The sequence below is a fragment of the Streptomyces sp. HNM0575 genome (genome assembly GCF_012726265.1).
Lineage (GTDB): Bacteria > Actinomycetota > Actinomycetes > Streptomycetales > Streptomycetaceae > Streptomyces.
The window spans coordinates 400693-582839 of the sequence record NZ_JAASAG010000004.1; the positions used below are offsets into that span (position 1 = coordinate 400693).

The 182147-nt window shown below is 72.1% G+C and carries 150 protein-coding genes and 1 pseudogene (1 of these 151 running past the window's edge); 47 read left to right on the top strand and 104 right to left on the bottom strand.

From position 1 onward, the window contains the following. Positions 1 to 116, top strand: partial view of an ATP-binding protein gene (locus HCC61_RS12985; protein ID WP_169135534.1) — the 3' portion only. 505 nt of this gene lie to the left of the window's left edge; 116 of the gene's 621 nt are visible here — the last part of the coding sequence; its start codon lies beyond the left edge, outside the window; its stop codon occupies positions 114 to 116. A gap of 124 nt (positions 117 to 240) precedes the next feature. On the opposite strand, the gene HCC61_RS12990 is transcribed toward HCC61_RS12985, so the two are convergent. The 6 genes from HCC61_RS12990 to HCC61_RS13015 all read right to left on the bottom strand — a co-directional run bounded on the left by HCC61_RS12990 (position 241) and on the right by HCC61_RS13015 (position 6663). After that, a complete protein-coding gene (locus HCC61_RS12990; RefSeq protein WP_169135535.1) occupies positions 241 to 2997 on the bottom strand; it encodes an FtsX family ABC transporter permease in 2757 nt (918 codons plus the stop codon). Then, positions 2994 to 3740, bottom strand: a complete 747-nt coding sequence (locus tag HCC61_RS12995; protein ID WP_346777164.1) for an ABC transporter ATP-binding protein — start codon at positions 3738 to 3740, stop codon at positions 2994 to 2996. The genes HCC61_RS12990 and HCC61_RS12995 overlap by 4 nt, the downstream gene beginning before the upstream one ends. Continuing rightward, the gene (locus HCC61_RS13000; RefSeq protein ID WP_169135536.1) at positions 3737 to 4072 is read right to left on the bottom strand and encodes an SHOCT domain-containing protein; all 336 of its coding nucleotides are present in this window, start codon (positions 4070 to 4072) and stop codon (positions 3737 to 3739) included. Before HCC61_RS13000 ends, HCC61_RS12995 begins: the two co-directional genes overlap by 4 nt. 218 nt (positions 4073 to 4290) lie before the next feature. Continuing rightward, positions 4291 to 4674 (bottom strand): PPOX class F420-dependent oxidoreductase, encoded by a 384-nt coding sequence (locus tag HCC61_RS13005; protein ID WP_169135537.1) that lies wholly within the window; start codon positions 4672 to 4674, stop codon positions 4291 to 4293. 136 nt (positions 4675 to 4810) lie between these two features. Then, positions 4811 to 5434 carry a GNAT family N-acetyltransferase gene (locus tag HCC61_RS13010; protein ID WP_169135538.1) on the bottom strand — a complete coding sequence of 208 codons (624 nt, stop codon included), beginning with the start codon at positions 5432 to 5434 and terminating at the stop codon, positions 4811 to 4813. After that, positions 5431 to 6663, bottom strand: a complete 1233-nt coding sequence (locus HCC61_RS13015) for an ROK family protein (RefSeq protein ID WP_346777165.1) — start codon at positions 6661 to 6663, stop codon at positions 5431 to 5433. Before HCC61_RS13015 ends, HCC61_RS13010 begins: the two co-directional genes overlap by 4 nt. A 17-nt stretch (positions 6664 to 6680) precedes the next feature. On the opposite strand from HCC61_RS13015, the gene HCC61_RS13020 reads away from it, so the two are divergent. Then, positions 6681 to 8036, top strand: a complete 1356-nt coding sequence (locus tag HCC61_RS13020) for an MFS transporter (RefSeq protein ID WP_169135540.1) — start codon at positions 6681 to 6683, stop codon at positions 8034 to 8036. A 142-nt stretch (positions 8037 to 8178) separates the two neighbouring features. Here HCC61_RS13020 and HCC61_RS13025 read toward each other — a convergent pair whose 3' ends face one another. Further along, the gene (locus HCC61_RS13025; RefSeq protein WP_169135708.1) at positions 8179 to 10302 is read right to left on the bottom strand and encodes a glycoside hydrolase family 3 N-terminal domain-containing protein; all 2124 of its coding nucleotides are present in this window, start codon (positions 10300 to 10302) and stop codon (positions 8179 to 8181) included. 563 nt (positions 10303 to 10865) lie between these two features. Here HCC61_RS13025 and HCC61_RS13030 point away from each other — a divergent pair. After that, the gene (locus HCC61_RS13030; protein ID WP_169135284.1) at positions 10866 to 11303 is read left to right on the top strand and encodes a DUF6332 family protein; all 438 of its coding nucleotides are present in this window, start codon (positions 10866 to 10868) and stop codon (positions 11301 to 11303) included. On the opposite strand, the gene HCC61_RS13035 is transcribed toward HCC61_RS13030, so the two are convergent. The 3 genes from HCC61_RS13035 to HCC61_RS13045 all read right to left on the bottom strand — a co-directional run bounded on the left by HCC61_RS13035 (position 11264) and on the right by HCC61_RS13045 (position 14620). Further along, positions 11264 to 11929 (bottom strand): response regulator transcription factor, encoded by a 666-nt coding sequence (locus HCC61_RS13035; RefSeq protein WP_169135541.1) that lies wholly within the window; start codon positions 11927 to 11929, stop codon positions 11264 to 11266. The genes HCC61_RS13030 and HCC61_RS13035 overlap by 40 nt on opposite strands. Beyond that, positions 11926 to 13293, bottom strand: a complete 1368-nt coding sequence (locus tag HCC61_RS13040) for a sensor histidine kinase (RefSeq protein WP_169135542.1) — start codon at positions 13291 to 13293, stop codon at positions 11926 to 11928. Before HCC61_RS13040 ends, HCC61_RS13035 begins: the two co-directional genes overlap by 4 nt. Positions 13294 to 13621: 328 nt before the next feature. After that, complete coding sequence (locus HCC61_RS13045; RefSeq protein WP_169135543.1) at positions 13622 to 14620, bottom strand: 4,5-dihydroxyphthalate decarboxylase; 999 nt, start codon at positions 14618 to 14620, stop codon at positions 13622 to 13624. 107 nt (positions 14621 to 14727) lie between these two features. On the opposite strand from HCC61_RS13045, the gene HCC61_RS13050 reads away from it, so the two are divergent. After that, on the top strand, positions 14728 to 15585 hold the full coding sequence (locus HCC61_RS13050; protein WP_169135544.1) for a LysR substrate-binding domain-containing protein: 858 nt from the start codon (positions 14728 to 14730) through the stop codon (positions 15583 to 15585). A gap of 101 nt (positions 15586 to 15686) precedes the next feature. Continuing rightward, positions 15687 to 16151 (top strand): nitroreductase family deazaflavin-dependent oxidoreductase, encoded by a 465-nt coding sequence (locus HCC61_RS13055; RefSeq protein ID WP_169135545.1) that lies wholly within the window; start codon positions 15687 to 15689, stop codon positions 16149 to 16151. A gap of 170 nt (positions 16152 to 16321) precedes the next feature. Here HCC61_RS13055 and HCC61_RS13060 read toward each other — a convergent pair whose 3' ends face one another. Further along, positions 16322 to 17500 (bottom strand): geranylgeranyl reductase family protein, encoded by a 1179-nt coding sequence (locus HCC61_RS13060; protein ID WP_169135709.1) that lies wholly within the window; start codon positions 17498 to 17500, stop codon positions 16322 to 16324. Between the two features lie 379 nt (positions 17501 to 17879). On the opposite strand from HCC61_RS13060, the gene HCC61_RS13065 reads away from it, so the two are divergent. Further along, the gene (locus tag HCC61_RS13065) at positions 17880 to 19322 is read left to right on the top strand and encodes a dipeptidase (protein ID WP_169135546.1); all 1443 of its coding nucleotides are present in this window, start codon (positions 17880 to 17882) and stop codon (positions 19320 to 19322) included. A gap of 136 nt (positions 19323 to 19458) precedes the next feature. Here the strand turns inward: HCC61_RS13065 and HCC61_RS13070 are convergent, their stop codons facing one another. After that, positions 19459 to 20502: an NUDIX hydrolase gene (locus HCC61_RS13070; RefSeq protein WP_169135547.1), complete on the bottom strand. Its 1044-nt coding sequence runs from the start codon at positions 20500 to 20502 to the stop codon at positions 19459 to 19461. Positions 20503 to 20822: 320 nt separating this feature from the next. Further along, positions 20823 to 21407, bottom strand: a complete 585-nt coding sequence (locus tag HCC61_RS13075; protein WP_169135548.1) for a TIGR03086 family metal-binding protein — start codon at positions 21405 to 21407, stop codon at positions 20823 to 20825. 77 nt (positions 21408 to 21484) lie between these two features. On the opposite strand from HCC61_RS13075, the gene HCC61_RS13080 reads away from it, so the two are divergent. Further along, entirely contained in the window at positions 21485 to 22492 is a 1008-nt protein-coding gene (locus HCC61_RS13080) for a helix-turn-helix domain-containing protein (RefSeq protein ID WP_169135549.1), read from the top strand. 128 nt (positions 22493 to 22620) lie between these two features. On the opposite strand, the gene HCC61_RS13085 is transcribed toward HCC61_RS13080, so the two are convergent. Beyond that, on the bottom strand, positions 22621 to 23697 hold the full coding sequence (locus HCC61_RS13085) for an ROK family protein (RefSeq protein WP_169135550.1): 1077 nt from the start codon (positions 23695 to 23697) through the stop codon (positions 22621 to 22623). A 223-nt stretch (positions 23698 to 23920) separates the two neighbouring features. Between HCC61_RS13085 and HCC61_RS13090 the strand changes: the two genes are divergently transcribed. Beyond that, the gene (locus HCC61_RS13090; RefSeq protein ID WP_169135710.1) at positions 23921 to 24904 is read left to right on the top strand and encodes a LacI family DNA-binding transcriptional regulator; all 984 of its coding nucleotides are present in this window, start codon (positions 23921 to 23923) and stop codon (positions 24902 to 24904) included. Positions 24905 to 25595: 691 nt separating this feature from the next. Here HCC61_RS13090 and HCC61_RS13095 read toward each other — a convergent pair. From HCC61_RS13095 to HCC61_RS31500, 6 genes are all read right to left on the bottom strand, one after another. Further along, positions 25596 to 26351, bottom strand: coding sequence for a nucleotidyltransferase domain-containing protein (locus tag HCC61_RS13095; RefSeq protein WP_169135551.1), 756 nt, complete (start codon positions 26349 to 26351; stop codon positions 25596 to 25598). Positions 26352 to 26459: 108 nt separating this feature from the next. Next, entirely contained in the window at positions 26460 to 28466 is a 2007-nt protein-coding gene (locus tag HCC61_RS13100; RefSeq protein ID WP_346777166.1) for a serine/threonine-protein kinase, read from the bottom strand. Positions 28467 to 28576: 110 nt separating this feature from the next. Further along, positions 28577 to 29881: an aldolase gene (locus HCC61_RS13105; protein WP_346777167.1), complete on the bottom strand. Its 1305-nt coding sequence runs from the start codon at positions 29879 to 29881 to the stop codon at positions 28577 to 28579. 292 nt (positions 29882 to 30173) lie between these two features. Further along, positions 30174 to 31136, bottom strand: a complete 963-nt coding sequence (locus HCC61_RS13110; protein ID WP_169135554.1) for an electron transfer flavoprotein subunit alpha/FixB family protein — start codon at positions 31134 to 31136, stop codon at positions 30174 to 30176. An 86-nt stretch (positions 31137 to 31222) separates the two neighbouring features. Beyond that, positions 31223 to 32008, bottom strand: a complete 786-nt coding sequence (locus tag HCC61_RS13115; protein ID WP_169135555.1) for an electron transfer flavoprotein subunit beta/FixA family protein — start codon at positions 32006 to 32008, stop codon at positions 31223 to 31225. Positions 32009 to 32270: 262 nt separating this feature from the next. Continuing rightward, a complete protein-coding gene (locus HCC61_RS31500; protein WP_346777168.1) occupies positions 32271 to 32720 on the bottom strand; it encodes a thioredoxin family protein in 450 nt (149 codons plus the stop codon). A 297-nt stretch (positions 32721 to 33017) separates the two neighbouring features. On the opposite strand from HCC61_RS31500, the gene HCC61_RS13125 reads away from it, so the two are divergent. Next, positions 33018 to 33737, top strand: coding sequence for a lysophospholipid acyltransferase family protein (locus tag HCC61_RS13125; RefSeq protein WP_169135556.1), 720 nt, complete (start codon positions 33018 to 33020; stop codon positions 33735 to 33737). A 104-nt stretch (positions 33738 to 33841) separates the two neighbouring features. Here HCC61_RS13125 and HCC61_RS13130 read toward each other — a convergent pair whose 3' ends face one another. The 4 genes from HCC61_RS13130 to HCC61_RS13145 form a co-directional block, all read right to left on the bottom strand. Next, positions 33842 to 34930 carry a low specificity L-threonine aldolase gene (locus HCC61_RS13130; RefSeq protein ID WP_346777169.1) on the bottom strand — a complete coding sequence of 363 codons (1089 nt, stop codon included), beginning with the start codon at positions 34928 to 34930 and terminating at the stop codon, positions 33842 to 33844. Beyond that, positions 34909 to 35688 (bottom strand): SDR family NAD(P)-dependent oxidoreductase, encoded by a 780-nt coding sequence (locus HCC61_RS13135; protein WP_169135557.1) that lies wholly within the window; start codon positions 35686 to 35688, stop codon positions 34909 to 34911. The genes HCC61_RS13130 and HCC61_RS13135 overlap by 22 nt, the downstream gene beginning before the upstream one ends. Before the next feature lie 71 nt (positions 35689 to 35759). Continuing rightward, positions 35760 to 37157 carry a DUF6421 family protein gene (locus HCC61_RS13140; protein ID WP_169135558.1) on the bottom strand — a complete coding sequence of 466 codons (1398 nt, stop codon included), beginning with the start codon at positions 37155 to 37157 and terminating at the stop codon, positions 35760 to 35762. An 81-nt stretch (positions 37158 to 37238) separates the two neighbouring features. Continuing rightward, positions 37239 to 38255 carry an alpha/beta hydrolase gene (locus HCC61_RS13145; protein WP_346777170.1) on the bottom strand — a complete coding sequence of 339 codons (1017 nt, stop codon included), beginning with the start codon at positions 38253 to 38255 and terminating at the stop codon, positions 37239 to 37241. Between the two features lie 432 nt (positions 38256 to 38687). On the opposite strand from HCC61_RS13145, the gene HCC61_RS13150 reads away from it, so the two are divergent. Further along, the gene (locus HCC61_RS13150) at positions 38688 to 39371 is read left to right on the top strand and encodes a glycerophosphodiester phosphodiesterase family protein (RefSeq protein WP_169135559.1); all 684 of its coding nucleotides are present in this window, start codon (positions 38688 to 38690) and stop codon (positions 39369 to 39371) included. Here the strand turns inward: HCC61_RS13150 and HCC61_RS13155 are convergent. Beyond that, positions 39343 to 39921 (bottom strand): GNAT family N-acetyltransferase, encoded by a 579-nt coding sequence (locus tag HCC61_RS13155; protein ID WP_169135560.1) that lies wholly within the window; start codon positions 39919 to 39921, stop codon positions 39343 to 39345. The two genes, HCC61_RS13150 and HCC61_RS13155, sit on opposite strands and share 29 nt — an antisense overlap. Before the next feature lie 46 nt (positions 39922 to 39967). On the opposite strand from HCC61_RS13155, the gene HCC61_RS13160 reads away from it, so the two are divergent. The 4 genes from HCC61_RS13160 to HCC61_RS13175 all read left to right on the top strand — a co-directional run bounded on the left by HCC61_RS13160 (position 39968) and on the right by HCC61_RS13175 (position 43166). Then, positions 39968 to 40360 carry a VOC family protein gene (locus HCC61_RS13160; RefSeq protein ID WP_169135561.1) on the top strand — a complete coding sequence of 131 codons (393 nt, stop codon included), beginning with the start codon at positions 39968 to 39970 and terminating at the stop codon, positions 40358 to 40360. Between the two features lie 215 nt (positions 40361 to 40575). Continuing rightward, a complete protein-coding gene (locus HCC61_RS13165; protein WP_169135562.1) occupies positions 40576 to 41337 on the top strand; it encodes a DUF5134 domain-containing protein in 762 nt (253 codons plus the stop codon). Between the two features lie 90 nt (positions 41338 to 41427). Beyond that, entirely contained in the window at positions 41428 to 42384 is a 957-nt protein-coding gene (locus HCC61_RS13170; protein WP_169135563.1) for a M56 family metallopeptidase, read from the top strand. Between the two features lie 32 nt (positions 42385 to 42416). Continuing rightward, complete coding sequence (locus HCC61_RS13175) at positions 42417 to 43166, top strand: phosphatase PAP2 family protein (protein ID WP_169135564.1); 750 nt, start codon at positions 42417 to 42419, stop codon at positions 43164 to 43166. A gap of 54 nt (positions 43167 to 43220) precedes the next feature. On the opposite strand, the gene HCC61_RS13180 is transcribed toward HCC61_RS13175, so the two are convergent. Then, positions 43221 to 43730 carry a hypothetical protein gene (locus tag HCC61_RS13180; RefSeq protein WP_169135565.1) on the bottom strand — a complete coding sequence of 170 codons (510 nt, stop codon included), beginning with the start codon at positions 43728 to 43730 and terminating at the stop codon, positions 43221 to 43223. 398 nt (positions 43731 to 44128) lie between these two features. On the opposite strand from HCC61_RS13180, the gene HCC61_RS13185 reads away from it, so the two are divergent. The 5 genes from HCC61_RS13185 to HCC61_RS13205 all read left to right on the top strand — a co-directional run bounded on the left by HCC61_RS13185 (position 44129) and on the right by HCC61_RS13205 (position 49311). After that, positions 44129 to 44974 carry a TetR/AcrR family transcriptional regulator gene (locus HCC61_RS13185; RefSeq protein WP_240968934.1) on the top strand — a complete coding sequence of 282 codons (846 nt, stop codon included), beginning with the start codon at positions 44129 to 44131 and terminating at the stop codon, positions 44972 to 44974. A 267-nt stretch (positions 44975 to 45241) separates the two neighbouring features. Next, the gene (locus HCC61_RS13190; RefSeq protein ID WP_169135566.1) at positions 45242 to 46351 is read left to right on the top strand and encodes an exo-alpha-sialidase; all 1110 of its coding nucleotides are present in this window, start codon (positions 45242 to 45244) and stop codon (positions 46349 to 46351) included. A gap of 115 nt (positions 46352 to 46466) precedes the next feature. Then, on the top strand, positions 46467 to 47144 hold the full coding sequence (locus HCC61_RS13195; protein ID WP_169135567.1) for a uracil-DNA glycosylase: 678 nt from the start codon (positions 46467 to 46469) through the stop codon (positions 47142 to 47144). Positions 47145 to 47200: 56 nt separating this feature from the next. Further along, positions 47201 to 48181, top strand: coding sequence for a BadF/BadG/BcrA/BcrD ATPase family protein (locus HCC61_RS13200; protein WP_346777179.1), 981 nt, complete (start codon positions 47201 to 47203; stop codon positions 48179 to 48181). Between the two features lie 119 nt (positions 48182 to 48300). Further along, positions 48301 to 49311 (top strand): hypothetical protein, encoded by a 1011-nt coding sequence (locus tag HCC61_RS13205; protein ID WP_206322406.1) that lies wholly within the window; start codon positions 48301 to 48303, stop codon positions 49309 to 49311. A 265-nt stretch (positions 49312 to 49576) separates the two neighbouring features. Here HCC61_RS13205 and HCC61_RS13210 read toward each other — a convergent pair whose 3' ends face one another. Then, positions 49577 to 50665, bottom strand: a complete 1089-nt coding sequence (locus HCC61_RS13210; protein ID WP_169135569.1) for a lactonase family protein — start codon at positions 50663 to 50665, stop codon at positions 49577 to 49579. 257 nt (positions 50666 to 50922) lie between these two features. Here HCC61_RS13210 and HCC61_RS13215 point away from each other — a divergent pair, with 257 nt between their 5' ends. Further along, entirely contained in the window at positions 50923 to 51612 is a 690-nt protein-coding gene (locus tag HCC61_RS13215; RefSeq protein ID WP_169135570.1) for an HAD family phosphatase, read from the top strand. A gap of 217 nt (positions 51613 to 51829) precedes the next feature. On the opposite strand, the gene HCC61_RS13220 is transcribed toward HCC61_RS13215, so the two are convergent. From HCC61_RS13220 to HCC61_RS13260, 9 genes are all read right to left on the bottom strand, one after another. After that, complete coding sequence (locus tag HCC61_RS13220; protein WP_169135571.1) at positions 51830 to 53086, bottom strand: MmgE/PrpD family protein; 1257 nt, start codon at positions 53084 to 53086, stop codon at positions 51830 to 51832. Beyond that, complete coding sequence (locus HCC61_RS13225) at positions 53083 to 54390, bottom strand: TRAP transporter large permease (protein WP_169135572.1); 1308 nt, start codon at positions 54388 to 54390, stop codon at positions 53083 to 53085. Before HCC61_RS13225 ends, HCC61_RS13220 begins: the two co-directional genes overlap by 4 nt. After that, entirely contained in the window at positions 54387 to 55133 is a 747-nt protein-coding gene (locus tag HCC61_RS13230; RefSeq protein ID WP_169135573.1) for a TRAP transporter small permease, read from the bottom strand. Before HCC61_RS13230 ends, HCC61_RS13225 begins: the two co-directional genes overlap by 4 nt. Positions 55134 to 55143: 10 nt before the next feature. Then, positions 55144 to 56178 (bottom strand): TRAP transporter substrate-binding protein, encoded by a 1035-nt coding sequence (locus tag HCC61_RS13235; RefSeq protein ID WP_169135574.1) that lies wholly within the window; start codon positions 56176 to 56178, stop codon positions 55144 to 55146. Next, entirely contained in the window at positions 56175 to 57200 is a 1026-nt protein-coding gene (locus HCC61_RS13240) for an LLM class flavin-dependent oxidoreductase (RefSeq protein WP_169135575.1), read from the bottom strand. Before HCC61_RS13240 ends, HCC61_RS13235 begins: the two co-directional genes overlap by 4 nt. A gap of 138 nt (positions 57201 to 57338) precedes the next feature. After that, entirely contained in the window at positions 57339 to 58502 is a 1164-nt protein-coding gene (locus tag HCC61_RS13245; RefSeq protein WP_169135576.1) for an acyl-CoA dehydrogenase family protein, read from the bottom strand. After that, the gene (locus tag HCC61_RS13250; RefSeq protein ID WP_169135577.1) at positions 58499 to 59008 is read right to left on the bottom strand and encodes a MaoC family dehydratase; all 510 of its coding nucleotides are present in this window, start codon (positions 59006 to 59008) and stop codon (positions 58499 to 58501) included. Before HCC61_RS13250 ends, HCC61_RS13245 begins: the two co-directional genes overlap by 4 nt. Then, complete coding sequence (locus tag HCC61_RS13255; protein ID WP_169135578.1) at positions 59005 to 60234, bottom strand: CaiB/BaiF CoA-transferase family protein; 1230 nt, start codon at positions 60232 to 60234, stop codon at positions 59005 to 59007. The genes HCC61_RS13250 and HCC61_RS13255 overlap by 4 nt, the downstream gene beginning before the upstream one ends. Continuing rightward, positions 60231 to 61286 (bottom strand): CoA ester lyase, encoded by a 1056-nt coding sequence (locus tag HCC61_RS13260; protein ID WP_169135579.1) that lies wholly within the window; start codon positions 61284 to 61286, stop codon positions 60231 to 60233. The genes HCC61_RS13255 and HCC61_RS13260 overlap by 4 nt, the downstream gene beginning before the upstream one ends. Before the next feature lie 141 nt (positions 61287 to 61427). Between HCC61_RS13260 and HCC61_RS13265 the strand changes: the two genes are divergently transcribed. Beyond that, entirely contained in the window at positions 61428 to 62222 is a 795-nt protein-coding gene (locus tag HCC61_RS13265; RefSeq protein WP_169135580.1) for an IclR family transcriptional regulator, read from the top strand. A gap of 248 nt (positions 62223 to 62470) precedes the next feature. After that, positions 62471 to 63487, top strand: coding sequence for a chitinase (locus HCC61_RS13270; protein ID WP_346777171.1), 1017 nt, complete (start codon positions 62471 to 62473; stop codon positions 63485 to 63487). A gap of 118 nt (positions 63488 to 63605) precedes the next feature. On the opposite strand, the gene HCC61_RS13275 is transcribed toward HCC61_RS13270, so the two are convergent. The 6 genes from HCC61_RS13275 to HCC61_RS13300 form a co-directional block, all read right to left on the bottom strand. After that, positions 63606 to 64028 (bottom strand): secondary thiamine-phosphate synthase enzyme YjbQ, encoded by a 423-nt coding sequence (locus tag HCC61_RS13275; protein ID WP_169135582.1) that lies wholly within the window; start codon positions 64026 to 64028, stop codon positions 63606 to 63608. A gap of 455 nt (positions 64029 to 64483) precedes the next feature. After that, positions 64484 to 65530, bottom strand: coding sequence for a LacI family DNA-binding transcriptional regulator (locus HCC61_RS13280; protein ID WP_169135714.1), 1047 nt, complete (start codon positions 65528 to 65530; stop codon positions 64484 to 64486). A gap of 150 nt (positions 65531 to 65680) precedes the next feature. Continuing rightward, the gene (rhaS, locus tag HCC61_RS13285; protein WP_169135583.1) at positions 65681 to 66811 is read right to left on the bottom strand and encodes a rhamnose ABC transporter substrate-binding protein; all 1131 of its coding nucleotides are present in this window, start codon (positions 66809 to 66811) and stop codon (positions 65681 to 65683) included. Between the two features lie 87 nt (positions 66812 to 66898). After that, positions 66899 to 67816 (bottom strand): ABC transporter permease, encoded by a 918-nt coding sequence (locus HCC61_RS13290; RefSeq protein WP_169135715.1) that lies wholly within the window; start codon positions 67814 to 67816, stop codon positions 66899 to 66901. A 215-nt stretch (positions 67817 to 68031) separates the two neighbouring features. Continuing rightward, the gene (locus HCC61_RS13295) at positions 68032 to 69006 is read right to left on the bottom strand and encodes an ABC transporter permease (protein WP_240968969.1); all 975 of its coding nucleotides are present in this window, start codon (positions 69004 to 69006) and stop codon (positions 68032 to 68034) included. Between the two features lie 86 nt (positions 69007 to 69092). Beyond that, positions 69093 to 70622 carry a sugar ABC transporter ATP-binding protein gene (locus HCC61_RS13300; protein ID WP_169135584.1) on the bottom strand — a complete coding sequence of 510 codons (1530 nt, stop codon included), beginning with the start codon at positions 70620 to 70622 and terminating at the stop codon, positions 69093 to 69095. A 351-nt stretch (positions 70623 to 70973) separates the two neighbouring features. On the opposite strand from HCC61_RS13300, the gene HCC61_RS13305 reads away from it, so the two are divergent. The 9 genes from HCC61_RS13305 (at position 70974) to HCC61_RS13345 (ending at position 84686) form a co-directional block, all read left to right on the top strand. Further along, positions 70974 to 74327, top strand: a complete 3354-nt coding sequence (locus HCC61_RS13305; RefSeq protein ID WP_169135585.1) for a family 78 glycoside hydrolase catalytic domain — start codon at positions 70974 to 70976, stop codon at positions 74325 to 74327. A gap of 261 nt (positions 74328 to 74588) precedes the next feature. After that, a complete protein-coding gene (rhaI, locus tag HCC61_RS13310) occupies positions 74589 to 75761 on the top strand; it encodes an L-rhamnose isomerase (protein ID WP_169135586.1) in 1173 nt (390 codons plus the stop codon). Between the two features lie 6 nt (positions 75762 to 75767). Next, positions 75768 to 77813 (top strand): bifunctional aldolase/short-chain dehydrogenase, encoded by a 2046-nt coding sequence (locus tag HCC61_RS13315; protein ID WP_169135587.1) that lies wholly within the window; start codon positions 75768 to 75770, stop codon positions 77811 to 77813. Positions 77814 to 78026: 213 nt separating this feature from the next. Next, positions 78027 to 79541, top strand: coding sequence for a rhamnulokinase family protein (locus HCC61_RS13320; protein ID WP_346777172.1), 1515 nt, complete (start codon positions 78027 to 78029; stop codon positions 79539 to 79541). Positions 79542 to 79584: 43 nt separating this feature from the next. Beyond that, complete coding sequence (locus HCC61_RS13325; protein WP_169135589.1) at positions 79585 to 80301, top strand: (Fe-S)-binding protein; 717 nt, start codon at positions 79585 to 79587, stop codon at positions 80299 to 80301. Further along, on the top strand, positions 80298 to 81797 hold the full coding sequence (locus HCC61_RS13330; RefSeq protein ID WP_169135590.1) for a LutB/LldF family L-lactate oxidation iron-sulfur protein: 1500 nt from the start codon (positions 80298 to 80300) through the stop codon (positions 81795 to 81797). The genes HCC61_RS13325 and HCC61_RS13330 overlap by 4 nt, the downstream gene beginning before the upstream one ends. Further along, the gene (locus HCC61_RS13335) at positions 81794 to 82450 is read left to right on the top strand and encodes a lactate utilization protein C (protein ID WP_169135591.1); all 657 of its coding nucleotides are present in this window, start codon (positions 81794 to 81796) and stop codon (positions 82448 to 82450) included. The genes HCC61_RS13330 and HCC61_RS13335 overlap by 4 nt, the downstream gene beginning before the upstream one ends. Positions 82451 to 82482: 32 nt before the next feature. Further along, positions 82483 to 83307: an ATP-binding cassette domain-containing protein gene (locus HCC61_RS13340; protein ID WP_169135592.1), complete on the top strand. Its 825-nt coding sequence runs from the start codon at positions 82483 to 82485 to the stop codon at positions 83305 to 83307. A 209-nt stretch (positions 83308 to 83516) separates the two neighbouring features. Beyond that, positions 83517 to 84686: a questin oxidase family protein gene (locus HCC61_RS13345; RefSeq protein WP_169135593.1), complete on the top strand. Its 1170-nt coding sequence runs from the start codon at positions 83517 to 83519 to the stop codon at positions 84684 to 84686. Positions 84687 to 84748: 62 nt separating this feature from the next. Here the strand turns inward: HCC61_RS13345 and HCC61_RS13350 are convergent, their stop codons facing one another. Continuing rightward, positions 84749 to 85279: an O-acetyl-ADP-ribose deacetylase gene (locus tag HCC61_RS13350; RefSeq protein ID WP_169135594.1), complete on the bottom strand. Its 531-nt coding sequence runs from the start codon at positions 85277 to 85279 to the stop codon at positions 84749 to 84751. Positions 85280 to 85423: 144 nt separating this feature from the next. Between HCC61_RS13350 and HCC61_RS13355 the strand changes: the two genes are divergently transcribed. Then, the gene (locus tag HCC61_RS13355) at positions 85424 to 86719 is read left to right on the top strand and encodes a DUF1343 domain-containing protein (protein WP_169135595.1); all 1296 of its coding nucleotides are present in this window, start codon (positions 85424 to 85426) and stop codon (positions 86717 to 86719) included. A gap of 112 nt (positions 86720 to 86831) precedes the next feature. On the opposite strand, the gene HCC61_RS13360 is transcribed toward HCC61_RS13355, so the two are convergent. After that, entirely contained in the window at positions 86832 to 88268 is a 1437-nt protein-coding gene (locus HCC61_RS13360) for a GuaB1 family IMP dehydrogenase-related protein (protein ID WP_169135596.1), read from the bottom strand. Between the two features lie 329 nt (positions 88269 to 88597). Here HCC61_RS13360 and HCC61_RS30685 point away from each other — a divergent pair, with 329 nt between their 5' ends. Then, complete coding sequence (locus HCC61_RS30685) at positions 88598 to 89281, top strand: GntR family transcriptional regulator (RefSeq protein ID WP_346777173.1); 684 nt, start codon at positions 88598 to 88600, stop codon at positions 89279 to 89281. Here the strand turns inward: HCC61_RS30685 and HCC61_RS13370 are convergent. From HCC61_RS13370 to HCC61_RS13400, 7 genes are all read right to left on the bottom strand, one after another. Further along, positions 89242 to 91023, bottom strand: a complete 1782-nt coding sequence (locus tag HCC61_RS13370) for an L-lactate permease (RefSeq protein ID WP_169135598.1) — start codon at positions 91021 to 91023, stop codon at positions 89242 to 89244. The genes HCC61_RS30685 and HCC61_RS13370 overlap by 40 nt on opposite strands. A 37-nt stretch (positions 91024 to 91060) precedes the next feature. Beyond that, complete coding sequence (locus HCC61_RS13375; RefSeq protein ID WP_169135599.1) at positions 91061 to 92527, bottom strand: heterodisulfide reductase-related iron-sulfur binding cluster; 1467 nt, start codon at positions 92525 to 92527, stop codon at positions 91061 to 91063. 91 nt (positions 92528 to 92618) lie between these two features. Further along, positions 92619 to 94052 (bottom strand): FAD-binding oxidoreductase, encoded by a 1434-nt coding sequence (locus tag HCC61_RS13380; protein ID WP_169135600.1) that lies wholly within the window; start codon positions 94050 to 94052, stop codon positions 92619 to 92621. A 17-nt stretch (positions 94053 to 94069) separates the two neighbouring features. Then, the gene (locus tag HCC61_RS13385) at positions 94070 to 95521 is read right to left on the bottom strand and encodes an FAD-linked oxidase C-terminal domain-containing protein (protein WP_169135601.1); all 1452 of its coding nucleotides are present in this window, start codon (positions 95519 to 95521) and stop codon (positions 94070 to 94072) included. 628 nt (positions 95522 to 96149) lie between these two features. Continuing rightward, the gene (locus tag HCC61_RS13390) at positions 96150 to 97052 is read right to left on the bottom strand and encodes an SCO0930 family lipoprotein (protein WP_169135602.1); all 903 of its coding nucleotides are present in this window, start codon (positions 97050 to 97052) and stop codon (positions 96150 to 96152) included. A 301-nt stretch (positions 97053 to 97353) separates the two neighbouring features. Beyond that, the gene (locus tag HCC61_RS13395; protein ID WP_169135603.1) at positions 97354 to 98925 is read right to left on the bottom strand and encodes an NADH-quinone oxidoreductase subunit NuoF family protein; all 1572 of its coding nucleotides are present in this window, start codon (positions 98923 to 98925) and stop codon (positions 97354 to 97356) included. Next, positions 98926 to 99534 carry a hypothetical protein gene (locus HCC61_RS13400; protein ID WP_169135604.1) on the bottom strand — a complete coding sequence of 203 codons (609 nt, stop codon included), beginning with the start codon at positions 99532 to 99534 and terminating at the stop codon, positions 98926 to 98928. Between the two features lie 938 nt (positions 99535 to 100472). Here HCC61_RS13400 and HCC61_RS13405 point away from each other — a divergent pair. After that, positions 100473 to 101213, top strand: a complete 741-nt coding sequence (locus HCC61_RS13405; RefSeq protein WP_240968935.1) for a PucR family transcriptional regulator — start codon at positions 100473 to 100475, stop codon at positions 101211 to 101213. Positions 101214 to 101413: 200 nt separating this feature from the next. Here HCC61_RS13405 and HCC61_RS30200 read toward each other — a convergent pair whose 3' ends face one another. The 8 genes from HCC61_RS30200 to HCC61_RS13445 form a co-directional block, all read right to left on the bottom strand. Then, positions 101414 to 103015: a DUF1996 domain-containing protein gene (locus tag HCC61_RS30200; protein WP_346777174.1), complete on the bottom strand. Its 1602-nt coding sequence runs from the start codon at positions 103013 to 103015 to the stop codon at positions 101414 to 101416. Between the two features lie 178 nt (positions 103016 to 103193). Beyond that, a complete protein-coding gene (locus HCC61_RS13415; RefSeq protein ID WP_169135606.1) occupies positions 103194 to 103832 on the bottom strand; it encodes a DUF4142 domain-containing protein in 639 nt (212 codons plus the stop codon). A gap of 164 nt (positions 103833 to 103996) precedes the next feature. Beyond that, positions 103997 to 105904: an AMP-dependent synthetase/ligase gene (locus tag HCC61_RS13420; RefSeq protein WP_169135607.1), complete on the bottom strand. Its 1908-nt coding sequence runs from the start codon at positions 105902 to 105904 to the stop codon at positions 103997 to 103999. 369 nt (positions 105905 to 106273) lie between these two features. Continuing rightward, positions 106274 to 106750, bottom strand: a complete 477-nt coding sequence (locus HCC61_RS13425; protein ID WP_169135608.1) for a cation:proton antiporter regulatory subunit — start codon at positions 106748 to 106750, stop codon at positions 106274 to 106276. Positions 106751 to 106865: 115 nt separating this feature from the next. Then, positions 106866 to 107855, bottom strand: coding sequence for a sugar-binding domain-containing protein (locus tag HCC61_RS13430; RefSeq protein ID WP_206322407.1), 990 nt, complete (start codon positions 107853 to 107855; stop codon positions 106866 to 106868). A 233-nt stretch (positions 107856 to 108088) separates the two neighbouring features. Then, positions 108089 to 108799 (bottom strand): ribulose-phosphate 3-epimerase, encoded by a 711-nt coding sequence (gene rpe / locus HCC61_RS13435; protein WP_169135610.1) that lies wholly within the window; start codon positions 108797 to 108799, stop codon positions 108089 to 108091. Positions 108800 to 109164: 365 nt separating this feature from the next. Then, positions 109165 to 110613: an SLC13 family permease gene (locus HCC61_RS13440; RefSeq protein ID WP_169135611.1), complete on the bottom strand. Its 1449-nt coding sequence runs from the start codon at positions 110611 to 110613 to the stop codon at positions 109165 to 109167. Positions 110614 to 110835: 222 nt separating this feature from the next. Further along, positions 110836 to 111600 carry an IclR family transcriptional regulator gene (locus tag HCC61_RS13445; RefSeq protein ID WP_169135612.1) on the bottom strand — a complete coding sequence of 255 codons (765 nt, stop codon included), beginning with the start codon at positions 111598 to 111600 and terminating at the stop codon, positions 110836 to 110838. A gap of 98 nt (positions 111601 to 111698) precedes the next feature. On the opposite strand from HCC61_RS13445, the gene HCC61_RS13450 reads away from it, so the two are divergent. From HCC61_RS13450 to HCC61_RS13465, 4 genes are all read left to right on the top strand, one after another. Beyond that, positions 111699 to 112871 carry an aminotransferase class V-fold PLP-dependent enzyme gene (locus HCC61_RS13450; protein ID WP_169135613.1) on the top strand — a complete coding sequence of 391 codons (1173 nt, stop codon included), beginning with the start codon at positions 111699 to 111701 and terminating at the stop codon, positions 112869 to 112871. A 268-nt stretch (positions 112872 to 113139) separates the two neighbouring features. Continuing rightward, positions 113140 to 116223, top strand: coding sequence for an FAD-binding and (Fe-S)-binding domain-containing protein (locus HCC61_RS13455; RefSeq protein ID WP_169135614.1), 3084 nt, complete (start codon positions 113140 to 113142; stop codon positions 116221 to 116223). After that, on the top strand, positions 116223 to 117386 hold the full coding sequence (locus HCC61_RS13460; RefSeq protein ID WP_169135615.1) for a CoA transferase: 1164 nt from the start codon (positions 116223 to 116225) through the stop codon (positions 117384 to 117386). The genes HCC61_RS13455 and HCC61_RS13460 overlap by 1 nt, the downstream gene beginning before the upstream one ends. Then, positions 117383 to 118327: an enoyl-CoA hydratase-related protein gene (locus HCC61_RS13465; protein WP_169135616.1), complete on the top strand. Its 945-nt coding sequence runs from the start codon at positions 117383 to 117385 to the stop codon at positions 118325 to 118327. The genes HCC61_RS13460 and HCC61_RS13465 overlap by 4 nt, the downstream gene beginning before the upstream one ends. An 8-nt stretch (positions 118328 to 118335) precedes the next feature. Here the strand turns inward: HCC61_RS13465 and HCC61_RS13470 are convergent, their stop codons facing one another. Both HCC61_RS13470 and fmt read right to left on the bottom strand, forming a co-directional pair. Beyond that, a complete protein-coding gene (locus HCC61_RS13470; protein ID WP_169135617.1) occupies positions 118336 to 119769 on the bottom strand; it encodes a transcription antitermination factor NusB in 1434 nt (477 codons plus the stop codon). Positions 119770 to 119928: 159 nt separating this feature from the next. Then, on the bottom strand, positions 119929 to 120876 hold the full coding sequence (gene fmt, locus HCC61_RS13475) for a methionyl-tRNA formyltransferase (protein ID WP_169135618.1): 948 nt from the start codon (positions 120874 to 120876) through the stop codon (positions 119929 to 119931). A 274-nt stretch (positions 120877 to 121150) separates the two neighbouring features. Between fmt and HCC61_RS13480 the strand changes: the two genes are divergently transcribed. After that, on the top strand, positions 121151 to 121777 hold the full coding sequence (locus HCC61_RS13480) for a hypothetical protein (protein WP_169135619.1): 627 nt from the start codon (positions 121151 to 121153) through the stop codon (positions 121775 to 121777). A 259-nt stretch (positions 121778 to 122036) separates the two neighbouring features. Here HCC61_RS13480 and HCC61_RS13485 read toward each other — a convergent pair whose 3' ends face one another. Then, positions 122037 to 124379, bottom strand: coding sequence for a primosomal protein N' (locus HCC61_RS13485; RefSeq protein ID WP_169135620.1), 2343 nt, complete (start codon positions 124377 to 124379; stop codon positions 122037 to 122039). Between the two features lie 212 nt (positions 124380 to 124591). Between HCC61_RS13485 and HCC61_RS13490 the strand changes: the two genes are divergently transcribed. Genes HCC61_RS13490 through HCC61_RS13505 form a run of 4 tightly spaced genes read left to right on the top strand, consistent with a single transcriptional unit; the run spans position 124592 to position 129880 of the window. Next, on the top strand, positions 124592 to 125905 hold the full coding sequence (locus HCC61_RS13490; protein ID WP_169135621.1) for a helix-turn-helix transcriptional regulator: 1314 nt from the start codon (positions 124592 to 124594) through the stop codon (positions 125903 to 125905). Between the two features lie 19 nt (positions 125906 to 125924). Then, the gene (locus HCC61_RS13495) at positions 125925 to 126689 is read left to right on the top strand and encodes a toll/interleukin-1 receptor domain-containing protein (RefSeq protein WP_169135622.1); all 765 of its coding nucleotides are present in this window, start codon (positions 125925 to 125927) and stop codon (positions 126687 to 126689) included. Then, on the top strand, positions 126686 to 128635 hold the full coding sequence (locus HCC61_RS13500; RefSeq protein ID WP_169135623.1) for a hypothetical protein: 1950 nt from the start codon (positions 126686 to 126688) through the stop codon (positions 128633 to 128635). Before HCC61_RS13495 ends, HCC61_RS13500 begins: the two co-directional genes overlap by 4 nt. Before the next feature lie 24 nt (positions 128636 to 128659). Beyond that, complete coding sequence (locus HCC61_RS13505; protein WP_169135624.1) at positions 128660 to 129880, top strand: hypothetical protein; 1221 nt, start codon at positions 128660 to 128662, stop codon at positions 129878 to 129880. A gap of 90 nt (positions 129881 to 129970) precedes the next feature. Here HCC61_RS13505 and metK read toward each other — a convergent pair whose 3' ends face one another. The 13 genes from metK to pyrR all read right to left on the bottom strand — a co-directional run bounded on the left by metK (position 129971) and on the right by pyrR (position 145176). Further along, entirely contained in the window at positions 129971 to 131182 is a 1212-nt protein-coding gene (gene metK / locus HCC61_RS13510; protein ID WP_169135625.1) for a methionine adenosyltransferase, read from the bottom strand. A 312-nt stretch (positions 131183 to 131494) separates the two neighbouring features. Beyond that, positions 131495 to 132718: a bifunctional phosphopantothenoylcysteine decarboxylase/phosphopantothenate--cysteine ligase CoaBC gene (gene coaBC, locus HCC61_RS13515; RefSeq protein WP_169135626.1), complete on the bottom strand. Its 1224-nt coding sequence runs from the start codon at positions 132716 to 132718 to the stop codon at positions 131495 to 131497. Positions 132719 to 132933: 215 nt separating this feature from the next. Beyond that, complete coding sequence (rpoZ, locus tag HCC61_RS13520) at positions 132934 to 133209, bottom strand: DNA-directed RNA polymerase subunit omega (RefSeq protein WP_028431631.1); 276 nt, start codon at positions 133207 to 133209, stop codon at positions 132934 to 132936. Between the two features lie 46 nt (positions 133210 to 133255). Then, a complete protein-coding gene (gene gmk, locus HCC61_RS13525; protein ID WP_169135627.1) occupies positions 133256 to 133852 on the bottom strand; it encodes a guanylate kinase in 597 nt (198 codons plus the stop codon). A gap of 81 nt (positions 133853 to 133933) precedes the next feature. After that, positions 133934 to 134257, bottom strand: coding sequence for an integration host factor, actinobacterial type (gene mihF / locus HCC61_RS13530; protein WP_028431629.1), 324 nt, complete (start codon positions 134255 to 134257; stop codon positions 133934 to 133936). A 459-nt stretch (positions 134258 to 134716) separates the two neighbouring features. Continuing rightward, positions 134717 to 135667, bottom strand: a complete 951-nt coding sequence (gene pyrF / locus HCC61_RS13535) for an orotidine-5'-phosphate decarboxylase (RefSeq protein WP_169135628.1) — start codon at positions 135665 to 135667, stop codon at positions 134717 to 134719. Beyond that, complete coding sequence (locus tag HCC61_RS13540; RefSeq protein WP_169135629.1) at positions 135664 to 136830, bottom strand: quinone-dependent dihydroorotate dehydrogenase; 1167 nt, start codon at positions 136828 to 136830, stop codon at positions 135664 to 135666. Before HCC61_RS13540 ends, pyrF begins: the two co-directional genes overlap by 4 nt. A 76-nt stretch (positions 136831 to 136906) precedes the next feature. Beyond that, positions 136907 to 140221 carry a carbamoyl-phosphate synthase large subunit gene (gene carB, locus HCC61_RS13545; RefSeq protein ID WP_169135630.1) on the bottom strand — a complete coding sequence of 1105 codons (3315 nt, stop codon included), beginning with the start codon at positions 140219 to 140221 and terminating at the stop codon, positions 136907 to 136909. After that, on the bottom strand, positions 140214 to 141398 hold the full coding sequence (gene carA / locus HCC61_RS13550; protein WP_169135631.1) for a glutamine-hydrolyzing carbamoyl-phosphate synthase small subunit: 1185 nt from the start codon (positions 141396 to 141398) through the stop codon (positions 140214 to 140216). Before carA ends, carB begins: the two co-directional genes overlap by 8 nt. Next, positions 141398 to 142018, bottom strand: coding sequence for a hypothetical protein (locus HCC61_RS13555; RefSeq protein WP_169135632.1), 621 nt, complete (start codon positions 142016 to 142018; stop codon positions 141398 to 141400). Before HCC61_RS13555 ends, carA begins: the two co-directional genes overlap by 1 nt. Continuing rightward, positions 142015 to 143322, bottom strand: a complete 1308-nt coding sequence (locus tag HCC61_RS13560) for a dihydroorotase (RefSeq protein WP_169135633.1) — start codon at positions 143320 to 143322, stop codon at positions 142015 to 142017. The genes HCC61_RS13555 and HCC61_RS13560 overlap by 4 nt, the downstream gene beginning before the upstream one ends. Before the next feature lie 2 nt (positions 143323 to 143324). Continuing rightward, complete coding sequence (locus HCC61_RS13565; protein WP_169135634.1) at positions 143325 to 144332, bottom strand: aspartate carbamoyltransferase catalytic subunit; 1008 nt, start codon at positions 144330 to 144332, stop codon at positions 143325 to 143327. Between the two features lie 211 nt (positions 144333 to 144543). After that, on the bottom strand, positions 144544 to 145176 hold the full coding sequence (pyrR, locus tag HCC61_RS13570; RefSeq protein ID WP_240968936.1) for a bifunctional pyr operon transcriptional regulator/uracil phosphoribosyltransferase PyrR: 633 nt from the start codon (positions 145174 to 145176) through the stop codon (positions 144544 to 144546). A 250-nt stretch (positions 145177 to 145426) separates the two neighbouring features. Here pyrR and bldD point away from each other — a divergent pair, with 250 nt between their 5' ends. Further along, positions 145427 to 145927 (top strand): transcriptional regulator BldD, encoded by a 501-nt coding sequence (bldD, locus tag HCC61_RS13575; protein WP_028431622.1) that lies wholly within the window; start codon positions 145427 to 145429, stop codon positions 145925 to 145927. 387 nt (positions 145928 to 146314) lie between these two features. Here bldD and nusB read toward each other — a convergent pair whose 3' ends face one another. From nusB to rpsD, 14 genes and pseudogenes are all read right to left on the bottom strand, one after another. Continuing rightward, entirely contained in the window at positions 146315 to 146740 is a 426-nt protein-coding gene (gene nusB, locus HCC61_RS13580; protein WP_169135635.1) for a transcription antitermination factor NusB, read from the bottom strand. Between the two features lie 2 nt (positions 146741 to 146742). Next, complete coding sequence (efp, locus tag HCC61_RS13585; RefSeq protein WP_169135636.1) at positions 146743 to 147309, bottom strand: elongation factor P; 567 nt, start codon at positions 147307 to 147309, stop codon at positions 146743 to 146745. A gap of 72 nt (positions 147310 to 147381) precedes the next feature. Further along, positions 147382 to 148512, bottom strand: a complete 1131-nt coding sequence (locus HCC61_RS13590) for an aminopeptidase P family protein (RefSeq protein ID WP_169135637.1) — start codon at positions 148510 to 148512, stop codon at positions 147382 to 147384. Between the two features lie 216 nt (positions 148513 to 148728). Beyond that, positions 148729 to 149520 (bottom strand): annotated as a pseudogene (locus tag HCC61_RS13595) (AAA family ATPase); the annotation flags it as partial. Between the two features lie 503 nt (positions 149521 to 150023). Further along, a complete protein-coding gene (gene aroB / locus HCC61_RS13600; protein WP_169135639.1) occupies positions 150024 to 151160 on the bottom strand; it encodes a 3-dehydroquinate synthase in 1137 nt (378 codons plus the stop codon). After that, complete coding sequence (locus HCC61_RS13605) at positions 151157 to 151672, bottom strand: shikimate kinase (protein ID WP_169135640.1); 516 nt, start codon at positions 151670 to 151672, stop codon at positions 151157 to 151159. The genes aroB and HCC61_RS13605 overlap by 4 nt, the downstream gene beginning before the upstream one ends. Further along, positions 151669 to 152853: a chorismate synthase gene (aroC, locus tag HCC61_RS13610; protein ID WP_169135641.1), complete on the bottom strand. Its 1185-nt coding sequence runs from the start codon at positions 152851 to 152853 to the stop codon at positions 151669 to 151671. The genes HCC61_RS13605 and aroC overlap by 4 nt, the downstream gene beginning before the upstream one ends. 464 nt (positions 152854 to 153317) lie before the next feature. Further along, complete coding sequence (locus HCC61_RS13615) at positions 153318 to 154187, bottom strand: shikimate dehydrogenase (protein WP_169135642.1); 870 nt, start codon at positions 154185 to 154187, stop codon at positions 153318 to 153320. Further along, on the bottom strand, positions 154187 to 155875 hold the full coding sequence (gene mltG, locus HCC61_RS13620) for an endolytic transglycosylase MltG (RefSeq protein WP_169135643.1): 1689 nt from the start codon (positions 155873 to 155875) through the stop codon (positions 154187 to 154189). The genes HCC61_RS13615 and mltG overlap by 1 nt, the downstream gene beginning before the upstream one ends. A 128-nt stretch (positions 155876 to 156003) precedes the next feature. Next, positions 156004 to 156468 carry a Holliday junction resolvase RuvX gene (ruvX, locus tag HCC61_RS13625; protein WP_169135644.1) on the bottom strand — a complete coding sequence of 155 codons (465 nt, stop codon included), beginning with the start codon at positions 156466 to 156468 and terminating at the stop codon, positions 156004 to 156006. Then, entirely contained in the window at positions 156468 to 159140 is a 2673-nt protein-coding gene (gene alaS / locus HCC61_RS13630) for an alanine--tRNA ligase (RefSeq protein ID WP_169135645.1), read from the bottom strand. Before alaS ends, ruvX begins: the two co-directional genes overlap by 1 nt. Further along, the gene (locus HCC61_RS13635) at positions 159140 to 159484 is read right to left on the bottom strand and encodes a DUF6167 family protein (RefSeq protein ID WP_169135646.1); all 345 of its coding nucleotides are present in this window, start codon (positions 159482 to 159484) and stop codon (positions 159140 to 159142) included. The genes alaS and HCC61_RS13635 overlap by 1 nt, the downstream gene beginning before the upstream one ends. A 7-nt stretch (positions 159485 to 159491) precedes the next feature. Then, positions 159492 to 159935: a DUF948 domain-containing protein gene (locus tag HCC61_RS13640; RefSeq protein WP_169135647.1), complete on the bottom strand. Its 444-nt coding sequence runs from the start codon at positions 159933 to 159935 to the stop codon at positions 159492 to 159494. 563 nt (positions 159936 to 160498) lie between these two features. Further along, positions 160499 to 161125: a 30S ribosomal protein S4 gene (gene rpsD, locus HCC61_RS13645; protein ID WP_169135648.1), complete on the bottom strand. Its 627-nt coding sequence runs from the start codon at positions 161123 to 161125 to the stop codon at positions 160499 to 160501. 38 nt (positions 161126 to 161163) lie between these two features. On the opposite strand from rpsD, the gene HCC61_RS13650 reads away from it, so the two are divergent. Beyond that, positions 161164 to 162015: a DUF2470 domain-containing protein gene (locus tag HCC61_RS13650; RefSeq protein WP_169135649.1), complete on the top strand. Its 852-nt coding sequence runs from the start codon at positions 161164 to 161166 to the stop codon at positions 162013 to 162015. Between the two features lie 194 nt (positions 162016 to 162209). Here HCC61_RS13650 and HCC61_RS13655 read toward each other — a convergent pair whose 3' ends face one another. The 4 genes from HCC61_RS13655 to HCC61_RS13670 all read right to left on the bottom strand — a co-directional run bounded on the left by HCC61_RS13655 (position 162210) and on the right by HCC61_RS13670 (position 166474). Then, the gene (locus HCC61_RS13655) at positions 162210 to 163688 is read right to left on the bottom strand and encodes a replication-associated recombination protein A (protein ID WP_169135650.1); all 1479 of its coding nucleotides are present in this window, start codon (positions 163686 to 163688) and stop codon (positions 162210 to 162212) included. A 90-nt stretch (positions 163689 to 163778) separates the two neighbouring features. Then, the gene (locus HCC61_RS13660; protein WP_169135651.1) at positions 163779 to 164414 is read right to left on the bottom strand and encodes a vitamin K epoxide reductase family protein; all 636 of its coding nucleotides are present in this window, start codon (positions 164412 to 164414) and stop codon (positions 163779 to 163781) included. Between the two features lie 69 nt (positions 164415 to 164483). Continuing rightward, positions 164484 to 165746 (bottom strand): histidine--tRNA ligase, encoded by a 1263-nt coding sequence (gene hisS, locus HCC61_RS13665; RefSeq protein ID WP_169135652.1) that lies wholly within the window; start codon positions 165744 to 165746, stop codon positions 164484 to 164486. 11 nt (positions 165747 to 165757) lie between these two features. Beyond that, positions 165758 to 166474: an MBL fold metallo-hydrolase gene (locus tag HCC61_RS13670; RefSeq protein WP_169135653.1), complete on the bottom strand. Its 717-nt coding sequence runs from the start codon at positions 166472 to 166474 to the stop codon at positions 165758 to 165760. A gap of 228 nt (positions 166475 to 166702) precedes the next feature. On the opposite strand from HCC61_RS13670, the gene HCC61_RS13675 reads away from it, so the two are divergent. Together HCC61_RS13675 and HCC61_RS13680 are read left to right on the top strand one after the other, a co-directional pair. Then, the gene (locus tag HCC61_RS13675; protein WP_169135654.1) at positions 166703 to 167551 is read left to right on the top strand and encodes a peptidylprolyl isomerase; all 849 of its coding nucleotides are present in this window, start codon (positions 166703 to 166705) and stop codon (positions 167549 to 167551) included. A gap of 159 nt (positions 167552 to 167710) precedes the next feature. Beyond that, positions 167711 to 168943 (top strand): DUF349 domain-containing protein, encoded by a 1233-nt coding sequence (locus HCC61_RS13680; RefSeq protein WP_169135655.1) that lies wholly within the window; start codon positions 167711 to 167713, stop codon positions 168941 to 168943. Between the two features lie 126 nt (positions 168944 to 169069). Here HCC61_RS13680 and HCC61_RS13685 read toward each other — a convergent pair whose 3' ends face one another. The 11 genes from HCC61_RS13685 to pdxS all read right to left on the bottom strand — a co-directional run bounded on the left by HCC61_RS13685 (position 169070) and on the right by pdxS (position 181826). Beyond that, positions 169070 to 171712, bottom strand: coding sequence for a bifunctional (p)ppGpp synthetase/guanosine-3',5'-bis(diphosphate) 3'-pyrophosphohydrolase (locus HCC61_RS13685; RefSeq protein ID WP_206322410.1), 2643 nt, complete (start codon positions 171710 to 171712; stop codon positions 169070 to 169072). A 157-nt stretch (positions 171713 to 171869) separates the two neighbouring features. Next, positions 171870 to 172445, bottom strand: coding sequence for an adenine phosphoribosyltransferase (locus tag HCC61_RS13690; RefSeq protein WP_169135656.1), 576 nt, complete (start codon positions 172443 to 172445; stop codon positions 171870 to 171872). 4 nt (positions 172446 to 172449) lie between these two features. After that, positions 172450 to 173661, bottom strand: a complete 1212-nt coding sequence (gene secF / locus HCC61_RS13695) for a protein translocase subunit SecF (RefSeq protein WP_169135657.1) — start codon at positions 173659 to 173661, stop codon at positions 172450 to 172452. Between the two features lies 1 nt (position 173662). Beyond that, a complete protein-coding gene (gene secD / locus HCC61_RS13700; protein ID WP_169135658.1) occupies positions 173663 to 175474 on the bottom strand; it encodes a protein translocase subunit SecD in 1812 nt (603 codons plus the stop codon). Between the two features lie 129 nt (positions 175475 to 175603). Next, the gene (gene yajC, locus HCC61_RS13705) at positions 175604 to 176131 is read right to left on the bottom strand and encodes a preprotein translocase subunit YajC (RefSeq protein ID WP_169135659.1); all 528 of its coding nucleotides are present in this window, start codon (positions 176129 to 176131) and stop codon (positions 175604 to 175606) included. A gap of 162 nt (positions 176132 to 176293) precedes the next feature. Continuing rightward, positions 176294 to 177364: a Holliday junction branch migration DNA helicase RuvB gene (gene ruvB / locus HCC61_RS13710; protein WP_169135720.1), complete on the bottom strand. Its 1071-nt coding sequence runs from the start codon at positions 177362 to 177364 to the stop codon at positions 176294 to 176296. Positions 177365 to 177625: 261 nt separating this feature from the next. Then, entirely contained in the window at positions 177626 to 178261 is a 636-nt protein-coding gene (gene ruvA / locus HCC61_RS13715) for a Holliday junction branch migration protein RuvA (protein ID WP_169135660.1), read from the bottom strand. Then, positions 178258 to 178899, bottom strand: a complete 642-nt coding sequence (gene ruvC, locus HCC61_RS13720; protein WP_169135661.1) for a crossover junction endodeoxyribonuclease RuvC — start codon at positions 178897 to 178899, stop codon at positions 178258 to 178260. The genes ruvA and ruvC overlap by 4 nt, the downstream gene beginning before the upstream one ends. A gap of 260 nt (positions 178900 to 179159) precedes the next feature. Continuing rightward, positions 179160 to 179918, bottom strand: coding sequence for a YebC/PmpR family DNA-binding transcriptional regulator (locus tag HCC61_RS13725; RefSeq protein ID WP_169135662.1), 759 nt, complete (start codon positions 179916 to 179918; stop codon positions 179160 to 179162). Positions 179919 to 180095: 177 nt separating this feature from the next. Further along, positions 180096 to 180782: a pyridoxal 5'-phosphate synthase glutaminase subunit PdxT gene (gene pdxT, locus HCC61_RS13730; protein WP_169135663.1), complete on the bottom strand. Its 687-nt coding sequence runs from the start codon at positions 180780 to 180782 to the stop codon at positions 180096 to 180098. A 117-nt stretch (positions 180783 to 180899) separates the two neighbouring features. Then, a complete protein-coding gene (gene pdxS, locus HCC61_RS13735) occupies positions 180900 to 181826 on the bottom strand; it encodes a pyridoxal 5'-phosphate synthase lyase subunit PdxS (RefSeq protein WP_169135664.1) in 927 nt (308 codons plus the stop codon). Positions 181827 to 182147 lie beyond the last annotated feature (321 nt).

The window sequence follows — 182147 nt, forward strand, 5'->3', positions numbered from 1 at the left end:
GCGCGGGCGCCCGGCCCGGCGGCGCGGTGAATCCGGTCGCCGACGGGATGTCCGCTCCCGGAGCGCCGCCTACGGGTGGTGGGCCGGTGGGGCCGAGCACACCGGGCTATCCCTGACCTGGCCCGCCGCCCGTCGCGTACGCCGCGCCCGTCTGCGTCCGCCACGTCCCTCGCGTCCGTCACATCCGTCACGGGCGACCCACCGCCCTGGCGGCAGGCAACGGGCCGCCCGCCCGCGGTCTCACTCCGTGGCGACGGCCCGCAGCACGTTCAGCCGTGCCGCCCTGCGTGCGGGCCGCAGCCCCGCGACGAGTCCGGCCGCGAGCCCCACCAGCGCGACCACGGCCAGCCGCTCAGGCGGCAGGGCGAAGGCCGCGGTCCCCGCGCTGTCCGACGCCCGTACGAGGGCCCAGCCGAGGAATCCTCCCAGCAGCAGACCGCCCGCCGTTCCGAACGCCGCCGTCAGCAGCGACTCCCAGCGCACCATCGCCCGCAGCTGCGCCCGTGTCTGGCCGACGGCACGCAACAGGCCCAGTTCCCGGGTGCGTTCGTGCAGCGCCAGGGTGAGGGTGTTGGCGATGCCCAGCAGGGCGATGAGGACGGCCAGGGCGAGCAGGGCGTAGACGAGCGTGAGCATCATGTCGATGCCTGCCGCCGAGCTCTCCGCGTACTCCTCGCGCGTCTGCACGGACGGGCCGCCGTACGGGCGCACGGCCTCCGTGACCGCGGCCTTGCCGTCCTGCGGTGTGACGCCGCCGGCGAAGACGACCGCGAGCAGGGTGTCGGAGTCCTGCGTACGGTGCGGCTGCCAGGCCCGGCGGCTCATGACGTAGTCGCCCGCCAGCTCGTTCCGGTCGTAGACGGCCTCGACGCTGAACCGCTGCCGCTCGCCGTCGGTGAAGCTCACGGCGACGGTGGAACCGGGGCGCCAGCCGTGCCGGTCCGCCTCGTCGGCGGACACGGCCAGGCCTTCCGCGCCGAGCGAGGCGAAGGAGCCGCGCACGCCGGTCAGTTCGAGGACGTCTTCGAGCCGGGCCGGGTCGGTGACGGTCAACTGCTTGCCGTCGCCCTCCACGCGTGCGACGCCCTTGCCCAGCCCGAGGGCCGTGGACACCTCGGGCAGCCGCTCCACGCGGGAGGCCAGCCGGGGGCTGAGCCCGCTGCCTCCGGCACCGAACGCGGGGGCGCTGACGGCGACATCGCCCGCGAAGGAGCGGGAGACGGCGCCGTCCATCGTCGCCTTCATCGAGGACGCGAAGACGGTGAACAGTGACACCACCGCCACGCCCGTCATCAGCGCGGTCGCCGTGGCGGCGGTCCGCTTGGGGCTGCGCAGCGCGTTGCGCTGGGCGAGCGCGCCCGTGACTCCGCGGAACCGGGCCACGGGACGGCCGAGCACCCGTACGGCGGCCGCGGCCGAGGCGGGACCCAGCACCAGGAAGGCGGCGAAGAGGACCGCGGCGCCTGCCCCGGCCGCCCACAGCGAGGGCTCACCGCCGGAGGCGCCCAGCACCGTGGCGGCGGCGCCGCCCGCCGCGAGCACCGCCCCGGCGACGGTACGGACGCGCGGCACGTGCGGGTTCTCCGCGGACGTCTCGCGCAGGGCGGCGAGAGGAGCCGTGCGCGAGGCCCGTACGGCGGGAGCCAGCGCGGAGCCGAGGCAGACGAGCACGCCCACGGCGAGGGGAAGGGCGAGGGAGAGACCGCTGACGACCAGCGGGCCGTCCGGGAAGGGGAAGCCGATTGCCGGGAAGAGCGCCTGGAGCCCCGCCGCGATGCCGATCCCGCCGCCGAGGCCCGCCGCGGAGGCGACGAGCCCGACCGCTGCGGCCTCGGTGAGGGTGGCGCCGAGCACCTGGCGGCGCGAGGCGCCCAGCGCCCGCAACAGGGCGTTCTCGCGGGCGCGTTGGGCCACGACGATCGCGAAGGTGTTGTGGATCGAGAAGACTGCGACCAGCAGCGCGATTCCGGAGAAGACCAGCAGCAGCGAGGTGAACAGCGTCAGGAACTGACCGGAGATCATCTCCTGGTCCTCCTCCGCGACCCGCTGCCCGGTGACCGCCTCGGCGCCCTTCGGCAGCACGGGCTTCAGCGCATCCACCAGTTCCTGCTGCCCCGTGCCGTCCTCGGCCCGCACCTGGACCGACGCGGCCCGGTCCGCCTCGGGCATCAGATGCCTCTGGGCGTCGGCCAGGGTCAGTCCCGCGTAGGTGACCTGGCCCATGCCGTCCTGCCCGCCGAACGAGGCCAGCCCCACGATCCTGATCCGCACCGGGTCGGGCGTGCGCAGTGTGGTGGTGTCGCCGATGTGCAGACCGCCGCGCCGGGCGGCGCCCTCGTTCAGCACGGCCTCGCCGGAGCGGACGGGAGCCCGTCCGCTCGCGAGCGTGTACGGGTTCAGTCCGGAGTCCTCGATCCAGTTGCCGGCGAGGGTGGGCGGCCCCTGCCCGCCGACGGGTTTGCCGTCGGCGCCGACGATCTGGCCCATGCCCTCGACCGACGGCACGGCCGCGGCGACGCCCGGGACCTTCTCGATGCGGTCGATCACTCCGGTGTCGACGGGCTGCCTGGTGCCCTGGGCGTTGCCCGGGGTGGTGATGACGCTTTCGCTGCGTACGACGGCGTCGGTGCCTGCCGCGGCGGCGCCGAACATGGTGTCGAAGCTGGCGCGCAGGGTGTCGCCCATGACGAGCGTCCCCGCGACGAACGAGACGCCCAGCAGCACGGCGCCGAAGGTGCCGGCGAAGCGGCGCCTGTGGGTGCGCAGCGAGGCGAGGCTGAGCCGGAGCGCGGCGAGGGCGCCACCCCGGCGGCGACCGGCGCGGCGGGCCCGGCGCCACCGGCGGGTGCCGCGGGTCCGGCGGGTGCCGCGGGTGCCGGTGCCGCCCGCCTCCGCCGGTGTTCCCCGCGCTCCGGCCGACGGAGCGGCACCGACGGACGATGAACCGCCGGGCGGTGAACTGCCCTGTCCCGCCCCGGAATCGGTGACCGCGCTCATGCCGTCACCCCCGCCGTGTCGAAGGCCTTGAGCCGGTCGAGGACGCGCTGCGGCGTCGGCACGTGCATACGGTCCACGAGCCGTCCGTCGGCGAGGAAGACCACCTCGTCGGCGTGTGCGGCGGCCACCGGATCGTGGGTGACCATGACGACCGTGCGGTGGGTCCGCCGTACCGCGTCGCCGAGCAGCCGCAGCACCTCCTCGCCGGAGCGGGAGTCGAGATTGCCGGTCGGCTCGTCGGCGAAGACGACGTCCGGCCTGCCCGCGAACGCCCGGGCGACGGCGACGCGTTGCTGCTGGCCGCCGGAGAGTTCACCGGGCCGGTGGTGCAGCCTGTCGCGCAGCCCGACGACGTCGATCAGCGTCTCCGTCCACTCGGCGTCGTCCGCGCGCCCGCCCGCGAGGTCCCGCGGCAGGCTGATGTTCTCCGCGACGGACAGGGTCGGCACCAGGTTGAAGGACTGGAAGACGAAGCCGACGCGTTCCCGGCGCAGCAGCGTCAGCTGCCTGTCGCCGAGCGTGCCGAGTTCGGTGCCGCCGATGTGGGCCGACCCCGAGGTGAGGGTGTCCAGCCCCGCGGCGCAGTGCATCAGGGTGGACTTGCCGGAGCCCGAGGGCCCCATGATGGCGGTGAAGCGCCCGGCGGCGAAGCCGAGGGAGACGCCGTCCAGCGCCCGCACCTCGGCCTCGCCGGTGCCGTAGATCTTCACAGCGTCCGTGACGCGTGCGGCGAACTCGCTCACAGCGGACCGTCCTTCGGCCTGCCGCCCTCTTCGAGGACGGAGAGCCGTCGCCAGTACTCGTCCTCGTCGATCTCGCCCTCGGCGAAGCGCCGCGCGAGCAGATCGACGGGCGAGCTCTCGCCGCGGGGGCCTCCGGGCGGTACGGGACCGTGGCCGAACCCGCGGCCGGGTCCGCGCCCGTACCAGGGGCCGTACGAGGGGCCGCGGCCGCGCCACACGGTGCGGCGCAGCAGGAGGAACACCCCGGCCACCACCGCCGCCCAGACCAGTGGGAAGAGCAGGATCCACGGGCCGGGGCCCGCTCCGTCGTGCCAGCGTGCGAGGTCGAACATGGCGGTCAACTCCTCGGTAGCGAAAGGCTTTCTGCCTCTCCTTCTTCGCTACCGAGAGTCGCCCCGCGAGGGGCTCGACGTCGTCGTACGCCCAGCGGCTCCTCGCCTGCTACCCGGGGAGTATCAGGAGGCCGGGCGGCTGCTCCCCGGGAGACCGGCGCCGCCGGACGCCGGGCGCGGCGGCCGCCTCGCGGAGCGCGCGGCGACGCCTGCCGGTGTCACAGGGTGACGGCGATGCCGACGTGCGGGCGCTTGCCCAGCCTGAGCAGGGCACCACCGGAGTCGGTGATCCGGAACTGCCAGCCGTACTTGCCGGTCATCGCCCTGCGCACCCGGTACAGCCCGCCCTCCTCGGTCATCAGCCGGGCGGTGCCCTCGGCGGGCGCTGCGCCCTCGGTCGTACGGCCGCGCGCGTCGCACGGGGTGACGGTCACCCTGGAGCCGTTGCGCACGCGCTTGACCTTGCCGCTGTCGTCGCGGGTCCATACGAGGAGTTCACCGCCGTCCTCGACGGCCCAGACGGGGGTGGCGACGGGGGTGCCGTCGCGCTTGAACGTGGTGAGGCTGACGTAGCGGCTTCCCGCGATCTCCGGTGGTGTCACGCCACGAGGTTACGGCCTCGCGCGCCCGACGGACCGAGCGGACTCGGGCAGGCGGGCAGGCGGGCAGACGCGCATGCAGGCAGGCGCGGGGCGGGCCCGGTGGAGGTGCGCGGGCGTCAGCGGACGTCAGCGGGCGTCAGCGGGCGCCGAGTTCGCGCCGCATGCAGACCCGCGGCCAGAGGTCCAGGCCGACGCGAGCCTCCTCGGCGCGGATCCGGCGCAGGCCCGGCGTCAGCTCGCCGTCCGCGAGCACGCGGAAGCCGCAACGCTCGTAGTACCGGGCGTTCCACGGCACTTCGGCGAAGGTGCACAGGGTCAGCGCCGGTACCCGGGCGGCCTCCGCACGCTCGGCGACGTGGTCGATCAGGGCGCGGCCGATGCCGCGGCGGGCGCTGCCGGGGTCGACCGACACCTGCTCGATGTGCACGTTCCCGTCGACGGGTTCGGCGAGCAGGTACGCCACCGGCCGGTCGGCGTCCGTGCCGCGCTCGCCGTCCCGACCGTCCCGACCGTCCTGGCCGCCGAGGCCGGTGCCCGGGCCGCCGGTGTCCGTCCCGTCGGCGCCCGTCTCCGTGCCGTCCGTCGCCACCCACAGCCCGCCCCGGTGAACATAGCGGCGCAGCACGGGAATCGGCGGCGGCGAGTCGTCGGCGACCCGGTCCATGCCGAGCTCGCGGAAGAGCCCGCCCGCCCCGCGTTCGATCTCCTGGCAGCGCCGCAGGTCCCGCTCGGCGCCCGCTCTGATGTGCACCGTCTTCATCGCGTCAGGGTCCCCAGCGGATCGTCGAGCACGGGCTGCCATGCCAGTTCGGCCGCGCCGACGAGGCTGTTGTGCGCGAGTGAGCTGGGCAGGAGGGGCACGCTGCCGCTCCTCCCCCACAGGCTGCGGCCGGAGATCACCGCCCGCAGGCGTTCGCCGTCGGTCTCCAGCAGTACGCGGTGCAGGCCGCCGAGGACGATGCGGTCCGGGTTGAGGATGTTCACCAGTCCGGCGAGGCCCAGGCCGAGCCGGTCGATCAGGGTCTCAACGGCCGTGCGTACGGCGGGATCCGAGTCGTACTCGGTGCGGATCAGCTCCTCCGCGCGCTCCAGCAGCGAGACCTCGGGGCCCGGCTCCCGCCCGGCCGCCTCCAGGAAGGCGAGCGGGTCCGTCTCGACGTCCAGACAGCCCCGGCTGCCGCAGTGACAGGGGCGTCCGCCGGGGTCGACCGTGACGTGCCCGACCTCCAGCGCGAGGCCCGAACTCCCGGTGTGCAGCCGCCCGTCGAGTACGAGGGCGCCGCCGACGCCGCGGTGGCCGGTGCCCACCACCAGCAGATGCCGGGCGCCGCGGCCCGCGCCGTGGCGGTGCTCGGCGAGTGCGGCGAGGTTGATGTCGTTCGCCGCGTACCCGGGGGCGGTCTCGTCCCCGGAGGGCCCGCTGATGCGTGCCTCGGCCAGGGCGCGGGTGAAGATCTCCCGTACCGGGGCGCCCACTTCCCACGCGAGGTGCAGCGGATTGATCGCGGTGCCCTCGGGCTCGGCGACCGCGGAGGGCACGGCGAGGCCCGCGCCGACGCAGCGGCGGCCCGTGCTCTCCAGCAGCCGCGCGCCGGAGGCGACGACCTCGCCGAGGATCTGCGCCGGGTCGGCCGCCGCCGTGCCGGAGCCGGGTGCCGTGGCGACGATGTGACCGCCGAGGCCGACGAGGGCGGCGCGGTAGCCGTCGGCGTGCACCTGGGCGGCCAGCACGACGGGCCCGTCCGGATCGACCGCGAGCCGGTGCGAGGGGCGTCCCTGGGTGCCGGAGGCGGCTCCGGGCCGGGAGTCGACCGTGATCAGGCCGAGCGATTCCAGCTCGGCGGCGACGGCGCCCGCGGTCGCCCGGGTCACTCCCAGTTCGGCGGTGAGCGCGGCCCGCGTGGGCGCCCTGCCGGTGTGCACGAGTTCCAGTGCCGGGCCGAGTGCGCCGCGGCCTCGCTCCAATTTGCTTGTACGCGTCGGGGTCACACCTCTATTGTCGCTTTGTGTCGACACTGAACAAAATACGGTCGGCGCTCGCCGGAGCAACGGGGCTCCGCAGCCGCGGCGAAGCCGCGTCCCCGCCTTCCGGCCCGCGCCGACTCCGTGCTCTCCGTATCGCGATAACCGTCTTCTTCGCGCTCGACGGCTTCGTCTTCGCCGGGTGGGTGGTGCGCATCCCGGCCGTCAAGGCGCAGACGGGCGCCTCGCCCGCCGCCCTCGGGCTGGCGCTGCTCGGGGTGTCCGCGGGCGGCGTGGTCACGATGATGCTGACGGGACGTCTCTGCCGCCGCTACGGCAACCACTCCGTGACCGTCGCCTCGGCGGTGCTGCTCTCGCTCAGTGTCGCGCTGCCGCCGCTGACGCACTCCGCCGTTTCCCTCGGTCTCGTACTGCTGGTTTTCGGTGCAGCCTACGGCGGTCTGAACGTGGCGATGAACGCCGCGGCCGTCGATCTGATCGCCGCTCTGGGACGGCCCGTGATGCCCGGTTTCCACGCCGCGTTCAGCCTGGGCGGAATGGCCGGCGCGGGGCTGGGAGGACTGGTGGCGGGCCATCTCTCCCCCGTACGGCATCTGCTGCTGCTGACCGCGACCGGGCTGGTGCTCACGGCCGTCGCGGGGCGGGTGCTGCTCGCACGCGCGGGCGGGGACGAGGCGCACTCCCCCGTGCAGGCTCCCGGCCCGTCCCATGGCCCGCCGGCCGAGCCGTCGTCCGGCCCCGCGGTGCCGGCCCCGGCGGCGCCGCCCGACGGGCACGAGCGCACGGAGCCGGCGGAGCGCACGGAGCCGACGCCTCCGGCGTGGCGTGCGCGCCGCCTCGTACTCGTACTCGGGCTGATCGCGCTGTGCACCGCCTACGGCGAGGGCGCGCTCGCCGACTGGAGTGCCCTCCACCTCACCGACGATCTGGACGCCGGTCCGGGGGTCGCCGCCGCGGGTTACTCCGTCTTCGCCCTCGCCATGACGGCCGGACGCCTCTGCGGTACGCGGCTGCTCGAACGCCTCGGCCAGAGCCGCCTGTTGACCACCGGTGGCCTCACCGCCTGCGCCGGCATGCTGCTGGGTTCGCTGGCGCCGCAGGTCTGGCTGGTCCTCACCGGGTTCGTGATCACCGGGCTCGGGCTGGCCAACCTCTTCCCCGTCGCCGTCGCGCGCGCCGGGGCGCTCACGGGCCCGAGCGGGGTGGCAGCCGCCTCCACTCTCGGCTACGGCGGGATGCTGCTGGGGCCCGTCGCCATCGGGTTCCTGGCCGAGTGGTTCTCGCTGACGGCCGCGCTGACGACCGTCGCCCTGCTCTCCGCGGTCGCCGCCGCCGTGGCCCGTCTCGTACGGAACGGCCTTACGGCGGCGGGCGGTTGAACGACCCACCGCCTCATGCGGCGCGCCCGCACCGCGGCGGCGCGTCAACCCCGCGTCCCCGAGGCCCGAACCGTAACGCCGGACCCCGCCCCGCTCCGGCTCAGCCCCGGCACGCTCCGACTACCCGCAACCGCCCCGCACTTCAGGTGAGCGTGAGCACCGTGCGCAGCTCCGCCTCCGAACTGCCACCGGCATAGATCTCGAACTCCCCCGCCTCCACGAGGAGTTCACCGGAGGGGTCGTTGGTGTGGAATCCGAGGTCGTCGGCGCCGAGTTCGAAGCCGACCGTACGGCTCTCGCCCGCCTTCAGCGCCACCCGCTCGAAGCCGCGCAGCCTGCGCACCGGCTGGGCGATGCTGGCGACCTTGTCGCGGATGTAGAGCTGGACGACCTCGTCTCCGGCGCGGCGGCCGGTGTTCTCCACCCGCACCGTCACCCGGACCTTCGCCCCGCCGTCGCGTACGGCACGCGCGCTCACGCTCTTCTCGCTCAGTGCGAGCCGGGAGTAGCCGAAGGTGGTGTAGCTCAGGCCGTGCCCGAATGGGAAGAGCGGACCGTGCGCCAAGTCAAGGTACTTGGATGTGTACTTGTCGTCCGGGTCGTAGGGACGGCCCGTGTTCTCGTGCGCGTAGTACCAGGCCAGCTGTCCGACCGCGCGCGGGAAGGTGACCGGGAGCCTGCCGCCCGGGTTGACGTCGCCGAAGAGCACGTCCGCGAGTGCGTTTCCGCCCTCCAGCCCGGGGTGCCAGCCCGCCAGGACCGCCGGCGCGTGCTCCACGATTCCGGAGAGCACCAGCGGACGGCCCGCGAGCACCACGACGGCGAACGGCTTCCCGGCCTTCGCCACCCGGCGGATCAGCTCCTCCTGCACGCCGGGGAGCGTGATGTCGCTGCGCGACGCGGCCTCGCCGCTGTGGCTCGCCTTCTCGCCGACGACCACGACCGCGGCGTCCGCCGCCCGCACCGCCGCCTCGGCCTCCTCGAAGCCGCCGGTGTCCTTCCCCGTCACCTCGCATCCGCGGGCGAAGGTCACCTTCGCCTCCGGTGCGGCCTTCTTCACGCCCTCCAGCACGGAGACGGCGGGGAACTTGCGCGAGCCGGGACCCGCCCAAGTGCCGTGCAGCTCCTGGGTGTCGTCGCCGAGCGGGCCGACGACGGCGAGCCTTGCGGTGTCCTTGCCCAGCGGCAGGGTGCGGTCGTCGTTCTTCAGCAGAACCGCGCAGCGGGCCGCCGCCTTCCGGGCGTGCTCACGCGCCGACTCGGTGGGCTTGGCGATCTCGCCGTCCTCGTCGGTGTACGGGTTCTCGAAGAGCCCGAGGCGTGCCTTGATCCGGAGGATGCGGGTGACGGCGTCGTCCAGCCGCTCCATGTCGATGCGGCCGGACTCCAGCAGCTTCTTGCCGTGGTCGGCGTAGGTGGTGCTGACCATCTCCATGTCGACGCCGGCGCCGAGGGCGAGCGCCGCGGCGTCCGCGCCGTCGGCTGCGACGCCGTGCGGTATCAGCTCCTGGACGCCGTTGTAGTCGCCGACGACGAAGCCGTCGAAGCCGAACTCCTCGTGGAGGATCCGGTCGAGGGTGTGCCGGTTGGCGTGCGCGGGAACGCCGTTGACCGTGTTGAAGGACGCCATGACCGTGGCCACGCCCGCCTCCACGGCAGCCTTGAACGGGGGCAGCGCGATGTCCCGCAGCCGCCTCTCCGAGATGTCCACGGTGTTGTAGTCGCGGCCGCCCTCGGGGAATCCGTAGCCCACGAAGTGCTTGGCGCACGCGGCGATCCGGCCCTCCTGCGAGTAGTCGTCGCCCTGGAAGCCGCGCACCTTCGCCGCCGTCAACTCCGCCGTCAGATACGGGTCTTCGCCGCTGCCCTCGGCGATGCGGCCCCAGCGCGGCTCCCTGCTGACGTCGGCCATCGGCGCGAACGTCCAGTGCACGCCCCACGACGCCGCCTCGCGGGCGCTGACCTGTGCGTCGGCGGTGACCACGGCGGGGTCGAAGGAGGCGCCCTGGGCGAGCGGCACCGGAAAGGTCGTCAGAAAGCCGTGGATGACGTCGAGTCCGAAGACCAGCGGGATGCCCAGGCGCGACTCCTCGACGGCGAAGCGCTGGAGGTCGTTGCACTCCTTGGCCCCGGTGATGTTGAGGACGGAGCCCAGCCTGCCCTGCGCGGCGGCCTCGCGGGCCTTCTCGTTCTGCCCCTCCCCGGGGCCCGTGTCGGGGTTCCAGGTCAGCTGCTGCAACTGACCGAACTTCTCCTCGACGGTCATACGGGCCAGCAGCTTCCGCACTCGGCGCTCCGTCCTGGCGTCGTCCTTGCCGCGTGCGGCGGCCGTCGCGCGGCGCGATGACCGTGCCTGTGCACCGGTCTCGGCGGGCGCGGTGCCGGAGGCCGCCGCCGCGGGAGTGGCCGTGAGCCCCGGCAGCGTCGTCGACGAGGCGAGTACCGCCGCCCCCGCTGATGCCCTGAATACGCTGCGACGGCTGGGTTTTCCGGCCACTCGGATCTCCTTCGACGGGCGTCCCGGGCTGTGTCGTACGGATCTTGCCGGAGGGAAGTCAATCCGGCGCGGCACGGGCGGTCAAGGGACGAAAGGGAAAGCGGTCCGAATTATTGGAAGCGCATACATCAACCGGCGCGCGGCGGCCGGGGGAACCGAATAAGGCCCGGCGGACGTGCTCGGCGACGAAGAAGGGTACGAGGACGGACGAGAACGCCACGGAAAGCGAAGGAAGAGCACGAAAAGCACGAAGAACAGCGGGAGATACCGGGAGAGACCGCGAGAGACCGGGGCGCAGGACCGGCAGGACGACGGGGCAGAGGGGGACGGCGATGCACGGGACTCGTACACAGGCCGAACGGGACGCCGTGACGGTGGAGATCGGCTACGCGCTGCTGAGCGGTGCGCTGCTGGCGGTACTGACCCTTCTGCTGTTCGTGGGGGTCCACGCGCTCCTCCCGCTGCCCGGCGGACCCGCGTGGCCGGTGCTCGCGGGCAGCACCTCGGCCGCCGTCTTCGTGGCACGCGTGCTGCATGTGCTGATGCGCCATCGCGCCGCCGAACGCGCCCCGGACGGCGCGGAGTTCACCGACGGTACGGGCGGCACGGGCGGCACCGGCGGGACCGGCGGCGGCGACGGCGGCCGCGCGGGCACGGCGGGAGAGGCAGCCCGCGGCACGGCCGGAGGGACCGCCGCGGAAGCCGGTCCGGAGGCCGGCGCCCCCGGCTCTCAGCCCAGCCAGCCGGGGCGTACGAGCCCCGACTCGTAGGCCAGCACGACGAGTTGGGCCCGGTCGCGCACGCCGAGCTTGACCATCGCACGGCTCACATGGGTCTTGGCGGTGAGCGGGGAGACGACGAGGCGCCCGGCGATCTCCTCGTTGGACAGGCCGATGCCCACGAGCGTCATCACCTCGCGTTCGCGCTCGGTGAGCCCGGCCAGGGTCCCGGCCTCGGCGGGCTGTTTCGACCGGGCCGCGAACTCCTCGATGAGGCGCCGGGTGACGCCGGGCGAGAGCAGCGCGTCGCCGTCGACGACCGCACGCGCGGCCCGTACCAGCTCCTCGGGCTCGGTGTCCTTGACGAGGAAGCCGGAGGCCCCGGAGCGGATCGCCTCGAAGACGTACTCGTCCAGCTCGAAGGTGGTCAGCATGACGACCTTCACCTCGGTCAGTTCGGGGTCGGCGGTGATGCGGCGCGTCGCGGCGAGCCCGTCGAGCACGGGCATCCTGATGTCCATCAGCACCAGATCCGGGCGGAGTTCGCGCACCAGGCGGATGGCCTCCTCGCCGTCGGCGGCCTCTCCCGCCACCTCGATGCCGTCCTGTGCGCCGAGCAGCGCGCGGAATCCGGCACGTACCAGCGACTGGTCGTCGGCGAGCAGGACGCGGATCACGGTGACTCCTTCGCTGGGGGCGCCGATACGCTACCGCCGCCGGCGAGAGGCAGACGGGCCGTGACACGGAATCCGCCGTCCGCCCGTGGCCCCGCCTCGGCGCTGCCGCCGAGCGCCGCCGCCCGCTCCCGCATCCCGACGAGGCCGTTGCCGCCGCCGCCCGCGCCGGCGCCGGTCGCCGGGCCCTCGTCGTCGACGTCGATGCGGAGTTCGCCGTGCCCGTAGCTCAGCCGCACGCGCGCCGTGCGGGACTCGGAGTGCCGTACGACGTTGGTCAGGGCCTCCTGGACGATGCGGAACGCCGCCAGGTCGGCACCGGGCGGAAGGGACGTCGCCTCGCCCTCGGTCTCGGTGGTGACCCGCAGCCCCGCGTCGGCGGCCTGCGAGACCAGCTCCGGCAGCCGCCCGAGGCCCGGCGCCGGCGCGCGCGGGGCGTCGCCGGGGGCACGCAGGGTGTCCAGCACCTGGCGGACCTCACCCAGGGCCTCCTTGCTGGCGTTCTTGATGGTGGTCAGCGCGGTGCGCGCCTGCTCGCGGTCGGAGTCGAGCAGCGCGAGGCCCACGCCCGCCTGGACGTTGATGACCGAGATGCTGTGCGCCAGCACGTCATGAAGTTCGCGGGCGATGCGCAGCCGCTCCTCGTCGACCCGGCGGCGCTCCGCCGCCTCCGCCTCGGCACGGCGGCGGGCCCACTCCTGGCGGCGGGTGCGGGCGAGTTCGCCGACGGCGAGCACGGCGGCGATCCACGCGGCCACGAGGAGTTCGGACTGCCAGCCGGGCGGCTGGTCGCCCGCGGGCGGCAGCCGGTCCAGCAGGACGTACCCGAAGACCAGGTGCCCCGCCCAGACCAGCACCAGCGCACCCCATGCCGCGTAGCGATGGCCCGCGACCACTGCCGCGAACGCGGCGACGGCGACGCTGAGGAAGACGGGCCCGTACGGATATCCGGCGGCGAGGTAGACGGTGGTCGCCACGGCGCAGCCGAAGACGGCGGTACGGGGGTAGCGGTAGCGCACGAGCAGCAGCAGCGGACCCACGGTCAGAAGCAGCCGCGCATAGACGTCGAGCGAGGTCCGCACGCCCTCCTGGTTGGCCGCGGCGCCCTGCGAGCCCGCCTGCTGTGCGACGAGCACGGCGAACGACGTCAGCCACGCGACGTGGCGCGGACCGGACCCGTGCGCCCATCCCCTCGGGTTGCGCCACCGGGCCGGCTCCCACGGAGGGGGCGGGGCGGCGGGGCCGTGCGGCGGAAAGCCGGGCCCGCGGGGCAGCCGCCGGAGCCTGCCCGGCAGCTCCCGGAACCGGCCGGCGAGGCTCCGCCGGGAACCTGCGGGGCCGCGGGGCCGGTGCGGGCTGGGGTCCATGTCCGCAACGCTAGCCGCGAGCCGTGCGCCGCGGAGTCACCCTGCGGCGGGCATCGCGGCTACTCCCCGGGGAGTAGCCGGAGGGGACGCGCAAGGGCGCGGGCGGAGGCGACGCGTGGTGACGTGGGATACCGAATGTCCGGTGTGCCGGAATCCGGCCTCGTCGGGCCGGCGGCCTCACGGCACTGCGTTTCCGGCACGGGCGCAGGCCCCCTTGAGTGCCCCGGTCCCCGAGTCCACGGGTCCCCGACTCCCCGCATCACAGCCGACTGCGCGGCCCGTGACGGGCGTTGGGCCCGGTGCGTCGGAGGGGCAGCGCGGACACGTCCTAGGTGTCGAGCAGTTCCGGCGCGAAGACGTCCTCGATCCTCCGCCGCCGGGGGCACAGGCCCTGTCGGTGGTGGCAGCGCAGATAGGCGTCGAGGGCGGCACGGTTGGCCGAGACGCCGTAGGGCCACCAATCCCGGGGAAAGTCCTCGGAGTTGCGCTCGACCAGGGCGTTCATCCAGGGAACCATGGTCGGGACCTGATAGAGCCTGCGATCGCGGCGGTAGCCGTCGGCGGCGGTCTCCTTCGCCTCGCGGAAGGCACGGTAGACGTCGTGCGCGATGCCGGGGCGCTCGCGCAGGAGTTCCCGCCGTACGACGACCGTGTGCATGATCGGGAAGATGCCCGTCCGCCGGTGGTAGTCGCGCTCCAGCGGTTCGAAGTCGGGGAAGAGACGGGCGACGTTCGGGGACCCGTCGAGCACGCACTGCGGGACGTTCGCCGAGAACAGCGCGTCGATCTCACCGGCGTCGAGCATCGCGCCCAGCGTCTTCCCCTCGGGTGCGGCGCTCACGTCCACGTCGGCCGGATGCGGATGCGGAATGAAGTCGAAGGGAGCGGCGGGGTGTTCGAGGCCGCCGATCACCCAGCGGCTCTTCCCGGGCTCGAACCCGTACTCGTCCATGAGGATCCCTTTGGCCCACACGCCGGAGTCCTGGCCGTAGGTGCCGAACTCGCCGATGGTCCTGCCCGCGAGATCGTCCGGCCCGCTGATCCCGCTGTGGACGTTGACGTAGACGCAGGAGTGCCGGAAGACGCGGTTGGGGAAGACCGGCAGCGCCACGAACGGCAGGCCGGCGTCCAGCAGCCGCAGGTAGAAGGTGAGTCCGAGCTCGGCCACGTCGAACTCGTCGCCGCGGATGAGCCGTTCGAAGATCTCCGGCAGCGTCGCGGCGGTCTTCATGGTGACGTCGGCGCCCTGGACTTGCACGCTCCCGTCGAACAACGCACGCGTCGTGTCGTACTCGTAGCACCCGATGGTGAGAGGGGGGTTGGTCATGGTCATCACTCCTCGCCGGCTCCACTGCCGCCATCGTCTGCCGTCGCGGCAGCCGCCGTCCAAGACCGTTTCGGCAGGCCCGATACCCCACGGGTATCGTGTTCGGCGTGGATCTGCGCGCGCTCCGGTACTTCGCCGCCGTCGCCGAGGAGCGCCACTTCGGGCGGGCCGCCGGCCGGCTGCACATGACGCAGCCGCCCCTCAGCCGTGCGATCCGCCAGCTTGAGGACGAGCTCGGAGTCGTCCTGTTCGAGCGCACCCCCAAGGGCGTCGCGCTCACCGCCGCCGGAAGCGTTCTGTACGACGAGACGGGCGCGCTGCTGAGGCGGGCCGGTCGGATCCGCAGCCGGGTCGCCGACGCGGCGGGCGGGGCGACCCTGGCCGTCGGGACGCTGGCGGACGCGGCCGAGCACGTCGGCACCCGGCTGGTCCCGGCCTTCCGGGCCCGCCATCCGCATGTGAACGTCACCGTCCACGAATCGGATCTCGGCGACCCGACCGCTGGGCTCCGCGCCGGGCTCGTCGATGTGGCGATGACCCGAACTCCCTTCGAGAGCACGGGAATCGGCACCCGCGTCCTGCGCTCGGTGCCCGTCGGCGTGGTCCTGCGTGACGACGACCCGCTCGCCCGCCGTACGTCGGTCTCCTCGGCCGACCTCCGCGGGCGCCGCTGGGTCCGGCTGCCCGAGGGGACCGATCCCGTGTGGACCGCGTACTGGACGGGCGGCGGGCAGGACGGTGCGGCGGGACCGGTTCTGCGGACGGTCCAGGAGTGCCTGCAAGCGGTGCTGTGGAACGGGACGTCGGCCCTCGCCCCGGTCGATCAGCCGCTGCCCGCCGGGCTGTCGGCCGTACCGTTCAGCGATCGCCCGCCGAGCGACCTCGTCGTGGCCTGGCCGAAGACGGCACGGAGCCCGCTGGTCCGCAGCTTCGTCCAGGTCGCCGAGTCGGGCCGCGACTCATGACCGCCCGGCACCGCACCGCACCGCACCGCACCGACCCAGCGCCCGGCCCGATCTCGTTCCGCTCCGCTCCGCTCCTCCAACTCCCGGAAGGAACCGCCCCGATGACCGAGGCACACGTACTCAAGCCCGACCGGTTCACCCGCCGCGTGCTCAATCCGCTCGTCTCCTGGCTGACGCGGCGCGGCATCGCCGTCGCGGGGTCGCGCGTGCTCGCCGTACGCGGGCGCAAGAGCGGCGAGTGGCGCCGCACCCCCGTCAACCCCCTGCTCCACGAGGGCGAGCGCTATCTCGTCGCGCCGCGCGGCCATGTCCAGTGGACGCACAACATGCGTGCCGCGGGCGGCGGGGAGCTGCACAAGGGCAGACGCGTCGAGCGGTTCCGCGCCGTGGAGCTGGCCGACGAGGAGAAGCCGGAGGTGCTGCGCGCCTATCTGGCGAAGTGGAGTTGGGAGGCCGGTGCTTTCTTCGGCGGGCTCGACGCGCGCTCCAGCCGGGACGAACTCCTCGCCGCCGCGCACAAGCACCCCGTCTTCCGCATCACCGACGCCGGCGACCGCACGGACTGAGCCGGGAGCGGCCGGAATCGACCGGAAGCGGAAGCCCCGCGCGGCGGGGCCCCGCGCCGCCGCACGCCGCACGCCGCACGCCGCACGCAGTACCGTCGCGCCCGGAGCGGCCCGGGGGCTCGTCCGGGGCTCCTCCGGCGGTTTCCCGGCAGCCCCTCGGCCCCGCCCCCTCAGCTCTGCGGGCGGTCCAGCGCGTCCAGCGCGCGCCGTGCCATCGCGCTCGTCCGTACGACCTCGGGCAGTGACGTGGCGCCGCGCGTGAACTCCGCGAAGACGTTCCACGCGGGACGGAACCCGGTGAGCGCGGCGTGCAGCATCCCCGGGCGGCGCGAGAACACGTTGAACATGCGGCGTCCGACGCCCATCTCCACGCCCAGCCCCGCCTTGACGGCGAAGGCGTAGTTGAGGGCCTGCTGCCGGGCGTCCACCGCGTCGTGCGCCTCCGCGACGCGTACGGCCCACTCCCCGGCCAGCCGCCCGGAGCGCAGGGCGAAGGAGATTCCCTCGCGAGTCCACGGCTCCAGCAGCCCGGCCGCGTCCCCGCACACCATCACCCTGCCCCGGGACAGCGGCGAGTCCTCGGTGCGGCAGCGGGTCAAGTGCCCGGAGGAGACGCTGGGTTCGAAGCCGGCGAGGCCGAGCCTGCCGACGAAGTCCTCCAAGTACCGCTTGGTGGCGGCCCCTTCACCACGGGCCGAGATCACACCGACGGTGAGCGTGTCGCCCTTGGGGAAGACCCATCCGTAACTCCCGGGCAGCGGGCCCCAGTCGACGAGCACCCGGCCCGCCCAGTCCTCGGCGACGCTCTCCGGCACCGGGATCTCCGCCTCCAGACCCAGGTCCACCTGGTCCATCTTCACGCCGACGTGGGCGCCTATCCGGCTCGCGCTGCCGTCCGCGCCGACGACCGCGCGCGCCAGCACGGGCCGCTCGTCCCCGGAGAGCACGACGGCGACCGTGCGGCGGTCGGGTACCGCGGCGCCGTGCTGTTCGACGCGGGTGACGGTCACGCCCGTACGTACCCTGGCGCCCGCCTTGACCGCGTACTCGACCAGCGACTCGTCCAGCTCGGAGCGGTTGACCAGGCCGAAGAGCATCTGCCGGGAGCGGCGGGTGCGCGTGAGCCTGCCGTTGAGGGAGAAGGTCACGGCGTGCACGCGGTCGCGCAGCGGCAGGTCGAAGCCGGGCGGCAGGGCGTCACGGGAGGGCCCGATGATGCCGCCGCCGCACGTCTTGTAGCGGGGCAGCTCGGCCTTCTCCAGCAGCAGCACTCGGCGTCCCGCGACCGCGGCCGCGTACGCGGCGGAGGCTCCCGCGGGGCCGGCGCCGACCACGACCACGTCCCACACCGGGTCCTCGGCCTCAGCACCGGCGACCTCGTCGGGGACGGAGGCGGCGGAGGGCTCGGCCCCGGGGGCTCCGGCGTCCGGACTGCCGTTGTCCTCCGGCTCGTTGGGCTTGCCGCTCCAGGACCCCTCGCCGCCTGCGGCGTCTGCCGCTCCGGCGTCGCCCCGGCCCTCTGCCCCGGCTGCGTCCTCGCTGTTCACGATGTGCTTCCGCTCCCGCTCGACCTCGGCTTGGTGTGGCCGGTCGCATCCTACGGCGCCGCTGCGTGCGCGCCCCCTGTGGGAGGATCACGGGCGACTGCACGCACGTTCCCTGCACTGCGGGCGCACAAGGGCCACGCAGCCGGGACGTGCGGACACCGCGCCCACAAGGAGCATTCACATGACTCTCAGCCCGGCCCGCGGCGAGGACGGAACGACCGCAGCCTCCGGCGGCGCCGCAGACGCCGGTGGGCCCGAGGCCTCCGCCGTCGCCGCCGTCTCCGCCGCCGTCTCGTCGCTCATGCCGCGCGCCCGCGCCGAGCTGGCGGAACTGGTGGCCTTCCGCTCCGTGGCCGACCCCGCGCAGTTCCCGAAGAGCGAGTGCGAGGGCGCCGCCCGCTGGGTCGCCGACGCGCTGCGCGCCGAAGGCTTCCAGGACGTGGACGTGTTCGGGACGCCCGACGGCACCGAGTCCGTGCACGGTGTGCTGCCGGGCCCGCAGGGCGCCCCGACGGTGCTGCTCTACGCCCACTACGACGTGCAGCCGCCGCTGGACGAAGACGCCTGGCACACCCCGCCGTTCACGCTGACGGAACGCGACGGACGTTGGTACGGGCGCGGCGCCGCGGACTGCAAGGGCGGAATCATCATGCACCTCATGGCGGTCCGTGCGCTGCGCGCGGCGGGCGGAATGCCGCCCGTGACGGTCAAGTTGATCGCGGAGGGCTCGGAGGAGCAGGGCACGGGCGGCCTCCAGCAGTACGCGGAGGCACACCCCGAGCTGCTGGCTGCGGACACGATCGTCATCGGCGACACGGGTAACTTCCGCGCCGGTCTGCCGACGGTCACCGCGTCGCTGCGCGGGATGTCCGGGCTCCAGATCACGGTGGAGACGCTCCAAGGGAACCTGCATTCCGGGCAGTTCGGCGGGGCCGCCCCCGACGCGCTCGCGGCGCTGATCCGCCTGCTCGACTCGCTGCGCGACGCGGACGGCGGCACCGTCATCGACGGCCTGGAGCCCGGCCCCCGCTGGGAGGGCCTGGAGTATCCCGAGGAGGACTTCCGCTCCGACGCGCGCGTGCTCGACGGCGTCGCCCTGACCGGCTCAGGCAGCGTCGCCGACCGCATCTGGGCGCAGCCCTCGGTCACCGTGCTGGGCATCGACTGCCCTCCCGTCGTCGGCGCTACCCCGTCCGTACAGGCGAAGGCACGGGCGTCGGTCGGGCTGCGGGTGCCGCCGGGCGCGGACACCGAGGAGCTGACCCGGCTGCTCATCGCCCATCTCGAGGCGCACACCCCGTGGGGCGCGCGGGTCGCCGTCGAACGGACGGGTCAGGGACAGCCGTTCAGCGCGGACACCACGAGCCCCGCGTACCGTGCGATGGCCGGGGCGCTGCGGGCCGCCTACGACGGGCAGGAGATGCAGATCGCCGGGCAGGGCGGCTCGATCCCGCTGTGCGACACCCTCGCCTCGCTGTATCCGCGGGCGGAGATCCTGCTCATCGGTCTGAGCGAGCCCGCGGCGCAGATCCACGCGGTCAACGAGAGCGTCTCGCCTGAGGAGTTGGAGCGGCTCTCCGTAGCGGAGGCGCTGTTCCTGCGGGAGTACGCACGGCGCGTCTGACCGCTACGGGCGGCCGGCGGCCGGGCCACGGCGATACGGCTCCGGCCGCATGACGGCTGCCGCAACCGGGAGGCGCAACCGGGGGGCGCAGCCATGTCCGGCTGACCGGCTGACCGGCTGTCCGCCCGGACATGGCCTACGCCGCGTCCCGGCCCCCCAGTTCGCCGACGGGAGAGCCCGCCTCCAGGTAGAGGGGGTACCCGCTCTCGCGTGCCCGCAGCGCGCCGCGCAGCCTCTCCAGCCGTACGGCGGGCAGGAGTTCGGCGGCTTCGCTCTCGGTGACGAAGCGCCAGCCGCGCAGCTCCGCGCCCGGAAGCAGCACCCGCTCCGCCTCCTCGGCGGCGAGGCGTCCGCCGTCGAAGAGGAGGCGGATCCCGCCGTAGCCCGGGGGGCGGGGCGGCTCCCAGTCGGTGACGAGCAGCCGCGGATCGGTCTTCAGCCGCAGTCCGAGTTCCTCGGCGACCTCGCGCACTCCGGCGCGCGCGGGCGCCTCGCCGCGTTCGACCACGCCGCCGGGGAACTCCCAGCCGGGCTTGTATGTCGGGTCGACGAGCAGCACCCGGTCCTGCTCGTCGAAGAGCAGCACCCCCGCCGCCACGGTCTCGGCGGTCGGCTCGGGCGTCTGCACGATTTCGAGGCTTCCGGCTCCCGCGCGCAGCGCTCCCGCGACCTCCTCCGCGGTCTGCCGCGGGGTGAGCCCGGAGGTCTCCACGGTGTGCGCGTCCTCGGTGAGCCAGCCCAGCGCGGCCCGGTACGCGGGCAGCTGTCTGCGGCACCAACTGCGGTCCGCACGGCCCCCGTTGTCCTCTGACTCCTCGATACGTGTCCGAAGTATCGTTTCGTCCGCGTGGAGCAGCACGTGCCGTACCGGTATCCGGCGGGCGGCGAGCGCGCCGAAGATCTCGTCCCGGTACTCCTGCCGCAGCAGCGTCATGGGGACGATCAGCGGCCCTGGCACCTCCGTGAGCAGCGCCGCCGCGGTGTCGGCCACGAGCCGCCGCCAGGACGGAAGTTGCTGGTAGTCGTCGACCTGCGCGAGGCGTTCCTTGGGGAGCATGCATCGCAGCCCCGTGCCGATCAGGGCCGGGTCGCACAGGGTGCTTCCCGGGATCAGCTCCACGAGTTCGTGCGCCGCGGTGGTCTTTCCCGCGCCGAAGGCGCCGTTGAGCCACACGATCACGGTCGGTCCCCCTCTGCCGTCGCCCCCCGTTTCACGCTGCCCGCTCAACCCTGCCACGGAAACGCGCGGGGGCGGCGCCGTCGCAAAACCCTGGCGCGCGCGGCGGATTTCACCACAGCGCGGCCGGAAACGACGCGGTGGACGCCCGGGCGGGCGCCGTCGTGCGCGGCAGAACGGGGGCCGCCGGTACGGCAGGACCGGCGCCACGAGGAGCCCACGGGGAGCCACGAGTCGCCAGCGGTACGCGGGTACTCCGGGGGCGGCGGGCCCGCGGCCGGGCTCACCGCCCCGAGGGGCACGGGCTCGCGGGGCAGCCGCCCTCAACCCGTGACGGCCGGGCTCCAGTCCGGGTCGCGCCCGCTGAGAGCGAGGAGTTCGGTGAAGGGCGAAGCCCCCTCCGGCACCGGGAAGGGCTCGCCGAAGACGCCCATCTTCCGCCCCGTGGGCGCCAGTTCGCGCCAGCCCGCCACCAGCACCGGCATGCTCGGCTCATACGGTGCGAAGTCCTGGCCGGTGGCGCGGGCGAGGTCCCAGGCGTGCACGGTGAGGTCGCCCAGCACCATTCCGCCCACGGTGGCCTGCGGCAGGCCCATGCCCTGCGACGTGCCTTCCAGCGCCCCGGGGGCCGACCAGGCCGCCACGAGGCGGGCGGTCTCGTCGTCGAAGCGTCCTCGCCAGTCCCCTCCCCCTCCCACGCGGTCGGGTGTGACGGAGAAGTCAGCCGTGCCCTTCGCGGCCAGCGCCTGGAAGCTCACCACGACGTGGAAGAGGTGGTTCAGCAGGGCCCGCACGTCGTACTCGCTGCACGGTGTCGGGTCGCCGAACTGCTCCTCCCGCACGCCGTGCACGACGGGGCGGGCCTCGCGGGCGGCGCCTTCCAGCAGTACGGAGATTTCGTTCGCCATGTCCGGAAAGCTAGGGCGGAAGTACGGGCACCGGCTTGAAGAAACGCGACATCGCACCCGGGCATAGGATCGGCGCCATGGCAGGCCAGCACGGGGACGACCGCCGGGACACCGGGCACGGCCGGGCGCCCGCAGAGGCCGCAGACGGCGCTGAGGGCGCGGACGGCGCGGACGGCGCGGACGGCGCGGACGGCGCGGACGGCGCAAAGGTCACAGAGGCCGGGGACGCCGAGGACGGCTTCGGCTCCGCCGCGCCGCGCCGTGACACCAGGGGCATCGTCGACGCCGGCGGGCTCTTCTCCCGGGTGCGATTCCGGCGGCGCGCGACGGCGCCGCAGCTGCGCCCGTACATCGAGCACTACTGGCTGATCGACTGGGAGCTGGAGCAACCCTTCGTATCCCAGGTCGTGCCGCACCCGTCGGTGAACGTCGTCTTCCAGCGCTACGGCACGGACCCGCCCATGGCCGAGGTGGCGGGCGTCGGGCTGGGGTTGTTCTCCATCACCCTGGAGGGCACGGGACGGGTGTGCGGCGTGCAGTTCCGTCCGGGCGGCTTCCGGCCGTTCCTCACGCGCAGCGGCAGGGGAGGTGTCGCGGCGCTGACGGGACGCCGCGACCCGCTCACCGAGGTGTTCCCGGCCGCGGCGGACGCGCCCGGCGAGGTGCTGTCGCCCGCCGCGGAGGACGACCGCGTCATGGCGCTCGATGCGTTCCTCCTGGGTCTCGGCCCGGAGGAGGACCCCACGGCGGAGCGAGCGATGCGGCTCGTGCACCGCGTGCGTACCGGCAGGGACGTCACCCGGGTCGAGCAACTCGCCCGCGAGGAAGGGGTGTCGGTGCGGTCGCTTCAGCGGCTCTTCGCCGAATGCGTCGGCGTGGGTCCCAAGTGGGTCATCCTGCGCTACCGCATTCACGAGGCGCTGGAGCAGGCCGCCGGGCAGCCGGACGTCGACTGGGCCCGGCTCGCCGGCGAGCTCGGCTACAGCGATCAGGCGCATCTCGTACGGGACTTCACCAACACGGTCGGGCTGCCGCCCACGGAGTACGTGCGCGCCGCCCTCCGCTCGCAGCCGTCACGGACCTGACCCGGTCCTCCGCTGACCACCGGCCCCGCCGCCGCCCCGGGTCCGTAGCTTCGGCGATCCCGGCGCTTCGCCGATCCGGCGCTTCGGCGCTTCGGCGATCCCGCGGCTCGCGGCCCGGTGCCCCGCGCTCAACCGCGGTCCAGGTCCCGGCCGCCCGGGTCACGGTCGACACCCAGGTCGACGCCTTGGCGGAAGTCACCGTCGAGGCCACCGTCGATGCCCCGGCCGAGGTCGCGGTCCAGATCACGCTCCAGGCCGCGGTCCAGGCCGCGGTCCAGGTCCAGGTCCCGGCAGGCCGCGGCCGCTCCGATGAGCCCGGCGTCGGTGCCCATCTGCGCCGGCGCCACCTCCAGCCCCTTGACGAACGACAGCGTCGCGAACTCCCCGAGCGCCCGGCGCAGCGGCGTGAAGAGGACCTCCCCCGCCTTCGCCACTCCCCCTCCGAGCACCACGATCTCGACCTCGACGAGCGTGGCCGTGGCGGCGATGCCGGCGGCGAGCGCGCGGGCGGCGCGCTCGTACGACGCGACGGCGACCGGATCCCCGGCTCTCGCCGAGACGGCGACGGCCGCCGCGGACGCGTCGCCGTCGGGGCCCGGACGCCAGCCACGGTCCAGGGCGCGGCGGGCGATGTTGGGGCCGCTCGCGATGCGTTCGACGCAGCCGCGTCCGCCGCAGGGGCAGCTGTCGCCGTCGAGATCGACGCTGATGTGGCCGATGTGGCCGGCGTTGCCGCTGGGGCCGGGGTGCAGTTCGCCGCCGAGGACGAGCCCGCCGCCGACGCCGGTGGAGACCACCATGCACAGCGCGCCCGTACGCCCGCGGGCCGCGCCCTGCCAGTGCTCGGCCGCGGCCATCGCGACGCCGTCGCCGACGAGGGTCACCGGCAGTCCGCCCGTACGCTCCCGTACGCCCTCGACCAGCGGGAAGTCGCGCCAGCCGGGGATGTTGACCGGAGAGACCGTGCCCGCCTTGGCGTCCACCGGGCCCGCGCTTCCGATGCCGACCGCCCGGACCCCCGGCCACAGCGCGGACCCCGCCAGCTCGTCCAGGACCTCGCGCAGGGCGGCCATCACCTGCTCGCCGGTGCCGCGGGGCGGCGTCGGGCGCTGTGCGCGCAGGAGCAGCCCGCCGCCGCTGTCCACCAGTGCGCCCGCGATCTTCGTACCGCCGATGTCCAGGGCCGCGACGAGGTCCGTGTGCATGGGTGATGTACTCCCGGGGATGGGCCGGAGACCCGCCCCCGGACGGGAACGGACGAACATTCAGTCTGGCGGTTTCTGACAACGTTGTCCAGACTGCTGTGAGAGGCAGCTATGCTGCTCGCTGCCGCTCCACCGCCTCGAGGGGGACCCGAACGCCGTGCCCGAGACCGTACGTTCCGCCGCCGCCCGCGCCCCCGGGGGCCGGTACGGCAACCGGCCCACCATGAAGGACGTCGCCGCCCGCGCCGGGGTCGGCCTCAAGACCGTCTCCCGGGTGGTCAACGGCGAGGCGGGCGTCTCCCCCGACACCGAGCGCCGCGTCCAGGATTCGATCACCGCTCTCGGCTTCCGGCGCAACGACAGCGCGCGCATCCTCCGCAAGGGCCGCACCGCCAGCATCGGACTCGTGCTGGAGGACCTCGCCGACCCCTTCTACGCGCCCCTGAGCCGAGCCGTCGAAGAGGTCGCCCGCGCACACGGCGCCCTGCTGATCAACGGCTCCAGCGCCGAGGACCCCGGCCGCGAGCAGGAGTTGGTCCTCGCACTGTGCGCCCGGCGCGTGGACGGCCTCGTGATCGTCCCGGCCAGCGACGACCACCGCTACCTGGAGCCCGAGATAGCCGCGGGGGTCGCCACCGTCTTCGTGGACCGCCCGCCGGGCAGGATCGACGCGGACCGGGTGCTCGTCGACAGCTTCGCCGGCGCCCGCGAAGGCGTCGAGCACCTCATCGCACACGGGCACCGCCGCATCGGCTTCATCGGCGACCTGCCGCGCATCCACACCGCGTACGAGCGCATCAGGGGCTACGAGACCGCGATGTCCGAGGCGGACCTCCCGGTGCACGCGGGCTGGCTGGCACCCGGCGCCACGGATCCCGAGCGGGTACGGGCCGACGCCGAGCGCATGCTGAAGGGACCCGAACCGGTCACGGCGGTCTTCGCGGGCAACAACCGGGTGACGGTCACACTGGTGCGGGTGCTCGCCGAACTGGACCGGCCCGTGGCGCTCGTGGGCTTCGACGACTTCGAACTCGCGGACATGCTCTCGCCGCCGGTGTCCGTCGTCTCCCAGGATCCGGCCCAACTCGGCCGCGCGGCGGCCGATCTGCTCTTCCGGCGGCTGGAGGGCGCTCACGATCCGCCGCAGCTGCTGACGCATCCGACGAGGCTGATCGCACGGGGCTCGGGCGAACTGCCCCCTGCGTGATGGCGGTTGCCCGCCCGCACTCACCGACGGGCGCGCCCGTCCGCGGCGCGCTGTGCGCTGCCGCGCTGCCGTTCGGCCACTCGGCCGCTCGGCCGCTCGGCCGCTCGGCCGTCACCACGTCGCGGCGCCGCAGGGTGCGCGTGAATGCGCGGATGCTGGCGAGCGCGGACGTACGGCCGTACCGGCGCACGCGCGCAGCAGGGGCGAAGCGCCGTACGCCGGGAAGCCCTCGGGCACGCGCAGAGCGCAGCGGCCAAGCGCCCTATGCCGGGCGACCGTTGAGGCACGCAGCTCTGGGGCGAAGCGCCATACGCCGGCAAGCCCTCGGGCACGCGCAGAGCGCAGCGGCCAAGCGCCGTACGCCGGGAAGCCGTTGAGGGCGCACAGAGCAGGGACGAAACGCCGCATGCCGGGCAGGCCGTTGAGGGCGCGCGCAGCGAAGTGCCGTCTGCCGGGACGTCGTTGAGGGCGCGCCGGAGCGAAGTGCCCATGCCGGGCGGCCGTTGAGGCACGCAGACCAACGACGAAGCACCGTACGCCGGGAAGCCCTCGGGCACGCGCAGAGCGCAGCGGCCAAGCGCCGTACGCCGGGAAGCCGTTGAGGGCGCGCCGGAGCGAAGTGCCGTACGCCGGGCGGCCGTTGAGGCACGCGCGGGGGCGGTGTTCGCGGTCGCCCTGCGGGGCAATGGCTTCAGGCGGGCGGGACCGTGTCGAAGAGCGACCTCGCCGCCTCGACGGCGGCGGCGAGCTCCTCAGGCCTGCTGCCCGTCGCGGCCAGCACCTCGTCGACGCCGCGCAGCCCCGCACGGTCGAGCAAGGTCTTCTCGTTCGTGACCCAGGCCCCTCGCGACGCGAGCACCGCGTGGGCCTGCTGCATGGCGGCGACCGCGATCGCGCCCATGACTTCCGTACGGCCGCCCCTCGGCGCGCTGTTGACCTCGGCGTAGGAGAGCGTGGCCCGAGCGGTCGCCCGCCACTGCTCCGGCGCCGACGAGCGCAGCGCCGGAGGGTAGGAGGGCCGGGGCAGCCGCCCGTGCAGCACCTGGTTCAGGGCGAGTTCGGCGACGACCAGGTAGCTGGGGATCCCCGCCAGGTGGAACATCAGCTGTTCACGGTGGAACCGCCCCTCCTCCGCCTCGGCCGTCTCGTGTTCCACCACGTCGAGATCGCGGTAGTGCACGTCGGTGCGGTGGCCGTCGACGGTCAGCCACGCGCCGCCGTTGAAGACCCCGCCGCCCCACTCCCCGATCTCGCTGACCTGGCCGGGCCAGCCGATGGCGCGCAGGTCTCCGGGATCGAAGCGGCCGCGGTAGTAGAGGGCGAAGTCCCAGTCGCTGTCGGGCCGTTGGGTGCCCTGTGCACGGGATCCGCCGAGCGCGACGGCCTCCACCGCGGGCAGCGAGGCGAGGGCCCGGGCGACGTGGCCGGTGAACTCCTGGTCGTCCATGTCCCGCAGGTATACCCGTGCCGGCGACCACGAGCCCAGCCGCACCACAGCCACAACCCACAGCCGCACCACAGCGGCACCACGGCCGCGGCCCCCGGAGCCGGAGGTTCAGCAGACGGGGAGTCCCGGCACCGGCTCGTCGTTCTCGCCGCCCTTGATGTAGACGTCCGAGACGAAGACGCCCTTGTGGCCGTCGTCGTCATCGGTCTTCGCCCACCAGACGTTCGTCCAGCGTCCTGAGGTCTCGCGGTGCTGCGGGAGCTTCTTCTGGCAGAAGAAGTAGTTGACGCCGGCGTTGAGCCTGCCCACGGGCTTGTGCTGGGCGTCGTAGGAGTCCGCCGCCTTCCAGACTGTGCAGTCGAACTTGCCGCCGCCGCTGGGATGGCAGACCGGCTTCGGCGGCGGTGCGCCGCCACCGCCGCTGCCGCTCGCGCTGCCGCTGCCGCCTCCGGTCCCGGCGCCCGGCGCGCCGCCCGCGGCCCCGCCGTTCTTCCCGCCGCTGCCGCCCTTGCCGGCGGTACCGCCCTTGCCGCCGCGGCCGCCGTCGCCTCCCTGGCCCCCCTTGCCGCCGTGACCGCCGGCCGCGGCCCCCTTCCCCGCGCCGCCCTTCTGGCGTCCGTCCGGGGAGGGCCCGTCCTTCTCGGGCATGCTGCCGCCGCGCTTGCCCGCACCGGGCGCCGCGCCCTCGCCGGACGTACCGCCTGCACGGCTGTCGTCATCACCGCCGGACATGGCCGCGTAGGCGACTCCGGCGCCCGTCAGCACGACGAGGGCCACCGCGGCGGCGATCAGCGCACGACGGAGACCGCTCGTCCGCTCGGCCCGGGTGCGTACGGTGTGCCGGTCCGTGCCGTCGCGCCCGCCCGTGCCGGTGCCGGGCGCCGGAGCCTGGGCGCCGGGGAATCCGGAACCCGGCCCGCTCCCGCCGTATGCGCCGCTCCCGCCCGGCCCCGGGTGTGCGCCGCTCCCGAGGGCCGCGCCAGCCGGTGCCTGCGGACCCGCCGGTGCCTGCGGAGGCCCGAACTGCCCCTGCGCGGCGGCCCGTTGAGCCGCACCGGCACCGGACGCAGACCTGCCCGCGCCGCCGTCCGCCTTGCCCAGCTGCATCGTCGACGAGGGATCGGCCGGCGGCCGCACCCCCTTCGCGACGGCGTCCAGCAGCGCGGTCGCGCGCTCGGCGCCCGCCCGCCTGCCGGGGTCCTTCTCCATCAGTTCGGCGAGTACGGGCGCGAGGGGGCCGGAGCGGCGCGGTTCCGGAAGGGGCTCCACGACGATCGCGTTGAGCGTGGACCATGTCGAGGTGCGGCGGAAGGGCGCGGCTCCCTCGACGGCGGCATAGAGGGTGGCGCCCAGCGCCCATACGTCACAGGCCTCGCGCGGAGCTTCGCCACGAGCCCGCTCCGGCGCCAAGTAGTCGAGCGAGCCGACCAGTTCGCCGCTGCCCGTCAGCTGCGTACTGGCGCCGTCGTCCGGGTCCTCGACCGCGGCGATCCCGAAGTCGGTGAGGACCACCCGGTCCGTGCCGTGCTCCAGGAGCACGTTTCCCGGCTTGACGTCGCGGTGCAGCACCCCGGCCCGGTGTGCCGCCGCGAGGGCGCCCATCACCTTCGCGCCGATAGCGGCTGCCTCCCGCGGCTCGATCGTGCCGCGCTCGCGCAGCACGTCGTCGAGCGACGGCCCCTCGACCAGCTCCATCACGATGACGGGCCGGCCGTCGTGCTGTGCCACGTCGTGTACGGAGACGACGCCCTCGTGCCGTACGCGTGCGGCGGCCCGCGCCTCGCGCTGCATCCGGGTGCGCAGCTCGTCCAGTTCGGCGGCGGCCGCGTCCGCGAAGGTCCGCAGCTCCTTGACCGCGACCTCACGGCCCAGCACCTCGTCGACGGCCCGCCAGACCACGCCCATGCCGCCGCGGCCGAGCCGGCCCGTGACGCGGTAACGCCCGGCGAGGACCCTGCCGACCTCCGCGGGCCCCGTCCCGGAACCGGTCTCGGAGCCCGTCCCGGGCCCTGTCCCGGATCCCCGATCGCCGCCCTGGGGCGCCGGATTCGCGCCCTCCGGTCCCGCGCCGCCGCTTCCGCCGCCCGTGGGCGGCTGGTCCCCCGGTGTCCGCACTGCCCGTCCCCTTTGCCGCGTACGAATGACCGCGTACCGACCAGCGCATGCTGCCCGCGAGCGCCGCGCAGGTCGTCGCGCACGAAACATCGTGCACCGAAGGGCCCAGACTACGGGGCCGGTTCGCCCTGCGCCTCCTCGGTGCGCCCCGCCAGGCGGCCGAGGTCCGCACGCGTCAGGCCGGAGTGCCCGGCGACCTCGCCGGGCGAGAGGGCGCCGCAATCCAGGCCGCGCAGCAGGTAGTTGCTCAACGCTCGGGCGGTCGCGGGCTCGTCCATCACCGCGGCGTCCGCACCCGCGCTGCCCGTGTAGGCGGCAAGCCGTGCCGCGGCGCGCTCCATGCCCTCGCGGTAGAAGGCGTAGACGGCGGCGTAGCGCGTGGGCAGATGGCCGGGGTGCATGTCCCAGCCCTGGTAGTAGGCGCGCGCCAACGACCGCTGTACGAGCCGGTGATGGTGCCGCCAGGCCTCGTGTACCTGTTCCTGCGGGCCGCTCGGAACGATGTTGGTCGAGCCGTCGGACAGGTGCACGCCCGTGCCCGCGGCAGCCGTCTGCATGACGGCCTTGGCGTGGTCGGCCGCCGGGTGGTCCATCGCCTGGTGGGCGGCGCTCACTCCGCAGGCGGCGCTGTAGTCGAAGGTCCCGTAGTGCAGGGATGTGGCACGCCCGCCCGCGGCGTCGATCATCAGGGCCACCGTGGCGCGCCCGTCGGGCCCGAGGATGGACTGGGTGGTCTCGATCTGGATCTCGAACCCGAGGCGCCCGGCGGGCAGTTCGCGTGCGGCCTCGAACTCCGCGCACAACTGCGCCATCGCCGCCACCTGCTCGGGGTGGCTGACCTTGGGCAGCGTCAGCACGAGACCGTCCGGCAGCGCACCGGCGTCCGACAGTCCGGTGAGGAAGATGTCGAGGGTGCGGATGCCCCGGTCCCGCACGCCGGCCTCCATGCACTTCGCGCGGACGCCGACGTACGGGGGTGCCGTGCCGTCGTCGCAGGCCGCACGGACCAGCCGCGCGGCACGTACGGCCGCGGCGTCCTCCTCGGCTTCCGTGCGCACGCCGTAGCCGTCCTCGAAGTCGATCCGCAGATCCTCGACCGGCTCGCGCTCCAGCTTCGCCCGCACCCGCTCGTAGACGGGGCCGGCGAGCTGCGGCGCCAGACCGAGCACGGAGGCGAACGACGCGGCGTCCGGTGCGTACCGGTCCAGCATGTCCAGCGCCTGGTCGCCCCAGTCCCGCACGGTGGTTGGCGTTACGGCGTCGGCCGGTACGTAGACGGTGTGCACCGGCTGCCGCGCGGCCCGCTCTCCCGGGTACCGGCGGGCGAGTTCGGCGTCGACGGGTGCGAGACGCGCCGCAAGGTCCTCGCTCACGCGCTTCGCCAGGCTCGTGGCGACGTCCACGTCCTCACCCACGCCAGACTCCTCTGCTGCCCCGATGCCCTGATGTGCTGATGCGCCTGCGCCCATGCGTCGATGTCCGGCCTCCGGCCCCCGGGCTGCTCGGCCTCCGGCCTTCGACCTTCCGGCCAGCTTGTTCAACAATTCGTTTAAGAAGCTATCGGCGCCCTTCCGTACCGGTCAACCGTCACTGCGGCATCGCGAGACGCCCCGCCTCACCTCCCCGGTGCACGACGACGCCCCCGCATGCCTCTGGCGGCGTACGGGGGCGGTGCCGGTGATGCGACCCGGAAGATCCGGAAAAGCCTCAGCCCTTGCGGGTCTTGACCTCTTCGGTCAGCTTGGGCACGACCTCGAAGAGGTCGCCGACGATGCCGTAGTCGACGAGGTCGAAGATCGGCGCCTCGGCGTCCTTGTTGATCGCCACGATCGTCTTCGACGTCTGCATGCCCGCCCGGTGCTGGATCGCGCCGGAAATGCCGGTGGCCACGTACAGCTGCGGCGAGACGGTCTTACCGGTCTGGCCGACCTGGTTCGAGTGCGGGTACCAACCCGCGTCCACGGCCGCACGCGAGGCGCCCACGGCAGCCCCGAGGGAATCGGCCAGCTCCTCGATGACGTGGAAGTTCTCCGCGCCGTTCACACCGCGGCCACCGGAGACCACGATCGCGGCCTCCGTCAGCTCCGGACGCCCGCTCGACTCACGCGGCGTACGCGCCACGACCTTGGTCCCGGCCGCCTTCTCACCGAAGGACACCGCAAGCTCCTCGACCGCACCGGCGGCCGGCGCGGCCTCCGGAGCGGTGGAGTTCGGCTTCACGGTGATGACCGGAATGCCCTTGCTGACACGGGACTTGGTGGTGAACGCCGCCGCGAAGACCGACTGCGTGGCCACCGGCCCCGCCTCCCCGGCCTCCAGATCGACGGCGTCGGTGATGATCCCGGAGCCGATGCGCACCGCGAGACGCGCGGCGATCTCCTTGCCCTCCGCGGAGGACGGGACGAGCACGGCGGCCGGGGAGACGGCGTCGTAGGCGGCCTGAAGGGCGTCGACCTTGGGGACGACGAGGTAGTCGGCGAACTCGGCGGCGTCGGCGGCCAGCACCTTCACCGCGCCGTACTCGCCGAGGGTCTTCGCGGCCTCCTCCGCACCGGGGCCGAGGTGCACGGCCACCGGGTCGCCGATGCGGCGGGCCAGGGTGAGCAGTTCGAGAGTCGGCTTGCGGACGGCACCGTCCACGTGGTCGACGTAGACAAGGACTTCAGCCATGGGGTTGCTCCTGCGGGAAAGTCGGGGCGGGGTCGGGCGGTGGTTTCAGCTGCGCGTCAGATGAACTTCTGACCCGCGAGGCTGCGTCATACGAACTTGCGCTCCGCGAGGAAGGCGGCGAGCTGCTTGCCGCCCTCGCCCTCGTCCTTGACGACGGTGCCCGCAGTACGCGGCGGGCGCGGCGTGGCCTCGTCGACCTTGGTCCAGGCGCCCTCGAGCCCGACCTCGTCCGCCTCGAAGTCGAGGTCGTCCAGGTCCAACGACTCCACCGGCTTCTTCTTCGCCGCCATGATGCCCTTGAACGAGGGGTAACGCGCCTCGCCGGACTGGTCGGTCACCGAGACCACCGCCGGCAACGAGGCCTCCAACTGCTCCGTCGCCGTGTCGCCGTCACGCCGCCCGTTGACCTTGCCGTCGGTGACCGAGACCTCGGACAGCAGCGTCACCTGCGGCACGCCCAGACGCTCCGCGAGGACGGCCGGGAGCACGCCCATGGTGCCGTCGGTCGACGCCATGCCGCACACGACCAGGTCGTATCCGGTCTTCTCGATGGCCTTGGCCAGCACGGCCGAGGTGCCCAGCACGTCCGTGCCGTGCAGGTCGTCGTCCTCGACGTGGACGGCCTTGTCGGCACCCATCGACAGCGCCTTGCGCAGCGCGTCCTTCGCATCCTCCGGGCCGACGGTCAGCACGGTGATCTCCGCGTCGTCGGCGTCCTCGGAGATCTGGAGGGCCTGCTCCACCGCGTACTCGTCCAGCTCCGAGAGCAGGCCGTCCACGGACTCGCGGTCGGTGGTCAGGTCCTCGGCGAAGTGCCGGTCGCCGGTGGCGTCGGGCACGTACTTCACACAGACAACGATCCTCAAGCTCACGCCGGCTCTCCTACTGCTTGTCCTACGGTTCCGGTCCGTCGCTGAACCGGCACCCCGTTCGCTCTATATTACTCGCCAGTACACATAGCGCGTACCCGGTTCTCAAGGCCGGGAACTGTGACCTTGCCTACCCCTGGGCCCGCCGGAGCACTGGCTCAACTCAATCACGGCGGCAGTGCGGCGACGCCGTCGGTGACCGCGCTGTCACCGTGCCGAGACCGCGGAGGAGGGTCAAGGAACGGGCCGCAGGATGCGACAACAATCACGGGACGCTGCCGCCGGCGCACGGACCGCCGCCGGCGTCCCGGCGGTCCTCACGGCTCTCCTCCCCGCTCTCCCCCGCCTCCAGCGCCGAGCCCAGAGCCGCGATGACGTCGGCCTTGCGCGGCTGCCCGTACGCGCGGCTCACCTCGCGTCCGGCGGCGTCCAGCACGAGCACCGCCGGGGTGCGCAGGATGCCCGACTCCCGTACGAGCGCGAGGTGTTCCTCGGCGTCGATCTCCGCGTGGCCCACACCCGGCACCATCCCGCTCACCTCGCGCAGGATCCGCCGGGTCGCGCGGCACGGCTGGCAGAAGGCGCTGGAGAACTGCACCAGGGTCGCCCGCCGGCCGAGGGCTTCGGGGCCGAGGACCCCGGCGGTCCCGCCCCCGCCCGGCGCCGGGCGCGCGCCTCCCGGACGGACGTCTCCGTCTCCTGCCGCCTGCCCCACTCCGCTCTCCCTCGTCCCTCGGGCCCGTCTCCCGGGTCTTGCGTATCGCCTGCCGCGTCGCCTGCCGCGTCATGTCCGCGTCTCGCGCCCCCGCGTCTTCGCAGTGTGCAGCACATGCCACATGTACGGGCATTCCCGCCCGCCCCGGTACAGGCCACGGAGCTGCGGCGCCCCGGGTGTAGCCATCGGCAGGCCGATGAGGAACCATCGGCGGCGCACCGAAGTTACGCATCCGTAGGTATGGCTGCGCACCTGGCGGGAGCCGCTCCCTCCCAGGACCGACAGGAAGGGCTCCCCATGGCAGAACTCGTCTATCCCCCGGTGATCGCCACGGCTCGCGCCTGGTTCAAGGCTCTCGATCTGCGCTTCGACATCCAGGGCAGCGAGCACATACCGCGCCGCGGCGGTGCCGTGCTGGTGAGCAATCACATCAGCTATCTGGACTTCGTCTTCACCGGCCTCGCGGCCCTGCCCGCGAAGCGGCTCGTGCGCTTCATGGCGAAGGAGTCGGTGTTCCGGCACAAGGTCTCCGGGCCGCTGATGCGGGCGATGAAGCACATACCCGTCGACCGCTCGCAGGGGGAGGGCGCGTACAGACATGCGCTGAAGGCCCTGGACGGGGGCGAGGTCATCGGTGTCTTCCCGGAGGCCACCATCTCCCGGTCGTTCACGCTGAAGGACTTCAAGTCCGGTGCGGCCCGGCTGGCGCAGGAGGCGCGGGTGCCGCTCGTGCCGATGGCGCTGTGGGGCACGCAGCGGCTGTGGACCAAGGGACACAAGCGGAACTTCGGGCGGAACCACTTCCCGGTGGGCATCCGCGTCGGCGAGCCCCTGCACACCGCGGCGGGCGAAGCGGCGACGGCGCTCACCTCCCGGCTGCGCGGGCGCATACAGGATCTGCTGGAGGCGGCGCAGCGCGCCTACCCGGGCACTCCGGACGGGCCGCACGACACGTGGTGGCTGCCCGCCCACATGGGCGGCACCGCACCGACACCGGCGGAGGCGCAGGCGATGTAGCACGCCCGCGGTCCCGGGTGACGGCGGGCGGCGCGGGAGGCCGTACGGGAAGGAGGGCGGTACGGGGAGGGAGGCCGTGCGGACCGGCGCGGAAGCGGCGCCGGTCAGCGGCCCATCTCCTCGTGGAGGGCGGCGACGAAGCCGTCGACGTCTTCCGGGGTGGTGTCGAAGGAGCACATCCAGCGCACGTCGCCCGCGGCCTCGTCCCAGAAGTAGAAGCGGTAGCGCTTCTGAAGGCGCTCGCTGACGTCGTGGGGCAGCCGCGCGAAGACGGCGTTCGCCTGCACCGGGTACCGGACCTCGACGCCGCCGACGTCCTTGACGCCCTCCGCGAGGCGGCGGGCCATGGCGTTGGAGTGCCGGGCGTTGCGCAGCCACAGGTCGCCGGAGAGCAGCGCGTCCCACTGCGCCGATATGAAGCGCATCTTGGAGGCCAGCTGCATCGACAGCTTGCGCAGGTGCTTCATCGCCCCTACCGCGTCGGGGTCGAGTACGACGACGGCCTCGCCGAAGAGCATGCCGTTCTTGGTGCCGCCGAGGGAGACCACGTCGACTCCGGCGGCGTTGGTGAAGGCCCGCATGGGTCTGTCGAGCGCCGCCGCGGCATTGGCGATGCGGGCACCGTCGAGATGGACCTTCATGCCGCGCTCGTGCGCGTGGTCGCAGATCGCCCTGATCTCCTCCACCGTGTAGACGGTGCCGAGTTCGCTGCTCTGGGTGATGGAGACGACCTGCGGCATCGCGCGGTGCTCGTCGTCCCAGCCGTGCGCCTCCCGGTCGATCAGCTCGGGCGTGAGCTTGCCGTCCTCGGTGGGCACGGTCAGCAGCTTCAGCCCGCCGACCCGTTCGGGAGCGCCGCACTCGTCGACGTGGATGTGCGCGCTGTCGGCGCAGACGACCGCGCCCCAGCGGTCGGTGAGGGCCTGGAGCGAGATCACGTTGGCGCCCGTGCCGTTGAAGACCGGGTAGGCCTCCGCGCGCGGGCCGAAGTGGCTGCGCACGGTCTGCTGGAGGCGGGCCGTGTACTCGTCGGCGCCGTAGGCGGGCTGGTGCCCGCCGTTCGCGAGGGCGAGCGCCGCCAGGATCTCGGGGTGCGCGCCCGCGTAGTTGTCGCTGGCGAATCCGCGGATCCCGGGGTCGTGGCGGCGCTTGGCGTCGGTCGCGTCCGCGGTCAGGGCTTCGGGGTCAGCCACAGGCGTTGTCCGTTCACTTCCTCGGTGGGCTTGCTCCACGTACCGGCGATGGTGTCGGCGAGGTCCTTGACGTCGGTGAAGCCGGCGAACTTGGCCTTGGGGCGGTCGGCACGCATCTGATCGTTCACCAGGGCCTTGACGACCAGGATGGCAGCAGCCGCGGGCGGTCCCTGCTCACCCCCCGCCTTGCGGAAGGCGTCGCCGAGGGCCAGCGTCCACGCCTCGGCGGCCGCCTTCGACGCGGAGTACGCGGCGTTGCCGGCCGTCGGGATGCTCGCGCCGGCGGCACTGACCAGCAGGAAGCGCCCGTTGCCGCTGCGGGCCAGCGGCCCCTCGAAGGCGAGCGAGGTGTGCTGCACCGTGCGGATCAGCAGATCGTGCAGCGTCTCCCAGTGCGCGAGGTCGGTCTCGGCGAACGTCGCCGAGCCCCGCCAGCCGCCCACGAGGTGCACCAGCCCGTGCACCTTCCCGAACTCCTTCTCCGTGCGGGAGGACCATTCGCGGGTCGCCGCCGGATCGAGCAGGTCGACCGTCTCGCCTGTGACGGTGGCGCCGCCGTGGGCGAAACGGGCGGCGTCGACGGCCTCGGCGAGGCGACCGACGTCGGAGTCGGCCGCGACGACCGTGGCGCCCTCCTCGGCGAGGCGGAGCAGGGCCGCGGCGCCCGCGGGGCCCGCCGCGCCGGCGACGGCGATGACGGACCCTTCGAGGCTCCCCTTGCCGTTGCCCCGGTATCCACGTGCCGTCGTGCTGGTCATGCCTGTGCCTCCTGGTCCTCGGCGCCCCGCCGCCTGCCCGTTCCGTACACCGCTTGCGTCCGCCCGTGTGCTCAGGCAGCGGCCTGCACGGGGGTGTCCGCGGTGATGCCCTTGGTCGATGCGATCACGGAACGGAGCTTCTTCGCGAGGGCCTCGTAGAACATGCTCAGCGGAAACTCATCCGGAAGCACATCGTCCACGAGCTTGCGGGGAGGCAGGGTCAGGTCGAGGGCGTCGGGGCCCTTGGCCCACCTGGAGCCGGGGTGCGGCGAGAGATAGCGGGAGACCAGCTCGTACGCCTTGAACCAGTGGACGATCTTGGGCCGGTCGATGCCCGCCCGGTAGAGCGTCTCGATCTCCTCGCGCAGCCGGACGGTGACCTGGCGCGCCTGGTCCCAGTCGACGGCGAGCTTGTTGTCGGTCCAGCGCAGGGCGCCGTGCTGGTGGAGGTAGGCGAAGAGGAGCTGGCCGCCCAGACCGTCGTAGTTGCGGTTGCGCTCGCCGGTCACCGGGAAGCGGAAGAGCCGGTCGAGCAGCACCGCGAACTGCACGTCGCGGCCCTGCGGATAACCCTCGGCCTCCAGGCGTACGCCCTCGTGGAAGGCGGTCAGGTCACAGCGCAGCTCCTCCAGCCCGTACATCCAGAACGGCTGCCGCTGCTTGATCATGAACGGGTCGAAGGGCAGATCGCCATGGCTGTGCGTGCGGTCGTGGATCATGTCCCACAGCACGAACGTCTGCTGGCAGCGCGCCTGGTCGGACACCAGCCCCCGGGCGGGCTCGGGGAGTTCGAGGCTGGTGACGTCGCAGGCGGCGTCGACGACGCGGCGGAAGCGTGCCGCCTCGCGGTCGCAGAAGATGCCGCCCCAGGAGAAGCGGGGAGGGGCCTCGCGCACGGCGACGGTCTCGGGGAAGAGGACGGCGGAGTTGGTGTCGTAGCCCGAGGTGAAGTCCTCGAAGGTGATGCCGCAGAACAGCGGGTTGTCGTAGCGGGAGCGCTCCAGCTCGGCGAGCCAGTCGGGCCAGACCATGCGCAGCACGACGGCTTCGAGATTGCGGTCCGGGTTGCCGTTCTGGGTGTACATGGGGAAGACGACCAGGTGCTGGAGCCCGTCGCGGCGGTCCTGTGCGGGCTGGAAGGCGAGCAGGGAGTCGAGGAAGTCGGGGACGCCGAAGCCGTCGGCGGCCCAGCGGCGCAGGTCGGCCACGAGCGCATCGTGGTAGGCGGCGTCGTGCGGCAGCAGCGCCGCCAGGTCACGCACGGCGTCGCAGATCTGCTCCACGCCGGCTTCGACGGCCGTACGGGACGGCGCGCCCTCCGCCTCGAAGTCGATCGAGCCGTCCTTCGACTGTGCGGGACGGACGGCCTCGACGGCGTCCTTCAGCACCGCCCATGCCGGGTGTTCGACCACGCGCCCGGCGGGCGCACCGACGGCGTCCGCGGCCTTGGACGAAAGCATTTCCGTCATGACTACCCCTCCACAGAAGAACCTGGCGTCATGAAAAAGGTAGCCGGGCGCGGTCGCCCCCTCAAGTGGAGAGGCAGGAAATTATCCTTCCGAACCCCCACCATGGCCGTCGATCTTCCTGTCAGATGCGGTGGAGGCAATGACTTTGCCCAGTCCGGCCATGGCCTCCGAGGCGTCCGGCAGCAGTTCGCCGACGCCGAGGAATCCGTGGAACATCCCCGGGAAGTGCGCCTCGGTCACGGGCACCCCGCACTCGCGCAGCTTCGCCGCGTACGCGCGCCCCTCGTCGCACAGCGGATCGCAGCCCGCGGTGACCACGTGCGCCGGCGGCAGCCCCGACAGATCGGCCCTCAGCGGCGCCGCGTGGTGGTGGGTGAGATCGCCGGGCGAGCCGAAGTACTGGGCGCCGTACCAGCGCATCGCCGTCTCGGTGAGGAAGTAGCCCTCCGCGTTGACCCGGCGGGACTCCGTGTCGGCGGCTGGGTCCGTGGACGGATAGATCAGCAGCTGGTGCGCGATCGCCGGGCCGCCGCGCTCGCGGGCCATGAGCGTGCACGCGGCGGCGAGATTGCCGCCCGCGCTGTCGCCCGCGACCAGCAGGGCGCCCGGGTCGCCGCCCAGGTCCGCGATGTTCTCCGCCGCCCAGCACAGCGCCGCGTACGCGTCGTCGGCCGGCTCGGGGAAGCGGGCCTCCGGTGCGAGCCGGTAGCCGACGGAGACGATCACGGCGCCGGAGGCGCGGCACATCGCACGGACCGTCGAGTCGTGCGAGTCGAGACTTCCGAGGACCCAGCCGCCGCCGTGGAGGAAGACCACCGTCGGCGTCCCGCCGGGGGCGGACCCCTCCTCGTGCGGGCGGTAGACGCGCACCGGCACCTCGGGCGCCCCCTCGGGCCCGGGGACCAGCCGGTCGGACACCTCGCCCACCGGTGGCAGGTGCGGCGGCTGCGGCATGGTGAGGGCGAGTATGCGGCGCGCTTCGGCCGCGTCGTGGACGGTCGCTCCGACATCGGGGAACACGGCCGCCATGGCCTCCATCACCTCGCGGGCTCCGGGGGCGAGGCGCTCGTAGCCGTGGGACGCGGTGCTGCCGCTCACGTTGGTGCTCCTTCGTCGCTCGGGTGGGGTGCTCCGGCGCGCCGGGCGGGTGCGGTGCGCTTCGAGGTGCGCTTCGGGGCGTGCTTCGGCGTCTGCTCTGGAGCGTGCTTCTGGTCGCCGGGGCATTCTCCGGGTCGCCGCGGGCGGCGTTACGGGCGGGGCGGGCCGGACTGCCGCCGCGGGGCCGGGAGTTCGGCGCGTACCGGTTCCGCGCGTACGGGTTCCGCGGGCACACGTGCTGTGCGTACATGTGCCGTGCGTACGGACGTGCCCGGCCTCCGTCGGCCGTTCGTCCCGTGTACGTCGCGTGCACGTCGTCTCCGCTTCACGGCCCGGCACCGGCGCACGGGGACGGTGGGGCAGGGGCGGCTAGTCTGTGCGCCGCGCACGTCACCGCGTGCGCCGTCACCGCAAGGGAAGAGAGAGGGTGCCGTGTCACTGCTCACCGTCGGCCACCGCGGGGTGATGGGCGTCGAGCCCGAGAACACCCTGCGCTCCTTCGTACGTGCCGAGCGCGAGGGGTTCGACGTCATCGAACTCGATCTGCATCTGAGCAAGGACGGCGAGCTGGTGGTGATGCACGACGCCGACATCTCGCGTACGACGGACGGTTCGGGCGCCATCGGCGACTTCACGCTGGCGGAGCTGCGCGAGTTCGACGCCGGCGAGGGCGAGCGCATCCCCGTCTTCCAGGAGGTCGTCGAGGCCGTGGGCTCTCCGCTCCAGGCCGAGATCAAGGACCGTGCGGCGGCCCGCGTGCTCAGCGCGGCCATCAGTGAACTCGGGCTGCACGACCGCGTCACCGTCATCTCCTTCCACGACGAGGCGCTGCGCGAGACCCGCGAGCACCTGCCCGAGATGCCGCTCGTCCTGGTGACCGGCCGCTCGACGCCCACGGCGCCCGAACGCGCCCGCGAACTGGGCGCGTTCATGGTCTCGTGCGAACTGGAGTGGCTGGAGGCGGAGACCGTGGAGCGCTGCCACGCCCACGGGATCAAGGTCATCACCTGGACCGTCAACACCGACGAGGAGCTGGCCCGGGTGCGCGAGCTGGGCCTCGACGGCCTGGTGACCGATATGCCGGAGATCAAGACGGCTGCACGCCGAGCTTCTTGACCAGCAGCTCGAAGGCGAGGTCCGCCCGCTGCGGGATCCCGTACCGCTCGTCCCCGTACGGGAAGGGCGTGATCTCGCCGGTGCGGCTGTAGCCACGGCGCTCGTACCACGCGATGAGGTCCTCGCGCTGACGGATCACCGTCATCTGCATCTCGCCGGAGCCCCACTCGGCGGCCACGGTGCGTTCGGCCTCCGCCAGTACGGCCTTGCCGAGTCCGGCTCCCTGGAGTTCGGGGCGTACGGCGAACATGCCGAAGTACGCCGCGTCCCCGCGCCTCTCCAGCTGGCAGCAGGCCACCAGCGTCCCGCCCCGCTCGACGGCGAGCATGATGCTGCCGGGCGCGGTGACCACGGCGCCGACACCCTCCGGGTCGGTGCGCTGCCCTCCCAGCAGGTCCGCCTCGGTGGTCCAGCCGGCGCGGCTGGACTCGCCGCGGTAGGCCGACTCCAGGAGCGCCACGAGCGCGTCCACGTCCTCGCCCGCGGCGACCCGGAAGGCCAGTTCGCCGGTCTCCTCGACGTTTTCGCGGGTCTCCTCGACGTTCTCCATGGTGAGGGACCTTAATACCCCGCCGCCCGGATTAGGGTCGGTCTGCATGGTGGACGTACTGAGCAGCCGCATCCTGCTGCGGCCGACCGACCCGGAGCGGACGCGGACCTTCTACGGGCGGACGCTGGGCCTCGCGGTGTGCCGCGAGTTCGGGACGGGTCCTGAGCGCGGCACGGTCTACTTCCTGGGCGGCGGGCATCTGGAGGTCTCCGGGCGCTCGGACTCCCCGCCCGCACCGGGCCTCCAGCTGTGGTTGCAGGTGCGGGACGCCGAGGCGGCCCACCGCGAGCTGCGCGAGGCCGGGGCCCCGGTGCTGCGGGAGCCCGTACGGGAGCCGTGGGGGCTCGTCGAGATGTGGATCGCCGATCCGGACGGCGTGCGCATCTGCGTCGTCGAGGTTCCGGGCGATCATCCGATGCGCTACCGGCCGGGGATCTGAACTCCCCCGCGGGCGGGACCGGTTCCGGGCGCGGTCCCGGCTCCGGCTCCGAAACCGGGACCGGGACCGGCTCCGGGCGCACCCGGGAGAGCGCCCGGGTCCCGCCGGGCTTCCCGCCCGCCCCCTGAGCGCTCCCTCGTTGCGCCCCTGCGCTCGCGTGTGACGACACCGGCAGGGGCAGCCTTCCTGCGGGAGCGAGCGGGGAGGTCGGTGGTGTGCACGGCTCGGCGACGATCGGCTGGCTGCTGACGGCAGCGTGCGCGTTCGTCGCCGGGATGTGCCTGCTGCGCGCAGAGGGTGCCGGGGGGATGCGGCGGCGCACCGCCAGGAGCGAGGCCCTGATGGGGCTGGGGATGGCGGCGATGGCGCTGCCCGGCAGCGTGGCCGGGAGACTGTCCCCGCTCGTCTTCCTGGTGTTTTTCGGGACGGTGGGCGTGCGGGAACTGGCGCAGTTCAGGGAGGGGCTGCGCCGTGCCGTACCGGCGAGTGGGCCGGGTTCGGATCCGGGAGGGGGCCAGGTCTCTGGGGCGGGACCAGGAGCGGATCCGGAACAGGCGGAGCACGTCCACCACCTCCATCACCTCGTGGGCGCGCTGGCGATGATCTACATGGCGCTGGCGATGCCGGCGGCGCACGGCGCGGCCTCCGGCGGTCCCGCGGCGGCGGACGCCGCCGGTGCCGGACTCCCCCTGCTGACCGGGGCGCTGCTGCTCTACTACGCGGGCTATGTGCTGTGTACGGGACTCCGGCTGCTGCCGGACACGGGCGCCGGGGTCCTGAGAGCCGCCGCAGGCACGGGGGTCCTGAGAGCCGCCGCGGGCACGGGCCCCGGCCTCACCACCGGCCCGGCCGCAGGCCGCGCGCCTGCCCGCGCCGGCCGCCCCGCGCACGGTCTCGCACGCGAACTCCCGTGCCTGGCCCCCGCATGCCGAGTCGCCATGGCCACGGGCATGTTGGCGATGCTGCTGATGCTGTGAGACGTCCCGCCGGGCTTCCCGTGAGGCGTCGGTCACTTCTGCACGGGTGCGCATACCGCGCCGAGGTCACCGGCTCATAGTCTGGCGACCATGTTGGTCCCGCTGGCGCTGCTCGTCCTCGGCGGGCTGGCCGCCGCGGTCGCCCCGCGCGTCCTGGCCCGTTCCTCCTGGCCGGAGCGCGAACCCGTGCTCGGGCTGTGGGTGTGGCAGTGCGTCGTCGTCGCCGTGCTGCTGTGCTGCGTGCTGGCCATGGCGTTCTCGGCCGCCGCGGCCTGGCAGGTCGTACGGGGCCATGTCTTCGCACCGGCGCCGAGCGGCGTCGAGGAGGCCTACGGCCTCGGTCTCGGCTCATACGGTCCCTGGGCGGGAGCCCTCGCGGTGCTGCTGGCCTGCGGCGGCGCCTGGACGGGTGCGATGCTGCTGCGCGAGGTGCACGAGGCGCGGTTGCGCCGGCGCCGGCGCCACGCCGAACTCCGCCTGAGGGCACCCCGGTTGCCCGGTGAGAAGTCCGCGGAGGCCGACCGGCTGGTGGTGCTGGAAGGGGAGAAGCCGGAGGCCTGGTGGCTGCCGGGCGGCCCCTCGGACGGAGCGGCACGGCTCGTCGTCACCACGGCCGCGCTGCGCCGCCTGAAGGGCCGGCAGCTGGACGCCGTGCTGGAACACGAGCAGGGCCACGCCCGTGCCCGGCACGACTGGCTGATGCACTGTTCCGCCGCGCTCGCGGCCGGCTTCCCCCGGGTGCCGGTCTTCGCCGCGTTCCGCGACCAGGTGCACGCACTGGCCGAGATGGCCGCCGACGACGCCGCCTCGCGGCGGTACGGACGGCTGACGACCGCGCTGGCGCTGGTCGAACTCAACGAGGCCAGCGGGGTGTTCGGACCGGCGCCGACGCCGCTGGCCCAGGTCCCCCACCGGGTGCACCGGCTGCTGGCCGCCGCTCCCCGGCTGACCGTCTCCCGCCGCCTGCGGATGACCGCGGCCGCGGTCCTCGTACCGGCCGTGCCCCTCCTGGTGGCCTTCGTGCCGGGACTCTCCGCGCTGCGATAGCCCTCCGGCGGCCGGTGGGCGAAGATCGACGCATGCACGGACCGAAGGACCGCCCGGCTCCCACTCCCCCGGCGTCTGCCGCTGCCGCCAACTCCCCCGCGCGCGTGGCCCCTTGGCTGTGGACCGCGGCGGCGCCGGCGGCGGCCGGTTCGGCGCTGGTGGTGCTCGTCGCGGCCGGCTGGCGGCCGCTGCTCGCGGTGGACCGTACGGTCGCGGACAGGCTGCACGCCCAGGCGCTCGCCCATCCGGCCTGGACCGAGGCCAACCGGATCCTCAGCGACTGGGTATGGGACACCGTGACGATGCGGCTGCTGGTGCTCGCTGCCGCTGTGTGGGTGTGGCTGCGCGGGGAGCGGCTGCTGGCGGTGTGGTGTGCCGGAACCGCCGCCGCCGGCACGGGAGTTCAGCAGGGGCTCAAGTCGCTGGTGGACCGGGAGCGCCCCCGGTGGCAGCACCCGGTCGACTCGGCGCACTTCTCCGCCATGCCCTCGGGTCACGTCCTGACCGCGGCGCTCGCCTGCACCCTGCTGGTCTGGCTGGTGCAACGGTCGGGCGCGGGCGCGCCGTTGCGCGCAGCAGTGCTCGCCGCGGCCTGGCTGTCCGTCGCCGGTGTGTGCCTCACGCGTCTCGTGCTGGGCGTGCACTGGCTTACGGACACCCTTGCCGGGGCGGCGCTGGGCGTCGCGCTGGCCGCGGTGGCAGCCGGTTCGTTCAACTCGCTGGAGAACAGGGGCGGTTGGCGGCGCAGCGCGGGCACGCGCACGGAGGCGGACGCCGGCTGACGCGAGCAGACGGCGCTCTCCGGGGCCCGGCCCGCTCCGCCCGCGTTCCGCGCCTCAGGGCTCGGCGACGTCGGTGTGGATGGCGAGCTTGAACTGCGCGTGCATGAGCGGCGTGGCGATCTTCTTGTCGCCCTTGCCGCGCGCGGAGACCTTCAGGCCGAGCGGCACGCCGGGGTGGACGAAGAACTGCCACATGTACGACTTGTACTGGCCGCCGCCGGTCTCCGCCGCGTCCGTCGTCGCCGTCGAGTCGTATCCGTCGCCGAGCGGATCGCGCACGAACCGGGCGCGGTACTCGTGCGGGTCGCCGTCCTTCTCCCAGTGGACCATCGCCGAGACGAAGCCCCAGCCCTCGTGGCTGGGATGGATCAGGCCCGAGTGCGCGTCGGGGAACCGGGAGGTGTCGCCGTCGCGCTCCGCCGCGTGCATGTTCCAGGGGTCGTACGACTCCTGCTCCCCGTAAGGGAATCGGACCAGGTAATAGCCGTCGTCGTCGTACTTCACCTGCTGCGAGCCGGAGGACTTCTCTGCATCCCAGATGAGCGAGACGACCGCTAACGACATGGGCTCTCCTCGTGGGCCACGGTCACCGGAAGATCGCGGAACGGCCGGTGGAGGAGCGTCGGGCCCGCGCGGGTCCCGTACGTCCGCCCCGGTGTGTTCCACATCTCATTTTATTGCTTGTCCGGCTTTCAACAACGGTCCGCGCAACGGGAGTTGGGCGCTTTCGCGCGCTGGATTCCGAGTGGCGTGCCGGGTCCCCCGGTGCTCGGAGCGAGGGCGGCACGGAGGGCCCGTGGAGGGTGCGGCGGGCCGAAGAGGCAGGCAGATAGCCGGTATTGGGCGATCCCCCGCGTCGCCCAATACCGGCGGCCGCGCCGGAAGCAGCCTGGTCGGGGGCGTGCGTCCGAAGTCTCCGCGAGTATATTGGCTGGGAGCCAGTCAACATAGGAGTTCACAGGATGTCCCCTCGGAGCGCTTCGGTCAATGAGGAGTTGCGTCGGCGCTCCCGGGAACGACTGCTTCAGGCTACGGTCGATCTCGTCGGCGAGCGGGGGTTCGAGGCGACGACCCTGGGGGCCATCGCGGACCGCGCGGGCTCGGCGCGCGGGCTGATCTCGTACTACTTCCCCGGGAAGCGCGAGCTCTTCCAGTCCGCCGTGCACCGGCTGATGCACCTCACGCTCGACGAGGCCCTGAGGCGGGCACCGGCGCCGGAAGGCACGGGCGCGGGCGACGAGGCGCTGGCACGGGCCATCGACGCGGTGCTCGGGCTGGCCGAGGACCGCCCCGTGCTGATGCGAGCCCACATGGCGGGGATCCTCCAGCAGGAGGGGTTCGTCCAGTGCCCCGAGCAGCAGCGGCTGGCGGCGCTGCTGAAGGAGGCCGTCACGCTCTATGGCTCGCCCGATCCGGACACGGACTACCCGTTGCTGCGGGCGCTGCTGATGGGCGCCGTCGTGGCGGTGCTGCTGCCCGGGGCGCCGATGCCGATGGCCCGGCTGCGCGCCGAGCTGTTCGCACGTTACGAGCTGGACTGGGAGCTGGGCAGCCCGCCGCAGGAGAGCCCCGAGATCCCCGCGGGCGACGAACAGCGTCCGCCCGCACGGCAGTTGACCCGGATCCGTTATCCGGCGGCCGTGATCCCGGAGCCGCGGCCGGAGCCCGCGGAAGCGCCGGAGGCCGATGCCGAGGAGGGGGCCGGGGGCGGGGCCGGAGCCGGGGCGCGGGCGGCGTCGGAGCCGTACGAGCTGCTGCGCCAGACCAGGCCGGCCGCCGAGCCGCCGCAGAAGCCCTCGGCGAACTGAGGTCCGGGGCGCGCCGGTTCGCCCGGTGCGCCCGTGCGGCGCGTTCTGTTCGCTCCGTTCGTCCGCCGACGGCACACCGGGCCCGCTTCCGTCCCGCCGCCGGTCCGCCGCCGCCTCGCTCCCGGTGGGTGCCAGCGAGCCGAGGGGCGGCACACGCGCCGCCCTCACCTGCGACGACGCACGCAGCGGCGCCATTGTCAGTGGCCGGGTGCAGACTGTGCCCACCTCGAAACCCCGGACAATGACGTCATGGAGGCGGGATCAGACATGTCAGACGTACTTCTCGCAGTGGGCACCCGTAAGGGGCTGTTCCTCGCCAGACGGCCGGTGGGCGGACGGCGGGCGGCGGACTGGGAGTTCGACGGTCCGCACTTCAACGCCCAGGCGGTCTACTCGGTCGCCCTCGACACCCGGCCCGCCTCCGGTCCCAGAATCCTCGTCGGCGGTGACAGCTCGCACTGGGGGCCGTCGGTCTTCCACTCCGACGATCTGGGCTCGACGTGGACGGAGCCGCCCGCTCCGGCGGTGAAGTTCCCGCAGGACACCGAGGTGTCGCTGGAGCGGGTCTGGCAGCTCCAGCCGGGCGGAGCCGACGAGCCTGACGTGGTGTGGGCGGGGACCGAGCCGGGCGCCCTGTTCCGCTCCGAGGACGGCGGGGTCAGCTTCGAGCTGGTGCGCGGGCTGTGGGATCACCCCACGCGCAAGGACTGGGTGCCGGGAGGCGGCGGCCTGGGCCTGCACACCATCCTCATCGACCCGAGGAACGCCCGCAGGATGACCGTGGCGGTCTCGACCGGCGGCGCGTACCGCACGGGCGACGCGGGCGAGAGCTGGGAGCCGTGCAATCGCGGCGTGGAGGCGGTCTTCCTCCCGGAGCCCATGCGCTTCCCGGAGTACGGGCAGTGCGTGCACAAGGTGGCGCGTGACGCCGAGGACCCCGACCGGCTGTATCTACAGAACCACTGGGGCGTCTACCGCAGCGACGACGAGGGGACGAACTGGACGCCCATCGGCGGCAGTCTCCCGTCCGACTTCGGCTTCCCCGTGGTCAGCCATCCGCGTCGCGGCGGCGTCGCATATGTCTTCCCGCTCAACGCGGACTCCGACCGCGTCCCGGCCGAGCGCCGCTGCCGGGTGCACCGTACCGACGACGCGGGCGCCAGCTGGCAGGAGCTGGGTGCCGGTCTGCCGGAGTCGGCGCACTACGGCCCGGTGCTGCGTGACGCGATGTGCACCGACGGCGCCGACCCGGCGGGAATCTACTTCGGCAACCGCAACGGCGAGGTGTTCGCCAGCCCCGACGAGGGCGAGCACTGGCGGCAGTTGGCCGGGCACCTTCCCGATGTGCTGTGCGTGCGGGCGGCGGTCGTCGGCTGAAGCGGCCGCATCGGGCCGGGCCCTGACGATCTGTCCGGGCCGAGGGAGGGGAGGGTGCCGGGAAGATGATCGGCAGGGACTGCGCGGCCTCGCGGAGGCAGTAGAGTAACCGCCCGTGGCTGCACGACCGTTGAATGAGATCGTCGAACCAGGCTGGGCCAAGGCGCTGGAGCCCGTCGCCGAACGGGTCGCGTCCATGGGCGAGTTCCTCCGCGCGGAGATCGCCGCAGGGAGAACCTATCTCCCCGCGGGGGAGAACGTATTGCGCGCCTTTCAGCAGCCGTTCGACGAGGTGCGGGTCCTCATCGTCGGACAGGACCCGTATCCGACGCCCGGGCATGCCGTGGGCCTGTCGTTCTCGGTCGCGCCGGACGTACGTCCGCTGCCGGGCAGTCTGGAGAACATCTTCCGGGAGCTGAACAGCGACCTCGGGCTGCCCCGTCCGTCCAACGGCGATCTGACGCCGTGGACGCGGCAGGGCGTGCTGCTGCTCAACAGGGCGCTGACGACAGCGCCGCGCAGCCCGGGCGCCCACCGCGGCAAGGGCTGGGAAGAGGTCACGGAGCAGGCGATCCGCGCGCTCGTCGCCCGCGAGCGGCCGCTGGTCTCGGTGCTGTGGGGACGTGACGCGCGGAATCTCCGCGGGCTGCTCCAGAGCCGGCCGGTCGTGGAATCCTCGCATCCTTCGCCGATGTCGGCGGACCGCGGCTTCTTCGGCTCGCGGCCGTTCAGCCGCGTCAACGACCTCCTCGCCCAGCAGGGAGCCGACCCGGTGGACTGGAAACTGCCGTGACGGCCCGCGAGTCCGGCCGGGGCGCGACGTCGCCGGACGGACCCGCCACGGAACGGGTGTGGGTGCTGGGTGCCGACTCGGGCGGTTCGGGTCTGCGCGTCGCCCTTGCCGACGCCGCGCGCCCCGGATCGACTCCCGAGGCCGCGGGCACGGTCACATCGTCCGAGCCGGTGCGCACCGGCGCCGACGGCATCGACGCCGAGCACATGCTGGCTCAACTGGTGCCCGCCGCCCGGCGGTTGCTGGCTGACGCCGGGGCGCGAGGCGCAGGCCTGGCCGCGGTGTGCGTGGGGGCCGCCGGGATGGCGACCCTCGGCGCGGGGCTGCGGGCGACGCTTCCGGCAGTCCTCGCGCGGGAGTTCGGCGCCCGGCACGTGGCGCTGGCGGCCGACGCGGTGACCGCGTACGCGGGTGCGCTCGGGGAGTCTCCGGGGGCGGTGGTGGCCGGCGGCACGGGACTGATCGCCATGGGCACCGATCTGCGCGGCTGGCGGCGCGCCGACGGCTGGGGCCATCTGCTGGGCGACTGCGGCGGCGGCGCCTGGATCGGGCAGGCCGGACTCCAGGCCGCGATGCGCGAGTTCGACGGCCGGGAGGGCGGCTCGCAGCCGCTCAGGGAGCGTGCCGAGGAGCGCTTCGGCGCACCGCTGAGCGGGCTGCCCGCACAGCTCTACCCCCGTACGGACAGACCGGCCGTGCTCGCCTCCTTCGCTCCCGACGTCGCCGCCTGCGCCACGGCGGGCGACCCCGTCGCAGCGGCTGTGATGCGTGCGGCGGCCCACGAGATCGCGGATGCCGCGGCTGCCGCGTGCCCCGGGGCGGAGGGCGCCGTGGTCGGCCTGACAGGTGGCCTGTTCCGCATCGGTACGCCGCTGTTGGAGCCGCTGGAGGCGGAGCTGGAGCGGCGGCTGCCGCGTGCCCGCCGGCTGCTCTCCCCCGAGGGCGGCCCGCTGGACGGGGCGCTGCTCGTCGCCGCCCGGCTCACCGAGGGTGCGCTGCGGCTGCCCTCCGATCCGGCGCTGCTGTCCACCAGTTGAGAAATCGGCGTCGAATTCCGGCAAAGGCCAACATCTCACCCCCAGGATCAAAAGGGCATTTCAGGCCAGTCTCCCCCGCTTGAACTGCCGGGTCCCGCAAGGCATTAACATGCGGGCGCATGAGCTCCCCCACTGACCCGGACAACGGCCTGCCAGTGCGAATGCCGCGTCCACGCAGGCCCGGAAGGCACCGCAAACCGGAGCCTGTAGTTGCACCAGAGAACGCCCCCGCACTGGTACTCGCCGTGCCCGGCACCCCCTCCGGCACCGTCCGCAGCATCGCCGAGGAGATCCTCAGCATCGCCCGCTCGGAGTTGCCGGGAATGGACGCCCGGATCGGTTACGTGGAGGGCGACGGCGAGGAGTACCCGACCCTCGGCGGCGTGCTGGCGCAGACCGCCGCGGACCAGCAGGCCGCGGAGGAACGTGCCGCCGAACTGGCCGCCGTCGAGGCCGCCGCGGCGGCCGAGGAGGGCGGGGACCGCGGTGACGCCGAGAACGGCGCCGCCACCGCCGCCCACCGCGCCCCGAAGACCGGTGCCGAGGAACGTCTCGTCGCCCTCGTCATCCCGCTGCTCGCCGGGCCCGACGCCGCAGGCATGCGCCAGATACGGCAGGCGGTCCTCTCCAGCGGCACGGGCGCCGAACTCACCGATGTGCTCGGCCCGCACCCGCTGCTGGCCGAAGGCGTGCACGTGAAGCTCTCCGAGGCGGGCCTCGCACGCGCGGACCGGGCCCGGCTCTTCACAGTCGCGACCGCCGCGGACGGCATCATCCTCGCCTCCGTCGGCGGCGAGGAGGCCGTGCAGGCGGCCGGCATCACCGGCATGCTGCTGGCCGCGCGTCTCGCCGTCCCCGTGCTCGCCGCCGGGCTCGACGAGGAGGGCGCCGTGGCGCGCGTCGCGGAGCAGCTGCGCGAGGCCGGCTCCCAGCAACTCGCCGTCGCGCCCTGTCTCATCGGCCCGGAGGTACCGGCCGGGCTGCTCGACGCGGCGGCCGCCGAGGCGGGCTGCGCCGTGGCCGAACCGCTGGGTGCGTACCCGGCGGTGGGCAAGCTGGTGGCGTCGACGTACGCGGCCAAGCTGGGCATACCGCACCAGCAGTCGCCGCAGGGCCTGGCCGCGCGCTGACGCGGCGGACGGCGGCCGGGGTGAGCTCTCCGGCGCGCGTGTCCGCTCGCGCGCCGGTATGGAACGGAGGCGGTGCGCCCGTCGGGGAGGACAGGGCGCGCCGCCTCTTCGCTGCCCCGGAGACGCCCGCCGGCAGCGCCCGGAATGCGGCCGCGGCCCTGCGCACGGGCCGCCCGCGCTGAAGTTCTCCCGTACATATGGCGCTCCCGTACATACGGCTGTCCCGTACGTACGGCACTTCCGTACGTACGGCCCGCCCGTGCGTTCAGCCGAAGACGACGCAGCTCGCGGCCGGTGCGGCGATGCTGCCCGCCCGGTGCGGGGTGCCGGTGGCCGGGTCGATGTCGAACCAAGTGACGTCGCCGGAGCGTTCGTTGGCCGCGTAGAGGAGGCGGCCCGACGGGTGCAGGGCGAGATCGCGCGGCCAGTGCCCGCCGCACGGCACGGTCCCGGCGAGTTCCATGGAGTCGCCGGAAGCGGCCATGTCGAACACCGAGACGCTGTCGTGGCCGCGGTTGGCGGCCCATGCGAAGCGGCCGTCGCGCGAGACGACGAACTCCGAGGGGTAGTTGCGCTCCGGTGCGGCGCTGCCCGGCACGGTGGCGGTCTCGTGCAGCGCTTCGAGGGTGCCGGTGGCGGCGTCCCAACTGCACACCGTCACCGACGAGTCGAGCTCGCCGACGATGTAGGCGTGGGTCCCGTCCGGGTGGAAGACCAGGTGCCGGGGGCCGGTTCCGGGGCGAAGCGGCGCCTCCGCGTACGGCAGCGGTTCGCCCTCCGGGCAGGCCTCCCGCAGGTCGTAGATCCACACGGAGTCCGTGCCGAGGTCTACGGCGAGCAGCCAGCGGCCTGACGGGTCGGGAACCACCGCGTGCGCGTGCGGGCCCTCCTGACGCTGCGTCTCCGGGCCGCCGCCGGTGTGCTGGTGGACGGAGGCGCGGCTGCCGAGGGTGCCGTCGGCGCGTACGGGAAGCGCGCTGATGCTTCCGGAGCCGTAGTTGGCGGTGACGAGGTGCCCGGCGGCGACGGTCAGATGGGTCGGGCCCGCGCCCCTCACGGGTGTGGGCTCCCCCAGCAGTGCGGGTCTGTCCCGGTCGGCGAGGGAGAAGGCCGCGGCGCCGCCGGTGTCGCGCTCGCTGACCGCGTAGAGGTGGCCGCCGGGGCTGCCCGGACCGCCCGGGCCGTGGGCCACGACGAGATACGACGGGTCGGGCACGAGGGTCTCGGTGTGGTGCAAGGCCGTCAGCGCGCCGCTTCCGGGGTCGAGCGCCGCGGTGGTGACGCCCCGGCCGCCTGCCGATGTGAACGATCCGATGTACGCCCTGTCGGCCCACTGCCCGTCCGCTCCGCTCACCGCGCTGCCCTTCCCCTACGAGAGATCCGCGATCTTGGGCCGACCGTAGCAGCGCGTGCCGGAGCAGGGGCGTACTCGATCACAACCGCACCAGGTCCGCGGAGGCTCCGCCAGACAGTCGCGGTCCGCCCATGGCGCGGGGTCCGCTCACGGCGCGGGGTCCGCTCACGGCGCCGGGTCCGCTCACGCCCGTCGGCGGACGCCGACCGCGCGGCCCGGCCGTTCGTGCGCTGCGCTCGTCGTGCACCCTGGTGGCCATGGACAGCTCCCCCGCCACCGCCGTGATCTTCGACCTCGACGGCACGCTCGTGGACAGCGAGCCGCACTACTACGAGGCGGGGCGGCGGGTGCTCGCCGCCCACGGGGTCCCGGAGTTCAGCTGGGCCGAGCACACGCGGTTCATCGGCATCGGCACCCGGGAGACGATGGAGACGCTGCGCGCCGAGCACGGGATCGCCGCGCCCGTGGAGCAGTTGCTGGCGGAGAAGAACCGCAGCTATCTGGAGCTGGCCGGGCGTTCGGCACAGGTCTTTCCCGCGATGCGGACACTCGTGGAGCAACTGCACGCCGCCTCATACCCGTTGGCGGTGGCCTCCGGTTCCTCGCCGGAGGCGGTCCACGCGGTGCTGGAGTGCGCGGGTCTGGCGGAACTGCTGCCGGTACGGGTCTCGGCCGAGGAGGTCGGACGCGGGAAGCCGGAGCCCGACGTCTTCCTGGAGGCGGCGCGGCGGCTGGGTGTGCCGCCGGGCGGCTGCGCCGTGGTGGAGGACGCGCCTGCCGGGGCGGAGGCGGCACGCCGGGCGGGGATGCGGTGCGTGGCCGTCCCATATGTGCGGGGGACGGAGACGGACCCGGCGTTCGCCTCGGCGGGGCTGCTGTTCGCGGGCGGCCAGGACGAGTTCGACCCTCGGCGGGCGTACGACTGGATCACGGGCGGCGAGGGCTGACGGGCACGGGCGTCATGAGCCGGGGCGCCCCCGCTCCGGGCCGCGCTCGGCCGACCGCACGCCAACTCCTCCGTGAACGCCGGGACTTGGGCTTCTCCTCGACGGTCATACGGACCGGCAGCTTCCGCACTCTTCTCCCCGCCCCCCACTCACCCCGCTCACTGGCCGCGCCCCGGCTCCGGCTTCGGCTTCGGCTTCGGCTTCGGCTTCGCGGAGTTCAGCCCGGCGGGAGGACACCGCGCAGCAGCCGGGGCGCCGACTCCCACGTCAGCTCCGTCACCTCCGGGGCGCGCGCCGTGCCGACGCACGCGGCGACCTTGGCGGCCAGTTCTCCGGCGGTGGCGGGACGCCCCGGGTGGCCCTGCGGCAACTCCAGTGCGGCCTCGGCCCGTTGACCGTCGGCGCATTCCACCGCGACCCGGGTCTCGCCCTCCATCAGGCCGGAGCCGCCGCCCGGCAGCACGCGTACCTCCGTACGATCCAGCAGGCGCCGCACCTCGGGCCTGACCGCCGCGGCGTCGGTGAAGTCGGCCATGCCGGGGAAGCCGTCGAGAAGCGCGGTCGCCACGGCGTACTCCATGCTGAACTTCGCCTCCAGCCCCGTGCGGGGCCGGTGGTGGATCAGCGGCTGCATGCCCGCCTCGGGAGTGGTGACGGTGATGCGTGCGATGTCCTCGGCCCGCCCGCCGAAGGCTCCCCCGCCGCCGGCCGCCGCACCGCCGACAGCCGCACCGCTTGCCTCCCCACGGCCGTTGTACGCCAGTTCGCGTGCCGCGCTGATGGGCCGCTGCATCGCATAGCAGCAGGGGTGCAGCTTCACGGCGAGTCCGTCCGGCACTGCGGGCCCGCTCAGGTCGGGCTCGGCGGCGCCGCCCACGAGGGCGAACCAGTCGTCCAGCGCCGCCGGATCGGCCGTCGCGCCCGCCACGGCGAGACGGGCGGCCCGTACGCCGGCGTCCGCGGCGAAGCCGACCTGGAGGGACTTCCCGGACGTGCCGAAGGCGCGCTGCACTCCGCCCGCGGCGGGCACGGCGAGCGCCATGGCACGTCTGAGCCCGTCCTCGTCGAGACCGAGAGCGACACCGGCGGCCACCGCGGCGGCCGGGGCTCCCGCGGTGCAGGTGGTGTGCCAGCCGCTGCCGTAGTGGCTCCAGCCCAGAGCCGTGCCGAGCCGAGCCATCACTCCCGCCCCGGCGAGGTAGGCACGTGCTCCGCCTCCGCATGCGAGCGCCGCGCTGACGCAGACGACGCTGATGTGCGACGTCGACGGCAGGTGGACGTCGTCGAAGTCCAGCACGTGTCCTGTCGCGGCCCAGCGCAGCGCCTCCGGCAGTCCGGCCGTCGTACGGGCGACCGGGTCGCCCGCCGCGGCGACGGTGACCGCGGCGGTGTCCACGAGCGCTGTGCGGGCGAGTTCGCGGTCGGCGGCGTCCGGTTCGAAAGCCGCCGCCCAGCCCGCCAGGTCCGCGATCATGTGACCAGTCCGGGCAGCCAAGTGGCGAGTTCCGGTACGGCGGTGACGAGCGCGAGCATCGCGGCCTCGATGACCAGATACGGCAGGATGCCGCGGAAGATGTCGGCGAGATCCAGTTCGGGCACCACGGATTTCAGGGTGTACAGGTTCAGCCCGACCGGTGGCGTGATCACCGCCATCTCCAGATTGACCACGAGCAGCACCCCGAACCACAGCGGATCGAAGCCGAGCCCCTCGACCGCCGGTACCAGGATCGGGGTCACGACGAGCAGCAGCGAGGCGGCGTCGACCAGGCAGCCGAGCAGCACGAGCACCACCATGATGGTCGCGATCACCAGGTACGGCGAGGTGTCCAGGCCGACGACGAAGGTGGAGACCGCGTCGGGGACGCGGGCCACCACCAGCATCTCCGTGAAGACGAAGGCGGCGCCGACGATGGCCAGGATGGACGCGGTCACGTGCGCCGTGGAGACGAAGATCGTACGGAGATTCGCCCAGCCCAGCTTCCGGTAGACCCAGCCCGTCACTCCGAACGCCGCGAGGGCGCCGACGGCCGCGGCCTCGGTGGGGGTGGCGAAGCCGGTGTAGATCGAGCCGAGCACGAGGACGATCAGCACCAGCGCGGGCGAGATCTTCACGAGCGCGGCGAGGCGCTGTCCCCAGGTGAAGTCCTCTTTCACGACAGGTGCGTTGGCGGGAGCGGTCTTCGCGCGCACCACCACGTACACGATCATGAACGCGGCGAGGAGCAGCCCGGGGATGAGTCCGCCGGCGAAGAGTTCCGCGATGCTCACGCCCGTCACCGACGAGTACAGGATGAACATCAGGCTCGGCGGGATGAGCATGGCCAGCGCACCCGAGGCGGCGACGGTCCCGCTCGCGAACGCGGGCCGGTAGCCGCGGGCCAGCATCTCCGGGACGGCCATGCGGCCGATGATCGCGACGGAGGAGATGCTCACGCCGGACATGGCGCCGAAGACGGTGGAGGAGCCGATGGCGGAGGCTCCCAGCCCGCCGGGGATCCGGTTGAACCAGCGGTATGCCGCGCCGAACAGGTCGCGGCCCAGGCCGCTGACCGCGAGCACCTCGCCCAGGAGGATGTAGAGGGGTGCGGCGACGAGTGCGTAGTTCTGGAGCTGCGCGACCAGCGACAGCGGCACCAGCTCGACGCCGGAGAGGCCGTCCAGGCCGATGAGTCCGGCGATGCCGGAGACGGCGAGCGCCACGAAGATGGGTGTGCGCAGGGCTATGAGCAACAGCAGCAGTACGACCGCGAGGGCCGCGACACCGGCGTCGGGAATCATGAGCGGTTCTCTCCTTCTCCGGTGCCGGAGGCGGCGTCGCCGCCGTCGGTGCGGGCAGTGCGGGAGGTGCGCGGCGTGCGGGAAGCGTGGCCGGTACGGGAGGAGTCGTCCTCCGCGGAGGCGTCCACGGCGGCGTCCGCGGCGGCGTCCGCGGCGGCGTCCCCAGACGGCTCTTGCGCGGGCTCGGCTCCGGTCAACTCCCCTTCGGCGGACGGCTGTCCGGGCTGCCCGGCGAGCAGTGCGCCGGCGTCCGCGCCGTCGCCCCCGCCTCCCGGCGGGAAGAGCACGGCGACGACGGCCAGCAGCACACCGCTGAGGCACAGCACCGCGTCCGGAATCCAGTAGGGGATGCTGAAGGTGCCGGAGCCCGTGAGGCCGCCGTCGATCGCGACCCTCAGCGAGCGGTACGCGGTCACGGCGAGCACCACCCCGAGGAAGGCGGTGGCGACCGCGGTCACCACGTCGGCCACTCGCCGCAGCCCGTGCGGCAGGGCCCGGTGGACCAGATCCATCGAGATGTGCTGACCCTTGGCGTAGAAGTACGGGATCGCCAGCGACGTCGCCGCGAGCACCCCGGCGGCGTTCAGCGGGTACGCCCAGTCCGTCGGCGCGGAGAAGGTGAAGCGGACGACGACGTCGTAGGTGATGGTCAGCATCATCAGCGCGACGACGGCCATGGAGACGACGGCCAGCGCCATCGCGCAGGCCAGCACGTATTTGCGTATCGAGTTCAGCGCGCTCATGCCGGGCCCCTCATGCCTCGCGGATGGATTCGACGGCCTGTCCGGCCGTGCGGGCGCCGAGCCGCTGCCGCCAGCTCGCGTAGACCGGTGCGATCGCCTTGCGGAAGGCCGCCATCTCCGCGCCGCCCGGTTCGGTCAGCTTCACGCCCGCGTCCCGGACCTTGGGGAGGTACTCCTTCGTGTGCACCTTCACCATGTGGGCGGTGCCGTCGCGGTAGAGGGTCGCTCCGGCCTCGTCCAGCGCGCGGCGCACGGCCTGCGGCTGCTGTTCGTACCAGTCGCTGCGGCAGTAGGCGTCGACGGTGTACGCGCCGAAGTGGCCGGCCGTGCCGTACTTGACGATCTTCTGGAGGTCGCGGGAGACCACCGTGCCGATGTAGCTGACGAGACCGTCGATCGTGTTGCGCTCCAGCGCCTGGTAGATCTCGGCGGAGCCCATGGTGACGGGAGCTCCGCCGAGGGCCTTGACCGTCTCGCCCTCGATCTCGCCGGCGACGCGCAGCCGCAGACCGCGCACGTCCTCCGGCCTGCGGATCGGCCGGTCGACGGTCCACAGATACTCGAAGGTGGTGGGCATTCCGCCGAGGATGCGCACGCCCTTCGGCTTCAGGTTCTTGTTGATCAGCTCGAACTGCGGGCGCCCCGGCTCGATGGCGCGGCGCAGCCTGCCGTAGTCCTCGGTGACGAAGGGCAGTTCCATCGCGCCGAGCACCGGATACGTCGAGGAGACGTACGAGCTGGTCTGGAAGATCACGTCGGCGACGCCCGACAGCAGCCCGGGCAGCAGCTGCTCGGCGCCGAGCAGGGCGCCCGAGTCGTAGAGGTCCGGTGCGAGGCGTCCGCCGCTGCGCTCGGCGGCCGCCTTGTCGAACATCTCGATGCCGGGATACAAGTCGCCGTAGGACGACGGGAGATAGGTGGCCACCCTCGACTTCCGCGGTGTCCTCGCGTTCGCCGGGGCGCATGCCGAGGCGCCTGCCGCCGCGGTGAGGCCCAGGCCCGCGGCGGCCAGGAAGCCCCGCCGTCCGATCGCTGATGTGTTCATGGGAGTACCTCGTCCCTCAGGCGTTTCAGGCTGGCCATGACCTTCTCCTGCGGCATCCCGGGCCATTGCGGGCGGAGCAGGATGTTCTCCGGTGCCACGTGGCCGATGAGATCGGCGAGCTGCGCACGGCAGGCGGCGGGACCGCCGAGGATGAAGCGGCCCTGCCGGAGCTTGTCGAACTCCGCGTCGAAGCTCTGCGAGGCGGGCAGCACCCGGTCCTGCCCCCAGGCCCGGTAGGCGGCGTACTTGACGGTCATCGCGGCGCGCACGTCCTCGACCGCCGCCTCGTCGCTCTCGCCCACGTAGATCTCCTGGAGGACCTGCACGGGGGCGCTCTCGCGTCCGTGTTCACGGCAGGCCTCGCGGTAGAGGGCGACCTGCCGGTGCAGATAGTCGCGGTCGACGTGCGCGGCGGCGGCGATCCACGGGAGGCCGAGCCGTGCGGTGCGGCGCAGCGCCCCGTCGGTGTGCCCGGCGAGCCAGAACGGCGGGTGCGGGCGCTGGACCGGGCGCAGCACGGGCCGTACGGCGTCGAGCCGGACCGCTTCGCTGTGGAAGGTCACCTCGTCCTCGGTCCACAGCCGGCGGACGAGGTCGAGGTTGTCGAGGAAGCGGCGCAGCCGGGCGTGACGCGGCACGCCGAAGGCGTCGAACTCCGCGTCGCGGTAGCCCAGTCCGGCCCCGACGGTGAGGCGGCCCCCGCTGATGATGTCGAGCGTCGCCAGCTCCTCGGCGAGGTCGACGGGGTTCTGAAGCGCCATCAGCGTGATCGCCGTGCCGATGCGCATGTCGCCGGTCTCGGGCACGAGGCGGGAGAGCACCGCGAGGGGGTGCAGGTACTGGAAGGGGTCGGCCAGGTAGTGCTGTGTCGCCCACACCGAGGAGAAGCCGGCGTCGCGGGCGAAGCGGACCTGCTCCAGCTGCTCGTCGAAGCGCGCCACGACGTCGTCGCCCGAGGTGAACTGGCTGCACAGCACCAGCCCGTAGCCGGGGGCGGTACCGGGGGCCGGGGCGTGGTTCATCCGCGCGGCACCTCCTTCCTTCTTCCTTGTCCCTTGTTCTTCTGTTCTTCGTTCGTCCGGTGGCGGCCCGGAGGCCTCATTGGTGTACGGGTGGGGGCCCGGCTCGTGGTCTCAGGGGCGGGGTGTCGGCAGGGGGCCTCAGAAGGAGCGAGGCATCTTCAGCACGTGCTGGCCGATGTGGGCGAGGATGAGGTTCGTCGAGACGGGCGCCACCTGGTAGAGCCGCGTCTCGCGGAACTTCCGCTCGATGTCGTACTCGGCGGCGAAGCCGTAGCCGCCGTGCGTCTGGAGCGCCGCGTTGCCCGCCTCCCAGGAGGCGTCGGCGGCCAGCAGCTTCGCCATGTTGGCCTCGGCGCCGCAGGGTTCGCCCGCGTCGAAGAGGTCGCACGCGCGCCACCGCATCAGGTCGGCCGCCTCGACGTTCACGTGCGCCCGCGCGATGGGGAACTGCACTCCCTGGTTCTGTCCGATGGGACGGCCGAAGACCACGCGCTCACTGGCGTACTTCGAGGCGCGCTCCACGAACCACCGGCCGTCGCCTATGCATTCGGAGGCGATGAGGATCCGTTCGGCGTTCATGCCGTCGAGGACGTAGCGGAATCCGCGGCCCTCCTCGCCGATGAGGCTGTCGGCCGGCACGTGGACGTCGTCGAAGAAGACCTCGTTCGTCTCGTGGTTGACCATGGTGCGGATGGGGCGCAGACCGACGCCTTCCGCCTCGCGCAGGTCGATCAGGAACAGCGACATGCCCTCGGACTTCTTCGCCGCCTCGTCCCGCGGTGTCGTACGGGCCAGCAGCAGCATCAGATCCGAGTGCTGGACGCGGGAGATGAAGACCTTGCTGCCGTTGATGACGTAACCGTCGCCGGTGCGCCGCGCGGTGGTGCGGATGCTGGTGGTGTCGGTGCCCGCGGTGGGCTCCGTGACGCCGAACGCCTGTAGCCGCAGCTCGCCCGACGCGATCGGGGGCAGATAGCGCCGCTTCTGCTCCTCGCTGCCGTGCCGCAGCAGCGAGCCCATGGTGTACAGCTGTGCGTGTACGGGGCCCGCGTTGCCGCCGGCCGCGTTGATGCCCTCCAGGATCACGGAGGCGTCGCCGAGGCCCAGGCCCAGTCCGCCGTACTCCTCCGGCACGAGGGCGCCGAGACAGCCCGTACCGGTGAGGGCGTCGACGAACTCCTCGGGGTAGCGGCGTTCGGCGTCCACCTCCTGCCAGTAGGAGCCGGGGTAGTCCGCGCAGATGCGGTCGACCAACTGGCGCAGATCGCGGCGGAGTTCACTCGCCGCCGCCGGTCCCGTCACGGGGCCTCCCCCGCCTCGCCGCCCTCCGCGTGCCGCGGTCCGTGACCGCGCTTGTAGACCAGCAGCGTCCTGGTGAACTCGATGACGACCTCTCCCGTCTGCTTGTGGCCGGTGGTGCGCACCGTGACGACGCCCAGGCCCGGCCGCGACGCGGACTCCCTGGCCTTCAGCACGGTGGAGCGCGAGTGGATCGTGTCGCCCTCGAAGACGGGGCCGGGAAGGGTGATCTCCTCCCAGCCGAGGTTGGCGAAGACGTTCTGCGAGACGTCGGTGACGCTCTGGCCCGCGACGAGGGCCAGGGTGAAGGCGGAGTTGACGAGCGGCTTCCCGAACTCGGTGCGCCGCGCGTACTCGTGGTCGAAGTGGAGCGGCGCGGTGTTCTGCGTGAGCAGGGTGAACCAGATGTTGTCCGTCGTGGTCACGGTGCGGCCCAGCGGGTGCTCGAAGACGTCGCCGACCACGAAGTCCTCGTAGAAGCGGCCCTGCCAGCCGGTGTGGGTCGTCATGACTCTCCCTCTGCGGTGTGCCGTTCGGCTGCTGTGTGCAGTTCGGCCAGTACGGAGTCGGTGTGCGCGCCGAGGCCCGGCAGCGCACCTCCCCCGGCGCTGCGGCCGCCGGGAACGCCGGGCGGCCGCAGGGTGCGGACGGTGCCGTCCGGTGTGCGGGTGTCCATCCAGCGTCCGTCGCGGGCGAGTTCGGAGTGCGACGGCAGATCGGCGAGCGCCGTCATCCGGCCCCACGCGATGCCCGCGTCGTCCAGCCGCGCGGTGAGCGTCACCGAGGCGTACGCGGCGAACCGGCCGGCCAACTCGGCGTCCAGAGCGGCACGGTGTGCGACCCGTTCGGTGTTGGAGCCGAAGCGGGGATCCGTGGCGAGGTGCGCTGCCTCCAGGACTCCGCCGCAGAGCCGGGCCCATTCGCGTTCGTTCTGCACGGCGATCATCAGCGATGCGCCGTCGGCGGCGGTGAAGGCGCCGTACGGTGCGATCGCGGGGTGCGAAGTCCCCATCGGCTGGGGGGCGTTGCCTCCGTAGAGGGTGTAGTACAGCGGGTGCGCCATCCATTCGGTGAGCGCGTCGAAGAGCGATACGTGTACGGGCAGCGCCTCGCCGGTGACGTCGCGGTGCCGGATCGCGGCGAGCACTCCGCTGAAGGCGTAGCTGCCGGCGGCGATGTCGGCGATGGAGATGCCGGTCTTCGCGGGCGCCGAGGGCGTGCCGGTCAGCGACATCAGGCCCGTCTCTGCCTGTACGAGCGCGTCGTAGGCCTTCTTCGCGGCGAGCGGCCCGTCCGGCGCGTAACCGGATATGTGGCAGACGATGAGGGCCGGGTGGCGGCGGTGCAGTGCGTCCGCGTCGAGGCCGAGGCGGGCGAGCGCGGCGGGCGCGAGGTTGGCCACGACGGCGTCGGCCCGCTCCAGCAGCAGATGCAGATCCTCCACCGCCGCCGGGTCCTTCAGGTCGAGCCGCACGGACTCCTTGCCGCGGTTGAGCCACAGGAACGCGCTGGAGGTGCCGCCCACCACGTGGTCGTAGTCGCGGGCGAAGTCGCCGCCGTCGGGCCGCTCCACCTTGATCACGCGTGCGCCGAGGTCGGCGAGCTGGCGGGTGGCGAAGGGCGCGGCGACGGCCTGTTCGACGGCGACGACGGTGACGCCGTCGAGCGGGAGCCGCGCGGTGGGCGCCTGCCCGTCCGCCTCTCCCGCGGGGCCGTCCGCCGGGCCGCCCGTCACGGGGCCGCCTCCGCGTTCCGCGGCACGTTCCGCGGGGCATTCCGCGCCCCGTGCTGCTCCCCGCCGGGAAACGCGTCCCGCCCCACGTCCTGCTGCGGGTCCCGTTGCGCATCCTGCGCGGATGCGTCCCGTTCCGAGTCCCGCTCGGCCTCGCGAAGCAGCGCCTCGGCACGTACCACCACGGGACGGTCGACGAACGTCCCGTCACCCAGCCGCACCGCTGCGATCCCGCGGTCGTTCGCGTCCGCGTAGGCGGCCAGGACCTCGCGGGCGCGGGCGAGTTCACTCTCCGTCGGGGCGAACGCCCGCCGCACGGGCGCGATCTGACGGGGATGGAGCACGGCACGGCCCGTGAAGCCGAGTTCGCGGACCGCGAGCGAGGACCGCACCAGTCCGTCCTCGTCGTCGAGCGCCGCGTACGGACCGTCCAGCGGCCCCGGCAGCCCGGCGGCGCGCACGGCGAGCACCGACTGCGAACGCGCGTACAGCAGTTCGCGGCCTTCCACACTCGGACGCACTCCCAGCTCTGCGGCGAGGTCGAGCGTGCCGAACAGCAGCGTCGGCACGCGCGGACCGGCGGCGGCGATCTCACCGGAGGCGAGGATCCCGGCCGCGCTCTCCACGACGGGCAGCAGCGACAGCATCGGCGGCCGTCCGTCCGGTCCGGCCTCGCCCGCGGCCTCGGCGGAGGCGAGCCGCTCGTCGAGGGCCCCGAGCTGCCCGGCCGAGCGGACCTTGGGCACGACCAGCCCGTCGAGGCGGGCCTTCCCGAGCAGGGACTCGACGACCGCGAGATCCGCCTCCGCCTCGGCGGTGTCCAGTGCGTTGACACGGATGTGGATCCGCGGGGCCCGGCGGGCCGGCCGTCCGGTCCCGGCGGCAGCCAGACCGATGAGGGCCTCGGCGGTCAGAGCGCGCGCGGTGTCCTTCGCCGTCTCGTCGACGGCGTCCTCGAAATCGACGGCGACGTCGTCGGCGCCGCTCACCACGGCCTTTCTGATCCGGTCCGGACGGTCGCCGGGGACGAACAGCAGCGTCCGTCCGACCTCCATGAGCGCTCCCTGTTCCGTGAGGTGGAACACGTACCGGCTGACGGTACGATCGCCCTTACCCTCATGAGGGCGCTCACGTACTGTCAAGGGGCGTGCAGCCGTGATCCGGAACCGTTACCCGGCCAAGGGGGAAGTCCATCGATGCCCAACCCAGGCGGCGGGATGCGCGCGGTCATCACAACTCTGCGCGTTCTGGAGACAGTTGCTGAGCTGCAACCCGTCGGCGTCTCGGCCATCGCGAGAGCGACGGCGATCCCCAAGTCGTCCGTCCACCGCTGCCTGCTCACGCTGCGCGAAGCGGAATGGCTCACCACGTCCAGTACCGATGGCACGCGCTGGGTGCTCACCGGTCGCGCGCTGTCCGTCGGAATCCACGCGCAGGCCGAACTCGGCCTGCGCGAGGCGGCGTTGCCGACCATGCGGCAGCTGCGGGACGAGACCCACGAGACCATCCACCTCTCCAGCTACGGCTCCGATCACGACCTGGTCGTGATCGACCGCATGGACAGCGACGAACCGGTGCGCACATGGGTGCACTTGGGAGCGCGGGTGCCGCTGCACGCGAGTTGCAGCGGCCGGGCGATCCTCGCCCGCCTGCCCGACGCGGAGGTGGAGCGGCTGCTCGGCCGGGCGGCCGGAAAGAGCGGCGAGGGCGGCGAGTTGGAGCGCTTCTCGGAGACGACCCCCGTGGACCTGGCAGCCGTACTCGACGACCTGGGCCGGGTGCGCGAGCGGGGTTACGCGACGAACGACTGCGCCTGGCGCCCGGGCGTGGGCGCCGTCGGCGCGGCGCTGGTGGATCCGCGGGGGCGGCCGGTCGGCGCGCTCGCGATCTCCGTGCCGGTGCAGCGCTACGACGCGGAACGGGCCGGCCGCCTCGGCCCGCTGGCCGCCGACGCGGCCCGCCGCGTCAGCGCCGGGCTGCCCCCGGCCTGAGCGCGGACTCCCATGGACTGAGCGCGGACTCCCACGATCTGAGCACCGGGCTCCCACGGTCTGAACCGGCGCCATCCGCCAAGTCGGCGCGCTCTCCTGCCGGTTCACGGGCCCGGGGACCGGCAGGAGCGGGACGAAAGATTTCCCCGTTTCTATTGTCTAGACCAATGGACGGCGCTAGCGTGCTGAGGCGCCTGAAACAAGGCCGCAATCTTCAACACCCCCACCCCCCACGATGGGAGCTTGTCGTGCGCCCACACCTGACACAGCGTCGCAAGATCGCGCTCGGGACCGCATCCGTGCTCGCGGTCGCCGGAGCGGTCGGCATCGGCTTCTCCGCACAGGCCGGCAACGTCGACCAGCACGCGAGGGCCGCCGCCCCCAGCGGGCTGAACGGCCCGTACCTCTACACCGGCGCCGGAAAGGTGCCGGAGGCCGCCCAGTTCATGAAGGACACCGGCAACAAGCAGCTGACGCTCGCCTTCATCCTGGCCAAGGGAGGCTGTGAGCCGGCGTGGGACGGACAGCGCCCGCTCACCGGCGGCGAGGACGAGAAGACGATCAAGGCGGTGCAGGACGCGGGCGGGGACGTCACCCCGTCCATCGGCGGCTACAACGGCTCCAAGCTGGGTGAATCGTGCGGCAGCGCCGAGGAGTTGGCCGGCGCGTACCAGAAGATCATCGACGCCTACAAGCTCAAGTCGATCGACATCGACATCGAGGCGAACGAGTTCGAGATGCCCAACGTGCGGCAGAAGGTCGTCGACGCCCTCAAGATCGTCAAGGACAAGAACAAGGACGTCAAGGTCTATCTCACCTTCCCGACCCTTGAGGAGGCCCCGACCGACAACGGCAAGGACCTGATCAAGAAGGGCGCCGCCGCCGGTCTCGACGTCGACGGCTGGACGGTCATGCCCTTCGACTTCGGACACGGCGACCAGGACATGGCCAAGGCCACCCAGACCGCCGTGGACGGGCTCGCCAAGATCGTGGCCGACGAATACAAGATCGACCAGGAGAAGGCGTACAGCAAGGTCGGCTTCTCTTCGATGAACGGCAAGACCGACCAGCCCAACGAGGCCATCTCACCGGCGGACTTCCAGAAGATGGTCGACTTCGCCACGGAGAAGCACCTGGCGCGCGTCAGCTTCTGGTCCGCCAACCGCGACCGCCCGTGCTCCAGCGGCGACGGCAACGACTCGTGCAGCGGAATCGACCAGAAGGAATGGGAGTTCTCCAAGATCGTGGCCGGTTACAAGGGCTAGGCCCCTGCCCCGTGTGGTGAGGCGGACGGGCGGCGCGGCTGCCCGGCTCCGTCTCACCACGGGCGCCGCGGACATGGCCGCTCACGTGCGGCACGGGCCGTACGGGCCGGCCGGGACCTCACCCCAGGAAGCTCAGCCTGACCCGGCGGTGGGGGTTGTCGCCGTTGGTGTCGACGAGGCACACCGACTGCCAGGTGCCCAGCTCCAGCGAGCCGCCGATGACGGGCAGCGTGGCGTGCGGCGGTACGAGCGCGGGCAGCACGTGATCCCTGCCGTGTCCCGGGCTGCCGTGCCGGTGGCGCCAGCGGTCGTCCGCGGGGAGCAGTTCGCGGAGCGCGGCGAGGAGGTCGTCGTCGCTGCCCGCGCCGGTCTCCAGTACGGCGATGCCCGCGGTGGCGTGCGGGACGAAGACGTTGAGCAGGCCGTCCCTTCCCTGCGCCGCTCCCGACAGGAAGGACTCGCAGTCGCGGGTGAGGTCGGTGACGCTCTCGCCGGAGCCGGTGGTGATGTGCAGGACGTGGGTCTGAAGCGCGTCGGTCATCCCTCCATCCTCCATGCGCCGCCGGCCGGGGCGCGTCTCCGGTGCGCCTCCCCGGCTTCCCGGCTTCCCGGCTTTCCTGCGTCCCGGTATCGCGTCGGCCGGGCCCGGCGGGAGCCCGTCCGAGCCGAACAGCGAGACGACCGCTCACCCGTAAGCGTGGCCGCGTGGCATTCCGCGCCCCGGTCACGGTGGGTCGGGTGATGCTTGCGGTGCGCAAGCGGGGCCACGGTCCACGCGGGCGTCCCCGGCCCAACGTCCCATGGGCGCCGGGGAGTTGTCCCATTCTGAAACACCGAGGAGTACGCACCACATGAACGTCATCACCAACGCGCTGGCCTGTCTCGCCCACTTTGTCGGCTGGCTCGTCTGACGTCGTCCCACTCGGCGCCGCTCCCCGTATCGCACGGCGGGGCGGCGCCGTCTCGTTGCGCAAGTGCGGGCCGCACCTCTCCACTTCAGGCGCGCGCGGCGATGCTGGAGCGGCGGACGACGAGTTCGGGCTGGAGCACGATCCGCTGGTGCTCGTGTCCTGACGCCTCCTCACCCGTCTCCTCGATGAGCAGATCCGCGGCCGCGCGGCCCATACGGAACGCGGGCTGCCGTACCGATGTCAGCGGCACCGCGGCCGCCGCGGCGAACTCGATGTCGTCATAGCCCACGAGCGCCATCTCCCCCGGCACGGACACCCCCGCCCCGTAGAGCGCCTGGAGCACCCCGAGCGCCAGCAGATCGTTCGCGCAGAACACCGCCGTGGGACGCGGCGACATCCCCAGCAGGCGCGCACCCGCGTCCCGCCCGGCCGCCACGTCCAGCCGCTCCGCCTCCACCAGGCGCAGGGCGCTCCCCCCGTGCCCCGTACGGGAGGTGGCTGCGTCCTCCCACAGTCCCGCCTCGCGCAGCGCGTTGACGACTCCGGTGTGCCGGTCCTGGCACTGGGTGAGGTGCATCGGGCCGCTGACGTAGACGATGCCGTCGTGGCCCTGCTGGAGGAGGTGGCGGGCGGCGAGTTCACCGCCGAGGACGTCGTCGACGGAGACCGAGCAGCCCTCGGCGCTGGGCAGTACGCGGTCGACCGAGACGTAGGCGATGCCGTGGCGCTGGAACGCGGCGAGGTTGCCGCCGCTGGTGTCGGCCGGGGTGACGAGAACGCCGCGGACCCGCTGCTCGGCGAAGAGCGAGAGGTACTCCGCCTCTTCGGACGGGTTCTGCGCGCTGTTGCACAGCATCACGCCGAGGCCCGCCTCGCGGGCCGCGCGCTCGGCGCCCCCTGCGACGTCCACGAAGAACGGGTTCGCCATGTCCAGCACCAGCAGCGCGATGATCCGGCTCCGCCCGGCCCGCAGCTGGCGCGCCGACTCGCTGCGTACGTAGCCGAGTTGACGTATCGCGGAGCGGACCTTGTCGCGTGTGGCGGAAGAGACCGCCTGGGGCCGGTTGATGACGTTCGAGACCGTGCCGACCGAGACCCCGGCCGCCCGCGCCACGTCCTTGATGCCCACCATTTCTGCCACGAGCGCTCATGCTACGCAGCGGCCGGCGCCGTGCGCGCGGGCGGCTGACGCCGGTCCCGAGTGCCGCTCCCGGTGCCCGGCCGCCCGGTCGGCGCGGACCTTCAGCAGGAAGCAGACACGCTGCACCGTCCGTCTCCCTTCCTAGAAGTCGTAGTCGTCGATGTTCTTCTCGTCGAAGACGGTGGGCGGGCCGAGTACGACCTCCCCGTTCTTGCCGACGGTGCGCTCGCCGAGCTTCCCGGCCTTGAACTTCTCGCCCTCCTTGCCGGTGATGCGGCCCGAGACGAGCGAGGCGGCGGCGTACGAGCCGAGGTAGCCGAGCTTCTGCGGGTCCCAGAGGGAGAACTCCTCGACGGTGCCGTCCTTGACGTACTTGCGCATCTGGTTGGGGGTGCCGAGCCCGTTGAGGACGATCTTGCCCTTGTAGGAGGAGTCGCTGATGTAGCGGGCCGCGGCGGCGATGCCCACGGTGGTGGGCGAGATGACGGCCTTGAGCTTCGGGTACGCCTTGAGCAGGCCCTGGGTCTCCTGGAAGGACTTCTGGTCGTCGTCGTCCCCGTAGGCGGTCTTGACCAGCTTCATGTCCTTGTACCGCGGCTTCTTCAGCTCCTTCTTCATGTACTTGATCCAGGCGTTCTGGTTGGTGGCGTTCGCCGTCGCCGACAGGATCGCGAACTGGCCCTTGTGGCCGGTCTGTTCGGCGGTGCGGCGGATGAGGGAGCGGCCGATCTCCTCCGCGGAGGCCTGGTTGATGAAGAGCTGGCGGCAGTCCTCGGCGGTGTCGGAGTCGTAGGAGACGACCTTGATCCGCTGCTTCATCGCCTGCTTCAGCGGTCCGCACACGGCGTTGGGGTCGTTGGCGGCGATGAGGATGGCGTCCTGGCGCTGCTGTACGAGGGTGTTGATGTAGCTGACCTGGGAGGAGGCCTTCGCGTCGGAGGGGCCGACCTCCTTGGCCTTGCCGCCGTAACCGGCGGCGGCGTCGATGCCCGCCTCGTCGATGAGCTTCTCGTAGGGGTTGTTGATCTGCTTGGGCAGGAAGGCGAGCTTCATGCCCTTCTTCAGCGGTGCGCCTGGGTCGGCCTTCGCACTGCCCGCCTTGTCCTTGGCGTCGTTCTCGGCGTCGCTCTTGGTGGTGCCGGAGCAGCCCGCGAGGGAGAGGGTGCAGGCGAGCGCGGAGACGAGCGCGCCGGCGGCGGTGAGCCGGGTGCGGGGGCGCGTGCTGGTGCGGCGGGTGCTCGTGCGCGTGCGGGCGGATGCCGTGGTTCGCATGGCGGTGCCTTTCGACTGGGCCTTTCGACTGGGCCTTTCGACTGGTGAACGGGGAGGAGCGGGAGGGGGCGGCTGCCGGCGGGCGCGTCAAGTGGCGGCGGCGCGGCGGTGCTTGCGCTCCGAGAGGAGGGCCGCCACCCGCGGTGTCAGCACGGACACCACCAGCAGTACGCCGGTGACGATGACCTGGATCTCGTTGGAGACGTCGTTGAGGGTGAGCAGGTTGTTGAGCACGCCGATCAGCAGAACGCCGGCCACGGCCCCGCCGAGGGTGCCCTTGCCTCCGTTGAAGTCGACGCCGCCGAGCAGCACGGAGGCGATGACGACGAGTTCGAGCCCGAGCCCGTTGTCGGCGCGGGCGCTGCCGTAGCGGAGGGTGTAGACGATCCCGGCGAAGGACGCCGTGAATCCGGCGACGGCGAAGAGCACCAGCTTGATCCGCCGTACGCGGATGCCCGCGAAGCGCGCGGCGTCCTCCTGCGCGCCGATGGCGAACAGCGCCCGCCCGGCCGCCGTGCAGTGCAGTACGAAGGCCGCGAGGACGGCGAGCACGATGAACAGGGCCGTGGGGTACGGGATGAAGGTGCCGGGCACGGGCTCGGTGTAGGACGCCCACCGCGCGTAGGACTCGGGGAAGTCGGAGACGGCCCTGTTGCCGAGCACCACGGAGGCCAGCCCCCGGTAGAGGGTGAGGGTGCCGATGGTGACGGCGAGCGGCGGCAGCCCGAGCCGGGTGACGAGCCAGCCGTTGACCAGTCCGCCCAGCACTCCGACGGCCAGGCACAGCGGGACGATCGTCTCGAAGGCCCAGCCCGCGTCCCACAGCGCGCCCGCGAGCGCGCTGGAGAGACCCAGCATGGAGGCCACGGACAGATCGACCTGTCCGGCGACGACGAGCAGCGTCATCGGCAAGGCGATGAGGGCGATCTCGGCGGTGTCGTTCAGCGCGGCGGAGAGATTGGTGACGTCGGCGAAGCCGTCGGTGGTCCCGGCTCCGGCCAGCATCACCGCGACCAGCAGGATGCCGGCGGCAGTGTCCCAGCGCACGAACCTGCCCGCGCCGCGCGGTCGTTCGGCGCCGTCGGCGTGGCCGGGCGCGGAGCCCGGCGCGCTGCCGGGCGAGGTTCCGGCGGCGGTTCCGGCGGCGGTCGCGGCGGCGTTCCCGTCGGCGTTCTCAGCCGCCGTGCGGTCTGCCGCCCGAGACGGGGGCGTCGGCGCGTTCAATGCCTGCTCCTCTTCCTCAGCGCATCGGTGGTGCGGCTGCGTACGACGCGGTCGGTGCTGATGGCGGCCAGCAGCAGCGCACCGGTGATGGCCTGCTCCCAGAACGGGTCGACCTTGAGCACGACGAGGGCGCCGCCCATGGTCGTCAGCAGCAGCGCGCCCAGCGCGGCGCCCCACACGGTGCCCACGCCGCCGGTGATGGCGACGCCTCCGACGACCACGGCGCTGACGACGGTCAGCTCCCAGCCGTTGGCGGCGTCGGCGACGACCGTGCCGAACCGGGCGAGCCACAGCGCGCCGGCGAAGCCCGCGACGGATCCGGAGAAGACGTAGGCGGCGAACACCCGGCGGCGCACGGGCACTCCGGCCAGGCGCGCCGCCTCAGGGCTGGACCCGATCGCGTACATCTCGCGTCCGCTGCGGTAGGAGCGCAGGAACCAGGCGGTGGCCGCCAGCAGCAGCGCGGAGAGCAGCGGCAGGTACGGCACCCCGAGGAGGCTGCCGCTGCCCAGCGCCAGCACCTCGTCGGGCACGTCGGCGGCGTTGATCTGCCTGCCGTGTGCCCACGCGTGTCCGGCGCCCTGGATGACGTAGAGCATCCCGAGGGTCACCACCAGCGCGGGCACCCTTCCGAAGCTGACGAGAAGTCCGCTCACCAGCCCGCACGCCGCTCCGAGCACGGTGCCGACCAGCACCACGGCGAGCGCGCCGTGATGGGTGCCGGAGACGAAGCCGCCGCATGCGAAGGCGCTCAGGCCGACGACGGATCCGACGGAGAGGTCGATGTTCCGCGTGAGCACGACCACGGACTGGCCGGTCGCGAGCAGCACCAGGATCGAGGAGTTGAGCAGCAGGTCCCTGGCGCCCTGCCCGTCGAGGAAGCCCGGGTTGGCCAGCCACGTGCCGAAGATCAGCACCAGGAGGGCGCCGCCGATGCTGAACTCCCGTACGCGCAGGACCAGATCGGCCAGGGAGCGGGCGGACCGGCGCGGCCGGTGCTGCCCGCCGGGCGCCGCGGCACCGGACGGCTGCGGCGGGGGCTTCTGCAACGTCTCGCTCACGCGGCCTCCTTGGCGCTGCGTCCGGTCGCCGCGGCCATGACGGACTCCTCGGTGGCCTCGTCACGGGGTATCCCGGCCACGAGCCGCCCTTCGTGCATCACCAGCACCCGGTCGGCCATGCCGAGGACCTCGGGAAGGTCGGAGGAGACCATCAGCACCGCGATGCCCTCTTCCGCGAGGGAGGTGAGCAGCCGGTGCACCTCGGCCTTGGTGCCGACGTCGATGCCGCGGGTGGGTTCGTCGACGATGAGGACTCCCGGCTCGGTGGCGAGCCACTTGGCGAGCACGGCCTTCTGCTGGTTGCCGCCCGAGAGCACGCCCGCGGTGTCGGAGAGACGGTCGTACTTCAGCCGGAGCCGGGCCGCCCAGTCCGCGGCGCGTGAACGCTCCAGCGAGCGCCGCACCATGCCCGCGGTGCCGAGGGTGCCGAGGCCGGTCAGTGCGATGTTCCGCTCGATGGACATCTCCATCACCAGTCCGCGCTGGCGCCGGTCCTCGGGTACGAGTGCCACCCCCGCGTCCATGGCGGCCGCGGGCGAGCCGGGCCGCAGCGCCACTCCGTCCACCTCGACCTCTCCGGCGTCGGCGCGGTCGACGCCGAATACGGCCTGCACGACCTCGCTGCGTCCGGCTCCGACCAGGCCCGCGAGGGCGACGATCTCTCCACGGCGGACCTCGAACGAGACGTCGTGGAAGACGCCTTCGCGGGTGAGGCGGCGGACTGTCAGCGCGGGCGCGCCGGGCGCGGTGTCCCGCCGCGGGTACAGCTCGTCGAGGTCGCGGCCGACCATGCGCCGCACCAGGTCGTCCTCGGTGAGCCCGTCGAGGGGTTCGGTGGCGACGAGGCGGCCGTCGCGCAGCGTGGTGACCTGCGCGCAGAGCCGGAAGATCTCCTCCAGGCGGTGCGAGATGAACAGCACGGCGGCGCCCTCGGCGCGCAGCGCCTCGACGACGGAGAAGAGCCGGGCGGTCTCGGAGCCGGTGAGCGCCGCGGTCGGCTCGTCCATGATCAGCACCCGGGCGTCGAAGGAGAGCGCCTTGGCGATCTCGACGATCTGCTGGTCGGCGATGGACAGTCCGCGTGCGGGACGGTCCGGGTCGAGGCCGACGCCGAGGCGGCGCATCAGGGCGGCGGTCGCCTCGCGTACGGCGGCGTGGTCGATGCGCCCGAGGGAGCGGCGGGGCTGGCGGCCCATGAAGATGTTCTCGGCGACGGACAGGTCCGCGAAGAGCGTGGGCTCCTGGTAGATCACGGCGATGCCCGCGTCGCGCGCGTCGGCGGGGCTCGCGAAGACCACGGGGCGGCCGTCGAGCCGTACGGTGCCGGCGTCGGGAACGTGCACCCCGCCGAGGATCTTGATGAGGGTGGACTTGCCCGCCCCGTTCTCGCCCGCGAGGGCGTGCGCCTGACCTGCGTGCAGTGCCAGGCCGACCTCGCGCAGGGCCCGTACGTTTCCGAAGGACTTGCTCACTCCCTCCAGGGAGAGGACCGGCACCCCGGCCGCCGCCGGTTCTGGCTGGGTCATGGTGCTGCTCCTCCTGTGCTGCTGCGAGGGGGCTTCGCTTCGCGGATGCGCGGCCGGGGCGTATGCGGTGCGCCGGGTGTGCGGTGGGTGTGCGCCGGAGGGGCCGCGCGAGCGGACATCCGAACACACCCTGAAAATGAAATGATTCAATCCGGCTCCGGGGAAGCTAGCCCCGCCATACGGGCCAGTCAAGGGGTACGACGCAGGTGAACGGCCGTCGCCTCCGGCCCTATTGACGCCCGCTCCCGCTGGTTCTACGTTCCTGGCGCCGCTAGTTGAAACGTTTTGCCCTCACGCTCCGGCAGCCTCGCTCCGACCGGGTGCCCGCCGGTGCCGTCACAGGAGGTGCACATGATCAGCAGACGCCGTCTGATCGCGGGCGCGACCGTCTCCGGAGTCCCGGCCGCCGCGCTGACCGGGCTCGCTCAGCCCGCCGCGGCAGCCGGGCCGGGCACGGCGGCGGGCGACGGCGACGGACCGGAGGAGGAAGGCGCCCTCCACGTCACGGGCACCACCACGGAGTACGCGGACCGGCCCCTCGGCCTGGACACCCCGCACCCGCGCCTCAGTTGGACCCTCGGCTCCCGCCTGCCGGACCGGCTCCAGCACGCCTACCGCATCCGGGTCGCCGGCGACCCCGCCCGGCTCCACGACCCCGATGTGTGGGACAGCGGGAAGCGCACCTCGCGGCAGTCAGTTCTCGTCCCGTACGACGGCCCGCCGCTGCGGCCCGGCACCCGCTACCACTGGTCGGTGCGCGTATGGGACGAGGACGGGCACCCCTCTCCCTGGTCCGCGCCCACGTGGTGGGAGACCGGGCTCACGGCCGGCGGCCAGGGGCGGTGGCGGGCGGAGTGGATCACGGCGCCGCCCGCCCTGGTCGCGCCGCCCGCACCGGAGGGCGCCGAGTGGATCTGGTTCCCGGAGGGCGACGCCGCCTCTGAAGTACCCGCCGGCACCCGCTGGTTCCGCGGCACGACCGAGCTCCCGGACGGCATACGCCGGGCGCGGCTCGTCATCGCCGCGGACAACGGCTTCACCGCGTGGGTCAACGGCACCGAGGTCGCCTCCCACGAGTCCCATCCCGTACGCAAGAGCTGGAGCAGGCCCGCGCTGCTCGACGTCACTCGCGAACTGCGCCCCGGCGCCAACACGGTGGCGGTCGCCGCCGTCAACTCCGAGGCGGGGCCCGCCGGTCTGCTGGCGGCGCTGGAAGCTGTCACGGAAGAGGGCGTCACCGGAGAGGACGACGCCGGAGAGGGCGATGCCGGGGAGGGCGGCTCCGGGGAGATCCGGCGCTTCACCACCGACGGCACCTGGAGAGCCGCCGACGAGGAGCCCGGCGGAGACTGGCGCTCCCCCGGCTACGACGACAGCTCGTGGGCCCGCGCACGCAAGGCGGCCACGTGGGGCGAGGACCCCTGGGGCAAGGTCCTGCCGGAGCAGTCGCCCGCACAGCTGCGCCGCGCCTTCCGGCTTCCCTCCCGTGGGGTGGCCGCGGCACGGCTGCACATCACGGCACTCGGTCTCTACGAGGCGCACCTCAACGGCACCCGCGTCGGAGAGGACCGGCTCACCCCGGGCTGGACCGACTACGGCAAGCGCGTCGCGTACCGCACCTACGACGTCACCGGGTCGCTGCGGCACGGTGCGAACGCCCTCGCGGTCACGCTGGCGCCGGGCTGGTACGCCGGGAACATCGGCTGGTTCGGTCAGCACCAGTACGGCGAACACCCGGCGCTGCTGGCCCAGTTGGAGGTCTCGTACGAGGACGGAAGCACCGCCCGCGTCACCACGGACGCGGACTGGCGGGCCTCGGCGGGCCCGCTGGTGACCGCCGACCTGCTGATGGGCGAGGAGTACGACGCACGAGCCGAGACCCCCGGCTGGCAGGACCCCGGATACGACGACGCGCGGTGGGAGCCGGTCGCGGTCTCCCCCGCGGGCTCCCCCGGACCGGACGGCTCCGGCGGCTCCGGACCGGGCGGCGGCTCCGGCCCCGCCGTCGTGGCCATGACGGACGCGCCGACACGGGTGATGCGCCGCGTCGCCCCGGTGAAGGTGACCGAAGTACGCCCAGGCGCCTTCCTGTTCGACCTCGGCCAGAACATGGTCGGCTGTGTCCGCCTGACCGTCACGGGCGGCGAGGCGGGCCGCCGCATCCGGCTGCGGCACGGCGAGGTCCTCGACCGGGAGGGCGCGCTCTACACCGACAACCTCCGCACGGCGCGCGCAGTCGACACCTTCACCCTCAAGGGTCCGGGACGGGAGGTCCACGAGCCGCGCTTCACCTTCCACGGCTTCCGCTACGTCGAGGTGACGGGCTATCCGGGCACGCCGCCGCGCGACGCCGTGACCGGCCTGGTGATGCACACCTCGGCACCGTCGACCATGGACTTCTCCACCGACGACCCGATGCTCAACAAGCTGCACGGCAACATCACTCGGGGCCAGCGCGGCAACTTCCTCTCCGTGCCCACCGACACCCCGGCGCGGGACGAGAGGCTCGGCTGGTCCGGAGACATCAACGTCTTCGCGCCCACCGCCGCGTACACCATGGAATCCGCGCGCTTCCTCACCAAATGGCTCCAGGACCTGCGCGACGGACAGGACGAGGACGGCGCGTACCCGGACGTCGCGCCGTTCACCGGACAGGTCGGCAAGGGCGTCGCCGGATGGGGCGACGCGGGCGTCACGGTGCCGTGGGCGCTGCACGAGGCGTACGGGGACGTGCGCGTGCTGCGGGAGAACTGGCCGGCGATGCGCCGCTGGATCGCGTATCTCGAAGCGCACAGCGACGGACTGCTGCGGCCCGCCGAGGGCTACGGGGACTGGCTCAACGTCGGCGACGAGACGCCCAAGGACGTCATCGGCACCGCGTACTTCGCGCACGCCACCTCGCTCGTGGCCCGCACAGCACGGCTGCTCGGCGAGGACGCCGGCCCGTACGAGAGGCTGCACCGGCGGATCGAGGAGGCGTTCGGCTCGGCGTATGTGCGCGAAGGAGGTGCCCGGATCAAGGGCGACACCCAGACCGCGTACGTGCTGGCGCTGTCGATGGACCTGCTGCCGACGGCCGCCGCGAAGCGCGCCGCGGCCGACCGCCTGGTGGAGCTGATCGAGGCCCACGACTCGCATCTGACGACGGGGTTCCTCGGCACGCCGCGGCTGCTGCCGGCGCTGACGGACGCGGGGCACATCGATGTGGCCCAACGGCTGCTGCACCGGCGGTCGTTCCCCTCCTGGGGCTATCAGATCGACCGCGGCTCCACGACGATGTGGGAGCGCTGGGACGCGATCAGGCCCGACGGCAGCTTCCAGGACGTGGAGATGAACTCCTTCAACCACTACGCGTACGGCTGCGTCGGCGAGTGGATGTACCGGAATCTGGGCGGGATCGCACCCGCCGAACCGGGCTTCCGCAGAACGCTGGTGAGGCCGCGCCCCGGCGGCGGCGTGCGCAGGGCGGACGCCCGGCACGACTCCCCGTACGGGCCGGTCGCCACCAGCTGGAGCCTCGATCCGGGGGGCCGGTTCCGGCTGACGGTCTCGCTGCCGCCCAACACCACGGGCGAGATCTGGGTTCCCGCACGGCAGCGGTCGGCGGTACGGGCCGGCGGGGTGCGCTTCCTGCACATGCGCGACGGCTGCGCGGTCTTCGACGCCGGCTCGGGCACGCACCGCTTCACGGCGGAGGGCGGATGAGGGCGGCGGCCGTTGCGCGTGGGCCGTGCGGGGCCGCGGCCGGGCTCGCGTCCCTGCCGCGCACCCGCGCGGCGCGGGCTCAGGGACGGTCAGGCGCAGGCCTGTTGACGCCCGTCACCTGCGGAAGTAGCTTTCCCAGAGCCTCGTGAAACGTTTCATAGCACCCGCTCCACAGCACGAGCACAGCAGCACCGTCCGTGGCACCGGCAGGCGCGGGGGCGGATCCCGCCCCCCGCCCGCGGTGCCGTACAGAGGAGACGCATGTCAGAGCCGGACCCGGCGGCCGTCAGTGCCGCCCTAGCAGCGCAGCGGATCGAGACCCCCTCGTGGGCGTACGCGAACTCCGGCACCCGCTTCAAGGTGTTCGCGCAGCCGGGGGTGCCCCGTACGCCCGAGGAGAAGCTGGACGACGCGGCCCGCGTGCACGAGCACACGGGCGTCGCGCCCACCGTCGCCCTGCACATCCCCTGGGACAGGACCGACGACTACGGCGCGCTCGCCTCCTACGCGCGCGAGCGCGGCCTGCGCCTGGGCACGATCAACTCCAACGTCTTCCAGGACGACGACTACAAGCTGGGCTCGGTCACCCACCCCGACCCGGCGGTCCGCCGCAAGGCCCTGGACCACCTGCTGGAGTGCGTCGACATCATGGACGCCACAGGCTCGCGCGACCTGAAGCTCTGGTTCGCCGACGGCACCAACTACCCCGGCCAGGACGACGTACGGGACCGCCAGGACCGGCTGGCCGAGGCGCTCACCGCGGTGCGCGACCGGCTCGGCGAGGGGCAGCGGATGCTGCTGGAGTACAAGTTCTTCGAACCGGCCTTCTACACCACGGACGTCCCCGACTGGGGCACCGCCTACGCCCACTGCCTGAAGCTCGGCCCCAAGGCGCAGGTCGTCGTCGACACGGGCCACCACGCGCCGGGCACCAACATCGAGTTCATCGTCGCGCTGCTGCTGCGGGAGGGAAAGCTCGGCGGCTTCGACTTCAACTCCCGCTTCTACGCCGACGACGACCTGATGGTGGGCGCGGCCGACCCCTTCCAGCTCTTCCGCATCATGTACGAAGTGGTGCGCGGCGGAGGGCTGGACAGCGCGGCGGGCATCGCCTTCATGCTGGACCAGTGCCACAACATCGAGCCGAAGATCCCCGCGATCATCCGTTCCGTGATGAACGTGCAGGAGGCCACCGCCAAGGCGCTGCTGGTGGACCGCGGCGCGCTGGCGAGCGCCCAGCGCTCCGGTGACGTGCTGGGCGCCAACGCGGTGCTGATGGACGCGTACAACACCGACGTACGACCGCTGCTGGCCCGGCTGCGGGAGGAGAGCGGGCTGGAACCGGACCCGGTCGCGGCGTACCACCGCTCGGGATGGGCGGAGAAGATCACCGAAGAGCGCAAGGGCGGTCAACAGGCGGGCTGGGGAGTGTAGTTCAGCATGACGGCACAGCAGCACACGACGGTCGGCGAACTCCTGGCGCGCTCGCACCGCCTCGGCGCCGACCCGCGCAACACCAACTACGCGGGCGGCAACACCTCCGCCAAGGGCCTCGCGCCCGATCCCGTCACGGGGCAGGACACGGAACTGCTGTGGGTCAAGGGCTCAGGCGGCGACCTCGGCACCCTCACCGCCGACGGTCTGGCCGCGCTGAGCCTGGACCGGCTGCGGGCGCTGAAGGACGTCTACCCCGGCGTCGGGCGCGAGGACGAGATGGTCGCCGCCTTCGACTACTGCCTGCACGGCAGGGGCGGTGCGGCGCCCTCCATCGACACGGCCATGCACGGCCTCGTGGACGCACCGCACGTCGACCATCTACACCCCGACTCGGGCATCGCGCTGGCCTGCGCCGCCGACGGGGAGAAGCTGACACGGGAGTGCTTCGGCGACAGCGTGGCCTGGGTGCCCTGGCGTCGCCCCGGTTTCCAGCTGGGCCTGGACGTCGCGGCGGTGCGGCGGGACAACCCGCGGGCCGTCGGCTGCGTGCTGGGCGGCCACGGCATCACCGCCTGGGGCGCCACGAGCGAGGAGTGCGAGCGCAACTCGCTGTACGTCATCGAGACCGCGGCGGCTTTCCTCGCCGGGCGCGGCAGGCCCGAGCCGTTCGGTCCCGTACGGGAGGGTTACGAGCCGCTTGCGCACGAGGAGCGCCGCGAACGGGCCGCCGCGCTCGCCCCGTTGATCCGGGGACTCGCCTCCGCCGACCGGCCGCAGGTCGGCCACTTCGACGACTCCGGCCCGGTGCTGGACTTCCTCTCCCGCACGGAGCATCCGCGGCTCGCTGCGCTCGGCACCTCCTGCCCGGACCACTTCCTGCGCACCAAGGTCCGTCCGCTCGTGCTGGACCTGCCCGCCTCGGCGCCCCTGGAGGAGGCACGGGCGCGGCTGCGGGAGCTGCACGAGGAGTACCGGGCGGACTACCACGCCTACTACGAGCGGCACGCCGGGCCCGGCTCGCCGGCGATGCGCGGCGCCGACCCGGCGATCGTGCTGGTGCCGGGGGTGGGGATGTTCTCCTTCGGCAAGGACAAGCAGACGGCGCGCGTGGCGGGCGAGTTCTACGTCAACGCGATCAACGTGATGCACGGCGCCGAGGCGGTCTCCACATACGCGCCCATCCCGGAGTCGGAGAAGTTCCGCATCGAATACTGGGAGCTGGAGGAGGCCAAGCTGCGCCGCATGCCCCCGCCCAGGCCGCTGGCGGCACGGGTCGCACTGGTGACGGGGGCCGGTTCGGGCATCGGCCGTGCCGTGGCGCGGCGGCTGTCCGCGGAGGGCGCGTGCGTGGTCGTCGCCGACCGCGACGAGGCGAGCGCGGAGGAGACCGCCGGTGAACTGGGCGGCCCCGACCGGGCGTTGGCGGTCCCCGTCGACGTCACGTCCGAGGAGCAGATCGCCGCGGCCTTCCGTGAGGCCGTGCTCGCCTTCGGCGGCGTCGACCTCGTCGTCAACAACGCCGGCATCTCCCTCTCCAAGCCGCTCGCGGAGACCACCGCCGAGGACTGGGACGCACAGCACGGCATCATGGCCCGCGGCTCCTTCCTCACCTCCCGCGAGGCGGCACGGGTGATGGCCGAGCAGGACATGGGCGGCGACATCGTCTACATCGCCTCCAAGAACGGCGTCGTCGCGGGCCCGAACAACGTCGCCTACGGAGCCGCCAAGGCCGACCAGGCGCATCAGGTACGGCTGCTGGCGGCCGAGCTGGGCGGGCTGGGCGTCCGCGTCAACGGCGTCAACCCGGACGGTGTGGTGCGCGGTTCGGGGATCTTCGCGGGCGGCTGGGGCGCACAGCGCGCGGCGGTCTACGGGGTGCCGGAGGAGAAGCTCGGCGAGTTCTACGCCCAGCGGACGCTGCTGAAGCGGGAGGTGCTCCCGGAGCACGTGGCGGCGGCGGTCTTCGCCCTGACCGGCGGGGACCTCAGCCAGACCACCGGCCTGCACATCCCGGTCGATGCGGGCGTCGCCGCCGCATTCCTGCGCTGAGCGCGGCAGTTGCCCCGTCACGGCGCGGTGCGAACCAGTCCCCCACGCCCCGGAACGGTCCCTCAAAAGCCCTCGAAGCCTCTCGAAGCCCCGATGCACTCCCGACGAAGTCCCGAAGCAGTCCCGAGCACTTCCGAGAAGGTCCCGAGCAGTCCCGACGAAGTCCCCCCGTCCGTACGCCGTCCGTACGCCGTCCGCGAGGAACCCGCCGCCGTGTCACCGCACCCGTCAACGTCCCCGCCCGCCGCCGCCTCCCGGCGTTCTGGTGGTCGCTTCGCCGCCGTCGACCTCGGCGCGTCCAGCGGGCGCGTCATCACGGGCGACGTGACTCCCGGCTCCGTGGAGCTGCGGGAGGCGCACCGCTTCCCCAACAGGCCCGTACGCACGGCCGGAACGCTCCACTGGGACGTCCTCGCCCTGTACGGGGGCGTCCTGGACGGTCTGCGGGCGGCCGGGCCCGTGACGTCCGTCGGTGTGGACTCCTGGGCCGTGGACTACGGGCTGCTCGACGCCGACGGCGCGCTGCTCGGCAACCCCGTCCACTACCGCGACTCCCGCACGGAGGGCATGGCCGACCGCCTCGCCGAGGTGCTCTCCCCGCGGGAGCTGTACGCGCACACCGGCCTGGCGTACCTGCCGTTCAACACGGTGCACCAGCTGGCAGCCGCCCGGGACTCCGCCCAACTGGCCGCCGCGCGGCAGCTGTTGCTCATGCCGGACCTGATCTCGTACTGGCTGACGGGTGTCGCCGGCACCGAGCTGACCAACGCCTCCACCACCCAGCTCATCGATCCGCGCACCCGCGACTGGTCCCCGGCAGTCGCCGAGGCCGCGGGCGTGGAGCTGTCGCTCTTCCCGCCGCTGCGGCTGCCCGGCGACCCCGCGGGCGAACTGCTGCCCGCCGTGCTGGAGGAGACGGGACTGCCCGGGCCGCTGCCGGTGACGGCGGTGGGTTCGCACGACACGGCCTCGGCGGTCTCGGCCGTCCCGGCCGTCTCGGGCCGCTTCGCGTACATCGCCACCGGGACCTGGTCGCTGGCCGGGCTGGAGCTGACCCGTCCCGTGCTGACGGAGGCGAGCAGGGAGGCCGGCTTCACCAACGAACTCGGCGTCGACGGCACGGTCCGCTACCTGCGCAACATCATGGGCCTGTGGCTGCTCCAGGAGTGCATGCGCACCTGGGAGTCGGAAGGGCGGGCGCAGGACCTGCGGTCACTGCTGCGCGAGGCCGCGTCGTGTCCGCCGCTGAGGTCGGTCGTCGACGCGGGAGATCCGGGCTTCCTCGCTCCGGGCGGCATGCCGCGGCGCATCGCCGAGGCGTGCCGGCGCACGGGGCAGCCGGAGCCCGAGGGGCCCGCCGGGACCGTGCGGTGCGTGCTGGACTCCCTCGCGCTCGCGCACCGGCTGGCCGTCGAGGACGCGGGGCGTCTCGCGGACACCGAGACCGACGTGGTGCACGTCGTCGGCGGTGGCGTGCACAACGAGCTGCTGTGCCAACTCACCGCCGACGCCTGCCGGTTGCCCGTGATCGCGGGCCCGGCGGAGGCCGCCGCACTGGGCAGCGTCATGGTGCAGGCGCGTGCACACGGAGTGATCGGCGACGACCCGGGGCTGGTCAGGCGGCTGCTTTGTGACACGCTTCCGCTGCGGACGTACGAACCGTCCGGCGGCCACGGCAGTCCGCAGGCCTGGTCCCGGGCGGCGGCGACGATCCGCGGCACCGGCTGAGCCCCGCGCGGGGCGGGCCGGGAGGAAGGGACAAGGAGGCACCGTGCGGGTCGCACTCTTCATCACCTGCATCAACGACGCGCTCTACCCCGGCACGGGGCAGGCCGTCGTCACGCTCCTGGAGCGGCTGGGCGTCGAGGTCGGCTTCCCCGAGGCCCAGAGCTGCTGCGGGCAGCCGCAGTTCAACACCGGCTACCGCAGCGAGGCCGTACCGCTGGCGCGCCGCTACGCCGAGGCGTTCCGCGGCTACGACCACATCGTGGTGCCCTCCGGGTCGTGCGCCGCGATGGTGCGCGACAACTATCCGCGGATCGGGGCCGAGTTCACGCGGGAGGCCGTCGCCGGCACATACGAGCTGACCGAGTTCCTCGTCGACGTGCTCGGCGTCACCGACGTCGGCGCGTACTACCCGCACACCGTCACCTACCACCCCACCTGCCACGGCCTGCGGATGCTCGGCCTCGGCGACCGCCCGCGCCGGCTGCTGGAGTCCGTGAAGGGGCTTCGCCTGGTGGAGCTGGAGGGCGCCGAGGAGTGCTGCGGCTTCGGCGGCACCTTCGCGGTGAAGAACGCCGACGTCTCCGCCGCGATGGGCGCCGACAAGGCACGCCACATCGAGGAGACCGACGCCGAGGCGGTCTGCACCGTCGACAACTCCTGCCTCATGCACATCGGCGGCACCCTCACGCGGCGCGGTTCCGCGACGCGGCCCGTGCACATCGCCGAGATCCTGGCCGGCACCGAGGAGGCACCACTGTGAGCGGTACGTATCTGGGCATGCCCTCCTTCCCGCGGGCCGCCGCCGCTTCGACGCGCGACATGCGGCTGCGCGGCAACCTGCGGCACGCCACGCACACCATCCGCGCCAAGCGCGCGCAGGCCGTCGAGGAGCTGGGCGACTGGCAGCGGCTGCGCGCGGCGGGCGCGGCGCTGAAGGAGCGCACGCTGCGCCATCTCGACCACTATCTGGAGCAGTTGGAGGCCGCGGTGACCGCGGCGGGCGGCCACGTGCACTGGGCGCGCGACGCCGAGGAGGCCAACCGGATCGTCACGGACCTCGTACGTGAGACGGGCGAGAGCGAGGTCGTCAAGGTCAAGTCCATGGCCACACAGGAGACCGGGCTCAACGAGGCGCTCGCGAAGTCCGGGATCTCGGCGTACGAGACGGACCTCGCCGAACTCATCGTGCAGCTCGGCGACGATCTCCCGTCCCACATCCTCGTACCGGCCATCCACCGCAACCGCGACCAGATCCGCGACATCTTCCGCGAGAAGATGGGCAGTTGGGGGCGGGCCGCACCCAAGGGTCTCAGCGACGACCCGGCTGAGCTGGCGGAGGCGGCGCGGCTGCATCTGCGCGAGAAGTTCCTGGACGCGAAGGTCGGCGTCTCGGGCGCCAACTTCATGGTCGCCGAGACCGGCACGCTCGTGGTCGTCGAGTCGGAGGGCAACGGCCGGATGTGCCTGACACTTCCGGAGACGCTGATCTCCGTGGTGGGCATCGAGAAGATCGTGCCCACGTGGCAGGACCTGGAGGTCTTCCTACAGACGCTGCCGCGCTCGTCCACCGCGGAGCGCATGAACCCCTACACCTCGACCTGGACGGGCACCACCGACGAGGACGGCCCCTCCGCCTTCCATCTGGTCCTGCTCGACAACGGCCGCACCGACGCGCTGGCCGACACCGTGGGACGGCAGGCGCTGCGCTGCATCCGCTGCTCGGCGTGCCTGAACGTCTGCCCCGTCTACGAGCGCGCGGGCGGGCACGCCTACGGCTCGGCCTACCCCGGTCCGATCGGCGCGATCCTCACCCCGCAACTGCGGGGCGTGCAAAGCGAGTTGGACGCGTCGCTGCCGTACGCCTCGTCGCTGTGCGGCGCGTGCTACGAGGTGTGCCCCGTCGCCATCGACATCCCGGAGGTGCTGGTGCACCTGCGCGAACGCGTCGTCGAGGGCGGCACCGTCAGCGTCCGCGGGCAGAGGACCACCATCCGGCCGGCGAAGGGCCACGCCGCCGAGCGCGCCGTGATGCGGGCCGCGCGCTGGGCCTTCGACCATCCCCGGGCCCTGCGGGGCGGCCAGCGGCTGGCCTCCCGTACGCGGCGTCTCACCCCGCGGCGGCTTCCGCTGCCCGGCCCGGGAAAGGCCTGGTCGGACAGTCGCGACCTGCCGCGTCCGGCGGCGGAGTCCTTCCGCGACTGGTGGCGGCGCACCCGTGGCGAGGACCACGGAGACGGCGAAGGAGGCGCCCGGTGAACAGCCGCGACACCGTGCTCGGCCGCGTGCGCCGCGCGCTCGCCGACGTACCGCGCGAGGAGACCCCGCAGGACGTGCCCGTCCCCCGCGACTACTGGACCACCCACGCCGAGCGCACCGACGCACAGCGGCTGGACCTGCTCGCGGAGAACCTCGCCGACTACCGCGCCCTGGTGCACCGCTGCACGCCGGCCCGACTGCCCGCCGTCATCGCGGAGTTGCTGAGCGCGCGCGGCGCCCGCAGCGTCGTGGCGCCGCCGGGCGTCCCGGCGGACTGGCTGCCCGCGGAGGTGGAGCGAGTCGCCGACGACCCTTCGATGCCGCCGCGCGAACTCGACGCGCTCGACAGCGTCGTGACGGGATGCGCCGTGGCCGTCGCCGAGACCGGGACCATCGTGCTGGACGCCGGAGCGGACCAGGGCAGGCGCCGCATCTCGCTCGTGCCGGACCATCACATCTGCGTCGTACGGGCCCCGGAGCAGATCGTGGACTCCGTTCCGCAGGCGCTCGGGCGGCTGGATCCCTCCCGGCCGCAGACCTGGATCTCCGGCCCGTCGGCCACCAGCGACATCGAACTCGACCGCGTGGAAGGGGTGCACGGCCCCCGCACCCTGGAGGTGGTCATCACCTCGCCCGCGGAGCAGCCCCGTTGAACCCACCCGACCGAAAGGAGCCGCGGCCCGCGATGCGATCGCCCGCCGTTCACACCACGCCCTGGGAACCGCTCGCCGTCGCCGCCCTCGAAGGCGTGAGCGTGCGGCGCTACACCACCGGCCAGGTCATCCTCGACGGCATCGACTGGTCCCTCGCCGCCGGCGACCACTGGGCCCTGCTCGGCGCGAACGGCGCGGGCAAGACCACCCTGCTCCGGCTGCTCGGGGCGGTGATGTTCCCGACCGCGGGCACGGTGACGGTGCTCGGGCACACCCTCGGCAGGGTCGACGTTCGGGAGCTGCGCGCGGTGATCGGCCACGTGTCCGGCGCGCAGCGGGTCCCGCAGGACGCCACAGGGCACACGGTGGTGCTCACCGGCGCCACCGGGACGGTGCAGCCGCTGTGGCGCAAGTACGACCGCGGCACGCGTGAACGTGCCCACGAACTCCTCGCCGAGCTGGAGTGCAAGGAGCTGGCCGACCGGCCGTACGGCGTGTGCTCGGGCGGGCAGCGCGCCCGGCTGCTGCTCGCCCGCGCGCTGATGTCCGACCCCGCTCTGCTGCTGCTGGACGAGCCGTTCAACGCCCTGGACCTGCCCTCACGGGAGGACCTGATCGACTCCCTGCGGCGCCTGGCCGCCAACCGCCCGCGGCTGACCACCGTGACCGTCACCCACCACCTGGAGGAGCTCCCGCCGAGCACCAGCCACGCGGCTCTCCTGCGTGAGGGACGGATGCAGGCCCGCGGGCCCGTCGGGGAGACGCTGACGGGTCCGGCGATGACGTCCTGCTTCGGGCGCCCCATCGAAGTGACCCGGCAGGACGGCCGGTGGCTGGCCCGCTCGGGCCGCCCGTGACAGGCCACGGGCGGACCTGGCCGGACCGGACCCGTCCGGCATGTGACCCGTCGGGCCCAGTGACCGAGCAGGACCGCGAGCGAACGGGCCCGTGCCCCAACGGCCCGTGCCCGAGCGGGACCTAGGCCACGTGTCCGTACGTCCGCTCCCGATCGGCCTACGCTCACGGCCCGTTACGTCCCGCTCGTCGCTGGCCTAGCGTCGGTGCCATGGACATTCGGTCGACGGCAGACGGCAGCGGCACCCTCGACGAGGCGCTGGAGCGGGTGCACCGCAGCGGCCCCGAGCGCGAGGGCTGGCTGAGCAACCACGCGCCGATGGCCGTGGAGGCGCTGGTGCTGCACGGTCACGCACCGTCGGTGCACCGCTGGCTCGACGGCTACCGGGACAAGCTGGAGGAGATGCCGGCGCCCTCCGCCCGCGTGACCGACGACGGCTGGCAGGAGGCGCTGGGCGATCCGCGCCGGCTGGCCGACTGGATCGCCTACTTCCAGCGGGCACTTGAGGACCGGCCGTGGCGCGAGGTGCTGGCCGAGTGGTGGCCGCGGCTGCTTCCGGGCATCAGCGCGGCCGCGACGCACGGCGTGATCCGCGTGGGCCACGCCGTGCGGACGCTGCTCGGCGAAGAGGCAGCGGCCGGGGCCCGGGACCGCGCCGGGGCCGGGAGCATCGCACGGGACGACGCCGGAGCCACCGCGCGGCAGGAGACCTTCCGGCCCTCCCCCGTCTCCCCGAGGGTGACCGAACTGGCCCACGCCCTCGGCTACTGGGCGGCGCGCCACTCGGCCCTGCCCCGCATCCGCTCCCTGCCCGCCGAACGCTCCTACGCCGCCGGGCTCGCGGCGGTGCCCCGCGTCGACGACCAGAGCGGCGGCATCCGCGAACGGCTGGCCCGCATCACGGCGCTTCCCGCCCGTACGGGAGCGACGGGCCGGGAGCCGGACCCCGCACAGGCACGGCGGGCCCTGGAGGAGCTGGTACGAGCGGCCACCCACCGCTACGCGACACACGCGCACGGCTCGCCCGTGATGCTCGTGCACGCGGCGACCGCGCCGAACGCCGTGCTGCGTACGCTGCCCGCCCTGCCCGGGCGGCTGTGGCTGCCGAGCCTGGACGCGGCATGGTCGGCGGCAACGGCGGTGACCGCCTCCTACACCCCGGCCGCCGCGGCGCCGCCGCCCGCGACCGCCGCGGGGCTCACCGCCGGGGAGGTCTTCGAACGGGCCGCCGCGCACGGCGACGAGCACGCCATCAAGCTCACCGACACGGCCCTGGACGTGGCGGCCATGGACGCGGACGCCGACCACGGCACCGTGGAGACCGCTCCCGCCTTCGCCGCCGCGCTGCGCGCCCTCGAACTGATCGACCCGGCCCTCTGAGCGCTCCGCCCGGCACACCGGCACGCAGCACCACGTGGCCCGCACCGCCCCGGCGCCACCGCTCAGAGCTCCGCGGCGAAGATCCCGTACGAGCGCTCGTCGAAGAGCACGAACCGCACCTCGTCGAAGCCGCCGCCGTCCGCCGACTCCTCCCGTACGGCGGCGACGGCGATACGGGCCCCGTCGTCCAGCGGCCAGCCGTAGACACCGGTGGAGACCGCCGGGAACGCGACCGTGCGGGCGCCCAACTCCCGGGCGACGCGCAGCGATTCGCGGTAACAGGACGCCAGGAGGTGGGAACGGTCCTCGCTCTTCGCCCAGACCGGGCCGACGGTGTGGATCACCCAGCGGGCCGGCAGCCGCCCCGCCGTCGTCGCCACGGCCTCCCCGGTCGGCAGGCCCTTCCCGTAGCGGGAGGAGCGCAGCTCCCGGCACTCGGCCAGGATGGCGGGGCCGCCCTTGCGGTGGATGGCGCCGTCGACTCCCCCGCCGCCCAGCAGCGAGGAGTTGGCGGCGTTGACCACCGCGTCTACGTCCTGTTCGGTGATGTCGCCCTGCACGATCGTGATGCCGGCGTTCGTCGGATTCGGCATACGGGTCATCCTCGCACCGGGCGGCGTCATTGCGCGCACCTGTGGCGGCCCGCGCGCACCCTGGCAGCCACCATGGCCGTGGGATAGCTTGCGTCAGCCAGCCGTGCCCGAAACCGACCGCCGCCTCCGGAAGGACACCCGCCGATGTCCCGCGCTCCCTCCCGCCGTTCGGTCTTCCTCGGCGGCACGGCCGCTGCCCTCGGCGCCCCGCTGCTCACCGCCAGCACCGCCGCCGCGGCTGCCCCCGGGCGCGTGTCCGCCGCCCGCGGCAAGGTCGTCACGGGCGCCGAGTCCGGGGCGGCGTCCGGCTGGAAGCTGCTGCGCGGCCGCAAGGTCGGCGTGGTCAGCAACCCCACGGGCGTACTGCCCGACACCAGCCACGTCGTGGACTCGATGGCCGCGCGCAAGGAGCTGAACATCGTCGGGGTCTTCGGCCCGGAGCACGGCTTCCGCGGCAGCGCCCAAGCGGGCGAGTCAGAGCCGGAGTTCGAGGATCCGCGCACCGGACTGACGGTCTACGACGCATACGGCGCGGACGCGGCGAAGATGACCGGGCTGTTCCGCAAGGCGGGCGCCGACACGATCGTCTTCGACATCCAGGACGTGGGCGTCCGCTTCTACACCTACATCTGGACCATGTACCAGGCGATGGTCGCCGCCCGCGACATCGGCGCCGCGTTCGTCGTCCTGGACCGCCCCAACCCGATCGGGCGGCGGGCCGACGGCCCGATGATGACGAAGGACTTCACCTCGGGCGTCGGCCTGAAGCCGATCATCCAGCAGCACGGCCTCACCGTCGGCGAGCTGGCCCGCTACTTCAACGGTGAGCTGCTGCCCGGCGAGGGCAAGGGCGGCAAGGCGGAGCTCGATGTCGTACGGGTCCGCGGCTGGGCCCCCTCGGCACCGGCGCAGGAGACCGGGCTGCCCTGGGTGCCGCCGTCGCCGAACATGCCGTTCCCCGACACGGCGACCGTCTACGCGGGCACCGGCTACTTCGAGGGCACCAACCTCTCCGAGGGGCGCGGCACCACGCGCCCCTTCGAGTTCGTCGGCGCCCCGTATCTGGACTACCGCTACAGCGACCGTCTCAACTCCCGCGGGCTGCCCGGCGTCCGCTTCCGCGAGGGCTACTTCGTGCCCACCTTCAGCAAGCACGAGGGCAAGACCTGCGCGGGCGTCCAGCTGCACGTCACCGACCCGCGCAGCTACCGGCCGGTGCCGACGGCCGTGGCGATGCTGGCGGAGGCGGCGCGCTACGACGGCTTCGCGTGGCGCAAGGACGACGACCCGCGCCCGTACTGGATCGACAAGCTCTCCGGGTCGACGCGGCTGCGGAAGATGCTCGACGCGGGCAAGGACGTACGCGAGATCACGGCCGCCTGGGAGGACGAGGTCCGCGCCTTCGACCGGACGCGCAGGGAGTACTTCCTCTACCGCTGACTCCAGCCGCTGGCTCCTGCCGCGGACTCCGTACGGCAGGCGGGGCCGCCGCCACATGCGAACGGTCGGCCTCCACCGGCCCGGCCCGTCCCGCCGTGCGGCGGCGCCCCGCTCACCAGCTGACGTGCAGCGGCTTGCCCTCCGCGTAGCCCGCGGCGCTCTGCACGCCCACCACCGCGTTGTCCGCGAACTCCTCCAGGGTCGCGGCCCCGGCGTAGGTGCACGAAGAGCGCAGGCCCGCGATGATCGCGTCGATGACGTCCTCGACGCCGGGGCGCGAGGGGTCGACGAACATCCGCGCCGTGGAGATGCCCTCCTCGAACAGGGCCTTGCGGGCACGGTCGTAGGAGGACTCCTCGCTGGTGCGGTTGAGTACCGCGCGGGCGGAGGCCATGCCGTAGGACTCCTTGTAGGCCTGTCCGTCGGCGGTCTGCTGGAGGTCGCCCGGCGACTCGTACGTACCGGCGAACCACGAGCCGATCATGACGTTGGACGCGCCGGCGGCGAGCGCCATGGCCACGTCGCGCGGGTGCCGCACACCGCCGTCCGCCCACACGTGCTTGCCGAACTTCCGCGCCTCGGCGGCGCATTCGAGCACGGCGGAGAACTGGGGGCGGCCGACGCCGGTCATCATCCGCGTCGTGCACATCGCGCCCGGACCGACGCCGACCTTGACGATGTCCGCTCCGGCCTGGACGAGATCGCGTACGCCCTCCGCGGCGACCACGTTGCCCGCGACGACCGGCACCTCGGGGCCGAGGGCCCGCACGGCGCGCAACGCCTCGACCATGCGCTCCTGATGGCCGTGCGCGGTGTCCACGACGAGGGTGTCGACGCCCGCCTCCAGCAGCGCGCGGGCCTTGCCCGCCACGTCGCCGTTGATGCCGACCGCCGCGGCGACGCGCAGCCGCCCGGCCGCGTCGGTCGCGGGCGTGTACAGCGTGGCGCGCATCGCGCCCTTGCGGGTCAGGATGCCGACGAGGCGTCCGTCGGCGTCGACTGCGGGCGCGAGCTTGCGGTGCGCGCTGTCGAGCTGGTCGAAGGCCTCACTGGGGTCGACGTCCGCCTTGAGCACCAGCAGGTCCCGCGACATCACCTCCGACAGCTGCGTGAAGCGGTCCACGCCGGTCAGGTCGGATTCGACGACGACGCCCACGGGCCGCCCCTCGTGGACGACGATGCCCGCGCCGTGCGCGCGCTTGGGCAGCAGCGACAGCGCGTCGGCGGCCGTCTGGTGCGGGGCGAGCGTGATGGGCGTGTCCAGCACCAGGTGGCGGCGCTTGACCCAGGCGGTCACCTCGGTGACGACGTCGATGGGGATGTCCTGCGGGATGACGACGAGCCCGCCGCGGCGTGCGACGGTCTCCGCCATGCGGCGTCCCGCGACGGCCGTCATGTTGGCGACGACGAGGGGGATCGTGGTGCCGCTGCCGTCGGGCGACGACAGGTCCACTCCGTGCCGCGATCCGACCGCGGAACGGCCCGGCACCATGAAGACGTCGTCGTATGTCAGGTCGTAGGGGGGCTGCTGGTTGTTCAGAAATCGCATACCGGCTCTCTCACCTGCGTCGTCGCTCCATGTGCGGCCCCTCCCAGCCGTGGCTGGGTTCGGGGGCACCCCCAGCGGTAGCTGGGGTGGGGGCACCCCCAGCGGTAGCTGGGGGAGGGAGTGAGTGCCGGAGGCGCAGCGTCCGGGCTGTGGCTCCTCCTCCATCATCGCCGACCGCGGACGGAAGGGGCGAACCGGGCCCCGGCAGCGGGTGCGCAGCTCCGGCACCGCGGGCCGCCGCGGCCCTTCATGAGCCGGTTGCACGCCCGCCCGGCGCGCGTCTAGTGTCCGCTTGGACTCATGCATCCATCTATGCCGGGGGGCTACAGGTGGGAAAGGCTCTGCCCACGTCCCAGCGCGCGTACCAGTACGCGAAGGAACGGATACTGGACGGCATTCTCGCCGGGGGCGAGCTGATCAGCGAGGGCACGGTGGCCGAAGCGCTCGGCATCAGCCGTACGCCCGTGCGCGAGGCCTTCCTGCGGCTGGAGACGGAGGGGCTGCTGCGGCTCTATCCCAAGCGGGGCGCGGTGGTCGTGCCGGTCTCCGCGAAGGAGGTGGAGACCGTGCTGGAGACCAGGGAGCTCATCGAGTCCTTCGCCGCGGAAAAGGTCTCCTCGCTGGGAGCGTCGGCGCTGGAACGGCTGGTGAAGGAGCTGCGGGAGCAGCTCGACGAGCAGCGCGAGCTGCGCGAGGCCGGCGACGGCAAGGCCTTCGTCGCCGCGGACCAGCTCTTCCACCAGCTGATCGTGCAGGCGGCGGACAATCCGATCCTGCTCGACCTCTACGCCGGGCTGCGCGACCGCCAGCAGCGCATGGGCCTGTACGCGGTCTTCAACGACGGCGACCGGCTGCGTGCCACGAACCACGAGCACGTCGAGCTGGTGTCCCTGCTGGAGAAGGGCGACCTCGCCGCCTACCGGTCCGCGCTGCGCGGGCACCTGCGTGGCACCCGCGCAGCGGTTCTCGGACATCAGGACAGCAGCATCCAGCCGAGCACCGACGTGGACTGAAGGAAGACCAGCACGCACATCAGCAGCAGCAGCGCCAGGCTCCAGCCGACGACCTTCCTCAGCAGTTCGGGCTCCCGTCCGCCCAGGCCGGTCGCCGCGGCGGCGATGGCGAGGTTCTGCGGGGAGAGCATCTTGCCGAGGACACCGCCGGAGCTGTTGGCCGCGGCGAGCAGCTCCGGGGCGTAGCCGGAGTTCTTGGCGGCCGTCACCTGGAGGATGCCGAACAGGGCGTTGGAGGAGGTGTCGGAGCCGGTGACCGCGACTCCGAGCCAGCCCAGCACCGGCGACAGGAACGCCAGCGCGGCTCCCGCGCCGGCGATGAAGTGGCCGATGGTGGAGGTCTGGCCGGACAGGTTCATCACATAGGCCAGGGCGAGCACCGTGGCCACGGTGAGGATCGCCCACCGCAGCTGGCGCAGGGTCCGTCCGTACGAACGCACCGCGACGCCGGGCGAGATGGCCAGCAGGACCGCGGTGAGGACGCCGCTCAGCAGCAGCATCGTGCCGGTCGCGGGCAGCCAGTCGAACTTGAAGACCGTGGAGGCCGCGGCCTTGCCGGTGATCGGGTCGGCGACATGCAGTCCGGGCCAGCCGAAGAGCACGGTGCCCTTCGCCAGTACGGCCTTGACGGGCGGGATCTGGCTGACCGCGAAGATGACGATGATCACGATGTACGGCAGGTAAGCGTGGACTGCGGCACGCCTGCCGTCCTGGACTTCGGTGCCGGCGGCCGTGCCGCTGTCCGTGCCCGGCTCCGCGGCGGTGTCCGTGCCGGAGGGCTGAGTCCGGGTGGCGGGCTGCGCACCGGAGGCGCCGCCGCCCGTACCGCCCGCACCGCCGGAGGCGCCCGTACCGCCCGCGCCGTCCGCTGCCGGAGCGCCGTCCGCCCCGTCGCCGGAGGCTCCGTCCACCGCAGAGGCGGGGACCGAGGGGATCGTCGTCGTCCGCATCACGAGCACCAGCACGCCGACCGACACGAGCGCCGCCACGACGTCGGTCAGCTCGACGGAGATGTAGTTCGAGGTGACGAACTGGGCCACGGCGAAGGAGAGTCCGCACGCCAGCGCGGGCCACCACGTCTGCCGCACACCGCGCCGTCCGTCGACGAGGAAGACCAGCAGCACCGGCACGACCGCGGCCAGCAGCGGCGTCTGGCGGCCCACCGTGGAGGAGACGTCCTCAAGCGGCAGGCCCGTCAGCGAGGCGAGGGTGACGACGGGCGTGCCCATCGCACCGAAGGCCACGGGCGCGGTGTTGGCCACCAGCGCGACCGTCGCCGCCTTGAAGGGCCTGAAGCCCAGGGCTATGAGCATCACCGAGCTGATGGCGACGGGCGCACCGAAACCCGCCAGCGCCTCCAGCAGCGCACCGAAGCAGAAGGCGACGATGACGGCCTGGAGCCGCTGGTCGTCGGAGAGCTTGCCGAACGAGCGGCGCAGCACTTCGAAGTGCCCCGTGTCCACGGTCATCTGGTAGATCCACAGGGCGTTGACCACGATCCACATGATCGGGAAGAGCCCGAACAAGGCGCCCAGCACCGCCGAGTCGAGGCTCTGCCCCACGGGCATCCCGTACGCGGCGACCGCGACGACGATCGATGTGGCGAGCGCGGCCAGCGCGGAGAGCCATGCCTGGACGCGCAGTACGCCCAGGAGCACGAAGAAGACGAGCAGCGGAAGGGCGGCGACGAGCGACGACCACCCCAGCGAGCCGCCCAGCGGGTCGAGTACGGGTTGGAACACGGTGCCTCCGGTGACGAGTTGGGACTCGGGGGACGACTCACCAGGGCCTGACGCCGCGTATCGAGGCGTCGACGACCTGGACGGGGTGCAGCACGGGGAGCTGCTTGTCGAGATGGCGCGAGATCTGAAGCAGGCAGCCGGGGTTGGCGGTGACCACGGCGTCCGGGGCTGTGGAGCGTACGTTGTCCGCCTTGCGGCGGCCCAGCTCTTCGGCGGGCTCCGGCTGGATGAGGTTGTAGACGCCCGCGGAACCACAGCACATGTCGGCCTCGGGGATGTCGACGACGTCCAGCTCGGGCACGGTGCTCAGCACCGCACGCGGCTGTTCGCGCACGCCCTGCGCGTGCGCGAGATGGCACGCCTCGTGGTGGGCGAGGCGCGCGGGCACGGGGTGGCGGGGCGCCGACGGTGGCAGTTCGGCGAGGATCTCGGAGATGTCGCGGACCTTGGCCGCGAACGCCTCTGCCCGCTCGCGGTACGCGGGGTCGTCCGCCAGCAGCCGCCCGTACTCCTTCAGCGCCGAGCCGCAGCCCGCGACGTTCACCACGATCGCGTCGACGTCGAGCGGTTCGAAGGTGTCGATGAGCCGCCGGGCACGGGCGGCGGCCTCCTCCTCGCGTCCCGCGTGCTCGCTGAGCGCGCCGCAGCAGCCCTGCTCGACGGGTGCGAGCACGTCGCAGCCCTCGGCGGTCAGCACACGCACCGTCGCCTCGTTGACCTGGGCGAAGAAGACCTGCTGCACGCAGCCCGTGACCATGCCGACGGTGCGGCGTGCGGTCGCGGGCGCCTGTGCCTGTACGTGTGCCTGTACTCGTGCCGCGGGCGGCGGCGTCCCCTGCGCTCGGTCGGTGGCCGTGTCCGTCTCCGTACTGGCCTGGGCACCGGCACCGGCACCGGCCGGGGCGGGGCCGTGCCCGGCAACCGCCGTGCTGCGCGCGGGCGTTCGCCGCAGCGCGGACCGCAGCGGCACGTCAGGCATCAGCGCCTCCAGCGCGCGCAGCCGAGCCGGCAGCCGCCCCAGCAGCCCCGCACGGCGCAGCGCCCGGCGGATGCCGAGCCGCTGGTAGACGGCGCCGAGCACGGCGGCGATCCGCAGCCGCCGCGGATAGGGGAAGAGGCGGAAGATCAGCTCCCGGAAGGCCCGGTCGGAGCGTGAGCGGTCCCAGTTGCGCTCGATCTGCGGCCGTACGGACTCGATGAGCCGGTCGTACTGCACACCCGACGGGCAGGCCGTCACACATGCCATGCAGCCCAGGCAGTTGTCGAAGTGGCCCACGGCGGCGGCGTCCAGCGGGGCCTCGCCGTCGTTGATGAGCTTCATCTGGTAGATGCGCCCGCGCGGCGAGTTCATCTCCTCGCCGGTCAGCTGGTACGTGGGGCAGGCGGGCAGGCAGAAGCCGCAGTGGACGCAGTCGGAGATGAGCTCCGGGGACGGCGGGCGGTGGGCGTCGAAGGCGCCGGCGGGATCCGGCGTCTCGTTCGTTCCACCGTGCTGCGTGGTCATTTCGGTGCTCCTACGGACGGATTCGCTGTCGCGTGACGGGCGTGCGTACGGGCCGGGGCCGGGACTTGGGCCGGGGCCGCGGCCCGCCCGGTCAGAACCAGGGCGCGAAACGCCCCGGTGCACAGAGGTCGTCGGGGTCGAACTGCCGCTTGAGGGACCGCAGTACGGGGACCGAGGGCGGTGCCGGACCCCATGGCGAGGCGTGGGCGTCCACGCCCCGGCGCCGCCGCCGCAGCGTCACCGAGCCGCCCGCCTCGCGGACGGCCTCGCGCCACGACGTGAGGCACGCGGCGTGCTCCTCCACGTCGCCGTCGCGCAGCACGACGGTGTGCACGCCCTGCGCGACGCCGCTGAGGAATCTCGCCTCCACACCGCTGTCCCTGGTCAGTTCGTCCAGCCGCCGCACCAGGGCGGGCAGCCGTGCCGGGTGGGTTCCGGCGCGCAGCACGGTCTCGCCCTCCTCGCCGCGTACGAGAGCGGAGTGCCGCTGCCACACGGCGAGTTCGGCCTCGGGGCCGAGCACGCGGGCGGCCGCGAACCCGGCCAGCTGCGGCACGAGACGGCCGCGTACCGCAGTGCTCTCCTCGGTGCCGTGGAAGCGCACCAGAAGTTCCTGCCCGTCCCACTCGGCGGCGACCGGTTCCAGGGGCGAGCGCAGCACGGCGCGCGCAGCGTCGAGCGCCCGCCCGGCGTCGTCGACGGGCAGGGCCACGGTCGCCGTGGCGGCGGGCAAGGGGTGTACGCGCAGATTGAGGCGGACGACGAGACCGAAGGCGCCGAGCGAACCGTTCATCAGCTTCGCGAGGTCGTATCCGGCGACGTTCTTGATGACGTCGCCGCCCGTGCGGGCCACGGTGCCGTCGGGCAGCACGAGAGTCGCGCCGATCACGAGGTCGCCGATACCGCCGTACTTCAGCCGCCGCGGCCCGGCGTCACCGCAGGCCAGCAGCCCGCCAAGGGTCGCGCCGGCGTCGGCGGCGGGCGGGTCGACGGGCAGCCACTGGCCAGCGGGGGCCAGCTGTTCCTGTAGCCGGGCCAGCGGCATGCCGGCCTCGGCACCGACCGTCCAGTCCCCCGACGCGTGGCTGATCAGCCGGTCGAGGCCGGAGGTCTCCACGACGAGGCCGGGACCGGCCACGGGCCCGCCCCATTCGCGGGCCGTTCCCGCGCCCTCGAACAGCAGCGTCCGCCGCTCGCGCGCGGCGTCCGCGACGGCGTCGGCGGCCTCGGCGAGGCTCGACGGGCGCACCCGGGAGAGCGGCCGGGTGCCGCGGCCGGTCTCCTCCCCTGGCTCCCGCGACCCCGCTTCCCGCGGCTCGACCTTCGCGTCCGGCGCCCCCGACTCGCCTGCGGACGGCGGGACTTGGGCGGACTGGGCCGACTGGGCCGACGTATCGGACGTGTCGGACGCGGCGGAACCTTCGGCGGCCGCGGACTTCCGGGCGTCCGTCTCCGCGGCCTTCCGGGCGCCCGCCTCCGCGCCCGGCACACCCGCCCGCAGCGTCCCCCGGGACTCCTCTGTCACCTCTGTGTCACCTCGTCTCACAACCTCTCGATCACGCCGGCCGCCTCCAGCGGATGCGGCCGGTAGCGTCCGGGCGCCTCGCCGCACAGCCGCGGAGTGGGCAGCACCTTGCCGGGATTGGCCAGTCCGTCGGGGTCGAAAGCGGAGCGCAGCCGCCCCATCACGGCAAGGTCGGTCTCCCCGAACATCTCCGGCATCGAACACGCCTTGTCCAGGCCGATGCCGTGCTCGCCGCTGAGCGAACCGCCCAGCTCCACGCACATCTCGGCGATCTCGGCGGCCAGCTTCTCGGCGCGCTCCGACTCCCCCGCCTGCTCGTCGAAGAGCACCAGCGGGTGCAGATTGCCGTCTCCCGCGTGGAAGACGTTGGCCACCCGCAGCCCCTCGGCGGCGGACATCGCGGCGATACGGCTCAGCGCCTCGGACAGCCGGGTGCGCGGTACGACGCCGTCCTGCACGAAGTAGTCCGGGCTGATGCGGCCCATGGCTGCGAACGCGGCCTTGCGGCCCTTCCAGATCAGCGCCCGCTCACCGGCGGTCGTGGCGATCCGTACGTTCGAGGTGCCCTTGTCGTGGCACAGCGCCACGACCTTCTCGAACTGCTCGTCGCATTCGTGCTCCATGCCGTCGAGTTCGACGACGAGCGCCGCCGTCGCGTCGAGGCTGTAACCGGCGTGCACCGCGGCCTCGCACGCCTCGATCGCGAGGGAGTCCAGCATCTCCACCGCGGCGGGCACGATCCCGGACGCCATGATCGCGCTGACGGCCTCCCCAGCGGCCTCCACCGTGGGGAAGTCGGCGACCAGGGTGCGCACGCTCTCCGGCGTGCGCAGCAGCCGCACGGTGATCTCGGTGGCGATGCCGAGCGTGCCCTCGGAGCCGATGAACAGCCCGCGCAGATCCGGACCGGCCGTTTCCGGGGCGTCGCCCCCGAGTTCGGTGACGGTGCCGTCCGGGAGCACCACGCGCAGGGCGGTCACGTGGTGCACGGTGAAGCCGTACTTGACGCAGTGGGCGCCGCCCGAGTTCTCCGCGACGTTCCCGCCGATGGTGCACACGACCTGGCTCGAGGGGTCCGGCGCGTAGTAGAGACCGTGGGCACCGGCGACGCGTGAGATCTCGGCGTTGGTGACGCCGGGCTGAAGGACCATCCGCCGGTCCTCCGGATCGAGGTCCAGCACCTGCCGCATCCGCGCCAGTGAGATCACCACTCCCTGCGCGACGGGCACCGCTCCCCCCGACAGCCCCGTGCCGGCGCCGCGTGCGACGAACGGCAGTCCGGCCCGCGCGCACAGCGAGACGGCGGCGGCGACCTCCTCGGTGCTGCGCGGCAATACGACCAGGGCGGGGACTTCACGGAAGCCTGTGAGCCCGTCACACTCGTAGGTCCGCAGCTGAAGCGGATCCGTCAGCACGGCATCGGCCCCGAGCGCGGCTTCGAACTCACGGCGCAGTGCGGTGTCGATCATGGCACCGAGCCTCCAGACCCGTAGATCCTCCGACGTGACGGCAGTTCGGCGAATTCCGGAGTTGCGAACTTCCGAATTCCGGTATTCAACGACCGCGTCACGGAACCTAGGGTCGTTGCATCTATGCGTCAACCCTTCGTTGCATCCATGTTTCACAACGACTTCGCCGCTGCCCGTGAGCGCCGCCCGCGATGCCCGTGCGAGGACCGCCGCGCTCGCGGAGTCCTCCGGCGTCCGCCGGTACCGCGATCGGACGTCCCGGGCCATTGCATGCGAAAAGCCCCCGACCACCGCCCTGGGGCTGCGGTGACGGCGGGGCAGCAAGGGCTTGCGGGAGCCGTGAGCGACTTCTGAGGGGGGCCTGACGGCCGCCCGGCGGACAGCCGGACCATGACAGGCGAACGGCTCCCTCCGGACGGGAGAGAGCCGTTGAGCAATTCGCCGCACGAGGAATTCCCCGTGCGCGCACGGCAGTTGGCGCCTGGAACCCCTCAGGGCCCGCCGCCCCGGCCGCCGATGAGACGGTCACGGGAGCGCGGGCCCTGGAGGAACGTGCCTGCTTCGCCTGCCGCTGAAGGCCGTACGCCGCGGAAGACCACCTGTCACGCGGGGCCGGCGGCCTCGGAGGTCAGGGCTTGACGCCGGCCTTCTTGCCCTCGTCCGTCGCCGCGTGCCAAAGGCCCATCTTGCCCTGACCGTTGATGTCACCGGGCTTCTTGTCGCCCTTGAACCAGTACATCGGCCAGCAGTCGACCGACAGCTGCTTCGTGCCGTCGGCACGCTTGTACGTGCTGAGCAGCTTCGGGTTGACGCCGCTGACCTTGTCCTTCTCGACGGCCTTCGCGGGCACCCACATCTTCAGGCAGTCGCCGTTGCAGTTGGACTTCATCGGCCACGCCGAGTCCTTGTCGAACCGGTAGAGCGTGTGGCCCTTGGCGTCGGCCAGCACCTTGCCGAGCTCCGGGTTCTCGACCGCCTTGAGCTGCTTGGTGTTTCGCATGCTGGCCTTGCCGCCGTCGGGGGCGAGGGCGTTCCACATCCCCTTGACGCCGTGTCCCTCGACGTCGCCGGGCTTCTTGTCCTCCGTGAACCGGTAGGCCGGCCAGCCGCCGACGGTCAGCTGCCAGGAGCCGTCGCTGCGCTTGACCTTGCCGATGTCCTCCTTGGCGATGCCGGAGCCGGTGCCGGCCTTCGCGCCCTTCGCCGGCACCGGGGTCCACATCTTCTCGCAGTCGCCGTTGCAGTTGGACTGGGACGGGGAGGCGGTGTCCTCGTCGTAGCGGTACAGCGTCCAGCCCTTGGAGTCGGTGACCACGTCGCCGAGCTTCTCGTTGGGTTTCACCTCCAGCGAGCCCGCCGGGGCCTTCTTGCCGGTCTCGGCCGAGCCGCCGCCGTTGTTGTTGTCGGCTGCCTGCCCTGCCGGCTTGATCTTCTGCCCGGAGTAGTCATTGCCCGTGGAACCGCAGCCCGTAGCGAACATCGCCACGACGATCGCGGTCCCGATCAGAGCCACGTGACGCTGCTTCCTCATGACCGCTCCCTCAGTGCTCGATATGTGTGGCTGGCATGTGAGTGTGGTGCAGGAGGGTTTCAGGCGGCGGAAAGTTGTCCGATCGTGCCAAACGGCAGGGTTCCGCCATGACGGCGAATGTGCTGGCGGGTGAACTCCCCGCGTCCCGCCGCCGGTTGAGGCCGTAAGAGCCTCCCCGGCCGCGCTTGCGGAACCGCTACCGAAGCCCCCGCGCGAGCGCTTGCCGAGCGGCGTACGGGCACCCGGAAGCGAGCAGACGGGCACGTCCCGCGCGCCCGCTGCGGGCGCGCGGGGCGTTCCGTCACCGCTCGACGATCCTCAGCGCCAGCGCCGGGCAGCGCCGCACGGCCCGCTGAGCCTGCTTCTGCATGTGCGGGTGGATGGTCGCGGAGGCGCCCGTCGGATAGCCGTCGATGTCCAGCTCGATCATGTCCGGTACGACTCCCGCGCACAGGCCGTGGCCCTGGCACAGGGTCCAGTCGACGACGAGCCGCTTCTGCTTCTGTTCGAGCTGCGGCACGCCGCGCTTGGGCCGCTCCGGACGCTCCGGAGGCCGGTAGCCGGCGGCGAGCTGCACCTCCTCGGGCACCGACAGGCAGCCGAAGACGGGACGGCCGCAGCCGCGGCCGAGCGCGTGCTTCTCGAAGTCCTCAGCGAAGATCTCGAAGGCGGACTCGACCAGGCGCGCGGTGCCGTCGGGGTGACTGCACGCTCCGCGCCCCTTCACGGCCCTGGTGCGGGCCTTCATCGCGTCCAGGGCCTCCCGGCCGCCGCCGTCGGCGGCCCACGCCACCGTGTCGGCGAGCGCCGGCAGACCGAGGAAGCACGGGCCGCACTGCCCGGCGGACTCGTCCGCCATCCAGCGTGCGACCAGCTCCACCTCGCCCACCGGGCAGGTCCCTTCGGGCAGCGGCAGCACGGCGCCGGCGCCCAGGGTGGAGCCCAGCGCGTCCAGCGAGTCGCGGGAGATGCGCGCCTGCCAGCACTGGTCCCGCTCCAGGAACTTGCCGTGGAAGCCGCCGATCAGCACGCCCTGCCCGGGGTCGGTACCGCACAGCCCGAGGATGTACGGGAGCGGCGCACCCGTCGGCGTCTCGACGACCTTGTCGCCGCCCACCGTCAGCAGCACCGTCCCCGGCTCCGTGGGCAGGCCCACGTTGCGGAAGTCGAGCGCGCCGAGCCGCGCTCCGACGGCGAGCTGAGCGAAGGTCTCCGTGTTGGAGAGCAGCGTGGGCAGGCCGTCGACGCCGGCGTCGCTGGCGCGTACGCCGCTGCCCGAGGGCAGCACCGGCAGCTGGTTGAGTCCGCTGACGATCGAGCTGGACTCACCGGTGACGAAGCGCTCCGGCATCCGTACGACCCGGATGCGGGGCCCTCCGGGGCCGCGCTCGGCGACCGCGTCGCGCACCGAGCGCTCGACGTCGGGCCGGGTGACCGCGACGTTGATCTCGTCGGAGTTGAGCGCGCGGGCGCACAGCATCGCGCCGTCCAGCACCAGGTGGGGGCTGAAGAGCAGCAGCGCCGTGTCCTTGAGGCAACTCGGCTCGCCCTCGCTGCCGTTGACCACGACCGCCGCACGCGCCTGCTGCCGCCGGTGGGCCGATTCGATGACCGCCTTGAGCTTGCGGGCGAAGGGGAAGCCCGCACCGCCTCTGCCCCGCAGGTCGATGTTCTCGGCGAGATCGACCAGTTCCTCCAGCCGCATCTCGGGCATCGTTCCGTGCACCGTCAGATGGCCGACGCGCTCCAGGCGCCGGGTCCATCCCGCGCCGGTGCCCAGGCCCGCGAGCAGCCGGGGCGGCCCGAACGAGGCGAGGGAGGGCACCGCGTCCGCGTTGGACGCGGAGACGGGGGAGGGCACGACAGACGTCACTTATTGCTCCTTCTTGCGCTTGTCGGCCGGTGACGGGTTACGGCTCGGGGCGAGCCGCATCATCAGCACGACGGTCACTCCGGTCAGGGCCACGGCGTATCCCCAGTCGACCCAGTCCGCCACGGCCCTGCCCGCACGCAGGCCGTGCACCAGGGACGCGCCCCATGCCAGATAGGCGGTCATGTGCAGGGCACGCCACAGACGTGACTGGCCCTTGCGTGCGAAGGCGCCCCGCACGGCGCCCGTCACCGTCACCGCCACGAAGAGATATCCGGCGACCGTGCCCAGGCCGATCAGAATCGGCTGTGCACCGTCCAGTCCCGGAATCGCCGCCGCCTGCCAAGTCGTCGAGCCCAGCGCGACCTTCGACCAGATGTGCAGACCGAGGAAACCTATGCCGCCCACGGCGGAGCCCCGGTGAATGGCCTGCGCGATGAGCCGGTGATTCGGATCGAGCAGCATCCGGTCCGCCGCCGCCACGCCCCACAGGACCGAGAACGTGAGCAGCAGCAGCGCGAAGACACCCGCCCCGAATTCGACGAATGCCCACAATCTGTCCAGCGACTGGTTGCTGATCGCGAACACGATCGCCAAAGCCGAGACGATCACGAACGCGGTGTAACGGGGAACGAAACGTGCCGCGGTCCCGCGCCCCGGGCTCTCGACCTCGAGTCTCGGGCCCCGAGCCGAGCGCTGACGGACCTGGCGAGGGCTGACGTCACCTCGCCTGGAGGCCGCAAGCGCCGTCGGACGGCGCTTCGCCGGCGGGACACGGATCTGTTCTTGAGGCATCCGGATCTTCCGATCGCACTGTCGCCGAAGTCCGACCTGACCCTCGGTCCCGCATCTGCCGTATACCGCAAAGCAGTTGAATCGGGAATGACCCGTGACGTTCCGGTGTGAAGCTCTCTACTTTGCGCGACCAGAATGCGGTGGTCGGGATGCAGAAGCATCTCGGAACTCCCCGGGACCTTCACAGCTTTTATCGCTCTGTGACAAATTCTGGCAGTGGGATCGCCGCCGCACCCCGCGGTGTCGATGATGCCCCTTCAGGGGAAGCAGGGGGACCCTCAACTCCGGGGCCGGGGCGGGATACCGGTTACCGGAGGCAACCTCCGCGGGCTTGTCCTCCCGTGCTCGGGCAGGCCCAACCCGGCAGGAACGAGGTAGAGATGAGCGACGTTCTCAACCGCATCCGATCTCGCCCGCGCGGCGAGTGGGCGCGCGTTCAGAGAAAGGAGCTGCCCGCCGTCGCAGACCAGGTGGTGGAAGCTCTACAACGCAGCATACCGGCAATGTCCGCTTTTCTGCGGGAAATTGACCGCGAGGATGCTCAATGGGCCGTGGAACAGGCATTGCTGGCCGCATTGGGACATCACTCCCCGGAGACAAAGGATACGGACACGGGAACCGCAACCCAGGCCGACAACGTCACAGCAGCGGTTCCCATCGACCGAGCCCGACGCCAGCTGTTCACGGCACTCATGGGAGAGGAGGAATTCCCGGAATCACGACTGACGGAACTGGCCAGGTCAGCAAGGTGGCCGTTGCCCGAGACCGTACGTGCTGTAGCCCTCGCCTCACCCAGCGAGGTGCCCCAGCTCGCCGCGGCACTCGGCAACGCCCTGGTCAGCCCTGTCGAAAGTGAGCTGTGCCTGCTGATACCCGACCCCGAGGACGACCGCGAAGCACTGGAGAACGTGCTGCGCGGGCGTACTGCTGCGGTCGGGCACACCGTCCCGCTGAACGACGCGGGATCATCGGTGCGCTGGGCCCGGCGACTGCTGGAGCTGACACCGCCGCCCGGAGCACCGGGCGGCGCAGTCAACGGCAGTGTCAACGGCGGAATCGGCAACAACCAGGACGGCAAGGTCCTGTTCGTGGACGACCATCTGTCCATGCTTCTTCTGTTGCAGGACGAATCGCTCGCCTGCGCTCTCTCGTCGCGCTGGCTCGGACCCCTCGCCGAGCTCACACCGCGGCAGAGCGAGCGTCTCGAAGTCACGCTGCTGGCGTGGCTGGAGAGCGGTGGCGCACCCGAGGCGGCGAAGACGCTCCAGGTGCACCCGCAGACGGTGCGGTACAGGCTGCGGCAGATAGAGAAGCTCTTCGGCTCGGCACTGCGCGATCCGCGTACGCGTTTCGAGCTGGAGATGACCCTTCGCGGCCGGCGGCTGCTGGGCCAGATACGGAGGCAGCGCACCCGCGCCGGCCGCCGGGCCCGTACCGTCGCGGCGGGTGTACGCCCGCTGGGTGTCGCACGCGAGGCCCGGGTCAACGGTCTGTGACCGTGAGCGCCCGGTGCTCCGGCACCGGGCGCTCACCCGGAATCCGCGGGTGAGACCCCGGCGGAACTGACAACCGGAAAACACCTACAACAGAACACGGAACGACAGGCGGCGGCCCGGACACAGGATCTGTGTCCGGGCCGCCGTGGTGTTCGGTCACCGCTGCGGGGCGAGGCTCCCGCTGCGGTGGGAGCAGAACTCTATGAGCATCCCTTTCCGTTGTTGATGCAGTCGACGATCTTGTTCTGCAGGTCCTCGCCGGTGTCGATGATGGTGTCGGCGTGGTCCGTGATGGGCTTGTGCAGCTGCTCCGGGAACGAGTCCACCGCGAAGGGAGTATCGGCGTTGACCAGATTCTCCTGGGGGATGTCGTACTTGAGCGTGAACTTCAGCTGCGGGATCGCCTGGAACCCGTCAGGGCACTTGCCGCCGTTGTCCTTGGAGAACGCGACGTGGTCCCGGTGGTTGGCGCTGTCCAGGTTCTTACCGTCCCAGCAGTCCTGGAAGGCAAGGGTACGGAGGGTCTTCTTCCCTTCGGGGCAGATCGGGTACTTGTCCTTGAGCTGGCGGTCCTCGAAGCCTTCGCAGCTCCAGGACGCGTTGGCGTTCTTGTCACCGTTCGTGAAGGACTTGGCGTCACCGGTGGGCATGCGCAGGAACTGCGGCATGGCAGTGACCTTGTCGTCCCCGCCGGCGGCGTACTGGATCTCGGCTTCAGCGGGCTGAAGGATGGTTCCGACGTTGAGGTCGTTGGAACCGCCGTCGCCGGGCTTGGCCTCCTCGCCCTCGCCGCCACCAACCTGATCATCCTGGCCCTGGCCCTGATCCTGACCCTGATCCTGACCTTGGTCCTGACCCTGGTCCTGGCCCTGATCCTGACCCTGGTCCTGACCTTGATCCTCGGCCGGAGGCTGACCCTGGCCCTGGTCCTGACCTTGGTCCTGACCCTGGTCCTGACCTTGGTCCTGACCCTGGTCCTCGGCCGGAGGCTGACCCTGGCCCTGGTCCTGACCCTGGTCCTGGCCCTGGTCCTGGCCCTGATCCTCGGCCGGAGGCTGACCCTGGCCCTGGTCCTGACCCTGATCCTGACCCTGCGAGTCGTGCGTCAGGCTGTTCGTGTTGACGCTGTTCGCCGCCTCGTCACCACCGGCGTTGTCGCCGCCCTCGGCGGGACCGCTCTTGTTGCCGACGGCGCCCCGCTGATCCTCCTTGCCGTTCAGCGAACGGAGAACGACCCAGTAGTACGTCGACTTGTCGCCGTTGGTGCACGTGGTGTCGGACGCGTCCAGCGACTGGTCGGACGTCTGGGCATCGGTGTCGAAGTTGCCCACGTAGTCGTGGATGTGGTGGGCACCGTTCACAACGCCCGGAGCAGCTACCACGTTGTCCGAGTTGTTGTGCTGTTCGTCGTTGGTGCCGCACTCCGTGGCGAAGCTGTTGCCCTGCTCCTCCTTCTGAGCGTTGGGCTGGACGTCCTCGATCTTGACGAAATCGTCGGCAGCCGGACCTTGCGCCTGCTGACCTCCGCCTCCCTGCTGGCCGGCTTGGTCCTGCATCATCTGGCACTGAGCCATTGACTGCATGTCCTGGGGCTGCTCGGCACCGGCCTTCTGGAGGTCCTGGCCGATGCTGCGAATCGTCTCCGAGCGCTGCTGATTCAGCTGGCCCAAGGTCTCCTCAGAACTCTGCTCCTGGGAGTGCCACTGCCCGTAGGCATTTGCGACCTGCTGGTCCAGAGTGCCGAGCTTCTGGTCCACGGACTGCTTGGCAGCGTCCGGGACTTCGCCCAGTGCAAGGCTCACATCGGGACAGTCGATCGTGCTCGCAGCTTGGCCGGCACCGTCCGACCCCGCGAAGGCGCTCACACCGATCGCCGCTGCGCCACCACCACCGACCACCAGCGCTGCGACGATCGCTATCGTTTTATTCGCCGTGCGCGAGCGTTTGTGGCCTTTTTGTCTCATATTGACTTCACTCCACTCATTTCACGTCGTTCAGCGCCTCGAAGTCCACAAGTCCCGTGTCCTCCAGAACTGTGATGTGATCGAGGACAATGGCGTTGGCCCGGGTCGCCAACGACCGCACCATTGAGTTGCGGGTCTGATCGCGTACAAGGCCAATGAGGCCGAAGACCACGCCATGGGCCTGGCGCAGCCTCTCGACGAGAACCCGGTCGAATGCGTCACCCTGCGATTTGTTGATCTCGTCCAGGTAGTCCTGGTTCTTGCCGGCGGGCTGGTTCGGCAAGGAGACCTTCAGGGTGCGACCGGCCTCGATGGCCCGTCGGTCCAACTCCGTGTGTCCGTCGACGAGATGATCGCCCGCGATCCGCACCGACTTCCGTGTCCCGCGCTCCTGCGCGGACCGGCCGGCGGGCAGCTCCCAAAGACCGGCATTCCGCACTTTGCGTATGAAGTCACGGTCCATTGGTGTAAGGGGGCCGTATTCGGTTTTCCAGACTCCCTTACCGTCGTCCTGCCATCCCGCACGGGCCAGCGCAATGCTTCGATTGCCGTCGGCGAACTGCGTCGGCAACAGCAGCGCCGCGAGGGTTCCAACGAGCCCCAGAACGACCAGCACGGTGCCGATCGCTCGCCCGGACGTCATGGCGGACCGCATCCGCCCTCCTCTCCACACACAACTGTCGAAGTGCGACGGACGCTAATGGCGTGTGTGAGGATGTGGTCGAGGCTTCGTCCCGACCTGACAAGAACCGGTCTCAGATCGTTCGACACTGCTACATTGCCGAGTCGTATCTTGCCGCGTCCCGCCTCCAGCGGCGGTCAGTCCGCGTACAGCTCGTCGATCTCCGCCGCGTACATCCGCGTGATCTCGGCTCTTCTCAGCTTCATCGACTGCGTCACCAGGCCGTCGGCCATGCTGAACTCCTCCGGCAGGATGCGGAACGAGCGGATCGATTCGGCCCTGGAGAAGGCGCTGTTGGCGGCCGCCACGGCACGCCCCACTTCCCGTTCCAGCTCCTCCGCGGGGCTGTTGCCGTAGCCGGGGCCCGAATAACCCCACTGTTCACGGCCCTTGCGCCACTGCTCCAGGACCTCCGGGTCCAGGGTGACCAGGGCCGCCACGTACGGACGCTGGTCGCCCACCACCAGCGCCTGGGAGATGAGGGGATGGGCGCGCAGCCGGGTCTCCAGCACCAGCGGTGACACGCTCCTGCCGGCGCTGGTGATGATGACGTCCTTCTTGCGCCCGGTGATGACGAGATAGCCGTCGTCGAGATAGCCGACGTCGCCCGTGCCGAGCCAGCCGTCGCGCAGCGTCTCCTCGTACTGCTCCCGGGCGTGCGCGCCGCCTCCCGCGCCGCTTCCCGGGTACGGGGAGCCCGGTGGCTGCGCGGACTCCTCGGAGCGTCCCGTGTAGCCGGGGAAGACCGTCGGGCCGCGCACCCACACCTCACCGTCGCGGGCGATGTGGACGGACGCGCCCGGCATGGGGCGTCCCACCGTGCCGAACCGCGGCCTTCCCGGGGGCTGCGCCGTGATGGCACACGTGGTCTCCGTCAGGCCGTAGCAGTCGTATACGACGATGCCCGCGCCCGCGAGGGCCAGGCCGAGTTCGCGGCTGAGGGCGGAGCCGCCCGAGACGACGTTGCGCGTACGGCCGCCGAGCACGTCCCTCAACTGCCGGTAGACCAGGCGGTCGTAGACGGCGTGACGCGCCCGCAGGCCCGTGCTGGGCCCCGGTCCGGCGCCGAGGGCCTGGGCCTCCGCGGCCTGCGCGTACCGCCGTGAAATCTCCATGGCGCGGTCGAACATGTCGCCGCGGCCGGCTTTCACGGCTTTCATCCGTGCCGCCGCGTAGAACTTCTCGAAGAAATACGGGACGGCATACAGGCACGTCGGCCGGAATGATCTGACCGCGGGCATCAACTCGTGGGCGGAAATGGAAGGTTGATGCCCCAGCAGATAACCGCCCCGTATGCACAGCACCGTCACCATCAGCCCGTAGACATGACCCACCGGCAGAAAGGCGAGAATGGACGGCTGCCGGCCGGGCTCCCCCATCTGCGTGCCCCAGCCGGCGAGGATCGTGTCGCATTCAGAGGCGAGATTGCGGTGGGTGATGACGCATCCGCGCGGACGGCCCGTGGTGCCTGAGGTGTAGATGACGGCGGCGGCCATCTCCGGTGTGACGGCCCAGCGATGGCGGTGCACGTCGTTGTCCTCGACGGCGCGGCCCGACTCGGCCAGCCATCCGACGCAGTCCGCGTCGAGCTGCCAGATGCGGCGCAGCTGCGGCAGCCCGTCGACGACCGAGCCCACGGTCATCGCGTGGTCCTCGTGCTCGACGACGATGGCGCACGCCTCCGAGTCGCTCAGCACCCAGCGCAGGTGCTCGGCCGAGGACTGCGGATACAGGGGGACGACCTGGGCGCCGAGCGACCACAGGGCGAAGCTGAAGAGCGTCCACTCGTGCCGGGTGCGGGTCATGACGGCGACCCGGTCGCCGAAGCGTATGCCCTCGGTCAGCAACCCCTTGGCGAGCTTGAGCACTTGGGCGGCGAAGGCGGCGGCGGTCGTCTCACGCCACTGGCCGCTGCTGCCGTCGGGTCCGTCGAGCCGGGCGAGCTGCGGCAACCCCGGCTCGCGTGCGGCCAGTTCGTAGACCGAGTCGGCGAGACCGCCGGATCTCAGCGGCTCCACGAGGGGAGGAAGGCTGTAGTCACGCACGGCGCACCGCCCTCACCCCGTCTGCCCTTCGTCACGACGTTCAGTGACTGACCGCGAAAATTACCTCGCCGTACGGGGTGCTGCCTAGGGAAATGCGGATCTTCCCGTGCGTGGAATCAGAGGAGGGTGTGTGAGGGAAGAGAGCCTTTTGACCGCGCCGTGCGACGCCCGTGGCCCCGCGGCGGCTCGGGTGACCACGAGTAACCGCCGCGTCCCGGCGGCGGATCGGCTGCGGTCCCCGGCGGTCGCCCCGCCTGCCCGGCGGGGCACCGTGCCGGCTGCCGTGACGGGACGGCCGGGTGAGGACGACCCGGGTGAGGGCGGTCGGGACGCCGGCCGGACGCGAGCCGCCCGCCGGCGTCCGCCCCGTCACGTACCGCTGATGATGCGGGCCAGCTCGTCCGCACCTTCGCGGGTGCCGACCGCCACGACCTCGTCGCCCGCCTCCAGCCGGAACTCCGGCCCCGGCGACGGATGCGGCCCGGTACGGCGGAGCACGGCCACGATGTAGGCCCCCGTGCGGGTACGGGCGCGGGTGTCCCCCAACGGGCGCCCGCGGTAAGGCGACTGGGTCGTCACCTGGATCCGCTCGGTGACCAGGTCCAGGTCCATCTCGGCGGTGCCGAGCCGCGGGGCCTCGCCGGGCGCGAGCAGTCCCGCGAGGGAGGACGCCTCGTCCGGGTCCAGCGGAACGGTGGCCTGGCAGGCGTCCGGATCGTCCAGCTCGTAGAAGCCGAGGAAGCGCCGCCCGTCCTGATGCGCGACCACCGAGATGTGCCGGCCCGCCCGGGTCTCGATGTCGTACTGCGTGCCTACTCCCGGCAGCTTAGTGCGCTGCGTGGTCATGGTCGCCCCGGCCTCCTCGGAGAGTGCGATGCGGGCCGCACTTCGCGGCGGTCACGAGCGTAACGCTCCCGGTGCGGCGGCCCGCATCCGCATCCGGGCCGACGGGACCGGAGCGCTACGAGCCGTCCGGGTCGGCCCGCTCCAGCGCGGGCTTCGGGCCGGGCTCGGCCTCCGACAGCAGATAGTCGGCGGCGGCCGTGTCGGTGACGATGCTGGTGACCAGTCCGGAGCGCAGCACCGCGCCGATGGCCTCCGCCTTGCGCTGCCCGCCCGCGATGGCGATCACCTCGGGGACGCGGCGCAGCCGTTCGGCCTCGACCGTGATGCAGCGCTCCCCCAGGTCCCGCCCGATGCGCCGGCCGCTCTTGTCGAAGAGGTGCGCGGACATCTCGGCGGCCACTCCCAGCGAGGAGTAGTGCTCGCGCTCGGAGTCGCTGAGCATGTCGTGGATGGTGGAGATGCCCGATTCCCAGGAGCCGATGGAAACGGCCGCGACCGTCACCTTGTCGAAGTACTCGAAGGCGCGGGCGATGCCGGTCTGGCTGCGCAGCGCGGCGGCCGTGGCCGGGTCGGGCAGCAGCATCGGGGCGTAGACGGGGTGTGCCTCTCCCCCGGCGACCTCGGCGGCCCGCCGCACGGCCTCGACCGATCCGCGGTCGGCGGTGCCCGCGTCGTAGACGCCGGTCAGCTGTACGACCGTGCACGGCGGCAACTGCCGCAGCGCGGCGGCCATATGCGTGGTGGAGCGGCCCCAGGCGAGGCCGAGCACATCGCCTTCGGTGACGAGCTCGCCGAGGAGGCCGGCGGCCACCTCGCCCAGGTTCTCGGGGTCGGCGCCGTCGTCCGCCGCCTCGGAGGGCGACTCCACGACGACCACGTGCCGCAGCCCGTAGCGGGCGCGGAGCGCGTCCGAGCGGTCGGCGTCCAGCTCCGCGGGCACCCTGATCTCGATGCGGACGAGGTCCCGCTCCAGCGCCGTCTCCAGCACCCTCGCCACCTTGAAGCGGCTCACGCCGAACTCGTCCGCGATCTGGATCTTGGATTTGCCCTCTAGGTAGAAGCGGCGTGCCATGGCCGCCGCCTGCATGAGCTCGGCGGGTCCCATTCGCGTGGTCCGACCCGACGACACCGCACTCACCTCACTGTCTTGCCGTACGTACGCATCAGCGCTGAGCGTTCATCCTTGCAGATCCCGGAGGGCCTCGATCCACTCTTGCGCCCGCCGTGCGCTCGGTCCGCCCGGTACGCGCTTGGCCTGCGTCCAGTGTGCGCGCACCGCGCCCGGGGGCCGAACCCGCGATGTGCGCGCGCTCCCGGGAGAACCGAGTGGTCAGCGGCTCACCGTTGATCGCCGGGCGGGTCCTCGGGCCCGGCGGGGACGGTGGAACGGCGGGCCGCGGCCTCCTCGGCCTGCCGGCGCAGACCGCGTACCGCCGCCGCCGGGTCGTCCGTGCCGTAGACCGACGAGCCCGCGACGAAGACGTCCGCGCCGGCCTCGGCGCACTGCTCGATGGTGGAGGCGGAGACCCCGCCGTCGACCTGGAGCCACATCTCCAGACCGTGCTTGTCCATCAGCCGCCTGGCGCGGCGGATCTTCGGCAGCATGATGTCGAGGAAGGCCTGCCCCCCGAACCCCGGCTCGACCGTCATCACCAGCAGCATGTCCAGCTCGGCCAGCAGGTCCTCGTACGGCTCGACGGGGGTGGCGGGCTTCAGCGCCATCGAGGCGCGGGCTCCGAGCGCCCTGATCTCCCGTGCGAGGCGTACGGGCGCCGCCGCGGCCTCGGCGTGGAAGGTCACGGAGCCGGCTCCCGCGTCGACGTACTGCGGGGCCCAGCGGTCCGGCTCGTCGATCATCAGGTGGCAGTCGACGGGGATGCCGGTGGACTTGACCAGCGCCTCCACCACGGGTGCGCCGAGGGTGAGGTTGGGGACGAAGTGGCCGTCCATGACGTCGACATGGAGCCAGTCCGCGCCGGTCACCGCCTCGGCCTCCGCGGCGAGACGCGCGAAGTCGGCGGAGAGGATGCTGGGGCTGATCTGAGCCATGTGCCTGCCTATCTGAGCCTCGGGCCCGGGGTCTCTCCCGGTCCCGCCTGTGCTGCCCCTGCCCGTGCGGCGCGGGGCGTCCGGGTACCGCACGCCGGATCATGTCATCCCGCGTGACGGCGGGGACGCGCGGCCGCCGGGAGCGAGCGGTCCGGCCTCGGAGCCCGGCCTCGGGGCCCGGCAGGCGCGGACGGGCGCCGAGCACCAGCGCGGCCGTACGGGGACGCGGGCCGGGAGCGCGGAGGCGCGGACGGGCGGGCGCCCGCGGGGAAGCGGATTCCCTGTGGGCGCCCGCCCGTTGGCGCCGTTCGGGCGCCGTCGTCGCTGTCCTTCTCGGGTGCCGTCCTCGCGTACCGCCTGCGTCCTCAGAGCCAGCCGGGCACGACGAAGAACAGCCATGTCACCGGGGGCGCGATGGCGACCATGCTGAACCCCCAGACCATCAACCGCCGGAAGACCGTGTCCCGTTGCTCCTCGGGCGCGTTCGCCGTCACGAGCGCACCGGAGGTGGAGAACGGCGAGGAGTCCACGACGGACGAGGAGATGGCGAGGGCGATGATCATGCCCACCGCTCCGACGTGGCCGCCCTGGAGGAAGGGCACGGCCAGCGGGATGAGCGCCCCGAGAATTCCCGTGGTGGAGGCGAAGGCGGAGACGACCGCGCCGATGAGGCAGATCAGCAGGGCGCCCAGCAGCGGGGCGTTGATGGAGGCCACGCCCTTGCCGAGCCAGTCGATGGTCCCCATGTTCTCCATCATGGTGACGAACGTGACGATGCCGCAGACCAGAAGGACCGTGGACCATGCGCAGGCGTCCACGGCGCCCTTGGCGGACGCGGGGTTCACGAGCGTGAGCACCACCCCGACGGTGAGCGCCATCAGCCCGGGGTCCAGGTCGAAGAAGAGCGATCCGACGACCATCCCCACCAGCCCGACCAGCGTCAGGATCCGGATGCCGGTGAGCTGCACGGCCTCCTCCCCCGCGGCGACCTCCGTACCGCCTGCCCCTGCGGGAGCGGGAGCGGTCACGGGCGCGGGGGCTCCGCCGCCCTTGGCGGCCGCCGGTCCGGTGCCTCCGGCCCCGCCGGGTGCGGGCTCGTCGCCGGACCCCGCGGGTGCGCCCGCCGTCACCAGCGAACCGCCCTCGTCTTCCTCGGCACTTGACGGCTTCCCCGGCGAGCCCTTCGGCGATTCGTCCTCGGCACGGCGGCCCATCAGGCTGCGTCCGCCGAACAGGAAGAACAGAACGAGGCTGAGGACCACGTTGAAGAAGAACGAGCTGAGGAAGAGCAGCGTGGGATTGCCGTCGAGCTCGTTCCGTTCCACGACGCCGTTCGTGATGCTGCCGAAGATGCTGATCGGCGAGAAACCGCCGGCGCTGGCGCCGTTGATGATGAGCAGTCCCATCAGCACCGGATTGATCCGGTAGCGCGTGCAGAATCCCATGCCGATGGGGGCGATGATTCCGACGGCGGCCGGAACGACCGCGCCCGACGCCGTGAGCACCGCCGTGACCAGGAACATCACCCATGGAATGAGCGCGATTCTGCCGCCTACCGCCCGCGTCGCGGAATCGACGAGCCAGCCCACCGTGCCGTTGTTCTTGGCTATGGCGAAGAGGAATGTGACGCCGACGAGCACGACGAACAAATCGCCTGGGAAGCCGCCGAATATGTCGTCCGCGGACTGACCGACGAATCCGCTTCCGATCACGAAGGCGGCCACGATGGCGAGCGCGCCCATGTGGACCGACGTGAAGGTGGCGATGGCGAATACCAGCACCAACCCGCTGATGGCTATGACGTGATCTGACACGAGGCTTCCTCGCCTTCGGTCGAACGGTCACTGAAAAGGCGTGCCGGCACATGTCTGAAGGGCGATCAGAACCCTTACGGGTCCTGTCACTCCGCCCTTGCGAGCGCTTCCGGGGATTGCCCGCAAAGCGCCAAAATCATTCCGCGATACGGAATCCGGTTTTCGCCTTGGGCGAGTATGGGAGGGGGGTCGGGGACCGTCAAGGGTTCGCGTGAAGATCCGTCATCCGGTGCCGCCCTCCTCGTGCGCGCGTCCCAGAGCTGCACCGATTCTCTTGGCCGCCTCGCTGACGAGTGCGCCGTACACCGGTTGCGCGTCGTCCGTCATGCGGCTCGTCGGCACGTTGACGCTGATGCTCGCCACGGGCAGTCCGGTCTCCCCGACGACCGCGGCCGCCACCGCGGAGACGTCCGCGCGCCACTCGCCGCCGTTGACCGCCCAGCCGCGCTCCCGGGTCAGCGCCAGCTCCGCGCGCAGCCGCACCGGATCCGTGATCGTCGTGCCGGTGAACTGCCGCAGCCCCTGGGCGATATAGCGCTCGACGGCCTCCGGGGGGTCGGCCGCCAGCACGGCCTTGCCGTTGGCGGACGCGTGCGACGAGAGGTCCTGGCCGAGCGGCAGGATGATCCGTACGGGCTGCGAGGTCTCCAGGCGCTCCACCAGCACCACGTTGCTGCCCTCGCGCACCGCCAGGTGAACCGTCTCGTCGGTACGGCGGCGCAGCTCCTCCATCACCGGCAACGCGATGTCGCGCAGGCCCAGTTCGCCGGTGGCGTGCCGCCCGACGTGCAGCGCCTTGGTGGTGACGACCCAGCGGGTGGGGGCGGTCCCGGTGGGGCGGATCCAGCCCGCCTCCTTCAGCGTCATCAGCGTGCGCTGCACCGAGGACTTGGGCAGTCCCATGGCGCGCGCCAGGTCGGCCACGCCTATCGGCTGGCGGACGGCGACTTCTTCGAGTGCCCGCAGGGCGTTGAGGACGTTCTGCATCCATTGACTCGTTCCGTGGGGGAACCCTAGGCTCCAGCGTGCCGCCTGACGATACAGCGTGCCGTTATACGGCACAAGCCCTTGCGAGGAGCCGGCCCATGACGCCGCGTACCGGTCGCCACTTCCTACAGATCCCCGGCCCGACCAACGTTCCCGACCAGGTACTCCGCGCCATGTCGGCGCCCGTGATCGACCACCGCGGCCCGGAGTTCCGGGCGCTGACGCTGCGTCTGCTGGAGGCGCTGGGCCCGGTCTTCGGCACCTCGGGTCCCGTCGTGATCTACCCGGCGTCCGGCACGGGCGCGTGGGAGGCCGCGCTCGTCAACACCCTCAGCCCCGGGGACCGCGTACTCAGCTTCGAGACCGGTCACTTCTCCACGCTGTGGCGCGAGATGGCCGGCTCGCTCGGGCTGGAGACCGGCACCGACTTCGTGCCCGGCGACTGGCGCCACGGCGCGGACCCGGAGGCTCTCGCCGAGCGGCTCGCCGCCGACACGCGGCACGAGATCAAAGCGGTCTGCGTCGTGCACAACGAGACGTCCACGGGCGTGACCAGCCGCATTCCGGAGATCCGCCGGGTCATGGACGAGACCGGCCACCCGGCGCTGCTGCTCGTCGACACCATCTCCTCGCTCGGCTCCATCGACTACCGGCACGACGAGTGGGGCGTCGACGTCACCGTGGCCGGATCCCAGAAGGGGCTGATGCTGCCGCCGGGCCTGAGCTTCAACGCCGTCAGCGACAAGGCGCTCGCCGCGCACCGCACGTCCCGGCTGCCCAAGGTCTTCTGGGACTGGCTGCCGGTCATCGAGGCGAACAAGCAGGGCTCGTTCCCGTACACCCCGGCGACGAATCTCCTCTACGGGCTGGAGGAGGCGGTGAGCATGCTGCGGGAGGAGGGCCTGCCGAACGTCTTCGCACGGCACGCCCGGCACGCCGCCGCCACCCGCGCCGCCGTCCGCGGCTGGGGACTCGAGGTGCTCTGCCTGGACGAACGGGAGCACTCGGGCTCGCTTACGGCCGTGGTGATGCCCGAGGGACACGACGCCGACAAGCTCCGCAAGATCATCCTGGAGCGCTTCGACATGTCGCTCGGCGCCGGGCTCGGACGTCTCGCGGGACGCGTCTTCCGCATCGGCCACCTCGGCCACCTCGGCGACCTGACCCTCGCGGGCACGCTCGCCGGGGTGCAGATGGGCCTCGAACTGGCGGGCGTGCCCGTCGAGTCGGGCGGTCTCGGCGCCGCTCTGGAGAGGCTGCGCGGCGAGTGATCCGGGCCGCGCCCCCTGGCCCGCGGGCCCGGCGGCCCGTGCCCGGGCCCGTGACCCACGAGGTCCGTGAGACCCAGCAGGTCCGTGAGACGACCGGATCCCTAAGACCGCCGGGCCCTTGAGACCACCGCACCCGTGACACCGCCGCACCCGTGACACCGCCGAACCCGTGAGACCGCCGGGCCCTTGAGACCCGCCGACCCGCCGACCCGCCACGCGACCACCGATTCACCGGGCCCCGGGCCCCTGGCACTTGGAGCCGCACCACATGACAGCGATCAGCGGCGACGCCCCGTCCGCGGCCGCCACCACCGGCACCGCCAGGGCACTCCGTGACCGTCTGCGCCGCGAGGTCGAGGGCGAGGTCCTCTTCGACGACTACACCCGGCACCTGTTCTCCCGCGACGCGAGCATGTACGCGATCGAGCCGCTGGGCGTCGTCTTCCCACGGCACGCCGGCGACGTGCAGGCCGCGGTGCGGGCCGCGGCCGAGGCGGGTGTCCCGCTGGTGCCGCGCGGCGCCGGCACGTCGCTGGCGGGGCAGACCATCGGGCCCGGCCTCGTGCTGGACCTGTCGCGGCACATGAACCGCATCGTGGAGATCGACACGGACCGGCGGACGGCCCTGGTCGAGGCGGGCGTGGTGCAGGACCAGCTCAACCGGGCCGCCGCTCCCCACGGGCTGATGTTCGGCCCGGACACCTCCACCAGCAACCGCGCCACCGTGGGCGGGATGATCGGCAACAACTCGGCGGGCAGCGGCTCGATCCGTTACGGCATGACGATCGACCACGTCCGCGAACTCGACGTCGTCCTCTCCGACGCGTCGCGGGCGCACTTCGCCCCCGTCGACGAGGCGGTACGCGAGCACCGCGCGGGCCTGCCGTCGCTGGAGGGCCGCCTGTACCGCGAACTCCCGCACATCGTCCGGGAGAACGCCGGGGCGATCGCCGCCGGCATGCCGCAGTTCTGGCGCCGGGCCTGCGGCTACCGGCTGGACCGGCTGGCGCGTGAGGGCGCGGAGTTCGACCTGGCGAAGTTCGTCGTCGGTTCCGAGGGCACCCTCGTGCTGGCCACCCGCGCGCTCGTCGACCTCGTGCCGAAGCCCGCCCGTACGGTGATCGCGGTCGGGCACTTCACCTCCGTCGCCGGGGCGATCGCCGCCACCGAGGACGCGCTCGCCTGCGATCCGGCGGCCGTGGAGATGATGGACCGCACGATCCTCGACCTGTCGCGGGAGCGCATCGAATACGCCTCGCTCGGCACCATCCTCGAAGGCGACCCCGAGGCGCTGCTCTTCGTGAGCTTCACCGGCGAGGACGAGCGCGAACTCATCGGCGGTCTGGAGCGGTTGACGTCCCTGTGGCGGCGCCACGGCCACGGCTACCACACGCTCCAGGCGGTCACCCCGGCCCAGCAGGGCTCGCTGCTGAAGGTGCGCAAGTCGAGCCTCGGGCTGCTGATGGCCGCCAGCGAGGGCACGCGCCGTCCGCTGGCCTTCATCGAGGACACCGCCGTGGACCCCGTCCATCTCGCCGACTACACGCGCCGCTTCAAGCAGGTCCTCGACCGTCACGGTCTCAACGCGGGCTTCTACGGCCACTGTTCGGTCGGCTGTCTGCACATCCGGCCGTTCGTGGACACCGCCGACCCGTCGCAGGTGGCGACCATGCGGTCCGTCGCCGAGGAGATCAAGGACCTCGTGCGGGAGTACGGCGGCGTCAACTCCAGCGAGCACGGCGACGGACTGGCCCGCAGCGAGTTCAACCGCGAGATCTTCGGCGACGAGCTGTACGAGGCGATGCGCCGCGTGAAGGGCCTCTTCGACCCGGACGACCGGCTCAACCCCGGCAAGATCGTCGACGCCCCGTCCATGACGGACAATCTCCGCGACCCCGCCCTGCCGCCTCCCGGTCCGCTGCGCACCCGTCTCGATTTCGAGGTCGTCGGCGGCATGCGCGGCGCGGCCGACCGCTGCATGAACATCGGGCTGTGCCGCAAGGCCGACTCGGGCACGATGTGCCCCTCGTACATGGCGACGCTCAAGGAGGAGGACTCCACCCGCGGCCGGGCCAACGCCCTGGTGAAGGCCCTCTCCGACCCCGATCCGCACCGTGCGCTGGGCGACGGGCGGCTGCACGAGGTCCTCGACCTGTGCCTGATGTGCAAGGCGTGCAAGAGCGAATGCCCCCTCGGCGTCGACATGGCCACGCTCAAGGCCGAGTCGCTCGCACACCACCACGACGAGCACGGAGTGCCGCGCAGATCACGACTGTTCGCCTCGATCCGTACGCTCAACAGGCTGGGGTCCGCCGCGGCGCCGCTGTCCAACCTGCCGGGGCGGGTGCCGCTCCTGCGCAGGCTGATGGACCGCCGTCTGGGGATCGCCCCGTCCCGGCCGCTGCCCGCGTACGTACGGAACAACCTCGTCCGCTGGTTCCGGCGGCGCGGGGACCGCGGGGACGCCCGGGGGCCGGTGCCGCCGGGTTCGCAGGGCACGGTGACCTTTCTCGCCGACTCCTTCACCACCTACACCGAGCCCGGGATCGGCCGCGCCGCCGTCGAGCTGCTCGAACTGGCGGGCTGGGACGTCCGGTTGGAGAGCGGTGGCTGCTGCGGCCGCTCGGCCTTCTCCAAGGGCCTCCTCGACGAGGCCAGGGACCAGGCGCGCCGGCTGGCCCGGCTGCTGGCCGAGAAGACGCCGCCCGGCTCCCCCGTCGTCGGCTGCGAACCCTCGTGCCTGATGACGCTGCGCGACGAGCACCGCGCCCTGCTTCCCGAGGACGCCGCCGTGGCCGACGTCTCCGGCCGCGTACGGCAGGTCGAGGAACTGCTCACCGAGGCCGTCGACGACGGACGGCTGCGCCTGAGCCCCGGCGCCTGGCCCGCCGGGCGGCGCATCCTCTACCACGGCCACTGCCACCAGAAGGCCGAGGTCGGCACCGCGGCGACCGTCGCGCTGCTGAAGCGCATCCCGGGAGCCGAGGTGGCCGAACTGGACGCCGGCTGCTGCGGAATGGCCGGTTCCTTCGGCTTCGAGTCCGAGCACTACGAGACGTCCATGACCGTCGGCAGGGACCGTCTCTTCCCCGCTGTCGAGGCCGAGGACGAGACGACCGTGGTCGCGGCCAGCGGCGTCTCCTGCCGCCAGCAGATCTTCCACGGCACCGAACGCAGCGCCTGGCACCCGGTGGAGCTGGTGCGCGCGGCGCTGCTCGGCACGTCCGCCGGCCCGGCCGGAGAGGACACCGGCGCCGACTCCGGCACCGACTCCGGCACCGGCGCGAGCTCCGGCGCAAGCACAGGTACACCCACCGGCGCCGCCGGGCAGGAAGGAGGAACTCCGCAGTGATGACAGGCCAAGCCGCGGGCGCTCTCGACGGCGTACGCGTCATCGACCTCACGCAGGTGATGGCGGGCCCGTACTGCACGATGCTCCTCGCCGACCTCGGCGCGGACGTGATCAAGGTCGAACCGCCCGGCACCGGCGACCAGACCCGCAGCGGCTGGGACGCTCCGGCGCCCGGTCACGACAGCGCCTCCTTCCACGCGCTCAACCGCAACAAGCGCAGCGTCGCCCTCGATCTGCGCACCGATGACGGACAGCGGGACTTCCACTCGCTCGTCGCCGGTGCCGACGTCGTCGTGGAGAACTTCCGCCCCGGGGTCGCCGACCGGCTGGGCGTCGGCTACGAGGCCGCACGCAGGACCAAGCCGGACATCGTCTACGCCTCGATATCGGGTTTCGGCCAGTACGGCCCGTACGCCGACCGCCCCGGTTACGACCTGATCGCCCAGAGCATGGGCGGCGCGCTCAGCGTCACCGGTGAACCGGACGGACCGCCCGTCAAGTGCGGCCTGCCCGTGGGCGATCTCGGCGCCGGGATGCTGTGCGCGGTCGCCATCCTGGGCGCGTACGTGCACCGCACGCGCACCGGAGAGGGCCAGTACCTGGAGACCTCACTGTACGAGGCGGTGCTGGCCATGTCGGTGTGGGAGTCCACGGAGTTCTTCTCCACGGGCCGGGCGCCGCAACGCCTCGGCTCCGCGCACCGGATGACGGCCCCGTACCAAGCCGTGCGCACCACGGACGGATACGTCACCGTCGCCGCCAACACCCAGCGGCTGTGGGAGCGGCTGTGCACCGCGCTCGGCCTCGAACACCTCGCGGACGACGAGCGGTTCGCCACCAACACGGCCCGCATGGCGCACCGCGCGGAGCTGATCGCCCTGCTGGAGGGGCGGCTGGCGGCGGAACGCACCGACGACACCGTCGCCAGGCTCCTCGAAGCCGGTGTTCCCGCCGGGCCGATCCTCGACTACGAGCAGGTGCTCGGCGACGACCCCGATCCGCACGCCGAGGCGCGCGGGATGGTCGAGGAGTACGACCATCCCGTCGCCGGGCGCAAGCGGGTCCTCGGCTTCCCGGTGAAGCTCGGCCGCACCCCGGCACGGGTCCGCCGCCACCCGCCGCTGCTCGGCGAGCACAACGACGAACTCCTGGGGGACGCATGAGCGTTCGCGAACAGTCTCCGACGGTCGGCTGGAGCGAGGAGGAGGTGCCGGGAACCGGCGGGTCCGCCGCCCGCATCACCCTCTCCAACCCGGGCCGCCGCAATGCCCTCACCCTGGACATGTACGACCAGCTGCACCAGGCGTGCGAGGAGATCGACGCAGCGCCGCGGGTACGGGTGGCGGTGCTGCGCGGTGCGGGCGGGCGCGCCTTCGCCGCGGGCACCGACATCCGCGAGTTCCGTGGCTTCACCGGCGCCGACGGAGTCGCCTACGAGCGGCGCGTGGGCCGGGCCGTCGAACGCCTCGCGGCGCTGCGCATGCCGGTGATCGCGGCCGTCGAAGGACCGGCGGTGGGCGGCGGGTTCGCGCTGACCGCCTGCTGCGACATCGTCGTGTGCACGCCCGACGCGGTCTTCGGCGCACCGGTCGCCCGTACCCTCGGCAACTGCCTGGCGCCCGCGGTCGTCGCGCGGCTGTACGCGTGCCTGGGCCGCGCCCGTACCCTGCGCGCGCTGCTCACCGCCGAGCTGATCGGCGCGCGGGAGGCGCACGCGGCGGGCTTCGTGGCTGAGATCGCCGAGGGCGGCACGGAAGGCGACGGGGCCGATAGCGGAGGCCACGGCCCGGACGGTGGCGGTGACGGCGCGACCGGTGACGGCAACGGCAACGGCGGTACCGGCGAGGGCGGTACCGGTGACGGCGACGGCGACGGCGACGGCGACGGAAGCCTCGATGCCCACATCGACCGACTCACCGCCCGCATCGCGGCCTGCGCACCGCTCACGCTCGCCGCGCTGAAGGAGGCCGACCGCCGCGTGCTGTCCGGTCCTGCGCCCGGCCCGGCCGAGGACCTGTACGAACTGTGCTACGGCAGCCGGGACTTCGGCGAAGGCGTCGCCGCCTTCCTCGACAAGCGCCCGCCGCGCTGGCAGGGCCGCTGACGCCCGCCTCAGCCGCGGCGGCGCAGCAGCGCCAGATACATCGCGTCGGTACCGTGCAGATGCGGCCACAGCTGTACGTCGGGACCGTCCCCCAGGCCCGGCATCTCCGGCAACAGCGGCCGGGCGTCGAGGAGTTCGGCTCCCGTCTCCTTGACCAGGTCGTCCACGACCGCGCGGGTCTCCGCCGGATGGGGCGAGCAGGTCGCGTATCCGACGACGCCGCCGACGCGCACCGCGTTCAGCGCCTGCCGCAGCAGGTCCCGCTGGAGCGGCGCGAACCCCGGCACGTCCTCCGGGCGGCGCCGCCAGCGCGCCTCGGGACGGCGCCGCAGCGCCCCCAGCCCCGTGCAGGGGACGTCGACGAGTACCCGGTCGAAGACGCCGGGGCGCCAGGCGGGACGGGTGGCGTCCGCGGCGACCACCGCGCACGGCCCTGGGTTGCCCTCCACCGCGCGGCGCACGAGCCCCGCACGGTGCGGCTGCTTCTCTGCTGCGATCAGCACCGCGCCGCGCTGCGCGGCGAGGGCCGCGAGCAGGGCCGCCTTGCCGCCGGGGCCGGCGCAGCCGTCCAGCCAGCGTTCGTCGCGGGCCTCCCCCTCGCCCTCCTCGGGCTCCAGGGGCGCGGCGGCCAGGGCGAGCGCGACGAGCTGGCTGCCCTCGTCCTGCACTCCGGCGCGCCCCTCGCGTACGGCCTCCAGCTCGCCGGGATCGCCGCCCTCCGCGAGCCGCACGGCATACGGCGACCAGCGCCCGGGCTCGGCCTCGCCCTGGAGCAGCTCGTCGGTGGTGACGCGGCCGGGGCGGGCGACGAGGGTCACCTCGGGCCGCTCGTTGTCGGCCTCCAGCAGCTCCTCCATGCCGGCGCTGCCGCCGCCGAGCGCGTCCCACAGCGCGGAGACGATCCACCGCGGATGTGCGTGGCGGATGCCCAGGTGCTCCTCGGGATCGTCGTCGTAGGGCGGCGCGACCTTCTCAAGCCAGCCGCCGAGATCGTCGGCGGCGATCTTGCGGAGCACGGCGTTGACGAACTTGGCGCGCCCGTCGCCCAGTACGACGCGGGCGAGTTCGACGGTGGCGCTCACTCCGGCGTGGGTGGGGATGCGGGTGCCGAGCAGCTGGTGCGCGCCGAGGGAGAGCACGTCGAGCACGGGCGGATCGACGTCGCGCAGCGGCCGGTCCACGCACTCGGCGATGATCGCGTCGTAGGTGCCCTGGTGGCGCAGCGTCCCGTAGACCAGCTCCGTGGCGAGCGCCGCGTCCCGCGCCTCGAACCGGCCCTCCTCGCGTGCCTTCCGCAGCATCGGCGGCAGCACGAGGTTCGCGTACGCGTCGCGCTCGTCGACGGCGCGCAGCGCCTCGAAGGCGAGGATGCGGACGGGGTCCTTGCGGGGACGGCGGTAGGGCTTGGACTGCCTGGATGTGCGGTGTGGCCGATTGCTCACAGGAAAGGTGCTCCGGGCTGCGATGACGAGGTGTACGGGCGGGGCGTCGTGGACGCGCCGGCGGTCACCACCGGCGGGGCGCCGCCGCCGGGCGCCCCGCCAGCGTACGCCCGCACAGGAACGGGCCCGGATCCGGCGGGCAGCGGGACCGCGGCCGCGCTACTCCCCCAGCCGCTCGCTCCCGTCCACGCGCACGCCGCGCGCCCAGTCCGCGGCGCCCATCGGCTTCTTGCCCTGCGGCTGCACCCACTGGAGCTCGACCGGGTGCGAACCGGTGCCCGCCCACACGGAGTTCTTCGTCGCGAGCAGCTCGCCGGGACCCAGCCGGGCGTCCTCGGGCACGGGGTGCTCCGGGTGCTGCGTCAGCGAGCGGATCTTCAGCCGCTCGCCCCTGAAGAGCGTCCACGCCCCGGGTGCCGGGGTGCAGGCCCGTACGAGACGGTCCACGCGTAGCGCCGGCGCCGCCCAGTCGACCCGGGCGTCCTCGACCTCCAGCTTGGGCGCGAGCGAGACGCCCTCCTCGGGCTGCGGTACGGCACGCAGCGACCCGTCCTCGATGCCGTCCATGGTGGCGGCGAGCAGCCCGGCGCCCGCGAACGCGAGCCGGGTGAGCAGATCGCCGCTGGTGTCGCTCTCGCGCACCTTCTCCGTGACCACGCCGTACACGGGACCGGAGTCCAGGCCCTCCTCGATGAGGAAGGTGCTGGCGCCGGTCAACTCGTCGCCGGCGAGCAGCGAATGCTGCACGGGCGCCGCACCGCGCCAGGCTGGCAGCAGCGAGAAGTGCAGATTGACCCAGCCGCGGGCGGGCACGTCCAGCGCGACGCGCGGCAGCAGCGCCCCGTAGGCGACGACGGGACAGCAGTCCGGACCGATCTCGCGGAGCCTGGCGAGGAACTCCTCGTCCCGCGGCCGTACCGGCTTGAGGACCTCGATCCCGGCGTCCTCCGCCCGCTGTGCGACGGGGCTGGGAACGAGGCGGCGTCCGCGCCCGGCACGCGCGTCGGGCCGTGTCACCACGGCCGCCACCTCGTGCCGCTCCGAGGCGATCAGTGCGTCGAGAGCGGGCAAGGCGACCTCGGGAGTGCCGGCGAAGACGAGCTTCATCGGTGGTGAACACCTCTCACTGAACGGCTGCCACGGAGCGCGCACCCCGCGGTCGCCAAGTCGCTGGTAACGGCGCGCCAGTCTACGGGCCTCACATTCCGTCATATTGCGCCGCCCGAGGGGGCGTACGGACTGCCGCGCACCCCTGCCACCCGAACCACGCCGCCACCGGGCGTGACCCGGGCCGCAGTTACCGCGTTGGTCAAGTCATATTGACCGAAACGAGTCGTTCCGCGGCTCCTGTTCCCTGCAAGACGGTTCGAGAGGCTTGTTCATGGCCGACCACGCAACCCACGACGCCCAGGCGAGGGCCAGCCTGCATCTGCTGGTGCGGGACATCGAGCGGGTCCGCCGTCAGGTGGACGCGCTGCGTACCCTCACCGCCCAACTCGGCAATGTCTACCGCCCGCGAAGGTCCGCGCCCTCCGCGGGCTTCGTCGTCTACGGACGTGCGCCAGCCCCGACGGTGCGGCTCGCGCAGGAGCTTCGGGACAGCGTGGAGACGCTGGTCACCGCCGCGGTCGACTTCGACCGTTCGCTGGGGTTCTCCTGGGACGCGGTGGGCTCCGCTCTCGGAGTCACCAAGCAGGCGGTGCACCGCCGTTACGGTTCGCGGCGCAACACCTCGCGCGAACTGACCGACGCCGGGGGGCAGTCCGGCGAAGCGTCCGCCTCGCCCTCCGCTTCCGCCTCGTCCGGGGCGCTGCCGACGGTGCCGGGCCCGACGTCCGCCGGTGGCAACGCCCTTCCTGCGGCGGCCTCTTCGCCCGGCGCGGCATCCAGGCCCGCCGGGCCGGGAGCGCCCGGAGGCGCACTGCCCGCGTCACGGCCGGTGCCCGGTCAGCCGGGCCGCGACCGCGACCACAGGCCGGGGGCCTTGCCCGGCCCCCGCAACGGCTGACTCCTCCACGGCCGTTGCTCCACCGCCCGGTGTGCGCTCTCCGCGCCGCCGGGCGGTGTGATGTCCAACGGCGGTACGGGAGACCAACGGCCGTACGGGAGCGGGGCGTTGGGCGGGGGCGAGCGCTGGGCGGGAGCGAAGGGCGCTGGACGGCGAAGAGGCGCTGAGCGGGGAACGGATGGCACCGGGGCAGGGGCAGAGGCAGGGGCAGGGGCGGCAGTGGCAGGCCGTGCGCGCAGTCGGCCGGGCGCGCGGAACGTCAGCCGATGTCCAGCGGATCCACGCGGATCTGCACCGGCGGCTCCCGCCGCGTGAGCCGCGCCACGTGCGCCGTCTTCAGCGCCGACGCCAGCGCGGCGCCCGACCCCTGCGGCACCCGCACCAGCGCACGTACCCACTGCTCCCCCGCCGGCGGATCGCCGGTACGGCGCGGCCGGCCATGCTCGATCACGGGCAGCGGCACGGGGCCCAGCACCTCCGCGTCGTCGGGCAGCCGGGCCTGGGAGAGCAGCCCCTCAACTGCCTCCGGCCGCCCGCTGACCGCTGCCATCCGCGCGACCGGTGGGAAGCCCAGCTCCGCACGGTCCGCGAGCTCCCGTACCGCGAAGCCCGCCGGATCCCAGCGCACCAGCGCCTGCACGGGCCGCAGCGTGGGCTCGGCGACGATCAGCACGGTGCCTCCGGCGTCCGCGGCCGCCACGGCTTCCGGTCGTTGCTCGGCGGCTCCGTCATCACCGCTGCCCCCGCTGCCGCCGTCACCGCCGCCCTCGCTGCCGCCCTCGCCGTCCCGGGCACCGCTCCCGTCCGCGCTGCTCCCACCGACAGCGCTCCCACCGACACCGCTCCCGCCAGCACCACTCCCGCCAGCACCGCTCCCGCCAGCACCGCTCCCACCCGCCGGCCGTACGAGCGCCGCAGCCGACAGCCACCGGCGCAGCGCCTCCTCCCCCGCCCGCAGATCCGGGCGGCCCAGCAGCGCCCAGCCGTCCAGCAGCAGCGCCGCCGCATAGCCGGGGCCCTCCGCGACGGGCTCCGCACCGGGCGTCGAGACGACGATCGCCGGGGACCCGGGCACGCTGTCCAGCACATGGTCGCGTCCCGAGGTGCGCACCGGCACCGACGGGAACGCCCGCCCCAGCTCCTCCGCGGTACGGCGCGCCCCGAACACCCGCCCGCGCACCCGGGTTCCGCCGCACTGTTCGCAGTGCCAGCCCGGAGCCTCGCGAGCGCACCAGCCGCAGCGCAGCGCGCCGCCCTCCTCCAGCGCCTCCAGTGGCCCCGAGCAGTGCGGGCACCTGGCCGGGGCGCGGCACCGCTCGCACGCCAGCCGTGGCACGTAACCGCGCCGCGGCACCTGCACGAGCACCGGCCCGTGCCGCAGTGCGTCCCGCGCCGTGGACCACGCGAGGCTGGGCAGCCGCGCCGTACGGGCCGCCGGATCGCGCGCCTCGTCGAACTCGCCGACCGTACGGATCAGCGGCGCCGTCCTGCGCAGCGTCTCCCGGCCGCCCTCCAGCGGACGCGCCCACCCCGACTCGACGAGCTGCGCCCCCTCGACGGTGCAGGTGTGCCCGCCGAGCAGGAAGCCCGCCCGCTCGGTGACCGCACGCTGGAGCAGCACCTCGCGGGCGTGCGGCTGCGGGGCGTGGTCGTCGCTGAGGGCGGCGTCGCCGTCGTCCCACAGCACGGCCAGCCCGAGGTCCTGCACGGGCGCGAACATCGCCGCGCGCGTACCCACCACGGCACGCACCGAGCCGCGGTTCACCGCGAGCCAGCGCGCGTACCGCTCCTCGGGTCCGGACTCCGCCGTCAGCAGCACATGCCGCCCCTCCCCCAGCAGGGATGTCAGCGCGTCGTCGACCCGCTGTGCCGCGCGCCCGTCGGGCAGCACGGCCAGCGCGCCCCGCCCGGAGGCGAGCGCAGCGACGACGGCACGGGCCAGCTCACCGGGCCACTCCGGTCCGGGCAGCGCGGTCCATACGGCACGGGGGGCGCCGCCGCCGGCCAGGGCCTCCAGATAGCCGGGCCCCTCCGGATACCGCTCCCAGGTGCCGGGCGCGGGCGGACCGGGTGCGGGCCGGGCCTCGGGGGACGCCCGCTTCTCGGCGCGGGCCATGCGCGGAGGCACTGCCAGCTGTACGACGTCCGCGAGTGAACCTGAGTACCGGTCCGCGACCGCCCGGCACAGCCTCAGCAGCGCCGGCGTGAGCACCCGCTCCGGCGAGAGCACCTGCGCGATCGGGGCGAGCGCACCGGGATAGTCGCTCTGCGCGACCCGCTCCACGATGAACCCGTTGATCAGCCCGCCGCCCTCACGCCGCCCTTCCCGCTCCCCCGCCCCGAAGCGCACCCGCACCCGCACCCCGGGCTGCGCCTCCTCGTCCATGGCGGCGGGCACCGCGTAGTCGAAGTACCTGTCGAGATGCACGAGCCCCTTGTCCACCAGCACCCGCGCCACGGGCAGCCCCTCGGCGAGCGCCGCCCCGCGCCATGTACGCGGCTTCGCCTTAGGCGGCTTGCTCTTGCGCACGGTCTCCCGCAGCAGGGCAAGCTGCTCCGGCGTCTCCCCGGAGCGCTCCCGCTCCCCGTCGTCGCTGCTCACAGCGTTCAGTCATAGCAGACCCCACAGACAGCACCGCCCCGCCTCCGCACTGTCCGAATACCGCCCGCCCCGTCTCGACAGCACCGGGCCCTTGCTCTTGGCTTCGTACGGGAAACGGGAAACACCCCATTCGTCTTGTTCGCCCGGCCCCGCCTCCGACACGCTGGCTCATCGTGACACCGGGCTCCGGGCGGACGGTCATGGAGGACCACGTGCCTGAGCAACCACTCCCCTTCGGACCGGCGTTGCGCCGGATACGCCTCGAAGCCGGGCTGTCCATCGGCCAGTTGTCACAGCGCGTCCACTACAGCAAGGCCCAACTCAGCAAGGTCGAACGGGGGTTGAAGACCCCGAGCGCAGAACTCGCCCGACTGTGCGACGCGAGGCTCAGGGCCGACGGGGAGTTGCTGTCTCGCTTACCGGAGCGGCCGGCGCCGGCTGAGCTGCCCCCGGCGCATCACGAACAGGACGGCGAGGAGGTATGGCTGATGCACTTGTCAACGGACGGCTCGAGCTGGTTCCGGCCCATGGACCGGCGGCAGATGGTGGCCGCCGGAGCCGCCGGGGCGGCGGCGGTCATGGGACTGGGTGCGGGCACCGCCACGGCTGTTCCCGCTGAGGCGGGCGACTCGGCGCTGAAGACCGCGCGGTCGCTCTTCGACCAGTACCGCCGTCTCGGCCAGACCTCCGGCCCGGAGGTCGTACTGCCCGCGCTCATCGCCCAGACCCACTCACTGCGGAAGCTGTCCGCCCGCACCGGCCCCCGCAGCCGCAGCGCAATGCTCCGCCTGGCCTCCCGGTACGCCGAGTACGTCGGCTGGCTCGTACAGGAGACCGGCAACGACGAGGGCGCACTGTGGTGGACGGACCGCGCCGTCGAACTGGCGTCGGCGGGTGGCGACGACGACCTGGCGGCGTACGCGCTGGTGCGGCGTGCGCTGGTCACCTTCTACCGCGACGACTCCCGCCAGACCGTCGAACTCGCCCAGCAGGCACAGCACGACGGTCTGCCCCCGAGAATCCGCGGACTCGCCGCGCAACAGGAAGCGCAGGGCCATGCCCTGGCAGGCGACCACAGCGCATGTATGCGGAAGCTGGAACAGGCCCGCCGGTTGCTGGAAAGTGACCGGCCGGGGAACGCACCTGTCATCGGCACCTCGAACCTTCCTGACCCGGTCTCGATGATCAGCGGCTGGTGCCTGCACGATCTCGGCCGGCCGCACGAGGCGGCCGCGGTCCTCGACGAACAGCTGGGCCAGGTGCCCGACCACGCGCTCAGGGCCCGCGCCCGCTACGGCACCCGCCGCGCTCTGGCATACGCCACCGCAGGCGAGGTCGACCACGCCTGCGCGCTGGCACGGGAGTTGCTGGACGACGCCGACGCTCTTGACTCCGCGACGATCCGTACGGACCTGCGGCGTCTCGCACGGACGCTGGCCAGGCATGGCAGCAACAGCGCCGTCCGCGACCTGTCTCCGGCGCTCGCGGCATCACTGGGTGCCGGTCCGCCGCCGGCACACCGATGAAGAGAAGGGGAAGCGAATCATGCCCGACGTATTCGTCAACTACCGCACCGGAGACGGCGAAGAGGTCGCTGCCACGATCGAGCGCGAGCTGTCGCACCGATTCGGCGACGAGGTCGTCTTCCGCGACAGCAAGTCCATTCCTCCGGGCGGCTATTACCCCGACGCACTGCTCGACGGGTTACACGGCAGCAGCGCGCTGCTCGTCGTGATCGGGCCGAAATGGCTGGAGTGGCCGGACAAGTACGCCCCCGGACGGAGAGCCCTGGAGAACGAGGACGACTGGGTACGCAAGGAGATCCTGGAGGGCTTCTCCAGTTGCATGCCCGTGATTCCGATTCTCGTCGGGCAGGGCACCGCCTATCTGGAGCCCTCGTCTCTGCCGAAACCCCTGGCGAGACTCGCTTACCTGCAAGCCCTGCCGTACGACGTGCGACAGGCGGAGCCCCATCTGGCCCGTATCGGTGATGCGCTGACGGACCTCGTGCCGGGCCTCGCCGAGCGCGACCACAGCTCGTCCCGGGAGTCCGAGAAGCCCGACGGCGGAGTCCACAACAGCGACAGCAGCGACGGCGACGGGCCGCGGACCCAGGCCCGTGACATCAGGGGCAGCGTTACGACCACGCACATCGCGAATTCCACGGGCCCGATGCACACCGGCACGGGAGACCAGCACAACCACAATCAGTCAGGCGGCGACGGCACGACTTTCATCTCCGGCGACAACCACGGCGGGGTCAACCGCAATGACGGCCGCTCCGGGCGGCAGAGGCGGGATCAGCCATGAGCGCGGAGACGCACATCGGCTCATCGGCGGGACCGACCCACTCCGGGACGGGCAACCAGTACAACGTCTTCAACGCCATGGGCGATGCGGCAAGGGAACCCACGCAGCGCGATCCCCGACGGGTCGCCGAAGACTCCATGGCCCGCTTGAAGAAGTGCTTCGTACATCCGCCAGGTTCGGCTGAAGCCCGGCAGCTGCTCCAGCAGAGCAACATGGTGCTGCTCTCCGCCGCGCAGGGAAACGGTGCGAAGAGCGCGGCCAGGATCCTTCTGTGGGAGTACCCCCATGGCCAGGAACGCTTCGGCGAGTTGGACGAGGAATCGCTGGAGGACGGCAACGGCCGGACGCTGACGCCCAAGCTCGTCGAAGACGAAGCGTGCCTCCTCTTAGACCTGACCCGCACCAACGAAGACCGTTACCGGACCCTGATGCGTGAACTCCCCGGCTTCCGCGTGACCGTGCGCGACAGGAACGCACGGCTGGCCGTCGTCGTGGACCCCGACCGTACGGCCCTGCTCCACGAGGAATTGACGGAACTCGTAGCGCGTCTCGAGCGGCCTAAGGAAAGCGACGTTCTGCAGCAGCATCTGCTCGTCAACGGCATCAAGGTCACCGAGCGGGACTTGGCCGACGAGCAGTTGTCCGCCTTCTTCTCGCACACGTCGATGGGGGACATCGAAAAGCTGGCCCTGCACATCCACCGCGCACGGAACTCGGCACGGCCGGGAACCGGCTTCCAACTCTGGCTGCACGCCGCCCTGTCAGCGATGAGGCCGGGGAAGAGCGATGTGGCTGATCTCCTGGCCAAGCGAACAACCGGCCCTGAACGTGCCCTTCTCGCGGCCACGGCCTTTCTCGAGGGGGCCTCGTCGGAGACGATCTATGCTGCGGCCGATCAGCTCCTGACCATCACGCAGCATCCCAAGGCCCATGCTCCGGTCCTTCAACATCTCCCCCTGAAGGAGCGACTCGACCTGATCAACGCGACAGCAGACGGAGAGCTGGGGCAAGTCCGCTTCACCAAGCCGCTGTTCGCCGAAGCCGCTCGTACCTACTTCTGGGACAACTTCCCTCAACTGCGTCCTCGGCTCAACGCCTGGGTCAGCGGTGCAGCCGGATTCTCCGGAGCCGACCACAAGTGCCTTCGCAACCTCGTCACGCGATACGCGGACGAGTGTCTGCGGACGGGCCCTCCCGAGGCTCTGAGCAAACTGGCGGAGCAGTGGACCGAAAAGTCGGCGGCGCAGGCGGAGTTGGCGATGGCCGCCCGGGCCCTCGGCGAAGGCGTGACCCACCCACGCTTCGGAAGCCACTTCCGGCGCAGAATCTACGACTTGTCGCGGGACGGAAATCTCTCCCGTGGCCGTGCGAACGTACTCATCGGCGTCTGCTCCGAGGCCCTGGCGGTGGGCTTCCCCGAACAGGCCCTGGTGCGGCTTCACCATCTCTCACATCGGAACGACCCCGACATCCGTGCGAGCGCTCGCGAAGCGCTCGTACGCGTCACCGACTCCGACGACCACCTCTACGGACACCTCCTCACCCGGCTCCTCGACCGGATTCGCATCGATCCCGAAGGCGAAGGCCACTACGACAGGGTCACTTTCCTCCAGGTCGCAGAACCCCGCCGGATTCCCGGTCAGGCCACGGCCCGGGCACTGCTGGCCGAGTTGTGGGCCGCCGTGCTGACCGGTCTGGAGCCCACGCAGTGGACCCCCGCATTCCGCACATGGCTGGACAGCGCCCGCAGCGGCGCAGGCACCGAGAGCCCCGTTCTCGCGGTCATCGCCGAAGCGTGCGCCCGGGACGGCCGGGCGCTCGGCCTCGTCAGAAACGCCGCGGAAGTCTGGGCGAGCGCCGACGACAGCCGACGGCGCATCGCCGACGCCCTGTGGGAGCGGGCCATCGCCGCTCTCGGCGTCCATCCATCCACGTTCACGTACTGATTCGTGTCTCAGGAGGCACCCGGCATGAGTTCCGGACGCAAGACGGTCGCAATCTTCGCCAGCGTGATCGGCGGACTGGTTCTGGTCATCCTCGGTCTCGTGAGGGACTGGCCGCAATGGCTGTGGCCACTGCTGGGCGCACTGGTCATCGTCATCTCAGTCCTTCTCGTACGGGCGACCGCCCCACGGCCCGATCCGTTCGACCGGGAATTCAGCCTGGAACCGGATCTGCCCATCCCGCCCCCGGAACGCCGGGAACAGATCGTCTCCGACATTCTGCTGCCGACATCGGCCGCCGACTACGACTTCCGCTTCTCCGCCACCGTCCGCTGGTCCCCTCTGGACGCCCCCTCGGACGCTCCCGCCGTCAGTCTGGGCGGGCTGGCCGTGCGCGCCGTACTGGAGCGAGCACGTCAGGTGACCGCCTCCCATCCGCCGCACAGGGCGTCGCTCACCCAGCACGAGCTCGCCGGGGAGTTGGGCACGATGCGCCGGGACGCCACCGGCCGCGTCCTCGCCATGGCGGAGAACGTCGCCCTGAGCCTTTCCGAGGACGACGCCACGCGGCTGGAACGGCTGGCCACCGTGCGCAAGGAAGAGGAGGTCTGGACGCACGAGCGCAAGTACGAGTGCGATCGGCGCGAGTACCTGGGGAAGGACGTCCTCAAGGACACCGGCAGCGCCGTGGTGTGGTGGCTGGCCAAGAACGACGACAAAATCAAGCAGGCCGTCGACGAGATCGGGCCGCTGGCCCAGCTCAGCTCAGCCGCGAACAACCGGGATGTGCCGGCGCGCTTCCGCCACATGGTGCCGTACCCGGAGCCGGTCCCCGAGGAGCTCGAAGTCGGCCTGAAAGCCTCCGACGGCGCGTACGAGCGCATCCACGGCAACGGCTTCGGCAGCCCGCTGAACGCGGACGGAGGCTTCTTCGAGGACGGTTCCGGCCACGCCGACGGCGCCGGAGCAGACTCGCCTCCGCCCACACCCGGCGAACGCTTCGACGACCTGATGGAAGCCATGGGCGTACCCGCCGGCCACCGGGACGCCGCCGTGCTGAGCCGCCTCCTCACCGAGACGGCCACCAGGATCGGCCGCGGTCACGCGGTCGGCGATCTCCCTGACCGCTTCCACACACCGGCCGAGGACTCCGCAGGGGGTCACGGGAACCCCGGGGACACGAACGGCCAAGGCAGGGACGACAGCACGGACGGCGGCCCGCCGCACTGGCCTCCGCCCGCCCCTTGACCCCACGGCATCGGCCCACGACGAAGCCCGGCCGCCCCCTTGAGGGCGGCCGGGCCCGTGGGTCCGTGCGCGAGTGGCGCGGCGGGGCTGTTAGAGCCCGGCGGCCTTGCGCAGCGCGTCGACGCGGTCGGTGCGCTCCCAGGTGAAGTCCGGCAGCTCACGGCCGAAGTGGCCGTACGCCGCGGTCTGGGCGTAGATCGGGCGCAGCAGGTCGAGGTCGCGGATGATCGCGGCCGGACGGAGGTCGAAGACCTCGCTGATCGCCTGCTCGATCTTCTCCACGTCGATCGCGGCGGTGCCGAAGGTCTCGACGAAGACGCCCACCGGCTCGGCCTTGCCGATCGCGTAGGCGACCTGGACCTCGCAGCGGGTGGCCAGTTCGGCCGCCACGACGTTCTTGGCGACCCAGCGCATCGCGTACGCGGCCGACCGGTCGACCTTGGACGGGTCCTTGCCGGAGAAGGCGCCGCCGCCGTGGCGGGCCATGCCGCCGTAGGTGTCGACGATGATCTTGCGGCCGGTCAGGCCGGCGTCGCCCATCGGGCCGCCGATCTCGAAGCGGCCGGTGGGGTTGACCAGCAGCCGGTAGCCGCTGGTGTCGAGCTTCACGCCGTCCTCGTCGACGAGGCGCTTGAGCTCCGGCTCCACCACGTACTCGCGGATGTCCGGGGCGAGCAGCGAGTCGAGGTCGATGTCCGCGGCGTGCTGCGAGGAGACCACGACGGTGTCGAGCCGGACGGCCTTGTCGCCGTCGTACTCGATGGTGACCTGCGTCTTGCCGTCGGGGCGCAGGTAGGGGATCGTGCCGTTCTTCCGGACCTCGGAGAGGCGCTCGGAGAGGCGGTGGGCCAGCTGCACCGGCAGCGGCATGTACTCGGCGGTCTCGTCGCAGGCGTAGCCGAACATCAGGCCCTGGTCGCCTGCGCCCTGCTTGTCGAGTTCGTCGTCGTCGCCCTCGACGCGGTTCTCGTACGCGGTGTCGACGCCCTGCGCGATGTCCGGGGACTGCGCGCCGATGGATTCCGAGACGCCGCAGGAGGCGCCGTCGAAGCCCTTCTTCGAGGAGTCGTAGCCGATATCGAGGATCTTGTTGCGCACCAGTGAGGAGATGGGTGCGTAGGCCTTGGTGGTCACTTCGCCGGCGACGTGGACGAGGCCGGTGGTGATCAGTGTCTCGACGGCGACCCGCGAGTGCGGGTCCTCTTTGAGCAGCGCGTCGAGGATCGTGTCGCTGACCGCGTCAGCAATCTTGTCAGGGTGACCCTCGGTCACAGATTCCGAGGTGAACAGACGGCGGGACACATCGCTCCCTGGGGTTGCAGCGGCTGCTGGCTATCAATGGGCGGACCGTCGGGGGCTGTGTTCGAGCGGCTGCTCAAGGCAGTCACCCGAGCAGGTGGCCCAAGCACGGTCCGCCGCCAGTTTATCCATCTACGGCCGCATCCAATCACGTCGTCTCGAACTTCGACACCACGGTGACCTGCGTAACCCTGCGCCGGGCGGGAACCGGGGCGCTCTTGACGCCGTCTCGGAACAGCGGCCTTCCCGTGACATATCACACAAGACGGACCACACGGAACCCCTGGTTCCGCACACTGCCGGTCCGGTGCCGGGTCAGGGAAAACGCAGTGCGACCAGGTCCCAAACCGTATCGGAGAGCACCTCTTTGGGACCGTAGGGGACCGGTGTCTCGCTTCCGTCCGCGCCGAGCACCACCGCCTCGTTCTCCTCGGCGCCGAAAGTCTTCTTCTCGCCCACCTCGTTGACGACGAGAAGATCGCAGCGTTTGCGCGCGAGCTTGGCCCGGCCGTTGGCGAGCACGTCGTCGGTCTCGGCGGCGAAGCCGACGACGATCTGGCCCGCACGCGGTCTGTCGGTGGAGAGTTCGGCGAGGATGTCCGGATTGCGTACGAGAGAAAGCGGTTCCGGTTCGGCGCCGGTACGCTTCTTGATCTTCCCGGGGGCATAGACGGCGGGACGGAAGTCCGCGACGGCGGCGGCCATCACCACGGCGTCCGCGTCCCCCGCCGCCTTGAGAACGGCCTCGCGCAGCTGTACGGCGGTCTCCACGTGGACGACGTCGACGCCCGCGGGATCCGGCAGGACGCTGTTCGCCGCGACCAGGGTGACGCGCGCGCCGCGGGCCGCCGCCGTACGGGCAAGCGCGTAACCCTGCTTCCCCGAGGAGCGGTTGCCCAGGAACCGTACGGGGTCGAGAGGTTCGCGCGTACCGCCGGCGCTGATCACCACGTGGCGCTCGGAGAGGTCCGCGGGCACCTCCGCGCTCACACGCTCCAGCGCGCGCCTGCACAGCTCGAAGACGCTCTCGGGATCGGGGAAGCGCCCCTTGCCCGAGTCGGCGCCGGTCAGCCGGCCGACGGCGGGCTCGACGACGAGGCAGCCGCGGCGGCGCAGCGTGGCCACGTTCTCCTGCGTGGCGGGGTGCTCCCACATCTCGGTGTGCATGGCGGGGACGAAGAGCACCGGACATCGCGCTGTGAGAAGGGTGTTGGTGAGGAGGTCGTCCGCCAGGCCGTGCGCGGCCTTGGCGAGGACGTCGGCGGTGGCGGGTGCGACGACGACCAGGTCGGCCGACTGCCCGATCCGTACGTGCGGGACCTCGTGGACCGACTCCCACACCTCCGTGGCCACGGGCTGTCCCGACAGCGCCGCGAAGGTGGCGGCGCCGACGAAGTGCAGCGCCGACTCCGTGGGCACCACACGGGTCTCGTAACCGCTCTCGGTCAGGCGCCGCAGCAGTTCGCAAGCCTTGTAGGCGGCGATGCCGCCGGTGACTCCCAGTACGACCCTGGGCCGCTCGTGCTGGCGCTGCTCCATAGCTCGCCTCTCCCCACGCCGCGGTTGCCCGTCGGTGCGGCCCGTCCGAGGACGGCCGTACCGCCCCTGCTCTGCTTCTGCGCGTACCCACACATGACACACCACGGGCCCGGCAGTCGCGCTGCCAGGCCCGTGTGGAAGCCGGTGCCGCCGTCTCCACCACCGGAGACGCGGCCGATACCGCTTACCCGCCTGCCGTCTGCTGCCTGCCGCGCCTACTGCGTGACGGGGACGTCGACGGCCTCGGAGGTGAGCAGCCCCGCGTTGATCTCGCGGAGAGCGATCGAGAGCGGCTTCTCGTGAACGTGGGTGTCGACCAGCGGCCCCACGTACTCGAGGAGGCCCTCACCGAGCTGCGAGTAGTACGCGTTGATCTGGCGCGCGCGCTTGGCGGCGTAGATCACCAGGCTGTACTTCGAGTCGGTGGCTTCGAGCAGCTCATCAATCGGCGGGTTGATGATGCCCTCGGGCGTGGAGATGGAAGAGGACACGCTCTGCCTTCCGGAGGGTGTGTGAAGGTCGGAAAAGGATCGAGATTCAAGCGATCCGCATCAAGGCTAGCAGCTCGGCGCTGACGTCTTCGACGGAGGTATTGACAAGGGTGGTGTCGAACTCCTGCTCCGCCGCCAGCTCCGTACGGGCCACCGCGAGACGGCGCTCGATCACCTCGGGCGCCTCCGTACCGCGGCCGGTGAGGCGGCGCACGAGCTCCTCCCAGCTGGGCGGTGCGAGGAAGACGAGCCGCGCGGAGGGCATCGCCTGCTTCACCAGCCGGGCACCCTGGAGGTCGATCTCCAGCAGCACCGGCTCGCCGCGATCCAGATGCTCCAGTACGGCGCCGCGCGGAGTCCCGTAGCGGTTGCCGGCGAATTCCGCCCACTCCAGCAGCTCGCCGTTGGCGATCAGCTTGTCGAACTTCCCGTCGTCCACGAAGAAATACTGCACGCCGTGCACCTCCCCGGGGCGCGGCTTGCGCGTCGTCGCGGAGACGGAAAGCCAGACCTCGGGATGGACCTTGCGCAGATGCGCGACGACCGTGCTCTTGCCGACGCCCGAAGGGCCGGAGAGCACGGTCAGCCGCGGCGTGCCGACGGGAGGTTCGGGGGTGGCCCCCCGGGGCGCTGCTGTACTCATGCAGCGATTATCCCGGTTTTCGGCGGTGCCTTGCCACCACGGCACCGCAGGCCGACGGCCCACGGTGCCGTGCGGTACGGGTCAGGCGGACGCGCCGCCGAACTCCCGCTCCAGGGCGGCGATCTGGTTCGAGCCGAGGCCGCGCACGCGGCGGCTCTCGGAGATGCCCAGACGTTCCATGATCTGCTTGGCGCGGACCTTGCCGACGCCGGGCAGGCTTTCCAGAAGAGCGCTGACCTTCATCTTGCCGATGACGTCGTTCTCCTGGCCCTGTTTGATCACATCGTGCAGGGTCGCGCCGGAGTGCTTCAGCCGGTTCTTGACCTCGGCGCGCTCCCGGCGAGCCGCGGCGGCCTTTTCGAGCGCGGCTGCGCGCTGTTCAGGGGTAAGGGGCGGAAGAGCCACGCCTACGTCACCTCAGTTAGAACTGTCGGAAATGGATTCGGTGAGGAACCTCGTGGCCCCGCATGAGCGGAGCCTGCGAGCAACGCGCCTGTTCACGCTGCTCCCGACGGAGACTAGCGGGCGACGGCGCCTGAGTCAGCGAGAACTGCGGAAAAGTCCTGGTCAGACTCAAGTCGATCGGTACATACACGGACAAAAGGCACCAGTTTTTTGGCCAACTGCGCGTTTTTTCACCGCCGTCGGGGTTTCACCGCTGCATCACCGCAGGTACGGCGGCGGTACGGGGCGGCGTCCGAAGCGTAGTTGTGAAGAGGTGTCAGGGGCTCCGGACCGGTGTGCGCCGGGGCTTCGGAGCGGTGTGCGCCCGCGGCTCCGGAGCGGTTCCGCGCGAGCGCTCCCGGGGGCGTCTCAAGGGGCCTCGTCCGCGCGGTCGTTCCCGAAGTCGTTCCCTTGATCCTCCTACGGGCGGGCCGGGTGGTGTGCGAGCACTTCGGCCAGCTCCTCCGCCTCGCGGGCGGCCGCCTCGCGCAGAGCCCGCGGCGACGGCCCGTGCCGCAGCACTCCCCTGCTGACGGACGGCAGCACGTTGCCGACGGCGCTGCCGAAGACTCCCGGGAGATCGGCGGCCGTCGCGCCCTGAGCGCCGATGCCCGGGGCGAGCAGCGGGCCGTTGATGCCGAGCCCGTCGGGCTCCGCGCCCGTCCCGGCGCCGAGGGTGGCGCCCACGACCGCGCCGAAGGAACCCAGCGGCGTCTCGCCCCTGTTCTCCTCGGCGAGGTGCCCCAGCACGGTGGCGGCGACGCTGCGGCCGTCCTCCCGTACCGCGTGCTGCACCTCGGCGCCCTCCGGATTGGAGGTCAGGGCGAGGACGAAGAGCCCGCAGCCCGCCGCGCGCGCACGGTCGAGCGCGGGACGCAGCGAGCCGAAGCCCAAGTACGGGCTGACCGTGACGGCGTCGGAGAAGAGCGGAGAGGCCGGGTCGAGGAAGGCGTCGGCGTAGGCCGCCATGGTCGAGCCGATGTCGCCGCGCTTGGCGTCCGTCAGTACCAGCGCCCCGGCGTCCCGCGCGTCGGCCACGGCACGCTCCAGTACGGCGACGCCGCGGGAGCCGAAGCGCTCGAAGAAGGCCGACTGCGGTTTGAGCACGGCGACCCGGTCGGCGAGGGCCTCGACCACGGTGTTGGCGAAGCGTTCGAGACCGGCGACGTCGTCGCCCAGGTCCCAGTCGGCGAGCAGCGCGGCGTGCGGATCGATGCCGACGCAGAGCGGGCCTCGGGTGTCCATGGCGCGGCGCAGCCGGGCGCCGAACGGTTCGCGGCGCTCGGCTCCGCCGCGTCCGGCGGCTCGCGGGGCCGCGCTCCCCGCGCCGTCGGCGCTCGGATTCGTGGGGCTGGGATTCGTGGGGCTCATGCGGCTTCGGCCTTCCTGTTTCCGGCTCCGACGGCTTCGGCGAGCGTCGCGTACGGGCTTGCCGCCAGCCGCTCCGCCAGGCCTTCGTGCAACTTCCGCGCCCAGCCGGGGCCCTCGTAGACGAAGGCGCTGTAGCCCTGTACGAGCCTGGCGCCGGCGAGGATGCGCTGCCATGCGTCCTCGGCCGTGGTGATCCCGCCGACGCCGACGAGGGTGAGCCGGTCGCCCACCCGTAGGTACAGGCGTCGCAGTACCTCCAGCGAGCGCTCGCGCAGCGGGGCGCCGGAGAGGCCGCCGGTCTCGGCGACGACGGACGGATCGCCGCTGAGGCCGAGCCCGTCGCGGGCGATGGTGGTGTTGGTGGCGATGATGCCGTCCAGGCCCAGTTCGACGGCGAGGTCGGCGACCGCGTCCACGTCTTCGTCCGCGAGGTCGGGCGCGATCTTGACGAGCAGCGGCACGCGGCGGTCCGGCACGGCCTCGTCGGCGGCCTCCCGGACGGCGCCGAGCAGGGGACGCAGCGCTTCGGTGGCCTGGAGGGCCCGCAGGCCCGGGGTGTTGGGCGAGGAGACGTTGACCACGAGGTAGTCGGCGTGGACGGCGAGCGCCCGTGCCGAGGTGACGTAGTCGGCGGCCGCGTCCTCCTCCGGTACGGCCTTGGTCTTGCCGATGTTGACGCCGACTACCGCCGCAGCTCCCGCGGATCCGCCGGAACCGCCGGAACTGCCGCGGCCGCGGGCACGGCCACGGGCACGGCCACGGTCCGCGAGCCGGGCGGCGACGGCGGCCGAACCGTCGTTGTTGAAGCCCATGCGGTTGATCAGGGCGCGGTCGGGCGGCAGACGGAAGAGCCGCTTGCGCGGATTGCCGGGCTGCGCCTGCCCGGTGACCGTGCCCACCTCCACATGGTCGAAGCCGAGCAGCGACAGGCCGTCGATGCCCTCCGCGTTCTTGTCGAACCCGGCGGCGAGCCCGAAGGGCCCCGGCATGCTGCGTCCCAGCGCGTGTACGCGAAGCTCTTCACGGCGCGGGGCGTATCGGGCGGCGATCAGCCCACGCACCACCGGGAGGCACGCGGCGAGACGGATCAGCGCGAAGGCCAGCCGGTGGGCCTTCTCGGGATCCATCCGCGCGAACACGGTCTTGAAGAGCAGGGAGTACATGCGGGCCGGGCCTTCGGGTGCGTACGGGCGGAGGAGTCGGGGTCGGTGTCCGAACCAGCGGGCGGGGACGGGCAGTTCAGCCCGACCCGCGCGCGGAGGTGAGGTGGTCGGCGTGCTCCTGGAGGGAGCGCACCCCCACCTCACCGCGCGCCATCGCCTCGATGCCCTGCACCGCTGCGGCGAGGGCCTGGACGGTGGTGAGGCAGGGGACGGCGCGGGCGACGGCGGCGGTGCGGATGTCGTAGCCGTCGAGGCGTCCGCCGGTGCCCCAGGGGGTGTTGACGATGAGGTCGATCTGGCCGTCGTGGATGAGCTGGACGACGGTGGGTTCGCCGTCCGGCCCGGGCCCCTGGCTGTGCTTGCGTACGACGGTGGCGCTTATGCCGTTGCGCTTGAGGACCTCGGCGGTGCCCGAGGTGGCGAGCAACTCGAAGCCCATGGCCGCCAGTTCGCGTGCGGGGAAGATCAGCGAGCGCTTGTCGCGGTTGGCGACGGAGACGAAGGCCCGCCCCTTCGTGGGCAGCGCACCGTACGCGGCGGCCTGGGACTTGGCGTAGGAGGTGCCGAACACCGCGTCGATGCCCATGACTTCGCCGGTGGAGCGCATCTCGGGGCCGAGCACGGTGTCGACGCCGCGGCCCTGGACGTCGCGGAAGCGGGTCCACGGGAGCACTGCCTCCTTGACGGAGATGGGCGCTTCCATCGGCAGGTCCCCGCCGTCGCCGGTGGCCGGGAGCATCCCCTCGGCGCGCAGCTCGGCGACGGTCGCGCCCAGGGAGATGCGGGCGGCGGCCTTCGCCAGGGGCACGGCCGTGGCCTTCGAGGTGAAGGGGACGGTGCGGGAGGCGCGAGGGTTGGCCTCCAGCACGTAGAGGACGTCCCCGGCCATGGCGAACTGGATGTTGATCAGCCCGCGCACACCGACGCCGCGTGCGATGGCCTCCGTCGAGGCCCGCAGCCGCTTGATGTCGTGGCCGCCGAGGGTGATGGGCGGCAGGGCGCACGCGGAGTCGCCCGAGTGGATGCCGGCCTCCTCGATGTGCTCCATCACGCCCCCGAGATACAGCTCCCCGCCGTCGTAGAGGGCGTCGACATCGATCTCGATGGCGTCGTCGAGGAAGCGGTCGATCAGGACGGGGTGTTCGGAGATCAGGCCCGCGTGCCGCTCCAGATAGGCGGCCAGGGACTCCTCGTCGTAGACGATCTCCATGCCGCGTCCGCCCAGCACATAGGAGGGGCGCACCATCACCGGGTAGTTGATGCCGGCGGCGATCGTCTTGGCCTGGTCGAAGGAGTAGGCGGTGCCGTACTTGGGTGCGGGGAGCCCGGCCTCCTCCAGTACGCGGCCGAACGCACCGCGCTCCTCCGCGAGGTTGATCGCTTCCGGCGGGGTCCCCACGATCGGCACCCCCGCGTCCTTCAGCGCCTGCGCCAGCCCGAGCGGGGTCTGGCCGCCGAGCTGGACGATCACTCCGGCGACGGGTCCGGCGGCCTGTTCGGCGTGGACGATCTCCAGTACGTCCTCCAGGGTGAGCGGCTCGAAGTAGAGCCGGTCGGAGGTGTCGTAGTCGGTGGAGACGGTCTCCGGATTGCAGTTGACCATCACGGTCTCGTAGCCGGCGGCGCCGAGGGCGAAGGAGGCGTGCACACACGAGTAGTCGAACTCGATGCCCTGGCCGATGCGGTTGGGCCCGGAGCCGAGGATGACCACGGCCGGCTTCTCGCGGGGCGCGACCTCGCTCTCCTCGTCGTAGGAGGAGTAGAAGTAGGGCGTACGGGCGGCGAATTCGGCGGCGCAGGTGTCGACCGTCTTGTAGACGGGGCGGATTCCCAGCGCGTGCCGGACCTCCCGCACGACGTCCTCACGCAGGGAGCGTACGTCGGCGATCTGCGCGTCGGAGAAGCCGTACCGTTTCGCCGTGGCCAGCAGCGGCGGGCTCAACTCCCGTGCGGCGCCCAGCTCTTCGGCGACCTCGTGGATCAGGAAGAGCTGGTCCGTGAACCAGGGGTCGATCTTCGTCGCCTCGAAGACCTCCTCCTGCGTCGCCCCGGCGCGGATCGCTTCCATGACGGTGTTGATCCGCCCGTCCGTGGGCCGTGCCGCCTTCTCCAGCAGCGCGCCCTTCTCCCCCGGCGGCGAGGTGAAGTCGAACTGGCTGTCCTTCTTCTCCAGCGAGCGCAGCGCCTTGTTGAGCGCCTCGGGAAAGTTGCGTCCGATGGCCATCGCCTCGCCGACGGACTTCATGGTGGTGGTCAGCGTGTCGTCCGCGGCCGGGAACTTCTCGAAGGCGAACCGCGGGGCCTTGACCACCACGTAGTCCAACGTCGGCTCGAACGATGCCGGGGTCTGCTCGGTGATGTCGTTGGGGATCTCGTCGAGCGTGTAGCCGACGGCCAGCTTCGCCGCGATCTTCGCGATGGGGAAGCCCGTGGCCTTCGAGGCGAGCGCGGAGGAGCGCGAGACCCGCGGGTTCATCTCGATCACCACGACCCGCCCGTCGGACGGGTCGACGGCGAACTGGATGTTGCAGCCGCCCGTGTCCACGCCGACCTCGCGGATCACTTCGATGCCGATGTCCCGCAGGATCTGGTACTCGCGGTCGGTCAGGGTCATCGCGGGCGCGACGGTGATGGAGTCGCCGGTGTGCACGCCCATCGGGTCGAAGTTCTCGATGGAGCAGACGACCACGACGTTGTCGTTCTTGTCGCGCATCAGCTCCAGTTCGTACTCCTTCCACCCCAGGATCGACTCCTCCAGCAGCACCTCGGTCGTCGGCGACAGCGCGAGCCCCTGGCCGGCGATGCGCCGCAGCTCCTCCTCGTCGTGCGCGAAGCCGGAGCCCGCGCCGCCCATCGTGAACGACGGCCGTACGACGACCGGGTAGCCGCCGAGCCCGTCGACCCCGGCCAGCACCTCCTCCATGGAGTGGCAGATCACCGAACGGGCGGACTCGCCGTGTCCCGTGCGGGCGCGCACGGCCTCGACGACATCCTTGAACTGGTCGCGGTCCTCGCCCTTGTTGATGGCCTCGACGTTCGCGCCGATCAGCTCCACGCCGTACTCGGCAAGCGTCCCGGACTCGTGCAGGGAGATCGCCGTGTTCAGCGCCGTCTGCCCGCCGAGGGTCGGCAGCAGCGCGTCGGGCCGCTCCTTCGCGATGATCCTCTCCACGAACTCCGGCGTGATCGGCTCGACATACGTGGCGTCCGCGATCTCCGGGTCCGTCATGATCGTCGCCGGGTTGGAGTTGACGAGGATCACCCGCAGGCCCTCGGCCTTCAGCACCCGGCAGGCCTGCGTACCGGAGTAGTCGAACTCCGCCGCCTGCCCGATCACGATCGGACCCGAGCCGATCACCAGAACAGACTCGATATCGGTGCGCTTAGGCACGCCGGTCCTCCATGTGCGCCTTGGTGCTGTGCTGTTCGTCCATGAGCTCGGTGAAGCGGTCGAAGAGGTAGGCGGCGTCGTGCGGTCCCGCCGCCGCCTCGGGGTGGTACTGGACGCTGAAGGCCGGCCGGTCCAGCAGCCGCAGCCCCTCCACCACGTCGTCGTTGAGGCAGACGTGGGAGACCTCGGCGCGCCCGTACGAGGTGTCGGTGACCTCCCCCAGCGGGGCGTCGACCGCGAACCCGTGGTTGTGGGCGGTGACTTCGACCTTGCCCGTCACTCGGTCCTGCACCGGCTGGTTGACGCCGCGGTGGCCGTACTTGAGCTTGAACGTGCCGAAGCCCAGCGCCCGTCCGAGGATCTGGTTGCCGAAGCAGATGCCGAACAGCGGCGTACCGCGCTCCAGCACCGCACGCATCAGCGCCACCGGGCCCTCCGCCGCCGCGGGGTCGCCCGGACCGTTGGAGAAGAACACCCCGTCCGGCGCGACCGCGTAGACGTCCTCGGCCGTCGCGTCCGCGGGCAGCACGTGCACCTCTATGCCGCGCTCCGCCATGCGGTGCGGCGTCATGCCCTTGATGCCGAGGTCGACGGCGGCAACGGTGAAGCGTTTCGTCCCGTGCGCGGGCACCACGTACGGCTCCCGCGTGGCCACTTCGCCGCACAGGTCCGCGCCCGTCATCGCCGGGGCGGAACGCACGCGCTCCAGCAGGGCCGCCGCGTCCGCCGAGGCCGCGCCGCCCGAGAAGATCCCGGCCCGCATCGCGCCCCGCTCCCGCAGATGCCGGGTGAGCGCGCGGGTGTCGACGCCGCTGATGCCGACGACTCCCTGCGCCGCCAGCTCCTCGTCGAGGGTGCGTACGGAACGCCAGTTGGAGGGCTTGCGCGCCGGGTCGCGTACGACATATCCGGCGACCCAGATGCGGCCGGACTCCGGATCCTCGTCGTTGACGCCGGTGTTGCCGATGTGCGGGGCGGTCATCACGACGACCTGGCGGTGGTAGGAGGGGTCGGTGAGGGTCTCCTGGTATCCCGTCATCCCGGTGTTGAAGACGGCTTCCCCGAAGGTCTCGCCCACCGCGCCGTACGCGCTCCCCCGGAAGCTGCGGCCGTCCTCCAGCACGAGTACGGCCGATGCGGCCGGACTCCCGGCGCCCGGCCGGTCGTTGCTCGTCATCATGTGTCCCTCTCAGGGGTTACTGCGGGGTGGTGCGGCACGGCGACGCCGCCGTCACCGGATGCGATCTCGCCGATGCGCTCCGCCCAGGCCGCGTGCCCGGCGGCGCGGTCGAAGCGGAAGCCGGAGTCGAGCATGCGGTCGCCGAGCTGCCAGGTGATCACCAGCAGGCCGCCCTCGGTGAGGACCTTGCCTGCGATGCCCTTGTCGAGCCGGGCGCCGCGCAGTTGAGCAGCTGGGACGAAGAAGTCCCGCGCCCCTGGCCGTACGACATGGACGCCGGCCCCGGTCAGGGTCAGCTCCGCGCGGCTGCGCGTGCCCAGGCCGTGCGCGACGATCCGGTCCAGCCACTGCCCGGCCGAGGTGGAGCCGTGGTAGCGCCCCGAGGCATACAGCAGGGGCTCGCCGCTCTCCTCCGGCGGCGCCTGCGGCGGTGCCGGCAGGTCGCCCTGGAGGGTGCCGCGCCATTTCCAGCCCTGCCGCATCAGCCAGTACAGCAGCGCGACGAAGAGCAGCAGCCCGACGACCCAGCCGATGCGGGCCGCCCAGTCGGTGACCTCGGCGGACTTGGGCTCTTCCGCCAGCGCCGTGGCCAGGGGAGAGAGAGGTTGTGCGATCACGCCAGTTTCCCGTCGATGAGTGTCGGCCGTCCCCGCAGCCAGGTGTGCGTGACGCGTCCCGGCAGTTCACGGCCCTCGTACGGGGTGTTGCGGCTGCGGGAGGCGAAGCCCGCGGGGTCCACCGTCCCACGGTAGTCCGGGTCCACGAGCAGCAGATTCGCGGGCTCACCTGCGGCGACGGGACGGCCCTGGCCGTGCAGCCTGCCGATGGCGGCGGGACGGTACGACATCCGCTCGGCGATGCCCGCCCAGTCCAGCAGCCCGGTCTCGACCATCGTGTGCTGGAGCACCGGCAGCGCGGTCTCCAGGCCGACCATCCCCATGGCTGCGGCGCCCCACTCGCAGTCCTTGTCCTCGTGCGGGTGCGGCGCGTGGTCCGTGGCGACGCAGTCGATGGTGCCGTCGGCGAGCGCCCCGCGCAGGGCCTGCACGTCCGCCTCGGTACGCAGCGGCGGGTTCACCTTGTAGACCGGGTCGTAGGAGCGCACGAGCTCGTCGGTGAGCAGCAGATGGTGCGGGGTGACCTCCGCGGTGACGTTCCAGCCCTTCGACTTGGCCCAGCGGACCAGCTCGACGGAGCCCGCGGTCGAGAGGTGGCAGATGTGCACCCGGGAGCCGACGTGGGCGGCGAGCAGCACGTCGCGGGCGATGACGGACTCCTCGGCGACGGCGGGCCAGCCGCCGAGGCCGAGTTCGGCCGAGACCGTGCCCTCGTTCATCTGGGCGCTCTCGGTCAGGCGGGGCTCCTGGGCGTGCTGGGCGACGACTCCGTCGAAGGCCTTCACGTACTCCAGCGCCCGACGCATGATCACCGCGTCGTCGACGCACTTGCCGTCGTCGGAGAAGACCCGCACCCCTGCCGCGGAGTCGTGCATGGCGCCCAGTTCGGCGAGCTGCTTGCCTTCCAGACCGACGGTGACGGCGCCCACCGGCTGCACGTCGCAGTAGCCGGACTCCCGGCCCAGCCGCCACACCTGCTCGACGACCCCCGCGGTGTCGGCGACCGGGAAGGTGTTGGCCATGGCGTGCACGGCGGTGAAGCCGCCCCTGGCGGCGGCCATGGTGCCGGTGAGGACGGTCTCGGAGTCCTCACGTCCCGGCTCGCGCAGATGCGTGTGCAGGTCGACGAGGCCGGGCAGCAGGATCCGGCCCGCGGCGTCGATCACGTCCGCTCCGGCGTCGTCGAGTCCGCTGCCGGTCCCGGCGATCCTCGCCCCGTCGATCAGTACGTCCTGGGGCTCGCCGCCCAGTACGCGCGCACCGCGGATGAGCGTCCTGCCGGTGGTGCTGTTCGTCACTGCCATGGTCAGTCGTTCTCCTCGGTGCGTGCGGCTTCCGTACTGGCGGCTTCCGTGTGGGCGGAGGGGGAGCCGGAGACGGCGGGCTCGGCGCCGCCCAGCAGCAGATAGAGCACTGCCATACGGATGCTGACGCCGTTCTTGACCTGCTCGACGGCGGTGCAGCGGGGCGAGTCGGCGACCTCCGCGGTGATCTCCATGCCGCGGTTCATGGGGCCCGGGTGCATCACGACGGCGTGCTCGGGCATCCGCGCCATGCGCTGCCCGTCGAGCCCGTAACGGCGTGCGTACTCGCGCTCGGTCGGGAAGAACGCCGCGTTCATGCGCTCCCGCTGCACCCGCAGCATCATCACCGCGTCGGACTTGGGGATGACGGAGTCGAGTTCGTAGCTGACCTCGCACGGCCAGCTGCCCACACCGACCGGCACCAGCGTGGGCGGTGCCACGAGCGTCACCTCGGCGCCGAGCGTGCTGAGCAGATGGACGTTGGAACGGGCGACGCGGCTGTGCAGCACGTCCCCGACGATCGTGATCCGCCGCCCCGCCAGATCGCCCTCGCCGCCCGCGAGGCGCCGCCGCATGGTGAAGGCGTCCAGGAGCGCCTGCGTGGGGTGCTCGTGGGTGCCGTCCCCGGCGTTGACGACCGAGCCGCCGATCCACCCCGAGGTCGCGAGGCGGTGCGGCGCCCCGGACCCGGGGTGCCGGATGACGACCGCGTCGGCGCCCATTGCCTCCAGGGTGAGCGCGGTGTCCTTGAGCGACTCGCCCTTGGAGACGGAAGAGCCCTTGGCGGAGAAGTTGATGACGTCCGCGGAGAGCCGCTTGGCGGCGGCCTCGAAGGAGATCCGGGTGCGCGTCGAGTCCTCGAAGAAGAGATTGACGACGGTGCGGCCGCGCAGGGTCGGCAGCTTCTTGATCGGCCGGTCCGCGACGCGTGCCATCTCCTCGGCGGTGTCGAGTACGAGTACGGCGTCGTCGCGGGTGAGATCGGCGGCCGAGATGAGGTGACGCTTCATCTGGTCCCTTCCGTGGGTCGGTCGTCCGGGTACGTGGCGGGGCAGGGCGGTGCTTCTTGCGGCGGGGCGGCGCGCGCTGCGGGAGCAGGGCGGGCACCGGGTCGCGGGGCGGCGCGGGGCAGCCGGACCGGGCCGGTGCCTGCGGAGAAACCCGCCGTGCAGCCCTTTCGGCCCCACGGGACACCGATGGATCCGGAACCCCTCGTACGGTCTAGGGCTCCGCGTGCTGCGGGGCCTGCCGTCCGCCGGCGTGCTGCCGGTCGTCCCCGGAGGCGGCGCCGAGCAGCACCACGTCGCGCCCGTCCTCCTCGGTGAGCTGGACCCTGACGGTCTCGCGCAGCGAGGTCGGCAGGTTCTTCCCGACGTAGTCGGCGCGGATGGGGAGTTCGCGGTGTCCGCGGTCGACGAGCACGGCGAGCTGCACGGCCCTGGGACGGCCGATGTCGCCGAGGGCGTCCAGGGCGGCACGGATGGTGCGGCCGGAGAAGAGGACGTCGTCGACGAGAACGACCAGACGTCCGTCGACGCCGTCGGCCGGGATGTCGGTGTGCGCCAGCGCCCGGGCGGGGCCGAGCCGCAGGTCGTCCCGGTACATCGTGATGTCGAGCGCCCCGTGCGGAACCGGCCTGCCGGTGATGTCCGCGAGCTTGTCCGCCAGGCGCCGTGCGAGGAAGACGCCGCGGGTGGGGATGCCGAGAAGCACCACGTCGTCGGCGCCCTTGGCGCGTTCGACGATCTCGTGGGCGATGCGCGTGAGAACCCGCGCGATGTCCGGCGCCTCTAGTACGGGCCGGCCGGTGGTGGTTCCCTTGCTGCCGTCGCCGGCAGACATGCCTGTGTCCATACGGAAAGGACCTCCTTCCCCGCCTCACGGGACGGGCCTTAAAGGACGTCTGAGCTGTCTGCGCAACGGTACCAGGGGGTCCTGAAAGGACCGTCCGGGGGCCGGATCTACTCGGAGAACTGTTCGGGCGCAAGCCGGAGGTTCAAATTCCGCTCCACCTCGCAAAGCTGATCGGCGTTCGGCTTGACGCCAGACATTACGCTGCGTAACCTCACAGTGAGTTACCACTTTCTCGTCCGCGGGGAGCGATATGTCCAGCGAATACGCCAAGCAGCTCGGAGCGAAGCTCCGTGCCATCCGCACCCAGCAGGGGCTCTCACTCCACGGGGTCGAGGAGAAGTCCCAGGGCCGCTGGAAGGCGGTCGTGGTCGGTTCCTACGAGCGCGGGGACCGTGCCGTCACCGTTCAGCGCCTCGCCGAGCTGGCCGACTTCTACGGCGTTCCTGTCCAGGAGCTGCTGCCGGGCACCACCCCCGGCGGCGCCGCCGAGCCGCCGCCGAAGCTCGTGCTCGACCTGGAGCGCCTGGCCCATGTCCCGGCCGAGAAGGCGGGCCCACTCCAGCGTTATGCCGCCACCATCCAGTCCCAGCGCGGCGACTACAACGGCAAGGTCCTCTCCATCCGTCAGGACGACCTGCGCACGCTCGCCGTCATCTACGACCAGTCCCCCTCCGTGCTGACCGAGCAGCTGATCAGCTGGGGCGTCCTGGACGCGGACGCACGCCGCGCCGTCGCCCACGAGGACGCGTGACGGCCTGACGGCCGCTCCCGCCACCGCCGTACTTACGCCGCCGCCGGCGCTCCCGTGCAGGGAGCGCCGGCGGCGGCGTCTTGTGCCGAAGAGCGGGCCCCTGCCGGTGAGCGCGATAGCGGCTGCTTCGATGACAGGCTGCGAAACGGCACTGAATCGAACGTGAGCAGTTCGCGACGGACAGTGACCAACGGGCTTACCAGGAAAGCCCGTTCATACGATCGGGCCAACGGCTCCGCACTTTTTCGGCCGCCGCATATCGGGCGGCCCGGCGCTCCCGCACGGTCCCCCGGCTCCTCCGGCATCCCGCCGCCACGGAGATCAAGAGACCGGGAAGAGCGCGCGGGGCCCGGAGGAACGGGAAAGGGGCCGCAGAAGCGGCCCCTTTCAGCGGCGCAGAGTCGGCTTGAGGTCCTTCAGCCGTCCGAGGAGGCCGTTGATGAACGGCGGTGACTCGTCCGTCGAGAACTCACGCGCGATGTCCAGCGCCTCGTCTATGACGACCGCTTCCGGTACGTCTTCCGACCAGATCAGCTCGTAGGCCGCCAGCCGCAGGATGCAGCGGTCCACCACGGGCATCCGGTCCAGGGTCCAGCCGACCGAGTAGGTGGAGATCAGTTCGTCGATGCGCTCGGCGTTCTCGGCGTAGCCCTCGATGAGCTGCATCGTGTACTCGCTGACGGGCGGCTGCCGCTCGTCGGTCCCGGCGTGCCGGATCCAGTCCTGCATGACGGCCACCGGGGTGCTGTCCCGCTGGTCCGCTTCGAAGATGATCTGGAAGGCGCGTTTCCGGGCCTTGTTACGGGCTGCCACGGTTAGCCGTTCACCCGGCTCAGGTACTCGCCGGTCCTCGTGTCGACCTTGATCTTCTCGCCCGTGGTGATGAACAGCGGGACGCCGACCTCGTAACCGGTCTCCAGGCGCGCGGGCTTGGAGCCGCCGGTGGAACGGTCGCCCTGCACGCCGGGCTCGGTGTGCTCGATGACCAGCTCGACGGCGGCGGGCAGTTCGACGAAGAGCGCCTCGCCCTGGTACATGGCGACCGTCGCCTCGAAGCCCTCGACCAGATAGTTGGCGGTGTCGCTGACGATCTCGGGCGTGATGTGGATCTGGTCGTAGGTCTCCATGTCCATGAAGACGAAGTACTCGCCGTCCTTGTACGAGAACTGCATCCCGCGTCGGTCCACGGTGGCCGTATCGACCTTGGTGCCCGCGTTGAACGTCTTGTCGACGGTCTTGCCGGACATGACGTTCTTCAGCTTCGTACGGACGAAGGCCGGTCCCTTGCCTGGCTTGACGTGCTGGAACTCGACGACGGACCAGAGCTGGCCGCCTTCGAGCTTGAGCACCATGCCGTTCTTGAGGTCGTTCGTGGATGCCACGGTTGCGGAATCTCCTGAGACTGCTGCTGCGGAGACCAGAGGGCGGCCCGATCTCCGTCGCCCCGTCAGGAGCTAGAGAGCGAGCAGCTCTTTGGTCGTGATGGTGAGTAGCTCGGGTCCGCCGTCCGCCGCGGGGCGGACGACGAGAGTGTCATCGATCCGGACACCGCCCTGGCCCGGAAGGTGGACCCCGGGCTCGATGGTGACCGGCACACAAGCGTCCAGTTTACCCATGGCCCCAGGTGACAGCCGAGGGTCCTCACCGATTTCAAGTCCCACCCCGTGGCCCGTCGAGGAACCCAGCGCCTCCGCGTGCCCGGCGCCCCTGAGCACCTGGCGTGTGGCGCGGTCGACGTCGCTGCACGCCATACCTGGTGTGAGGGCCTCCCGTCCGGCCCGCTGGGCGGCGAAGACGAGGTCGTAGAGCTCCACCTGCCAGTCCTCCGGAGCCGTCCCGATCACGAACGTACGGCCGATCTGGCAGCGGTAGCCGTGGTATTGGGCGCCGAGCCGTACGGAGAGGAAGTCGCCCTCCTCCACGCGCCGGTCGGTCGGACGGTGTTCGGCGAGACCGGAGTTGCGGCCGGTGGCCACGCACGTGGGGAAGGCGGAGCCCTCCGCGCCGTGGTCGATGAGCCTGCGTTCCAGCTCCAGCGCCAGGTGGCGTTCGGTGCGTCCGACGAGGATCGACTCCAGCAGTTCGCCGAGCGCATGGTCGGTGATCTCGGCGGCGATCCGCAGGGCGGAGATCTCCTCGTCGTCCTTGACGACCCGCTGTGCCTCGATGGGCGCGGCGAGTCCCGTCAGCCGTAGCCCGGAGGCGACCGAGGCCATGGCCCGGTGGCGGGCCACCGTCACGTGGTGCTCCTCGACGGCGAGAAGGCGGGCACCCGCGGTGGCTGCCAGGTCGGCGGCCGCGACGGCGGTGTCGCCCTCGGGGTTGGAGAGGCGGCCGGTACGCAACTCGTCGTCGCTGCGGCCGGCGTCGTGCTGGTGGGCGCTGTCGGCGGAGGCCGGGCCGAGCAGGGTGTCGACGCCGCCGGGGCCGATCAGCAGGGCGGCGCCGCTCACCGGACTGCCGGTGAGATAGCGGATGTTGGCGGGCCGGGTGACCAGCACCGCGTCGGGAGGACCGTCCTTGGTCACGGCGGCGGCGCAGCGCTCACGTAGCAGCGCGCGGCGGGCCACATGGACTTCGGACATGTTTCCGAGCCTACGGAGAGCGCGGCGGCACGGCAGTCCGTACGGGGCCGTGCGGGCGACCGGGCCGGGTCCGCGGCCGGAGCCGGGGCACGTACTCGCGCCGGGCGGCGGCTTCGTACGGGGCGGACTCGTACGAGGCGGCGGGCTTCTGCCGGGCGGTGGACGCGCGCCGCCACCGGGGCCCGTGCCGACGCCGGAGCCGGGGCTGCCCTGTGCTCACCAGCGTGGGGGGCTTGCGAGGCTGCGGGCCACCACGTCGTCGAGCATCCGTGCGGTGGTGGCGACGTCCTGACGGGAGTTGTCGATGATGGGCAGGCCCGAGCCGTACCAGCCGGCCATGCGTCCGTGGATCTGGGCGACCTCCTCGTCGCTGAGGCGGCGGTTGCCGCTGCGCGCGGCGTTGCGCTCCAGCACGACCTCCAGACCGGGCAGCAGCACGACGGGGATCATGCCGGGCCCCACATGGCGCTTCCAGCCGCCGAGTCCGACCACGGGGCGGTCCGGGAAGACGGCGTCGTCGAGGATGCAGGAGATGCCGTTGGCGAGGAAGTTCCGCGCGGCGAATCCGCAGGTGCGGCGGGCCAGCCGGTACTGGGCCTCGGAATGGTCGTTCCAGCCGCTCTGCGGGTCGGCGAAGCCGGAGCGTACCCATTCGCGTACGTCGTCGAGGCTGATGTGGGAGGTGGGCACGGCACGCCGTTCGGCCCAGTAGCGGGCGACCGTGGTCTTCCCCGCTCCGGCCGGGCCGATCAGCAGTACGGCCACGGCCGCCCGGGTCGCGTCGAGCTGTGCCGGGTCCGCGTCGAGGGTGGGGATCTCGACGGGGGCGCCGCGGGAGAGCTGGAGATGACCGGTCGACTCGGTGGGATGGACGTCGCCGTCGCCCGGATATCCCTGTACCGGGGCGGTGCCTGGCTGCTGCGGGGGCGCGGTGGGCACGGGCGGGGGCGCGGGTGCCTGGGGCTGAGCGGGAGCCGGGGGCGGGGCCGGTGCCTGCGGCTGGGGCGGGACCTGCGGCTGGGCCGGGACGGGCGACGGTGCGGGCGGATGCGCGTTGGGGCCGCCGCCCGGCGGCTGTCCCGTGTGCTGCGCCTGCTGCGGTGCACCGCTCTGCCAGGCCGGCTGCGGCTGCGGCTGCGGTGGCCGGGCGGGTGCGTGCGGCGGCGGCTCCTGTCCGTTGTGCCGGGGCGGGTAGTCCGCGTCCTGCTGCCGGTCCGGTACGGGGCCTTGGGGGGAGCCTTGTTCGGAGCCTTGAGATGGGACGGGCTGTGGCGCCCCGTACTGCTGCATCCGCTCCCCAACTCCGCTCGCGTCTGCCGACGCTGCCCCCGCAACGCCATGATTGTGTGACAGTACCGGAAGGTACCGTCCTGGTCGTTCCTGTTGAACGGCGGAGCAGCGCCACGAGTGCCCGGCGGCCCCGCGCGGACCGCGACTTCACCGCGGACCGCAACTGCGCCGGTCTCCCCGCGTCCGCTCCGTCCGCCCCGGCGGCTTAGCCCCTCCCGCGTCTACGCGGCGATCTCCGCGTGGGCCGCGAGCAGCATCGCCGGGTCGGGCCCCTCCAGCACGGAGGGCTTCGCCAGGCCGTCGAGGACGATGAAGCGCAGCAGGTCGCCGCGGGACTTCTTGTCGACGCGCATCGTCTCCAGCAGCTTCGGCCACTGATCACCGCGGTAGGTGACCGGCAGCCCCACCGACTCCAGTACGGCCCGGTGCCGTTCGGCCGTGGCGTCGTCCAACCGCCCGGCGATGCGGCCCAGTTCGGCCGCGAAGACCATGCCGACGGAGACGGCGGCGCCGTGCCGCCATTCGTAGCGCTCGTTCTTCTCGATGGCATGGGCAAGCGTGTGCCCGTAGTTGAGGATCTCCCGCAGCCCCGACTCCTTCAGGTCCGCGGAGACGACCTCCGCCTTGACCCTGATGGAGCGCTCGATCAGCTCCGCGGTGTGCGGGCCGCCGGGGCCGCGGGCCGCCTCCGGGTCGCCCTCGATCAGATCGAGGATCACCGGGTCCGCGATGAAGCCCGCCTTGATGATCTCGGCGAGACCGCCGACGTAGTCGTGGACGCCCAGCGACTCCAGCGCCGCCAGGTCGCACAGCACCCCGGCGGGCGGGTGGAAGGCGCCCACCAGGTTCTTGCCCTCGGCCGTGTTGATGCCGGTCTTGCCGCCGACGGCGGCGTCCACCATGCCGAGCACCGTCGTCGGCACGGCGATCCAGCGCACGCCCCGCAGCCAGGTCGCGGCGACGAAACCGGCCACGTCCGTGGTCGCTCCCCCACCGACGCCCACGATCACGTCGCTGCGGGTGAAGCCGCTCTGGCCCAGCGCCTTCCAGCAGTACGCGGCCACCTCGGCGGTCTTGGACTCCTCGGCGTTCGGCAGCTGTACGGCGATGGCCTCGTAGCCCTGGTCGGCCAGGTCCTCGCGGAGCACCTCGCCGGTCTCGGTGAGCGCCTCGGGATGGAGCACGGCGACGCGCTTGGCGGCGGTGCCGATCGGCCCGGCCAGTTCGCCCAGCAGCCGGCGGCCGACGAGAACGTCGTAGGGCTGGGTGCCGTCTCCCGTGCCGCCGACCGTGATGCGGGTGGGGACGTCGGTGCCCCCGCCGTGCGAAGCCTGAGGAGAGGGGGTCTCGCTGGTCATTTCTGCTTCAGCTCCAGAACGTCGAGGATCTCGCCGGCGACCTCGTCGGGCGTGCGGTTCTCGGTGCTGACGACCGCCCTGGCCACCTCGGTGTAGAGGGGGCGGCGTGCGTCCATCAGCTCGCGCCACTGCTTGCGCGGATTCATCATCAGCAGCGGCCTGGGCGCGTCGAGGCCGACCCGCTTGACGGCCTCCGCCACGTCCATGTCGAGGAAGACCACGGGCGCCCCGGCGAGCAGCTGCCGGGTCTCCGGCGCGAGCACGGCTCCGCCGCCGAGCGCCAGCACTCCGGTGTGCTCGGCCAGCGCCGTACGCACGGCTTCGCGTTCCAGCTCGCGGAAGTGCGGCTCCCCCTCGTCGAGGAAGATCTCGGAGATGGGCTTGCCCGCGGTCTCGACGACGTCCTGGTCGGTGTCCCGGCAGACGGTGCCCAGCCGCTCGGCGAGGATCTCGCCGACGGTGGTCTTCCCCACGCCCATCGGGCCCACGAGTACGACGGCGGGCGCGGTCATTTGATCTCCAGGCCGTCGAGGTAGCCGCTGACGTTGCGCCGGGTCTCGGGCACGCTGTCGCCGCCGAACTTCTCGGCCACGGCGTCCGCCAGCACGAGCGCCACCATCGCCTCGGCGACGATTCCGGCGGCCGGTACGGCGCACACGTCCGAGCGCTGGTGGTGCGCGCGGGTCTCCTCGCCGGTCTGCACGTCGACGGTGGCCAGGGCACGCGGCACGGTCGCGATCGGCTTCATCGCGGCCCGTACGCGCAGGAGTTCACCCGTGGACAGCCCGCCCTCGGTGCCGCCGGAGCGGCCGGAGCTGCGTCGGATCCCCTCGTCCGTGGCGACGATCTCGTCGTGCGCCTTGGACCCGGGCACGCGCGCCAGGTCGAAGCCGTCGCCCAGCTCCACGCCCTTGATGGCCTGGATTCCCATGAGGGCACCGGCCAGGCGGGCGTCCAGCCGCCGGTCCCAGTGGACGTGCGACCCCAGCCCCACCGGCACGCCGTGCGCGGCCACCTCGACCACGCCGCCGAGGGTGTCGCCGTCCTGGTGCGCCTGGTCGATCTCCGCGACCATCGCCTTGCTCGCGTCGGCGTCGAGGCAGCGCACGAGGTCCTCGTCCAGCCGCTCCACGTCGCCCGGCTCGGGGACGAGGCCGTACGGGGCCTTGGCGGCGCCGAGTTCGACCACGTGCGAGACGATCTCGATTCCGGCGGTCTCCCTGAGGTACGAGCGTGCGACGGTGCCGAGCGCCACACGGGCCGCCGTCTCCCGTGCCGACGCCCTCTCCAGCACGGGACGCGCCTCGTCGAAGCCGTACTTCTGCATGCCCGCGAGATCGGCGTGGCCGGGGCGCGGCCGGGTCAGCGGAGCGTTCCGGGCCAGGCCCGCCAGCACCTCCGGATCGACCGGGTCGGCGGCCATCACCTGCTCCCACTTGGGCCACTCCGTGTTGCCCACCATGATCGCCACGGGCGAGCCGAGCGTGAGCCCGTGCCGTACGCCCCCGAGGAAGGTGACCTCGTCGCGCTCGAACTTCATCCGCGCCCCGCGCCCGTAGCCGAGCCGGCGCCGTGCCAGCGCGTCGGCCACCATGTCCGTGGTGACCGGGACACCGGCGGGCAGCCCCTCCAGCGTCGCCACCAGTGCGGGGCCGTGCGACTCCCCCGCGGTAAGCCAGCGCAACCTGCTCAACGGTGCTCCTCGGTCTCGCGCCTCGGCGCTGCGCGCCGGGCGCCTGTGCGGTCGTCCTGCCGGACCTGTCGGTCTGCCCCCGATCTTCCCACGCGCGCGGGCGGAGACCTGCCGCGGTCCACCGACCGGGACGGCGCGCGACCGCGGGACGGGAGAGCGAAGCGGGAAGCCTGAAGCCGGGGGGGCCGAATACGGGGCGCGGTGGACGGACCCGTGAGAAGGAGCCCGGTGGGCGGGTCCGGGAAAGGAGCCCGGCCGGATAGCCGACGGGGATGCCGCCCGGAACGCCGGGCACCCCCGGGATACCGAAGCCGGTGCTGCCCTCGATGCCCTGCGGGAGCGAGGGCGACGGGCCCGGTCGCGCCGCCGGGGCGGATGTACGGGCACGGAGACCCACCTGGGGAACAGGGGCGCAGGGGCCGCCTCAGGAACGGACCGCGAACGGACCGGGGAGGGCCCCCGGGTCAGCCCGTGCGCGCGTGCAGCGCCTCTTCGCCCGCCGCCCGCATCGCGTCGAGCGGTGCGGGCGCGTGCCCCGTCATCAACTCGACCTGGAGCGCCGCCTGGTGCACGAGCAGGTCGAGCCCCGAGACGACGGCGCCGTCCCGCTCGGCCCAGGCCGCCGCGAGCCGGGTCGGCCACGGCTCGTAGAGCACGTCGAAGAGGGTGCCGGGCCGTTCGGGCACCCGGCCGGCGAGCGCGTCCGTACTGCCCGCCGGAGTGGTCGCGATCACCAGCGGCGCCGAGAGCGCTTCCGCGGCGTCCGCCCAGGCGGCGGTCCGCACCCGCACTCCGAGCCGCTCCCCCCAGCCGCGCATCTCACGGGCCCGCTCCTCACCGCGTACGTACGCGGTGACCTCGCCGTCGCAGATCTGCGCGAGCGCCGCCAGCGCCGAGGAGGCGGTGGCCCCGGCGCCGAGGACGGCCGCGCGCTCGGTGCGTACGATGCCGCGCTCCCGCAAGGCGGCCACCATGCCGGGAATGTCGGTGTTGTCGCCGAAGCGGCTTCTGCCCCTGAAGACAACGGTGTTGACGGCCTCGACCGACTCCGCGGTCGGGCTGATCGCGTCCAGCAGCGGGATCACGGCACGCTTCAACGGCATCGTCAGGGACAGGCCCGCCCACTGCTCGTCGGTGGCGCCGAGGAACGAGGCGATGCCCTCCTCGTCCACCTCGTACCGCTCGTACGTCCAGTCCCGCAGGCCGAGTTCACCGTAGGCGGCGCGGTGCAGCACCGGGGAGAGCGAGTGGGCGACGGGTGAGCCGAGGACGGCGGCCCGGCGTACGGCCGGAGACGCGGCGGGCGCCGGCCGTACGGGGTGGTGCGCTTGCATCAGCCGCCGTTCCCCTTGTTCTTGCGCTGCTCCCTGTTGAAGTCCCGGACGTTGCGGTCGTGTTCGGCCTTGCTGGCGGTGAACCGCGTGTCGCCGGGCTTGACGGTGACGAAGTAGAGCCAGTTGCCCTTGGTCGGCTTCAGCGCCGCCTCGATGGCCTGGTGCCCGGGGTTGTCGATGGGACCGGGCGGCAGACCGGCGTTGAGGTAGGTGTTGTACGGCGACTTGAACTTGGTGTCCTCGACCGAAGTGTCCAGCGACGAACGGCCCTTGGCGTAGTTGATGGTCGAGTCGAAGCCGAGCCTCATGCCCTTGTCCAGGCGGTTGTAGATGACGCGGGAGACCTTGCCGAACTCCTCGTCCTGCTGGGCCTCCGCCTGGATGAGGGAGGCTATGGTCAGGATCTCCTCGGGCGACTTGCCCGCCTTCTTCGCCTGTCCGGCCAGATCGACCTTCGTGTGCTCGGCCTTGGCGCGTCCGACCATGTCCCGCAGCACGTCCTCGGGAGCGCTGCCCTCGCCGACGCTGTAGCGCGACGGGAAGAGGAAGCCCTCCGGGTTGCCCTTGGCGAAGCCCGGCAGTCCCAGCTCCGGACCGGCCTTCTTGGCGACCTTCTCCGTGCTGCCCTCCGGCCGGGCCAGCTTCTTGTCGATCTGCTGGTAGATCGCCTTCGCGCGGAGCCCTTCGGAGATGATCAGCCCGTTCTGGCTTGCCGGGTCGAGCATCAGCTTCACGGCGGCGGCACCGGACATCTTCTTGCGCAGGCTGTACGTGCCGGGCTGGATGCCGCTGGACTTCTTCTCCTTCTGCGACGCCTCGACGAACGCTCCCGCGCTCTTGACCACACCGGCCTTCTGAAGCTGGCCGCCCATGTCGGCGATCGAGGCGCCGTCGGGGATCTTCACCTGGACCTGGCCGGAGCCCTTCCCCGAGAAGTCGGGCGCCGGGGCGAAGTAGGCCTGGTAGAAGCCGTATCCGTAGTAGCCCGCGGTGCCGAGGCCTCCCGCGAGCAGCACCGAGACGGCCAGGCACGCGCAACCACTGCGGCGCTTGCCCTCATTGCGGCGCCCGGAGCGCTTGGAGCGCCCGCCGCCGTCGTCGTAGTCGTCGTAGTCGTCATACCCGTCGTCATCGTCGCCGTCGCGGTCGGCGAAGAAGGCGTGCTCGCCCTGGTCGGGACCCGGGTCCCAGCCGGTCTCCGGGTCGGCGTCGGGACGGCCCGGGCCGCCGCCCGGCCCGCCGGGATGCGGTGCGAGATAGCCGTCGGGCCCGGGCTGCGCATACGGCCCGGGATATCCCTGGCCCTGCTGGGGGTGCTGCGGATAGCCCTGCTGCGCCGCGTAATACCCGGGCTGCTGACCGGTGTTGTACGGATCGGTGACGACGGGCATGCCTCGCGGATCGGTGGCGCCCATGCCGTGTCCGGGGTCGTACGGGCCGCCCGCCCCGGGGTTCTGGTAGCCGCCCTGCCCGTACTGCTGCTGGTGCTGTTGGTGCTGCTGCTCGTAGTAGCCCTGCTGCTGGGGCACTTGGTGCTGGCCCGTGCTGTACGGGTCGGCGTACTGGCCGCCTTGGGAACCGTCGTCGCCCGGGTATGCGTCTCTGCCACCGTCCCACCCCTGGTCCCCGAACAGAGGGTCATCGGGATGCCACGATGGGAGGCTCTGCCCCCGGCCATAGTCAGTCATCGGTCCCCTAGATCCGCCGGACGGCAGCTCTCTGCCGTACGCATACAGGCAGGACACCCGCGGCACACTCGGGTGTGCCGGCCCCGTCCGGCGGTTGCGCGTGTCGCGGGAACGTTACCGTATCGCGATCAGACGCCCGGTTCGACGCATTCCCCGGGAGGGCTGCCTGACATCCGTTCAGTCTCCAGGGCGTTCTGAAGGATGACCACCGCCGCGGCCTGATCGATGCGGGAGCGGCCCTTCTTGGAGTTGACGCCGGATGCACGCATGTCCTGTGCAGCCGTGACTGTACTCATACGTTCGTCGACAAGCCGAACCGGGACCGGTGTGATCTTCCTCGCCAGCTCCCCGGCGAACTCACGGACCTTGGCCGCGGCCGGTCCCTCGCCCCCGTTGAGCGAGCGCGGCAGTCCGGCCACGACCTCGATCGGTTCGTACTCGGTGACGAGCGCCGCCAACCGCCGCCGCGCCGCGGGCAGATCACGTCCCGGCACCGTCTCCACCGGTGTGGCCAGCAGCCCGTCGGGATCGCTGCTCGCGACCCCGATGCGGGCGTCACCGACGTCCACGGCGAGGCGGCGCCCACGGCGCATCAGGCGCTGACGCTCTCGGAGACGAGCCGCTCGACGGTGGCGATGGCCTCGTCCACGGCCGCCGGGTTCTGGCCGCCGCCCTGGGCGACGTCGGGCTTGCCGCCGCCGCCTCCGCCGAGGGCCTTGGCGGCGCCCCGGACCAGGTCGCCGGCCTTGAGGCCCCGCTCCCGCGCGGCGTCGTTGGTGGCGATGACGGTCAGCGGACGGCCGCCGGTGACGGCGAAGAGCGCCACGACCGCGGGACGCGAGCCGGGGATGCGCTGCCGTACGTCGAGCACGAGGGTGCGCAGGTCCTCAGCGGCGGTGCCGTCGGGCACGCGTGCGGCGGCCAGGGCGACGCCCCGTACGTCCGTGGCGCCCTCGGCGATGCCGGCCGCGGCCTGGAGCACCTTCTCCGCGCGGAAGCGCTCGATCTCCTTCTCGGCGTCCTTCAGCCTGGTCACCATCGAGGAGATCCGCTCGGGCAGCTCCTCGGGGCGGCCCTTGAGCAGGTCCGTGAGCTGGGAGACCACCGTGTGCTCGCGGGCGAGGAACTTGTACGCGTCGACGCCGACGAGCGCCTCCACGCGCCGCACGCCGGAGCCGATGGACGACTCCCCGAGCAGCTTGACGAGGCCGAGCTGGGCGGTGTTGTGGACGTGGGTGCCGCCGCACAGCTCCTTGGAGAAGTCGCCGATGGTCACCACCCGCACGCGGTCGCCGTACTTCTCGCCGAACTCGGCCAGCGCGCCCTGCTTCTTGGCGTCGTCGATGCCCATGTACTCGGCGGAGACGTCGAGTTCACGGGCCAGCACCTCGTTGATCTTCTGCTCGACGTCCGTGAGGACTGTGCCGGGCACGGCCGACGGCGAGCCGAAGTCGAAGCGGAAGCGGCCGGGCGAGTTCTCCGAACCGGCCTGCGCGGCCGTCGGCCCGAGGGCGTCCCGCAGTGCCTGGTGGGTAAGGTGGGTGGCGCTGTGGGCACGGGCGATGGAGCGGCGCCGGTCCACGTCGATCCGGGCCTGCACGGGCGCACCGACGGTCACCTCGCCGACCTGGACGACGCCCTTGTGCACGGAGACGCCCGTGACCGGCTGCTGTACGTCGCGGACCTCGATCACCGCGCCGTTCTCCAGGCGGATGCGGCCGGTGTCGGCGAGCTGGCCGCCGCCCTCCGCGTAGAACGGGGTGCGGTCGAGGACGACTTCGACCTCGTCGCCCTCGTGAGCCGCGGGCGAGGAGACGCCGTCGACGAGCAGGCCGACGACCGAGGCCTCCCCGGTCGTGTCCATGTAGCCCGTGAAGTCGGTGGCTCCGCTGCTGTCTGCGATCTCGCGGTACGCGGAGAGGTCGGCGTGCCCCTGCTTCTTCGACCTGGCGTCGGCCTTGGCGCGGTCGCGCTGCTCCTGCATCAGCCGGCGGAAGCCCGACTCGTCGACGGACAGGCCCTGTTCGGAGGCCATCTCCAGCGTGAGGTCGATGGGGAAGCCCCAGGTGTCGTGGAGCAGGAACGCCTTCTCGCCGGACAGCACGGTGCCGCCGGAGGCCTGCGTCTCGGAGACGGCGGTGTCCAGGATGTTCGTCCCGGAGCGCAGCGTCTTGAGGAAGGCGGCCTCCTCGGCGAGGGCGACCGTCTCGATGCGCTTGCGGTCGGTCTCCAGCTCCGGGTACTGCGGGGCCATGGCCTTGATGACGGTGTCCGTCAGCTCAGCGACCGTGGGGCCGCTCGCGCCGAGGATGCGCATGTTGCGGATGGCACGGCGCATGATGCGGCGCAGCACATAGCCGCGGCCCTCGTTGCCGGGTGTGACGCCGTCGCCGATGAGCATGATCGCGGTACGGATGTGGTCGGCGACCACGCGCAGCGAGACGTCGGACTGCTCGGCGTCGCCGTAGCGCACGCCGGTCAGTTCGGTGGCCTTGTCGAGCACCATGCGCGAGGTGTCGATCTCGTACATGTTGTGCACGCCCTGTAGCACCATCGCCAGGCGCTCGAAGCCGAGCCCGGTGTCGATGTTCTGGCTGGGCAGATCGCCGAGGATCGGATAGTCCTTGCCCTCGCCGGGACCGCGCTCGTACTGCATGAACACCAGGTTCCACAGCTCGACATAGCGCTCGTCGTTGACCGCGGGGCCCCCTTCGGGGCCGAACTCGGGACCGCGGTCGTAGCTGACCTCCGAGCACGGACCGCAGGGGCCGGGGACGCCCATGTCCCAGTAGTTCTCCGACTTCCCGAGGCGCTGGATGCGCTCGGCGGGGACACCGACGACGTCGCGCCAGATGCGCTCGGCCTCGTCGTCCTCCTCGTAGACGGTGATCCACAGACGCTCCGGGTCGAGCCCGTAACCACCCGCGTCCTGCGGGCTGGTGAGCAGCTCCCAGGCGTAGACGGCGGCGCCCTCCTTGAAGTAGTCGCCGAAGGAGAAGTTGCCGCACATCTGGAAGAAGGTGCCGTGCCGCGTGGTCTTGCCGACCTCTTCGATGTCCGGTGTGCGCACGCACTTCTGCACGCTGGTGGCTCGGTCGTACGGCGCCTTGACCTCTCCGAGGAAGTACGGCTTGAAGGGGACCATGCCCGCGTTGACGAGCAGCAGCGTCGGGTCGTCCGCGATCAGCGACGCCGACGGCACGACGGTGTGCCCCCGCTCCTCGAAGAAGCGCAGCCAGCGGCGGCGGATTTCAGCCGACTCCATCAGTGGTCCTCATCTCGGTCGTACGGTCGGTAGGGGCCCTGGCTGTGCTCTGCCGGGCCCAGCTGCGGTCTGCGGGCCTGGGCCGGGAGCCCGGGGCCCGCCGGGTGGTCGGGCAGTGGTGCGTCGATCCCCAGGGCGCTGTTCAACTCGCTTTCGCGCTGGGCCATTCCGGCCCGCACGTCCAGGGCGAAGTCCTTGAGGCGGTGGCCGCCCTCGACGGCCTTGCCGGCGGCGCGCACGGCGAGCGCGTCGGGAGCGAGGGAGCGCAGCTTGCGCTGGACCTTGGCGGTGGCCCAGACGCCGGCCGCGGCGCCGGTGGTGAACCAGAAGGCACGGCGGAACATCAGCGAATCAGCCCTTTCCCCGTCCGCGCCCGCGTCCTCCGCGCCGCGCCGCCGGCAAAGTGGTGCGGCGGACGACGACGGGCGGCGGTGTGCCGCGGGCGGGGGCGCGCTTGCGGCCCAGCGCACGGCGCACGCCGTAGCCGAAGGCCGCGACCTTCACCAGCGGGCCGCCGAAGGTGGTGGAGACGGTGGAGGAGAGGGCGGAGGCGTTGGAGGCGACCTCCTGGACGTCGGTGGCGATCGCGTCCACCCGGTCCAGCTGGGTCTGCGCGGAGCGCACCGTCGCCGAGGCCTCCCCCAGCAGCGGCACCGCCCGTTCCGTCACGCCCGTCACCAGCTTGGTGGCCGCCTTGAGCGTCTGCGCGAGCCTCACCAGCACAACGGCGAGGAACGAGACCAGAATCGCCCAGAACACGGCCACGAGGAGACCGGCCACCTCTCCACCGGACACGCTGCACCGCTTCCCTCGGGTCGTTCGGGGTCCGCCGCCGCTCCCGGCTGCGCCCGCTCTCGGGCCGCATCCGCCTCCCGTGTCCACATCCGCGTCCGCATCCGTACGGACCGGAGGGACCCCGGGCAGCGGCGGCTCTGACCCCCGAGCCTATCGCGCCCGGGTGCCGGGTTCGTACCGCATAAAAACCGGCATCGGAGCAGGAGGAAGGGCGTGCGCTCCGCCGTCGGGGCCCACACGAGGCGTGCCTCGTGGAGCGCCGCGGGATGGGGAGCGGACACCGTGTGGCGGCCGAAGGACCCCGCGGGGCGGGCGGGTTGGCGTGGAGGGCCGTCAACGCGCGGACGCGCGGGGCGGATTGACGCCGAGCGCGGCGAACGCGGGGCTCCCGCAGGCGTCCCGTCCGCGCGGGGCGGGCGGATACGCGGCAGCCCGCCGTGCCCACGCCCGGACCGGAGGACCGGGCGCACGTGAGGCAGGCGGGCTGTGCCGTCGTACGTCCGCGCCGCGCACGCGGCGACGGAACGCGCTCGCGGGGCACGCGCACACACGTGCCCGCGGGCTCAGCGTGCGTAGTACTCGATGACCATCTGCTCGTCGCACACCACAGGGATCTCCTTGCGGTTCGGCGTGCGGTCCAGACGGAAGGCGAGCGCCTCCAGATTGACCTCAAGGTAGCGCGGGGTCTCACCGTCCGGGGCGTAGCCGCCCTCGCGTGCGACCAGGAAGGGGTGCTTGGTGCGGCTGCGCTCGCGGACCCGCACCACGTCGTCCGGCTTCAGACGGTACGAGGGCTTGTCGACCTTGCGGTCGTTCACCGCGATGTGGCCGTGCACGACCATCTGCCGGGCCTGGTAGATCGTACGGGCCAGACCGGAGCGGAGCACGAGCGCGTCGAGGCGGCGCTCCAGCTCGATGACGAGCGCGTCGCTGGTCTTGCCGCCGGTCTTGCGGGCGCGGTCGTACGCACGGACCATCTGGCGCTCGCTGATGTCGTACTGGGCGCGCAGCCGCTGCTTCTCCAGCAGCCGGACCTTGTAGTCGCTGTTCTGCTTGCGACCCCGGCCGTGCTCGCCCGGCGGGTAGGGACGGTGCTCGAAGTACTTCACAGCCTTCGGGGTCAGCGCGATGCCGAGGGCACGCGACTTTTTGACCTTGGGACGCGACTGGTTCACTGAACGGACCTCCATGTAAGTTAGGTGAGGCTTACCTTAGCGGAGGAGAACGTATGTTTCGACCTGGGATTCCCCGCACCGGCACCGATTCCGGAGGGGGACAGCCGCGTCCCGTGGAAGACGTCCGGGCACCCACTGCCGCGGAGCGCGTACGAACCCTCGTGGAATCCAGCGTATCGGCCGTGCTGGACATTCCGGCGGCCCGCCCCGACGAGCCCGTACCTCCCGGCCACGGGACACCCGAGGCACGTGCGGTGACCGACGACGGTGACGTGGTCCTCCTGGTCCCCGCCTCCTCGCCGGCCGCCCAACTGGCAAGCCGTGCAAGCGGCGACGAGGTCACGTCGGTGATGGAAATCACCGACGTGGCGCCGGTGGCGGTGCCACACCGGGTACGCGGCAGGGCCTGGATCGCGGGCTGGCTCACGCCCGTCGCCGCCCGTGAACGGCGCGCCCTGGCACGGCTGATCAGAGAGCGGAACCCTGAGGGCCCGGCGGACGGCACCGCCTGGCAGCTGCTCCGGCTGGAGGTCGGCGAAGCGTACGTGGACGATCTGTGGGGCGCGGAGGCGGTCGAGCCGGACGACTTCGTCGCGGCGGTCCCCGATCCGCTCGCGCCTCACGAGGCGGAACTGCTCCAGCACTTGGCCGCCTCGCACGACGACCAGATGCGCACGCTGTGCGGGCTGCTGGGCGAGCCGGGGCCGGCGTGCGCGGCGGCGGGAGCGCGCGCGGTGCCGCTGTCCGTCGACCGGTACGGGATGCGGGTGCGCTTCTGCGGCATCGAGGGGGAAGCGGCAGGAGCGTGCTTCGACGCCAGGTTCGAGTTCCCGGACCCCGTCGAGGATGTGGCTCAACTGCGGCGCGCGATGCGGCTGCTCTTCGAGGCGGCGGCGGAGCAGTAGGCGGGGCCGCAGCGGCAGGAGCAGCGGGAGGGAACGGCGGCCGAGCCGGCGCCGAGCCGGATCGGGTGCCCGGGTGCCCGGGTGCCCGGGTGCCGAACGGTGTCCGGGTGCCGGGCAGTTGCGGGTGCTGGGCAGTGTCCGGGTGCCGGGCCGATAACCGCCGTGGTGCGCCCGGCGGTTGGGGTGCCCGGCTGCTACTCCTCCCCAGTCCTCTCCTCCTCGGCCTCCCCGGCCTTCCGCGACTGACGGGGCTCCGGCGGCTGCCCGGACTTCCCCGGCTCCCGGGCCTTCCGCGGCTCGCGCGTCTCCTCCGGTGCCGCTCCCCCGCCGCCGCGCAGCCGCTCCCGCACGCGCTCGGCCACCTCCGCGTACCGGGCCTCGGCGCCGTAACGCGTCGGCTCGTAGTAGCGCTTGCCGTGGATCGCGTCCGGTGCGTACTGCTGGGCGGCGATGGCGCCCGGCAAGTCGTGCGGATACTGGTAGCCCTTGCCGTGCCCGAGTTTCGCCGAGCCCTGGTAGTGGCTGTCGCGCAGATGCGGGGGCACGGGGCCCGCCAGCCCCTTGCGTACGTCGCCCAGTGCCGCGTCGATCGCCACGCAGGCGGCGTTGGACTTCGGGGCGAGGGAGAGGGCGACGACGGCGTGGCCGAGGGTGATGCGGGCCTCGGGGAAGCCGATCATCGCGACCGCCTGGGCCGCGGCGACCGCGGTCTGGAGAGCGGTCGGATCGGCCAGCCCGATGTCCTCGCTCGCGGAGATCATCAGACGGCGGGCGATGAAACGGGGGTCCTCCCCCGCCTCGACCATGCGGGCCAGATAGTGCAGCGCCGCGTCGACGTCGGATCCGCGGATCGACTTGATCAGCGCGCTTGCCACGTCGTAGTGCTGGTCGCCGTCGCGGTCGTAGGTCACCGCCGCCCGGTCGACCGCCTCCTCCAGGGTGGCGAGCGTGACGCTCGTCTCCCCCTTGGCGAGGGCCGCGCCCGCCCCGGCCTCCAGCGCCGTCAGAGCGCGCCGGGCGTCGCCGCCCGCGATGCGCAGCAGATGGTCCTCGGCTTCGGGCGGGAGCGTGACGGAGCCGCCGAGGCCGCGCTCCTCCGCCACGGCGCGGTGGATCAGGGAGCGGACGTCGTCCTCGGTGAGGGCCTCCAGCGTCAGCAGCAGCGAGCGGGAGAGCAGCGGCGAGATCACCGAGAAGTACGGATTCTCCGTCGTGGCGGCGATCAGCGTGACCCAGCGGTTCTCCACGGCGGGCAGCAGGGAGTCCTGCTGGGCCTTGCTGAAGCGGTGGATCTCGTCGAGGAAGAGGACCGTGTCCTTGCTGTACGCACCGGAGGAGCGGCGCGCGCTCTCGATGACCGCCCGGACCTCCTTCACGCCCGCGGTGATCGCCGACAGCTCCACGAACCTCTTGTCCGTGGCCTGGCTGACCACATACGCGAGGGTGGTCTTCCCGGTGCCCGGCGGGCCCCACAGCAGCACCGAGGAGGGACCGGCGGGGCCGCCGCCGCCCTCGCCGACGAGACGGCGCAACGGCGAGCCCTGGCGCAGCAGATGCTGCTGCCCCACGACGTCGTCCAGGGTGCGCGGACGCATCCGTACGGCGAGGGGGCTGGCGGAGGGGTCCTGCGCCTGGCGTTCCTCTGCGGCAGCGGTGAACAGGTCGGGTTCCACGTCAGGAACCCTAAATCAAGGGTCCGACAACGCCGCCGGGACCGTCCCCGGGCCGCCGTCCGGACCGCCCGCAGCGGCCCGCGCCGGGGCTCAGCTCGTCCAGAAATCCCACCAGCGCATCAGGACCAGCAGCCCGATCACGCCGATGTGCAGCACGGGCAGCACCCAGGGGAACTCGTCGAGGAAGCCCCGCACGGGTGCGGGCGCGGGCAGGAAACCGTGCCGCACGTTGTGCGACGTCACGTACCAGAACATGACGATGGTCGCGACCCACGCGAGGCTGCACCACAGGCACAGCGAGCCGATGTCGTACAGCGACTGATACATCAGCCAGGTGCAGAAGCCGACGCCGAAGAGCGTGCCCGCGTTGAAGGTCAGCCAGTACCAGCGGGGGAAGCGCGCTCCGGACAGCAGGCTCATGCCGACGCAGATCACGACCCCGTACGCCACGAGGCCGATCAGCGGGTTGGGCACTCCGAAGGCCTCGGCCTGCGCGCTCTTCATGATGTTGCCGCAGGAGATGACCGGGTTGAGGCTGCACGCGGGTGTGAAGTCCGGGTTCTCCGCCAGCTCGATCTTGTCGAGCGTGATCACCCAGGCCGCGAGCAGACCTGCGGCCGCCGTGACCAGCAGCATCCAGGCGAAGGCACGTCCGGCGCCGACGGCGCTCGTCGAGGGCTCGTCCGAGCCGGTGCGAGCGTCGTCGAGGGGTGCCGTCATGGTCATAAGCCCTTGATCCCGTCGTCGGTCCTGTCCAGCCCCGTGTGCGCTCATTGTGCACCAAGGCCCGTGCGGTCAGCGGACTTTCGCGCTCACCTCGGCCACCACCCCGTCGAGCGGCACGGCGGTCTGCTCGCCGCTCTCCAGGTCCTTCAGCTGCGCCACTCCCTGTGCCAGGTCACGCTCGCCGACCAGCAGCGCGAAGCGTGCGCCGGAGCGGTTGGCCGATTTCATGGCGTTCTTCATGCTCTTGCCGCCGTACGCGAAGTCGGCCGCGACGCCGCCGCGACGCAGCTCGGTGACCACCCGAAAGAGTTCACGTCGCGCATCGTCCCCGATGGGAACGGCGAACACGTCGGTGGCCGGGGGCAGTTCGAGCTCGACTCCCTCCGCGCGCAGCGCCAGCACCGTACGGTCCACGCCCAGCGCCCAGCCCACCGAGGGCAGCGAGGGGCCGCCGATCATCTCCGACAGGCCGTCGTAGCGGCCGCCGCCGCCCACCGCGGACTGCGAGCCCAGCCCGTCGTGCACGAACTCGAAGGTGGTGCGCGTGTAGTAGTCCAGGCCGCGCACCAGGCGCGGGTCGTCCTCGTAGGAGACGCCGGAGGCCGTGAGCAGCTCGCGCACCTGCTCGTGGTACGACTTGCAGGCCTCGCACAGGTGGTCGCGCATCATCGGCGCCCCGGTGAGCTGCCGTTGCACGCTCTCGCGCTTGTCGTCCAGCACCCGCAGCGGGTTGATCTCGACGCGGCGGCGCGTGTCCTCGTCGAGGTCGAGCCGGCGCAGGAACTCCTGGAGAGCCGAGCGGTAGACCGGCCGGCACTCCTTGTCGCCCAGGGAGTTGAGCAGGATGCGGAAGTCGCGAAGACCGAGCGAGCGGTACGCGTCGTGCGCGAGGATCACCAACTCGGCGTCCAGCGACGGGTCTTCGGCGCCGATCGCCTCGGCGCCGACCTGGGAGAAGTGGCGGTAGCGGCCCTTCTGCGGGCGCTCATAGCGGTAGTACGAGCCCGAATACCACAGCTTCACCGGGAGGTTGCCGCCCTTGTGGAGGCTGGCCTCCAGCGCCGCACGCAGCACGGACGCCGTGCCCTCGGGACGCAGGGCGAGCTCGTCGCCGCCCTTGGTGGTGAGGGTGTACATCTCCTTGGTGACGATGTCGGTGGACTCCCCGACACCGCGGGCGAACAGCTCGACCTGCTCGAAGCCGGGAGTCTCGGCGTAGCCGTACCCGGCGCGGCGCAGCGGCGCCGAGAGGGCCTCACGCACCGCCAGATAGTCCGCGGACTCGGGCGGGATGAGGTCGTAGGTGCCCTTGGGGGCCTTGAAGGTGGTCACGGAAGGTCTCGTCACATTCCTCGTCGCGGGGCGGCGCTCGCACCGCCGCCGCCGGGCCCGGACGCCACCTGCCGCATGAACGGGTTGGCGGCGCGCTCCTGGCCGATGGTCGTCTGGGGGCCGTGTCCCGAGAGCACCACGGTCTCGTCGTCGAGCGGCAGGCATACGCGCGCCAGCGACTGAAGGATCTCGTCGTGGTCTCCCCCGGGCAGGTCGGTGCGTCCGATGGAGCCGGCGAAGAGCAGGTCGCCCGAGAAGAACACCGGCGGCACATCCGCCTGTTCGGGCATCCTGAACGTCACCGACCCCTTGGTATGGCCCGGTGCGTGCGTCACGGTCAGCTCCAGCCCGGCGAGGCGCAGCGTGGCGCCGTCGGTCAGCACCTCCACGTCGTCCGGCTCCCCCACGGTCAGCTCGCCCATCAGCGGCTGCCCGATGGCGCGGCCCAGGGCCTTCTCCGGGTCGCTCATCATGTAGCGGTCCTCGGGGTGGATCCAGGCGGGCACGTCGTGGGCGCCGCACACCGGGACGACCGAGGCGACATGGTCGATGTGGCCGTGGGTGAGCATCACGGCGACCGGCTTCAGCCGGTGCTTGGCGACGGCCTCGGCGACGCCCTCGGTGGCCTGGTGGCCAGGGTCGATGATCACGCACTCCTCGCCGGCGGCGGGGGCGACCAGATAGCAGTTGGTCCCCCAGGCCCCGGCGGGGAACCCGGCAACGAGCACGATCGTCCTTCATTCGTCCGGAAGTCGGTCACAGCGGCCGGGACGCTGCGCCCGCGGCCGCCGGATCGCCCGCGGCGGCCGGCGCGACGCGCCCCGCCGATCAGGCTGGTCACAGCCTACCGGCGGCGGCCCGGGCGCCGCGAACCCGTATACGGATGCGTACGGACTCTGGTACTCACACCTGCAAGCCCACGCACGCAGGCCCGCAGGACCGAAGGAGAAGCCCCCGTGGTCAGCAGTGAACAGCGCAGGAAGCAGCTCGCACGCGAGAAGTACCTCAGACAGCAGGAGCGGCGGGCGGCACGGCGGCGGAGGGCACGGCTGCGCAACATCGGCATCGCGGTCGCCGCGGCGCTGGTGCTCGGGGCGGCGGCTGCGTACGCGGCCGCCGGGGGGCTCGACGGCGACGGTAAGAAGGACTCCGCCGGGGACAAGGCGGCCGGCAAGGCGGAGCCGACGCCCGCGAAGACCGCGCCCGACCCGTGCGACAAGGCGGGGAAGGGCAAGCCGAACGGCAAGAAGTGGAAGCAGGAGCCGGCCCTCGACATCGACGAGTCGGCGACGTACCGGATGACCCTGAAGACGACGTGCGGCGACATCGGCATCGACATGGACGCCTCGAAGACACCGCACACGGTCAACTCCTTCCGCTTCCTGGCAGGCGAGAGTTTCTTCGACCACACGAAGTGCCACCGCCTCGTCGACGCCGGCATCCACGTGCTTCAGTGCGGCGATCCGCAGGCCACCGGCAAGGGAGGCCCCGGCTACACGCTCCCGGACGAGAACCTCAAGGACCCGCGCGTGAAGGGCGGCACCTACCCGGCGGGCACGGTCGCGATGGCGAACAGGTACGACGCCCAGTCGAAGAAGGGCCGGGACACGGGCGGCAGTCAGTTCTTCCTCGTCTTCGAGGACAGCGAGCTCCCGCCGGACTTCACGCCGTTCGGAAAGATCACCGAAGGCATGGGCGTACTGAAGAAGATCGCCGACGCCGGTTCGACGCTCGACAAGCAGACGCGCAACACCGCGCCCAACGCGACCGTGGTGATCGACCGGGCCGCCGTACGCAAGTCCTGAGGGCCCGGCTGTGTACTCACAGTGCTTCCCGAGTGCACAATTTCGCCTCACCCGCATGCGGACAGCGCGGGCGCCGTTCGCCTATGTTGGCAGTGACGAGATCTGTGGACGATGCCGGGGGGCCCGCACCCAGCCTGGGCATCTTGTGGAGGAGGCGCTGTGAGCAGCGACCCGTCGTGGGGCCGCGTCGATGAGACGGGGACCGTATACGTGCGTACAGCCGACGGCGAGAAGGTCGTCGGATCGTGGCAGGCAGGCTCCCCGGAGGAAGCTCTCGCCTACTTCACGCGCAAGTACGAGGGTCTGGTCGTGGAGATCAGCCTCCTGGAGCGGCGCGTGAAGACCACCGATCTGTCCGCCAAGGACGCCACGACGGCGATCGAGCACTTGCGGGAGCAGGTCGACGCCCACCACGCCGTCGGCGACCTGGACGCGCTCCGCAAGCGGCTCGACGCCCTGACGGAGGCGGTCGACAAGCGCCGCGAGGAGCGCAAGGCGGAGAAGGCGCAGCAGAACGAGCAGGCCCGTCATTCCAAGGAGGAGCTGGTCGCGGAGGCCGAGGAGCTCGCGCAGAGCGAGCAGTGGCGTGCGGCCGGCGAGCGGCTGCGCGCCCTGGTGGAGAACTGGAAGCGCCTGCCCCGGCTGGACCGCAAGACCGACGACGAGCTGTGGCGCCGCTTCTCCCATGCCCGTTCGGCGTTCTCCAAGCGACGCAAGGCGCACTTCGCCCAGCTCGACGCGCAGCGCGAGGAGGCCCGCCAGCGCAAGGAGAAGCTGGTGGCGGAGGCCCAGGCGCTCTCCGACTCCCGTGAGTGGGGCCCCACCGCGGCCAAGTACCGCGACCTGATGCAGGAGTGGAAGGCCGCGGGGCGTGCGCAGCGGGAGCACGAGGAGGACCTGTGGCAGCGCTTCCGCGGGGCGCAGGACGTCTTCTTCCAGGCGCGCAGCGAGGTGTTCGCCGAGCGTGACGTCGAGCAGCGGGAGAACCTGGCCCGCAAGGAGGAGCTGGCCGCGGAGGCGGAGAAGATCCTTCCGGTCACGGATCTGAAGTCGGCGCGCAGCGCGTTCCGCGCGATCAACGAGCGCTGGGACGCTGTAGGGCATGTGCCCCGTGACGCGCGGGCCCGCATCGAGGGCCGTATGCACGCGGTGGAGCGGGCCATCCAGGAGGCCGAGGACTCCGAGTGGCGCCGTACGAACCCGGAGGCGCGGGCGCGCGCGGCGGGGCTGACGGGTCAGCTTCAGGACGCCGTCGACAAGCTGCGCGGCCAGGCCGAGAAGGCGCGCGCGTCGGGGAACACCGCGAAGGCGGAGAAGCTGGAGAAGGAGCTGGCCGGGCGGCAGGAGCTGCTGGACCAGGCGATGAAGGGCCTGGAGGAGTTCGGCGGCTAGACCGGACGATCCGGGTTTCGGGACCCCAACGATCCGGGCTGCGGGGGCGGACACCCACCGGGCTGCGCGGCCTGCGCATCGGCCGGGACGGCCGGGCGGTCCGCGGCTGCCGCGGCCAGTCCGGTATCAGGACGGCCGTCGCGCCGAGGTGACGCGGTAGACGTCGTACACGCCCTCCACGCTGCGCACCGCCTTCAGTACGTGCCCCAGGTGCTTGGGGTCGCCCATCTCGAAGGTGAAGCGGGAGGTGGCGACGCGGTCCCGGGAGGTCTGCACTGCCGCCGAGAGGATGTTGACGTGCTGGTCGGAGAGGATCCGCGTGACGTCCGAGAGCAGCCGTGAGCGGTCGAGGGCCTCGACCTGGATGGCGACGAGGAAGACCGACGACTGGCTGGGCGCCCACTCGACGTCGATGATCCGCTCGGGCTCCTTCGTGAGGGAGTCGACGTTGACGCAGTCCGTACGGTGCACGGAGACGCCGTTGCCCCGCGTGACGAAGCCGATGATCGGGTCTCCGGGCACCGGCGTACAGCAGCGGGCGAGCTTGACCCATACGTCGTCCACGCCCTTGACGACCACGCCGGGGTCGGAGTTCGCGCGCCGCTTGGTGCGGCGCGTGGTGGACGGCATGGGCGGGGCCGACTCGGCCAGGTCCTCGTTGGCGGCGTCCTCGCCGCCCAGGGACTGCACGAGCTTCTGCACGACGCTCTGCGCCGACATGTGGCCCTCGCCGATGGCGGCGTAGAGGGCGGAGATGTCGGCGTAGCGCATCTCGTGGGCCAGGGTGACGAGGGAGTCGCCGGTGAGGATCCGCTGGATCGGCAGGTTCTGCTTGCGCATCGCGCGGGCGATGGCGTCCTTGCCCTGCTCGATGGCCTCGTCCCGGCGTTCCCTGGTGAACCAGGCGCGGATCTTGTTACGGGCACGGGGCGACTTGACGAAGCCCAGCCAGTCCCGGGACGGGCCCGCTCCCGGGGACTTGGAGGTGAAGACCTCGACGGTGTCGCCGTTGTCGAGGGTGGACTCCAGCGGCACCAGGCGGCCGTTGACGCGGGCGCCGATGGTGCGGTGGCCGACCTCGGTGTGCACGGCGTAGGCGAAGTCGACGGGCGTGGCCTCCGCGGGCAGCGCGATGACGTCGCCTTTGGGCGTGAAGACGAAGACCTCGTTGCGGGACAGGTCGAAGCGCAGCGACTCCAGGAACTCGCCGGGGTCCTCGGTCTCCTTCTGCCAGTCGAGCAGCTGCCGCAGCCACGACATGTCGTTGACGTGCTCGTCGCCCTTGCCGGTGCCCCTGGGGACGTCCGTACGCACCTTGGAGGCCCCGGCGACGGCCTGCTGCTTGTACTTCCAGTGGGCCGCGATGCCGTACTCGGCACGGCGGTGCATGTCGAAGGTGCGGATCTGGAGCTCGACGGGCTTGCCGCCGGGGCCGATGACCGTCGTGTGCAGCGACTGGTACATGTTGAACTTCGGCATCGCGATGTAGTCCTTGAACCGGCCCGGGACCGGGTTCCAGCGGGCGTGGACGGTGCCGAGCGCGGCGTAGCAGTCGCGGACGGTGTCCACCAGGACGCGGATGCCGACCAGGTCGTAGATCTCCGCGAAGTCCCGGCCGCGGACGATCATCTTCTGGTAGACGCTGTAGTAGTGCTTGGGGCGGCCGGTGACGGTGGCCTTGATGCGGGCGGCGCGCAGGTCCGCCTGCACCTCGTCGGTGACGACGGCCAGATACTCGTCCCGCTTCGGCGCCCGCTCGGCCACGAGCCGCACGATCTCGTCGTACATCTTCGGGTAGAGGATCGCGAAGGCGAGGTCCTCCAGCTCCCACTTGATGGTGTTCATGCCGAGCCGGTGCGCGAGCGGAGCGAAGATCTCCAGGGTCTCGCGGGCCTTCTGCTCCTGCTTCGCCCGCTTCAAGTAGCGCATCGTGCGCATGTTGTGCAGCCGGTCGGCGAGCTTGATGACCAGGACGCGGGGGTCCTTGGCCATGGCGACGACCATCTTGCGCACGGTCTCCGCCTGCGCGGCCTCGCCGAACTTGACCTTGTCCAGCTTGGTGACGCCGTCGACGAGGAGGGCCACCTGCTCGCCGAAGTCGCGGCGCAGGGTGTCCAGTCCGTACTCGGTGTCCTCGACGGTGTCGTGCAGCAGTCCCGCCATCAGCGTCGCCGGGTCCATGCCCAGCTCGGCGAGGATCGTGGTGACGGCGAGCGGGTGCGTGATGTACGGGTCGCCGCTCTTGCGCTTCTGGCCGCGGTGCCAGCGCTCGGCGACCTGGTACGCGTGCTCGATCTGGCGCAGGGTCGCGGACTCCATCTTCGGGTCGTTGCCCCGCACTATCCGCAGCAGGGGCTCCAGCACCGGATTGAAGGGGCTGGAGCGCTGGACGCCGAGGCGGGCGAGACGCGCCCGTACGCGGTTGGAGGAGCCGGAGCGGCCGGAGACTCCGGAGACCGCGCGGGCCGGTGCCACCCGCTCGCTGTGTGCTTCCGCGGGAGTCTGTGCCTGGGCGGACGGGGAGTGCTCGTGCTCGTCGACCGCCGTGCCGGCGGAGGCGCCGGTGCCCGCACCGGCCTTGCCGCTCCTGTCGGCCTTGCCCGCCTTGCCGCCCTTGCTGCCTTTGCCGTTCTTGCCCGGTGCGCCGCCGCTCGCGATGCCGTCGCCTTCGCCGGCCGGACCGTCCGGGGCCGCAGCGAGGGCGCCGGGCCCGCCGGGCTCGGCGTCATGACGCTGTGCAGCGGTGTACGGCTGGGCCTCGTCTGGCAAGAGCACTCCTCGTTGGACCCCAGGTCGGACTGCCATGGTATCGACCCCCTGGGCGACCCCGCCCACGGACGGCGGTGGGGGGGGGAACGCGAAGGCGGTCACCCGTGTCTCCTGTGGAGAACGTACCGGGTGACCGCCTGGCGGCAGACTCTCGTGGTCAGACCGTGACCAACGCGTCCAGAGGTGCGTCGCGCATCACGGGCTTCAGCCTGTCCCGGCCGCCGAGGAAGCCGAGCTCCATGAGCACCGCGATTCCGGTGACGTGCGCTCCGGCCCTGCGCACCAGTTGCAGCGAGGCCTCCGCGGTGCCTCCGGTGGCGAGCACGTCGTCGACGATCAGCACCCTGTCCTCGGAGGCGAGGTCCTCGGCGTGGACCTCGATCTCGGCGGTGCCGTACTCCAGCTCGTAGGACTGCGCGAGCGTGGCCCCGGGAAGCTTGCCGGCCTTGCGTACGGGGACGAAGCCGAGGCCCGCCCGCACCGCGGCCGGAGCGGCGAGGATGAAGCCCCGTGCCTCCAGCCCCACGACCTTGGTGGCGCCGCGCTCCGCGCAGATGTCCGCGAGGGTCTCGGTGAGCACGCCGAAGGCCTCGGGGTCGGCGAGCAGCGGCGTGATGTCCTTGAACATCACGCCCGGCACCGGGTAGTCCGCCACATCGCGGATGCGGCCGAGGAGCAGTTCGCGTACGGCGGCGGGGACCGTGGCCTCCGGATCGCTCGTGCTGCTGGTCACACCTTCACCTGCGCTTTCCGGACGGGCGGTTGCGGCTGCGGTTGCGGGAGGAGGGCTGGCGGCGCTGGGAGCGGGACCCGGAGGGCTCGTTGCGTCCGCGGGGGCCGACGACTCCGGCTCCCGCGGTGGCCGCGCCGCCGTCACCGGCCTGCACGCTGCCGTGGTCCGAGCCGGGACCGGAGACGCCGTCCTGCGGGCCGAAGCCGTCCGGGCCGTCCTCGCCCGGGTCGTCCTGGCCCTCCCGCTCCTCGTTCTTGAGCCGCTTCGCGTGTACGCGCCTGGCCAGCGCCTTCATCTGGGACTCGCGCTCCTTGAAGTCGGCGACGAGCGGCGTCGCGATGAAGATCGAGGAATACGCGCCGGCGGCGAGGCCGACGAAGAGCGACAGGGCGATGTCGTTGAGCATGCCGCCGCCGAGCAGGCCGCCGCCGATGAAGAGCAGGCCGGCGACGGGCAGCAGCGCCACGATCGTGGTGTTGATCGACCGCACCAGCGTGGAGTTGATGCTGCGGTTGGCGATCTCGCTGTAGGTGTAGCGGGTCTGCTTGGTGGCGTTCCGGCTGCTCTCTCTCAGGCTGTCGAAGACGACGACCGTGTCGTAGAGCGAGTAACCGAGAATCGTCAACAGGCCGATGACGGTGCCCGGCGTGACCTCGAAGCCGACGAGCGAATAGATGCCGACGGTGATCGTGATGTCGTGGATCAGCGCGATGAGCGCGGCGAGCGCCATTCGCCACTCGAAGGCGATGGCCAGATAGATCACCACGAGGACCATGAAGATCCCCAGGCCCAGCCAGGCCTTGCTGGCGATCTGCTCGCCCCAGCTGGGGCCGACGAGCTGGGTGTCGATGTTGTTCCCGTCGACCTTCAGGTCGTCGGCGAGGCTGGTCTTCACATCGGTCGACTTGGCGGTGTCCAGACCCGCGATCTGGATCCTCATGCCGCCGTTGCCCAGCTTCTGGACGATCGCCTGGTGGCCGGACTCCTTCTCGGCGACCTCCTTGGTGTGCGTGACCGTGGCCGAGGTCTTGGGCGTGGTCAGTACCGCGCCGCCCTGGAACTCGATGCCCATGTTGAGGCCGCGCACGACCAGGCCGACGATCGCCGTGATCGTGATGAGGATGGAGATGCCGTACCACAGCTTGCGGTGGCCGATGAAGTCGTAGCCGACGTCACCGCGGTAGAGCCGGGCACCGATGTTGCCGAGTCGCGACATCTCATGCCTCCTTCGGGTCGGTGCGTACGGCGGACGCGCGTCGGCCGCGGCGCAGTGGGGGTTTGGCCCCGAGCCTTCTCGGGTCGAGACCGGACCACGAACTGCCGCTGGAGAAGAACTTCGTACGGGCCAGCAGCGTCATCAGCGGCTTGGTGAAGAAGAAGACCACGACGATGTCGAGCAGCGTGGTCAGACCGAGCGTGAACGCGAAGCCCTGGACCTTGCCGACGGTGACGATGAAGAGCACCGCGGCCGCGAGGAACGAGACGAAGTCGGACACCAGGATCGTGCGCCGGGCGCGCGGCCAGCCCCGCTCCACGGCGGGCCGCAGCGTACGGCCCTCGCGGATCTCGTCTCTGATGCGTTCGAAATAGACGATGAACGAGTCAGCGGTGATGCCGATGGCGACGATCGCACCGCACACGGCCGGGAGGTTCAGCGCGAAGCCGATCGCCGGGCCGAGCAGGGACATGATCGTGTACGTGAGGACCGCGGACACCAGCAGGCTCAGGATCGCGATGAGCGACAGACCCCGGTAGTACGCCACGAGGTAGATCACCACGACCGCGAGCCCCAGGGCACCGGCGATGAGACCGGCCCTGAGCTGGTCGCTGCCGAGCGCGGGGGTCACCGTCGTGACGTCCGACTCCTCGAAGGTGAGGGGCAGGGCGCCGTAGGAGAGGATGTTGCCCAGCTCCTGGGCGGATTCCTGGGTGAAGCTGCCGGAGATCTCGGCGTTGGACGACAGCCGCTGGCTCACGGAGGGAGCGGAGACGACCTCGCCGTCCAGCGCGATCGCGAACTGGTTCTGCGGCTGCTGCTTCTTGGCGAGCTTGCCCGTGGTGTCGCCGAAGTCGTCGGAGCCCTTGCCGTCGAAGGACATCGTGACGATCCACTGGCCGCGCTGCTGGTCGAACTGGGCCTTGGCGTCGGTGACGTTCTTCCCCTCGACGCCGACGGGCCCGAGCGCGTACTTGACCTTCTCCTTGGAGTCGCACGCCAGCACCGGCTCGCTCGACTTGGCGGCGGACGCCTGCGCGCTCGCCTTGGCCTTGGCGCGCTTGCCGTTGCAGTCCAGCTTCTGGAGCTTCTTCGCCAGCTCCGGCGGTACGCCGGGGGGCTGCTGTTGCTGCGGGGGCGTGGTGGGCGGCGGCGTGGTCTTGTCCGGCTTGGGGCTGGGCTTGTCGTCCGCCGCGGACGCGGTCTTCGCCTTCAGCCCGTCCGTGACCGCCCGGCCCTGGTTGTCCCGGCCGCCCTGGCCGCCGCTCTGCTGAGCCGAACCGCCGCTCTGCTTGTTGCCCTGCTCGTTGCTCTGCTCGCCACCCTGCTTGTTGCCCTGCTGCGACGGCGACTTGGAGGGCGACTGCGACGGCTGCTGCTGCGGGGGCTTCGGCTGCTTGGTCGTCGGCATGTACGTCAGCACCGGACGGAAGGCCAGCTTGGCGGTCGTGCCGACCTGCTCACGGGCCTGCTTCTCGTTGGTGCCGCGGGGGATGTTCGCGATGATGTGCCGGTCGCCCTGGGTCTGGACCTCGGCCTCCGAGACGCCCAGACCGTTGACCCGCCGCTCGATGATGCCCACGGCGGTGTTCATGTTGGTCGGGTTGATCGCGTCCGGCTTCCCCGGCTGGTTCTTCGCCTCGAGGGTGATGCTCGTGCCGCCGGCGAGATCGATGCCGAGCCTGGGCGTGTCGTGACCGGAGAAGAACATCCCCCCGGTAAGGCCCACGATGGCCAGCAGGATCAGCAACAGCGAACGCCATGGTTTCGCGTGTGCGCCCGGGCTCCTGCGGCCCTTCTTCGGTGCTGCCACCTTCTCGTGTCTCCTGTCCCAGCAGCCGGTGCCGGCCCAGGAGTCGAGTGGGGCCGCCACGCGGCGCACAAATGGTCTGCGGACGTGCTGCGCCGCCAGGCCTTGGTCAGTGGCCCGGCGGCGCCGACCTTACTCGGAGTCGGTGCCCTTGCGCTTGGCGTCCTTGGGCTGGGCCTCCTCGGACGCGGCGTCGCCCTCGGCCGGGTCGTCCTTCGCGTCGGCGGCGGTCTCCTTGGTCACGGCGGCGTCCGCGGTGTCGTCGCCGTCCTCGGCGCCGGACTTGGCGAAGTCCACCTTGGCGCCCTCGTCCTCGTCAGAGGTGAGGGAGGAGGCGTCGTCCGGCACGACCGTGTCGCCGATCCCGTCGTCGGCGGGCGCACCCGCCACGATCCGCTCGTACTCCTCCTGCTCGAGCACGGCGCCGACGGCGTTCTTGGCGTAGAGAGCATGCGTACCGGGAGCGACCTCGAGGAGGACCGTGTCGTCGCGGATCTCCTTGACGGTCGCGTACATGCCCCCGATCGTCCGGACGCCGGTACCCGGCGTCATCTCATCACGCATGGCCGCGGCCTTGCGCTGCTTGTTCTTGGCGGACCGGGTCATCAGGAACATGGCCCCGATGAGCACGATGAAGGGGAGGAGAGTAACGATATTCACGGCGGGAGAGAGTCCTTCGCACGACCGCTTGCCGCGGCCTGGATTTCGGGGTGGGCGTGCCGCCCGTGAAGGGACGGCGTCGGCGGAGTCTAAGCGAGCCCTCGCCAATGGAACAACGTCAAGGGTGCCACTGGGGTTCCTGGGCGGCCCCTGTCATGCGCGTCACTCGCCGAACAGCCCCTGCTGCCCCGAGCCCGCCGCGGGATCCGAAGGGCGCCCGGCCTGCGGCGGGCGGGCCAGGCCCAGGTGATCCCAGGCCGCCGGGGTCGCGATCCGGCCGCGCGGCGTGCGGGCCAGCAGTCCCTCCCGTACGAGGAAGGGCTCGGCCACCTCCTCGACGGTCTCCCGCTCCTCCCCCACCGCGACGGAGAGCGTGGAGAGACCGACCGGGCCGCCGCCGAAGAGCTTCACCAGGGCGCCCAGTACGGCGCGGTCCAGCCTGTCGAGGCCCCGCTCGTCCACCTCGTAGACACCGAGGGCGCGGGAGGCGATCTCGCGGTCGATGACGCCGTCGGCCTTGACCTGGGCGTAGTCGCGGACCCTGCGCAGCAGCCGGTTGGCGATGCGGGGCGTGCCGCGGGAGCGGCCTGCGATCTCGGCGGCGCCCTCCGCGTCCGTACGCACGTCCAGCAGGCGGGCGGAGCGGTGCACGACCTGCTCCAGCTCCGCGGGCTCGTAGAACTCCATGTGCGCGGTGAAGCCGAACCTGTCGCGCAGCGGCGGCGGCAGCAGCCCGGCGCGCGTGGTGGCGCCGACCAGGGTGAAGGGCGGCAGCTCCAGCGGGATCGCGGTGGCTCCCGGGCCCTTGCCGACGATCACGTCGACGCGGAAGTCCTCCATCGCCATGTAGAGCATCTCCTCCGCGGGCCGCGACATCCGGTGGATCTCGTCGAGGAAGAGGATCTCGCCCTCCTGGAGCGAGGAGAGGATCGCGGCGAGGTCCCCGGCGTGCTGGATGGCGGGGCCCGAGGTGATACGGATCGGGGCGCCCATCTCCGCAGCGATGATCATGGACAGGGTGGTCTTGCCGAGGCCGGGGGCGCCGGAGAGCAGCACGTGGTCGGCCGTGCCCTGGCGCTGGCGGGCGGCCTTCAGTACGAGATCGAGCTGCTCCCGCACCTTCGACTGGCCGATGAACTCGCCGAGTTCCTTGGGGCGGAGCGCCGCCTCCACGGCGCTCTCGTCGGTCTCGGCCTCGGGGCCGACGAGGCGGTCGGCTGCTTCGGAGGGCATGTGCGCCGGGCCCACGGGATCCGCCGCGTCCGCGGGGGCCGCCGCGTCCGCTGTCCCGTACGGGCCCTGATCCCCATACGAGCCGTGGCGGCCCTGCTCGGCGTACTCGTCGCTGGTCATGGCGCCTGCCTCCGGCTGTGCTGGTGCCCGGGACGGTGCGCGCGGGGGTGCGTGCACGAGTGCACGGCTGCGCGGCGGTCCGTCTCCGTGTCGGTGCGGGTGCGGGTGTGCGTATGCGTGCGCGTCGGTGCCGCCGTCATCTCACCGTGCCCGGTTCAGCGTCTGGAGCGCCGAGCGCAGCAGCTGCGGTACGGGCGGCTCGGCACCGTCGGCGGCCGCCGCCTCGGCCTGCGGGGCCACGGCGGCGACCGCCTCGTCCGCCTCCCGCGTCGCATACCCCAACCCGACCAGCGCGGAGTGCAGTTGACCGCGCCAGCCGCCGCTCTGCCCGGCGCCCGCGGCCTGCCCGGGAAGGCCGGCCGCCACGGCGGACGCGGGCTCGCCGAGGCGGTCCTTCAGCTCCAGCAGCAGCTTCTGCGCGCCCTTCTTGCCGATGCCGGGCACGGCCGTCAGCGCCTTCTCGTCCCCGCCGGCGACCGCCGCCCGCAGCGCGTCGGGCGAGTGCACCGCGAGCATCGACTGGGCGAGCCGCGGCCCCACTCCGCTCGCCGTCTGGAGCAACTCGAAGGTCTGGCGGGCGTCTTCGTCCTCGAAGCCGTAGAGAGTCAGCGAATCCTCGCGCACCACGAGGGAGGTGGCCAGCTTGGCGTGCCGTCCGACGCGCAGCTGCGCGAGGGTGCCGGGCGTGCACTGGACGGCCACGCCCACACCGCCGACCTCCACCACGGCCGCGTCGGGGGCGAGCGCGGCGACGGTGCCGGAGACGAACGCGATCATCGGGCGCTGCCTTTCGGAGCTCGGTGGCGCGCGGCATCGTCCGTGATCGCCGCGGCGTCGGGCGCTCCGGAGGACCTGGCGCCGCGCTTCGCATAAGTCTGCGTCCGTCCCCGCTGCGAGCCGGCCTGACCCTGGGCCTGCCGCAGCCGGTCGAGCCGCTGCTGCGCGGGGGCACGCCAGATGTGGCAGATGGCGAGGGCGAGGGCGTCGGCGGCGTCCGCGGGGCGCGGAGGCGCGTCGAGCCGCAGCAGCCGCGTCACCATGGTGCCGATCTGCTGCTTCTCCGCCCTGCCCGTGCCGGTGACGGCGGCCTTGACCTCGCTGGGCGTGTGCATCTCCACGGGCAGCCCGCGGCGTGCGGCGCAGAGCATCGCGACGGCGGCGGCCTGGGCAGTGCCCATCACCGTACGCACGTTGTGCTGGCTGAACACCCGCTCCACGGCGACCGCTTCGGGCCGGTGCCGCTCCACCCACTCCTCTATGCCCTGCTCGATGAGTACGAGACGCTGCGGGACCGCCGCGTCCGAAGGCGTACGCACGACGCCCGCCGCCCGCATCGTCAGCGGCCTGCCGGCGGTCCCCTCGACGACCCCGAGGCCGCAGCGGGTCAGCCCCGGGTCGACTCCGAGCACACGCACGCCCGTCCTCCTCGCTCGCGGTTGCGACTGTGACTGTGTTCCCGCAGGTTATCCGCAGGCACCGACAATCCCGTCGCGTTCCGACCGCGCCGGTATGCGAACTGCCCCGATCCGGGGCGCGGTTGCACCGCCCGGGAGGCGAACCACCCCCGTACGCGGACGCGCCGCCGGTCCCCGGAACACCCGGTTTACGGCGGCACGCTCCAAGCGGTGAGGGCCGTGGGGCGGAAGGCACGGCCGGCTGCCAGGGCGCCGAGGGCCTAGGCGTCGACCTTCGCCAGGACGTCGTCGGCGACGTCGAAGTTGGCGAAGACGTTCTGCACGTCGTCGCTGTCCTCCAGGGCGTCGATCAGCTTGAAGATCTTCCGGGCCCCTTCCTCCTCCAGCGGCACCTGCACGCTGGGAAGGAAGCTGTTGTCCGCCGACTCGTAGTCGATGCCGGCGTCGACCAGGGCCGTACGGACGTCGACCAGGTCCGTCGCCTCGCTGATGACCTCGAAGTTCTCGCCCAGATCGTTGACTTCCTCGGCTCCGGCCTCCAGCACGGCCGCCAGCACGTCGTCCTCGGCGAGGCCGTCGTCGCCCTTCGGGACGATCACGACGCCCTTGCGGTTGAAGAGGTAGGAGACGGAGCCCGGGTCGGCCATGGAGCCGCCGTTGCGCGTCATGGCGACCCGTACGTCGGAGGCGGCGCGGTTCCGGTTGTCGGTGAGGCACTCGATGAGGACCGCGACGCCGTTGGGCCCGTAACCCTCGTACATGATCGTCTCGTAGTCGGCGCCGCCGGCCTCCAGGCCCGCGCCGCGCTTGACCGCGCTGTCGATGTTCTTGTTGGGGACCGAGCTCTTCTTCGCCTTCTGGATGGCGTCGTAGAGCGTCGGGTTGCCATCCGGGTCGGCGCCTCCCGTGCGGGCCGCGACCTCGATGTTCTTGATCAGCTTGGCGAAGAGTTTGCCGCGCTTGGCATCGACCACGGCCTTCTTGTGCTTGGTGGTTGCCCACTTAGAGTGGCCGGACACAGCCTCGCTCCTTCGACGTCACCGACATGAACCAACGCGGAGATCCTACCGCCAGCGGTTCACGGTACTGACCGGCCCGGCTCGCCGCCGGCAGGGCCCCGCTCCGCTCGCTTCCGTCCCCGCGCGGCCCCGGCGACCGGGCCTTCCGAGGGCTTTGCCCGCACCCTCCGTGCCGGGTCAGGCGCGTGCGGTGCGCACCATGTCAACGAACATCGCGTGCACGCGGTGGTCCCCGGTCAGCTCCGGGTGGAAGGACGTCGCGAGCAGGGCGTCCTGACGTACCGCGACGGTGTGCCCGTCGTGGACGGCGAGCACATCGGCACGTTCGCCGGTCGACTCCACCCACGGCGCCCTGATGAACACCCCTTCCACCGGGCCGCCTTCGACGCCCTTCACGTCGACGGGCGCCTCGAAGGACTCGTTCTGGCGCCCGAAGGCGTTACGGCGGACGATCATGTCGATCCCGCCCACGGTCTCCTGCTCCGGACGCCTCGCACCCCCGGCAGCGGGGGCCTCCCCGTCGAAGACGGTTGGTGTCCCCCCGCCGAAGACAGTTGGGGCCTCCCCGTCGAAGACAGGGGAAGGATCGAGGATCTTGTCCGCGAGCAGGATCATCCCCGCGCAGGAGCCGTAGGCGGGCATTCCCGCTCGCACGCGCTCCCGCAGCGGGCCCATCAGGCCGAAGGCGACGGCCAGTTTGGAGATCGTCGTCGACTCGCCGCCGGGCACGACCAGCCCGCCGACCTCCGCGAGCTCTTCCGGCCGCCGCACCGCGCACGGCTGTGCGCCCGCCGCGGACAGCGCGGCGAAGTGCTCGCGGACATCGCCCTGGAGGGCGAGTACGCCGACGGTGGGTGTGCTCACTGAACGGTGGCCTCTCGTACGGGTGTTGTATCTGTGCTGTGTACGCCGGGCGCCCGCCCGGCGCTGCTCGTCGCCCTCCGGCCGGGCCGGGCCCCGGTCAGGCCAAGGCGGCGACGGTCACCAGCCGCGCGAGGCGTAGCGCTCGCCCTCGGGCAGGGTGTCGCAGTTGATGCCGACCATCGCCTCGCCGAGACCGCGCGACGCATCGGCGATGATCTTCGGGTCGTCGTAGAAGGTGGTCGCCTTCACGATGGCCGCGGCACGCTTGCCCGGGTCGCCGGACTTGAAGATGCCCGAGCCCACGAAGACGCCCTCCGCCCCGAGTTGGCGCATCAGCGCGGCGTCCGCCGGGGTGGCGACACCGCCCGCGGAGAAGAGCACCACGGGCAGCTTGCCCAGCTCGGCGACCTCCCTGACCAGCTCGTACGGAGCGCGCAAGTCCTTGGCGGCGGCGTACAGTTCATTGCTGTCGAACGACTTGAGCCTGCCGATGTCGCCGTTGATCTGCCGCATGTGCCGCACGGCCTCGACGACATTGCCCGTACCGGCCTCGCCCTTGGAACGGATCATGGCGGCGCCCTCGGAGATCCGCCGCAGCGCCTCGCCGAGGTTGGTGGCCCCGCAAACGAACGGGGTGGTGAAGGCGAACTTGTCGCTGTGGTTGACCTCGTCGGCCGGGGTGAGGACCTCGGACTCGTCGATGTAGTCGACGCCCAGCGCCTGGAGGAGCTGTGCCTCCACGAAGTGCCCGATGCGGGACTTGGCCATCACCGGGATGGTGACGGCCTCGATGATCCCCTCGATCATGTCCGGGTCGGACATGCGCGCGACGCCGCCGTCCTTGCGGATGTCGGCGGGGACCCGCTCCAGGGCCATGACGGCGACGGCTCCGGCGTCCTCGGCGATCTTCGCCTGCTCCGGCGTCACTACGTCCATGATCACGCCGCCCTTGAGCTGCTCGGCCATGCCGCGCTTGACGCGCGCGGTGCCGGTCGCGGGGGCCTGGGCGGCGGGAGTGGCAGAGGCGGAAGACGGGGTGGACACGTATGACCTCACTCGACGGTAAAAGTACGACAGGACCATGGTAGGTCCGTTCAATACACGGTCCCGGAAAGGGGTGGCCTTGGAAAAGGGCCAATCCCGCTGCGGTGGACTGGGCAACGGGGTCCGCCGGTACCTCGGGTCTGGCGCCTCGGATCCGGCGCCTCGGATCTGGCGCCTCGGATCCGGCGCCTCGGATCTTGGGGGGGTGTCCCTATGGGTTTCGTCAACCCGTGGGGGTGGGCTTGGGGTCGTAGAAGGTGCCGTCGCGGAGCATGGCGAAGAGCACGTCGGCTCGTCGTCTCGCGAGGCAGAGGAGGGCTT

Coding starts and splice junctions, on each gene's coding strand:
- HCC61_RS13045 (WP_169135543.1), bottom strand. CDS start 14,620: ATGACCAACCCCCCTCTCACCATCGGGTGCTACGAGTACGACACGACG.
- HCC61_RS13560 (WP_169135633.1), bottom strand. CDS start 143,322: ATGGCAGTGACGAACAGCACCACCGGCAGGACGCTCATCCGCGGTGCG.
- HCC61_RS13275 (WP_169135582.1), bottom strand. CDS start 64,028: ATGACCGACGCGCTTCAGACCCACGTCCTGCACATCACCACCGGCTCC.
- HCC61_RS13250 (WP_169135577.1), bottom strand. CDS start 59,008: ATGACGACCCACACCGGCTGGCAGGGCCGCTTCTACGAGGACTTCGTG.
- coaBC (WP_169135626.1), bottom strand. CDS start 132,718: ATGGAGCAGCGCCAGCACGAGCGGCCCAGGGTCGTACTGGGAGTCACC.
- HCC61_RS13215 (WP_169135570.1), top strand. CDS start 50,923: ATGGACAGCTCCCCCGCCACCGCCGTGATCTTCGACCTCGACGGCACG.
- alaS (WP_169135645.1), bottom strand. CDS start 159,140: ATGGAGTCGGCTGAAATCCGCCGCCGCTGGCTGCGCTTCTTCGAGGAG.
- HCC61_RS13350 (WP_169135594.1), bottom strand. CDS start 85,279: ATGCCGAATCCGACGAACGCCGGCATCACGATCGTGCAGGGCGACATC.
- HCC61_RS13635 (WP_169135646.1), bottom strand. CDS start 159,484: ATGTTCCGCCGTGCCTTCTGGTTCACCACCGGCGCCGCGGCCGGCGTC.
- ruvA (WP_169135660.1), bottom strand. CDS start 178,261: ATGATCGCGTTCGTCTCCGGCACCGTCGCCGCGCTCGCCCCCGACGCG.
- HCC61_RS13460 (WP_169135615.1), top strand. CDS start 116,223: ATGACAGGCCAAGCCGCGGGCGCTCTCGACGGCGTACGCGTCATCGAC.
- HCC61_RS13415 (WP_169135606.1), bottom strand. CDS start 103,832: ATGCGGTCCGCCATGACGTCCGGGCGAGCGATCGGCACCGTGCTGGTC.
- HCC61_RS13075 (WP_169135548.1), bottom strand. CDS start 21,407: ATGGCGAACGAAATCTCCGTACTGCTGGAAGGCGCCGCCCGCGAGGCC.
- HCC61_RS13180 (WP_169135565.1), bottom strand. CDS start 43,730: ATGTCGTTAGCGGTCGTCTCGCTCATCTGGGATGCAGAGAAGTCCTCC.
- HCC61_RS13305 (WP_169135585.1), top strand. CDS start 70,974: ATGATCAGCAGACGCCGTCTGATCGCGGGCGCGACCGTCTCCGGAGTC.
- pyrF (WP_169135628.1), bottom strand. CDS start 135,667: ATGAGCCCCACGAATCCCAGCCCCACGAATCCGAGCGCCGACGGCGCG.
- HCC61_RS13110 (WP_169135554.1), bottom strand. CDS start 31,136: ATGGCTGAAGTCCTTGTCTACGTCGACCACGTGGACGGTGCCGTCCGC.
- HCC61_RS13095 (WP_169135551.1), bottom strand. CDS start 26,351: ATGGACGACCAGGAGTTCACCGGCCACGTCGCCCGGGCCCTCGCCTCG.
- HCC61_RS13445 (WP_169135612.1), bottom strand. CDS start 111,600: ATGCAGAACGTCCTCAACGCCCTGCGGGCACTCGAAGAAGTCGCCGTC.
- HCC61_RS13455 (WP_169135614.1), top strand. CDS start 113,140: ATGACAGCGATCAGCGGCGACGCCCCGTCCGCGGCCGCCACCACCGGC.
- ruvX (WP_169135644.1), bottom strand. CDS start 156,468: ATGCGCCGTGGGCGCCGCCTCGCCGTGGACGTCGGTGACGCCCGCATC.
- HCC61_RS13450 (WP_169135613.1), top strand. CDS start 111,699: ATGACGCCGCGTACCGGTCGCCACTTCCTACAGATCCCCGGCCCGACC.
- gmk (WP_169135627.1), bottom strand. CDS start 133,852: ATGAGTACAGCAGCGCCCCGGGGGGCCACCCCCGAACCTCCCGTCGGC.
- rhaI (WP_169135586.1), top strand. CDS start 74,589: ATGTCAGAGCCGGACCCGGCGGCCGTCAGTGCCGCCCTAGCAGCGCAG.
- HCC61_RS13425 (WP_169135608.1), bottom strand. CDS start 106,750: ATGACCACGCAGCGCACTAAGCTGCCGGGAGTAGGCACGCAGTACGAC.
- HCC61_RS13080 (WP_169135549.1), top strand. CDS start 21,485: ATGGCAGGCCAGCACGGGGACGACCGCCGGGACACCGGGCACGGCCGG.
- secF (WP_169135657.1), bottom strand. CDS start 173,661: ATGTCGCGACTCGGCAACATCGGTGCCCGGCTCTACCGCGGTGACGTC.
- HCC61_RS13660 (WP_169135651.1), bottom strand. CDS start 164,414: ATGACCATGACGGCACCCCTCGACGACGCTCGCACCGGCTCGGACGAG.
- HCC61_RS13430 (WP_206322407.1), bottom strand. CDS start 107,855: ATGGGACCCGCCGAGCTCATGCAGGCGGCGGCCATGGCACGCCGCTTC.
- HCC61_RS13170 (WP_169135563.1), top strand. CDS start 41,428: ATGTTGGTCCCGCTGGCGCTGCTCGTCCTCGGCGGGCTGGCCGCCGCG.
- HCC61_RS13065 (WP_169135546.1), top strand. CDS start 17,880: ATGACTCTCAGCCCGGCCCGCGGCGAGGACGGAACGACCGCAGCCTCC.
- HCC61_RS13315 (WP_169135587.1), top strand. CDS start 75,768: ATGACGGCACAGCAGCACACGACGGTCGGCGAACTCCTGGCGCGCTCG.
- HCC61_RS13540 (WP_169135629.1), bottom strand. CDS start 136,830: ATGTACTCCCTGCTCTTCAAGACCGTGTTCGCGCGGATGGATCCCGAG.
- HCC61_RS13355 (WP_169135595.1), top strand. CDS start 85,424: ATGTCCCGCGCTCCCTCCCGCCGTTCGGTCTTCCTCGGCGGCACGGCC.
- HCC61_RS13240 (WP_169135575.1), bottom strand. CDS start 57,200: ATGAACCACGCCCCGGCCCCCGGTACCGCCCCCGGCTACGGGCTGGTG.
- HCC61_RS13605 (WP_169135640.1), bottom strand. CDS start 151,672: ATGACCGCGCCCGCCGTCGTACTCGTGGGCCCGATGGGCGTGGGGAAG.
- HCC61_RS13225 (WP_169135572.1), bottom strand. CDS start 54,390: ATGATTCCCGACGCCGGTGTCGCGGCCCTCGCGGTCGTACTGCTGCTG.
- HCC61_RS13140 (WP_169135558.1), bottom strand. CDS start 37,157: ATGACGGAAATGCTTTCGTCCAAGGCCGCGGACGCCGTCGGTGCGCCC.
- rhaS (WP_169135583.1), bottom strand. CDS start 66,811: ATGCGAACCACGGCATCCGCCCGCACGCGCACGAGCACCCGCCGCACC.
- HCC61_RS12990 (WP_169135535.1), bottom strand. CDS start 2,997: ATGAGCGCGGTCACCGATTCCGGGGCGGGACAGGGCAGTTCACCGCCC.
- HCC61_RS13230 (WP_169135573.1), bottom strand. CDS start 55,133: ATGAGCGCGCTGAACTCGATACGCAAATACGTGCTGGCCTGCGCGATG.
- HCC61_RS13190 (WP_169135566.1), top strand. CDS start 45,242: ATGTCAGACGTACTTCTCGCAGTGGGCACCCGTAAGGGGCTGTTCCTC.
- HCC61_RS13125 (WP_169135556.1), top strand. CDS start 33,018: ATGGCAGAACTCGTCTATCCCCCGGTGATCGCCACGGCTCGCGCCTGG.
- HCC61_RS13040 (WP_169135542.1), bottom strand. CDS start 13,293: ATGGACCCCAGCCCGCACCGGCCCCGCGGCCCCGCAGGTTCCCGGCGG.
- HCC61_RS13360 (WP_169135596.1), bottom strand. CDS start 88,268: ATGCGATTTCTGAACAACCAGCAGCCCCCCTACGACCTGACATACGAC.
- HCC61_RS13220 (WP_169135571.1), bottom strand. CDS start 53,086: ATGATCGCGGACCTGGCGGGCTGGGCGGCGGCTTTCGAACCGGACGCC.
- HCC61_RS13135 (WP_169135557.1), bottom strand. CDS start 35,688: ATGACCAGCACGACGGCACGTGGATACCGGGGCAACGGCAAGGGGAGC.
- HCC61_RS13260 (WP_169135579.1), bottom strand. CDS start 61,286: ATGGAGGTCGGACGGACGCTGCTGTTCGTCCCCGGCGACCGTCCGGAC.
- HCC61_RS13500 (WP_169135623.1), top strand. CDS start 126,686: ATGAGCGCGGAGACGCACATCGGCTCATCGGCGGGACCGACCCACTCC.
- carA (WP_169135631.1), bottom strand. CDS start 141,398: ATGACGAGCAACGACCGGCCGGGCGCCGGGAGTCCGGCCGCATCGGCC.
- HCC61_RS13480 (WP_169135619.1), top strand. CDS start 121,151: ATGGCCGACCACGCAACCCACGACGCCCAGGCGAGGGCCAGCCTGCAT.
- HCC61_RS13055 (WP_169135545.1), top strand. CDS start 15,687: ATGACCGAGGCACACGTACTCAAGCCCGACCGGTTCACCCGCCGCGTG.
- HCC61_RS13155 (WP_169135560.1), bottom strand. CDS start 39,921: ATGGAGAACGTCGAGGAGACCCGCGAAAACGTCGAGGAGACCGGCGAA.
- mltG (WP_169135643.1), bottom strand. CDS start 155,875: ATGACTGACTATGGCCGGGGGCAGAGCCTCCCATCGTGGCATCCCGAT.
- HCC61_RS13205 (WP_206322406.1), top strand. CDS start 48,301: ATGAGCTCCCCCACTGACCCGGACAACGGCCTGCCAGTGCGAATGCCG.
- HCC61_RS13175 (WP_169135564.1), top strand. CDS start 42,417: ATGCACGGACCGAAGGACCGCCCGGCTCCCACTCCCCCGGCGTCTGCC.
- HCC61_RS13160 (WP_169135561.1), top strand. CDS start 39,968: ATGGTGGACGTACTGAGCAGCCGCATCCTGCTGCGGCCGACCGACCCG.
- HCC61_RS13390 (WP_169135602.1), bottom strand. CDS start 97,052: ATGAGGAAGCAGCGTCACGTGGCTCTGATCGGGACCGCGATCGTCGTG.
- HCC61_RS13090 (WP_169135710.1), top strand. CDS start 23,921: ATGAAGGACGTCGCCGCCCGCGCCGGGGTCGGCCTCAAGACCGTCTCC.
- ruvB (WP_169135720.1), bottom strand. CDS start 177,364: ATGCCCTCCGAAGCAGCCGACCGCCTCGTCGGCCCCGAGGCCGAGACC.
- HCC61_RS13030 (WP_169135284.1), top strand. CDS start 10,866: ATGCACGGGACTCGTACACAGGCCGAACGGGACGCCGTGACGGTGGAG.
- fmt (WP_169135618.1), bottom strand. CDS start 120,876: ATGAAGCTCGTCTTCGCCGGCACTCCCGAGGTCGCCTTGCCCGCTCTC.
- HCC61_RS13000 (WP_169135536.1), bottom strand. CDS start 4,072: ATGTTCGACCTCGCACGCTGGCACGACGGAGCGGGCCCCGGCCCGTGG.
- HCC61_RS13465 (WP_169135616.1), top strand. CDS start 117,383: ATGAGCGTTCGCGAACAGTCTCCGACGGTCGGCTGGAGCGAGGAGGAG.
- HCC61_RS13235 (WP_169135574.1), bottom strand. CDS start 56,178: ATGAACACATCAGCGATCGGACGGCGGGGCTTCCTGGCCGCCGCGGGC.
- HCC61_RS13590 (WP_169135637.1), bottom strand. CDS start 148,512: ATGTCCGAAGTCCATGTGGCCCGCCGCGCGCTGCTACGTGAGCGCTGC.
- HCC61_RS13565 (WP_169135634.1), bottom strand. CDS start 144,332: ATGAAGCGTCACCTCATCTCGGCCGCCGATCTCACCCGCGACGACGCC.
- aroB (WP_169135639.1), bottom strand. CDS start 151,160: ATGACCAGCGAGACCCCCTCTCCTCAGGCTTCGCACGGCGGGGGCACC.
- HCC61_RS13265 (WP_169135580.1), top strand. CDS start 61,428: ATGCCCAACCCAGGCGGCGGGATGCGCGCGGTCATCACAACTCTGCGC.
- HCC61_RS13185 (WP_240968934.1), top strand. CDS start 44,129: ATGTCCCCTCGGAGCGCTTCGGTCAATGAGGAGTTGCGTCGGCGCTCC.
- HCC61_RS13085 (WP_169135550.1), bottom strand. CDS start 23,697: ATGCACACGGACCTCGTCGCGGCCCTGGACATCGGCGGTACGAAGATC.
- HCC61_RS13650 (WP_169135649.1), top strand. CDS start 161,164: ATGTTTCGACCTGGGATTCCCCGCACCGGCACCGATTCCGGAGGGGGA.
- HCC61_RS13010 (WP_169135538.1), bottom strand. CDS start 5,434: ATGAAGACGGTGCACATCAGAGCGGGCGCCGAGCGGGACCTGCGGCGC.
- HCC61_RS13375 (WP_169135599.1), bottom strand. CDS start 92,527: ATGACCACGCAGCACGGTGGAACGAACGAGACGCCGGATCCCGCCGGC.
- HCC61_RS13300 (WP_169135584.1), bottom strand. CDS start 70,622: ATGACCCAGCCAGAACCGGCGGCGGCCGGGGTGCCGGTCCTCTCCCTG.
- HCC61_RS13025 (WP_169135708.1), bottom strand. CDS start 10,302: ATGACCGTCGAGGAGAAGTTCGGTCAGTTGCAGCAGCTGACCTGGAAC.
- pyrR (WP_240968936.1), bottom strand. CDS start 145,176: ATGGACACAGGCATGTCTGCCGGCGACGGCAGCAAGGGAACCACCACC.
- HCC61_RS13385 (WP_169135601.1), bottom strand. CDS start 95,521: ATGATCGACACCGCACTGCGCCGTGAGTTCGAAGCCGCGCTCGGGGCC.
- HCC61_RS13505 (WP_169135624.1), top strand. CDS start 128,660: ATGAGTTCCGGACGCAAGACGGTCGCAATCTTCGCCAGCGTGATCGGC.
- HCC61_RS13280 (WP_169135714.1), bottom strand. CDS start 65,530: ATGGTGGGCATCAAGGACGTGGCGCGGGCGGCCGGGGTCTCGGTCGGC.
- HCC61_RS13495 (WP_169135622.1), top strand. CDS start 125,925: ATGCCCGACGTATTCGTCAACTACCGCACCGGAGACGGCGAAGAGGTC.
- HCC61_RS13340 (WP_169135592.1), top strand. CDS start 82,483: ATGCGATCGCCCGCCGTTCACACCACGCCCTGGGAACCGCTCGCCGTC.
- rpsD (WP_169135648.1), bottom strand. CDS start 161,125: ATGGAGGTCCGTTCAGTGAACCAGTCGCGTCCCAAGGTCAAAAAGTCG.
- HCC61_RS13345 (WP_169135593.1), top strand. CDS start 83,517: ATGGACATTCGGTCGACGGCAGACGGCAGCGGCACCCTCGACGAGGCG.
- rpe (WP_169135610.1), bottom strand. CDS start 108,799: ATGGCTCAGATCAGCCCCAGCATCCTCTCCGCCGACTTCGCGCGTCTC.
- HCC61_RS13290 (WP_169135715.1), bottom strand. CDS start 67,816: ATGCTGGCCGGAGCCGGGACCACCGACGGCTTCGCCGACGTCACCAAT.
- bldD (WP_028431622.1), top strand. CDS start 145,427: ATGTCCAGCGAATACGCCAAGCAGCTCGGAGCGAAGCTCCGTGCCATC.
- HCC61_RS13615 (WP_169135642.1), bottom strand. CDS start 154,187: ATGCAAGCGCACCACCCCGTACGGCCGGCGCCCGCCGCGTCTCCGGCC.